Source organism: Mycobacterium pinniadriaticum (assembly GCF_026242045.1).
Taxonomy (GTDB): domain Bacteria; phylum Actinomycetota; class Actinomycetes; order Mycobacteriales; family Mycobacteriaceae; genus Mycobacterium; species Mycobacterium pinniadriaticum.
In genome coordinates this window covers 113,838-324,380 of the sequence record NZ_JAPJDO010000004.1, presented here as the reverse complement: position 1 = coordinate 324,380, position 210,543 = coordinate 113,838, and the positions used below count along the sequence as shown (strand labels likewise).

Below are 210,543 nucleotides of genomic sequence, written 5' to 3'. Positions count from 1 at the left end.
CCTTCATGGTTGACCCCGCCCGTCTGCGACGCAAGCACCTCACCAGGCCGAACACCACGGCCAAATTTTCATCCTCCACCACCGGGCGCAGCCCCCCAGACAGCTGCTCGCCGGATCAGGTCGGTCGTGCCCGTCACCGATCAGCAGATCCTCGGAAGCTGTTCGCCCAGCTCACGTTCGATCACCCGGGTGGTGCCGAACGCGGTGCGACCGACAACCATGCCCGGGTGCTCCGCGACCGCGCGGCCGATGACGATCGCCCCGGCTCCTTCGGGTCGGGAGCGCATCGCGGCCAGCACCGCCTCGCTGTGGGCGGGGTCGACGAATGCCACCAGCTTGCCCTCGTTGGCCACCTGCAGCGGATCGAGACCGAGGAAGCTGCACGCCGACGACACCGTCTCGGGCACCGGGATGAGGTGCTCGTCGAGTTCGACGCCGACCCCGGCCGTCCGGGCGATCTCTACGGTCGACGCGACCAGCCCGCCGCGGGTCGGGTCACGCAGCACGTGGACGACGTTCGGATCGGGCACGGCGGCCAGCATCGCGGCCACCAGTTGATGCAGCGGCGCGCTGTCGGTGGTCACCGTCGTCCCGAAATCGATTCCTTCGCGCACGCTCATGATCGCCACACCGTGCTCCCCGATGTTGCCCGAGACGATGACGTGGTCACCGGGTCGGGCCTGTTCGGGGCCGATCCGCACCCCGTCGGGCACCACCCCGACACCGGCGGTGTTGACGAAAAGACCGTCCGCACCCCCTCTTCCGACGACCTTGGTGTCGCCGGTCACGATGCCGACGCCGGCTTCGGCGGCGGCCTTGCCCATCGTCTGGGCAATCGCCCCGAGCACCTCGAGCTCGAGGCCCTCCTCGATGATGAAACCCGCTGTCAGGCCTAGCGGTTGCGCACCGCTGCACGCGAGGTCGTTGATGGTGCCGTTGACGGCGAGATCACCGATGTTGCCGCCGGGGAAGAACAACGGGTTGACCACATAGGAATCGGTGGTCAGCGCGATGCGTCCGCCGCCGACGGTCAGCACCGCTGAATCACGCGCCGGGCCGCCGGCCGACCCGAACGCCGGCAGAAAGAGGTTTTCGATCAACTCCTCGGACAGGATGCCGCCACCGCCGTGCCCGAGCACGATCCGCTTGGTCTCCCGCAGCGGCAGCGGACACACCCAATCCGACGGGTCGATGCCCACCGGAACCAATCCCCGGGTCGCTACGCTCCTGCCCTCCGAATCAGACATGGGCGGCCGTGGTCTCGAGCCGCCGGAACTGGTAGTAGGCCGCGCAGGCACCCTCGCTGGACACCATGGTGGCGCCCAGCGGGGTGCGGGGCGTGCAGGTTGTGCCGAACGCCGGGCATTGGTTGGGCTTGAGCAGACCCTGTAGCACCTCGCCGCTGTGACACTCGGTCGACTCCTGCACCTGCAGGTGCCCCACACCGAACCTGAGCTCGGCGTCGAACTCGGCGTAGCGCGGCGACAGCGCCCATCCCGATTCGGGAATCATGCCGATCCCCCGCCACTGCCGGTCGACCACCGAGAACACGTCGGCCAGCGCCTGCTGCGCCACCGTGTTGCCGGCGTCGCTGACGGCACGCGGATAGGCGTTGCGCAACTCGACCTTGCCCGATTCGAGCAGGTCGACCACCTGACGGACACCTTCGAGCAGGTCCAGCGGCTCGAATCCGGTCACCACGATCGGCACGTTGAACTTTTCGACGAGCGGGCCGTACTCCGCGGTGCCCATCACGGTGCACACGTGACCGGCGGCCAGAAAGCCCTGCACCCGGTTGGTCGGTGAGCTCAGGATGGCCGTCATCGCCGGGGGGACCAGCACATGGGAGATGAGCACCGAGAAATTGGTCAGGCCCAGCCGTTGGGCGTGCAGCACCGACATCGCGTTGGCCGGTGCGGTGGTCTCGAATCCGACGCCGAAGAACACCACCTGTTTGTCGGGGTTCTCGGCGGCGATCCGGGTGGCGTCCAACGGCGAGTAGACGATGCGCACGTCCCCGCCACGGGCGCGCACGCTGAACAGGTCGTGCCGGCTGCCGGGCACTCGCAGCATGTCGCCGAACGAGCAGAAGATGACATCGTCGCGGGCGGCGATCTCCAGTGCACGGTCGATCATCTCCAGCGGGGTGACGCACACCGGGCAACCCGGCCCGTGGATGAACTCGACGGCGCCGTCGAGCAGCTGGTCGATACCGTTGCGGATGATCGAATGTGTCTGCCCACCACAGACTTCCATGATGGTCCAGGTTCGAGTGGCTCGCCGCTGGATCGCATCGACCAGGTTCTTGGCGGCCGCCGGGTCGCGGAATTCGTCGAGATACTTCATGCCGGTTCCCTCCTGCCCTGCACCTCGGTACCGCCCAGTTCTTCATCCAGGACGCCGAGTTCTTCGAACATCTTCAGTGTTTCGTTGGCCGAGGCCTCATCAAGCCGAGTGATCGCGAAACCCGCATGGACGATGGTGTATTCGCCGATCTCCATGTCCGGTAGATACGCCAGGCATACCGTCTTGGTGGTGCCGCCGAAGTCGACGGTCGACATCCGGGTTCCGGCTTCTTCCCAGATCTCGATCACCTTGCCGGGGATTCCGAGGCACATATGCCGTTCCTTTCCGATATGGCCGCCGGTTCCGCGTCGATCAACGTCGCGGCGGCGATGGCGGCCTGGCCGAGCGCCAGACCCCCGTCATTGCATGGCACAGTCCGATGACTGAGGACCTCGAAACCGCGCTCACCGAGCACCGCCCGAAGGCCCTGCAGCAAAAAACGATTGGCGAACACTCCACCGGTCAGCCCGATGGTCGTGATACCGGCGGCCAGCGCGCACTCGGTAGCCACCGCCGCGGTGGCGCGGATCACCGCGTGGTGGAAGCCGGCGGCCAGGTCGGCGACCGGCGTTCCGCGGCGCAAGCCCTCGACGATGCCGGCGATCAGCGGCGCGGGGTCCAGAACACCGCCGGCGACGCTGAAATCCAGGTCGCTCGGCCGTCCGCGCCGGGCCAGGTGCTCCAGTTCGACGGCGGCCTGCCCTTCGTAGGTGACCTCTTGGCAGACCCCGAGCAAGCTTGCGACCGCATCGAAGAGCCGGCCCATGCTGGTGGTGGGGACGCAGCCCAATCCGCGTGGGATCTGCTGGCGCAGGATGTGCAGCGCGGTCTCGTCGAGTGCGGCCACCGGCGGCAGGTCGGCGCCCCAGCCGACGCCGGCGCGATGCAGTAGGTCCAGCGCGATACGGGCGGGCTGGCGGACGGCGCCGTCTCCTCCGGGCAGGGCGAACGCCCTCAGGTGGCCGACCCGGGTGAAGCGGGCGGTGTCGGTGACCGCCAAAAGCTCCCCACCCCAGATCGTGCCGTCGGTGCCGTAGCCGGTGCCGTCGTAGGTGACAGCGATGACGGGCGTGCCCAGCCTGTGGTGCTCGGCGAGCAGCGAGACGGCGTGGGCGTGGTGGTGCTGGACCGCGACGACCGGGCGGCCCAGGGCGTATCGGCCCGCCCACGCGGTGGTGGCGTAGCCGGGGTGCATGTCGCGAGCGATCACGTCGGGCGTGCGGTCGGTCATGAAGGCCAGGTGCTCCAGGGCCGCTTCGAAGCAGCTCTGGGTACGTGGGTCGGCCATGTCGCCCAGATGGGCGGACATGTGGGCATGGCCGTCCGCACCCATCAGGCAGAAGGTGGTTTTCAGGTCTCCGCCGGTGGCGAGGATGACGCGCTCGGTCGGCCGGCCCGGCACCGACACCGACACCGGTAGCGGGGCGTATCCCCGCGAGCGGCGCAGCGGCAACTGGGCACCACTGTCGTCGATCGTCACCACCGAGTCCTCGCACGGCACGTGGATCGGCCGGTCGTGGGTGAGCACCGCGTCGGCCAGGCCCTCGATCCAGGGCAGATCCTCATCGCGGAACACGATGGGTGATCCGCCCTGGTTCGCCGAGGTCATCACCAAGGTCATCGAGCCGAGCCGATCGAACAGCTGATGGTGCACCGGGGAGTAGGCGAGCATGACGCCCAGGTCGGCCAGCCCCGGCGCCACCTCGTCGGCGACCGCATCGCCGCGCCGGGCCGCCAGCACGATCGGCGCCGACGGCGAGGTCAAGGCGGCAGCGGCGTCGTCGACCACCGCGATGGCGCGGGCAGCGGCGAGGTCGGCGACCATGACCGCGAACGGCTTGGCCGGCCGGCTCTTGCGGCGGCGCAGCTCAGCGACGACCGACGCGTCGTCGGCGCGGCAAGCCAGATGGAAGCCGCCGATCCCCTTGACCGCGACGATGCGCCCGGCCCGCAGGGCGGCCGCCGCCGCGCCGATCGGGTCCTCGGTTTCCGGTTCCCCGCCCCAGCGCTGCCAGCGCAGCCGCGGCCCGCAGTCCGGGCATGCGATGGTCTGGGCGTGGTAGCGGCGATCAGCGGGGTCGTGATATTCGGCGGTGCACGCCGGGCACATCGGGAACCGGGCCATCGTGGTCGTCGGCCGGTCATAGGGCAGATCGGTGATCACCGTGTAGCGCGGCCCGCAGTTGGTACAGGTGATGAACGCGTGGCCGTAGCGGCGGTCTGTGGGGTCGCGCATTTCGCGCAGGCAGTCCGCGCAGATCGCGATATCAGGCGGCACCAACGTTCGCGAGTCATCGCCGGTACGACTGCCGATTATTTCAAACCCGTTGGCGCCGTTGGGCTCCAGTCGGTGACTGCGGAAGGTATCGATACGCGCCATCGGCGGCGGGCGGAGCCGGATCGCCGCGATCGCCGATTCCACGTCGACAATGGGGCCTTCCAACTCGCAGTGAACCGACCCGGCGTCGTTGTACACCAATCCACCGAGTGAGTATTCGGCAGCGATCCGCGCGACCGCCGGGCGAAACCCGACGCCCTGCACCACACCGGTGATGTCGAGACGCACGCGCACCGTCATCGGGTCGCCTTCGCCTCAGCCCGCCGGACGCAGGGGTAGAAATGTGCTCATGAACCTCCTGAGCAGAAAACGGCCACCCGCGTCGGTGGGCTGTCCGCGCAGGTCGGTGTCGTCAACGCTAGTCCCGCCGTGCCACCTCCACAATCGCAATTTCGCAACGAAAGTCTGCGTTTTTCCGTCCAGAATGCTCTCGGCTGCACCAGCGCAGCGCTGTAAGGTGCAGGACTGCCCGACTCGGAGAGAATGACAACAGTGCACGAACTGTCGCTGTGCCACGCGATCGCCGGAGTGGTGAAGCCCTACGCCGCCGGCCGCCGCGTCGATGTTGTCCGGGTCCAGATCGGGGCGCTGCGACAGGTGGTGCCCGAATCGCTGTCGTTCTGCTGGACTCTGGTCCGCGACCACGAGAGCATGCCCGAGGCCGAGTTGGAGCTCGAGTTCGTCGCCGCCGAGGTGGACTGCCGCAGCTGCGGTCAGCATTCCGAGATCACCTCCCGGTGGACGGTGTGCTGCCCGAAGTGTGAGAGCACCGACGTCGAGGTGGTTCGCGGCAACGAGTTCCTGGTCACCTCGCTCGACGTGACCTGACCGGGATGTGAAAGGTATTCAGCATGGGTAGGTTTCATCGCCACGACGACGGCACGGTGCACGACCACGACCACGACCACGACCACGACCATGGCGACCATTCCGGTTACGGCACCGGCCCCGAGCGCATCGAAGTGCTCGAGGCCATCTTCGCCGAGAACGACACCCGGGCCGATATCAATCGGGCCGCCTTCGAGAGCAATGGGATCCGGGCGTTGAACCTGATGAGCTCACCGGGCTCGGGCAAGACGACGGTGCTGGCCGCCACACTCGACGAGATCGCCGGCGACCTCGCCGTCGGCGTGATCGAAGGCGACATCGCCACCGATCTGGACGCTGCCAAGCTCGGCGGTCGCGGCGCCCAGATCTCGTTGCTGAACACCAACAATGGCTTCGGCGGTGAGTGTCACCTGGACGCTCCGATGGTCAACCGCGCGCTGCAGGGCCTGGACCTGCGCGCCCTGGATCTGGTGATCATCGAGAACGTCGGGAACCTGGTGTGCCCCGCCGAGTTCGACGTCGGCGAGCACGCCAAGGCGATGGTGTACTCGGTGACCGAGGGTGAGGACAAGCCGCTGAAATATCCGGTGATGTTCCGCTCGGTCGACGTCGTGTTGTTGAACAAGATCGACCTGGTGCCCCACCTCGACGTCGACGTCGAAACCTACGTGGCCAGGGTGCGGGACGTGAATCCCGCGGCCACGATCCTGCCGGTCAGTGCTCGCACCGGCGAGGGCATGGCCGATTGGTTCGATTGGCTTCGCAAATTCGCCAGCGGCGCAGCTGATTGAGCTCGAAAACTCTCAGCATTCATTGAGTTTATTCGCGCGCAAATCGGCAAGCGTTGACAACGCTCCGCGCCGGGGAGTAGACCGAGAAACAGCGCCGTGCAAGAGGGCCGACGGTCGACTCCGACGGCGTCAGGGACGGTTAGCTCCCGTCCCGGGAAGCTGCGAACATGCCGACGGAAGCAGCAGTCAAAGCAGAAGAAACCCTGATCCACGTTCTGTGGATCAATGCGGGCCTCAGTTGCGACGGTGATTCGGTGGCGTTGACTGCCGCCACCCAACCCAGTGTCGAGGAGATCGCCCTCGGCGCGCTACCGGGCCTCCCCCAAGTAGCGGTGCACTGGCCGCTGATCGACTTCGAATGCGGCCCCAGCGGGGGTGCCGACGATTTCCTCGAATGGTTCTTCCGCGCCGACCGCGGCGAGTTGGACCCGTTCGTGCTGGTCGTCGAAGGGTCGATCCCCAACGAACAGCTGCATGCCGAAGGGTACTGGTGCGGGTTCGGCAACGACCCGGCGACCGGTCAGCCGATGACCACCAGCGCGTGGCTGGACAGGCTGACGCCCAAGGCCACCGCGGTGGTAGCGGTGGGGACCTGCGCCGCCTATGGCGGCATCCACGCGATGGCGGGAAATCCGACCGGCGCAATGGGAGTTCCGGACTACCTGGGCTGGGACTGGAAGAGCAAGGCCGGAATCCCCATCGTCTGCGTGCCGGGCTGCCCGATTCATCCCGACAATCTCTCCGAGACACTGACCTACCTGCTCTACATGGCCACCGACCAGGCGCCGATGATCCCGCTCGACGACGCGCTGCGACCACAATGGCTGTTCGGCAAGACCGTTCACGAGGGGTGCGATCGGGCCGGCTACTACGAACAGGGCGATTTCGCCACCGAGTACGGATCGCCGAAGTGCATCGTCAAGCTTGGATGCTGGGGCCCGGTCGTGAAATGCAATGTACCCAAACGTGGCTGGATCAACGGGGTCGGTGGATGTCCGAATGTCGGCGGCATCTGCATCGGATGCACGATGCCGGGATTCCCGGACAAATTCATGCCGTTCATGGACGAGCCACCGGGCGGAAAGTTGTCCACCACCGCGTCCGGGCTCTACGGATCGGTGATTCGCAATCTGCGTGAGATCACCGGCCGCACCGTCGACAAGGAGCCGCGCTGGCGGCACAAAGGCAAAGACCTCACTACCGGTGCCCGGCGCACCTGGTAACCACCCCAATCGAAGGTAGTTGTTCGATGACAACGATCATTCCTGAGCCGTCGCAGATGAAGAACGAACCGGGCGCCCTCGTCGAAATGGCATGGGACCCCATCACCCGGATCGTCGGCAGCCTCGGCATCTACACCAAGATCGACTTCGAGAACCGCGAAGTCGTCGAGTGCCACAGCACGTCGTCGATCTTCCGCGGCTACTCGCTATTCATGAAGGGCAAGGACCCGCGGGACGCGCATTTCATCACCAGTCGGATCTGCGGCATCTGCGGCGACAATCACGCCACCTGCTCGTGCTACACGCAGAACATGGCCTACGGGGTCCAGCCGCCGCACCTCGGCGAATGGCTGATCAACCTCGGCGAGGCGGCGGAATACATGTTCGACCACAACATCTTTCAGGAGAACCTGGTCGGCGTCGACTACTGCGAGAAGATGGTCTCCGAGACCAATCCGAGCGTGCTGGCCAAGGCCGAGAATACCGCTGCCCCGCACGCAGACATGCACGGTCACCGCACCATCGCCGACATCATGCGAGCGCTGAACCCGTTCACCGGAGAGTTCTACCGGGAGGCCTTGCAGGTCAGCCGCTATACCCGGGAGATGTTCTGCCTGATGGAGGGCAGGCACGTGCACCCCTCGACGCTGTATCCGGGTGGGATCGGGACGACGGCCACCATCCAGTTGATGACCGACTACATGACCCGGCTGATGCGCTACGTCGAGTTCATGAAGAAGGTCGTGCCGATGCACGACGACCTGTTCGACTTCTTCTACGAAGCCCTGCCGGGCTACGAGAAGGTCGGCCTGCGCCGCACCCTGCTGGGCTGTTGGGGCTCGTTCCAGGATCCCGAGGTGTGCAACTTCTCCTACCGGGACATGGCGGACTGGGGCCGGGCGATGTTCGTCACCCCCGGCGTGGTGGTAGACGGCAAGCTGGTCACCACGTCGCTGGTGGATATCAACCTCGGCATCCGAATCCTGTTGGGGCACTCCTACTATGACGACTGGAACGACCAGGAGATGTTCGTCAAGACCGATCCGCTGGGCAACCCGGTGGATCGTCGTCACCCATGGAATCAGCACACCAACCCCCGCCCGCAGAAGCGCGACTTCGACGAGAACTACAGCTGGGTGATGTCACCGCGCTGGTTCGACGGCACGGACCATCTGGCCCTCGACACCGGCGGTGGGCCATTGGCCCGGCTGTGGTCGACGGCGCTGGCCGGGCTGGTCGACGTCGGCTATGTGAAGGCCACCGGAAACAGTGTGCAGATCAACTTCCCCAAGACCGCGCTCAAAGGGCCCGTCGAGTTCGAGTGGAAGATCCCGGTGCACGGCAGCAACACCATCGAACGCAACCGGGCCCGCACCTACTTCCAGGCCTACGCCGCGGCGTGCGCACTGCACTTCGCGGAGAAGGCCCTGGTCGAGATCCGGGCCGGGCGGACGAAGACCTGGGAGAAGTTCGACGTCCCCGACGAGGGCATCGGGTGCGGCTTCACCGAGGCGGTGCGCGGTGTGCTGAGCCACCACATGGTGATTCGGGACGGCAAGATCGCCAACTATCACCCTTATCCCCCAACACCCTGGAACGCCAACCCACGCGACAGCTACGGGACACCCGGTCCTTACGAAGACGCCGTACAGGGTCAGCCGATCTTCGAGGAGAACGACCGGGAGAATTTCAAGGGCATCGACATCATGCGCACCGTCCGCAGTTTCGACCCGTGCCTGCCGTGCGGGGTGCACATGTATCTCGGCGAGGGTAAGTCCCTGGACAAGCTGCATACCCCGACACAGTCGCTGACCGGGGAGTGACGGGTGGACGCAGACTCGCACTGGCGATCGGCAGGTGAGCGGATACAGAGCCTGCTCGACGCCAGCGCGGTCGGCGGGCCGGTCGCCGCGGCGCGCGCCGAGCAGCTGGTGCGCGAGGTGGTCGACCTGTACGGCGCGGCACTGACCCGCGCCGTGGATCTGCTCGACGACGCTGCGAGGAACAGGCTGGTGACCGACGACCTGGTCGCCAGCCTGCTTCTGGTGCACGGCCTGCACCCACACGACGTGACCCGGCGGGTGTCGCACGCTCTCGAGACGGTCCGACCCTACCTCGGGTCGCACGGCGGTGACGTGCGGCTGGTAGAGATCCGTAATAGAGTTGTGCGGCTTGCCTTTTCAGGCAGCTGCAAGAGTTGCCCGTCGTCGGCAGTGACCCTCGAACTGGCGGTGCAGGACGCCGTCCGAGCGGCCGCGCCGGAAATCACCGCCATCGAGATCGTGCCCGCCGACCAGCCCGCCGACGCCACGGTCATCCCGGCGGAATCGCTGATGTCCCGGGTGCAGGACGCCCCCCACCACCGACCCACCTGGCACCCGGTGCCCGAACTCGCCGAATTGGTGCCCGGCGAGGTGGCCGGTTTCACGATCGACGGCACCACCATTCTGGCCTGCCGGTCCGGCGAGGAGATATTCGCCTACCGCGACCATTGTCCCAGCTGCGCGGAATCACTGTCCGGGGCAACACTGTCCGGGTCCACCCTGCGCTGTCAGCGATGCCATGCCCGCTACGACGTCGTCCACGCCGGCACCGGAATCGCGGGAACCGGAGAACATCTCGAACCCGTACCGGTGCTGACGCGCGATGGAGTGCTGTCGCTGGCGCTCGCCGATGAAACGATCGGAGCCCCGGCATGACCACATCGCCGCTGGACGTTCTGGCCAAGATCCGCACCGCGCGCCCGCCGTCGGATTCGGCGACCGAACGGTGCGAGATGTGTGCCGACCCCATCGCCGACGAGCATCAACACGTCGTGAACGTCGGCGCGCGCCAGCTGATGTGCGTCTGCCGGGGCTGCTATCTGCTGTTCACCGACTCCGACGCGGTGCTGCGCTACCGCGCGGTGCCCGACCGTTACCTGTCTTTTCCCGATTTCGCACTCGGCCGCAGGGAGTGGGAGGCACTCCAGATCCCGGTGGGTTTCGCGTTCTTCTTCCACAACTCCGGGCTGGACCGCACCGTGGCGTTCTACCCAGGGCCTGCCGGGGCGACCGAATCCGAGTTGGACATGGCCGCCTGGGCGGCGGTCAGCTGCGATCCGCGGGTGGGCCTGCTCGCCGACGACGTCGAAGCGTTGTTGGTCCGGGTCCCCGACGACGCGGCTCCGGTGTCTGATGTCGCCGGCCTTCCGGCTCCGGAATGCTTCCTCGTCCCCATCGACGCCTGCTACGAATTCGTCGGCGGACTTCGTCTGCTGTGGCGGGGGTTCGACGGCGGGACCCAGGCGCGACAGTTCATCGAGGGCTTCTTCGCACGGGTCGCCGAGCGCAGCGTGGTGCAACTGCCATGACCGCCGACGTGACGTTTCACGTACTTGACGTGACGCCGGAACCTTATGCGGCGACTCCGGTCCTGGCTGCCGAGATCGGCATCGAGGCTTCCGGCAATGCACAGATCCGGGCCATCGCCCTGCGCTGCCAGGTCCGCATCGAGCCGCAGCGCCGCTCCTACACCGACGAGGAAGCGGCCGGGCTGCTCGACCTGTTCGGTCCCCGTGACCGCTGGGCGGCCACCCAGCGCAGCTTTCTGTGGCTGCACTCGGCTGCCATGGTGCCGGGTTTTGAGGGCACCACCCGGGTGACGTTGCCCCTGCCCTGCACCTATGACATCGAGGTCGCCGGTACCAAGTATTTCCACGCCCTGCGCGACGGCGCGATCCCACTGCAATTCCTGTTCAGCGGGACGATTTTCGATGCCGGCCGGCAGACCCTCGCGGTGCGTCAGGTCTCCTGGGAGTGTGAAGACTCCTTCGACATGCCAGTCGCCGTGTGGCGCACCCTCATGCAGCAGCACTACCCCGAATCGGGATGGGTGCGGCTATCCCACGACACCATCGCCGAGCTGTGCTCCTTCAAATCGCGGTACGGCCTGCTCACGGTGGACGAGGCAGTCGGCGCGCTACTGGAGACCGCCAATCAGACCACGCTGTGCACCAACGGATCCGGCCGGGACAAGCCATGACCGCGGGCTGGGACCGCGCCCGCACCATCGCCGACGCGGTGCTCTACGAGGGGTATCTGCTCTACCCCTACCGGGCGTCGTCTCGAAAGAATCAGTGCCGCTGGCAGTTCGGTGTTCTCGGTCCTGCCGGCGCCGCCGCCGCCGGAATCGGCGAGGAAACATCGCTGGATACCCAGTTCCTCGTCGCGGACGGCGGCTCGCTCACGCTCGTCGTGCGGTTCCTGCAATTGCAACACCGTCAGGCCGAACGTCGCGACGAGCGGGACTGGGTTCCCGTTGACGAACTCGTGACACCCGGCGCCCGGTGGTTGAGCTGGGACGAGGCGGTCGAGTGCGAGATCACCTTCGGACCAGTCGATCTCGACAGTGCCCGTCGGTCGTGGTCATGGCCGTTGACGGTGCCTGGCGGCACCTCGGTCGAGGATGTCGACGGCGGCCGCCTGGTACGCACCCGGCGCGAATTGCACGGCGCGGTGACCGTCGACGTGGACGGTGTCGACGGCCTGGACCGGGTGAGCCTCACGATCGTCAACACCGGTCCGGCTTCGACCCGGCCGGCAGAGGCCATCGCCGGTTCGCTGATCGGCACACATGTCATCGCCGAGATCTCCGGCGGCCGGTTCGTCTCACTGCTCGAACCCCCACCGGCCGCGGCAGCCGCAGCCGCGGCCTGCCGGCACAACCGTTGCTTCCCGGTCCTGGCCGGCGCCCCGGGCGAGGATCACCTTCTGCTGGTCTCCCCGATCATCCTCTACGACCATCCGGAGGTCGCCGAACAGAGCGAGGGCGACCTCTTCGACTCGACAGAGATCGACGAGATCCTCACCCTGCGGGTGATGACGATGACCGACGAGGAGAAGGCGCAGGCGCGGGCGACCGATCCGCGGGCCGCGGCGATCATTGCGCGCTGCGACGCGATGTCACCGGACGCGATGCAGCGGCTGCACGGCGTGCTCCGCGACCCGCGGGCCGAGACCACCACACCCGCGGGGCTGATCCCCGACATACCCGATGGTGTCGACTGGTGGGATCCGTCGGCGGACACCGAAGTCCGTCCCGAGGTCGACGCGGTGCTCATCGACGGGGTTCGGGTGGCGCGCGGGAGCCGAGTCCGGCTGCAACCCAATCGCCGCGCCGATGCACAGGACATCTTCGTGGCGGGCAGGACCGCGCGGGTGACCTCCGTTCACGCGGACGTCGACGGAAACACCCATGTCGCTGTTGTCGTCGAGGATGACCCGGCCGCCGATCTTCACGATTGGTACGGCCGCTATCTGTACTTCGCGCCCGACGAGGTCGAGCCGCTCGACCCGGAATCGTCAAGCCCAGAAAGGAGTTCAACATGGCAGTCGTAGGCTGGATCGCCACGAGTATCGTGGCGGTCGTCGTGGTGGCCGGCGTGGTGGTCGGAGTCCGGTCCATCCCGGACGTCCAGCGCTACCTGCGGATCCGGCATATGTAGCGATCCGATGCAGACAAGCATTCTGGTCGCCGGGATCGGGAACATCTTTCTCGGCGACGACGGCTTCGGGTCCGATGTGATCCGCGCGCTGGGCGAGACCTTCGGCCCATCCCCGGATGTGCGGGTCATCGACTATGGCATCGGCGGCATGCACCTGGCCTATGACCTGCTCGACCCATGGGGGGCGCTGGTGCTCGTCGATGCCCTACCCGACCGTGGGTCGCCGGGAACCCTGCACGTATTCGTCGCCGATCTGGAGTCACTCAGCGCCACCGCCGCATTGGATGCCCACGGCATGGATCCCGGGACCGTTTTCGCCAGCCTGAGGGCACTGGGCGGGACCGCACCGCCCACCGTGGTCGTCGGGTGTGAGGTCGCCGAAACCGAAGACGGTATCGGTCTGAGCGAGCCGGTGCGCGCGGCCGTGCCCGAGGCGGTCCGGGCGGTTCGGACGGCGGTGGCCGCGGTGCGCGAAACACTCACGGCGCAAGGAGGTATGAAGCAATGTGCCTGGGCATACCCGGCCGGGTGGTGAGCTCGGTCGAAGGCTACGGAGGGCAGCTGGCCCTGGTCGACGTCGCCGGAGAACACCGCCGGGTCAACGTGGGCATGCTGCCCGAGGAGACTTTCGCCCCGGGCGATTGGGTGATCATTCACATGGGTTTCGTGGTCGAGAAGACCGACGCCCAGGGCGCGGAAGCGGCGCTGGCCGGCCTTCGACTGATGGGCAGCGGACTCGACGAGGCCCCATGACGAGCCAGGTCCGCTCGAAGGAGACCGGATGGGAGTTGTTCGCCCGCTTCGCCTTTCCGTCCAACGAGTTGGGCTACTGTGGCCCACCCGACGCCTCCGTGCTGCTGTCCGGCCACGGGCGAAATGAGGTCGCCGGACATGCGCGGGGTTTCGACGGAGCCTGGCCCTACCTGGAGGAGATCGCCGCCGCGGCCGGTACTGACGATCCGCTGGACGCGGAGGTGGTGCGGACCTACTGGGTGGGCGGCCCACTGCTGAGCGACGTCGATGCGGGCACGCTCAGGACGAGGCTGCGGCAAGCCTTCGCCCGGCAGCCCACCGGCCTACTCGATGAACTCGACGGACATGGCCTGGCGCACCACAGCTTTCACGTATTCGTCGTATACCCGTGGGTGCGGTTCCTCGACGCCGACCCGACCACACCACTGCGCATTCTGCAGGACTGCCGGATCCGTTGGGGCGTCGTCGATTCGGTCGGCGACGAACAGATCGTGATGGTGTCCCGAGCCCTGACGTTCGACGGCGGCATGCTACGCCTCGGCGAACAGGCGCCGGAGACGGTGCGTTGGCGCCGGGACGGAGTCACGCTGGCTCCACCGCCGGCCCCGGGTGATACCGTTGCCGCCCACTGGGATTGGGTGTGCGGACGACTCGATGCCGACGAGACCGCCGCGCTGGCGGCGGCTACCTCCTCGACGCTGGATCTGGTGAACGCGGCCCGCCGATAGCGCCGAAACGCACCGCGACCACGCAGACATCGTCATCGCGGGGCGGCGGCGCCAGGATCTGGGTGAGCTCCCGACAGGCCGGAAGGAGTGCCTCGTCGCCGCTCCACTTGGCAACCAGGCGCTGCACGCGCGTGATTCCGGATTCGATATCCTGGCCGCGCCGCTCGATGAGACCGTCGGTGTACATGACGAGGATGTCGCCCTCACTGACCTGAACGTCGCCTTCACCATAGGACGCGCGGTCGACCGGACCCAGGACTGGGCCGTGCGCACCACCGAGACGGATCACCTCCCCGGTTGCCGACCGCCGCAGCAATGGCGGCGGGTGCCCGGCCGATGCGTAGGCCAGCACAGCCGAGACCGGATCCAGCACGGCCACACCCATCGTGGCGAACTTGCCGTTGCTCGCGTGGCGGGTGAAGGTGTTGAGCTCGGCGAGCAGCCGCGCGGGTGGCAGGCCCTGCAGGGCCACGGCGCGCCCGGCGCTGCGCAGCTGCGCCATGTCCTCGACGGCGGGAAGTCCGTGTCCCACGACGTCGCCGACGGCCAAGTACATCCGCCCGTGCGGCAATTCGAGGGCGTCGTACCAGTCACCGCCGAGTCCTTGCACCACATCGGCGGGTTCGTAACTCACCCCGACGTCCACCCTGTCGATCGGCGCCGGGCTGGTCGGCAACACCGCCGCCTGCAACACCGCCGCGCGGGCGTGTTCGTCGGCGTACACCCGCGCACGCACCAACGCCTGACCGATCATCGTGGCCACCGCCGAGGTGTACGCGAGCTGAGCGGTGTCCAAGGGCTGCGGGTCCGACCACGCCAGCACCAGCACCCCGATCGCTTTGCCACCCACTGTCAGCGGCCAGCTCACCACCGCCGCGCCTCCGCTGGCCATCATCCACCTGGCATTGTCGGGGTATCGCCGGCGATACTCGGCGATCGTCCGGATCACCACCGGCTGGCCGGTGCGGACCGCATCGGTAGCCGCCGCGCACTCATCCAACGCCAGACCACCGGCGAACTGCTCGACCACGGACTCCGGGTACCCACCCATCGCCACCCACTCCAGCGCGGTGCCCTCGTCGTTGACCAATCCCACGGTGAGCGCTTGCGCGCCCGCGTCGTTGATCACCTGTCCGACCACCGCATCGCCGATCTGATTCTGGGTGAACGCACCAGAGAGCAGCCGGCCGAGGTTGGCGAGAGTCTCCAGCCGGGCCCGCTCGCGCCGTTCGGCCTGGCGCTGCCTGACCGCGGTGACCCGGCCGGCGGCCTCCTGTGCGGTCAACATGGCGACCAGCACCACGACGGCTATGAATGCCTGCGCGATCGCCAGCTGGCCCGGCGCGTGCAGGTCCAGACTCTCGAAAGTCGCGTATCCGGCGTTGGCCATGATGTTGGCGGTGAACGCCAGTACCGCGCCACAAAGCGCGGCTCCGATCATCTCGAGTCGCAAAGCCGCCCACGCCATCACCGGCAGCAGGAACAGAGCGGGCGGCAGTTCGAGCCGGAACGACACCACGGTCAGCCCCGCCATCGCCCCCAAGACCACCACCGTCTCCAGCCTGCGGGCACGCAACAGCTGGGACTGCAAGGGCCACAGCAGAATCGGCGCACCGATCATCAGGACGCCGACACCGTCGCCGGCCCACCAGAGCAATGTCGCGATCGGCCACGAGGCGTGGCTGTCGACCGCGGTGACCGCCCCGCCGATCACACCCCCGGCCAAGGGGCCCACGACCATCGCCCCGGCCACGAACCGGGCCAGGTCGGCGCGTTCACGCAGGTCCGGCGGCCCCTTGCACCAGAACCGGACCAACGACGCCCCCACCAGCGGCTCCACCGAGTTGGCCAGCGCGAAGCCGGCGGCAGTCGTCAGGGCCGTCCCGTACCGGAGATCGACGGCGAGCTCGCCCACCACCACCGCGGCGACGATCACCGGCCACAGCGCCCGCCGGGTCAGCAGCATGGCCGCCACCGTCACCCCGGCCGGCGGGAAGAACGCCGGTCCGATGCCGGCGCCGGACGTCTGCCAGGCCAACACCGAGCCGGCCAGATACGGCAATGCCACCCAGCCGAACAATCCCGTGGCGTACCCGATTCGGTCCCGCCGGCGCGGTGCGGTCATGCGCGCCTTCCGCATGATCGGTGAGTCGACCGGCCCGCGCGCACGTGACGAGCGTAGCGATCCGTCGGCAAAAATCTCAGCAGATCCGGCCAATCGGTCGGCGTCGGAGTGTCGCGCCTCGCTGTTGCCAGCCAATTGACAAGCAGCGCTTGGCTATTCACTTTCCGTGAACGACGAACGTGGCCTCCACCTCGGCGTTGATCGCCACGTCCTCGGGTCGCAGAGCGAACTCCGCAGCCTCGCCACCCGCGGCGCTACTCTGTTTCGCCAGCACGGCGCGAGGGGCCGATCGTGGCATGCCCACGCCGGGATCGCTCACAGCACGGACCGCGACCTTGCCGAGGTCGAGCGCGTCGGCGTAGTCCTGGGCGCGGCGCTGGGCGTCGCGCACCGCCTTCTGCCGGGTCGAACGTTCGACCTTGTTGCGGTTGGCCTCGGTGAGATCCCAGTCGACGTAGCCGATGCTGAGTCCGTCGACCCCCGCGCTCCACGACACCCACCTGGCCAGTTCGGCGAAATCACGGAATGTCGCCGCGACCGACACCGTGGCCGAATACACCGGCGGCAATGGCTTGCCGTCCTTGTGCCAGGGGCGCCGCGAACCCATCCGTATCTGGTCGACCGAGTACCACGTCACCGGACCCCGCTTGGGATGGTGCAGCTCTTCGATCGACGCCTGGACGGCAACCAGCGCGGCGGTCACAGCAGCGAACACCGGTTCGGGTTGTGGCCCTTCCGCGCTCAATGAGGCGTGGAGGGTCCCGCGCTCGGGGGCAAGCGTGGCGGTGTGCGCGCCGCGGACATGGATTTCGATCGCAGCCATGCCGCCCACAGTAGGCAACCCGTCAGCCGTGGCGCTCGTGTCTGGGCCGGGAAAAGAACTCCACTGCCTCGCGAATCGACTCGTGAACGTCTCGCGGTTGCCAGCCGAGTTCACGGACCGCTTTGCCGTGATCCATCGGCGCCATGATGTCCATCAGCCGCACGGTGGTCGGGTTCAGCGGCAGATCCCGACGGGTCACCGCGGCGGCGATACCGCCGAGGACCCCGATCGCCTTCATCATCGGCTTGGGGATGCCCCAGCGGGGTGCGGGCCGGTCGGCGGCGAGCGCCGCCGTCTCATAGAGCTCGCGATAGGGCAGGTAGCGCTCGGAGATGATGTAGCGTTCCCCGACCCGGCCGTGGTCGGCGGCCAAGACCAGTGCCCGCGCGGCATCGTCGATGCCGACGACCTCGGTGGCCATTCCCTTCATATAGAAGGGCAGCTTCCCCGCCGCCGCGGCCGCGACGAGCGAGCCGTGCGGGGTCGGCTGCCAATCGCCGGCCCCGTAGGTGTTCGACACGCACAGCGCCACGGCGGGTAGTCCCTTGTCGCGGCTGTAGTCCAGCACCAGCTTCTCGGCCGCGACCCGCGAGCCGATGTAGCCGCCGGCCTTGCTCCCCCAGTTGAACGGGGTGTCCTCGTCGACGAGTCCGCCGGTACCGAGCCCGATGGTTCCGATGGTGCTGGTGAACACGAACCGGCGCAGATCGGCATTCACCGCGACGTCGAGGACATGGCGCAGTCCCTCGACGTTGGTGCGGTAGAGCGGTGCTGGATCGCGCAGGTTGGCGCGGGTGTCGACGACGCAGTAGAAGACCACGTCGCAGCCGTCCATCGCCTCCTTCAGCGCCGCGTCGTCGAAGATGTCCCCATAGCAGCGCTGGACCGGTAGATCGTCGATCCCGCGGGTCGAGCTGGTGCGGCGGAGCATGACCCGCACCGTCTCGCCCCGCTCGACCAGCTGTCGCGTCACACGCGAGCCGAGGAATCCGCTCGCACCCAGAATCAGTTTGTCGGTGCCTGCCATGCCGCGCAGCATGCCCGATGACGACCCGAGAAGACAAGATCGGCGAAGTGTTCACAGCTGGTTCTCGGATTTGTTCACTAGGATCGGCCGCCGAGCCGGAAAATCTGGAGGTCAAGGGCGCTATCCATGGACACCATAACCGGGCCGGACCCCGTCGCCGACACTCCCACCACAAGGCCGCTGCACCTCGGTGCCGAACAGGGCGGCCGCCCCGACGGGGATAGGCGCTGGGTGTCGGCTTTCCTGGGCGCGCTCGGCATCGTCGTTCTCGGTGTTCTGGTCACCGCCGTCGTCACCGTGTCCCACGAGTCGTCGGACCCCGACCAACGGACTCGGCCGTCGGCACCCGTCGCGGGATCCACGGCGGCGGTCACCACCACTGCGGCCGCCCCGTCACCTGCCACCCAGTCGCCCACCCGGGCCCCGGCAAGCTGGAGCGCGACGGCCACCGCCGCCACCGAGGCGGCGCCTCCCCCCGTCTCACTGTCCGCACCGAAGTCCGAACCCAGTGTGCGGCAACGACTTCACGACATGTTCCCGCGGCTGTTCCCCGGGCACTGACCGGCGACCCCGAAATCGCCATCGCGATCGCGAATGAACGCTAATCACGGCCACGGTGCAGATTTCGGCGCACCGCCGGGTGAGTTACCTGATCAGCGGGTCGCGGGGCATGCCGAGGATCCGCTCGGCGATCTGGTTGCGGGTGATCTCCGAGGTGCCGCCGGCGATGGACAGCGCGCGGGATCCGAGCGCTGTGCGGCCCGCCATTTCACCCTCGCCGCCGTCAAGTGCTACGTCGGGCCCGACCAGGGCCGCGGCGATCGTTCCCTGCTCCTGAAACTGCTCGGCCAGGATGAGCTTGGTGATGTTGCCTTCCGGGCCGGGCCCGGCGCCCTCGAGGGCACGCACCACACGGCGCAGATTCAGCAGGCGCAGCGCCTGATCTCGGGCCAGGAACTTGCCGACCCACTGAACCGCACCGGCACGTCGCTGGCCGTACTTCTTGGCCAGCGATACCAGCCACGCCGAAGCCGGCGCGATGGTGCCGGCGCCGCCGCCGATGCTGACCCGTTCGTTGCCCAGCGTGGCCCGCGCGACGGTCCAGCCCGAGTTCGGCTCCCCCACGACGTCCTCATCGGGGACGAACACGTCGTTGAAGAACACCTCGTTGAAGTCGGCGCCGCCGGTGATCTGGCGCAGCGGCCGCACCTCGACGCCGGGGGCGTTCATGTCCAGGATCACCGTCGTGATGCCGGCGTGCTTGGGCACATCGAAGTCGGTGCGAACGGTGGCCAGGCCGCGCTTGCAGTAATGCGCCCCGCTGGTCCACACCTTCTGGCCGGTGATCTTCCATCCGCCATCCACCCGGGTCGCCCGGGTCTTGACCGCCGCGGCATCCGAACCCGCCGACGGCTCGGAGAACAACTGGCACCAGATCTCGTCCTTGCGCAGCGCCTTCTCGACGAATCGGTCGATCTGCGAAGGCGTTCCGTGCTGGATGAGGGTCAGGATCACCCAGCCGGTGATGCCGTAATCCGGCCGCTTGACACCGGCGGCGGCGAACTCCTCCTCGATCAGTAGCTGCTCGACGGCACCGGCGGCCCGGCCCCACGGTTTGGGCCAGTGCGGCATGACGTATCCGGTCGCGATGAGCTCGTCGAGTTGGGCTTTCTCGTCAAGCTTGGCGAGTTCGACAGCGTCGGCCCGGATCTGCGTGCGCAGCTCGTCGGCCTCGGCGGGCAGGTCCAGGCTGTTGGCCCGGCTGCACCCGGCATCGGTCAAGTCGAATACGTCGGTGACCGGTCCATCCCCGCCCAGCACCGCCTGCACCGTCAGCGCCCGCCGCAGATGCAGATGCGCGTCGTGCTCCCAGGTGAATCCGATGCCGCCGTGCACCTGAATGTTCAACTCCGCGTTGCCGACATAGGCCGGGAACGCCAAGGCCGCCGCGGCCGCCGCGACCAGTTCGAACTGCTTCTGGTCCTCGCCGAAAGCGCGGGCGGCGTCCCATACGACGGCCACGACCGACTCGGAGCCCACCACCATGTTGGCGCAGTGATGCTTGACCGCTTGGAAGGTGGCGATGGTGCGGCCGAATTGCTCACGCACCTTGGCGTATTCGACGGCGGTGTCCACACAGTCGGACGCCCCGCCGGCGGCCTCGGCGGCGAACAGCGTGCGGGCCAGAGCCACCGCCATGTCATGCGCGCCGGCCAGCACATTGCCGGCCACCGAGACATCGCGCAGCGACACCCGGCCGGAGCGTCGGGACCGGTCGAGGCTGCCCGGTACCTCGACCGACACCCCGTCGGCGCCGCGTTCCACCAGCAGCACATCCGCACCGGAGGTCACCACCAGCAGATCGGCCAGCCCGGCGCCGAGCACCACACCGGCGTCGCCACTGGCCGTCTCACCGGCAAGCGCCACGTCGCCGCCGAACCCGATTGCGGCGGTGCGTGATCCGTCAACCAGGCCGGGCAGTAGCCGGGCTTTCTGCTCATCGCTACCGGCGGCCGCCACCAGCGCGGAGGCGACGACGGTCGGCACGAACGGACCCGGCGCGATCGCACGACCGAGCTCGTCGATGACGACCACCAGCTCCGGCAGTCCGAAACCCGAACCGCCGTACTGCTCGTCGACGTGCAGCCCGAGCCAACCCAGCTCGGCCAACTCCGACCAGAACGGCGGGTGGGTTTCCTCGGCGTCGTCGGCGAGGAGATCCCGCGTCAGCGCCCTGGCCTTCGCCGAGGCGAGGAACGAGCGCGCCACCTCGCTGAGTTCACGGTGGTCGTCGGTCAATGCGATACCCATCGGGTCCTCCTCGAGGCGGCGGTGCCTGTTGCCCTACTGCCTTACCACAGCCGGATCACTTGGGGGCGAAGCGCTGTCCGGCGTCGAGCCGGATGCACTGGCCGTTGAGCATCGGGTTCTCGACGATCGCGGAGACCAGCATGGCGAATTCCTCGGGCCGGCCGAGCCGCTTCGGGAAGGCGGCGTCCTTGGTCAGCATCGTGGCGAACTCGTCGGGAATCCCCTTGGTCAGCCCGGTGGCGAACAAGCTGGGGGCGATGGCCAGGGCGCGGATGCCCACCGGGCCGAGGTCACGGGCCATCGTCAGGCACATGCCGGCGATACCCGCCTTGGCGGCGGTGTAGGCGACCTGGCCGATCTGGCCCTCGAACGCGGCGATCGAGGCGGTGTTGATGATCACGCCGCGCTCCTCGTCCTCGGGCTCGTTGTTGGCCATGTGCGCGGCCGCGAGCCGGCTGATGTTGAAGCTGGCGATCAGGTTCAGGTTGATCACGCCGATGAAGGTGTCCAGGCTGTGCGGGCCACTCTTTCCGTACGTCTTCTCCGCCACTCCGCCGCCGGCGGTGGTGAGCACCACGTGCAGCCCGCCGAGGGCGTCGACCGCCTGTTGCAGGGCCTTCTCAGTGCCCGCGAAGTCGGTGACGTCGACCGGGATGAAGGGTCCGCCGACAGCGGCCGCGACCTCGGGGCCGTCGGTGCCCTCGCGGTCCAGAATCGCCACCTTGGCCCCACGCGAGGCCAGCAATTCCGCACTTGCCCGCCCGAAGCCCGATGCGCCGCCCACGACGACCACCTTCTTGCCCGAGATCTCCATCCGATACTCCTGTCGGTTGACGCCGGCACGCTAACCGTGCGGCTTACAGTTCGCTATTCCATTCGCGGGACACCCCGGTGGCGTCCGAGCCGGTACGCACGTTACCGCTCGTCACGAATCGGTAAGGAACAGGGTGTCTAACCAGCGGTAGGTTGGCTTACATGGCCCGATCCACAGCCGGCCTGCGGATGGGCGCAGGGGTGGCGGCAGCCGCCGTCGCGCTCGGTGTGGTCCAGCTGACCGCCGCCTTCTTCTCCCCCGCCGCCGATGCCCGCACCGCGGTGGGCACCGCGGTCATCAACGTGACGCCAGGGCCGGTCAAGGAATGGGCGATCCAAACCTTCGGCACCGCCGACAAACTGTTCCTCTCGGTCGCCGTGATCGCGGTGATCGGGGCGCTGGCCGCCGTCGCCGCCATCTGGGAACGCTCGCGTATTCCGGTGGGCACCGTGGCGATCCTGGCCGCCGCGCTGGTGGGCAGCATCGCGGTGCTGGCCCGCCCCGGTGCCCGACCGATCGACATCATCCCCACCCTGCTCGGCGCGGTGTGCGGTATCGCGGTGCTGCGGCTGCTCACCTCGGGCCGGATCGCCGATGACCGGACCGCAGAGACCCGGACCGCTAACCAGGCGGGGGCCGCCGATGTCGATCCGGGACGGCGGCTGTCACTGGTGACGCTGGGATTCGCCGGGCTCGGGCTGCTCAGCGGTGTCGCCGGGGCGGTGATCAGTCGCCGGCTGAACTCGGTGTCCGGCGACCGGGAGAACTTCGCCCTGCCGTCAGCCCCGCCGCCGTCACCGATTCCGGCCGACGTCACGCCTCCCGGCGCCGGACTGCCCAGCTTCATCACCCCGAATCCCGACTTCTACCGCATCGACACCGCACTGAGCGTGCCGCAGCTCTCCCGTGCGGAATTCCGGCTGCGCGTCCATGGCATGGTCGACCGCGAAGTCACCTACACCTTCGACGACCTGAACAAGTTCGAGCCGATCACCAAGGTCGTCACGCTCACGTGCGTGTCCAATCCGGTCGGCGGCAACCTGATCTCCAACGCCGAATGGACCGGCTATCGGGTTAGGGACCTCTTGACGGCCAGCGGAATCCACCCGGACGCCGATATGGTGCTCTCGACCTCGGTGGACGGCTTCACCGCGGGCACGCCGGTGGAAGCGCTCACCGACGGGCGCGAGTCGATGCTGGCGATCGGGATGAACGGTGTGCCGCTGCCGGTGGAGCACGGCTACCCCGCCCGGCTGGTGGTGCCCGGGCTGTACGGCTACGTGTCGGCCACCAAGTGGGTGGTGGACCTGGAACTGACCCGCTTCGACCGGACCCAGGCCTACTGGACCAAGCTCGGCTGGGCGGAGCGGGGCCCGATCAAGACCGAGTCGCGGATCGACGTGCCCCGCAGCGGCCAGAAGGTCTCCAAGGGCGCGGTCACCTTCGGCGGCGTGGCATGGGCACAGAACCGAGGCGTCAAGGCGGTCGAGGTCCGAATCGACGACGGGCCGTGGCAGCAGGCCCGGTTGGGGGCGGCCTACTCCAACGACGCGTGGCGGCTGTGGAGCTTCCCCTGGACGGCCACCCAAGCCGGGTTCCACACCATCACGGCCCGCGCGACCGACAACACCGGCGCGGTGCAGACCGAAGAGCAGGCGCCCCCGGCACCCGACGGCGCCACGGGCTGGCCCTCGGTGTCCTTCGAGGTCGACTGAGAAAGCCACGCGCTGTCGGCGGGCCATGCCAACCTGGAGCCATGTTGCTTGGTGATGTCGCGGCGGCTTCGTCCGAGGTGACGGCGACGTCCTCACGGCTGGCCAAGGTGGCGCGAATCACCGAACTGCTCGTCGGGGTGGGCGACCCGCCACTGGTGGCCGTCGTCGTGTCGTGGCTGTCCGGCGAGTTGCCGCAACGCCAGATCGGGGTCGGCTGGGCGGCGCTGCGCACGTTGCCCGAACCGGGATCGAAACCCTCGCTGACGGTGGCGGCCGTAGACGCGACATTCACCGAGATCGGCGCCGTCGCGGGCAAGGGCTCGCAGGCCCGGCGCGCCGAGCTGCTCGCCGGTTTGTTCGGCGCGGCCACCGATGCCGAGCAGGTGTTCCTGCGCCGGCTGCTCGGCGGTGAACTACGCCAGGGCGCGCTGGCCGGGGTGATGGCCGATGCCGTGGCCAAGGCGGCCGGCCTGCCCGCAGCAGCCGTGCGCCGGGCCGCCATGCTCGGCGGCGACCTGTCCGCCGTGGCCGCCGCAGCGCTGGCCGGTGACACCGATTCCCTGAGCGAGTTCACGCTGACGGTGGGCCGGCCGGTCGGCCCGATGCTCGCCCAGACCGCGACCGGTGTCAGCGACGCCCTCGAACGCCTCGGCGGTGACGCGATCTTCGAGGCGAAGCTCGACGGCGCGCGGGTTCAGATCCACCGCAGCGGAAACGATGTCACCGTCTACACACGCAGCCTCGACGACGTGACGGCGCGGCTGCCCGAGGTGGTGGAGGCCGCGCTGGCGCTCCCGGTCACGGATCTGATCGCCGACGGGGAAGCCATCGCGCTGCGCCCCGACAACCGCCCGCACCGCTTCCAGGTCACCGCATCGCGATTCGGCCGGAGCGCCGACATCGCGGCAGCCCAGGCCGCACAGCCCCTTTCGGTGTTCTTCTTCGACATCCTGCACCTCGACGGTGTCGATCTCCTCGACGAGCCGACGCAAACCAGGGTCTCCGCGCTAGATGCGATAGTTCCCACCGAGCACCGCGTCGACCGGCTTGCCACCACTGATCCCGCTGCAGCACAACAGTTTCTGGACGTCACGCTGGCCGCCGGCCATGAGGGCGTGATGGCCAAATCTCCGACGTCCGCCTACGAGGCGGGGCGCCGCGGTGCGGGTTGGCTGAAGGTCAAGCCGGTGCACACCCTGGATCTCGTGGTATTGGCCGTCGAGTGGGGCTCGGGCCGGCGCACGGGCAAGCTGTCCAACATCCATCTCGGTGCGCTGGATCCGCAGACCGGTGACTTCGTGATGCTGGGCAAGACATTCAAGGGCATGACCGACGCCATGCTGGACTGGCAGACGGCCCGGTTCCGCGAACTCGCCACCGGGTCGCTGGACCAGCACGTGGTCCCCCTGCGTGCCGAGCAGGTCGTCGAGATCGCGTTCGACGGCGTGCAGGGCTCCAGCCGTTATCCCGCCGGCATGGCATTGCGCTTCGCCCGGGTGCTGCGCTACCGCGATGACAAGACCCCCGCCGAAGCCGACACCATCGACACGGTCCGGGCGTTCTACGAGCGCGCCGGGCAGTGACTACAGGCGCGCGAAGTCGGTTTTACCGCGCTCGAATTCGGCCAGCATATCGGCGGTCAACGTCGGCCTGATCTCACCGATCGATGTTAGGTAGTCCTCGGTGTTCGCGGGATATCCACGGCCGTCGAGCATTTCACGTTCGAATGCCGCCTGGGACCCCTTGCGGGCGGCGAACTCGATATCGGCCGGGGTGAAGAACTCGGAGGCGGCGACCAACCGGTCGATGTCGACGTGCACGCAGGCCTTGCCGAGGTAGCGCTGCCATACCGCCCGGCGGGCCGGCTGATCCGGTGGTCCGATCGGAATCACGTAGTCGAAACGGCCCGGCCGCAAGAAGGCCGAATCCAGGGAGTGCACGGCGTTGGTGGCGCACACCAGCAGCCGGCTGTCCTTCTGCCGGAATGCGGGAATCAGCTTGAGCAGTTCGTTGGTCACGCCGAGTTCGGCGGTGGTGGCACTTGATCGCGCGGTCGCGATCTCCTCCACCTCGTCGATGAACAGCACCACTTCGTCCAGCTCGGCCAGCTCGGCGAACGCCTCCCGAAGCGAGGCCGCCAGCCCACTGTTCCCGGTTGCCAACCGGGACGGGAACAGCTCGACGAAAGGCCAGCCGAGCCGCGACGAGATCGCCTTGGCGAAGCTGGTCTTACCGGTTCCCGGGGGCCCGAACAGGATCACCGCCTTGGGCGGTTGAACTCCGTAGCGCTCGGCAACCTCCGGATGCGCCAGCGGATCCACGATGCGCCGCTCGATGAGCTGTTTTTCCTGCTCCATGCCGGCCATGTCGCCAAACAGGCCGGGCGGCAGCAGTTGGCCGCCGAGTTCGTCGAGCAGATTGGCTTGATCGAGCCCGAGGTGCTCGAGCATTTCGTAGTAGACGAGCCCCTCTCGGCGGGTGTATCCGGAGTTCTCCATCGCCGCCGCGCCGGTCGCCCCCTCGGGCACCATGGCGCAGATCCGCCGCACCCCCTGTGACCGCAGCCGCCGCTCCAGGTCGCCGAGCAGCGCGCTGCCGATGCCCCGATAGCGCCACCGCGAACCGAGCGCGACCAGCAGTATCCAGGCCCGTTCGCCCTGGGTCTGCGCGACGGCCATGGCGACCACCTCATCACCCACTTCGGCCACCACAGCGGGCTGCCCGGCCCGCGCGGCCGCCATCACCTCGGCGACGGTGAACACCGGCTCGCCCGAGCCGGGCGCACGGCTTTGATCCCACACTTGGATGGCTTGGTCCAGATCTTCGTCGCGGTACTCGCGCAAGCGCCACGGTGGCATCGCTCACCTCCTCGGGTTGCCATCGAGGGTGCCGCGAAGACCCGGGGCCGGCGTCCCCCAACCGGGTGAATTCGGGATGGGGCCCGCCCGGGAAGAAAGCCCGTCGAAATCAGTCGTAATCCAGGACCGGGCGAATGCCCAGGTGGAAGGATCACGGCACCACCTGACACGCAAGCCTCGTCAAGGGAGAACCATTGTGGCTTCACCGACCGCCGCGCCGTCGGAACACATCGAGGAGACCAGGGGCGACGCCACCTACATCCGCACCGACAGGGACCTTCCGCCGGTCGCCATCATCGACCGCTCGCCGATCAGCACCCGGCACAAGCTGATCTTCGGGGCCGTCGCCGTCCTCGGCGCCATCGCCTGGGCGACCATCGCATTCTTCCGCGGTGAGACCGTCAACGCCGTCTGGTTCGTCATCGCCGCGATCTGCACCTACGTCATCGGATACCGGTTCTACGCCCGGCTGATCGAGATGAAGATCGTGCGGCCCCGCGACGAGTACGCCACCCCGGCAGAGATTTTCGAGAACGGCACCGACTACATGCCCACCGACCGGCGGGTGCTGTTCGGTCATCACTTCGCCGCCATCGCCGGAGCCGGCCCGCTCGTCGGCCCGGTGCTGGCGATGCAGATGGGCTACCTGCCCGGCACGATCTGGATCATCATCGGCGCGGTGTTCGCCGGCTGCGTCCAGGACTACCTGGTGCTGTCCATCTCCACCCGTCGGCGCGGCCGCTCGCTGGGGCAGATGGCCCGCGACGAACTCGGGTCCGTCGGCGGCATCGCGGCCATCGTCGCGGTGCTGGTCATCATGGTCATCCTGCTGGCGGTGCTGGCCATCGTCGTGGTCGGCGCCCTCGCCGAGAGTCCATGGGGCGTCTTTTCGATCGCGATGACCATTCCGATCGCGATCTTCATGGGGTTGTATCTGCGGTTCCTGCGGCCCGGCCGGGTCTCCGAGGTCTCCCTGATCGGTGTGGCCCTATTGCTGCTGGCCGTGGCCAGTGGCGGCTGGGTCGCCGGAACCGATTGGGGCGCAGATTGGTTCACTCTGTCCAAAGTCACGCTGTCGTGGTGCATCATCGTCTACGGCCTGGCCGCGTCGGTGCTTCCGGTGTGGTTCCTGCTGGCCCCGCGCGACTACCTGTCGACGTTCATGAAGGTCGGCACCATCGCGCTGCTGGCGCTCGGCATCCTGCTGGCCCGACCGATCATGGAGGCGCCGGCGATCTCGAAATTCGCCGAGAGCGGTTCGGGCCCGGTGTTCGCCGGCTCCCTGTTCCCGTTTCTGTTCATCACCATCGCGTGCGGCGCACTATCGGGCTTCCACGCGCTGATCTCGTCGGGTACCACGCCCAAGCTGCTGGAGAAGGAAAGCCAGATGCGGCTGATCGGCTACGGCGGCATGCTCACCGAGTCGTTCGTGGCGATCATGGCGCTGATCACCGCAGCGATCCTCAACCAGCATCTGTATTTCGCGATCAACGCGCCGGCGGCGCAGACCGGCGCGGCCGCCGAGTCCGCCGCCGAGTACGTCAACGGCCTGGGCCTGTCCGGCGCCCCGATGACCGGCGCTGAGATCACCGAGGCCGCGCACAGTGTCGGCGAGCACACGATCGTCTCCAGGACCGGCGGGGCGCCGACGTTGGCGTTCGGTATGTCCGAGGTGCTACATCAGGTGTTCGGCGGCGCCTCGCTCAAGGCGTTCTGGTACCACTTCGCGATCATGTTCGAGGCGTTGTTCATCCTGACCACCGTCGACGCCGGCACCCGGGTCGCCCGATTCATGTTGTCCGATTCCCTGGCCAACCTCGGCGGCCCGTTCAATCGGTTACACAACCCGAGCTGGCGGGTGGGGGCATGGATCTGCAGCGTGGTGGTGGTCGCCGGCTGGGGATCCATTCTGTTGATGGGTGTCACCGATCCACTCGGCGGGATCAACACGCTGTTTCCGCTGTTCGGCATCGCCAACCAGCTCCTGGCCGCGATCGCACTGATCGTGGTCACCGTCGTGGTGATCAAGAAAGGCCTGCTGAAGTGGGCCTGGATACCGGCGGTCCCACTGCTGTGGGATCTCACGGTCACGCTCACCGCATCGTGGCAGAAGATCTTCTCCGGGGATCCCAAGCTCGGCTACTGGACACAGCACTTCCAGTACCGCGCGGCCGCCGAAGCGGGCAAGACCGCCTTCGGCTCGGCCAAGAACGCCGATCAGCTGCACGCCGTCATTCGCAACACGTTCATCCAGGGCACGCTGTCGATCGTGTTCGCGGTCTTGGTGATCATCGTGTTCGCCGCCGGTGTGGTCATGTCGTTGCGGGCTATCCGCGGCAGCGGCCGCCCCCTCACCGAGGACACCCCGGTGCCGTCGAAGATCTTCGGACCGTCCAGCCTGATCGCGACATCCCTGGAGAAGGAGGTGCAAGAGCAATGGGACGCGCTACCACCGCCGCACGCCAAATCCGTTGGTACATTGGCGCATTGATGGGCGACACCCACTACCGTCGCTACCTCGAGCACCGGGCTCGCAGCCATCCCGGCGAGCCGGTGCTCACCGAGGCGCAGTACTGGCGGATGCGCCACCGTGAGGCGGACACCAACCCGACCGCCCGCTGCTGCTGACCAAGCGCCCAAACCGCCAAACCGCCAAACCGCCAAACCGCCGCGAAAGCTCGAGTGAGTTACCGCATTTCGTCGATCTCGACGACGCGGTGGCCGCCCCGGGGAAGATCGACACCAGCGCCTCCGCCGCCGTGGACTCACCTGCCCCCGGCGGCCCGGTGAGGCCGACCACAACGCGTCCCGCCCTCCCTCCGAGCAATGCGGTGACGTCGGCGACCACTAGACCAAGAGAATCTTCGCGGGCGTAACTGATGGCCAGCGGCCTCCGATACGTCGGGTAGGTCCGGGGAATGACGACTGCAGAACAGGACCTTTCATGAACCCATGTCGAAAGACACGCAGTCGGGGGATCATCCGGGCGGCCACCGCCGCCGTCGCTTCGCTCCTGGTGCTCGGCGCCCTCGTGGCCCGGCCGCCGACGGCCAACGCCGCCGAGGTCGAGTACCTCCGCGTGCCGTCACCGTCGATGGGACGTGACATCACCGTCCAATTCCAGGCCGGCGGCCCCAAGGCCGTGTATCTGCTTGACGGTCTGCGCGCGCAGGACGACCGCAGCGGCTGGGACATCAACACCGGCGCATTCTCCTGGTTCGACGGATCCGGGGTTTCCGTGGTGATGCCGGTCGGTGGCATGTCGAGCTTCTACACCGACTGGTACCGGCCCGCGACGGGCAATGGCAGCACCCAGACCTACAAGTGGGAGACCTTCCTGACCTCGGAGCTGCCGTCCTGGCTGTCGGCCAACAAGGGCGTCAGCCCCAGCGGCAACGCTGTGGTCGGGCTGTCGATGTCGGGCAGTGCCGCCCTGATCCTGGCCGCCTACCATCCCGGACAGTTCGTCTACGCCGGATCGCTGTCAGGCTTCCTGAACCTGTCGTCGCAGAGCTGGCCGTTGGCGGTCTCGATCGCGATGGCCGACGCCGGTGGCTTCAACGCCCTGGACATGTGGGGCGTCTTCGGCGGGCCGGCCTGGCGGCGCAACGACCCGATGCTGCACATCGGCCAGCTGGTGGCCAACAACACCCGTATCTGGGTCTACAGCGGCAACGGGAACCCGACCGACCTCGACGCCGGGCTGGGCAACGCCCAGCTACCGGCACAGTTCCTCGAGGGTCTGACCATTCGGACCAACCATGCTTTCGAGGGCCGCTACCAAGCCGCGGGTGGGCGCAATGGTGTGTTCAACTTCCCACCCAACGGCACCCACAGCTGGGGCTACTGGGGCGGCCAGCTTCAGGCGATGAAGCCCGACATCCAGCGGGTACTGGGCGCCGCGCCGACCGACTGACCCCGCGCAGACGAAAGGTCCGGTCCCTTCTGCAGGGACCGGACCTCTCCGGTGTCACGTGTTCGGGGCCGCCTCGCTGCGGCCAGCAACTCTGTTCCCCGGCTCTGGAAACGTCAAACCCCGCCGCGCAGAATCAATGCAGACGGCACCCGCAGCGGACACCTCCGAACCGGCGGGCTACGGTAACTTCTGAAAACAGCCGTGCGCAGATAAGGGGCAGTAGATGGACCTGTCGTGGTCGGCGAAGGATCTCGAGTTCCGCGACGAGGTTCGCGTGTTCCTCGACGAGAAGCTCACCCCGGAACTGCGGCAGGCGGGCCGGCTGATGACCAGCGTCTACGCCGACCACGAGGCCAGCATGGCGTGGCAGGCGATCCTGCACGAACGCGGCTGGGCCGCCCCCGCCTGGCCGGTGGAGCACGGCGGCTGCGACTGGACGCTGACCCAGCACTACATCTTCAGCCGCGAATCGACCTTGGCCGGAGCGCCGTCCCTGTCGCCGATGGGCATCCGGATGGTCGCCCACGCGATCATCGCCTACGGCACTGCCGAGCAGAAGGACTACTTCCTGCCGCGCATCCTCACCGGTGAGGTGTTCTTCTGCCAGGGCTACTCCGAACCCGAGGCGGGTTCGGACCTGGCCGCCCTGACGATGGCCGCCACCGACGACGGCGACGACCTGATCTGCACCGGGAGCAAGATCTGGACCACCCACGCCACCGAGGCCAACTGGATCTTCGCGCTCGTCCGTACGTCGCGGTCGGCCAAGAGGCAGCAAGGCATCACGTTCGTGCTCATCGACATGACCTCGCCGGGCATCGAGATCCGCCCACTGGTGATGACCTCTGGGGAGAGGGTGCAGAATCAGATCTTCTTCGACGCGGTCCGGGTACCGAAGGCGAACGTAATCGGCGAGATCGACGACGGCTGGACAGTGGCCAAGTACCTGCTGGAGTTCGAACGCGGCGGCGGCGCAACGGCACCCGCGCTGCAGGCGATGGCGACCGCCATCGCGAGCGAGGCGGCCGAACAGCCCGGCCCGGCCGGCGGAGCGCTGATCGACGATCCGGCATTCGCGGCCAAACTCGCCGATGTCCGCATCCGAGCCGAAGTGCTCGAGATTCTCGAATACCGGGTCCTGACAACGGTTGCCGAGGGCCGCAACCCCGGCGCCGCCTCGTCGATGTTGAAGATCCTGTCCACCGAGCTGTCACAGGCGATCACCGAACTCGCCATGGAGGCCGCCGGACCGCGTGGCCGGGCATACCAGCCGCACGCAACCCGGCCCGGCGGCCCGGTGTCGGACTTCGAGGCACCGGCGGACGGCTACGTCAGCGGGCAGCCCTGGCAAGCGGTGGCCGCGCTGCGCTACTTCAACGACCGGGCCGGCTCGATCTACGCGGGCAGCAACGAAATTCAGCGCAACATCCTCGCCAAAGCGACCCTGGGGCTGTAATGGACTTCAATCTGAACAAGGAACAAGAGCTCCTGCGCGAGGGGCTGGGCAAGTTCCTGGCCACCCGCTACGACCTCGAGAAGAGCCGCACTGCGGCCAAGGTAGGGCCGGGCTGGCAGCCTGAGATCTGGCGCGGCCTGGCCGACGAACTCGGCATCCTCGGTGCCGCGTTCCCGGAGTCGGTCGGAGGAATCGGCGGAGGCCCGGTCGAAATCATGGTGATCGCCGAGGAACTGGGCCGTGCGCTGGTGATCGAGCCGTTCATCGATACCGTCGTGGTCGCCGGTGGCTTGCTGCAACGATCCGACCACCCCGCCGCGTCGGCGTTGCTGGAGCGGATCGCCCAGGGCGGCGCCATCGTCGCGGTCGCGAGCACTGAACCCGACGGCGAGCACGCCGTATCGACCAGGGCGATCCGCGACCGCTCCGATTGGGTGCTCACCGGCGAGAAGATCGTCGTCACCGCCGCACCACTGGCCACCCACCTACTCATCACCGCGCGGACTTCGGGTGAAAAAGCTGATTCCCAAGGGATTTCACTGTTCCTCACCGAGTTCGACCCGTCCGCACCGCCGAAGGGTGTTCGGGTTCACGGTTACCGCACGATCGACGACCGGCGCGCCGCCGACCTGTCGATCACCCAACTGCGCCTGCCGGCCGACGCACAACTCACCGACGACGCGTCACCGTCACTGGCCCGGGCTCGCGACGAAGGTGCGGCCGCGGTGTGCGCCGAGGCGGTCGGGGCGATGCGCAAGGTGCTCGCCGACACCGTCGAATACTGCAAGCAGCGCCAGCAGTTCGGCCAGCCGATCGGCAATTTCCAGGTGCTGCAGCATCGGATGGTCGACATGTACATGGAGGTCGAGCAGTCCGTCGCCGCGGTCTACCTCGCGGTGCTGAACCTGCAGGCCGAGCCCGATACCCGGGCGCGCTCGGTGTCGGCGGCCAAGGCGACCGTCGGACGAGCCGCGCGATTCCTGGGGCAGAACGCCGTCCAGTTGCACGGCGGCATGGGCATGACCGAGGAACTGGCGATCGGCCACTACTTCAAGCGGCTCACTGCGCTGCAGTACGAGTTCGGCTCGACCGACTCCCACCGCGCACGGTACGCGAAACTGACTCGCCCTTAGGCATTTTCGGCTTGACGAGCGCGCTCCCGCATCGAGGCGATCACGCCGCCATCGTTGAGGATGTCGGTTCCGGTGAGGTAGCCGGCACGGTCGCTGGCGCAGAATGCGAACAGCTCGGCCATCTCCTCGGCCTTACCCCATCGGGGCACCGCGGCGTTGGCGACCATCGCCCCGGCTCCGGCGTCGGCTTCGAGCAGGCCCATCTCGGTGTCGACCGATCCCGGCGAGACCGAGACGATGCGCAGGCCCCGGCCGTTGAATCGTTCGGCCTGCGAGGAGCTGTACCACCGCACGAAGGTCTTGCTGATGCTGTAGGCCAGCCCGGAGCGCATCTCCTCCCCCGCGATGTCGCACGCCGCCAGCAGGTCGGCCAGGAACTGCTTCTCGTCGGTGAAGGCCAGGTCGAAACTCTTGGCTGGAACGAGTTCGTCGGGCAGCATGTGCGAGGCCATCGACGCCACGTTGACGATCGCGGATCCTTCGCCGTCCGCGGCGAAGAACACCTCGTTGACGTTGAGCGTGCCGATCGCATTGGTGCTCATCACATACTCGGCGCAGCCCATGCTGGGGCTGACCCCCGCGGTGTGGATGACCGAGGCGATGGAGCCGATTCCCGCTGCCGTCTCGAACAGCCGGGTGACCGCGTCACGGTCGGTGACGTCACAGTTGACCGCCGTCGCGGTGATCCCGAGATCAGCGAGTGCGGCCGACGCGGTGTCCAGGCGGTCCTGTCTGACGTCGCAGAGCACCAGCGCGTGATCTTGGCCGACGATCTTCGCCGTGGCCAGACCCATGCCACCTGCACCGCCCGTGATGATCGAAACCCGACTCATGCCCGGGACCATATCTGGGCGGTCCGCGCCGTCGGGCGAGGGGCCCGAAAGTGCGTGGGAAACCCGGTCATCACTGTCACCTACATTTGGGTATGTGACGCGGTGACGAAGGAGGGTGACACATGCTGAACACAATCACTGCCGCTGTCGTGCAGATCGCCGAGGGCATCGGCAATATCGTCGGCATCCGGCTCGGCACCGAGGAGCCCGCGTTCACCGTGGAGCGCGAAGTCGACGGGGTTCAGATTCGCCGGTATGGACCTCGTGTCGCCGCCGAGACGGCCATCGGAGCCGACGAGGAGTCGGCCCGCAACCAGGGGTTCCGGGTGCTGGCCCGCTATATCTTCGGCGCGAATTCCGGCAGCGCCAAAATCGCCATGACTGCTCCGGTGGCTCAGCAGCCCAGCGAGAAGATTGCGATGACCGCACCGGTCGCCACGCAACGCCAGCCGTCGGGCGAATGGGTCATCCGTTTCTTCATGCCCTCGAAGTACACGCTCGACACTCTGCCCACCCCCAACGACGACCGGGTTCGTCTGGTGGAAGTTCCCGAAGAGACGGTGGCGGTCCTCCGGTTCAGCGGGAGTATCGACCCCGGCGCAGTCGCCACTCGTACCACTCAGCTCTTGAAGGCTTTGCAGCGCAACGGCATCGAACCGATCGGTGAGCCGCTGGCCTGGTTCTACGATCCGCCGTGGACCGTGCCGTGCCGGCGGCGAAACGAAGTCGTGGTGGGCGTGGCCTGACGCTCCATGCGGTCTGGGGGGCCTGCCAGACCCGGCGGTCAGTCGCCATCGGATCCGCAATGCGGACCTCATCCGCATCTCCGCACCGTCGCGCCGGGAAACCCCGAACCCGCAGGTAAACAGCTGGCCACAAGGCGCGCATCAAGCCGGGCCGCGGTGTCACAATTCGGGTCGTGCCCTCCATCGCGACGCCATCGTGGCTTGCCCCCGGAATCCGGCCCTATCACGCACGATGGCTACGCGCCGACCTGCTGGCCGGGCTGAGCACCGGTGCGGTGGTCATCCCACTGGCCATGGCCTACGCGACCGTCGCGAACATGCCCGTCCAGATGGGCCTGTACACGTGCATCTTTCCGGTGGTGATGTACGCGTTCATCGGCGGTTCCCGCATCGCCAGCGTCACCACGTCCTCGACGGTCTCCACGCTGACCGCCTCCACGATGTTGGCCGGCGGCATCCTGATCGGCTCCACCGACCAGCGCGGCGATCTGGTGACCCTCACGTTGCTGGTGGGTCTGTTCTTGTTGTTCGCCAGGGTGTTTCGGCTCGGCATGCTGGTGGACAACATCAGCGATATGACCCTGATCGGCATCAAGGTCGCGGTGGGCCTGACCGTCATGGCAGCGCAGTTGCCCAAGTTGCTCGGGGTGGCACCCCACCCGCACACGACCGGTTTCTTCAAAGTGGCGTGGGCGGCGCTGTCCGACGTTCCCCGGGCCAGCCTGGTCACCGTGGCGGTATCGGCGGTCTGCCTGGCCGTGCTTTTCGTGCTGACCAGGTTCACCCCCCGCGTTCCGGGCCCGCTGGTGGTGATCACCATCGGCATCGCGGTGAGCGCCGCCGTGACGTTCCCCGCCCACGGTGTGGCTCTCATCCCGACGGTGCCCTCGGGATTTCCGACACCCGAGTTGCCACATCTCGATCGGCACATCGTGTCGTTGATCCCCGGCGCCCTCGCGATCGCGGTGATGGCGTTCCTGGAGAGCATCGCGGTGGCACGCACCTCGCGACGGAGCGAGGACCCCCGTATCGAACCCGACCGCGAACTGCTGGGGCTCGGTGTCGCCTCGGTCGCGGGGGCGTTCTTCTACTCCTTGCCACCGGCGGGCGGCTTCGCGCAAACCTCGGTGAACCTGCGATCCGGTGCGCGCACTCAAGTCAGCGGTCTGGTGATGATGGTGCTGGCCGTCCTCGTCGCGTTCTTCGTCGCCCCGATCCTGAGCCTGCTGCCCCAGGCGGTCCTCGGAGCGGTCGTCGTCATCGCGGTCACCCGCCTCGTCGACATCGGCGGGCTGCGTCGGCTCTACCGCTTGAACCCCCGCGAATGCTTCGGCGCCCTTGGCGTCTCGCTGATCGGACTGGCGTTCGGGCTCATCCCCGCCGTGGCGGTCGCTGTGGCGGTGACCCTGCTGGTGGTACTGCATGTGGTGAACTCCCCGCACGTCGTCCAAGTCGTGCGCCACGACACCGGCGCGTGGATCGAACGGCCGGAGAAAGCCGAGCTGATTCCCGCCGACCCGTTGGTGCTGAGGTGCCTCGTCCCGCTCTATGCCGCCAACGTGCGGCCCAACATCGCCGCCATCCGGGATGCCGCGCTGGGTGCGGAGACCACGCCCACGACGGTGGTGCTGGACCTGGTCCGGCAGACCGTTCTGGAATCGACGGTGTTGCACCTGCTGGTCGATCTGGACCTCGAACTGTCCGGCGCCGGGGTACGGCTGATGGTCAGTGCCCTACCCGAACGCGCGCTGCGGACGGTCCAGCGCACCGCGTGGTGGCATGAGGTCGAGGCGGACGGACGCTATCACCCCGACCTCGACGCGGCGGTCGACGCGGTCAGCCGCTACTGACCCACTGGTGCCGGGGTGGTCGTATCCGCAGCCGGCGGCACGGCCGACGTTCCGACCGGTCCCGATGGGCTTGCTGACATGCCGGGCGGTGGTGTGGCGCCGGCGTCCAGCGGACGCTGTGTCAGCAGCAGCAACGCGTCGCTGCCCGATACATCCTGGGTGCGGACGGCGTGCAACAGGTCACGCAGGTAGCTCAGCCGGCCCTGCGGCGGGGTATCGGCGGTGGTGCCCGGGGGCAGGTTGTCGGGACTGGACAGGTGCTGGACCGGGGCCGGCGCCGCTGACGGGCCGGTCGCTGCCGCTGACGGGCCGGCCGGTGCCACCGACGGGTCAATCGGCGCCACCGGGGTATCGGTGGCTACTGCGGGCAGCGCCGGATCAACCGGATCGGCCGCGGCCGGGGCCGCCAGAACCGCCCCCGCGACGCCCAGCGCGCCGAGTCCCAGGCAGCCGCGACGCGCCCATGTGTGGGTGCGAACTGATGCGCTCGTCGTGATCTTCACGGTGGTGTCCTCCGCGGGTCCCGCAGGGCGGCGTCCCCGCACCATAACCGGCCGGCGAACGCCCTGTACCGGTGTTTTCGGCACCGAACTCAATTTGTTACACCCGTCACTCCGGCCACGGCAGTATCAGCCCACCCGACGTGCTCAGCCATACCTGCCGCCGGGCTTGAAACGCGGCTTGTGGCGAGGTAGAAATTCTTTGCCCGCAGAACCTGGGATGGCGATGGGTTCTGCCATCACGGCCTTCCCGACATCCCGACCCATGCGGCATTTCGGACATGCTTGACAAGAGAAGAGTTGTTGGGGGCGAGGGGTGTCGATGTTTGCGGATGAGGTTCCGACAACGCCGGACGGGGACGGCGACGGCGACGGCGACGGCGACGGCGACGGCGACGAGGCCACCATGCGCCCAGAGCAGGTCGGCTGGTTTAGGTTCTACTTCGACGACGAACACTGGGAGTGGTCCGCCGAGGTGCAGGCCATGCACGGCTACGAGCCCGGGACGGTATCGCCCACTACGGAACTGGTGCTGTCACACAAGCATCCGGATGACTATCAGCAGGTCGCCACGACACTCGACGACGTCCGCCGACAACATCAGGCGTTCAGCACCCGGCACCGCATCATCGACACCGCCGGGCGGATTCATCACGTGATCGTGGTCGCTGACAAGCTGCAGGACGAGTCGGGCGAAGTGATCGGCACCCACGGCTTCTACGTCGACGTCAGCCCCGCCGAAGACCGCCAGCAGAAACAGCTCAGTGCGGCCATCGCCGAGATCGCCGAGCACCGCGCAATCATCGAACAGGCCAAGGGCATGTTGATGGTGGTCTACGGCATCGACTCGGCGGCCGCTTTCGACCTGCTGCGCTGGCGTTCCCAGGAGGCCAACGTCAAACTCCGGCTCCTCGCCGGTCGGGTGGTCGCCGACTTCGTCGGCCTCGCCCAATCCGGCACCGTCCCACCGCGATCGGCCTACGACAACGTGCTGCTGACCGCCGACCAGCGGATCGGAAGCACTCATGACACCGAACCCCGCTGAGCGTCTGGTCGCTGCGGCGACGATAACGGTCGCGATCGTCGTGGCGGCACCGGCCCGAGCCGTCCCGGGCAGCGACGTTCCGCCGGTCAGCCCGCAGGCGGCCGCGGCCGGCTTCGTCGATGTTCGGACCGTGGTTCCCGACGCGATCATCGACCTGCGTTACGCGACACCGCACAATTTCGTCGGCATCCCGCTCTATCCCGCCGACGCACGCTGCCTCGTGCACGAGTCGATGGCTCCCGGCCTGGCGAAGGCCGCCGACGAACTGCGAACACAAGGCGACCAGCTGGTGTTCTGGGACTGCTACCGACCACACGGTGTCCAGGTCCGGATGTTCGACGTCGTCTCCAACCCGGCATGGGTGGCCAAGCCCGGACCGTACGCACGCAGCCACGAGGCGGGACGATCGGTCGACGTCACCATCGCCGAGAACGGCCGGCCGGTCGACACGGGCACCGATTTCGACGACTTCTCCGCCCGCGCCCACGCGTACGCCACCGACGGAGTCAGCGCCGCCGCCCAGGCCAACCGCGCCCGACTGCGCACCGCGATGGCCGACGGTGGCCTGGCGGTCTACTCCGGCGAGTGGTGGCATTTCGACGGGCCCGGGGCCGGGATCCAGCGTCCGGTCCTCGACGTGCCCGTCAACTGAGCCGACGCGAGACCGTTCCGGCGTTTACGACAGCCTGAGTCGCAACCGTCGTGAAGGAACGTGGCCCCGCCATCCCGGACGTAGGTGCCACCAAGACGACGAGGATCGCATTGCCAGTGAAACACGTCGTAGACAACGGCCCATGCCGGATCCAGGCCATAGGACCACACCGGTCAGGACCAAGGACCCCTGACCGGTGAGGGCCGGGGAACCTAACGTCACCTACATCTCGGTCGCGGTAATTCCGCCGCGAGGGGTACAGCCGTGGTCCCCCGACCGGTTGGAGATCAGACATGGGTGACATTCCGGTAGGACGAATCGCCGGATTCGCGGTCAAGGCCAATTGGAGCGTTCTTGTCATCCTCTGGTTGTTCACCTGGAGCCTCGCGTCCACGCTGCCCGACACCTCGCCGGGCTACCCCAAAGCGGCATATTGGGTGGCCGGGATCTGCGGTGCGCTGATACTGCTCGGCTCACTGCTGGCGCACGAACTGACGCATGCGATCCTTGCGCGCCACGCCGGTGTCAAGGTGTTCGAGGTGACGCTATGGTTGTTCGGCGGTGTCACCCGCCTCGGCGGCGAAGCCAAGACGCCGAAAGAGGCGTTTCGCATCGCCGTATCGGGTCCGGTGATGAGTCTGATTCTCGGGGCCGTCTTCGGCCTCATGGCATTCGGACTCGGCGAGGCCGGGGTCGCACCTGTCGTCGTCGCAGTGGCGTGGTGGCTCGCCGGGATCAACCTGATGCTCGGGCTGTTCAATCTGTTGCCTGGGGCTCCGCTCGACGGAGGGCGGGTGCTGAAGGCGTACCTGTGGCGCCGCACAGGCGACCCGATGCGCGCCGGCGTCGGCGCGGCTCGCGCCGGGCGCGTCGTCGCCTTCCTCCTGATCGCGGGCGGGCTGGCGGAGTTCCTGGGGGGCGCACAAATCAGTGGCGTATGGCTGGTGTTCCTCGGATGGTTCATCTTCGCCGCCTCTCGCGACGAAGAGAGCCAGGTGAGGACCCAGCATGCCATCGCCGATGTTCGGGTGGCCGACGTGATGACCAGCCACCCACACACGGCTCCCGCGAACATCTCCATCGAGGAGTTCATCCAGCGCTACCTGCTGGGCGACCGTCACTCCGCATACCCGGTCGCCGACCGTGACGGATCCATCATCGGGCTGATCACGCTGGCGCAACTGCGTGGCATCACGCCCGGCCAGCGCAGCTCAAGCTTGGTCCGGGAGGTGGCGATACCGCTATCTGAGGTCGCTACCGCCACCCCGAACGAGCCGGTGATCGCGCTGCTGCAACGTCTGGGATCAGCGGCCGGTAACCGCGCCCTGGTCATCGACGGCGGCCACGTAGTCGGCATCGTCACCGCCAGCGACCTGAGCCGATTGATCGACGTGTATCAACTGGCAATGCTCGGCACCGGCAGTGCGCCGATGAAAACAGGTAACACGTAAGGAGTTAACAATGGCCAGGACCGCTGGCTCGACGCAATCAAGCGCCTGCTCACTGCGGAATCGCATTTTCGTGCCCGAGAAGCAGAAGCCGAGTCGCAGGAGAACTCCGGCCGCCAATCGAGCAGGGGCCCCTCAAAGCCAGGACCGCACAGGTAAATTCACCCAACACACAACCCACCGCACCGTCGCACTGATCCCACCGATCCGGGCAACGGTGCCCAGATCTGAGCGTGAGACACGTTTGAAATCCATGCGCCAACAGGGGGCTTCGAATGAAGACGCTGATCATCTGTGTTTCGGTATCGCACGGCAATACGCGCCGTGTAGCGGATCGGATGGCCGAGGTTCTCTCCGCCGAAGTCGTCGACCCAGAGGCTGTCGACATTGATCAGATAACGCAGTACGACCTTGTCGGATTCGGATCGGGGGTGTATTTCATGTCCGCGCATCCGAGGCTATGGCGGCTCGTCCGGCGACTGCCCCATGTTGACGGAACCCCCGCATTCACGCTCTTCACTAGCGGGGCCGCGGAGGTCCCACTGGTGGGCTACAGCCGGCCGATTCGTTGGGGAATCGCCCGGAAGGGCTTCCGGCTGCTCAGTTCCTACTCCTGCCGCGGGCTGGACACGGTGGGCCCGCTGGGCTGGATTGGTGGGGTCAACAAGGGCCGCCCGAGCGAACGGGATCTCGAGGCGGCCGCTGCGTTCGCCACCCGTGTGCGCAACCGAATCCAGCCTTCTGCGGCCACCAGCTAAGCGATGCCGGCCGACGAGCGTGCCACCCGCGTTCTCGCGTTGGTACAACAACTTGCTGCCGAGGTGCACCCGAATGGCCCATCCCTATCCGTGACGCTCGACAGCCAGTTCGACGATCTCGGAATCGGCAGCCTCGAAATGGCTGAGCTGCTGTTGCGTGTCCAGAAAGCACTCGGCCTAACGTTGCCCGCCCACGTGCTGGGCAGCGCGGAGACGCCGCGCGACCTGCTCCGGGCAATTGAGGGCAGTCCAGATCGGTCCCCCGAACAGGTTCAGATGCTCCCACCCCTCTCCGTAGCGGGCGGCGGTGCGGAGCCCTCGGGCGCGACGACGTTGATCGAGGCCCTCGAATGGCACGTTCACGCGAGCCCTGAGCGGGTGCACATCCGCATCCTCGATGAGCGGGGCGGCGCCGACGAACTGACCTACGCTGCACTCCTTCAGGAGGCGACCGCCGCGGCACATGCGCTACGGGCCCGCGAGATCGTGTCCGGTGACACTGTCGCCATCATGCTGCCCACCAGCCGGGAATACTTCGTCACGTTCATCGGAGTGCTTCTCGCCGGCGCGGTTCCCGTACCGCTCTATCCACCCGCCCGTCGCAGCCGGCTTCCCGATCATTTGCGCCGTCACGTGGGCATCCTCGCCAACGCCCGCGCCGTGATGCTGGTGACAGTGCCTGAGGCCGTTGCCCTGGGCCAGTTACTGCGCTCGAACGTCGACGGTTTGCGTGAGGTCGTTACCCCCGAAACCCTCACCGGCGCAACCGCGCTTCCTCTTCCGCGGTGTCGATCCGGCGACCTGGCGCTGGTCCAGTACACCTCGGGGAGCACTGGTCAGCCCAAGGGCGTGGCACTCACGCATGACAACCTTCTCGCGAACATCACAGCGATGGGCCGGGCGGCCGCGGTGTCGTCGACCGACATTTTCGTCAGCTGGCTGCCGCTCTATCACGACATGGGGTTGATCGGTGCATGGCTTTCTCCGCTCTACTTCGGCATCCCCTTGGTGGTGATGGCTCCACAGGTGTTCTTGGCCAATCCAGCGCGCTGGCTAAACGCGATCCATACCTACCGCGGAACCATCTCCGCTGGACCGAACTTTGCCTACGAGATGTGTCTCACCAAGATCGATGAGGCCGAGCTGGGCGAACTCGACCTCAGTTCATGGCGGTTGGCGTTCAATGGCGCCGAACCCGTCAGCGCGAGAACTGTCGAACGGTTCAGCGAGCGCTTCAGGGCCGTCGGTTTCCGGCCGGAGGCGATGACGCCGGTGTACGGACTGGCCGAATCCTCGGTGGGACTTGCCTTTCCGCCGCTTGACCGCGGACCGCTCATCGACCGCCTGGACCGCGACATCTTCGTTCGGTCCGGACGCGCCGAGTCATCGAAGCCGGGTGATCCAGACGCCTTGTCCCTCGTCGCCTGCGGACACCCGCTGCCGGGCCACCAGATTCGGATCGTGGACCCCGTTGGCCACGAGCTCGGTGACCGTCAGGAGGGCCGCATCGAGTTCCGTGGTCCCTCCGCAACCAGCGGCTACCTGAACAACCCCGATGCGACACACACGCTGTTCGACGGCAACTGGCTCGACACCGGCGACCTCGGCTACTTCGCCGAGGGCGACCTCTACGTCACCGGGCGGGTCAAAGACGTCATCATCCGGGCCGGCCGCAAGCTGCATCCGGCCGAGCTCGAGGAGGCAGTCGGCAACCTCGACGATGCCCGCAAGGGCTGCGTCGCGGTGTTCGCCAGCGCAGATCCGGCGGGGGGCTCCGAGCGCCTCGTCGTGGTGGCCGAAACCCGGGCCACCGACGATGCCGCAAAGAACGCGTTGCGGGCCGCGATCATGGCGACGACGGTGGACCTGCTGGGACTGGCCCCCGACGACGTGGTGCTTGCCCCGCCGGGTACCGTGCTCAAGACCTCGAGCGGCAAGATCCGGCGCGCCGCTTGCCGCGAACTCTATGAGCAAAGCGCGATCGGCGCACCCCCGGCGCCGCTGTGGTGGGAACTCGCCCGGATTCGCCTGCGCGGGCTCGCCACATCGGCACTCCGCGCCCGTCGGCGCGCTGCCGCTGCGGGGTTCGCTGCGTACGCGAGGGCGGTCTTCACCGTCCTCGCACTCGTGGTGATCGCGCTGCTGGCGGTGCTGCCGCGAATCCAGTGGCGCTGGCGCGTGGCCTGCGGCGCGACGCGACTGCTGGCCCGCCTGACCCGGACGCCGATCACCGTGAACGGCCTCGACCACCTGCCCGACCAACCCTGTCTCATGGTGGCCAACCATCCGAGTTGGCTCGATGGGCTGGCTCTCACGGCCGTCTTGCCGTCGGCGTCGTTCCGCTACGTCGCCGGTGAGGTACTCGAGCATGAGCGGCTCAACGGATTCGTACTCAGACGACTCGGCACCGAATTCGTCGAACGACACGAACGTGAGCGCGGGGTGGCCGACACCGATCGCCTCGTCAACCTGGCCCGGGCCGGGGAATCACTGGTGGTCTTTCCGGAGGCTCACCTATCCCCCGCCCCTGGAGTACGCCCCTTTCACATGGGCGCCTTCATTGTCGCCGCCCAAGCCGGGGCACCAGTTGTCCCGCTCGGAATCCGCGGGACCCGCCAGATTCTTCGGCCCGGTCATGGGCGCCCTGCACACGGTGCCATCGATATCGTCGTCGGTGAGCCGATCACCCCAGCGGGCAGCGACTGGGCAACCGCCGTCGGACTGCGCGACGCCGCGCGGTTACAGATCGGTCAACTCTCCGGAGAGCCAACCGTGGACTGACACAGTCGCCGACACGCGGCGCCTACCCCGCCCGCACCTCCGGTTGCACCTGAGTTGTCCAGTGGCCCAGGCACTTTTGCTCGGCTACCGTCTAGTGACCAAGCTGGGAACTTCCTGCATGATCCGTCCGGCATTCCCGCCAATTCCGCATGCTCACTTGGTTGAAAATTCACCCCCACAAGCGATAGCGGCCGCGCTCCGCACTGTGGCTGCTCGGCTGACCGGGAGCACCACGACGCGGGACTTTCGACCCGTCCGCTCAACTTGTCCAGGGCTGTGTGATCAAGGCCAGTTATGACAAGGGAATTCTGACCGTGGATGTGGCCCTTCCGCAGGTCCGCAGGAAACCGTGCACGCTCAGAAGCACGTAACAATCGAGACTGCTAGCTGACCCCGCCGACTGAAGGGCAACCGAAGCAGTCCCGGAACTCTAGGCTCCGGGAACGCTTCGGTTGGCGGGGTGATTAGCTGCGTGCACTATGCGCTAGGGATGGCCTGCTGGGCGCAAATCGCTTTGACGAAGTGCGCGATCGCGTGTTCTGGGAGGTGACGTGCGATATCGGCCTCGCTGACCATCCCGGTCAGACGATGGTTGCTGTCGAGGACGGGCAATCGCCGAATCTGGTGCTCCTCCATAACGTTGAGCATGTGTTCAACGGTAGCCGCAGCATCGACATGGTAGGTAAAGCCCTGCGCCAGCTGGCCCGTTGTGACCAGATCCGGATCATCGCCGGCGGCAATGCATTTGACGACAATGTCGCGGTCGGTGATCATCCCGTGCAGACGATCGTCATCCCCGCAAATCGGCAGTGCTCCGACACCAAGGTCGCGCATCCGCTGAGCAGCGGCGGTCAGGCTTTCATGCTCGCCGATACAGGTGGCCCCAGCATGCATGATCTCACCCGCAGTGGTCATCATGGCTCCTCAGTAATGAATATGATCCGCCCCGATCATTCGGTGGCTGACCTGAACGTAGGCCGAGCCAACCGCCAAGGAGTAGGGCCGTTCGGCCCATCCCGGTGGGAACCGTGACGACCCGCGGCACCCGCTGATCAACTGTTGGCACGCGCCAGAAATGGGAGCAGGAGGTCGGCGAACCGCTTCGGGCATTCGATCTGCGGCATGTGGCCGATCCCGTTCAGCAGATGCACTTCGGCATGCGGGTAGACCCGCATCGCCTGCTCGATGTGATGTGCGGGCAGGATGCGATCCCGGGTGCCCCACATGATCAGGGTGGGGCGTGGAGTCTTGGTGACAGCGGCGGCCAGTTCACGCCGCCACTCGGGCTTCACCCCGCGGGGCGTGCCCAGTGCGATTACCGCTTCTCGCATCACCGCACCGGCGCCGGGCTGCGATGCGACCGCGAATGCGTGGTCGATGCGCTCCTTGGTGGCGATTGCTTTGTCGGCGTGGATGGAACGTTCGAACAGGACGGCATTCATCCGCGCGGGCCGCCGGGTACTCAGCGCACCGAGCACCGGCATGGCGAGAATCCGCAGCAGCATCGTGACCTCACTGCCGAAACCGGCGCTGTTGATCAGCGCCATGCTGGCAACCCGTTCGGGTTGGTCGGCCAGCAGCTGCTGGCCGATCGCCCCGCCGAGCGAGTTACCTACCACATGAACCGGCCTGGTCTCGCCGACCGCGTCGAGGGTGCCGGCCACCCCGCGAGCCAACGAGCCCAAGGTGATTGCCTCGCCGGTGCGCTCGGAGAAGCCGAAGCCGGGGACGTCCACGGAGATCGTTCGATACGACTGCGCCAGCCGTTCGTACTGGGGTGCCCAATCCTCCATGCTGCGCCCGATCCCATGCACCAGCAGCACCGGCGGGTTGTCCGGATCGCCGTCGAGTCGAACCCGGGTACGTCGGCCGTCGACGTCGATGAAGGCAGGGCGACTCATGCAGTCCCCTCGCAGGCTCGGGTCCCGCATCTCGCCTGTCGATTCGCTCCGCAAGCGTCGCTCATTATGCCGAGGCCAGCCCGGCAACCGCCTTCACCGGAGCCACCGTGGAGAACCGCAACGCCGGATCCTCGACCGAGCCCTTGCGCAACCGGGCGTGGTCCGACCAGTAATCCATCTCGACGGTCCAGGGACCACTCGTGCCCTGCTGGGGGAACAGATCCACCGCGCGCTGGACGTAGCCGGCGGAGAAGTCCAGCATCGGACGCTTCTCGATCATCGGATTGTCGACGACGGGAACGACGGTCGTGTAGCCGTGGCGGTCCATGTAACCCAAAAGGCGGCACAGGTGCTCGCACACCAGGCCGACCTTCAGGGTCCACGACGAGTTGGTGTATCCGAAGGCGAACGCCAGATTGGGGATGTCCGAGAGCATGAAGCTCTTGTAGACCAGGGACTGGTGCAGGTCCTTGACCTCACCGTCGACCGAAACCTGGATGCCGCCGAACGGAAGCAGCTTCAAACCGGTGGCGGTGACGATGATGTCGGCCTCGAGCGTCCGGCCGGACTCCAGCAGGATCCCGTTCTCGGTGAATCGCGCGATGCGGTCGGTGACCACCTCGGCCTTTCCGCTCGCAATGGAGCGGAACAGGTCGGCGTCGGGAACCGCGCACAGGCGCTGGTCCCACGGGTTGTAGTCCGGGTTGAAGTGGGTGGCGACATCGAAGCCTTCGGGCAGCGCCTTGACGTTGATCGCGCGGATGATGCGCCGCGCCAGCTTCGGATTGCGCTGGCAGAGGTTGTAGATGAACCGGCCCTTGCCGATGTTGAACCGGCGCGTGGCAGCGTAGGCGGCCTTGGCCGGCAACACTTTTCGCAATGTGTTGGCGATCGGGTCCTTGCGCGGCAGCGGCATCACATAGGACGGTGAGCGCTGAAGCATGGTGATGTGCTCGACGTCGGGTGCCATCGCGGGGATCAGCGTGACCGCGGTCGCACCGCTGCCGATGACGACGACCTTCTTGCCCTTGTAGTCGAGGTCCTCGGGCCAGGACTGCGGGTGCACGATGGCACCGGTGAAGTCTTCTTCGCCGTCGAAGTGCGGCCGGTGCCCGCCGGCGTAGTCGTAATAGCCCGTTGCCCCGAACAACCAGCCACAGGTCACCTCGAACTGCTCGCCGGCACGTTCCAGCGTGACGGTCCACAGTGCGGTATCGGAGTCGAAGTCGGCCCGCACCACCTTGTGCTGCAGGTAGATCCGGCGGGCCAAATCGTCCTCATCGATGACTTCATGGAGGTAGTCGAGGATCTCATGGGCGTCGGCGATCGCGTTGTCAGACGTCCACGGCTTGAACTCGTAGCCGAAGGTATGCAGGTCGGAGTCCGACCGGATGCCGGGGTAGCGGAACAGGTCCCAGGTGCCGCCGATCGCGTCGCGGCTGTCGACGATCGCGAACGCCTTTCCGGGCTGCGTCGTCACCAGGTAGTGGGCCAGCCCGAGGCCGGAGATTCCGGCGCCGACGATCAGCACGTCGACGTGGCCGCGTAGCGGCTGGGTCGGGCGGACCTGGTTGAGCGAATTGACGGTCATCGGGCACTCTCCGATTCGGGCTAGAAACTGTAACGCGAATAGTGTTATAGTTTTGCGGTCAACTGTCAAGGGTTCCCAGGGAGGTAAGCGATGACCACCGCATCGGTTCCGCGCCGGGCGCCCGTGCAGGCCCGCAGCCGGCAGACCGTGGCCCGTATCCTCGATGCCGCCGCGGCCATCGCCGATGAGCAGGGCGTGGACGCGGTCACCACCCGAACGATCGCCGACCGCGCAGGCGTGTCCTACCCCTCGCTCTACCGGTTCTTCGCCGACCGCGATGCCATCCTCGACGAGCTGATGGAGCGGCACTGCGCCGAGATCGACGCCCGCTGCGTGGCCGCCGAGCAGACCTGGGAGATCAGGTCCGTCGCCAACCTGCTCAACAACGAGATCAACCTGCACGTGCGCTACTACCGCAAGCATCCGGGCGCGGCAGCGCTGTGGATGGGCGGGCGCACCTCCCCCACCGTCGCCAAGCACGTCCATGCCCGGATGCAGACGCTAGCGGGCCGGCTGCACAATATCCTGGTGAATGCCGGGATCTTTCCCGCCGACACCGACCCGCGAAATATGTTGGTCGCCGTCGAGATGGCCGACCGCATGCTGGAGCTCTCCTACCGGGACAACCCCGACTTCGACGAAGCCATCCTCGGCATCGGCCGGGCGGCACTGATCGCGTTCGGCGAGACACTGGCCGCCAAATCACCGGCCTGAACGCATCGAGTCGGCACTCAGATCGCAAGATCGCGCGAAATATCGATCCACACGCAGATTCGATGGCCTGAACGCAGAGTCGATGAACGAGCTAGGACACCGACGACGGCGGCGGCGCCATCGTCGAGTTCGGCGCACGCCAGTCGGTCGAGACGAACCGGCGGGCGATCAGCCAGTTCCCGGCGACCGGGGTGAGGACGTCGCGGTAGCGGCCGTAGTGATCCAGACCGATCTCGGTGAACACCGTGAAGTACGACGAGACCTGCGCACGCTCCGGTGTCAACTCGGTGAAGCGGATGTTGGTCAGGGTGTGCCGGACGATCCGCTTCACACCAGCGATGGCCGGCGGCGCGGTGACGCCGCCGAGGAACTCCGCGATCGCGGCACGACCCGTCACCACAGCGATGCCACGGACCTCGAGTTGGCCATCCGGGCAGAAGGATTCGGTCAATTCCTCGATGCGCCCCGCGTCGCCCGACCAGTTGTACAGGGCAAGGGTGTCGCGGATGCCTTCCCGGGCCACCACTTCCCACATCTGCACGGCTACTGCCTTTCACCGGCTATCGGCGACAGCCCCATCTGAGCCATGGAGACCTAGGGCGATTCCTCTGCGGCGGGCTTACGGCGCCGGGTGGCACCCCACAGGCCGACGCCGATGCCGACCACCGCGCCGCCGAGCCCGATGATCTGCTGGCCGCGAGTGAGCTCGCTGTGCACGCTCGCCCCGCCCAGGAGATCGGCGGCGTCGGCACCACCGGAGGCCAGGAACCAACCCCGGGTGTTGCGTCCCCGCAGCCCGGCCGACAGCAGCAGACCGCCGATCAATGCGTCGCGGTAGCCCATCGACCGCAGCAGCAGCCGCGCCGACGGGCCCGGATCGTTCGGCTCACCCCACAGTTTGTTCGCACCCATCGGGTCGACCAGGAAGTGGACTCCGGAGGCCAGCCGAATACTGCCCGCGACGACCGCGGCCTTGTCGATCGACATCGTCTTCCTAAAGGGTCGCGGTCAGCGGGCCGAGGATCTGGCAGTCGGGCGCAGGATTCTGCCCGAGCCATATCGGGCAGCCCCGGCCAGTGGCGATGTAGGTCGTCCCTGGCTGGTACGGGACCGAGATCACGGCCGGATCCGCACCATGCGCCTGCGCGCAGTGCGTGACGCCATCGGCACCCAGCAGACACGCGACCGCCGAGTACCCGCCCCCGGCCGGCCCGCATCCCGCCAGCGCTGCGGTGGCGGTCACCCCGCCGGGCCCGACCTCGGGCGGCGACAACGTGTACGTGCACGGTGGAAGGGGTCCGGCATACGCGACGGGGCTTCCGATCAAGCCGCCGAGAGCCAACGCGAACGCCATCGAGACCGCATGGGTCGGCCGAATCATGGCCGAATACTAGATCACGAGAGGATGTATCGATGTATATTGCGCGGATCGCCAGTACCCCCCCACCTGCGCCGATCACCCCTGGGACACAATATGGCCATGCGTACCGCTGCACCTCGCCTGCTGATCGCCGGCACCTTCTCCGCCCTCGCCGCCGCGAGCGTGCTGACCGCCGCACCGCCCGCGCATGCCGATAACATCGGCTACCTGGTCAACGTCACCGTCCGGCCCGGCTACAACTTTCCCAACGCCGACGCCGCGCTGTCCTACGGCTACGGGGTCTGCGATCAGATCAACTCCGGGGTGAGCTACGCGCAGCTGGTCAACACCATCAAGTCGGACTTCAACACCAACGACGAGTTCCAGGCGTCGTATCTGATCAGCCAGTCCGCCCAGGAGCTGTGCCCCGCCGCGATCTGGCAGCTGCGCCAGTCCGCGGCCGGCTACGTCCCATCCGCATAGTAAGGAACGACGTTGGTACACCGACTTATCCAAGCCTCGACAGCGTTCGGTTCGGCCGTCCTGCTCGCCGCACTCGGCGTGCCGGCGGCGCATGCCGACAACACCCGGCTCAACAACGGGGTGGTCGCCAACGTCTACACCGTCCAGCACCAGGCCGGGTGCACCACGAATATCAAGAAGGACCCCGCGCTGACCCAGGCCGCCGAGTGGCACGCCAACGATGTGCTCAACAACCGGACCCTGGACGGCGATCTGGGATCCGACGGCTCCACCCCCCAGAGCCGTGCTGCCGCAGCCGGTTTCAACGGGAAGGTCGCCCAAACCGTGGCCATCAATCCCGCTCTGGCGATCAACAACATGGACGTCATCAACCAGTGGTATTACGACCCCGCCGACTTCGCGATCATGTCGGACTGCGCCAACAGCGCGATCGGCGTGTGGTCGGTCAACAGCCTGGACCGCTCGGTTCTGGTCGCGGTCTACGGCCAGCCGGCCTGAGTCCCGCCCCGTCTGGAGGCACTCAGCTACGGGTCGACCGTCTCCCGAGACATGAACAGATGACAACGAAGCGGTTCCGGCGAAGTAACAGCCGAGCGGCCTGACCGCGATGAACGGCGCTCCGGAACATGTCATCGTCGATGTCGGGCCCGCCGATCATAATGGCGTTCTGGCAAGTATTCTTAGCGACGTATTACCGCTAAGAGCTTGCCGCCTTATTTTTCGGCCCTACGTTGAAGGACATGTTGCTCGACGTCCGCTGGCTTCAGTACCTGCTGAAGCGCCCCGCGCACAAGTAGGTCCGCCGCCAGGGCGAAGGCCGTTCTGCCAGGTGCAGGGTCGGTCGGCCCGGACGTCATTGCCGTTTCTCATGCCGCGTCGCCCAGTGCTCGGCGCATGCTGGTCCGGCCGCGATGCATCCGCGACATCACGGTCCCCTCGGGTACACCCATGATGTCAGCGGCTTCCCGGTAGGTCATCCCTTCGACGGCCACCCAGTACAGGGTTTCGCGCATCTCGGTCGACAACGCCGACAGCGCCGCGCTGAGGTCCGGGTCCAACAGCTGCCGGAATACCTGCGCCTCTGCCGACAACGCGCACTCGGTTCCGTCGTCGAGCTCGCCGACCAAACTCTCGGCCGGTCGACGCAGACGGGCACGGTAGTTCGAGATCCAGGTGTTGCGCATGATCCGCAGCAACCATGCGAGAAAGTGCGTGTCCTCGCGGAGCATGTCGAACGCGTTGAACGCCTTCATCATCGTGTCCTGCACCAGGTCTTCGGCGTCGGCCGAGTTCTTCGTGTATCCCACCGCGCGCCGGTATAAGTCGCCCGCAAGCGGCAGAATGTCCCGTTCGAATTCGCTGTCGCTGTTCATGAAGATCGCCCTGTCCTAACTGATTTCGCGGAGCTGACCACCCTCACCTATGTTTCGCAGCGGCGGAGGTCGTTGCTTGGTGATTGCGTGGAGATCCGGTGGAGAACGCTTGTACGATGCACATCACTTACCAGCCCGACAGAGATCCGGTCCGTGTCAGAGCCAACCGTTGCGTTCCGCCGTCTTGCCGAGCAGGTTGCCGACCAACTGCGACGGCGCATCCTGACCGGTGAGCTCGCCGACGGCAGCATCCTGCCCAAGGAGGACGAGCTCCTGCGCGAGTTCCCGGTGAGCAAGCCGTCGCTGCGGGAAGCCATGCGGATCCTGGAAGCCGAAGGCCTACTGCGGGTGCGCCGAGGCAAGCTTGGCGGCGCGGTCGTGCGCCGGCCCAACGCCGCGAACGTGGCTTACACGATCGGCCTGGTGCTCGGCTCCCAGGAGGTGAGCCTGGCCGACGTGGGCGGTGCGCTGCGGCAGATGGAGCCGGCCTGTGCGGCGCTGTGCGCCGAGCGGGCCGACCGGAAGAGCACCGTGGTCCCGGCGCTGCGCCGGCTGCATGCCGAGGCCGTCGACGCCGCCGACGACTTCCAGCGGGCCATCTCAGCGAGCCGTCGCTACCACGAAGCTCTGGTCGCCCAGTGCGGCAACCAGACCATGATCATGCTCGCCGGAGCGCTGGAGGCGCTGTGGTCGGCGCACGAACAGAGCTGGTCGACCCAGGTCAGCGATCACAGCATCGTGCCCGTCGAGGAGCGGCTGGCGGTTCTGGAGGAACACCGTCGGGTGATCGACGCCATCGAAGCCGGCGATGCGCGACTGGCCCATGACCTTGCCGCCGCCCACCTGATCAATGCGCAGCACTACCCCGGATCGGCGGGAACCGTCGACCCCGCCATGGTGCGCCGCTGGGGCCATTGACGCGCAATCTTATTTTCATATGATTTGGTGATGGCTGTCGACGTCGCCGCCACGACCAGCGCCGAAGCGGCGCAGTACCGCGCAGCGGGCTGGTGGTCGGACATCACGCTGTCCGATTGCGTCCGCCGCAACGCGGTGTCCACACCGGACAAGGCGGCCTACGTCGACTACCCGCCCGGCGCACCAGACCGGGCGATGACCTGGTCGGAATTCGACAACGCCGCCACCAACTTGGCGGCGCGGCTGCATCGGCTGGGGGTGACGCCCGGCGACCGGGTGGCCTTCTGGCACAGCGACAGCACCCCCATCCACGTCCTGTTGGTGGCCATCGAGCGCTGCGGCGCGGTGGGCGTGGGCCTCGGGGCGCGCGCCGGGGTGCGCGAGGCCGCCCAGATTCTGCGCACCGCGCGGCCGGCACTACTGGTCAGTGATACAAGCCGGGGCGCGCAGGCAACCCGGGCCGCCGCCGACGCCGACCCCTCGTTGCGTGCCGTGGTACTCGGCGCCGAGGGCCTGACCCTCGACACCACGCCGGGCTCCATGGTCGGGCTGTCGCCCCTTGGCCCTGACGAAGCCTGGTTGATCAACTCCACCTCCGGCACCACCGGACTCCCCAAATGCGTGGTGCACAACCAGAATCGCTGGCACTACTTTCATCAGAAAGCCGTCGCCAACGGCGAACTGAGCGCCGACGACGTCTTCCTTCCGGTCATCCCCACGCCGTTCGGCTTCGGAATCTGGACCTCGCACACCACGCCCATCTACCTGGGGGCGACCACAGTGCGCATCGAACGGTTCGACCCGGTCGCGACGTGTGCGGCGATCGAGCGCCATCGCGTCACCGTGTTGTGTTGCGTGAGTACCCAGTTGATGATGATCGTCGCCAATGCCGCCTCCCGCGAGTACGACCTGTCCAGCCTGCGCATCGTCTTCACCGGCGGCGAGCCGTTGCCCTACACGCAGGCGGCGCAGTTCGAGGAGCTCACCGGCGTCACGATTCTGCAGTTCTACGGCTCCAACGAGACCGGCATGCTCAGCGCCACCACCGTCAAGGACTCACTGCACCACCGGCTGCGGACCGCGGGGCGCGTCGTCCCCGAGATGCAGGTGCGCCTGTTCGACGGCGACACGGACGTGACGGAAACCGGTCGCGGCCAACCGGTCTGCCGCGGCCCGGCGACCAGCCTGGGCTACCTGGGCGGCACCGATCACGACACATTGTTCACCAGGGACGGCTGGATGCGAATGGGCGACATCTGCGATCTGGACCGCGACGGCTACCTGGTGCTGGCCGGCCGAACCTCCGACTTCATCTTGCGCGGCGGCAAGAACATCAGCGCGGTCGCCGTCGAAGAGGTGGTCGACACCCACCCCGCCGTGGCGGTCGCCGCCGCGGTGGCCATGCCCGATCCGCTGTTCGGGGAACGCGTATGCGTCTTCGCCGAACTCAAACACACCGGCGACACACTCGAACTGCCGGCCCTCGTCGACCACCTGCTGGCACAGGGAGTCTCCAAGGAGTTGCTCCCCGAGCGACTCGAGGTGCTCGACGAACTACCACGGTCCTCCGGCGGGAAGATCGCCAAAGGGGAACTACGCGAGAAGATCCGATCGATACTGGAGCGATCATGAGCACACCGGAAGTGCGCCGCGGCGGTCTGGGCGTGTGGGCGCCGTCGACAATGCCGCCGATCGGTGTCGAGCTGAGTGATGAGCAGAAAATGGCGGTGGCCTTCCGTCACCTCGCCGAGATCGGCTTCGCCGAGAACATGGCCGGGCACATCACCTGGCAGCCCGACGGACAGACCGAGCTGGATAGTCGCTCGGGCAAGCCTCGCTCCGACATGTACGTCAACCCGTGGGGACTGTGGTGGCAGGAGCTGACCGCATCCGACATCTGCGTGGTCGACGAGGACGCGAACGTGGTCCGCGGCCGCTGGGATGTGACACCGGCGATCCACATTCACACCGAAATTCACCGGCAGCGACCGGATGCCAGGGTGGTGATCCACAACCACCCCTACTACGTCAGTCTCATCGCCGCGCTGGGAGTGCTGCCCGACCTCGTCCACCAGACCGGTGCGTTGTTCCTCGACGACATGTATCTGGTCGAAGAGTATGACGGCGAGATCGACACCTCCTGGCGGGCAGCCGAACTGGCCGGACAGATCGGTTCGGCCAATCTGGTGATCCTGGCCAATCACGGGGTGATCGCCACCGGGCACGACCTGGCCGCCGCGGTGTACCGGGCGGTATCCATCGAGCGGGTGTGCCGACTGGCCTACGACGTGATGGTCACCGGTCGCACGCCGTCGACCATGAACCGCGGCGACATGGTGGGCATGCAGGCCTCGCTGATCGAACGCGCCGCTGACGTGTACTGGGCCGGTGCCGCCCGGATGACCATCAAGGCCGACCGCGGCGTGCTGGACTGAAAGGAGCTCATGCCATGGCTTCCATCGACGAGTTGTCGGCGAATCTGAATTTCACCACCGCCAAGACCGGGGCGGACCGCACGGTGACCTTCCTGCCGGAACCCGAACGTGCCGAACGCTTTTACACCGTCATCTCGGTCGACGACCACATCGTGGAGCCGCCGGACACCTTCGAGGGACGGGTGCCGAGCAAGTTCGCCGACCGGGCGCCGCGGGTGGTCGACACCGAGGACGGCGGGCAGACCTGGATGTACGACGGTCAGTCACTGCCGAATGTCGGTTTCAACGCCGTTGTCGGCCGGCCGGTGTCGGAGTACGGGTTCGAGCCGGCCCGGTTCGACGAAATGCGCCGCGGCGCCTGGGATATCCATTCCCGGGTGGCCGACATGGACCTCAACGGGGTGTACGCGTCGTTGAACTTCCCGTCATTCCTGCCCGGTTTCGCCGGACAGCGACTCCAGCAGGTCACCACCGACCGCGAGCTGGCGATGGCCTCGGTCCGGGCCTGGAACGACTGGCACCTCGAGGCCTGGGCCGGGGCGTACCCGGGGCGGATCATCCCCTGCCAACTGCCGTGGCTGCTGGACCCAGATGTCGGCGCCAAGATGATCTACGAGAACGCCGAACGCGGCTTCCACGCCGTGACATTCAGCGAGAACCCGGCGCTGCTCGGGCTGCCGACCATTCATTCGGGCTACTGGGAGCCGATGATGGCCGCCTGCGCGGGAACCGGAACGGTGGTCAACCTGCACATCGGCTCGTCGGGTACCTCCCCGTCCACCACGGCCGACGCTCCGCCCGATGTGCCGGGTGTGCTGTTCTTCGCCTATGCCATCACCGCGGCCGTCGACTGGTTGTATTCCGGAGTGTGCAGCCGCTATCCCGATCTGAAGATCTGCTTGTCCGAGGGTGGAATCGGCTGGGTGGCAGGTCTTCTGGACCGCCTCGACCATATGCTGAGCTATCACGAGATGTACGGGACATGGAAGGCGCTCGGCGAAACCCTGACCCCCGCGGAGGTGTTCACCCGCAACTTCTGGTTCTGCGCGGTCGAGGACCAGTCGTCATTCATCCAGTACGAGCGGATCGGGGCGGACAACATTCTGCTCGAGGCCGACTACCCGCACTGCGACTCGACGTGGCCGCACACCCAGCGCACCATCCGCGAACAGATCGACGGGCTGCCCGACGAGATCATCCGGAAAGTGACGTGGGAGAACGCGGCGCGGCTGTATCAGCATCCGGTACCGCCGGCCGTCCAGCAGGATCCGAACGCCTACTGATCCCGGCTGTCGAGCCATTCGGTGATCGCCACGACCGCGTCGCGGTAGAAGATCCGGTACGGGCGGTCGGCGACATAGCCGATGTGCGGTGTGGCGATGACGTTGTCCAGGGTGCGCAGCGGATGGCCGACCGGTAGCGGCTCGGTGTCGAAGACATCGAGCCCCGCCGCGCCGATGGTGTTGGACCTCAGCGCCTCGACCAGTGCTGCCTCGTCGACCAGGGGCCCGCGAGAGGTGTTGACCAGCAGCGCCGTTGGCTTCATCAGCGCCAGTTCGGCCGCACCGACCAGGCCGGTCGACCGCTCACTGAGCTTCAGGTGGATGGTCAGCACGTCGGAGCGGGCGAACAGCTCGTCCTTGCCGACATAGGTCGCGCCCGCCTCGGCGGCCACCTCCGGCGTCAGGTTCTGGCTCCAGGCGATGACCTCCATGCCGAAGGCCTTGCCGATGCCGGCCACGCGAGCACCGAGGCGCCCCAGGCCCAGGACGCCGAGCACCCGCCCGGACAATTCGCGTCCCACCGTGGTCTGCCAGCCGCCGCCGCGGACCGAATTGCTCTCGGCGACCAGGTTGCGGGCGCCGGCCAGGATCAGCGCCCAGGTCAGCTCCACGGTGGAGGCCACCGTGCCACCCGTGGTCCCGACGTGGATACCGTGCTCTTCGGCCGCCGCCGTGTCGATGGACGCGTTGAACGGGCCGGTCGAGGCGATCATCTTCAGCCGCGGCAGGCGCTCGATGATGTTGCGCGGCAGCGGGGTACGTTCCCGCATCACGAAGATCACATCGAAGGGAGCCAACCGCGCGACGAGTTCGTCCGGGTCGCTGACATGGTCGTTGAACACCGTGATGTCGGCACGCTCGGCCACCGCCGACCAGTCCGCCGATCGCAGGGCAACGTCCTGGTAATCGTCGAGGACGGCCAGCTGGACTTTTGCCGTCACGCGAGCTGCTCGATGAACTCGCCGGCGGTGCGCTCCGGGTCAATGGTCATGTCGGCAGGTTAATCCGATCAGCGCAGGAGGTCGCGGACTTCGGCGCGGTTTCCGCCGCTTAGCGGCGGTTAGCGCGCCGAAGTCACGGGAATAGCGAGGCGACCGACAGCGTTGGGGCAGCCATGACCGAACATGCCGAGCTGAGCCCCACCGACTGGGTGCGCGAGCAGACCGAACAGATCCTCAAGCAGGGCACCACCGACGGAGTGCAGATCCTGGACCGGCCCGTCGTCTTGTTCACCACCACCGGAGCGAAGTCCGGCAAGAAGCGCTATGTGCCGCTGATGCGCGTCGAGGAGAACGGACGCTATGCCATGGTCGCGTCCAAGGGCGGTGACCCGGCCCACCCGTCGTGGTACTTCAACGTCAAGGCCAACCCGACCGTGACCGCCCAGGACGGCGACACGGTGGTCACCTTGACCGCCCGCGAGGTGTCCGGCGACGAGCGGGCGCACTGGTGGGAACTGGCTGTTGCGGCCTACCCGCCTTACGCGGAGTACCAGACGAAGACCTCGCGGTTGATCCCGGTTTTCGTACTGGAGTAGCGTTCGCCGAGATCAGGCGGGGCCGACGACGACGTTCACGATGGTCGCGCCCGGGTCCGACGCGATGACCAGTTGGGCCGCGTTGGGCAGCGAGACGACATGCCCGCCGGTCACCGTCACCGCATAGCCGTCCGGGTATTCCACGACCGGCACCGAGATCGTGCTCAACGAGCCGGCGGCGAAGGCGCCGGATCCGTCGACCTTCATTGTGGAGTAACCGAATTCGAAGGTGCCGTCGCTGAACGACCACGCGTTCGGGGTGCCGGACACCACCTGCGGATAGGGCGCCGCCAACGTCAGAAGGTTGGACGTGTTCACGTTGTCGCCGACCGGTGGAAGGGCCGGGTCGTAGACCAATCCCTCCTCGTCGGGCGATCCGGTGATATCACCGACCCCGGTGTACGCCCACTCCGCCCAGCCCATCAGGTAGCGGTCGGCGGATGACATTTCCTTGGTCAGGACCGAGACGTCGCTGGTGGCGCCGAACTCGTTCATCACCGCCGGAACGTTGTGCCGCTTCGAATAGTTGCGTGCTTGTACCGCGAGCGTGTTGGCGATCTTGGTGCACAGCACACCCCCGATGGGGCCGCAGTAATTGTGGAACGCCAGAACGGTATACGGGTCGGTGATCCGTCCCAGGAGGGCCACCGGCAGGCCGAGGAGGGTGGGCACTTCGGTCACCGCGGGGTTCGGCGGCTCCAGGTACAGCGGCGTGGTCGGGTCGACGGCGCGAATGGCCGCGGCGACCTGTTGGTACATGGGGGTCAACTGCTGTGTTGCGAAGAACGATCCACCCAGCAGGGCGACCGGGTAGTTCGACCCCGGGAACGGTTCGTTCATGATGTCGTATCCGATGACGTCCGAATTGCCACTGAAGTAGTTCGCGACGTGCTCCCAGGTCAGTGCGTAATTATCCTGCAGGCCAATACCGTTCGGTGCATCCGCGTTGCCCCAGAAGGCATCCCAGGCATGATTCATCGCAGCGTTGACGTAGTAGTTCCCCGGGAACCCGGCGTTCTTGTTGGGCCGCCCACCGCCGTCGGAAGCCCATTCGGGGGCGCCTTCGCCATAGAACGTGGTGCTGTACAGGTCCTGGTGCATGTCGATGATGGTGTAGATACCGTGGTCGGCCAGCGTCTGCACGGTCTGCTGGATCGAGTCGAGGTAGTCGGTGTCGATGACGCCCGGCTGCGGTTCCACGGCGGCCCAGATGACACCCAACCGAACGACGTTGAATCCGTTGTCCGCCAGGAACTGTGCGTCCTCGGCGTTGAACCCACTGGCCGACGGTTCGTAGGGCGCGAGCTTGTACACCTCGTTGAACCCGTGCAGGATTACAACCTGACCGTCGCTGGTGGTCACCCAGGTACCGACGTTCGACAGTGGCGGCAACGATCCGGTGGGGGCCGCCGCCACCGCTGTTCCGGAGTTACCCACCGCGCCGTGACTGCCGAGCCAGCCCGCGATGCCGCCGGCACCGCCGAGTGCGGGTAGCCCCGAAGCGGCGCCACCCACACCACTTTGGCCGGCCGCACCACCGTCGCCTCCGCTGCCCAAGAACGCCGCACCGTTGCCGCCGTTGCCACCTCGGCCGCCGTCGGAACCGTCGCCGCCCGCGCCGCCCACGCCACCGATGCCGAACACCACGCCTGCCCCATCACCGCCGGCCCCGCCGGCACCGCCGGCCGCGCCCACAGCGCCGGCACCCCCGTCACCGCCGGCCCCACCGATACCCGCCAGCGCACCGCCGGTCCCTCCGGCACCCCCGGCGGCTCCGGCACCGCCGGCTCCGCCTGCCCCGCCGTTGCCGAACACTCCGGCCGAACCGCCGGCGCCCCCGTCGACGCCGTCCTCGGTGCTGTCCCAGCCGGGACCGCCATCGCCGAGAAGCCAACCACCGTCGGTCCCGTCATGATGGTCCGCCGCGCCGGCCGCGCCGTTACCGATGACGTACGAGCCGGCCACCGCGTTGATGAACCCGTCGACCTGCCGTCCGACCGCACTGGCGATCCAGGCCTGCCCGGCGGCGTGCAGCGGGCTGTAGACCAACTGCTGAACCACCGCGGTGAGGTTGGGTGGCGGCGCGATCTGCTCACCGGCCGGGGCGCTCGATGTGGTGACGGTGGTCGCTGCGGTCCGTCGGGTCGACGCCACACCGCCCCTCGACCTGCTTGTCGCGGATGAGGTCTGCACCGCCGCCAACACGCTCGAGATCGCCGTCTCGGCGGCATTCGCCGGATTCCGTGGTGTGGCCGTTGCGGATGCCGAAGGCCGCGCCGCTGACGAAGCGTGCATCGACGACTTCGGCTTCGCGGTCGTCTTGGCCGCTCGCGGGCCGGCGTGGCCACTGGCGGATGTATGTGCGGTATGACGTGCGCCGGAGTCGCCGGTGTCCGCCCACGCGGACGCGTTTGCCGAGGCCAACGCCGCGCCGATACCCAGCGCGATCGCCAAACCACCCACCCGGCCGATGTGCGCCGATGCCTTCATCTATCTGTGTATACGGGACCCATCCTGCGGCGGAGCCCATTTTCCGGCACACGGCGAAGCGGCATTTTCCGAGCAGGGTCGACGTTGGCTACCAGGTCAGCGGACCACGCGGTAACGCAGATGGGCGACGCCGGGAGCATCGAGCACCCGGACGAGCGCGAGTGCGGGCTTGCCGGCCTCGAACCCGTCGAACAGACGCTCACCCGAACCGAGGATCACCGGGCTGATCTGCAGATCGATCTCATCGACGAGGCCGGCGGCGATCGCCTGCCGGGCGCACGAGGCTCCGCCTGCGATCGAGATGCCCCGTCCACCCGCGGCGGCCTCGGCCTGAGCGTAGGCCGACTCGATCCCATCGGTGACGAAGTGAAAGGTGGTCCCGCCCTTCATCTCGATCGGCTGGTGTTGGTAATGCGTCAGGACGAACACCGGGCATTGGTAGGGCGGGGTGTCGCCCCACCAGCCCCGCCAGTCCGAGTCTCCCCATTCGCCGCGAATCGGACCGAACATGTTGCGGCCCATGATCGTCGCCCCCATCCCGTCCATCATGTCGGAGACCACCTGCCGGTTGACCGGATGGTCCTGGGCCGGACCCAGGTGCCAGTCATGAAGTGCCCTGCCGCCGACGCCGAGTGGTTCCTCCTGGCATTGGCCGGGCCCGGCAACGTAGCCGTCGGCAGAGATCGACATCGAAAGGTTGGTCCTGGGCATCTGGCCTCCATCTGGCTCCCATTGCATCGTGCGTATCCAGGAAGACTCACGTGGCCGGAGAAACTCATCGTGGCCGAAGCTCTGGTCCGATCCGCCGAGACGCGGGTGGACCCAGCCTTCGAGCAGCTCCCGAGGAGCGGGAAGAAATTAGAGTAGTCAACTACTCGTTTCTCAGTCGAGCGCTCATCGTAGGGTGACGCGCGGGGGCAGAACCGGTCTTGCGACACAACGAGGTGCCCTCATAGCCACGCAGAGTTCGACGCATCTGAGACTGCTTGCCAGCATCGATCCGCGTCTATGGGACGCGCTCTTTCCGTCGCCGATGACCTTGCTGGGCAGGGCGCAGTCGGGCGGCGCAACCTCGCGGTCGGATCGCCTTGAATCACTCACCGGTCGTGAGAGTTCCGAATCCGACAGCTTCCAGTTGCAGATTCAGCTTGCAGTCTGCAATCTCACCCGTCGCATCGCCGACGCGGCGGCCGCCGCCAGCGCACAGGGTGCTGACGGCGGCGCCGTCATCACCCGCACGGTCGATGAGTGGATGCGTGTCGATGACGGCAACGGCATCGGATGGGTGCCGGTGAGGCTCTTCTTCCCGCCACTCTGGTGGATCGATCTTCCGCGACCGCCGCGACCGGACGAACTGGTCGAGCTTGTCCCCGCGCTGGCAGCAGCAGCGTGGTCCTTCCTGCTGATCGCCGAATCGGTCTACGATCCGTCGCTCAACGAAGCTATTCACACCGCCATCGACGCGATCCTCGGCAGAGCCGAACGCTCGCTACCCAGCTGAGCTTCCCGTTCGAGATGTACTCGCCTCAGCGCAGCGCATCGGGCGGCGTCGGCAGTCCCTCCTCGACGGGGATGTCGAACGCGAACACCATGTAGCTCATGATCGCGTACAGCCCGCACAACAGGACGAGTTCCACCACCCCGGCCTCACCGTAGGCGGCCACGACCCGGTCCTGGACGTCGGCGGGAATCGACTGGTGCGCGGTCACCGCATCGACCACCTGTAGCGCGGCCCGGGACGCGTCGGGAAGTGCGGCCGGGATGCCGCCCGCGGTGACCTCGGCGATCGTGTCGGCAGACAGGCCGGCCAACATGGCGGGGCGCTGATGGTGGCTCCACTCGTAGCCGGCACGTACTCGGGTCGCGTAGCGCAGGATCGCCAACTCCCGCACATCGTCGGGCAGCGTCCCGTTGAAGCGCAGTTGCTCGCCGAGAGCTCCGACTTTGCCGGCCAGGGCGGGGTTGTTGAACATTCGGACGTACACCTCGCCGAGTTGAGCACGGCCATCGGAGTGGGCGCGCGCCGATGCCATGTGGTCGAAGAGGGCCTTGTCCTGGCCGTCGAGCTGGTCGGTCGGGTCCGGTAGTGGTGCCATTATTCGCTGTCCTCCCATTCGCGCTGGCGTTTGCGCCACGGGCCGATCGGGGTCGGATACGTCTTGTCGATATGCAGATCCAGGAGGTAGGGGCCCGGCGCGGCGAGCGCGCGGCCGACCGCGCCGGCGATCTCGCCCGGCTGCTCGACGCGTTCGCCGTCCGCGCCGACCGAGCGGGCGAACGCCACCCAGTCCATGCCGGGGATGTCGGTGAGCCGCTCGGGTCCGGGCCCCATCGCGTGAGCGCGGTAGTAGATGTTGCCGTAGGCGCCGTTGTTCATCACCGCGATGATGACCGGGATGCCTTCGCGTGCTGCCGTGTGCAATTCCATGCCGTGCATCAACATGCAGCCGTCGCCGGTGGCCACCAGCACCGGCTGATCGGGTCTGGCGAGCTGCACCCCGATGCCGAGGGGGATCGCGCCACCCATCGGGCCCAGATTGGTCAACGAGAAGTGGGTGCCCACCTGCCGGACGTCCCAGTACTCGGCGAACCAGGCACGGTGTGCGCCGGAGTCGACGCACAACACGGTGTGGTCTCCGAACGCCTCGCGCAGCTCGGTGACCACCCGGGCGGGGTGCATCGGGACGGCAGCACTGGTGGTGTCCTGCGGCTCGAGAATCCGTGGCTGTCCCCCGCAGACGGCGTGGACGAATTCCCGGCGAGCGGCCCGCCCGGCGTCGAGGGCCCCGGCATCGGCGTGCTGCAGAAGCCAGTCCAGCGCCGTTGCCGGGTTGGCGACGACGGCATGCTCGACGGGCCAGGTACGCCCGATGCGCAGCGGGTCGGGGTCGATGTGCGCCATGGCCTTGGCGGGCAGCATCGCCGGGTCCCATTGCAGGGTGTCGCGTTGGGACAGCCCGGAGCCGATGACGATCAAGACGTCGACAACGGCGGACAGGATGACGTCGGTCGCCCACCGCGAGCCGCCGTATCCGAACACCCCCAGCGCGAGCGGGTGTGTCTCCGCGATCGCCCCCTTCCCCGACAGCGTTGTCGCGACCGGGATGTCGAATCGTTCAGCGAACGCCCGCAATTGGTCGGCGCCGCGGGCGTAGAGCACCCCGGGGCCGGCGAGCATCACGATCCGTTGGTGGTCGGGCTTCGCGAGTGTGGCCGCCAGTTCCGCCAGCGATCGTTCGTCGGCGATCTCCGGGGAGACCAGTTCGCGCTCGAGGGGTCGCCACGGGGCGTCGATGTCGGCGCGCTGCACGTCGACGGGCACCGAGATGTGGGCCGGCATCCGCTCGGTGAGGGCGAGCGTCACCGCGTGGCGCAGGTGGTGCGGCACGACGGCGGGCGCGGACATCGACACCGAGAGCCCGGTCACTTTACGCAGGACCGAGATGTCGTCGATAGCAGCGCCCGAGGCGTCCTGGAACCCGCCCATGCCCTCCCACGAGCGTGGCACCTCTCCGCTGATCGCCAGGACCGGGGTGCGATCCGACATCGCGGCGGTCAGCGGGGTGACCATGTTGAGGATGCCCGGGCCGCCGATGCCCAGGCACACGCCGAGGCCGCCGCTGGCGCGTGCGTATCCGTCGGCCATGTAGGCGGCGCCGCCTTCGAACGCGGCGACGATCGGGCGAACGCCCTCGGTGTTAGTCAGCGCGGGCATGAATCCGTCGTTGAGCCCGCCGAGATCGAGAAAGAAGTGGCCGACGCCTTGATCGCGCAGCGAGGTGATCAGATAGTCGGTGACTTTCATGGTGGCCGCTACGCTACCCGCCGGGTCATCACCGAAATCCTTCCACAGCAGGCGGATCCGCGTGCCCACTCCGGCGTATCGCGTGGGCTCGGGTGTCCGGGCGTGCTACCGAACCACCAGCACCGGGCATTCGGCGTGGTGGATCAGATTCTGGCTGACCGAGCCGAGGATCGCGTCGGCCAGCTTCCCACGGCCGTGATGGCCGACGACCACCAGCTGGGCTTCCCGGGACAGATCCGCGAGCCCCTTGGCCGGGCTCACGTCCTGAAAGACCTTGGTCACGTGTGCGTTCCGGTACTTGCTGGCGAAGGGTTTGACCAATTCGTCCATCCGCTGACGCTGCTTGGACTCCAGGAGATCGAGCAGCTCCCAGTCCATGTTCCCCTGGCCCCCGAGATCGCCCATCCCGACCGCCGCGCCGATCTCCCACATGTGCACGACGGTCAGCGGCGCATGCAGCGTGCCGGCAATGTCGAATGCTTCGGCGAGCGCACGGGCGGACTCGTCGGACTCATCGATGCCGACGACGACGGGCAGCGGTTTGCCGGTTCGCCTGGCGACCGGTTTCCGCCAGACCACCACCGGGCAGTCCGTCCGATGCACGATCCGTACGGCGTGCCCGCCCAGCGCGCGGTGGTCCGCGGCTCCCGCGCCCACCACCAGCAGCCGGGCGGACCGCGAGGCGTCCGCCAGAACGGTCGCGACCGCACCCTTGACGGCCGCCACACGGATCGCAAGGTCTGGATGCGTTGACCGCACCGCCGCCTCCGCCGCGGCGAGCACCCCGTCACCGTCAGCGCTTCGGTCGACCCCGGCGTGGGTGTCAGCGCTGGTGAAGTGCCAGTCCAGTGGTGGGATCGCGTGCAGAAGCGTCAGCGGAAGCGCATGCCTGGTTGCGAATTCCGCGGCCCACCCGGCAGCGCCGAGTGCGGTGTCGGATCCGTCGATACCCACCACAACGGCCGGTTGGTTGGATGCGGTCGTCATGCCTCGACACTATTCGACCATTTTGTCGACTATGGCCGGCAACACCGTTGACCGATCGTTAATCGCCGAGGCGATGGCGAGTTTCGTATGGATGAAGGTTCTCGAGTCGACGCCCGAGCGGTATGACCACGGCATCAACGATGCCGCGTCCCTCCGGGCGGGCCGGGATCGCAGTCTCGTCGGCCACCATCAGTTGCTTTGCCGCACCTGGCGTAGCAGTGGGCCCCATACCAGGTCGACTGCCACCACCGCACGGTCGTCGAGCTCCCGGGTCGAGCCGTTCTCGGCGGTCGCCACCAGCACGCGCGCCAACGCCATCGGCTCCGTGCCGTGTTGTCGGGCAGTGTCAACGATCTCGGTGAATGCCTCGTCGAGGCTGCACTGGCGCAGCACGACAAGCACACCCTTGGCTGCATCGAGACTTCGCCGACCATCACGGCAGGTGTCGCCGAAGCGATGCGGGCCCGCCACAGACTTCATCGATCGGCTCCCTAGCGCTCGCTCGTCAACCTCGGTGCTGCCTGGCCTGTGACTGGTGGGGCAGGGCCCTAAGTCCTTACGGCCCGGGGCCAAAGACATGTGCACGCGGCGTAGGTGAACCTGCAGGTCGTGATCAGCCCCGCTGTTCCTCGGCGCATGAGAGTCCCGTACTCGCAGAAGCTTTCGCCCTCGTCGATCGACGTACACTCCGGCCGACAGTTGATCACGGATCTCGCCGGAGATGGTTCAGGTGGGCGGACTCATAGATCTTCCGGGGTGTTGTCGCACACCGGCGCCGCGTTGAGAGCTGATGGCTGGTTGGCAGCTACGGAGGGGTTGCCGTTCGTGGCCGGGCACTGATCGGGTGCCAGCGACGGAAGGCTTTGTGCGCCTCGACGGCGACCAGGATCGTCGCCGCGACCAGGACTGCCCTTATCCAGGCGGCAGCACTGATGGGTTGGATGCCCAGCACGTACTGGAATGGGGGCAGGTACATCGCGGCGATGTGCAGGCTCAGGGCGCCTAGCGACGCCCAGAACAGGAACGGATTAGCCAACGGGTTCAGCGCAAACAGCGACCGATTCTCAGAGCGGGAGTTGCCCGCCTGGAAGGCTTCGAACAGCACCAGAGTCGTCAAAGTGACCGATTGGGCGGCGACCAGCGAGTGGTCGCGCCCAAGTTGCCAGTTGAACATGAACAGAGCACCGGCGGCCATGACCACACCAACGATCGCGGTGCGTTCCCACATCGTCGCCGAGAGGATTCCCTCGCGCCGGGGCCGAGGCGGTCGCTTGAGCACATCTCGGCTACCTGGCTCGAACGCCAGAGCCAGGTCCTGCACGCCGTTGGTGACCAGGTTGAGCCAAAGGATCTGGGCCGGCACAAGCAGCATCGGCCAGCGCAGCCACAGCGCTAACAGGATGGCCGCCACTTCGGCGAGCGCGGTGGAGATGAGGAAGAACGTCACCTTGCGGATGTTGGCGAACGCGATCCTTCCCTCCTCGATGGCGGCAACGATGCTCACGAAGTTGTCGTCGGAGAGCACCATGTCCGAGGCTTCACGGGCTACGTCGGTGCCACCTTCGCCCATCGATATACCGATCGATGCCGCCCGCAGCGCGGGAGCATCGTTGACGCCGTCGCCGGTGACCGCGACGATATGGCCGTGGTCCTGCAGCGCCCGCACGATGCGCAGCTTGTCGTTGGGCGACACGCGGGCATAGACCGACACGTCCTCGACGACAGCGCGCAGTGCCGCGTCGTTCAGGTGTGCCAGGTCGGTGCCGGTGAGCACCCGCTCATGCGGGTTTCTGAGGATGCCGAGCTCGGCGGCGATCGCCCGCGCCGTGATCGAGTGATCGCCGGTGATCATGACGACGCGCACACCCGCCTGGTGGCATGCGGTGATGGCCGCATGCACCCCAGCCCGCGGGGGATCCATCATCGCCTGAAATCCCAGCAGCACCAACTGATCTGGATCTGCCCGTTCGCCGGGTTCGGGTTCGGCACCGTCGGATTGTGCGTGCGTGGCATGCGCAGGCAGCCCCCGATAGGCCATGGCCAGGACCCGAAGGCCTCGGCCAGCCAGTTCACGGGCCGCGGCGTGCGCCGCATCAGCATCCATCGGCACGGGGCCGCCGTCGGTGAGCGTCGACGCGCACATTGCGATGACCTGCTCGGGCGCACCCTTGACGAACACCGCCCGAGCGCTGTCGTAGTCGCGGATGGTTGCCGAATACCTCCGGTGCGATTCGAACGGAATCTCGGCGACGAGCGGATACTCCTCCTGGAGCCCGCCGGGGTCGAACCCGGCGGCGTCCGCGGCGGTCAGCAGGGCAACCTCGGTCGGATCACCGGTTGACGTCGTACCTTCTGTGGTGTGGACCAGGTCGGCCTCATTGGTCAGCGCGCCCGTGATCAGCGTCAGCCGGAGCGAGGGGCTGTCGCTGCGAAGGTCGTCGGGTGCGCGGTAGAACCGCCCGCCGGCCCAGACCTCCTGCACCGTCATCCGATTCTCGGTCAACGTTCCAGTCTTGTCCGAACCCACCACGGTGGTGCTCCCCAGCGTTTCCAACGCCGGCAGCCTGCGCAAGACCGCATTGCGGCGGGCCATGCGGGTCACTCCGATGGCGAACGTGACCGTCATCGCCACGGGCAATCCCTCGGGCACCGCCGACACAGCCATCGCGACGGCGACCCGGAACACGTGACCGGCGGACTCGCCCAACGCCAGACCGGACACAAACGCGACAACGGCCGCGGCCAGCACGGCAACGCCGACCACTCGGGCGAATCTGGCCATTCGGGCCTGCAGCGGCAGCTCGCCAACCGCTTCGGTGCGGACGAGTTCGGCGATCGATCCGAGCTCGGTGTCCTCACCGGTGGCAACGACGTATCCGTGTCCTCGCCCGTTGGCCACGATGGTGCCGGTGAACGCCATACCGAAGCGATCGGCGGTGACGGCGTTCTCACTGACCGGCGCAGTTGTCTTGGTGACCGGCAGCGACTCACCGGTGAGCAGTGACTCGTCAATGGTCAGCGCGTTCACCGCGGACAGTCGAAGATCGGCAGGCACCCGGCTGCCGGATTCCAGCAGCACGACATCCCCCGGCACCAACTCGCGGCTGTCGATGTCCCATTCGTGACCGTCGCGCACGACCCTGCAACGCGGCACGACGAGACGCATGAGCGCGCTGACCGCGTCGGCGGCGCGGCGTTCCTGGTAGACGCCGATCACCGCATTGAGCAGCAGCGCTACCGCGATCAGAAGCGTGTCGAGCAACTCGCCCATCACCAAAGTCACCAGCCCGGCCACCAACAACACCAGGATGAACGTGCCGGAGAACTGGCGGAGGAAGATCACCAACACGCTCGGAGGCGGCTCGTGGCGCAGCTCGTTGCGGCCATGGCGGGCGAGCCGATTGGCGGCCTCGCCGGCCGAAAGGCCATGCGGCGACGTCAACAAGAATTCCTCGACGGCTTCGATGGGCCTGGCGTGCCAGGCTGCAACACCATTGACCGGGCCGACATCTGCCTCGTCATGACCAGAACCACGGGGTGTTTCGACCATCGAGAGCAGCCTAGCCGAGACGCACGCAGCGGAGCGTAGGTGAAGGGCCACCCGGACTTTGACCGACAGGCTCCTGGCCACCGATGCCGGGACGACGGTCTTGTCTTGGCGCGCCGATCTTTGACTATCGGCCTGGCCATTTGGTGACCAACTGCCCTGTCGATGCCTCGACGACAGGCCGACTATCGGTGGTGTGCAATGGGAAGGCGGGCCGACGATGACGAGCCCTTGGGAGCGCTCCGAAGGCGCCGACCCGCCATGAGCGCAATAGAGATAGTCGCGCTCGTCGGCGCGGTCATTGTGCCGATCAAGATTTTGTGGATTCTCTGGAGAGGCCAAAAATCTTGGTATGAAACGATCACGAAGAAATACTGGAGAAACCCAGTCGTCACCACGATGCTGTCACTACTCGCGTCCGCCGCGTTGCTCGTAATCCTGCTGCAAGAATTGACGATCGTCGAGATCTGGGCATCGACGCTGTTCGCTATGGCCTTGGTCTCACTGGCGCTGGCACCGTTTTCCAAGCACATGCTCAAGGTCGAGCACGCGTGGTTCTCTGAAACAGATGTCGTCAGAACGGGTTGGGTGCCTGCACTGGTCTGGACTGGCCTCATCGTGTGGGTGCTATACGCACTCTTCACGTAGCGCCACCTCGACCGAAAGCTCGCCCCGGCGCGCGCACCGATTCCTTCGGCATCGGCCGCACCCACGCCGCACAGTCCACCAACAGAAAAAGCCCGGCCGGTGGCCGGGGTCGATCTCTAACCGATGACGCGACTCAGGTGTAACCCACGACTCGTACTCATCACATTGGTGGAGCTAGCGGGACGTTACTCGAAACCCGTGTACCAGGGGTCGCGCATCCGCAACACCGCCGAAATGGTCGAAAGACCTGCAAAAACACAGGTCAGAGAGATCGCTCCGCTGCCACAGGCCCAACAAGCGGACCGCCGGGACGATTACCGAACTGCCAACCAGAGACCGCCGTGCCCTACGCCGGCAGGAGGCCGAACCGACGCGGCGCACTCGTCCCCCTGTCGACTCGCGCGCTTGCCGCTGCCCTGCCGCGAAACGATGCGGGTCGTCATGTCCCGTTGCTCCTGCGGATCGCGCCTGCCCCTCGACCAAGTGCCACCACCTCGGCCGCTTTCATGCGGTCGGTGAAACCGACAGAGCCTCAGTCGAATACGCCTGGACTGCGTTCACCAACCAGCGGGGCATGACCCGGCGCAATTCGCCCGGATGTACCGATCCATCAGACTAGTGTGGACCCGTGACCCAGCACCCCGGCCAGGCTCCCGACTCGGTGAGCGTGGACTTCCTGGCTCGCCTGGGCGCGGCCATGATGGCTGCCAACTACCCGATCGCCCTGATCAGACGCACATTGGCTGCGGCGGCCGACCGGTACGGTTTGAGCAATCAGCTGCTGTTGCTGCCGAACTTCGTCCAGTTCGGCGGGTCTGCCCACGCCGCTGGCACCACCGTGCGCGTCGAGCGATCCGATGCCGACCTTCGTTTCGATCAGACATTCCCGCTGGCCACGCTTGTCCGCGATGTCCAAACCGGCAGGATCACCGCCCCTGACGGATTAGCCGAGCTGGCCCGCATCCACCAGCTGGCGCCACGTTTTCGGCCGTGGGTCACCGTAATCGGATACATGGTCCAAAGCACGGCCTTCGCTCTGATCATCCAGCCAACACTGCCGGCGTTGCTTTCCGCCGCCGGGTTCGGGCTCATGGTCGGCATGCTGAGGCTGCTCGCCCGGACCAGCAATGCCGTCCAGCAACTGTTGCCGACCATCGCTTCGTTTCTGGTTGCGCTCATCGAGTTCAGCCTCGGTCGGGTGTGGCATTTCAGCCAAGACAGTGTGCGCGACATCCTCGCACCGCTGGCGGTGTTCCTCCCCGGGGCGGCGATCACCCTGGCGGTCATCGATTTAACGACACGAGAGGTGGTCTCGGGATCGTCCCGCCTCACCTACGGGCTCATGCGACTGGCCCAGTTGGCATTCGGGATACTGATCGCCGCACAAGTCGTCGGTGTGACGACGGCAGAGCTAAACACCTTACAGTTCAACACCTTCGGTTTATGGGCGCCATGGGCCGGGGTGCTGCTCTATGCATGCGGCATCCTGTTCTACCTCGGTCCGCCCGTCCGTTTCCTGCCCTGGTTGATGGTCACTCTGTTGATCACCTACGCCAGCCAAGTCGCCGCCAACGCCCTGTTCGGCAATTACGCAAGCGGATTCGGTGGCGGGCTAGCGCTGATGCTGTGCGCACTGGCGATCTCCCAACGTCCGAACGCTCCCCCGGCCGCCGCGCTGCTGCAGCCCGGATTCTGGCTTCTGGTTCCCGGCTCCATCGGGCTGATCGGGGTTATGCAGCTGATCAACACCAGCACCAGTGCCTCCATCACAGCGATGCTGGTGTCGATGATCGCGATCGCGCTCGGTCTCCAGTCAGGCTTGTTGCTGTGGCGCGGTCGGCTCCCGCTGGCCGGCCGAACTGACACCTCGTGAGGATGCGATACGCGGGACTGCAGTCACTGTGTGCCGATAACCCTCGGGAAGGACACATCATCGCGCGGCAGGTCGCCGGGGAAGCAGGGCGATATCGCCGTTAAAGTCGGCGGATAGCTTGGGGGGTTCGACATTTCAATCTGCAATCGATAGCCATCCGGGCCATAGCCGAATTGATTGGGCTTGTTGAAGCCGTCGCGCTCGATCACGTACCACCCCCAACTGCGCCACGCGTCACCGACTTTGGTGATCAGTGCCTTGGGATCCATGTCGCCGGGCACTTTGACATCACCCACTGCCTGCACATGAACCGGCGCTGTCTTGGGATCCTTCGGCTCGTCCTCACACCACACGGGCTTCCCAGAATTGACGTAGCCATGACTGTCCACAACTGTCCCTGGCGGCAAGACCGCGAGCGTCCGCCTGAGGTAGCCGAGGATGGCGTCCTGGGCCTCCTGTTCACTCTGTGGCACAACCTCTTTCAGAGACCACCCTGGCGGGGGTGGCGGCGCTGACGTCATTGACGGACCTCCTATTTCGGTAGCGCCACTCGGGACGGGCGGGCCAAGCGACCCGCCACACCCCGCGACAAGGATGCTTGAAACGCAGAGCGCGGCGACAACTCGGCCAACGGGAACCAATCGCGAGGTCATCGGCTGCACAATTTCCTATCCATTTGGCACAATCTGCGGCGGCGGCTGCCCCGCGATGATCGCCCCCATGTTGCGTAACGCCGGGTTCCCGGCATCCCAGTAACTGCTGTGGGCCGCGACGGAGGGCAGGTTGAGGATCTCGGGCCCGGTGGCAGGACCGGGTGCCGCCGCAATCTCGATCGCCCCGAACCCATCCCAGGTCGGATTAGGACCCAACGCCGCACCTGACACCAAGTGGATGATGTCGTGCTGGGCCCGGGCGGCATATACCTGGCCGCCCGGATCGAGACTGAGGTCGTGTGCATTTCCTACCAGCATCCCAGGGCTACCGACCGCGATGACATTTTCCGCCGCAAGGTGATGCCCGTCGGCGCCGGCCGCACCGACGAGCGTCGACCCGTAGCTGTGGCCGACAACCGTGTCGATTGACGTGGGGCCAACATGAGAAGCCTGATTGCCTGTCAGGAAGCTGTCGAGCGCCCCAGCGCCGCCGCGCGCGTACACGTCATCGGCCGCCTGGCCAAGGTCCATCGGTCGGTCGTACCCCATCCAAGTCATGACCGCGAGATGGTCCCTGAGCGACTTATCCGCTTGCACCGCGGCGTTGTACATGGCCCCCGACTTGTCGGTGGCTCCTTGGAATGCGCTGAGATCTTGTCCGGTGCCAGGCACCAGTGTTGCGGTGCGTGTCGCCGTATCGGGATTGCCCATCGCTATTGCCGCGTGGCCCTGATCGTCGATCAAGCCCAGATAGCGGGGAATCCCGTCGTTCGGCGACAGCGTGGAGCTCACGGAGTTGTAGCCATCCAGCGTGTGCTCGGCGGCGTCCAACTTGCTCCTCCAAGCACGCCACTGGTCGTATGTCGACCGGTTGGGAGGGTGGCCTGCGGCCCACTCAGGATGCAAGGCTTCAAGCCGGTCGACTTCGGCCTGCGCGTTCTGCTGTAGTTCGGGGAGGTGCAGCCGGTTGTAGTAATCCTTGCCGGGATTCGAATGGTCTCCGGCCCACGGCATACCCGGGTGGTTGCCGATGTTGTGATCCCGGCTGTACAGCCAGTCCTTTTCCTCCGGCGTCAGCTGGGTCCACAGGTCACGAAACTCGTTGGGGTCTTCAGGTAATGGCTTGTTGAGAGCGTCCTGGATCTCCGGGCGATTGTCATGCGGCGTCACTGGAATCGGTGTCTTGCCGCCCGCCATGTTGATCGCGTTGGCCAGCGCCATATCAACCAGATTGGCTTCGGCCACGATCTTGTCCAACCGTGGCTGTAGCTGCGCCTGTTTGAGTTCGGCTTCCATCGGGTTGCGGACCTTGGGGCCGGGCAGCACCGTGCCCGCGATCGGATCGATCTCCATGCCCAACGCCTCGGCATCGGCCCTCAACGTCGCGAGGTCTGATTTGATCCGGTCGATCTCGTCGGCGGCACTACGGGCCGCATTCGCCACCGCCAGCGCTTCGTTGCCATGCGCATCGAGGTCCTTGCGGGTCTGGCCGATCGCCTCCCGAGCGGCTTCGGCCGCTTCACCGCCCCACGACTCGAACGCCGGAAGCCTCGCCAACCCGTCAGCGGCGTCCATCGCCGCCTGCGCACGGCTGGTCGCCGCGTGGAACACCTCCCGCACATCACCGGCATCCCAGCGCTCGATATCCAGGACGGTCAGGGTCACGGCTTGCTCAGAGATCGGTCTGACTGGCGATCGCGTTCGCCGCCTGCGCCGGCTCCTGCAGGGCTTGGCTGTTGCGCTGCTCCATCTCGGCGAACCCCTGAGCACTGGCATGAAGCCCCAGGGCGTGGTCGCCCAAGCGGGACAGCAGCGCGCCAGTGGTGGCCGTCCACCGCTCGGACAAGCCAGCCAAAGCCCGCGCGGACGCACCCTGCCAGCCGACCTGCGCAGCAGCCACGCGACCATCGGCCGCGGCGTGCTTCATGGCCACGTCCTCACCATGACCGGCGACCGACGAACCCGCCGCGACCAGATCCTCGACATTGACCCGAAGCGACATCCCATCCCCCTCCAGACCTGCTGCTCCATGGATACCAGCAAAGGACAGCAAGACGCCAGTAACCCACCAAACAGAACAACGAGACGAACGCTTCGTCGTCACGAAAGAAGAAACTCCGAGCGCTTACGCCGTCTGGCCAGATCAGGACGTTGAATCGGGGTCGCTCGCCAGGATCGGGTCCACGCCGTTTTGGCCGCCAACCGCAGACGTGGATGACCACCCCATAGTTGGTGCAGTCATGCTGACGCTGAACCCTGTAGACGTTGTCGACCACACTGTTCAGCCGCTTGCTGTCCCCATGCGCGGCCGGCGCGGCAGCGACGACCACGACCGCCAATGCGGTCGAGACCGTCACTGCCGTCGCCGCGCTGCGCTTGGGCCGACTCGCGTCTCAGGCGGAAACCGCCGACGAGGCCCGCACGTGCGGGATGACCTCGTTGCCGAACAGCTCGATCGACCGCATCACCTTCTCGTGCGATATTCCGCCGATCGCGTGACTGGTGATGATCTGGTCCACGTCGATGGAGGAAAAGGACTCGATCGTCTTGCGGCACTCCTCCGGGGTGCCGACGCTGATCACACCCAGTTCGATCAACGGGTCAATCGCATTCCCGTACTTCTCCACCAGGCGTTCGATGTCCGCGGCGTTCTCCGGCAACATCTTGGCGTAGATTTCGTAGCCGGGCTTACCCGACACCGTCGAGAAGAGCTTGAACACGTTCTCCGTGTACCACTCGACGGCCGGACCTCCCACGGCGCGGGCCTCTTCGCGGCTATCGGCGACGTGGGTCAGCACATAGGCAGCGATCTGATTGTTGATCTCCTCCGGTGGCTTCGGGCACTGCTTGATCGCGTCGCGGTACACCTCGATCAGCGGGGTCAAGTTGTCGGCATGGCCGATGATGAAGGCCAACACGCCCAGTCCGTTGCGGCCGGCGATCTCGAAGCTCTCCGGGCTGCTGGCAGCCATCCACATCGGCGGACCCGGACGCTGGATCGGCTTGGGCCACACCTCGCGGGACGGCAGCTTCATGTAGGTGCCGTCGAAACCCGGGTAGGGCTCGTCGCGCCACATCTTCGGAATCTCCTGCAACGCTTCCTGCCACATGCCGCGCGCATCGGCGGGATCGATGCCATAGGCCTCCAGCTCACTGGCGGTGGCAGCGCGGCCGGTACCGAACTCCACCCGACCGTTGGACATGACATCCAGGGCCGCAATGCGTTCCGCGACATGGAATGACGGGTTGAACTTCGGCGGCAACAGCACGACGCCGTGACCGATCCGGATGCGTTCGGTGTGCTGAGCCACCGCGGACAGCCAGACCTCGGGGGACGAAGCGTGGGAGTACTCGGTGAGGAAGTGGTGCTCCACGTGCCACAGGTAGTCGAAGCCCACCTGTTCGGCGAGCTTCGCCTGCTCGATGGCGTCCCAGTAGTGGTTGGCCTCAGCGTTGGCCGGCCAGGGCCGCGGCCCCAGCTGCATTTCCCATAACATGCCGTACTTCATTGCCGTTGTGTCTCCTTCTCGTGTGATGTACCGCCTGGTATCCACAGCACCATCGGCTCGCCGTATCGGCATGCGTAGCGGCTACGCCGCGTGCACCCGCGTAGTCACTACGCTTCTGACCGGACGACGAACGGTGTTGAGTCGCATTCGTGCACATAACCGATCACCTCGCGTTCGCCGCTCGCAGTTGGCCCGATCGGTACGCCTTCGGCGGCGACGGCGGGGACATCACCTTCGCGGCTGCCCAGTCGAGGGTCAACGGACTCGCCCGGGCGCTGCGGGCCGACGGGTTCGACAGCGGCACCCCGTTCGCGGTGGTCAGCCCCAATGATTCGCGGGCTCTGGTCGCGTTGCTCGGTGCGATGCGTGCCGGCGGTGCATGGTGCAACGTCACCCTCGCCGCACCCACCGAGGTGACCGCCGGAGTGCTGCGCCGAGGGGGCTGCCGTCTGCTGCTGTTCCACTCCTCGATCGCCGACCGTCTGCCGGTCCTGCTGTCCGGCATTCCGAGTCTGACGACGGTGCTGTGCATCGACTCCGAGGCGACCGACTACCCGTCCGTTGCCGCGTGGACTCAGGGGCATTCCGACGCCGAACTCGACCTGGCGATACCGTCCGACGCGCTGGGCTGTCAGGGCGTGACCGGTGGAACCACCGGGGAGCCGAAGATCACCCAGGCCGCTAACACCTTCATCCTGAAGTCAGCGACGTCCTGGGCGACCTGCTGGCACTTCGACAAGCCGCCGGTCAACCTCGCCGTCGCACCGATTACCCATGCCGGCGGAATGATCGCGCTCGCGCAGCTGCAGTTCGGCGGCACCACTGTCTGCATGGCGACGCCCGATGTCGGCCGGGTGATCGAAGCCGTCGAGAGGCACCGGGTCACCACGGTGTTCCTGCCGCCGACCCTGATATACCGGCTGCTGGCTCACCCCGAACTGGCCCGGCGCGACCTGTCTTGCTTGCGGTACGTGATATCTGCGGCGGCCCCGATCGCACCGGACCGGATCGCCGAAGCCGTCGACGCGCTCGGCCCCGTCGTGGCACAGGCCTACGGCCAGACCGAAGCCGGCTTCCCACTGACCTGGATGTCTCCGGACGACATCGCCGCGGCGATACGGTCCAGCGACACGGCTCGTCTGGCTTCGTGCGGTCGGCCGACCTCCCTGTGCACCCGGATGGAGGCGATGGACGCCGCGGGCGCAGTACTGCCGGCCGGCCAGACCGGCGAGATCGTCCTGCAGGGCCCGGCGACCATGCTGCGTTACCTGGATGATCCCGAGGCGACCGCCGACATCCGGCGGTACGGCTGGCACCACACCGGGGATATCGGCCGACGCAACCCCGACGGGTTCGTCTACATCACTGACCGGCTGCGTGACCTGATCATCTCCGGCGGCTTCAACGTGTTTCCCTTCGAGGTCGAGCAAGCCATCCTGATGCGCCCGGAGGTCGCCGACTGCGCGGTGATCGGGATTCCCAGCGAGCAGTGGGGCGAATCCGTACACGCCTGTGTCGAATTGCGCCCCGGAGCGGCACTTGGCCCGGACGCCCTCATCGAGCACTGCAAGCGGACGGTCGGCTCGATCAAGGCACCCAAGAGCGTCGAGTACCTCACCGATCTGCCCCGCAGCCCGGTCGGCAAGGTACTCAAACGCGCTCTGCGGGAGAACTATTGGGCCGACCATGCGGGATCGATCATCTGACCGCGACAGTGACGCGCGCTCACAGACCCAGCGACTTGCTGATGATGGTCTTCATCACTTCGCTGGTGCCGCCGTAGATTCGGGTCACCCGCGCGTCGGTGAACAGCCGGGCAATGGGATATTCCATCATGTAGCCGTAGCCGCCGAAGAGTTGCAGGCAGCGGTCCACCACCCGGGTCTGGAGCTCCGAGCAGAACAGCTTGACCTTCGCCGCGTCGACCGGGTCCAGCCGGCGCTCGTCGTGGGCGACGGCGGCAGCGTCGAACATGGCCTGGCCGGCAGCAACCTCGGTAGCTACGGAGGCGAGTTCGAACTTGGTGTTCTGAAATGTGTTGAGGGTCTTGCCGAACACCCGACGATTATTGACATAGTCCAGCGTGACATCCAGGGCGGCCTGCGCTGACGACACGGCGTTGAGGGCGACACCGAGACGTTCGCCGGCCAGGTTGTGCATCAGGTACCGGAACGCCTCCCCCTCCCGGCCCAGCAGGTTCGACACCGGGACCCGAACGTGGTCGAAGGCCAGTTCGGCGGTGTCCTGTACCGCGAGCCCGACCTTGGCCAGGTTGGCGCCCTTGGCGAAGCCTGGCATGCCGTCCTCGACCACGATCAATGACAATCCGTCCCGGCGGTTCGGGGTATCCGCCGTTCGGGCCACCACGATCACCGCATCGGCGTGGATACCGCCGGTGATGAATGTCTTTGCCCCGGTGAGGATGTAGCTGTCCCCGTCGCGCACGGCGACGGTCCTGATGCCGCCGAGATCGGATCCGGTCTCCGGTTCGGTCATAGCGATGGCGGTGAGCATCTCGCCGGTCGCACATTTGGGAAGCCACCGCCGGCGCTGCTCGGCGTTGCTGTATTCCAGGAAATACGGCATCACGACATCGAGGTGACATCGCAGCGGCCCGAGATGGACCATGGCTCTGGCTACTTCCTCGTGCAACACGACGCTGAAGAGGTAGCCGGCCGCCCCCGAGCCACCGTATTCCTCCGGGATGTTCATCCCGAGGACGCCCAGCTTGCCGAGCTGATAGAAGAAATCACGAGGTACCAACTTGGCGTCCAGCCACTCCGGAAAGACCGGGACCACCGCACCTTCGAGGAAGGTGCGGATCATCGCCCGGAAGTCGTCGTGATGCTGGCTGAATATGGTTCGCTCCACCCCTACCCGACGCCCTTCTCCAGGATGTGGATTCCGCACGCCGATCCCAGTCCGATGACGTGGGCCAAGCCCACCTTCGCCCCCGGCACCTGGCGGTCGCCGGCTTCGCCGCGCAGGTGCGTGGTGATCTCGAACAGCCCGGCCACCCCGGTGGCCCCGATCGGGTGGCCCTTCGACAGCAGGCCACCGGACACGTTGACCGGAGTGCGGCCAGTGGCTGCGGGTCCACCGGATTCGATGAACTCGCCAGCCGTCCCCGGAGCGCACAGACCCAGGTTGTCGTAGTGCAACAGCTCGGCTGTGGCGAAGCAGTCGTGCAGCTCCACCAGACCGAGGTCCTCGGGCCCGACCCCGGCCGCCTCGTAGGCCTGCGCGGCCGCGTTGCGGGTCAGCGTATTGATATCAGGCTGCACCTGTGCCGACTCGGTCCACGGATCGGTGGTCAATATCGACGCCGACAGCTTGACCGCCCGGCGGCGCACATCGGGGTCCAGCGTTGCCAGTCGCTGGTCGGAAACCAGGATCACCGCGGCGGCGCCGTCACCGGTAGGACAGCACATCGGCAGCGTGTTCGGGTACGCGATGGTCTCGGCGTTCAGCACCTCTTCGAGGGTGAACACCTTGCGGTACTGGGCGTAGGGGTTGTGCACCGAGTTCTGGTGGTTCTTGACCGCGACCATCGCGAACTGCTCGGCGGTGACACCGTGCCTGCGGGCGTATTCGGAGCCGGCCTGTGCGAATACTCCGGGCATCAGCTGCGTGCCCAGCCGCCCTTCGCCCGACAGCACAGCGCCGTAGCGCCCCTTGGGCTGGAACAACTTGCGGTCAGCGCCTTTTGGCCTGTTGCCGAGCAGCCCCATCTTGCCCATCTGCTCGGCCCCGACGGCCATCGCCACATCACATTCGCCGGCCTTGATCGACATCGTGGCGACCCGTACCGCGGTGGCGCCGCTGGCGCACGCATTGAAGACGTTGTAGGCGGGCACACCGGTCTGGCCGATCTGTTTCTGCAACCGCTGCGCGACACCGCTGTTGGACTCGTAGGCGTTCGAGCACGCCAGCAGCTGCACCACCGCGATGTCCATCGAGGCATCCTTCAGCGCATCCAGTGCGGCCTCGCTGGCCAAGTCGATCACGTCCTTGTCGGGGTAGCGCCCGATCTTGGTCATCGCCGCCCCGACGACCCAAACGTCTCCGCTGCTCATCGCGCGTCTCCCTGCGGCCGATAGCCGAAGGCGACCGCTTCGACTCCGTCGTCGTCGGTGTCCACGACCCAGGTGGTCAGTTCCACTGCCCTCACCGGATCGATATCGGCCGGATCGGCCGCGACGTCCACCAGGTTGGCCTTGACCATCCCCCCGTCGTCGAGGGCGACCACCGCCGAGACGTAGGGCGTTTTCACCGACGGCGCAGCACGGTGGACGATCGTGAACGCACGTAGCTCTCCGGTATTCGACAGGTCCCGCCATCCGAACGAGGTTCCCCCGCAGCCTGCGCAGGCGTTGCGCCGATCAAAGTAGAGCGCCTGGCATTTGTCGCAACAGTGCGCGCGCAGGTGGGGTTCGTCGTCGAGGACCAAGTAGTCGACGATCGGGAGCTGGGTGGGCATGCGGTGCCTTTCATGCTGGTTGACGCTGTCGGGAAGTTTTCGCTCGGGGATCACCCGAGCAGGCAGGTACCACCGGTGATGACGTCGGTGTCCTTGACCCGGGTGCGGAAGGCGAAATGCTGGTCGTCCTCGCGCCAGATGTCCACGGTGAGTTCGTCACCGGGGAACACCGGCGAGGCGAAGGAACCGCCGACGGAGGTGATCCGGCTGCCGTCTCCGCCGGCCACGGCGCCGACCAGCGCGCGGGTCGACACACCGAACGTGCACAGCCCATGCAGGATCGGCCGATCGAATCCGGCCGCGCGGGCAAACGACGGGTCGGAGTGCAGCGGGTTGCGATCCCCGGACAGACGGTAGATCAGCGCCTGGTTCTCGAAAGTCTCCAGGGTGACCGAGGTGTCAGGTCCACGCTCCGGGGTCCCGCTGCGCAGGCTGGGCCCCTTGTCCCCGCCCCACCCGCCGGCACCCCGGATATAGAGCGACATCGTCGAGGTCCACAGCTTGTCGTCGGTAGCCTTGTCCCGGCCCACCGTCTCGGTGACGACGATGGCGGCCTTTCCCTTGTCGTAGATGGCACTGACGGTCGCGACATTGCTCGCCGAACCGGACGGCGCCAACGGTTGATGAAGGGTCACCTGTTGGGCGGCATGGACGAGTTTCGTCCAATCGATGTCGCCGATCATGGTGAGGATCGGGGTGCGGGCGGCGAGCACCACCGGCATCGACGGCAGCGTCTGCAGTTCGATGCCTTTGGAGTTCTCCGTGGTGAACTGCAGGTCACCGACGCCGCAGCCCAGCCCGAGGGCATAGAGGATGGAATCCTTACTGGTCCAACGTACCTCGATCGGATCGGTGGCGATTCCGACCGCGTCATGATTCAGTGGCATGGCGTCCTCTCGTCCGTCGTCGCGCATTCACTGCTTGGGCAACCGGGCGTACCCGCGGGGGCCCTCGTAGACATCGGGCCCGAGGTTCTTGAACAGCTCCTCACGGCGCTCGCCGAGCTCGTCGACGGTCCACCTACCCTGTTTGAAGGCGATATCGCTGACCTGGGGCAGCTTTACGTGCGCGACCGCTCCACCGCAGACGATGAAGGTCTGGGCGGTGATGTCGGCGGCCATATCGGTTGCCAGGAAGGCCACGAACGGCGCGATGTTCTCCGGATCCATGGCGTCGAACGGGCGCTCTTCTGTCGCGAATTCACCAGCACGACCGGAGTTTTCGAAGGTCGTCGTGGTCAGCCGGGTACGCGCCCGGGGCGCGATGGCGTTGACGGTGACCCCGTACTTCGCCGTCTCGCGCGCTACTGCCACGGTGAACGAGACGATGCCCATCTTGGCGGCGTCGTAGTTCGACTGTCCGGCATTGCCGAACAGGCCGGACTCGCTGGTGGTGTTGATGATGGCGCGGTGGCTGGTGTTGCCCTGCTTGGATTCCGCCCGCCAGTACTGCGCCGCGGCGCGAGTCGGCAGGAAATGCCCCATCAGGTGCATGTTGATCACCTTCGACCAGTCCTGCGGGTCGATGCTGAACACCATTCCGTCGCGCAGGATTCCGGCGTTGTTGACCAGGATGTCGAGGCGTCCGAACGCGTCCACCGCCGCGGCGACCATGCGCGCAGCCCCGTCCGGGTCGGTCACGTCGTCGGCGTTGGCGATCGCCTGCCCGCCCCGGCTCTTGATCTCGTCGACGACCTCCGCCGCTGGACCCTGGTCGGCACCCTTGCCGTCCCACGCCCCGCCGAGGTCGTTGACCACGACCCTGGCCCCTTGCCCGGCCAGCGCCAGTGCCTCGCCGCGGCCGATACCGCGGCCCGCTCCCGTGACGAGTGCGACCCGCCCGTCAAGATGTCCCATCGTGTTCTTCCCTTTCTTCGCCGTGGGTATCGAGCCAGCGCTCGACCAAGTCACGTTTGACGACTTTGCCGGTGGTGTTGAGCGGAAGCGCCGCGTCGGTGATCCACCATCGAGTCGGGACTTCGAAGCGGGCCAACGTCTTTGCGGCGAATGCCCTGAGTTCTTCGGGATCGACCCGGGCCCCCGGTCGGGTCACCACCACCGCACCGACCTCTTCACCCAGGGTGGGGTGCGGGAGCGCGACGACGGCGACGTCGCGTACCCGCGGATGCTGCAGAATGCGATCCTCGACATGCCCGGGCGCGATGTTCTCTCCCCCGCGGATGATGATGTCACGGGATCGACCGACGATGTAGAGATAGCCCTCGTCGTCCAGGCGCCCGAGGTCGCCGGTGTGTAGCCAACCCTGCTCGTCGATCGGGTTCGCCGCGTTGCCGTCGAGGAAGCCGGACATCAGCGTCGGTGCCCGTGCCAGCACTTCGCCAACCCCATCCTCGTCCGGTTCGTCGATCAGTATTTCCGTGGTGGACAGGGGTTTTCCCACACAGCCCGGCTTGTCGAGCAGTTCGGTCCCGCCAGCCGAGGTGAGCGCGCCGCCGGACTCTGTCTGTCCGTAGATGCTGCTGATGCTGCGCCGTGCCGAGGGCAGGCCGCGAGCGATCTTGTCCGCCAGCTCCGGAACGACCAGTGAGCCACCCATCGCGATGGATACCACGCTGGAGGTGTCGTAGTCGGACAGCCGTGGACAGTCGAGCACCCGAGCGATCATGGTGGGGACCCCGCCGAAGAATCTGACCTTTTCGCGCTGAATGAGGTCGAGCACCTCCTCGGCATCGAAACGTCCCTCCAGGAACAGCAGTCGGCCACCGGACAGCTGGGCTGACACGAGGGTTTGGAACCCGCCGACGTGGAACAGCGGCAGGCACATCAGGCTCACGGTCCCGGGATGGTCGTCGGAAAGCTGGTTGGGCAACCGCCGGGTACGCACCAGGACGTTCTGGATGTTGGCCACCACCGCACCCTGGCTGAGCACGACCCCCTTGGGCGTGCCCTCGGTACCGGAGGTGAAGAAGATCGCGGCCGGATCGGTCTCCGCAGGTACGAATTGCGGCTCGGGCGCCGAGCGCGGGGCAGTGTCGATGAGCGTGCGTACCGCCGACATCGGCAGGAGTCGATAGCGCTGCAGGGACGGCTTGGCGCACCAGTCGTCATCGGCGACCACCAGGTCTGGACCCACCCGGCCCAGCACCTCGCGCACCTCCTCGTCGTTCCACCAGGCATTGGCGAAGACGACGACGCCACCGATTCTGGCGATCGCCCAGAAGGCCGTCACCCATTCCGGGGAGTTGACGCCCAGCAGAACCACCCGGCTGCCAGGCTGGACGCCGCGCCGCCTCAGATCGGCGATCACCTCGTTGACGTCGGCGAGATGCTCGGCGAACGTGATCCGGCGCTGACCGGCGATCAACACTGGGCGTTGGCCCCAGCGGGCGACATCGGTCAACAGATCGCCGACACATGCCGGCCGATGTGTGTAGTGCCGGCCGGTGCCGGTCACCGTGACATCGCTGCCCCACCGGGGGGCGACGTGACACGGCGCGGTCATGGTGTCGGCCGCAGTGGCAGGCGAACGACCGCGGTTCCTCTGGCCGACAGTTCGCCGTCCTGCTGGCGGGCGGTCTGCTCCACGGTGACCAGGCCGTCCTCGCGGTCGACATGGGAGACCGTGCCGGAGATCTTGACGATGTCGCCGGTGGGGTTGTGCCTGCGGATCTGCGAACTGTGGCTGACCAGGAACCCGTGGTCACCCATCCAGTCGGTGATGTGGTGGGTCAGCCAGGATGCGCGCTCCGGCCCGTAGTCGTAGGCCCGCGGCGTGCCGACCATGCGGGCGAGGTCATCATCCCAGTGCACCCGCTCGGGAACGTCGGGGATCCCGAACCGGTCGGCGATTCCCAGATTCGGATGCTTCTCCAACTGCTTGTGCGCCAGCCGGTTCGCACGGATGTACAGCCCGCCCCAGCCCTGGGCGTAGGCGATGAATCCGGTCACCGTCATCGGCCCCTTGGTCATCACCGGCAGGACGTCGCCGACGGCGACCTCGTCGACATACAATGGGTCGGCCCCGCGGGGTTTCTCCTCGCGATAGGCCTGTGCGACCGCGGCGATGTCGTCGTAGTCGTAGCGGGGTTCGACCTCACGGGCCGACTGGTACTTTCCGCGCTCCCGGGCGGTGTCGCGTTCGGTGCGGAAACACCACGAGTCACCTTCGGCCACCAGCTCGCCATCGGAATAGAAGTCAACGTGGTAGATCTGCTGGATAGCCCGGCCCGCGAACGCGGTCTGGTGCTCGACGAGGTCCTTCAGATAGGCCTCGGTGTGGATCTCGTCGCCCCGGCGAAGATGTCGGTGCCACGTCGTCGATGCGCCAGACCACATGGCGTGCACACCGGGTAGTCCTCCCACATAACCGGAGTAGATCCGGTTGAGCGCGAAGACGAATGACGGTGGCGCCAGCAGAGTCCCATACCGAGACTGCGCCGCGTAGTCGACGTCGCACCACAGCGGATTGTCGTCGCCGATGCCGTGCGCGTAGTGGCGGATGTTGTCGCGCGTCACTTCGTAGCACCACGGCTCGACGGTCTGGGCGATCTTCACGCCGATCATCGACCGAAGATCGTCCAGAGCACGCTCGGTGATGAGGGAAAAGCGCTGACTCTTCTCATCGATGTCTGTGTCGTGACTCACCGGCAATCCTTCTGCTCATGCTGATTTCCAGCGATTCCGGGCACTGCCCATTTGTTTAGTACTAGCTATAATAACTGCTATCATACGGGGCGGGACGAACGCAACAACTGTGCGCCACTACACATTGCGGACCGCGCACCCCCCACGGTAAGCGCGGCCTATCATCGTCGAGTGGGGACACTCGTCGGGACAGGAGAACGGTGTGGCGACTGACGTGACTCGGCGGCGCCGCCGGATGACGCCCGAAGATCGCCGCGCCCAAATCCTGGCAGCCGCACGGTCGGTCTTCCTGGACTATGGGTTCGCCGGAACCCGGGTGCGCGACATCGCCGAGCGAGCCGGCATCACCGAGAACCTCGTCTACGTCCGGTTCGCCAATAAGAACGAGATCTACCAGGCAGCGGTGACCGATCCGCTGGACCGCCTCGTCGAGCATCTCGCCTCGACCATCACCGAGATGAGCGCGGCCGGCCAGTCACGGCGCGAGCTGTTCGAGGCCTTCCACGCCGAGCTCTACACCAGCATGGTGGAGATGGCACCGCTACTGGCCGCGGCGCTGTTCTCAGTTCCTGAAGTGGGCCGTGCGTATTACTCGGATGTTTTTCTGCCACAGTTCACCGAGGCGATCAGCGGGGTGATCACCGATGTCACCGGCTTCGATGTGGATTCCCTGGAGCTGGACGTGCTCGTCGAAGGTGTTCTCGGCCTACACCTCGGGTTATCCCTGGATTCGATTTTCGCCACCCAGCCGGTACCCGTCGACGTGGTCGCGCGCACGTTGACAGTCATGTTCGGCGACGGCGTAACCGCCCGCAAGGACCAGAAGTTACGACTCGCGCCCACCGCGGTCAAACCATCCGCGCCGGTGACCGAACCGGCCCGCGCGCCCGAGCCCGGGACCCGGCTCACGGCGGCCGAGCGCAAGGCACAGGTTGCCCTGGCCGCTCGGGAGGTCTTCGTAGAACGAGGCCTGGCAATGGCACGCACCAAGGAGATCGCCGATCGGGCCGGTATCACCGAGGCATTCATGTTCCGGCTGTTCGACGGCAAAGAGGAGCTCTATACCACCGCGATCGAGGATCCCGCCGCCGAGTTGGTCAACCGCTGGGCAACCGAACTCGGACGGATCGCGGCCCGCGGCGCCGATCCCGTGACCACCCTGTTGGCGATCAACGAAGACGGCATCGCCATCCTCGAGGAGCTCGCGCCCCTGTTCATGATCGCCGTCTTCTCACGGATGAAACGTGGAAAGCGGTTCTACCGCAAGGTCGTTGAGCCGGCGCTGAGCCGACCCCTGAGATCGCAACCGCTGGACGCGTGGGCCTCTGCCGATGTGAACACCGAAGTGGTGTGGCGGGCGATCTTCGGCATTCAGCTGGGCATCGTGCTGCGCCACGAGTTGACCGGCGTACCGCTGGACACCTCCGAGGTCGCTCGGCAGCTGACCGGAATGATCGTGAGCGGCATCAGGCGCCCCGCGGTCCCGAGGAAGTGAGGGCACACCTCACCCTCGCGGCCCACCGGCCACATAAACGATCTGCCCGGAGACGAAACCGGCACCCTCACTTGCCAGAAATGAGACGGTGTGGGCGATATCCTCGGGAACACCCACCCGCCGTACCGGAATCTGTTCGGCAGCTTTGGTTTTGAACTCCTCAAAGGACATACCGAGTCGCTGCGCGGTTGCTTCGGTCATCCGAGTGGTGATGAACCCGGGGGCCACCGCGTTCACCGTGATCCCGAATCTCCCGAGCTCGATCGCCAGGGTCCTGGTGAAGCCCTGCAGCCCGGCCTTGGCCGCCGAGTAGTTGGACTGCCCGTTGTTGCCCAGCGCTGAGGTACTGGACATGTTGATGACCCTGCCCCATTTCGCATCGACCATATGGGGGCGGACCGCTCGGGTGAGCACGAAGGCCCCACGCAGATGAACACGGATGACGTCGTCCCAATTGTCTTCGGTCATCTTGTGCAGCAATGCATCTCGAGTGATTCCGGCATTGTTGACCACCACCGTGGGTGGGCCGAGTGAGCCGACCAGCCGGTCCACCGCCGAACCCACCGAATCCTGGTCGGCGACATCAGCCCCGAGAGCACATGCCCGCCCGCCGCGGTGTTCGATGTCGGCGACCGTCTGGGCGCACTGCCCCTCGTCGAGGTCGAGCACCCCGACGGAGTACCCGTCGACAGCCAGCCGCTTGGCGATCGCGGCACCGATGCCTCGCGCGCCACCGGAGACGACGGCAACCCTTGTGCCAGTCCCGTTCATTACTCTCAACCCTCCAGTGTCGCGCTATTATTTTGGTTAGCGATAACTATAATAGATCGAGGAGTGACAATGCCGGGACTCCCTGAGCGGATCACCGAGCGGCTACGGATTCCCGTGATCGCGGCACCCATGCTCGCCGTGTCCGGACCCGACCTGGTCACCGCGACCTGCGCCGCCGGTGTGATCGGCGCCTTCCCCACGGCGAATGCCGGGTCCGCCGATCAACTGGACCAATGGCTGTCGAACATCGCGACCCGGGCGCGCGGCGCCGCCCCGACATTCGCGCCGTGGGCGGCCAATGTGATCATGCGCTCGCCACGCCTGCGCGAAGACCTCGCCGTGCTCGTCGATCACCGGATACCGATCGTGATCACCAGCGTCGGCTCCCCCGAACCAGTGGTCGAGGCCCTGCATGCGGTCGGCACGACGGTGTTCTCCGACGTGGCCTCCCTGCATCACGTGCGCCGGGCGCTCGACGCCGGTGCCGACGGACTGATCCTGCTCGCCGCCGGGGCGGGCGGGCAGTCCGGCCACCTCAACCCGTTCGCCTTCGTCCGCGCGGTCCGGGAGTTCTACGGCGGCCCGGTCGTGCTGGCCGGCGGACTGTGTGACGGCCACGCGCTGCGCGCCGCGCAGGTGCTCGGCTGTGACCTCGGCTATGTCGGGACACCGTTCATCGCCACCCGCGAATCGATGGCCTCACCGGACTACCAACGGCTTCTGGTCGAGAGCTCACTGGACGACATCGTGCTCACCAGAGCCTTCACCGGCCTGCCGACCAACATGCTGGTGTCGTCGATCGTGGCGGCCGGTTTCGACCCGGATCGACTCGACGAGCAGGTCACCCCGGCGCAGTCCCGGCAGTTGTACGGCGGCAGCGACACCCCGCGAAAGTGGATCGACCTGCACAGCGCCGGCCATTCGGTGAGCTCGGTACACGCCGTGATGGGCGCCGGCGAGTTGGTGGCCAAGCTCGCCGCCGAGTATGCGGCGGCGCATCCGGCCGACGCCCGAACCCCGTCTAGCGGCTAGTCGGTGCCATCGGGTGGGCGTGCTGCCGGACGAACTCGCCGATCGCGGAGATCGCGACGCGGCTCTGCTCCAGCACCGGGGTCATGATGTGCCAACAGTGATACATCTCGTCAAAGGTTCGCAGCGCGACGTCGACACCAGCGCCGCGGGCCTTCTCGGCGAACCGCGTCGAATCGTCGGTCAGCGAATCCCAGGTTCCGGTCATCACCAGCATCGGCGGAAGACCGCGCAGGTCAGCTCGCAGCGGCGAGGCCGACGGCGAGTCGGCGGCCGCCCCCTGCAGATACGCATCCGCCATTCCCTGCAGCATCGCCGCCGACATGATCGGATCCACCTCGGCCTTGGTGGTGACCGACTCCGAGGCCAGGGTCATATCCAGCCACGCCGAGATGCACACCCCCGCCGCGGGCATCGGCTCGCCAAGATCGCGCAGGTTCAACAGCAACGCCGCGGCCAGCCCGCCGCCCGCCGAATCCCCGGCCACCACGACCGTCGACGGATCGCGACGGGAGATCAGCCATCTGTAGGCGACCAACGCATCGTCGAGCGCCGCCGGGAACGGGTGCTCGGGTGCCAGCCGGTAGTCGACCAGCTGCACCTCGGCATCGGCCGCCCGTGCCAGATCGGCGGCGGTGCTGGCATACCCCTGGGCCGAGGCGATCATGTAGCCCCCACCGTGAAAGTACAGAATCGTGTGTTTCGGCCGGGTCCCGTCGATCTGTGCCAGCAGACACGGAACGCCGTCGGCATCGACCGGTTCGATCACCAGGTCGGCCGGAGGCGGGAAATGCGCGGCCGCCCAGGTGTCGTAGGCATCGCGCAGCTGCTGTGGCGTCGCCGGTTGGTCGGGGTCGGTCGGCGCCATCGACGCCGCCATCTCAAGCCAGAGTTCAAGCGCCCGCTGCTTGTCGTCGGTCACGGTAGATCAGCTCCTTCGGTCACACCTGCTCGCCTTTCGAGCCTGCCAACCGAGCCCACCCTTGACATACGTAGTCGCTACGCATCTCCCCGCGCCGAAACAGCAGACAGCCGAGGATCGATTACTGTGATGGCGCTCACTACAATAGTGACGGCGCGAGGAGGATGCCCGTGACCGATCCGGTAGCCACGCACAGCGACGAGCAGTGGCCGTTCGTCGGTCGCGCGGGCATCCTCGAAGAGCTCGAACAGCGGCTCTTCCAGGGCGGCAGGTCGATGATGCTGGCCGGGGCGGCCGGTGTGGGCAAGTCGCGGCTGGCGGCCCAGCTGCTCGACGCGGCCGAGGAAAAAGGACTCGCCACGATCCGGACCACCGCCACCAGGCCCGCGGCCGAAATCCCGTTCGGCGCCTTCGCCGGGGTGCTTTTCACCGACGACGAGCCGCTGCCGAAATTGGTTTCAGCCCAAGCGGAGTGGATGCGTCGCGCCGTTCGGCGACTGGCCGCGATCGGGCAGAACCGACCGGTTGTCGTCCTCATCGACGACGTTCAGCTGCTCGATCCGGTGTCAGCGATCTTCATCCATCAGGCCGTCGTGGCCGGGGCGTGCACATTGGTCGCCACCATGCGAACCGCGGATCCAGTGCCCAGCCCGGTCGTGTCGCTCTACAAGGACGGTCATGTGACCAGGGTCGACATCGGCGCCGTCGAGAGCGACGAGATCGCCGAGATCCTGCGCGCCGTTCTCGGCGCCGTCGTGGAGAGTTCGGTGGTTCAGCAGTTCGCGATGCGTAGCGGTGGGAACATCCTGTACCTGCGCGAGCTGGTACGCGGAGCGCTGCGGTCCGGAACGCTGCTGCTCGATGACGACGTGTGGCGGCTGATCGGCAAATCCCCGCTGTCAGCCCGCCTGATGGAGCTGGTCGGTGATCGCCTGGCCGAGCTGAGCGCCGAGGAACGCAGCGTTCTGGACGCACTCGCGTTCGGCGAGCCGCTGCAGCTGCGACACCTGGAGGCCTGCCTGCCCGGCGCCGGTGAGGTCGTCGATGCGCTGGAAACCCAAGGCCTGGTGATCAGTCGATCCGAGGGCCGCCGGTTGGTGATCAGGCTCGCCCACCCGGTCTACGCCGACGTCCTGCTACACAATCTGACCGCTGTCCGGCGCAGCCGCCTGGCCCGGACACTGGCCGAGGTTTCCCAGGACACCGCCGATGCCGGGGTCGACGACGTCATCCGCGCCGCATCCTGGAGTCTGGAAGGCGGCCTGCACCGCCCGGCGCTGATGCTGCGGGCCGCCTGTCACGCTCGGTGGAGCTACGACTTCGGCCTGGCCACCCGCCTGGCACGGGCCGCCGCCGAAGACGGCGCCGGGTTCGAGGCGGAACTACTGGGCGGCCAACTGGCGTATCTGCAGGGGCGGGCCGGCGACGCGGAGGCGGTGCTGGCCCGCCTCGCCGAGGCGGCCGACACCGACGATGCGCGCACCCGGGTCGCCCTGGCCCGGCTGGAGTGTGCGATGTTCAGCGGGCATATCGAACTCGGGATCACCATCGCCGAGCACGCCGAGGCTGCCACCGGCGCGACCCAGCTGCGCGACCAGATCACCGCGCGGCGCGCCGGGCTGATCCTCGCGGCGACCGGGCCGGACGCAGCCGTTCGGGTCTCGGCGCCGCTGCTCGTCACATCGCAGGGCCCGGCACTGGTATGGGCATGCCTGGTCACCTCGGCCGGTTACGGCCGCACCGGCGACGTCGACAAGGCGCTGGAGGCCGCCGAACTCGGCCACGGGGCACAGGCCACGTTGACCACACCCTTGGACAATTACCCGTGGCTGCACATCTTCTTCCGCGGCGAGGCGCAGATCTATGCCGGCGACTTCGGCAGCGCACTGGCCACCGCGCGCGAACACTATGACGACGCCGTTGCCCAGGGTTCGATCGAGGCCCAAGCGTACTTCGCGTGGCAGCTGGGCAAGACCGTGGGCGAACAGGGCGATGTCGGTGAATCGCTGCGGTATTCGCGGGAAGCCGCACTGCTGTTCCGGGATCTCGGTCGGCCGGCGTTGCGTGAACAATGTCTGATCGATGTGGTGATCGCGCTCGCGATCGGCGGGGATGGGCCCGCGGCGGCCGCGGCCCTGGCCGAGCTGGAGAAGCTGCGGTTGCCCAGGAGTTACTACGCGGTGGAAGTCCTTCGTGCCCGCGCGTGGACGCACATTGCCAATGGGGACCTGTCCTCGGCGCGGGACAGCCTGGAACAGGGCGCCGCACTGGGCGAACGGATCGGCGACCGGGTGGGCGCGCTGGAATGTCTGCACATCCTGGCAAGGGTGCGAAGCCACGGGCGGATCCACGCCCGAGCGGAGGAGGTCGCCCAGTGTGTCCAGGGCCCGCTGGCCCGCGCCCGGCTGGAGAACATTCGCGCCCTGGAGGCCAAAGATTGGCAGGGACTCGAATCGGTTGCCCAGTCGTTCTACGACCTCGGCGCGTACCTGCTGGCGGCCGAGGCCGCCAGCGAGGCCGTCGTCACGGCGCGTAAGAAAGAAGTCACGACACAGCGGTTGGCGGGGCTGCGCCGCACCGCCGCCCGGTTCCGCCAGCACTGCCTGGAGGCCACCACACCCGCGCTGCAGACCGCACAATTGCGCACGACGCTGACCAACGCCGAGGCCGACGCCGCGCGGTTGGCCGCCGGCGGATTGTCCAACAAGCGGATCGCCGAGAAGCTCTGCCTGTCGACTCGAACCGTCGAGGGCCAACTCCAGCGCGCCTACGAGAAATTGTGCATCGGTGGCCGATCCGAGCTGGCGGCGGCGCTCAGCGATATCTCGTAGCAATCCGGGTGGCTCAGCGCGGGCTCGGCGCTCAGGTGGCCTGCAGGGCGCGGAAGACGTCGGGAAAATCGCGGGTCGCCGACATCGAGAAGCGGGCGGGACGGCGCTCGAGGAATGCCTGCACACCCTCGCGGGCATCAGGCGAGGATCCCAGCCGAGCGAGTGCTTCGGATTCAATCCGGTGAGCGTCGAGAGGTCCACTGGCACCGTACATCTGCCACAGCAGCTGGCGGGTGACCGCCACCGAGACCGGCGCCGACTGTTCGACGAATTCGTTGGCCAGCGCGTGCGCGGCGGGAAGCAGCTGGCCGACCGGATGGACGCTGCGGACGAACCGTGCGTCGAGGAGCTCGTCGACCGAGTACAGCTTACCGGTGATCATCCATTCAGCGGCCCGGCTGATGCCCACGATGCGGGGCAGAAACCATGATGACGCCCCATCCGGGACGATTCCTCTACGGACGAAGGGGAACCCGGCACGGGCGTGCACACCCGCCAGCCTGACATCCATCGGTAGCGTCAGGCTCGCGCCAAACCCCACCGCCGGGCCGTTGATCGCCGCTATCAACGGCTTTCGGCACTGCATCATCCGCAACGAGATCGTGCCCGCCCGGTCCGGTGGCGGCCAGCCGTCTGCCGACTCGTCGCTGTCCCGGGCGAATGAATCGGCGCCCATGCTCAGGTCGGCCCCCGAGCAGAAGCCGCGACCGTGTCCGGTGACCACGGCGACGCGGATGGCGTCGTCGGAGTCGATCGCGTCGAGGACGCCGAGGAATTGATCCACCATGTCGGTGGTGAACGCGTTCAGTGCCGACGGGTTGTTGAGCCAGACCGTGGCGACACCGTCATGCACCACAAGGTCCACCCGTCCGACGTCCGCCGCCGGCGGCGCCCCGTCATCGACGGCGATGGGCTCGGTTCTTTTCGCGCGTTTGCTGTCCATACCAAACCTCCTTATTTGTATAGTGCCATATAGAATAAAATTCTGTCGCGACTCCTCCGGCCGCGACGAGAGAACAAAGGACCGCCATGGTTGCCCAGCTCAGCCACGACCAGCAATCCCTGCGCGAGCTCGCGCGCGAGTTCCTCGCCCGACGAGCCGATGACACGCTGATCCGTTCCGTGATGGACACGCCGACGGGTTTCGACCAGCCGCTCTGGGACGAGTTCGCCGGCCTCGGACTGTGCGGGCTGGCCGTTCCGGCACGTTATGGCGGCGTGGATTGCGGGCCGGCAGAGGTTGCGATCGTCATGGGCGAGCTCGGCCGCCGGCTGGTACCCATGCCGTACTTCTCCACCGTCGGCTTGGCGCAGAATGTCCTGCTGCACAGCGACGACGACGCCGCCTGCGAACGCCTTCTCCCCCTCCTGGCGACGGGGCAACGCCGGGCGACTGTGGCTTTGGTTGAGCCGGCGTGGAATTGGGATCCGATGGCGATCCGGACCACCGCCTCGCCGCTCGGTGAGGGGTGGTGTCTGACCGGCGCCAAGACTTTCGTGGTGGACGGCGCCACCGCCGATTCGATTCTGGTCGCGGCACGGGGTCCGGACGGTATCGGCATCTACGAGGTGGACGGCACCGCGCCGGGCCTGACTCGCGCCGCGCTGACGACGATCGACCACACGCGGCGGCTGGGCAGAGTCGAGATGGACGCAACCCCGGCACGCGCGATCGGCCGCGCCGACGCCGGTTTGGCCATCCTGCGGCAGGCGCTGACGGTAGCCAATGTCTATCTGGCCGCGGAATCGGTGGGCGGCACCGAACACGTCCTGGACAGTTCGGTGGAATACGCGAAGAACCGCGTTCAGTTCGGCCGGCCGATCGGGTCGTTCCAGGCCGTCAAGCACAAGTGTTCCGACATGTATCTCGACCTCGAGACCTCGCGGGCCACAGTAGAACACGCCATCCGGACACTGGGTTCCGACGGTGTCGGGGACTGCACCGAAGCTGCTGCGCTGTGCGCCGCCTTCTGCCATGACGCGTTTCTTCGCTGCGCTGGCGAGAACATCCAGATCCACGGCGGCATCGGGTTCACCTGGGAACACGAGGCCCACCTGTACTACAAGCGCGCCCAGGCGAACTGCGCTCTGCTGGGCGACGACGTCACACACCGGCGCGCCCTGGCGACCTCGCTGGGGTTGCCGGTCTAGCCCGCGGGCGGAGGTTGCAGCATCTGTTGCCAGGTGCGGGGGCCCGCGCCGGTTGCCAGATCGGACTCGGTGTACAGCTTTCCATCGGGCCCGACGTAGGTACCGGTCGACCGGTCGTAGGCGGCCGCCGGCACCGGCGGCGCGGCTTCGCCCGGCGGAAGCTGCGGCACTGCCTGTCCTGACAACGTGGCGTTCGGATCACCCTTCCAGTTGTTGCCGTCGTTGAGCGGCAGGTAGTTCTCGTCGCTTTCGCACATTTTCACCGTCGGCGCCCGCTTGCCGGGGCGGGTGATACAGGGCAGATTTCGGGCGCCGCGCACCGCGAACATGGAGTCCTGCGGGATCCGGCAGTACAGGTCGCCCGGAGCCCGATCCGGGGCGTCGGTGAGGTTCGGTGTCCGCATCTGGGTGGCCGGCAGGAAGCCCGTCGTGCATGGCGGCGGAAGGTTGATGTTGAGGTTGAAGTCGAGGTTGATACCGGAGTAGTCCTGCTTGTTGTTGCGGTTCGCGGCACCGGCGGCCTGGAGGTCGGCGATACCCTGCGGCAGCAACACCAACAGTTGCTCGATCGCGGGCTGGTAGGTGATGGCCACCTGGTCGATGGTCACCAGGTTCGCCAGCAGTATCGGCAGGGTGGGGCGCAACTTGTCGAAGAGCGCCCGCGCCTGCTCGATCGCGGCGGGACCCTGCTGGATCAGCCCGGTGACCGAAGCATCCTGGCGTTGAAGGGGTGTGGTGATCGAAGCCATGTTGGCCGCCCACGCCGCGACCGCGTCGGAGCTGTCGGTCTGGGAATCCAGGACCGGCTTGGATTGATCGATCAATCCGGTGAGCGAGTCGAGGTTCGCCCGGGCGTCGATGGCCAGTGTGGTGGAGCCGTTGATGATCCGCGATAATTCCGGGCCCAGGCCGCCGACCGCCTCGTACGTCTCGTCGACCACTGTTTTCAGATTGTCGCCGGGGATGGCATCCAGGCCGGTGTCGAGGGCATCGAGCAGCGAATCCACCGGCGGCGGAACCGCTGTCCTGGTAGCCGGGATCACGTCACCGTCCTGCAGGTAGGGCGGTTTGCCGTTGAGCGGTTGCAGCGCGACGTACTGCTCGCCCACCGCCGACACGCTGTGCACGTCGGCACGCAGATCGGCGGGGATCCTGATGTTCGAGCGCAGCGACAGGACGGCCTCGACCCCGCTGTCGGTCAGCCCCACCGACTCCACCCGGCCCACCTCGGTACCCCGGTAGGTGACATTGCCGCCCGGGTAGAGCCCTCCGGAGGTGGGCAGCTGCATCGTCACCCGGTAGTGTCCGACACCGAAAAGCATGTTCGGCAGCCGGATGTAGCCGATCGCCATCACCGATCCGGCCACGATCGCGATGACCGCGAAGATCGCCAGCTGCAGCCACGTTCGCCTGGTCAGTCTCATTACGGTCCTTGGTCCCAGTGGTAGGGAATGACCAGCGGATTGCCGGCGGTGTACGGACTGGGCAGCTGGCCGATGGTGCGGCCCCACTGCATCTCGACCTGGGTCAACTTGCCCTCGAAGCGGGTACCGGTGAACAGCGCCGCGTCGATTCGACTCAGGGTGAGGTCGATGATGAACGTGTCGTTGGCGTAGTCGCCGCGCTGCCAGGTCTCCAGGGTCTCCCGCGGCCACGGGTAGGTGGCCAGCACGCTCAGCGAGCGGGTCAGCGCCGGCCCGGTGCTGGCCAGCTGGTCGAGAATGGGGCCGATGTCCTCGAGCTCCTTGACCAGCGCCTCGTGGGTCTGGTCGACCGAACCGGCCACCAACGCGCTGTACTGCCCGAGCTTCTGCAGGGCGTCGGTGAGGTGCTGACGCTGGTCGCTGAGGACGGCCAGCGCGTCGGGGATGGTCCGCAGTGCGGTTTGGACCACGGGTTTCTGCGCGGCGAACTTGCCGGCCAGGTTGTTGAGGCTTTCGGTGGCCGCGATGATGTCGTCGGTCTGGTCGTCGAGGTAGCCGACGTAGCGGTCCAGCTGGTCGATCAGACTGCGGACGTCGGCTTCCCTTCCGCTGAACGCGGCGCTGAAAGCCTTTGTGATCTCTTGGATCTGACCGATGCCGCCCCCGTTGAGCAGCAGCGAGACCGCCGACAGCGTCTGTTCGGTACTGGGGTACGTGGCCCCCGACGACAGCGGGATGACCGAGCCGTTGTGCAGCTGACCGTCGGGCCGGCCGGTGGTCGGTGGTGCGAGTTCGACATGCAACGCACCGAGCAGACTGGTCTGCCCGATGGTGGCGGTCGCGTTCGCCGGCAGCGTTACGTCACCGTTGATCCGCATCGTGAGCAACGCATGCCAGCCCTGCCGCTCGATCTTGGTAACGGTGCCGACGTTGACGTCGGACACCCGCACCCGCGAGTTCTCCTCCAGGGTTCCGACATCGGGCAGCTGAGCCTGGATTGTGTAGGTCCCCGGCCCGCCGCCTTCGGTGCCCGGAAGGGACAGCGAATTGAGGCCTCGCCACTGGCATCCGGACACGACGAGCAGGGCGATGCCGAGCACCATGGTTCCCGCGGTCCGCCGCAATCGACGTGGGTTCATCATCCACCGCCCCCCGCCGGAACCATCATTCCCTGCAGGCCGCTGTTCGGTTCGGTCGGCGTGGCCTCGGCCGGCAAGGGGGGCGGCGGTGGTGGGGTCGGCACGTGATCGGGTCTCAACCAGTCCTCGCTGTAGGTGATCTCGTTGGGCCGGGCCGACGCCCCGACGAACGGGTTGATGCCGAACGGCAGAAAGTTGTACTGCCGGTTCTTGATGATCGGGGCCAGGTACTGGACGCAGAGTTTGGCGGACTCCTCGGCTCCCAGCCGTGAGGCCGCCTGGATCGCGCCGCACAGGAAGGTGATGGGGTTGGCGAACTCGTTCATCGCGATAGCGCCGGACAGCGAGCCCTGCGCGGGCTGATAGATGTTGAGGAAGTTGGCGAACGCCGTCGGGGCAACGTGGAGGGTCTGTTTGATGTCGTCGAGGCTGTCCTTGACCGCGCTGGTCACCGAGGCGAGCTCTTCCGACGTGGTCGAGATGGAGTCGTTGCTTTCGGCCAGGAAGCTCTGGACATCACCCACCGCGCTGTTGAGGTCGGCGACCGCGGTGGCCACCTCGCCGGGGTCGTCGGCGAGCAGATGGGTCACGGCGGCCAGGTTGGCGTTCAACTCGCGCATCGCATCGGAACTGTCGTGCAGCGCCGACACCAGGGCGGCGAGGTTTCGCACCGTGGCGAAGATGTCGGTGCTGTGGTCGCCGAGGGCCGAAAACATCTGGGAGAGTTCGATGATGGTGCGCCGGAGGTCGGTCCCCTGACCACGCAGGTTGTCCGCGGCGGTGTTGATGTAGGCGCCCAACGTGCTCACCCCGCCCGGCTTCGTCGGCTGCAGCGTAGCGACGAGTTTCTCGAGTTGTTCGCGTAGGTCGTCCCACTCGACCGGTACGGCGGTGCGCTCCTGCGGGATCACCGCGTTGTCGGCTAGCCGCGGGCCGGACGTGTAGGCCGGGGTCAGCTGAATCGACCGGGCGGTGACCAGCGACGGCGACAGGATCACCGCGTCGGCCGAAGCGGGCACCGGGTACTTGCTGTCGTAGGAGAAGCTGATCTTGGCCCGTTGCGGCTGCGGCTCGATCGAGTCGATCTTGCCGACCGGCACACCCAGGATTCGGACCCGATCGCCGACGAAGATTCCATTGCTGTTGGCGAAGTAGGCCGTGACATGGATCCGGTGACTGCCGCCGCGCCCGTTGAACACCAGCACGGCCGTTACCGCCACCAGGACGAGCACAAGCGCCCCGGCGACGATGACCCGCAAGAAGGGAGTTCTCACGGCTGACCCTCCTGGGTGTTGGGTTCACCGGGTGCCGGGGAGAACACCGGACTCGGTGTGGGCGTCGGGGTTGACGCGATCTCCGGCGGCGCCTCCGCCGGCGGGCCGGGCGGCGGGCCCCCGGGCGGTGGCGCCGGCAGCGGCTCCCGGTACGGATACCGCGGATCGCCCGGGTTGCCGGTGATCGCATCGGGCAGATTCAGATTCGGTTCACCACCCTGGCCGGTTCGCGGATACGGGACGGGCAGGGCAGGCGTGCCGGGCTGTCCGACCTGCGGATCGGTGCGCTGCGACGGGAGCAGGACATTCGGATCCAGGCCGAGGTCGGAGAATGCGGCATCGACGAACGGCTGAATGAACTGTCCCGGAAGCAGATTGGCGACGTACGCTTTGAAGAACGGGCCGGAGGCGACCGACTCCCCCAGCGACATCGCGTAGTTGTTCAGATACTTGATGGCCTGCTGGATGCGTTCCTTGCGGTTGTCGACGACGGCCAGCACACCGTTGAGCTTGTCCAGTGCCGGCTTGAAGTTGTGCCTGTTGTCGGCGATGAAGCCCTTCAGCTGGCGGCTCAACGCGCTGACGCTGGACGAGACCTGGTCCAGCGAGGCGCTCTGGGCCCGCAACTGCATCAGCAGCGCGTTGGCGTCGGCGACCAGCCGGACCACGTCGTCACTGCGCTCGGCGAGCACCGATGTCACCTTGTTGGCGTTGGCCAGCAGGTTGCGCAGTTGTTCGTCGCGCTTATTGAGCGTCGCCGCAAAGCGGGCCACGCCGTCGATCGCCTGGTGCAGCTCCGGTGGTGTGTCGCGGAAGGTGTCGGCCAGCGTCGCCAACGACGTGGAGAGCTGTCCGGTGTCGAGGTCGCCGATGGTCGTCGACAGGTCGCCCAGCGCGTCCGGAAGCTGGTAGGGAGACGTGGTGCGATCCAAGGGAATCGGGCCGTCGAGGGTCTCGGTACCCCGGGAGGTCAGTTCGAGGATCTTGTCGCCGAGCGCCGCCCGCGCCTTGATCGCGGCTTCGGTGCGGTCCCCGAGCCGTACGTCGTTGCGGACCCCGAATCTGACCAACACCCTCGGCCCGTCGAGGTCCACACCGTCCACCTGACCCACCCGCAGACCGGAGTACTGAACGGCGTCGCCGGGTTCCAGGCCACCGGCATCGGCGAAGTAGGCACTGTAGCTGCGGTCGGAGTTGATGAACGGCAGCTTGTTGTACTGGAGTGCGGCGATCACGATCACGACGATCAACGCCGCGCCGATACCGCCGATGATCAGGGGGTTGCGCTCTTCGAAGGACTTCATTTCGGGGCGCACCTCCCGGTGCTCTGACCGGCCACCCTGAGGTAGACCGGTTGGCCACCTTTGCCATTGAGCTTCAGCACGATGTCGCACAGGTAGAAGCTGAAGAAGTCGCCGTACATGCCCTGACGGGAGAGCACCCGGTAGGCGTCGGGCAGACCGTTGAGCAGGTTGTCGAGGTAGTCATGATCGGCCACCGCGGTTCCCGCGACCTGATCGAGACCGTCGACCACCCTCTTCAGGGCGGGCCGGCTCTGGTCGAGCAGGTCGGCGATCGACCGGGCGGCGGCGTCGGTGTAGGCGATTCCGTTGGTCACGTCATCCTTCTGTTCGGCGAGCCCGTGCACCAGGGCGGTGATCGAGTCGACGGCCTTGGCGAACTGGTCGCTCTGGTCACCGACGACACCCAGAACCGTGCTGAGGTTGGTGATCACCTCGCCGATGAGCTTGTCCCGGTCGGCCAGGGTGTTGGTCAACGTGGCGGTCTGGCTCAGGAAGGTCCCGACCGTTGCGCCCTGCCCCTGGAACACGCTGACGAGTTGCGCCGTCAGGACGTTGACCTGCGCGGGATCCAGCGCCCGGAACAGTGGGCGGAAACCACCGATCAGGGCATCGAGGTCCAACGCAGGCGAGGTGTTGGCCAGCGGGATGGTGTCACCCGGGCGCAGTGTCCGGGTGCCACCCGCGCCCTCTCCCAGGGACATGAACCTGCCGCGAATCAGGTTGTCGTACTTGATGGCTGCCTTGGTTCCCTGGGTCAGGACCACCGAGGGGTCCACCGCGAATGTCACCAGCATGCCGGCGTCTCCGTCGATCGTGATGTCCCGGATCTGGCCGACCTCCACCCCGGCGATGCGGACGAAGTTTCCCTTCTCCAGCCCGGACACGTTGCTGAACAGGGCTTTGTATTCGACCAGCTTTTCGAAGCGAAGCTGCCCGAAGACCGCGAACAACCCGAAGATCCCGAAGACACAGACCGCGACGAAGACGGCCAGCCGCCACACTATGGCCGGTAGTGATCGCCTCATTCGGCTCCTCTCGTGGTCGTTGCGGGTGTCATCGGTACCTGTGCTCAGCCGCCCGGCGGGGGCGGAGCCGGCGCCGGGGGCGGCGGAGGCACATTCGGGAACAGCGGTGTGCCGTCGGGTCCGTACCAGGGGGCGCCGTACGGCGGGCTGCCCGGCGGGACGATCGGGCCGGGCGCCGGCGGTCCGTTCAGCCGCACCGACGGCGGCTCGGGTACCGCCCGGGTCGCCGGGAAGTAGTCGATCCAGAACGGATGTCCGATACCGGGATTCGGGCGTAGGTCCAATCCGGTTCCCCACCCCGTGTTGGTCACCAGGTAGCGCTGGGGCCAATTGTTGTCGACGATCGGTAGCGAGCCACAGCCCGGCTTCCCGCCGGGCCCGCCCTTGGCGGCCACGATCGGGAGGTTCTCCGGATACTTGTAGAGGTCGTCGCCGAACAGCAGCGCGCTGTCGAGTTGCACGGACCGCCCGTTGCCGCCCAAGGCCTGGGCGCCGTGGTCGTGGTAGAACACCGCGCCCAGGATGGTGCAGGCGATCTCCGGGTTGTACTTGTACAGCAGGTCGGTTGTCGGCTCGGCGGTGTTGATCGCCTGGACGAGGTTGTCCTGGTTAGGGGCCAGCAGTTGGATCCCACTGTTGGAGAAGCCGGTAACGCTGAGCAGCAATGCATCCAGCGCCGACGCGTTGGCGGAGATGGTCTTGGCGGTGGTGCTCGCGGCGTCGAGGACGGCGAGGATATCGGGGGCGGCCGCCGCGTAGGTGTCGCTGAAGCCCTTGAACGCCCGCCAGTCCGCCCGGATGGTGTCCTGCCGTTGGTTCAGGGCGATCAGCACCTCGTTGGCCGCACTGGTCGCCTCCCCGATCCGCGGACCCTTGCCCCGCACCCCGTCGGCGACGGCCGTCAACACGGCATTCAACTTCGAGGTGTCCACCTTGTCGAGCAGGCCGACCAGGTTCTGGAAGATCGTGTTGACCTCGGTGCTGACGTTCTGACTGTAGAGCGTCTGGCCCGCCGAGATCCGCTGCGCATCAGGGTGTTCGGGGTAGATCAGGTCGACGTACTTGGCACCGAACGCGGTGGTGGCGCGGATGCGGGCCGAGACGTTGGCCGGGATGAACTTCACCTCGTCGGGAAACAGGTCCAACCTGAGACTGACGTGGTCGGTGCCGCTTTGGATATGGCTGACCCGCCCGACCTGGATGCCGCGCATCTTGACCTTCGCGCCGCTCTCCATGACCAGCCCGGAGCGGTCGGCTGCGAGGGTGACCGGGACACTCGGTATGAAGGTGCCGGCGAACAGCGCCGACGACATCAGTACCAGCCCGCCGATGGTGACCAGCATGATCAAGGTCCACCACGCGGGGTGCAGTCGCCGTTCGCCGGCCCGTGCTCTTTCCATGGCTAGCCCGACAGGTTGAAGTTGCCGGACTGGCCGTAGATGGCAAGGGAGACAAACAGCGTCACACAGACCGCGGTGACCAGTGAGGTGCGCACCGCACGGCCGACGGCTTCACCGACACCGGCCGGCCCGCCCGTGGCGGTGAAACCGTAGTACGTGTGCACCAGCATGATCACGATGGCCATGGTGATGGCCTGGAAGAAGGACCAGATGAGGTCGGTGGGATTGAGGAACGTGTTGAAGTAGTGGTCGTAGACGCCGGTGGACTGGCCGTAGACACTCGTCGTTCCGAATCTGGCGGCCAGGAAGGACATCAGCACCGCGATGCAGTACAGCGGGATCACCACGACGACGCCGGCGACCACCCGCGCGGACGCCAGGTAGGCCACCGAACGGATGCCCATGACCTCGAGCGCGTCGATCTCCTCGTTGATCCGCATGGCGCCGATCTGGGCGGTCGCTCCCGCACCGATGGTGGCCGCCAGGCCGATACCGGCGACCAGCGGGGCGATGAGGCGCACGTTGAAATAGGCCGAGATGAATCCGGTCAGCGCCTCCACGCCCATGCCGGACAGCGAGTTGTATCCCTGGACCGCGATCAGCGCGCCGGCCGACAGCGTCAGGAAGCCGACGATGACGACCGTGCCGCCGATGATGGCAAGTGCGCCGGTGCCGCCAAGGCTCATCTGGGCGATCAGGCGCAGCAGCTCGAACTTGTACTTCGTGGCCGCATCCCCGATGCCGCGCAACGCTTGAATGTAGAACTGCATCTGCGTTCCGACGCGGTTCCAGCCGCCAGCCCATTTCCGGACGGTTCGGGAGGCTCGGGGGAACGTTCCCCGGAAGGCGACGGCGGTCACATCGTGGCCTTTACCCCGACCGCGGTCGCGACCACGTTGATGACGAACAGTGCGACGAAGGTGTAGACCACGGTCTCGTTGACGGCGTTGCCCACACCGGCTGGGCCGCCGCCGACGGAGATCCCCTTGTAGCAGGCGATCAGACTGGCCGTCAGCCCGAAGAGGGCGGCTTTGGCCAGGCAGATGACGACCTCGGGGGCCCCCACCAGCAGGGTCAGGCCGGCTACGAACGAGCCGGGGGTGACGTGCTGGACGAACACCGAGAATCCGAATCCGCCGAGGAGCCCCACGATGGTCACCAGCCCCGACAGCAGCAGCGCCACGAAGGTGGCGGCCAGCACTCGCGGGACCACCAGCGCCTGAACGGGATTGATTCCCAGCACCCGCAGTGCGTCGAGTTCTTCGCGGATGGTCCGGGCCCCGAGGTCGGCGCACATCGACGTCGCGCCGGCGCCCGCGACGACCAGAACCGTCACCAGTGGACCGATCTGCGTCACCGCGCCCAGCGCCGTTCCGGTGCCCGAGTAGTCGGCGGCGCCGAACTCCACCAGCAGGATGTTGAGGGTGAAGACGGTCAGCACGGTGAACGGGATGGACAGCATCAGCGTCGGGACCAGCGATACCCGGGCGACGAACCAGGCCTGTTCGATCAGTTCCCGCCAGGCAAACGGCCGCCGGAAAATGAACACCATGGTGTCCATCGACATCGCGAAGAATCCGCCCACTTTCGCCAGCGGCTCGGTCGAGATCAGCGTCCTCATGAGCGGTCTCCAAACCGGCCCTGGCAAGCGGCGCACAGGGAGCCGCCGCCATGCCTGCGCGGTTCGCCGCCCGGGCGGCCGGTCTCGGTGCAGCATGTCGGCACTCGGCGCGCGGCCCGAGCGCAGCTCAGCGCCGCCGAACGAAGCCCCGTTCTGCCCTCATCCCGGGCCCGCCACAACCTCATACCGAACACCCCTGAAGGGGGCCACGCCGACCTGAGCACTGAACCTTCTGTGGCACAACCATATTCACGAAGGTAACGACGGTCCGCACGCGTCGCCGAGCGCTCACCGCGCCCTTCGAGGCGGCGAGGGCGATATCCGGCGTCACTGCCATCCACGCTTTCCTCCGGGTTGTAACCACATCAAAACACTGCCCTAATATTGTATAGTGATAGCCACAATAGCAAGGGGTAGCGGTGAACTTTGAACTTTCGCCAGAACAGCTGGCACTTCGAGAACGCGCGGTCGAGGCGGCCACACCGTGGCGCTCACAGGTGGACCGGTGGGACCGTGAGGACACTGCGCCCTACCGTGACGTCGCCGACGCGATGGCCGACGCAAAGCTGTGCGGGTTGACGATGCCAGCAAAGTACGGTGGGGCCGAACTCAGCGTGGTCGACTACATGATCACGGTGGAGGCGCTGATCACCACCTCACAGTCCTGGATCGTCGCCGAGCCGACGTTCGGGTCGACCGGTCCGGGGCCCACCATCGTGCTGTGTGCCGAGAACGAGGCCACCCGCGAGAAGTTTCTGCCCGATATCGTCAACGGCCGCAAAGCGTGCGCGATCGCGTTGACCGAGCCGGATTACGGTTCCGACCTGACGGCGTTGTCGACGACCGCCACACCCGACGGCGACGGCTACATGATCAACGGGTCCAAGCGGTTCATCACCGGGTCACCCGAAAACGAGCTCTATGCGACGTTCGTCCGGTTCGGCGAGGCGCCGGGCCACCGTGGCATCGGAGCGGTCATCGTCGAAAAGGGCACGCCCGGGCTCCGATTGGAGCGGGGAGCGCACTTCTCCGGGACCCGCGGGCTGCCGCACGGCGAGGTCCACTTCGACAACTGCGTGATACCCGCCGAGAACGTGATCCGCGGTCCCGGCCATTTCGCACAGCTGATGATGGCCTTCAACATGGAACGCATCCACAACGCGACGCTGAGCCTGGCGCTGGCGGAGGCCGCCTTCGCCGAGGCGGTCCGGTACACGTCCAACCGGAACGCCTATGGCAAACCGATCATCGAATTCCAGTCCGCCTATCACACATTGGTGGACATGCGACTGGCGATCGACCATCACCGGCTGCTCACCCACCATGCCGCGGCCACCGCAGTCGACGGACGCTACCCGAACGCCGTCGACGCGACGTTCGCGAAGCTGTCCGGCTGCACGATGCTGCCAAAGGTCACGCATGACGCGATGGTGCTCTGCGGCGGTGACGGCACCACGCTCGATTTCCCGGCCCAGCGCCTGCACCGCGACGCGATGGCCGCGCTGGTGGCCGGCGGGTCGCCGCCGGTGTTGAAGAACGCCTTGGCAGCGCAGCTGTTCCCCGAACACAACTTCCGCCAATGACGTTGGAAACCAGCCTATTCGCGACAAGATGCCGGAACTTTCTGGACAGACATGCCGAACGCATCGATGAAGCGGGCAGCGTCAGCGCCGATGCATCCGACGAGATACCGGTGTTCGACAGTCCGGAGCCGCATGAGGAGCAGGTCCAGCTGGCCGCCGCCCGCGAATGGCAGCGCGAGCTCTTCGACGCGGGACTGGCATGGATAACCGGTCCGCCGGAGTACGGCGGCGCCGGGCTCGACGACGAGCATCAACTTCTGTTCGAGGAGATGTGCGCGGAATATCGGCTGCCCAAGCTCGACACGGTGTTCGTCACGTTGCACATCGTGCTGCCGGGCATCGTGGCATCGGCATCCGAGGAGCTCAAGCGGCGGTTGGTGCCGTCTATGCTGCGCGGCGACACCATCGCCTGCCAGCTGTTCTCCGAACCCGGCGCGGGATCGGACCTCTCGGCGGTCTCCACCCGCGCGGTACCGGTCGAGTCCACAGGCACCGGATCCGGTGAGTGGGTCGCGTCAGGCCAGAAGGTGTGGACCACCGGCGGCCACTACAGCGACGTGGGGTTGCTTCTGGCGCGAACCGGCGACGACCCGAAACCGCACCGCCGGCTGACGATGTTCGTCGTCGACATGCACGACCCGGCCATCGAGGTGCGCCCGCTTCGCGAGATGAGCGGCGGCGCCCACTTCAACGAGGTCTTCATCGACAACCTCCGGATATCCGATGACCGTCGGGTGGGCGAAGTCAATGGAGGCTGGCGGGTCGCCATGGCGACGCTGGGCGGCGAGCGCAAAGCAGTCGGCTACAGCCGCGACGCTCCGAACTGGGTTGTCGTGCTGCGACTTGTCGAGCTCACCCGGAAGGCCGCGCTTCAGGGGCCGGTCGACCCCAGCGTGGTGGACGCGGTCGTGGACTGCTACGTGCTGGGCAGCGTCATCGAGCGCACCGCCGCGTCGCTGAGTGCCGCCGAACGACGCGGCGAACTCATCGGGCCGGAGATGTCCACGCTCAAGCTGCTGCGCAACCGGCTGCTCAGCAAGTGCATGGACACCGCCAGGCATGTCCTGGGCATGAACATGCTCGCCGATAGCGGCGAATGGGGTACCTACGCCTGGGGGTACGCATCCACGCTCGCCCCGGGTCTGCGGATCGGCGGCGGCACCGACGAAATTCAGCGCAACGTCATCGGCGAACGGGTGTTGGGGTTACCAAGGGGGCGGTGAGGAGGTGGCCTCATCCAGGCCAGTTCAGAAGCGGGCCGGCTGACAGCTGTGGATGTAACCCAGGGAAGTCTGCTATTCCGTTGGGCGGAAATAGGGTTCAACCGTGCCGCTGAGCTTGACGACCATCGGATTTCCGCGGCGGTCCTTGGCGGTGGGAACTTCAACACGCACCCAACCCTCAGCCACGTTGTATTCGTGAACGTTGGTTTTCTCCACACCATTGAAGCGGATACCGACGTCGCGGCTGAGCACCTCTTCGTTATAGAAGGCGCTGCGCGGATCGATGGAAAGGTGATTCGGTGGAACGTCTGTGTTCTGATCTTCGGACATGATGGCTTTCGTTGAGTGCGGCGTTAGGTTCTCGGGTTTGATTCGCTAGAAATCTACGCGACCCTGCCGCGCTCTTGGCGGAGTCGAACTCGAACTCAGACAGGTGGAGAAACCATACCTAAACTACGCCCCCCGGGGTACAGGCCCACCCAACTTGAGTGTGGGGCACGAAGCTGGACTATCTGCTGGTCGACGCCGCCATCATGATCCCCCGCCGCCACCAACGGTGGTACCACGACCCCGTCGCATTCGCGATCATGCCGGATGCCCGACACACGATCGGTGCCTGGTCCGTGAACAGCCTGGACCGCTCGGTTCTTGGGGGCGATTTACGGCCAGCGGGCCTGACAGCGGATCACATCGCGTCGAGCAGGGGCGCGAGCCGGTAGTCGACCAGTCGGCGCATCGCCAATCCGGTGGTGGTCTTCTCCACCCCATCGATGTCGAGAATCAAACCGGCGATCCGATACAGGTCATCGGCGTCGCGAGCCACCAGGTGGACCAGCAGATCGGCGACGCCGCTGAGACCGTGCACCTCGATCACTTCGGGAACACGCTTCAGTGCTTCACTGATCGGCCCCAGCTTTCGCTGGGTGACGGTCACCATGATGAACGCGGTCAGCGGGTAACCCAGTGCCGCCGGGTCGATCCGCCGATCGAAGGACTGCACCACGCCGTCGGTCTCGAATTTGGCCAATCGGGCGTGGACGGTGTTGCGGGCTAGGCCCGTCGCCTCGGCCAGGGCCACCACGGTCGCGCGCGGATCCTTGGTCAGCGCACGCAGTATCCGGGCGTCGATCTCGTCGACGATGCGCGTCGGCTTGGGCATAACGACCACCTCTCGGGCTTCACACAGTCCAATGGCTGCGCATATTGCTCATCGAAATACTACTCAATTGCGCCATATGACATTGAATGGTGGACTCCTGTGAGCTAGATGCGTACCAGCAAGTGAGGACATATGGACGCCGCACTATCCGTCGAAACCGACGCTCAGGCCGCGATGCTCGACGTCCTTCGCTGTGTCGAGGAGCGTGTGCTGTGGCTGTCGACATCGATGGTCCATCACGCCAACCGGGTGCGGCCCAACACCTCGGGCCTGAAGGTCGGCGGCCATCAAGCCTCGAGCGCCTCGATGGTGACGATCATGACGTCGTTGTGGTTTCACCAGCTGCAGTCCGGTGACCGCGTCTCAGTCAAGCCCCATGCCTCACCGGTACTGCACAGCATCAACTTCCTGCTCGGTGCGCTCGACGACGATCAGATGACGACACTTCGACAGTTCGGGGGCCTGCAGTCCTACCCGAGCCGGTCGAAAGACCCGGATCCGGTGGACTACTCCACCGGATCAGTCGGGATCGGTGCGACCGCCCCGATCTGGGGTGCGATGGCACGCCGCTACGTCAACACCCACCTGGGCACCGGCGGACACGGACGGCAGTACTCGCTCGTCGGGGACGCCGAACTCGACGAGGGAGCGGTGTGGGAGGCCATTCTCGACCCGGGCATCGCCGAACTGGGCGAGGTCGTCTGGATCGTCGACCTCAACCGGCAGTCGCTGGACCGAGTGGTGCCCAACATCGCTGCGCGCCGGTTGGAGTCGATGTTCGCGGCCGCGGGCTGGCAGGTCATCACGGTCAACTTCGGCCGGCTACTGCAGTCGCTGTTCGCCCGTCCCGGCGGGCAGGCCCTGCGCCGGCGGATCGTGGCGATGGAGAACCCGGAGTATCAGCGGCTGCTGCGCTGCGATGCCGACCAACTCCGGCAGCGACTTCCCGGCGATGGCGCGGACGGCGCCGAAATCGCCGGGCTGATCACCACTCTCGACGACGCCACGTTGACCGCTGCCATCCGCAACCTGGGCGGACACGACCTGGCCTCCCTGACCGAGGCATACGGCCAAATCGACGACACCCGCCCCACGGTGATCATCGCCTACACCATCAAGGGATACGGGCTGCCCACCGAGGGGCATCCGCAGAACCATTCCGCCCTGCTGAGCAATGACGAATACGGTGCTCTGGCAATCAGACTCGGAATGGACGAGCATCACCCATGGCAGCACTTCGACGCAGCGGATCCGACGGGGCGACTCTGCGCGGCCACCGCGGCACGGCTTCACCGCGATCCCCAACCGGCCGCAGCGCTGCCCGCGATTCCCGTCGACATCGGCCGCACCCCCAAGGGCACGGCCACCACTCAGTCAGCGCTGGGCAAAGTCCTGCTCGATCTCACCCGCGAGGCCCCCGAGGCGGCCAAGCGGGTCGTGACCGTCTGCCCCGACGTCAGCTCGACGACCAACCTCGCCGGCTGGGTCAACAAGGTCGGCGTGTGGTCGGCGGCCGAGCGACGCAACTGGTTCGCCGACGACGCACAGACGTTGATGCACTGGAACGAACGGCCCAGCGGTCAGCACATGGAGCTCGGCATCGCCGAGACCAACCTCGTCGGGCTCCTCGGCGAGTTGGGCGCTACCTGGAGTCGTTGGGGACAACCCCTTTTCCCGATCGGCGTGCTCTACGATCCGTTCATCGAACGGGCCCTGGAGCCGTGGTCGTTCGGGATCTATGCCGGTGGCCAGTCCATCGTGATCGGCACACCGTCGGGGGTCACGCTCGCGGCCGAAGGCGGCGCCCACCAGTCCATCAAGACCCCCTCCATCGGCCTGGAACAGCCGGGGTGCACCAGCTATGAACCGGCGTTCGCCATCGACGTGGAATGGACGCTGCTGGCCAGCATCGCCCGGCTCGGCCGGCCCGACGGCACGTCGGCCTACCTGCGATTGTCGACCCGCCCCGTCGACCAATCCCTGGCCGTCGTGCCGGACGACCCCGCGGCACGAGAACGTCGCCGCCGTCAGGTGATCGCCGGCGGCTACCCGCTGCGCCGCCGTGACGACGCACAGGTCACCATCGTCACGATGGGAGCGCTGGTCACCGAGGCTCTCGCCGCCGCCGACCGGCTAGAGCAGATCGGCATGCCTGCCGACGTGATCTGCGTGACCAGCCCGGGGCTGCTGTTCCAGGCCTGGCAGGCACGTCAGGGGCGCGGCCCTGGCGAAACATGGATCCTGGACCAGCTTTTCCCGGCCGACTATTCGACTCCGATGGTCACCGTCCTCGACGGACACCCGCACACGCTGGCCTTCCTGGCCAACATCCGGCAGGCCCGACTCACCGCCCTCGGCGTCTCCGGATTCGGTCAGGCCGGAGCACTCGAGGACGTCTACCGCTATCACGGCATCGACACCGACAGCATCGTGCGCGCCGCTCTGGACATCGTTTAGACCGAACAGGATTACCGAAACCATGACGACCGTTGACCAGAGCCTCGAGACCACAGTGAGCCTGCCATCCCTGGGCGACAGCGTCGAGGAGTGCACCGTCACGCGCTGGCTCAAGAAGCCCGGTGATCGTGTCGAGCATGACGAGCCGCTGTTGGAGATCGCCACCGACAAGGTCGACACCGAGATTCCGGCACCCTGTTCGGGGACGCTCACCCGGATCATCGCCGATGAGAACGACCTGGTTCCCATTGGTGCCGCGCTCGCGGTGATCACCCATGCCGGCCATGAAACGCCCAGCGAAACACCACTTCCCAGCCGAACAATAGTCGCAGATGCCGCCGAGGCGCCCACAGCAGCGGTGACCGAGAAGCTGCCTCCGATCCGGCGCACCATTGCCCGACGGATGCTCGAATCACTGCAGGTTTCGGCGCAGCTGACCACCGTGGTCGAAGTCGACCTGAGCGCGGTGAGCCGGTTGCGCGGCGACCACAAAGACGAGTTCCTGAGCCGCACCGGGGTCAAATTGTCCTTCTTGCCGTTCTTCGCCAAGGCCGCACTGGACGCGCTCCCCCCGCACCGGATGCTCAATGCGTCCCTCAACACCGAGGTCACCGAGGTCACCTACCACAGCGGCTGCCATCTCGGCATCGCGGTCGAGGGTCCGAAAGGACTGATGGTGCCGGTGATCCGGGACGCTCATGCCATGGGCATTGCCCAGCTCGCGGGAGCGATTGCAGACGTGGCCGACAAGGTTCGCAGTGCGACCATTTCCGTCGACGAGCTCAACGGCGGCACTTTCACGATCACCAACACCGGTAGTCGGGGTGCGTTGTTCGACACTCCGATCATCAACCAGCCCCAGACCGGAATCCTCGGTACCGGTGCCGTGGTGGAGCGTCTCGTGCCAGTCCGGGATGACACCGGCGCTTTCCGGATCGAAGCGCGACCGATGGCGTATCTGTCCATCTCCTACGATCACCGCATCGTCGACGGGGCCGACGCGGCCGGCTTCCTCGGTACGGTCAAGCAGCACCTGGAACGTGGCTTCACCGCAGCCGATCTGGCCGGCTGAGCGAAGATCCCACGATGGCCAAACTCGTTTTGTTCGGCGCCAGCGGGTACGCCGGCAGCAGGATTCTCGACGAAGCCATTCGGCGCGGTCACGAGGTCACCGCAGTCGCCCGGCGCAGAGAGCTCCTTCCCGCAGCGCGCGATTCCGTTCGGACGGTGGCCGGTTCGCTGCATGACAGCTCCCTCGTGGACGAACTGACTGCGGACGCCGACGTACTGATCTGCGCGGTCACCAGCGGCCCCGACCACGCTGGCCACACACTGCTCGACGCCCTGCCCAGTATGGTCGCTGCGGCTCAGAGCCGACGGGTTCGCATCGCGGTGGTCGGAGGGGCGAGCAGCCTGCTACTGGCCGACAGCGGTGAGCCGGTGCTCACCACACTGGAATCTATCGCACCGCCCGACAAGCTGCGCGACATCCGACTCCACAACGACTTCCTCGATGCGCTCCGCCGCACACCTGACGACGTGGACTGGTTCTACCTCAGTCCGCCAACCGGATTCGGGGCCCACGTTCCTGGTGAGCGGCTGGGACACTACCGCGTCGGCGCCGACGTACTGCTCGCCGACGATCAGGGGAACTCGGCTATCAGCGGCGAGGACTACGCCATCGCATTCCTCGACGAGATCGAGCGCCCCCGGCATCACAGGTGCCGGTTCACCGTCGCGTACTGAGATTCCTCATGCGCAGGCGTAGCCACCGTCGACGGTGAACTCCGACCCGGTGCAAAAGCTGGACGCATCCGATGCCAGGAAGGCGATAACGGCGGCCACCTCTTCCGGACGGCCCAGCCTCGGCTGCGGTAGCGCGGCAGTCATCACGTCGAGAACTTCACGCGGGAAGCCGGTGAAGATCGGTGTCTCGATCAAGCCCGGATGCACCGAGTTCACCCGGATCGAGTAGGACGCGAGATCCAATGCGGCACTGCGGGTAAGGCCCCGGACTGCCCACTTCGATGCCGAGTAGGCGATGGCATCCTTGACCCCGACCAGGCCCGCCGAGGACGAGACGTTGACGATGGAGCCGCCACCGGCGGCCTTCATCGAGTCGAGCACCGCCTTCATGCCGAGAAACACGCCGAGAGCGTTGACGTCGAACGTGCGTTGAAACTCCGCTTGTCCGATCGCCTCCAGGCCACCGGGGGTGAATATCCCCGCGTTGTTGACCAACACCGAGATCGGACCGGACCGAGCCGTCACCTGATCGACCGCCGCGGTCCAGGACTCGTCATCGGTGACGTCGAGGTGCACGCCCTCGGCGGCAGGGATGTCAGCGGCAACGGCCTTGGCGCCGTGGGCGTTCACATCGGCGAGGTAGACCTGAGCACCGGATGCGGCCAGCGCCCGCGCCGCGGCTGCACCGATACCGCTGGCCGCACCGGTGACCAGCGCAACCTTCCCGTTGAGTGTCATCACGAGTTCCTTTCTAGAGATGGCCTTCGAAGGCCTCGAGCACCGGTCTGGGATCCATGAACTCCAGATGTTCCACCAGCGTGCCGTCGCGGAATCGCAGCCGGATGAAATAGCGATTGCGGTACGGCGCGCCCCATACCGTCGTCGCCTGCGAACGCGCGGTAACGAACACCAGGTCCGGATCATCAGCCGCCGCATGCATATCGACATCGGTGAACTCGAAGCTCTCCCATGCCTGCCACAGTGCCCCGACCCGTGCACGGTTGGTGTCCCTGCCTTCTGTCGGCATCGGCGCCTCACCGGGCATCAGCGGGGCGTGCATGCTGAACTCGGGGCTCACCAGCCCGTCCCAGTCTGCCAGGGCACCACCGGCCAACACCTCGAGCCACTTGTGGGCCCGCTCGGTACTGCTCACCGCTTCCATGAATCACCAATACCTTTCATCATCTCGAGGAGGCGTCCGGTCAGCTGTAACACGGGCCCCCACCCGGCGGGCTGCACGAGGCCGGCCCCAGTTCGACCCAGCTCAGGTCCATCCAGGGCGCCGACAGCCACGTCTTGGTGGGTTCGATGACAAACCGAAGCGGACCACGCTCGCAGTAGGTTCTGCCGTCCGGGGTTGCGGCACACGTCGTCCCCTCGTGCGTGATCCTGCTCCGCGGCGGTAGTGGCCGTTGAGCTTGTGTTCCCGGGAATCGGGCCGCCACCGACCAGTCGTAGTGAACAGCACGGTCGCCGTCGATCCACCCGATATGGTCGATGCCGCCGGGAATGTCACCGGCACAGCCGAAGCTGCCCAGACCCCAGATTCCGCAGTTTTGTCCCGTCGGGGCCACGAACCACACCCCGCCGGGGAGGGCGAACGTATTCGCGTCCAACGCATCGTAATATCGGATGTCCGGGAACGGATCGGCAACGGCCGCGGGTGTGGCCGGATCGGCCTGAGCCGTCGCCGAGCCGGTCAACGCCAGGATCATCGCGCTGACGACCGTCAGGGCTCGGCTAAGACAATTCATTGTCCGCAGTCGCACACGACCCTCCAGTCCTCGGTTCGTTCCCACCCAGTCATGCTGTGGCGTTAGGTGATCCGCGGAGTGATGCCGTAACACGCCGCATCGCCGACATCCAGGGTGTTCTGACAGATGACGCGCCCCTGGTAGATGATGCGCACAGTCACCCATCGTCCCGGGGCGGCGCTCGGTCGCCAGTCAGCTCGGATCTGGCTGCCGTCCGGGGGCGCTGCGCGGACGGCATGTACCGCCACCTCGCTTCGCCAGGGCAACGTCACGCCCTCCGTCGACATCCGTCCGGCAGCGTCTTGGTATTTGACAGTCGCGATCCCGATATCGGACGAGACAACCTCATAGGTGACGAGATCCTCCGCCCAGGCCATCGGCGGGTGGACGATGATCGCTGTACTGACCGCGATCGAGCACGCCACGGCGCGCACAACCGCCCTCACCACCGTGTTCACGTCCCCACCAGGATGACCACAGCGAGGATGTAGCCCGACTGTTCCTCATGGAGAAGGCTGGCCCCGAAATCGGTGTAGGAGCAGTCGGGAATCGCGTCGCGGCCCTCCAGAAGCAGACCCTTGATGGCGTCGTTCTCGTTTCGGGCCGCGCCCTGCAGCGAATACACTTGGCTCGCGTTGACACCGAGATCTGCGACTATCGCCGTCGGGTGCGGCTCGTCGGCCGGAACGTTCTCGGCCGTGTGATCGAGGTAGGCGTAGGTCGAACGATTGACTATGTCGGCCGCGTGCTCGACGGTCGGGTTGTAGCGCAGCGCCCCGCATGAGGCCGCGCCGCGTGCCGCCACCACCGCGTTCTGGATCTCGGGTGCGGGCTCGGCCGCCGCGGGTGCGGCCGACGATAGACCGATGACAATCGCCACGACGACGACAGACACGGCCCGATACAGGTGGCGACGGTACTCAGCGGCAGACATGGGACCTGTTGATCTTGCTTCCCCAGTGCAACATCCGCAGGTAGGACGGCCCGGTGAACCAGGTCGGCTGGCGGCCCCTGATCCCGGCGCTGACGTTGGACATCTGCTGCCAGAGCCCGTAGAAGCTGTCACCTTGATAGATGGGGAAATACATGTCGCCGGCATGGTCGTAACTCTGGGTGAGAGCTTGCGCGCGTGGAGCGAGGAAGGCAGCGGACTGGTCGATGTTCGCGGTGACGATATCGGCTTGCTGTTGGACCCCGTCGGCATCGTAGTGGCCGTTGTTGCGAATCAGGCTGTCGTTGAGTCCCTCGATCTGATACCTCAAGTCGTTGTATTGGGCGGTGAACCACTGGCACATCTCCCGCTCCGCTTGGATATCCGCATCGGTGACGTAACGGCGCAGTTCGTCGAACGGGAAGGGAAACATCGGCTGCCAGTCGTCGGAGACCGGTGTCACGATCGGCAGCGGCTTCGGCCGGTCATAGCTCGCAACGGGGTCGTAGTCGCCGGCTGGATCCGCGCCGGCCGACCCGCCGAGAGCCGTTGCGGCACAGAAGGCCAGTAACGCGGCCATCATCGCGTACGTTCGGCACGACCGGATCATTCCCACGCCAGGACTACTTGCCCAGAGCGGAATCGATTCCGCCGACATCGGTGATCTCCCAGTTGTTTCTGCTGTCGAGCGTGATGCTGTACGTCGCCGTGGACTGCAGCCCGTCGGGCGCTTGCATCGTCTTGGTGAGAACGCTGACGAACGAATCGACGGTGTAGATTCCGCCGGCGTCGGAGCGGACCTTTGCGGCCAACGGCCGTGCCGTCGATTTCCATTGCAGTGGTGCCAGCACCTGCTCCATCGAGTCGGCCGCCTTCGTCAGCTTGTCTTTCAGCTCGGGGGATGTGCCCTTGACCAGCTTGACTTTCCAGCCGTTGAAGTCCTGATAGTCCATGTCCGCAGCGTTGACCGCGTAGTCGGTGGCGATCTGCTCGGCTCGGGCCCTGTCGGTCGCCTCTCGTGCCTGCGTATCCAACTTCCCCCGAGCACCCGCGTACAGCCACCCCAGCACGCCTGCGGCACCCGCCAACAGGCAGATCACCACCGCGACGATCACGCTGCGCAAGGACACTGACACCTGCCGGGGGTTCTTCGCCGATCGTGCCGAGGTCTCTTTGCCCTCTGATGATGTTGAGCGAGCGCCTTCTTCCGGCGTCTCGTGGTCATCGTTGTGCGCTGACGGCGTCGTCTCGATCATCTTCTCGGTATCGGTCGCGGACATGGCGGTTCTTCTTTCGGGTTGTCGGGAACGGACCCGGGTCTAGTGGTCGGGAATGGCGACGTGAAGGGTGATCGCCCCGTCTTCGGGTATGCCGGACAGGGCATTTGACAGTATTTGCGCGGTGTCGAAGTTCATCAGGGCGCCGCCGATGCCCTGGAACTGAGGCATTAGGGCATTGCTGATGACCTTGAGGTCCGATCCCCTGGTGTCGAGGAAGTTCTGGATGCGGTTCAGGAATTTCTGGAACAGAAGCATGTTCGTGGGGTTGTTCCAGGCGATGGTGTTCATCATCCCGGTCCAGACACGAGAGATGTCGTCCCCCGATGCCCTGAGGGCCGGGCTGATGTCAGCCAGTGCGGGGCCGACCCAGCCGGCGTTGCGCAGCAGTGTCTGGAAATTGTCCAGCACTTCCTGGCCTGTACCGTGCACGCCGACGATCATGTTCCGGGTGAGCGTGCTTGCCCTGGCCAGATTCGGCAGCACCTGATCCGGGTTGGGCAGAGCGGCGTCGGCCTCGCCGAGGATCCGTTTGAGTTGCTCGGGATCCATCTGGTCGAGGATTCGGACCACGCTGGTCGCCAGCTGCGAGATCGACGGTGGCACCGTGATGGACTCGGTCGCGATGCGCTGGCCGTCGGTGAGCATGGGCCCTTTGGTCGTTCGTGGGATGAAGCCGATGAACGCTTCGCCGAGCGCAGAGAGGTTGTCCAGCCGCACGTCGCTGTCGACGGGAATGCGCTGATCGCCATCGATGTAGAAATCGATCGTGGCGTTGCTCACCGAGGATGAGATGGCGGTGACCTTGCCGACGGCGGCGCCGCGCAGCAGCACACTCGAGCCGACCACCAGTCCCTTGACATCCGGTACCGCCATGGACAGATTGATGCGGTGATCCGGCGGCCCGATCCGCAGGCCGAAGGAGCCGATGTATGCGGCGGCAATGGCGATGATCACGGCGAATGCCGCGAACGAGGCGATGTTCTTGGCGGCCCTCACGGCGTTGCTCCCAGTATGCGAAGGACATCCTGGACGTTGCCGATCATTTCGTGACCGTCGGGCCCGACGATCGAGGTGATGTTTATCGCCGGATACTTGTCGACGGGGAAGAAGTCGTCGGTGAACAGCTTGCGCCATTTGGGTGCCTCGGCTTCGAAGTCCCACTTGCTCTGCTGGATGGCGCCGGTTGCGTTGCCGAGCGAGTTCAGCAGCGGCACCAGCCAGAATCCGCCGCTGTAGATGCTTCCGATGGAAGGAAGGATCGTGCCGATGTAGGTGGCCACCTGTGATGCGCGGTCGAAGCCGAGCATGCCTGCTGGTGAGAACCAATATCGGTACACCGGCAGGTTGCGCTTGATCACCTCAGCGGTCCCGGATACACCGTCGAGCCACTTGTCGACCGTGTCGATGTTGTTCGAAAGATCGGACAGGTCCACCGCGACGCGGCTCACCAGACTACGCAGCTCCCCTGTTCTCGACGGGGTGACGTTGTTGATGCCGATGATGGTGTTCTGAACCCGCTGGATCGACCCGCTGCCGACGAAATTGGCCAGATTGGCCAGCGTGTCCTCGAGCTGCGGGGGTGATGTGGTCTGCTCCTGCGGAATTCGTCCGCCGGCGGCCACTGGTGCTGCCGGTTCCTCACCTGAGGACGGTCGCTCGAGGGCCACGTAGGTGTCGCCGAGAACGGTGGATTGCTGCAGGGTTGCATGAGTGTTCGCCGGTACGACCACCCCCGTATCGATCCGTGAGGTGACGTCGACTCGAGTGCTCTTCAGGTCGACGCGGGTGACCACACCGACGGTGGTGCCGTCCTGCACCACCTTCGCCCGCTCGGGCAGGTTGAGGACGTTCGCGAACTCGATGACGATGTCGTAGCCTCCACCGTGAGTTCCTCCGGGCTGCGGCAACGAGTTCACCGTGATCGACGCGCAGGACGAGACCAGCACGGCCGCGGTCGCGGCGGCGATCATCGACCGTATCCGGCGCTTCACCGGTGGCTCGCTTGCTGGACGACGTATTGCAGCAGCGCGACGTCCACGGCATACGGTTGGCCGTTGACGTCGGCGCAGCTGCCGGGCATCGATGCGTTCATCGCACCGCACAGCGCCAACCCGTCGTGGGTGCGAACCCGGAAGAGCGGCGGCCGGTAGGCGATGTTGAAGGTGCCGAATTGCTTGGCGTTGACATGGTTTGCCGCGGTGTTGATCCACCACGGGACACCGTCGAAGAGGCTGGCGAGGGCGTTCGCATGCGGGCTGGTCTTTCTCATCGCCGCGCTCACCGTGTCCAGCGTTATCTGCGTTTCGTCGCCCAGTCTGGTCTCGAGCACCGCAACCGATTCCAGCAACGGTCCCAGGGTCCCGATCCCGTCCGGGCCGGCCAGTCGCGCGGTGCCGTCGAGCGCGGTCGCGACGTCTCCGGTGGTGGTGCGCGCATCCTGCAGGATTTCCTTCAACGGTCCCCTGATGTCCTTCAACGTCGTGGTGAGTTGGGCCACGTTCTGGGTGATCGAGCCGATATCGCTGATCGCCTGGTCGGGACTGTCGAGGAGTGACGACGTCATCGCCAGAAGACGGCCGGTCTTTGTTCCGTTTCCGTGCGTCAATTCATCCAGGCCGCGAACGGTGTCGGCGATATTGGTTGAACCACTGGTGTTGATCGCCTGAAGGAAGATGTCGGCCGATCCGATGACCTCGGACAGGGTCTTCGGAGAAACCGATCGACTGAGTGGAATGCACGCCGCCGCATCCAACTGCGCACCGCCGGCATAGTTGCCGACAAGTTCCAGGGACCGGTCAGCCAGGATGGAGGCCGAGCGGATGATCGCCTTGACATCGTTGGGGAGTCGACGCTGCTCGGTCACCGAGAAGTTCACCCGAACGTGCGCCGGCCCGGGGTCGATGGACGTGACTTTGCCGATGGGGTAACCCATCTGGGTGACGGGGTTACCCACGTACAGCCCGATCGTGTCCGGCATGAACGCGCAGTACGCCGCATCGGGTCGGCTGCTGGGGGCGCAGGACGCCGCCGCCCCCACGGTTGCGACGGCCGTGAAGCCGGCCAGCAGGACCCGGCAGGCTCGGCGAAGTGTCGGCGCGGTCATCAGCACGGGCTTCCGGGCATCGGGATGCACAGATCGGTGGCCAGCAGTTCCGGGCGCGCATTCTGGGCATCCAGCACCCGCTCGATCTTGTCCCTGATGCGACGCAATCGGGGCACGATTCTGCTGTTGTTGTCCACCCATCTCCGAACCCGGTCCTGCCACTCGCGGACCCGTTGGATGAACTCCTCACGATGGTTCACCCAGAACTTGGCGTACGGCACCAGGAAGGCATCAGAGATGTCGCCCATACCCTTCAGCGCCCCACCGAATCCCTTGCCGTACAGCACCAGTGTCTGCTCGAGGATCGAGATCTTGGAAACCAGTTCTTGGAGTTTGCCTCGGTAGTTGCTCAACGACTCGATGTATTCGTCGGAGAGGTCGAGGATCTGGGAGATCTGTCCGCGTTGTCTGTCTATTGTTTCGGTGAGCGTATTGCCCGCGTCGATGACCGCTGCCAGGGTGTCCACATTGGTTCCTGTGAGCCCCGCCTGGAGTTGGTCCAGCGAGTCGCGGATCGGCTGGGGATCGACGCGTTCGGTGACTTTGGTCGAGTCGGCCAGGACACGCATCAGGCTGTACGGCATTGTCACCCGGTCGCGGGGAATGGAATTATGTCCCAAGGGTTTGTCCCCCAACGAGACGAGATTGACGTAGTAGCCGCCGACCACGGTGAGCATGCGAACCTGAATCTGGGACTGGTCCCCGACGAAGGCGTCGTCGTCGACGGTCGCACGAACCTTCACCTGCTCGGGCTCGATCGACAGTCCCTCGACCTTGCCGACGGTGATGCCGGCGATCCGCACGTCGTCACCCCGGCGCAGCGACGCGGCATCGTCGGTGTAGAACACGACGGTCTTCTGACCGGGCGGCCTTATGAAGAGCGCTGCGGCGGTGATGGCCAAGACCAGCACGATCGCCAGTGCAGCCACACCCCAGAACGTCGGATTCTTGGCAATTCTCAGTGGTTGCACAGGATCACCCGCTGGCCGTTGAGCAGTACGTCCATCGACTCGGGCAGTTGCGCGCGACCTCGTGAACACGGAACCGGCTCTCCCGCGTCTGCCGCCGGCTCGACGTTGTCCCAGATGACCGGTACACGCTTGAACGCGTCGCTGTAGTCGTCGAACACGGTGATCGCCCGGTCCAACCCGTTGTCGATATCCGCGGCCCCTGGCCTGAACCCGGCGTTCTCGAGCAGTCGAACGGCGGCAGAGGTGAATCCGGGCCCGTAGAGTTCGGACTTGCGAAATTCGTCCAACACCGAAAGCGCCGCGTCAACGGGCCGGTTCAGCCAATCCAGGATCTGAACGAACTCGCTCGAATGCCCGCCGAAGGTGTCGGCGATTGCACTGAGATTGTGCATCAACGTGGCGACCACCTGCTGGCGGTCGGACGCGAACTCGGTGAGCTTGCGAATGCTGTCGAGCATCGGGCCGAGGCCGCCGCCGTCGCCTTGGAGAAACGATGCGGCGTTGGCGGTGAACGCATCGATGTCGTCGGGGCTCAGGGTAGCGAGAACAGGTTGCAACCCGTTGAACAGCGTGGTGATGTCGAACGACGGCACGGTCATGCTCAACGGTATGTGGGTGATCTGCTCTGCACCCGAGGCCCGCTCGGCGGCGCCGGCCACGTCGACATAGCGCAATCCCGTGAGGGCCTGATATTTGATCGCCAGCCGGGTCGCGGGCACCACTGCGTATCGGGCGTCGAGACTGAGGTCGACCTCGGCGATGCTTTGGCCGGCTTTGCGGTCAAGGCGCATGGCCTTGACCTTTCCCACCCTGACGCCACGGATGCGCACGTCCGAGTCGACGTGCAGACCGGCGGCATCGCTGAACTCGGCAGTATACGAACGTGTTTCGTCGGTAACCGGCTGACGTAGAACGTTGACGATCAGAATGAGGACCACGGCGGCGAGCGCACTGCTCACCACGAAGCGCCACAATGCGGCTCTGGGTTCGATCACGGTGCCCCCATCGCATCGAGCGGAGCCTGCACGGCCGGGAGTTGATCGAGCACGATGTGCACCTGCAGCGCCCGCTGTTCGGGTGATCCGGCGTAGAGTTTCTCGAAGCGAGTTCGCAATTCCGCCAGCATGTCGGCCAGCCCTGTCGGCGTCACCAGGCCCGGCACGGTGTCGCTGAGCGTTTGGACCAGGTTGACGGCGGGAAGCAGGTCGCTGGTGTGCGACGACAGCAGCTTGCCGAGCGCGCCGAAGAATGAGTTCGCCATCACGTCAAGCGTTGCGATGGCGCGGTGCTTCCAGTAGTCGTCGGTCACCGGCTGTCCCGGAACCGGAACGGTATCCTGCCCGGGTAGTGCGTCCTTCCCGGAGACGGTGAACGTGACGAAACCAGATCCCTGGTTGAATCCGTAGCCGGCAGCGGTCGCGTCGTTGACGAAGGACGGGAAGGCCACGCTGATCCCTGCCGTATTCCGCAGCAGCTGTTCGGTACTCACCGTCTGGACCTTGGCCAATGACTCCGCCGCCGTCAGTATCGATTCGATCAGCGGGTTGAGCCCATCGGTGAACCGCGTCGCCCTGTTGATGACGTCGACCAACTGTGGTGTCACCACACCGCCGGTGATCTCCCCCAGGCGTGACAGCAGCGCCTGCAAGGTGAAGTTCCCCTTCGGCACCACGTCGATCTGCACGCCGTCGGCCAAGGGGTGCCCGCCTGCACCGGGGACCAGATTGATACCGGTCACGCCGAAGTAGTTCGCCGGGCGGAAGTCGACGCCCAGCGTATTGGTCAATCCAGCGGCGGGGGCCGGCTCCAGGTCGGCGTTGAGCCGCACATCGCCGTCGGCCAGACTCGATACCGCAGTGACCTTTCCGACCGTCACACCGTGCATCATGAGCGGCGTCCCCGTGGAAACCCCCTGGCCGACGTACGGCAGGTCCATCACCACCGAGATGCGGTCGGCCGGGTGGCCACCGAACGGGTTGGCGACGACGGTGTAACAGGCCACCGCGAAACAGAGGATGACCGCGACGCCAATAATGGTCAGCCTGCGCGTCTCCGCCTCTGCCGACATCCGGAACAGCACCTGGTCCCCTACCCCTTGAACACGAACTGTGGTTGCAGGCCCCACAGCATGATGGTGGTTGCGAGATCCAGGACCATGATCATCACCAGGCTGGCCCGGATCGCCCGGCCGGATGCCTCGCCGACTCCGACCGGGCCGCCGGATGCGAAGAACCCGTAGTAACAATGAATCAGTGTCACCGCGGTGCAGTAGACCGTCGCCTTCAGCAGCGAGGCCGCGATGTCTGCCGGGGTGAGGAACTCGACGAAGTAATGGTTGTACGTGCCGCCCGGCTGGGTGTAGAAGATGCGGATCACGGTGTCGGAGGTGACGAAGCTGACCACCAACGTCAGCAGGAATCCCGGTACGACGCAGAGTAATCCGCCGATGACACGGGTACCGACGACGAACGGGATAGCCCGGAGTCCCATGGCTTCGGTGGCGTCGATCTCGTCGGCGATCCGCATAGAACCGATTTCGGCGGTCATCCGGCAGCCGGCCTGGGAAGCGAACGCCACGCCGGCGACCAGCGGCGCCATCTCACGGACGTTTCCCCATCCACCGATGACGCCGGCCAACGCTCCCAGACCGATGAGGTTCAGCGTCGCGAAGGCCTCGATGGCGACGATGGCCCCGACTGTGATGCCGAGGATGGCCAAGACACTGATCACACCGCCGTCGACGATGATCGATCCCCGACCCCATGCCAAGTTGTTCATCACCTGAAGCGTTTCGCGCCGGTACCGTCGCACCGTGATCGGCAGCAGCCAGAAAGTTTGCCCGATGAACGTCGCCCACTGCCCGGCTGAGCGGAAGGGTTCGCGCAGGCGCGTCAGTAACCATGGCCGGACGGCCAACAAGGTCGACGGTGTACCAGAACGCTCCTGCGCCACGGCCGCCACTACGCCACCGCCATCGGGAAGAACATCGTTTGCAGTTGCGTAACAGCAAGATTGACGATGACGATGAGGATGACGTTCAGCACCACCGAGGCGTTCACCGCATCGGCAACACCACGCGGACCCCCCTTGGCCTCCATACCGCGTTGTGACGAGATCACCGCGACGATCGCCGCGAACAGAAATCCCTTCCCGAGGGTGAACCACAGGTCCACCAGCTTGGCGAACGACCCGAATGACAGCCAGAAGCTCCCCGGCGCAACTCCGTTGACGACTGTGGCGATGACGAACGCCGCGCCGACACCCATCGCGATGACGATGACGACCAGGATGGGGGTGATGAGAAGCAGCGCGAGAAACCGCGGTACGACAAGCCGCCGCACCGGGTCGACTCCCAACGTGCGCAGCGCATCGAGTTCCTCTCGAATTGCCCTGGCCCCGAAATCGGAGGCGATCGCCGAGGCGGCCGCGCCGCCCATCAACAGCCCGGCCGTCACCGGCGCACCCTGCCGAAGGACTGCCACTCCCGTCGCGGACCCGACGAGTGAATTGGCGCCCACCTCGTTGACCAGGCCGGACAACTGGACGGCGACCATGGCACCGAACGGGATGGCCATCAGCACCGCCGGCAACGCCGTCACTTTCAACAAGCCCCAGGCCTGCACGATCAACTCGCCGAACGGCAGGCGCAACGTCACGGTGTCCGTCACCGCGTAACGCATCACTGACCCTGCGAGCATCACACCGCGTCCGGTTGTCGCGGCACTGCGCGCTGGGATGGCGGCTATCCGCGAGAGCACCTCGACCACGCGGGTCCTCGACGTCGTCAAAGGGTGAGGAGCACCACCGCGGCGGTTCCGGCCGGCGGTTCCTCGGCCCGACGGAGGATCCGCGGGGCCTGCCGTGAGAACGGCCTCGGGCGTTGTCATGTGAGACTCAGTCAGCCACCGTGATGGCACCGATGGGGCAGCGGCGTGCGGCGAGCACCACCTGTGTCCGGAGCGCTTCATCGGGGCTGTCGTCGACCACCCGAACCTGCTCGTCGTCATCGCTGATCTGGAACACGGTCGGCGCGACTTCGACACAGACGGCGTGCCCCTCGCAGCGCTCGTAGTTGACGCTCACATGCATGCGTGCGGAATCCTGTCTCCTAGTGGTTAATTCGCAACAAGATCAGCGACTGCTGGTGAACTTCGCCCGGAGCGACGGGATTGCCGCGGTTTCGGTGCCGCAGAACTCGTACCTCACGGCTTCTGGGTCGACCAGCTCGATGTCGGTCAACCGACGCAGGACCTCCTGCAGCGCGACCCGCAACTCCATGCGGGCCGTGGGCGCCCCCGGGCAGGCATGGATGCCGAATCCGAAAGTGAGGTGCCGATTCTTGCGACCGAACTTGCGGTCGATGTTGAACTCCGCGGGTTCGTCGTAGACCTTGGGATCGCGATTCGCTGCAGCCCAGCACTGCTGCAGATAGCTGTCCTTGGGGATCGTCACTCCACCGAGTTCGACGTCCTTGGTCGCACGAATGTAGAGACCGAAAAATGGGGTGTGCAGCCGCAACGTCTCTTCCACCGCACTCGGGATGAGATCGGGATCTTCGACCAACCGCGCGCGAACGTCAGGACGCGTCAGCACCTCGTGGAGCAGGCTGCTCAGCGCGGCGACGCTGGTGCCGTGTCCGGCGATCAGGAACGAGTTCATGATCTGCCCGATCTCCAGCGGTCCCAGCGGCTTGCCGTCCAGCCGGGCGTTTGCGAGCACGGTGAGAAAGTCGTCGCGGGGTGCCTCCAGTCGCGACATCACCTCGGCCGCGCCGAACATGGCGAAGTCCATGAATGCCTGCGGGCCCTTCTCAGGGTCTTCGAAGTCGTTGAGGATGCGGTGGGTCAACTCACGCACCTTGTCCCGCTTGTCGATGTCGAATCCGATCACCCGGCACAGCGCGAACAGCGGAACCTCTGCGGCGAAATCGCTGACCAGATCGCATTCGCCGTTGCCGGCGAACGAGTCGATGAGCCGATTGATGTCCTCGCGCACACCCTCTTCGACGAGACCAGGGGTGTCGGCGTTGAAGGCCTGCGAGATGATCTCCCGCCACGCGGTGTGCTCCGGCGGATCGAACTCCAACGGCGGGAAACCCGGCCGGTCAACAACCGGCAGTACCACCGTCGGAGAGCACGAGAAGGTCTGCCAGTCGCTGTGGAGCGTCTTCACGATGTCGTAATCGAGCGCCAGATAGAAGCCGCCCATTTCATTGCTGTGGGCCACCGGGCAGCCCGCGGCCCGCGCCTGCTCGAAGAGGTCCAGCGCCTTGTCCGGTGTCGAGGTGTAGCTGCTGTAGCCGGCCAGCTCGGCTTCGAGGTCGGTGTCGAGTTCTTGTGCCATGGGCGTGCCTTCCTTGTGGGGAGCTCTGGTCTGTGTCGGGCGGTACCCGGAAATGACGGGCTATCGCCGGGATCGGCGAACGCCCGCGAACGCCGCCACACCGGACTGAGTGGACGTGCGGACCGCCGCGTTACGACACATCTCCGCTCTCCCTTCCGGCTCCAGTGCGCTGGGTCACATACTAGGCACAGTATTGACTGGGAATCAATGACTTTGAGTCGAACGACTTCAAATCGGCGTACTTCGACTCCTCTGCACCCGTAGTGAGCAGCACAGATAGGGTTCAGGCTGCGCATCCGGGAAGGCCTGCGAATTGCCGCCACCCGCTCCGCGCTCCTTGACGTGAAGTCAACGAACCGGTAGTCATGACATCGTGGCGGTGCCCAAGACCCGGCCGGGGACTGTCGTTCCGCCGTGTCAACGACGGCCATCGGGATTGTGGAGATCGAGATGACGCAACTCCTCCAGCGCGGTAGTGAGCACGCCGCCGAGACCACCGAGCTCACGGTCCGCTCGGTCGAGCACGTCGCAGATGACTGCATCTCGCTGGTGTTCGAGAAGGCCGGTGGCGGCGAACTGCCGTCCTGGTCGCCCGGTGCTCACATCGACCTGGTGCTGGGCCATGACCTCATTCGGCAGTATTCGCTGTGCGGCGACCCGGCGGACGGTTCCTCGTGGCGAGTGGGGGTCCTCCGGGAAAGGGTCAGCCGCGGCGGCTCGAGTTACCTGCACGACCGCGTTCGCGTCGGATCGACGCTGACAGCACGCGGCCCACGGAATCACTTCCCCCTCGAACCGAGCGCTCGTTATCTGTTCATTGCCGGGGGCATCGGGATCACGCCCATCCTGACCATGGTCAGGGCTGCCGAGGCCGCGGGCGCACAGTGGCGTCTGCTCTACGGAGGTCGACGACGATCGTCGATGGCGTTCCTGGGCGACCTCGAGCAGTACGGGAACCGGGTGCTCGTCCGCCCAGAGGAGAGCAACGGCCTCCTGGATCTGGCCGGCTTCCTCTCGGATGCCGAGGAGGCCACCGCCGTATACTGTTGCGGCCCTGAGCCGTTGATCGCCGCAGCCGAGAATGCCTGCGCCGACGCGGGACTACCGCTCCACGTCGAGCGATTCGCGCCCAAGCCGGTCGTCGACGCCAACCCGAACGAGGAGTTCGAGGTCGTGTGCGCGGATTCGGGCATCACCGCGACGGTCCCGGCGGACTCCACGATCCTCGCCGAGGTCCGTAAGATCGGCATCGAGGTGTTGAGTTCCTGCTCGGAAGGCACCTGCGGAACATGCGAGACCGATGTACTGGAGGGCATTCCCGATCATCGCGATTCAGTGCTGACCCCCGAGGAGCGCAAAGCCGGCGAGTCTATGATGATCTGCGTCTCCCGCTGTGTCGGCAAACGCCTTGTCCTGGATCTCTGAACCCCGAATCCTCGGAGGTTCTCGCCGGCCGTGCTGTTTCGGCTCCAAAACGCCTGTGCAGGGCTGACATACACGTCAGCCCTGCACAGGCGCCCCGATCATCGGGACTGGTCAGATCATCTCCGGGTCGACGACACCGGGCTCGACACCGAGCACGTGGCGACCGACCTGCTCGTAGCTGATCTGTGAGTTGAAGATGACGTGCCGCGCCCCGATCGCGAAGTCACGCCAATAGCGTTGCGCGGCAGCGGTCGTGGTGAAGCCCGAGCTTCCGCCCAGATCCATCAGGCGCTCGATTGCGGAATGAAGCAGGGAGATCACCAGGGCGCCCTCACCACGGGCGTCGGTCCGCTCGGCCACCGACTGCACTCGCCCCTCGGACGCAGCGTCGTCGATGCGCGCACAGGAGTTCTCCACCATTCGTCGGGCGGCCAGGATCTGGGTCGCCGCCTCGCCGATCGCGGCGTGATAGGCCGGCGCATCGCTCTTGTGGGCGTAGGTGCTGTAGATGATCGGGCCGCCGCTCTTGGCGGCGACGACCTCGAGCAGACCCTCCGCGCATCCCACCAGAACGCCGAGGGCCTTGGCGCGCAGGATCGGGTAGTTCACCCAGTAATCGCTGGCGACCCGGATCGATTCGGCCACGGTGGCCGGTGGCGCGACCGCGATGTCGGAGAAGGCGGCGAGCATGGTTGACGGAACCAGGACGTTGTCGGCGACCACGGTGTCCGAGCCGGTGCCCTTCATCCCTGCTACGTGCCAGGTGTTTTCGATCTGCACGTCGGACATCGGCATCACCGCGAGCATCGGCGCCATTTCGGGTGAGAGCACCGGGACCATCGTCCAGGCTGCGTGATGGGATCCCGTCGCATAGCTCCAGCGTCCGGTCAGCCGGAATCCGTCGCCGTCGGCGACCAGATGGCCGATTCCGTTCTGTGGCGAGCAGATCAGTGGGATTCCGTCGGCGAAGATCTGCGCCTGGATGCCCGCCGGCAGCTTGGAGGCGAACCACAAGCAGGAGTTGTAAATCGTGTACACCCACGCCGTCGACGGGCAACCCTTGGCAATCTCGGCGGCAACCCGGGCCATCGATTGGCTCGACTGCGCCAGCCCACCGATGCGCTGCGGGCCGGCCATCGAGAAGATGCCGAGCTCGGTGAGCTTATCGACGACCTCCTGGCTGAGTTCGCTTGTCTGCTCGTGTTCGTCGGCCTTGCCCGCCAACAACGATCGGACGGATGTCGCTTTGGCCACGAGGTCGTCGGCCAGCTCTTCGCGAAACCCGAAATCGCCGCCGGCAGCGTTCGCTGCGGTCACGCGGATGTCTTGGTCAATGGACATTGATACAAATACCTTTCTCGGTGACAGAAATCTGTGTTCCACTCACCAGCTCGCGAAAGCCGCTGCAGTGGAAGATGTTCGGCTCCGCATGGCGCGCGCCGGCGGGACGATGACGGGCAACTGCGCCGGAGCGGCTGCGCGCAAAGACATGCGGCAGGGCGGCGCTATCAGCGACGACCGCTCCCATCTCGCCTCCCGACAGGGGATATACCGACAGACCCAGGCCTGACTGCACTGGATGCAGGCGCCCGGCCGACAGGGCCGAGCGGGTGGTGCGCATCACAGCCTAGCGTTCTTTGACTGATTGTCAATGACTTGAAGTCGACGAAAAGAACACGCAGGTCAGCCTCGCGGCGAAGAGGTTTTCGGCGACGCGCGATCCCGCGTCAGTGGGCCTGTTGAGCGCCTTGATGCAGTTGGACGATGGCCCGCTCGACAGCACCCTCGAGCGACGGATCGAGTTCAGCGGCGCCACGCAGTGCCGTGATGGTCTGCTCGAACAGGACATCGGTGAGTGCCGTGACGTCGAACGGCTGACCATTCTGATGCCAGAATGCGGCCACCGCGTCGGCGGCGGCGGCCGCGGCCCGCAACATCATTCGCAGCGCCGGCTTTTGCGGATCCAAGCCCAAAACGAGGCATCCTCGGTCGATCTCGCGCCACCGGAGTTCCTCGAAGAACGCCCACGCCTCGGGGTCCGCTCCCCGACCGCCCAGCACCAGCCGGGTGGCAAGGCCACGATGCCGGGCCAGATAGCCGAACTGGTTGTAGTACCGCTGCCGCATCTGCGCACCCGGCGGCATGGCGGGGTCCACCTGGTGAGCAGCCTCGAATTCGCGGGCGGCCTCCTCCATCGCCGCGAGGTATAGACCCCGCTTGTTCTTGAAGTAGTGGAAGAGCAATCCGTGGGCGACACCGGCCGACGAGGCAATGTCGCCAACCGCGACCTCGTCATAGTGCTGGGCCGAGAACGCCTCGACCGCAACCTCGAGAATCCGTCGCCGGGTCTCCTCGGCCTGGGCTTTCCGAGGCGGTAACTCGGTCTTGGCGTCCACGTTCGACCTCTCTGGTTGACACGCACGGCCAGCAGGAGCGGCCACGACTCATTATGGTCCATCACTGCGCGGATCTCTCGACTTCAAGTCATTGACTAACAATCAATGGAGTCTTACTGTGAGCCTGCGCACGCCCCACACGCCGACGACCTTCGTCGGCCACCCTCCGGACACCCGCGAGGTCGTCGCCGGGCGACGTGCCCGCCAGGACCGGCCGAAGCATTGGAGAACACCATGAAGGTTCGCCCCCGTCTCGCACATTTCGTGCTTCAGACCAGCCAGCTGCCGGTGATGCGCGACTGGTACATGAAAGTTCTTGGCGCGCATGCCGTCTATGAGAACCCCGCCATGTGCTTCCTGACCTTCGACGAAGAACATCACCGGGTCGCACTGTTGGGACTGCCTCCAGGGGTGCTCGCCGAACGCACACCGCTGACCGTCGGCATGGCGCACTCGGCGTTCACGTTCCCGTCGCTGGGTGACCTGATCGAGAAGTACCTGGAGCTCGAGGCGGCGGGTATCGAGCCCAGGGTGCCAGTGCAGCATGGGGTCACCACGTCGATCTACTACCGCGACCCGGACGGCAACATGGTCGAGCTGCAGATCGACAACTTCGCCACCCCGGACGAAGCCACCGAGTACATGCGCGGACCCGAGTATGCCGCCGATCCGATCGGCCCCAGTTTCGATGCTGCCGAACTGGCCAGCGCTTACCAGGCCGGAACGCCGGTATCGGAGCTCACCAGCCGGGCATGGGCCCTGACCACCCCGCAGGTCAGCCCCTTCGAGCTGCTCACCACCTGAAGCCCCGGAAGCGACATCATGCGACTGATCAATCTCAACAACCGGCTCGCCCTCGAAATCGACGGACGGGCAGTGGATGTGGAACGTGCCAGCAAGGGCATGTTCTCAGCTGAATTCCAGGACACCTTCGAGCGATGGGACGACTTCCGGCTGTGGGCCCGCTACGTGGACGGCGTCAACGGAGTCCAGTTCCAGCCCGACGAGCTCGGTGCCCCGGTGGGCATCCCGCGACAGGTCTTTGCGATCGGGCTGAACTACCGCGGGCATGCCGAAGAGACCGGCCTCGACATACCCGACACCCCCATGGTGTTCACCAAGTTCGCGTCCTGCATCACCGGCCCCTACGGCGATATCACCATGCCTCCCGGCGCGGTTGATTGGGAAGCCGAACTAGTCGTGGTCATCGGCCCACGAGCCGAGCGCGTGCCGGTGGCGCAGGGGTGGGACCACGTCGCGGGGTTGACCGTGGGGCAGGACCTGTCCGAACGCAATCTCCAGGTCAAGCCGCCCGCCCCGCAACAATTCAGCCTCGCCAAGTCCTACCCGGGCTTCGCCCCGATGGGACCCGCCCTGGTCACACCCGACGAGTTCGCACACCCCGACGACCTCGAGATCGGGTGTTCGATCGACGACCACCCGGTGCAGCACGCACGCACATCAGACCTCATCTTTCCGATAGCCGAACTGATCTCGTATTTGTCCGGGATCCTGCCGCTGCTGCCCGGTGATCTGATCTTCACCGGCACCCCGGCAGGTGTCGGCTTCGCGCACACACCGCCGCGCTATCTCGAACCGGGTGAAGTGCTCACCACCTACATCGAGGGCATCGGATCCATGCGTCACCGCATGGTGGCCGGGCAGGCACAGCAGTGACTACGAGCACCGCGTCGCCCCGCGAGGGCGAGGTGCTGTGGACGCCATCCGAACAGACCATGCACAGCTGCCGCATGGCCGACTACGCCCACGGGCTGAGCGATCGGAACGGTGTGACGTTCACTGACTACCAACAGCTTTGGCAGTGGTCGACGCACGATCTCGCCGGCTTCTGGCGCTCGGTCTGGGACTACTTCGACGTCCTTGCCGACGGTGACCCGAGCCGAGTGCTGACCGACCGCGCAATGCCAGGGGCGCGATGGTTTCCGGACGTCCGCCTCAACTACGCCGAAAACATGCTGCGGGGAGACGCCGACCAGACGGTGCTTACCGCCCTATCCCAGACCCGCGCGACTTCGACCCTCACCCGCGGCGAATTGCGCGATCAGGTGGCTCGCGCTGCCGCCGGACTGCGTCGACTCGGCGTCGGCCGAGGCGATCGCGTCGCGGCCTACCTGCCCAACATTCCCGAAACACTGGTCGCGATGCTGGCCACCACCAGCATCGGTGCGATCTGGGCGGTGTGCGCACCCGAACTCGGCGTCACCAGCGTGCTCGACCGTCTTGCACAGCTCGAACCCACGGTCCTTATCGCCGTAGACGGATACCGGTACGGCGCAAAAGCCATCGACCGCCACGCGGACGTCGCCACGATCGCGGCTGGGTTGCCGACGTTAACCGCCACCGTTCACGTCCCATACCTCGGATCAGCCACCACCGCGGGCCTCGAGTGGGCCGAATTGCTGTCTGAGCCGGCGGCCCTACGGTACGACCGGGTGCCCTTCGATCATCCGCTGTGGGTGTTGTTCTCGTCGGGAACCACCGGCCTGCCCAAGGCGATCGTCCATTCCCACGGCGGAATCGTGCTGGAACTGCAGAAAGCCCTTGCCCTGCACTCGGATCTGGGTCCCCTCGACACCTACTTCGTGTATTGCACGACAACCTGGGTGATGTGGAACATTCAGGTGTCCGCATTGCTGTTGGGTAGTTCCATCGTCATGTTCGACGGCGATCCGGCATTTCGCGGCCCCGACGAGTTGTGGCGGGTCGTCGCGGACAACAGCGTGACCGTCTTCGGTGCCGGCGCGGCATTCTTGATGGCATGCCGAAAGTCCGGCCTGCGGCCCAAGGAAAGCTTCGACCTCTCGCGGCTGCGCGGCGTGGTATCGACCGGATCACCGCTGCCGGCTGACGGATTCCGCTGGATCTACGATGCGGTGGGTTCGGACATCTATCTCCAGTCCACCAGCGGCGGAACCGATGTGTGCACCTCGTTCGTCGGCGGCACTCCCCTGTTACCGGTACGCGCAGGCGAGATCACCGCGCCCGCACTGGGAGTGGCGGCCCAGGCGCTGGACAGCGAGGGCCAACCCGTTGTCGGTCAAGTCGGGGAGCTCGTCATCTCGGAGCCGATGCCGTCGATGCCGGTGTGCTTCTGGAACGACGCCGACGGCCGCAAGTACCGCGCCGCCTACTTCGAGAAGTACCCCGGTCAGTGGCGCCACGGAGACTGGGTCACCTTCAATTCCCGCGGCGCCTGCGTGATCAGCGGTCGTTCGGACGGCACCCTCAACCGGGGCGGTGTTCGGCTGGGCACCAGTGAATTTTATTCCGCTCTCCAGGATCTCGACGACGTCGAGGACAGTCTGGTGGTCCACCTCGACGATCCGTCCGGGGGCATGGGCAGACTCGTGTTGTTCCTCGTGCTACGCGTGGGTGCCTCACTCGATGAAGGACTGCGATCACGCATCGCAAGCCGACTACGCCAACGTCTTTCGCCGCGTCACGCACCCGATGACGTCGTCGTAGTAGCCGAGATTCCATACAACCTCACCGGCAAGAAGCTGGAGGTGCCGGTCAAGCGCCTGCTTCTCGGCGAGCCCCGCGACACCGTCGTATCCGACGGTGCAGTCCGCAATCCGCGAGCACTGGACATTTTCGAGCAACTGGCCGGCAACTACACCCCGGCCCGATCCTGACCCACGGATTCGAGGAGGAGAACATGTCAGACATCAAGGTTCCGGTACTCATCGTCGGCGGCGGGTCATCGGGAATGATGACCTCGATCATGCTGTCGTGCTATGGAATCGACCATCTCATGATCGAACGCCACGAAGGGACGTCGATCCTGCCGAAGGCGCACTACCTCAACCAGCGTGCCATGGAGTTGTTCCGCCAGTTCGGGCTGGCCGACGACACCTACGCCGTCGGGGCTCCCGTCCCGAAGATGTCGTCGGTGGTGTGGCAGACCACCCTCGGCGGCGACGGACCGCTGCAGGGCAAGCGGTTCGCTACGATGGACTGCTTCGGTGGCGGCGACCTCACGAAGCGTTACGAGCAGGACAGCCCTTGCCCTTCGACGAACCTCCCGCAGTTGAGGCTCGAGCCGATCATGCGCCATCACGCCGAACGGCGCGCACCGGGCAGAGTGCTGTTCAATCACGAACTGACACAGATGAGCCAGACCGGCGAGGCTGTGACAGCCACCGTCGTCGATCGCGTCACTCGCAAGAGTTTCACCGTGACCGCCGACTACCTCGTCGGTGCCGACGGCGGCAAGACCGTCGGGCCGATGATCGGCGCGACGATGGTCGGAGCCCATGATCTCCTCGACATCGTCACCGCCCATCTGAGAGCGGATTTCTCGCGGTGGTGGGAGGACGACGTCCTCATCGCGCACTTCCTCAACCCGGAGGCGGGCTCGTACCCCTCGGGCGGGAACATGGTCCCGATGGGCCCGACCTGGGGAAAGCACTCCGAGGAATGGGCGTTCCACTTCGCTTTCCTGCCCACCGACGACTCGAATCTCGATCAAGCCACTGTGCTGGCCAAGATTCGGGAGCTGTTGGCGGTCGGCGACGTTCCCATCGAGATCATCAACATCAGCCACTGGTCGGTGCAGGGTTCAGTGGCCGACAGGTACAGCGAGGGACGAGTTTTTCTGGTCGGCGATTCCGTGCACCGGCATCCGCCGACGACCGGGCTCGGCATGAACACCTGCGTGCAGGACGCGCAGAATCTCGCGTGGAAGCTCGCCGCTGTCATCAAGGGGAACGCCGATCCCGCGCTGCTGGACAGCTACAGCACCGAACGCCAACCGGTCGGGGTGCGGATCGTCGACTGGGCGCTGTTCACCATGCAGAACCATTTCGTGCTCGACGCCGGGATCGGGCTGCTGCCCATTCCCGTTCCGCCGGAAATGCACCGGGCGGTCTTCGAGGTGTTCTTCTCCGATACCCCGATGGGCGCCACCCGGCGGGCCCGCTTCCAAGAAGTCGTGGCAACACAGCGCACCGAGTTCCAGGCCCACGATCTGGAGATCGGATACTCCTATCCGGCCGGGGCGCTCGTTCCCGACGGATCGTCACCCCCGCCGAGCGACCCGATGGGTTCCATCTACTACCCGACGACACGGCCCGGCCACCGGCTGCCGCACGCCTGGCTGGAGATCGGCGGCAGGCGCATCTCCAGCCATGACCTGACCGGCGACGACGGCAAGTTCGTGCTGATCACCGGGCCGGACGGCCAGCCTTGGGTCGCGGCGGTCGCCGACGCCGCCGAGAAGTTCGGTATCGACATCGCCGTCGCCGTCATCGGTGGGGATCACCGGGACGCTGACGGCCAGTGGGCCCATGTTCGCGAGATCGCAGATGACGGAGCCATTCTCGTCCGGCCTGATAACTACGTGGCCTGGCGCAGCATGTCGATGACCACCGACCCTGTCGACAGTCTGGTCAATGCCGTCGGCACAGTACTCCACCGCTAACGACTGTCAATTCAACCAAGGAGGCATAAGCATGAGCTCGAATGGCAAGGCGGAGTTCGCCGAACCGATCGCTCTGTTCGGCAGCGACCCGCAGGATGTGAAGGACATCGCCGAAATGGAGAAGGCGATCGAGGCGAACTACAACCATCAATTCCTCGACGACCCCGATGCTCCGCTGGAGCACTACATCGAACATCCGGATGTGAGCTTCATCGACATCCTGGCGCCCGGCCACTATTTCGGGGCCGACGTGCGCAACTGGTTCAACTTCATCGGCCCGCAGTTCGTCGGCGAACTCGGCCTGATCAATATGCGGATCTTCGCCAAGGACGGTGTCGGATTCGTCTACATGAACCAGACCTACGAGGGCACCCTGGATGACGGGAAGCACTTCTTCTGGAAGATGCGCCAGACCGACGTCGTGCAGAAAATCGACGGAAAATGGAAGATCCTGCACACCCATCTCTCGTTCGGGGCGGCGCCGCAGGCCAAGCATCCCGACTCGTGGGTGGTCGACTTCGAGATGCCGCCGCGGCCCTTGCCGTGGACGGTGGGTGAGGCACTGGGGCAGTCCTAGCCCCCTATCATGATGCGATGGCCAGGCGGAACACTCCCGTACGCCACGACTCCGATCCGGCGGCCGACGGCGCCGCCGAATCGAAGTCGGCGCTGACACGGGCGCGGATACGCGATGCTGCGGCGCACCTGCTCTCCACGAACGGGTACGCCGGTCTTCGCCTCACCGACGTCGCCGCGCGCGCCGAGTTACAGGCGCCGGCGATCTACTACTACTACGCATCCCGCGACGAGCTCATCGAAGAGGTGATGTGGGCGGGCATTGCCGACATGCGCGAGCACGTGCTGACGGCCCTGAGTACGCTGCCGGACGGGACACCGCCGCTGGATCGTCTTCTCGCCGCGGCCGAAGCCCATCTGCGCCACGAACTGGAGATCTCCGACTACACGACGGCCGCGATCCGCAACGCAGGCCAGGTCCCGCTGGCCATTCGCAAGCGCCAGATCCGCGAGGAGGAACGTTATGGCGAGGTGTGGCGTGGCCTGCTCAACGACCTGTCACGAGAAGGCGACCTACGGCGCGAATTCGATCCGTACCTGGCTCAGATGTTGGTCCTCGGCGCACTGAATTGGGCCGTGGAGTGGTGGGACCCGCGCCGGGGCTCGATCGAGGCCGTGGTCGCCAACGCCCAATGCCTTATCCGGCACGGTCTTTCCACTGTCGTCGACCCGGACCAATATCATTGAACGATGGCTAGAAAATCTGCGGCGAGCGCTTCGCCCGACTCCGAGGGCGAGTCGAAGTCTCAACGCACGCGCCAACGCATTCTCGACGCAGCGGCACATGTGCTGAGCGTGAAGGGTTTCGCCGGGACGCGGCTGTCGGACGTCGCGGAGTATGCCCAGCTGCAAGCACCCGCGATCTACTATTACTTCCCTTCCCGCGAAGACCTCATCGAAGAGGTGATGTTCTGCGGCATCAGCGACATGCGTCAGCACCTCCAGGACACCCTCGACGCCCTGCCGGAGGGCACCCCACCGCTGGACCGCATCATGACGGCGGTGGAGGCTCATCTACGCCACGAGCTGGAGCTTTCCGACTATGCGACGGCCTCGATCCGGAATTCCGGCCAGATTCCCGAGCATCTTCGCACCCGCGAGCGCAAGGAGAGCGCCGCCTACAGCCGCATCTGGCAGCACCTGTTCGACGACGCCACCGCAGACGGTGAGATGCGCGCCGACCTCGACGCACGGTTCGTCCAAGGTCTGGTGCTGGGCGCACTGAACTGGGCCGCAGAATGGTGGGATCCGCGGCGCGGGTCGCTCGAGAGTTTGGTCGCCAACGCCCAGGACCTGGTACGCAGTGGGATCAGCCCCACCACCGGCCCAGCCACGAGGCGCAGGCGCTCGCCCCGCGCCGAGGAGTGAACCGTCGTTCGGGTGTGGGCTCAATTCCGTCATTTTTGATTCTATGTTAAATTAATCGGGTGACCGAGGCATACATCATCGACGCTGTCCGCACCCCCGTTGGTAGACGCAAGGGCGGTCTGGCAGGTGTCCATCCGGCCGACATGGCCGCTCATGTGATCGAAACGATCGTGGGGCGCCACGACATCGATCCGGCGGCGATCGACGATGTCATCCTCGGCTGCCTGGACAACATCGGGTCTCAGGCCGGCGACATCGCCCGCACCGCGGCGTTGGCCGCTGGGCTGCCCGAATCGGTTCCCGGCGTGACAATCGACCGGCAATGCGGATCCGCGCAGCAGGCAGTACATTTCGCAGCTCAAGGGGTCATGAGTGGAACCGCCGACCTGATCGTCGCGGGCGGTGTGCAGAAGATGAGCCAGTTCCCCATTCTCAGCGCCTTCGGTGCCGGCGAGCCATTCGGATCCGTCGATCCGTGGACGGGCTGCCAGGGCTGGCTGGACCGCTACGGCGACCAGGAGATCTCCCAGTTCCGTGGCGCGGAGATGATCGCAGAGCACTGGAAGCTCTCCCGTGAAGATAACGAGCGTTTCGCGTTCGCCAGCCACCAGCGCGCCCTCACCGCGATTGCCGAGGGCCGCTTCGAAAGGGAGATCACCCCCTATGCCGGTATCAGCGTCGACGAGGGGCCCCGGGCCGACACATCGCTGGAGAAGATGGCCGGGTTGCCGACCCTGGTCGAGGGTGGCGTGCTGACGGCCGCTGTAGCCAGTCAGATCTCCGATGGGGCGGCGGCGCTGCTGATCGCATCTCAGGCGGCCGTCGACCGCTTCGATCTCACCCCCCGCGCCCGGATCCACCACATGTCGGTGCGGGGCGCGGACCCGGTGATGATGCTCACCGCACCGATCCCGGCGACACAGCACGCCCTCAAGCGGACCGGGATGTCCATCGCCGACATCGACGCAGTCGAGATCAACGAGGCGTTCGCGCCGGTCGTGCTGGCCTGGCTGGCCGAGATCGAGGCTGACCCCGCGACCGTCAACCCGAACGGCGGGGCCATCGCGCTGGGTCACCCCATCGGCTGCACCGGGGCGCGGTTGATGACGTCCCTGCTGCACGAGCTGGAGCGCACCGGCGGCCGGTACGGCCTGCAGACGATGTGCGAGGGCGGCGGACAGGCCAACGTCACCATCATCGAACGGCTCTGAGATGCAGCGTTCGCTGTATGGGCCCGATCATGAGGCCTACCGGGAGACGGTGCGGGAGTTCCTCGCCCGCGAAGTCGTTCCGCATCACGATGAGTGGGACGAAAACCGCTGGATCGACCGTTCGGTTTTCGCCCGAGCGGCGAAGGCCGGCATCTATGCCCTTCAGATCGGCGAGCAATACGGCGGAGCCGGCGAGCCCGACTACCGCTACCGCATGGTGGTATGCGAAGAGGTCGCCCGGGTCAACGCCCTGTCCTTCGGGGTGACGGTCAGCCTGCAGGACGATCTCGTACTGCATTACCTGCTCGACCTCACCAACGACGAGCAGAAGCAGCGGTGGTTGCCCGGGTTCGTCGCCGGGGAGATCATCGGCGCGCTCGCGATGACCGAGCCCGGCGCGGGCAGCGACCTACGCGGCATCCGCACCACCGCCCGACGCGTCGGGGACCAGTGGATCCTCAACGGTCAGAAGACGTTCATCTCGAGCGGCATCATGGCCGACGTCGTCGTGGTGGCCGCCCGAACCGATAATACCGGTGGCTCAGGTGATTTCAGTCTCTTCGGCGTCGAACGGGACACTCCCGGCTTCGAACGCGGCCGCAAGCTCGACAAGATCGGGTTGCCCGGTCAGGATACGTCGGAACTGTTCTTCCACGACGCGCAGGTCCCAGCCGCCAACCTGCTGGGCGAGCCGGGCCGCGGCCTGCAGTACCTGATGAGTCACCTGCCCCGCGAGCGCCTCGGGGTGACCGCCGAGGCGATCGCCACGACACGCGCCATCTTCGAGCTGACCGTGGACTATTGCCAAACCCGACAGGCGTTCGGCGGGCCGCTGACCGACAAGCAGCATGTGCGCTTCGAACTGGCGGAGATGAGCACGGAAATCGACATCGCCCAGGCCTATGTCGATTCCTCGGTGCTGGCGTACAACGCCGGCGAATTGACACCGGTCGATGCCGCCAAGGGCAAGTGGTATGTCAGCGAGTTGCAGAAGCGGGTGATCGACCGCTGCCTGCAGTTGCACGGCGGATACGGCTACATGACCGAATATCCGGTCGCACGTGCGTATCTGGATACCCGCATCAAGACGATCTACGGCGGGACCACCGAGATCATGAAGGAGATCATCGGCCGCGAGATCGCAGGGTCTTCGCGGGCACGTGACATCAACAGTCGCGTGTGATCCTCGCTCCCGCCAGCCTGTCGCTATCGACACGCTTTCTCGACGTTCTGCACGACAGCTACAGGTTCGGCGAAGCCTGAGTAAGGACTTTCACCGCATTCCGCATCGCGACGAACATGATGAAGAACCAGGCGACGAAGACCGCCACCGGGATCCAGAACGCCAGCACGCCGTTCCACGCCATCGGCCCGGTCTTGAAGAACGGAATGGCGCACGCGGGTATGAGGAGCAGACCCACCCACAGGTTGGCGTAGCCGACCCAACGGCTGAACAGCGGTCTATCGGAGCTGTCCTGCAAGACCGCCAAACCGATGGCGAGGTATTGGAAGGTGAACGGGGCGACCGGCGAGAACGTCATGATGAAGCCGAGGTCGTGCAATGGCTGAAGGACCTGCGGCGGCAGGTCGGGACGATAGGCGACCGCAGCCAAGACCAGGAAATTCAGTGAGAAGAACACCGTTCCGAAGATCCCGAGAGCGGTCTGGGTCGCCGCCAGCACGGCATGTTCGGACTGGCTGCGACGCAACAGGATCCCGACCGCGACGGTAAAGGGGACGTACAGGCTGCCGCCCCAGATACACAGCACCATGCCAGCGCGTTTGAGGTTGGTGTGATCCGACCACAAATCGGTGAGAGCACTACCGGTGAGCGTCGGCGACGGTGGGGGCAGGAATCCGGCGAACACCATCCAGCCGAGCAGAACAAAGAGAATGCCGATCGGCCCAGTCCAGACCAGCAACATGAGGTTGCGATTGTGGGTCATCACCGGCCCCGCGCCACCGCAACCAATTCTTCTGCGTCGGAATACTTCACCCGGGGGCGGGAGCCGTTCGTGGCGCGACCCCGTTCGGCGGCGTCGATCGCTTGCCAGCCTTGCCAGTCCACGACGGTGACGTCCCTGGATGCCAGTAGGGCGTCCACGTCGCTGTTCCTGCCGACGTGGCGGTTGAGCCTGCCGGCCATGAAATCGTCGAAGACCGCATTGACCGTTTCGTGCGCGCATCCGCGGTTGGTGCCGATGACGCCGCGTGGACCACGCTTGATCCAGCCGGTGACGTAGACACCGGGCATGACCTGCCCGTCGTAGACCACCCGGCCGCCGTCGTTGGGCACCACCCCGCGGGACGCGTCGAACGGAAGGTCCGCGATCGGCGTGCCGCGATACCCGATCGACCGCAACACCAGGGTGGTGCCGATGATGTGCTCCCCCACCCCCGCCGGCGCGGAGGAGTCTCGTACTAGCAGCCCTTCCACCCGCCCGGAGCCGACGACTTCGACAGGGGTGGTGGAGAACCGGAAGACGAGGCGCTTGTTCCCGGGCGTGGCCGGCCTGTCGCGGTACTCGGTGGCGATGTCGTACTTGAGTGCAGCCTCGAAGTCGTCCGGGCGCTCGCCCAGGTGGCCTTCGATGACGATGTCGATGCCCTCGAGTTCACCCAACGCCAGGAATTCACCGACCGAGAACGCCGCATCTGCGGCCCCGCGCCGGGCCAGGATCACGACTTCCTCGATCGACCCGGCCGCCAGCTGGCGCAACGCATGATCGGCGATGTCGGTGTTCGCGAGCGCATCCGGAGCCATCAGAAAAACGCGAGCCACATCGAGTGCGACGTTGCCGTTGCCGATGATCACGACACGGGGCGTATCGAGGTCCAGGTCGTCATCGGCATGATCGGGATGGCCGTTGTACCAGGCCACCACGTCGGCCGCGGCGTGGTGGCCGGGCAGCTGCTCGCCGGGGATCCCAAGACCGCTACTGGCCGTGGCGCCGACGGCATAGATCACCGCGTGGTGGTTCGCCATCAGCTCGTCGTGACTGATGTCCCGACCGACCGCGACGTTGAAGTAGCAGCCGGCACCGGGCCCGCCCAGTGCCGATTCGAATACGCCGACGACTTCTTTGGTGCGTTGATGATCCGGTGCCACGCCGAACCGGATCAGCCCGAACGGGGTGGGAAGCCGCTCGAACACGTTGACCTCCAGCCCGTCGTTCTTCAACAGTTCGGTGGCGGCGTAGCAGGCCGCTGGACCGGATCCGACGACCGCGACCCGTAGCGCACCCGAGGCGACGGACGGCCGCTCCGGAACCGGCGTCGCGGCGCGTGTCCGCAGCGGCCGCCGGGCGAAGAAGTCGGCATTGATATCGCGGAACTTCTTCTGCCCGTCGGGCAGGTCGTCCTCGTAGTAGATGGCACCGACCGGACAGACCTGTAGGCAGGCACCACAATCCACGCACGCGTCGGGATCGATGTAGAGCATCTGATTGCCCACACCGGAGGAGTCCGGGATGGGGCGAATGCAGTCGACGGGACACGCCGGCACGCAACTGGCGTCGGTGCAGCAGTTCTGGGTGATCACGAAGGCCAAGACATGCTCCTGATTGGTGGTGCGCGGTCGGCGCGTCGGTCAGTCCTCGATCGACAGGGCGCCGGTCGGGCAGTTCGACACCGCCTCCTCGGCGGCGGCCCGCTCGGTTTCGGGTGGATCTTCATCGATGACCTGGGACTGGCCGTCATCGCCGATCTCGAAGATCGCCGGTGCGGTCATCTCACACAACCCGATTCCCGAACATTTGGTGCGATCGACGTGAACCCGCATCAGAACAGCTTCCGCATGAGCTTGAGAGCCCGGTCGCTGTACGGGGGGTAGACGATCGAGGGGTCCGGCCGGCTCGGCTTCGCGAGAACCGCCCGGCGGTGCGACAGTGCTTCGAAACCCCACTTGCCGTGATAGGCGCCCATTCCACTTGCTCCGACGCCACCGAAGGGTAGCTGGGGTACGAGGCAGTGCATCATCGCGTGATTGACGACAGCGCCACCGGATGGGGTGCGGTCGATGATGTCGCGCGCTGCACTCGAGTTCTTGGTGAACACGTACAGCGCCAACGGCTTCGGCCGCGAATTGACGAATTCGACAGCTGCACTGCTGGATTTGACGCGCATGATCGGCAGGATCGGGCCGAAGATCTCGTCGGACATCACCGCGTCGTCTGGTGAGGGATCGACGATCACGGTCGGCTCGATGCGCAACCCGGCGTGCTCGGAGCCGCCACCGGTGACGACGGTGCCGCTGGTGGTGGCGATGAGCGTTGTCAGGCGGTCGAATTGGCGCTCGTTGACAATTGGTAGCGACGGCGCGCTGCGGTACTCCGCGATGTTGGCGACGATCTTGGCCACCAGCTCGTCGGCAACGGCCGCGTCGACGAGGACATAGTCCGGGGCGATGCAGGTCTGTCCGGAATTGATCAGCTTGGTGTATGCCAGACGCCGGGCCGTCACCTCGATGTCGGCATCGGCAGCAACGATGGCCGGGCTCTTGCCGCCCAACTCCAGGGTGACCGGAGTCAGCGTCGAGGCGGCCGCGGTCATGATCTTGCGGCCGATCTCGGTGCCACCGGTGAACAAGGCGTGATCGAATCCCATCGCGAGCAGATCCTGGGTGGTCTGCGCGTCACCCTCGACTACCCGGATCGCGTCGGTGTCGAGGTATTGCGGCACCAGGCGCGCTACCAGGGCAGAGGTCGCCGGGGCGAGCTCGGAGGGTTTGATGACGACCCCGTTGCCGGCCGCAACCGCGGCTACCACTGGCGCCATCAGCAGATAGAACGGATAGTTCCACGGACCGATCACCAGCACGACACCCAACGGGTCGTACTGGATCCAGGCGCGGCCCGGCAGCTGAGCGATTGGCAGTGAGACTCGTTGGCGGGCCAGCCATTTACGCAGATGCTTGCGCGCGAACACCGCCTCAGCCTTCGTCGACGCGACGTCGCCAAGCCAGGCTTCGACGGCGCTGCGACCGAGATCGGCCGCCAACGCCTCGGCGATGTCGGCCTCCCGTTCGTCGCATAGTCTCTCGATGCCCCGCAGCTGCTGCAGTCGCCAGTCAAGCGACCGGGTCCTTCCGCTGGCGAAGACGCGGCGGATATCGGCGAGCACATGGCTATTGGCAGGTGCTTGCGCTTCGTGAACGGTCACGGCGTTAAATCTCGGGAGCGGGAACCACGCCGGAAGCCACCGCCCCACTGATTCCACCGTCAACGGCGATCGCCTGCCCGTTGACCCAACGCGCGGCATCGGAGGCCAGGAACAGAACCACCTCGGCGATGTCTTCGGGCTCGGCATGGCGGCCGAGCAGTTCCTCGAGACCGTCCAAGGTGTCTTTGCCCATCGACTCCTCGAAGTCGACCAGGATCGGGGTGCGCACCGGACCGGGCAGAACGGCGTTGATCCGAAAACCCATCTGAGCCAGGGCCAAACCCATCGACAGGGCGTAGACGGTGGTGACTTCTTTGGAGAAGTTGTAGGCGTTGCCCTGCTGTGGGTTTGCCTTGAACCACGCCGCACCTTCCTCGAAGGTGTCGGTGGCCAGCAACTCGCGGATCGCGGGCAGGCGTTCGGGCCAGCCGAAGCCGGCGGTCGAGGACACAATCGTCACCGAGGCCCCGGGTGCCAGCCGCTCGAAAAAGGCCTCAGTGAGGTGCCGCACGGCCAGCGAATTGACCGCGAAGACCAGTTCGCCCGCGGCGGTGCCCGGGATCCCGGCGACGTTCATCAACCCGTCGTACTCGCCGTCCAACTGTTCGAGGGCGGCGTCGATGCTGCTCGGATTCGCCAGGTCAACCTCGATGTGCTTGTGCACAGATGCGCTCGGGACGTTGCGATCCAGGCTCGTCACCTCGGCGCCGTGCGCTAGCAGTTGCTCGGCCACGGCGTGGCCGATCCCAGAGGCGGCCCCGGTGACGACGTACCGTCGCCCGGAAAAGTCAGCCATGTCGGTTCTCTCCTAATCCAGGGTGTAGGGCAGGTGTTTGACCGCGGTGATGAAGTTGCCGGTCAGATACTCGGGCTCGCCGACTCGCAGGTTCGGAGCCCGGAAAATCAGCTCCCGAAAGAGCGATTCCAGCTGCATCTTCGCCATGAACGCACCCATGCAGTAATGCGGACCACCGCCGCCGAACCCGACGTGGTTGTTGGGTGTCCGGGTGATATCGAACTCGTATGGATTGGTGAACACCCGCTCGTCGCGGTTGGCCGACGAGTAGATGATCGTCACCCAGTCGCCTTTGCGGATGTGCTGGCCGTGCAGCTCAGTGTCCTGGGTCGCGGTGCGCCGGAACGTCATCACGGGAGTGGTCCACCGAACAAACTCCTCCATCGCGGGCTTGATGAGCCCGTCGAAGTCGTTGCGCAGCAGCGCCTTCTGCTCGGGGAACCGGTCCAGCGCGATGGTGGTGAACGTGGTCGTGGTCTTGGTGGTGTCGTTACCGGCCACCGACAGCAGAACGAAGTACGGGCCGAGTTCGTCGTCGGTGAGCCGTCGGCCATCCACCTCCGCCTGGACCAGCGAGGTCATCAGGTCGTTCTCGGGCTTCTCCCGGCGCGCCTGAGCCAGGCCCATCCCGATTTCGAGCAGACCGACCAGGGAGTCGGTGAGCACCTCGCCGGGTTCTCGCCCGGCGGCGACATCGGGGTCGGCCCAGGCCACCATGCCCTCGGCCAACTGAGCCGCTTCGTCACGCTGCTCTTCGGGAAGGCCGAGCATGTCGTAGATAGTCCACATCGGCAGCCGCTTGGAAACCTGCTCGACGAAGTCTCCCTCCTTCGTCTTGAGCAGGTCGTCGACGATGCTCTTCGCCTGGAATTCGATCTGGTCCTTGATCTTGGCGACCTGACGTGGAGTGAAGACCGAACTGACCAGTCGACGCAGACTCGAGTGGGCGGCACCGTCCATGCCCAGGAACGACTGGGTGGCGTCCAGCATCTCCTCTGGCACCGCTTCGGAGGTGATGCCCTGCCCCGAGCAGAAGATCTCGGGATTCTTGCTGACGTAACAGAGATCCTCGTGTCGGGTGACCACCCAGATACCGTCGATCTCCGGCTCCATCATCGAGCCCTCCATGGGGCGGTGCCAGCTGATCGGGCGCTCGTCCCGCAGGATCTTGAACGCTTTCTCCCGCTCGTCGAAGCTCTGCGCCCAGAACTCCACCGAGGAGATGTTCACCGGATCATAGGGCGGCCGTCCGGTTCCGGTCGTTGATGCGGTTTCCACGCTCATGCTGATGCCTCCACGTAGCGGGCTTTCAAGGTTCGTTTCACGAGTTTTCCTGTCTCCGAGCGCGGCAGCTCGTCGATGAAATCGACCGAACGCGGCGCCTTGAAGTGCGCAAGGCGTTGTCGGACATAGTCGATGATCTCTGCCGCCAGTTCGTCTGACGGGCTGATTCCGTTCCTGAGCTGCACGACGGCCTTGACCTGTTCGCCCATCTCGGTATCCGGTATGCCAATGACGGCGGCGTCGAAGATCTTGGGATGCAACGCCAGAACGTTCTCGACCTCTTGGGGGTAGATGTTGACACCGCCGGAGATGATCATGAACGACTTGCGGTCGGTCAGGTACAGATATCCGTCTTCGTCGAGATAGCCCATATCGCCGACGGTGGCCCAGTTCTGGTGAGCCGGGTGCCGGGACCCTGCCGTCTTGTCCGGGTCGTTGTGGTAACTGAACGAGGGTTGGTCGCGCTCGAAATAGACCAGCCCAACCTGCCCGGCCGGAAGCTCGAGGCCATCGTCATCGCAGATGTGCGCGACCCCGAGCACGGCCTTGCCCACTGATCCGCGCTTGTGCTCCCATTCGGCGCTCGTCATGACGGTGGTGCCGTGGCTCTCGGTAGCCCCGTAGTACTCAGTGAAAATCGGTCCCCACCAAGCGATCATGGCGTCCTTGACATCAGGTGGGCAGGGCGCGCCGGCATGCACGGCCAACCGCAGTGAAGAGATGTCATAGCGTGCCCGCTGTCCCTCAGGCAGCTGCAGGAGGCGGACGAACATCGTGGGGACCATCTGGGTGACGGTCACCCGGTATCGCTCGATAGTTGCCAGCGCGGCAGCCGGGTCGAACTTCTCCATCATGACGACGGTGCCACCGATGGCGTGTATCGCGGCCGACCACTTCAGTGGCGCCGCATGGTAGATCGGAGCCGGCGAGAGGTAGACGTCGGCGCTGGTGACGGCGAAGACGTGCTGGAGCATCATGGCGATCAGGTCTGCGCCAGGCTCGTCGACCGAGACCGCAGGCAGCGCCAGTTTGATCCCTTTGGGGTGCCCGGTCGTACCCGACGAGTACAGCATCTCCGAACCGCGCGGCTGATCGTCCAGCGATATCCGGTCTGCAGTCTCGTACAGTTCACGATACGAGTCGAAACCGCCGATGGCCCCACCAAACACATAGCGGCGGTGCAGGTCCGGGACCGCAGCCGCGGCGCTGCCGGCCAATTCATCCAGGGCTGCCGAGGCGAACAGCACCTGCGCTCCGCTGTCAGCCAGGATGTGCGCGACTTCCGACGGGGTCAGGTGCCGATTGACCGGGGTGATGTACAGCCCCGATCTCATAGCGGCCCAGTAGATTTCGAATACCTCGGCCGCGTTATCACTGAGCACTGCGATGACGTCGCCAGGCTGCAACCCCAACCCGCGCAATGCCGACGCCACCCGTGCCGAGCGCTCGTCGAGCTCGCCGTAACTCAGGGTTCGGCCGGTGCCGGCCATGATCACCGCGGGCCGGTTGGGGTCGGTGGCGGCGTGGGTTCCCGGATACATGACGCTAGACGATCAGGTCGGTGCGGCCGTCGTTCTGAAGACGAGCGATGTAGGTCGGATAGAGCTTCTTGCCCAGCGGTGCGAGCTTGAGCAGGCTGGCCACATTGCCCTCGACGGTGATTTTCTTCTTGGCCATCGCGAGCGGCAGGTTCACTTTGCCTTGCCAATAGGCATTGCCGGTGTCTGCCGTCATGAACATGGTGGCCGACGGTGGGGTACCGCCCGCCACGCCCTCGCGGGTCGACTTGTTCGCCATATCGATGACGACGACAGCCTTCGGATCGGTGAAGTCGAACGCCACCACCAGCCCGGTCGCCACCAGCTTCGGGCCGATCTCAGGGTCGTCGAATGCGGCCTCGAAGATGCCGCCGATGTACTTCGCCACCTCGGCAGAGTCGGTGAACCCCATCGTTCTCCTTAATTTATTTTCGATTCAAAACTGTACCTGAAAGACTACAACATCGACGGACTCAGGTATGTGCATCGTCACATCCAGGACTCCATGAGTCAACTTACGGGCACCCCGCATCGGGTCGTGCGCAGCACGGGTGCAGTCGCCGTCGCCGCACCGCATAGATGCCAGCCACTCCCCCGTCGCGGCGGTTCGGCACAGGCGTTGATGAACTATCATTCACTCTTGAATTGTTATTCACCACGGCGGTAGGGTCGTCCTCGATGAGTACCGCTACGGCCGCCGGGGACCAGCGCTTCGACGTCGAGAAGTCTCGCCGGATCCAAGTGTTCTGCACGTGGTGCGGCCCGGTGTTCGTGCTGTGCCTGTTCGGCGGCTGGGGCCTGCTCGGCGGTTTCATCCCCTTGATTCCGGCCACCGACACGGCCGCGGAAGTCGCCGCGATCTACAACACGAACCCCACCCTGCACCGCGCCGGGTTGATCATCGCGATGGCGGGCGCTTTCCTGACGCTGCCGTTCGCCCTGGCGATCAGCATGCAGATGCGCCGCACCGAACTGCGGACGCCGATCCTGGCTATCCTGCAGTTCGCCTCCGGACTGATCGTCACCGTCGTGCTGATCATCCCGATTCTGCTGTTTGCCGGCAACGTTTTCCGGCCCGAACGCGCCGCTGAACTGACTCAGCTCGTCAACGACTTGTCCTACGAGATGTTGATCCTGCCGTGGCCGCCGCTCATCGGACAGCTTGGCGCCCTGGCGATGGCAGTGTTCGCCGACCGGCGACCGCAACCCGTATTTCCGCGCTGGTTGGGCTACTACAACGTGTGGGTCGCGGTGTTGCTGCTACCGGCGAGCATGATTCTGTTCTTCAAGTCCGGGCCGTTCGCCTGGACCGGCGTGATCGGGTTCTGGATTCCGGCAGCGGTTTTCGGCACCTGGTACCTGGTGATGACCGTGTTCTTGTTGCGTGCCATCAAGCAAGAGGCTGACGAAGACCTGGAGGAGATTCCGTGTCCGCAATGAACATCCTATCGACCGCCCGGACGGCCATCGGCGCCAGCGGATGGTTCATGCCGATCACTGCTGGAAAGCTGTTCGGGATCGACGCGTCCAATGACGTCAGCGCCGCGCTGTACCTACGGCTCGGCGGCACCCGCGATTTCGCGCTGGCCGCAGGACCTTTGGTCACCGCCGGCCCCGCACGCGGAAAACTGCTCGCAATCGCGGCCGGCTGCGATCTGGCCGATATCGCTGCCGTGGCGGTCGCCCGGCGCAACGACAAGATCTCCTCGATGAGCGCGGCCCTGTTCTCAGCGGCGTCGCTGGCCTGTTTGACACTGAGCGTCAAAGCGATCGCCGACGTCAAATCCAGCACGCGGTCAGCGCGAACCTAAACCGCCGCGAGGCGCCGCGGCGGGATGCGCAGCAGGTCAGCCAATTCAGCTGCCGCGTTCTCGCCGGCCACTGTTGCGGTGCACATATTCGACGACGATCGGAATACGCCGGCCAGCCGTATCCGCGACCTGACCGCCGCCTGCCGGGCCTGGAACTGGCCCAGGTCTTTGTATAGGCCCGGCCGGCTGTAGACGATGACCTCGTTCCAGCGCGCGATGCGGGTGTAGTCCACGGTGTCGGTCAGGCCGGGGATCACCTTCTCCATCCGGCTCAGGATCTTGTGGCGAATCGTGTCGTCGTCTTCGTCGATGATCTTTTCAGCGAACTCGGTCATGGTCAGGATGTCCAGCAGGCCATGCCCTTCCGGCGCACGTCCGGGCGCTTTGTTGTGTTCGCAGGTGAATCCCATGATGTCGGGGTCGACCGGCTCGGGAATGTTGATCACCGACGCGATGATGCCCTTCGGCTTGCGGGTGACCCCGGTGTTCATGACCACACACTTGGTGTAGCGCAGGCCACGCAAGAACTGCTCGGAAAATGCATCGAACCGTTCGGGGGCCAGATCCGGGATCGTGTCGCCACGAGCGCTCAGCACCGCGCCCGAGCCGCTGTCGGTGTGGCACTCCCCTTGCGAATCGGTCCACGTCACCGTGACTCCGTCGGGCGTCTCCCTGATCTCGTGGACGGTGGCGGACAGCCGGATCTCTAATCCCGTTGACAGTCGGTCGATATACGTCGAATAGCCATCACGGAACGCGTACAGCTTGCTGCCGAGGATGTTGTAGAGCATGAAGAACAGCTCGAGGTTGGAGATCGCGTCACCTCGAACACCGAGGACCCCGCGCACCGTCGAGTTGATCACGTAGTCATAGACCTCACCGGACAGGCCGAGGTGGATCGAGCAGTACTCCCGCGGCGTCATGGTGTCGAATGCCGAGGCCCGGGAGAGGTCTTCGTAGTTGAGCAGCTTGCTTGCCCGGGTGGCGTCGACTCCGAATCGAGTCATCAGCGCCTTCGATTTCAGCGATACCAGTGGCGTCTTGAGGATGTCGGAGAACAGATGGTCCGAGCGCAGGTTGTGGATCACATTGTCGCGGGCGAAACCGATGATCGACCCGGCCGGGATCAGATCCGGCCCGCTGCCGATTTCGTGCGCGAGTTTGACCACCGGCTCGTAGGCGCTCGGCAGGATCGTCGCGCCTTCCTCCATGAGGTAGCCCTGCTCCCGATGGGTGTGGATCATACCGCCGGTGCGGTCACGCTTCTCCAGGATGACGGTCGGAATTCCTTGTTCGCGAAGGCGATACGCCGCCGTCAATCCGGACGGGCCGGCTCCGACGATGAAGACGGGTCCGGCGTCGGCGGGCACGGCACGGCGTTCGGTCGCGGTCATCTTCGTGATCCCTTCTTCGGCTTCGGATTAGCGACGAGTGAGGAGAGGACGAAGTCGGCCACCATCGCGCGTTCGGCGTCGGCGTCGAGGTCCTCTCGCAGCATCAGCATCAAGTAGACGCCGCGCAGCCATTCGACGACCCGCTCGTCGGTGACGTCCGCCCGCAACTCACCTTGCTCACGCCCGCGCCGCAGCATGGGCCCGAGGAGGTCGGCAACGATGGCCTGCATCGCGGAGTCGTGCCCGGTGATCAGGCGGTGCAGCGACACCGTGGTGGTGGTGTCGAGCAGGTGGTGCAGTTCGGGGTCGGAGCGTGCGGCGTCGACAGTGGCGATCGACGTGTCGATCACTAACTCCGCGAACGGGGCATCGCGGTCGGCGATCGGTCTGATTCCTTCGCCCAGCTCTTGCAACCTGCCGACGATCGCGGCTTCGGTGAGCTGTGGGCGGGTCAGTCCTAGTCGGTAGACGCCGGTGCGGCCGATGCCGGCTTCTTTGGCGATGTCGTGCATCGTGGTCCGGTCGACCCCGTAGCGGGCGAAGCAGCGGCGGGCTGCTGCCACGACGCGGGCGAGCAGGGCGGGGTCGTCGATCTCAGCGAGCATGGCAGCCATTTAACCGCTGCCCCCGTACGTGTGTTGGAGTTGGTCGAGGTATTGGTTGGGGCAGAGCGGCTTTCCCGGCTGACCGCAGTACATGCTGCCCTGCTGGTAGGAGGGCAACGCGGGAATGCTGTCCCGGCCGCCGGTCATGGAGATCCAGTCGTTGGGAATCTGATAGGCCACCAGGGTGGTGAAGCCGGCCCATCCGATGACCGCGAGCGTGGACATGAGCGCCTTGAACCTCGGCCCCATCGTCATCGCATCGACGTCACGATCCACCGCGCAACGTCCATTCACGTCGCGCGAATCCCGCAGCCAGGTGAACATCAGACAGTAGGCCGAGATGAACAGCAATTCGGTGACCGGGAGCCGGTGGGTCGTGTCCGCCCACAGCGTGAGCGCGTTGGGCGACGACACATAGGTGTAGACGCCGGTGCGATTCCAGGTGGTCGCCAAACACCCGAACAGCACCATGAATGTCACGAGGACGATCACGTACAGCGCGACGGTACTGACCCTTGGGAGCCGCTTGCGCAGCAGGTCAAGGTAGGCACAGCCGACGATGGCCGCCCCGACACCCAGCCATATGTAGGCGGGCATGCACCACCCCAGGCTCCAGGCCCAACGCTCGCCCTGCGGAGCGGCGAATCCGGGAAATTTGTCAGCCCAGGTGCCCAGGTTCAGAGAATGCGCGTTCATCGCCCAGGTGGGATTGAACATCTGGCACAGCACGTCGAGCACCGAGGCGAAAAGACCACCGAGGAACAGCTTTCCGTCCAACGTGACGGTGCGCCAACGGTAGGCGGGGCGCAGCAGGGTATACCAGAGCAGCACGGCGAACACCGACAGGCTGACTACCTCGGTCAGGCGGATCACCCAGCCGAAGTCGTACGGGTCGGGGCCGGGATCGACCGGCGTCGCCTGCGGCGAGGCCAGCCATCTGGCCCAGCATGTGATGGCCAGGACCACCAGCACGGCGCCACCACACGCCCATACCCACACGGTGCCGGATGGCCGTTGACCGGCCGCCCGGGCAACTGCCGGTTCGGCCACGGTGTTGGCGCCACTCGTCACGGACGCACCGTAACACCTGGAACGATTTTTGTTCCGAGTTCCAACGGTGAAAATCAGCTACCGCTTCACCGGCATCTGAACGTGAGCTCGAGAGTGGACAGCGCCCTGGACAGCACGCCCGTCCAGCGGGGTTGGTAACCATCGGCCAAGCGCAGGTCCGAGGTGTTGTCCAGCAGCAGGTTCAACGCGATTTCCAGTTCGAGTTTCGTCGTCTGCATGCCGAGGCACACATGGGGTCCACCACCAAAGCCGAGGTGTTCGGCATTGCCCCCGAACGCCTTGGCCACGTCGTTGTCGGTGCGGAACATGTCGAAGGTGTCGGGGTTGGCGAACCGACGTGGATCGCGGTTACCGGAGGCGAAGAACAACGTCACCATGGCGCCTTTCGGAATGGTGACCCCGTCGATGGCGACGTCCTCGACCGCCAGCCTCTGGATGAACTGCACGATCCCGTTGAAGCGCAGCCCTTCGGCGATCGCGGCAGGCACCAGGCTGCGGTCTTCCTGGAGAGCCCGGAGCTGTTCGGGGTGTTCAACCAGGGTGTGAACGAGTTGGGCGAGCTGATGATCGGTGTTCTCGGCTCCCCCGAGCAGCATCAGCGCAGCCATGGTGCGGATCTCCTCATCCGTCATCGGCACGCCGCGACCGTCGGGTTCCGACCGGCACAGCACGGAGATCAGATCGTCGCCGTCGCCTGCTCGGCGCGAGGCGATCAGCGGCAGCATGTACTCACCGAATTCACGCTTGGCCCGCATGCCATTCTCGTACAGCGCGGGGTCGCCCTGAATGTTCCCAAGGCACAGAATGAACGCGTTGTACCAGTCCTCGAACTTGCCGTGATCCTCGGGCGGCAAGGCCATCAGATCGCACATCACCGAGACCGGAAACACCTTCGAGAACTCCGTGACGAAGTCGATCCTGCCGCGATCTCGCAAACCCGCTGCGACCGCGGCGCGTTCGCGGTGGAAAATCGGTTCCAGCGCCATTCGGGCCTGCCGTTCGATCGTCGCGGCGACCGCGTCGAGCCCCTTGCCATTCAGAAAGGGCCCGACCAGCTTGCGCCGTGAGGCATGCTGTCGGCCCTCCATCGCCACCATCACCGGAGCGTCGCCCAGGAAGACACCGAGGATGTCCTGGAGGTATTCATGGGTCAGCCGTGGATCTTTGACCAGTGGCTTGATGTGTTCATAGCGGCTGACCACCCAGCTCTGGCTGGGCTCGTGCCAGAAGACCGGGTAGTGATCACGCAGGATCTGATAGCCGGGCCACGGATTCGCGAGATTCTCCGCCGACAGCAGATCAGGGATGGCCGGGGCACTCCTGCTCGACGTCATCGGGTCGTCCCCTCGCGGACGGCGATCGCCGAGTTCGGGCATCGAGATTCGGCAGCGCGCGCTGCCTGGTATTCGTCGCCGGAAGCCGTCAAGACGAGCACCGAGACAACGTCGCCGTCACCGACGAACCCGAATATCTCGGGTGCCGCTAGAATGCACTCGCCATGACCGCCGCACCGAAGCTGGTCCACCTCAACGCGATAGTCCATCGCTTAGTCCGCGTGTCCGGCTCTGGCCTCGTCTTCGCGGGTGAGGCCCGAGGCGGCAATCAGTTCTTCGTGGAGTTCGAACCACACGGTGTGGTACGAGTCGATGATCGGTCGGGTGAACCATGTGGTATCGCCGGCCTTGACCTTGGCAAGGGCTGAGTCGAGCTTGTCGCCATAGCCACCAAGGCGCGGTAACAGGGAGGCGACCGCGCCGAGAATGGGTGAGACCCGCCGGTGGACGATGTCGAGGCGGTCAAAGATCGCGGCGTCATAGTCGGCATCGTCGTGCATATTGGGTTGGCCGTCCTTGAGCTGCCAGGCCGCCACCACAGCCTTGAATTCACCATTGACAGTGCGGAATTCGCCGTAGGTCTGTGCAAGTGCGGTCTGGTCGACTCCTGATCGCTCGTGAGTCAGCAGGGTGTTGAGCCGCTCACGCCCTTCGGGGGTGATGCGAACTGGTTTCCCTTCCATGAGCATCCCGGCTGCGGTCAATTGCGCCACGATCGCCGCCACATCGGCCTCGCATTCGCCGAGCGTGGCAAGCAGATCCGCTTCGCTGACCCGGCCTTTGAGTCGTACAGCCTGCAATACCGTCAACTCAGACATTGAGTTTCCCTCTCTTGCGATCGTCGAGGCTCAGCGCGACCAGCATGGTGATCAGCGGATGGGCCGAGACGACGTCCGTGTGTCCGGCGGCCAACGCGTCGGCTACGACCTCCACCGAGGAGTCCGACAACACGACGAAATCGCCACCGCTATGGGCGCGGATCGGGCTGATCCGGCAGGCGATTTCGGCGAGTTCGACCAGGTCGGGTGAGTCGGTTTCCGACCAGGCGGTGCGTTCGAGCACGCCTTCACGCACCTCCCCTTCGTCTCCGTCCACCGTGACCAGTTTTCCGGTTAGGGCGGCGACCACACCGGTGCCGCATCCGACCACCGCCGGAGTGCCGATCTCGCGGCTCACCACCGCCGCATGCGATGTGGCTCCACCAATCTCGGTGACGATGGCGCGGGCGGCGATCATGCCCTGTACGTCGTCGGGGCTGGTCGCGGTGCGAGCCAGGACGACGTCCTCCCCCGCATCGGCGGCGTCGAGCGCGTCGTCGACGTCGGTGTAGACCCTTCCCGATGCCACACCGGGGCATGACGGCAGGCCCTGCGCCAGAAGTGGTGCCGCTAGTCGTGTTTCGGGTTGCAGTGACGGTGCGAGCAGAGCGTCGATGTGCACCGGGGTCACCCGGCGCAGGGTCTGCGCGTCGTCGATCAATCCCTCATCGCGCAACTGCAAGGCCAGGCGTACCGCGGCTTGCGCCGAGCGCTTGGCCGAGCGAGTCTGCAGCAGCCACAACTTTCCCTCTTCAACGGTGAATTCGATGTCCTGCACGTCGGTGGCGATGCGCTCCAACATTCGCGCGGTGGCGATCAACTCGTCGTAGATCGCCGGTTGCTCGGCTTGCAGTGCGGCGATGGGTTGGACGTCGACGCTGCCGGACACGACGTCTTCGCCCTGTCCCCGGGCGAGCCACTCGCCAAACGGCGTGTTGGCGCCGGTTATGGGGTTGCGTGAGAACAGGACCCCGGTGCCGGAGTCGTGGGCCAGGTTTCCGAACACCATGGCCTGCACGATCACCGCCGTTCCGGCCGCGTCATCCAGACCGTGGTGGGTGCGGTAGTGCTGGGCACGGGGACTGTTCCACGACGCGAACACTGCCTTGATCGCGCCGCGCAATTGCACCCACGGATCGTCCGGCACCTCGGCGAGTTCATCTCCGCCCAGCACGATGCGGCGGTACATCTGGGTGAAGCGGGTGCGGGTGTCACGCGCGAACTCCCGGTTCGCGGTGTCTGCGAGCGCATCTTCGACGGAGTCGTCGATGCCGAGGTCGAGCACGGTGTCCATCATCCCGGGCATCGACTGGGCCGCCCCGCTTCGGACGCTGACCAACAGCGGTCGCGGTCCCTTACCGAAGGTGCGTGAGGTCTCGTCCTGCAGCCAGCGCATCTGCTCGCGTACGTCACCCCAGACATCGTCGAGACAGCGTTCCGGCTCGGTGAGGAACCGGCCGCACACATCGGTGGTGATACAGAATGCCGGCGGTACCGGCAGCCCTTGGCGCCGCATGGAATCGATGCCATACCCCTTGTTGCCTAGGAGGTTGCGGGGCAACCCGGCCTGGCCGTTGAGTCTTACGACGGAACTAATGCCGCACCTCCCACCATGTCGACGTCGCGCTCCCGGCCGGCGGCGGCTATCACCAGGTAGGCCGTGACGCAGATCCAGATGAAGAAGATCGCCACGCCGATTCCCCAGACGATGATCCCATTCCAGGCCAGTGGCCCCTCCTTGAAGAACACCACCAGGCCGGCCGGGAACACTCCCAGCACCGCAAAGAAATTCAGGTAGGCATACCAGCGTGGGTACACAGGTGTGGCACTGGTGTCTTGGAGGACCGCCACGCCGATGATGGCGTTCTGGACCAGCACCGTCGTCGTGGTTCCGATGAACGTCAGCCAGGCCACGTCATTCAATGCCTGGGTGATCGCCGGATCGCGATCGGGTCGGTAGAGGATGCCCTGCCAGAGCATCAAGGGCAGGATGATCTCCAGCGTCGTGCAAGCCGCCGCCGCAAGCTGGCCGTACACCAAGGTGCGCGAAACCCCTTCGATACGCCGCATCTGGTTGGAGACGACCGCGTAAAAGGGCGCCAGCAGCCCGGTTCCGACCATCGCGATGAACACGCCCAGCCGTTTGGCGACGGTGCCCTCTTGGAGGAAGGCCGCGATCTGTGCGGCATTCTCCGATGGTGCGGGAGGCCAGATGAAGTGCGCCAAGGGCAACAGACCGATGAAGAACATCAGCGTCATGATCGGCCCGCACCACGCGCAGACCACCTGATTGCGGTAGTTCATCGCGCACGCTCCTTGCGAATCTGTTCAGCCGCAGTCGGGTTCTGCGCAGCGTCCTCGGCCGCGATGGCCCGCAGCACCAGGATTGACATGACCACCATCCAGACGGCGAATGCGGTCAATGCCAGGTACCAGACCAGGAGCCCGTTCCAGGCAAAGGGGCCGGTATGGAAGAACACGGTGATCGAGCCGGGCAGGAACAGCATCGCCACCCAGAAGTTCAGGTAGCCCGCCCAGCGTGGCAGCACCGGGTTCGGGTTACCGGCGGAGTCGAGGAAGATCGCGGTGCCGATGGACAGCGTCTGCAGGATCGGAGTCGACGTGATCGCGACGAACAGCAGCCATGCGGTGTCGTTCATCGCCAGCAGCACCTGCGGATCGCGCGGCCTGAACGTCATGGATTCCCAGATGATCAGGGAGATGATGAACTCCAGCACGAACAGTGCCCCGACGGCGAGGTTGGTGTAGGCGAGCGCGGCAACCCGCCGCTTCATCCGCATCATCTGCGCGGTGATCGCCGCGCTCCAGGACGCCAGTAGCGCCGAGGCAAGCAGCGAGATGATCATGCCCAGCCGGATACGCACGGCGTCCTCGGTGAACAGCTGCGCGAGTTGTTCACCGGACAGGGTCGGCGCCGGTGGCGGGATGAACCCCGCGACCAACCAGAACCCGACGAAAAATACAGCGATACATGCGATTCCGCTCCACGCACACAACCGCTGAGCGGTGGTGTCCATCGGTGATACCTCCTCGTCGAGGTGCTAGTTCTCGGCCCGCTCGAGCAACTGGACAGTGCCGGCGGACCCGTCCACCCGCACCAGGTCGCCGTCGCGCAGCATCCGAGTTCCGTTGCCGGTGTTGACCACACACGGCAACCCGAGCTCGCGCGCCACCACCGCGGCGTGGCTGAGGACGCTGCCGATATCGACCACCAGCGCCGAGGCCACGAACATGATCGACGCCCAACTGGGGTCCGTGGTCGGCGCAACCAACACCTCGCCAGGTTCGACCTCGACGACGGCGGGGTCATGCACCACGCGCACCCGTCCCTCGACGGTCCCGCTGCCGGCCCCGATCCCGATCAGCAGTGCATCGTCGGTCGCGTCTGGTTGATCGTCGACGACGACGGTCGGCTCCGGCGTCCCGCGCCACCAGGTCGGCAGTTCGAGCTGCTGATACTGCACGCGTCGTTCCCGGCGGAGCGCCACCAGCTCGCGCGCGCCTACCGGCACTCCCCCGACGATCTCCTCGACGGTCAGATAGAACACGTCCTCTGGGTCATCCAGAACGCGGCCGTCGGCGAGATGCTCGCCGACCCGGCGGGCAGCCGCTCGCGCCACGTCCAGTGCCTGGAGGAACGACACCTTTCCGACGCCGCGCAGCGGGATGGTGCGCGCGGCATGGTTAAGCAGTAGTTTGACCGCAGGGCGAGCCGGTGCCGGCAATTCGGCCAGCAGCTCGGCCTGCATCTTCGGTAACCGGTCGCGTGCTGCGCGTTCCCGCGCAAGTGGACTGGCGCTGTCGTCGGTGGCGGCATACCGTTCGATGACCGCCGCCAGCGGAGTCGGGTCCTCGCGCCACACCCGCGCTGAGATCTCCCCTTCCAGCGGGCCATGGAAGCCATGGCTGGCTACCACCTCATCCAGTGTGAGGTCACCCCGCGATGCTTTCCAGATGTCGTCGACCATCCGAAGTTCCGCGCCGCCGACCCCGGACAGCACACCGACGTCGCCGACCCCGGTGCGCGCCACCAGCGATGTCAGCGCGTTGATCAATGGCGTGATCGCCGCGAACAACGCGATTCCGTGCAGGGTCATCGCGGTGGAGAAACGGCGGCCGGCCTCCTCAAACGTGGCAACCGCACGGGCCAGATCGGCATGGGCGACCCGCGGTATCTCGGCACGCCACCAGGCATCGATCTGCGGTGCCAGTCGGCGCACTTTGCCCGGCATTCCCAGTGCGGCGCGCGGGAGCCGGTGGGCGATGACCGGGTAGCGCCGCATGGTGGGGGCGAACGTCATCGTCGCCGGCGCCTCACCCAGCATGCCGGTGATCGCGACTTTTCCTGTGGTACCGGGCATTCGGTCTCCCACAGCAGCCAGCCACTCGGTCCGCATGGCAATGCGCCCGAAGAAGACGGTAATGATCCGGTCCGGCCCCGGAGGCGGCTGCTTATGCTCCTCGCGACCGAACACCCCGAGCGCATAGGACAGGTCGCGGCACATCATGTCACCGATATCCGACCAGATCGACCAGCCCAACGGGGTGGCGACGCCAGGCACCGCCTCACCGACATTGACGGTCGACCAGTGCGTCTCGGATCCACCCGGCTGATGCAGGGGATCCCACGCGTCGATCGTGTACTCGGTCACGCGAGCCTGATCGATCGTTCGGTGTGCCCGTACCCGATCTCCCCGTCCCAGTCGAACCGCGACAGATTTTCAAAGTTCGCCGTCGCGGTGACCTCGGGGTCATAGCCGACGCAGATGTCGTTGGGACCGTCGAAACCATTCGGAAAGGGATGCAGGATCTCTGCGCGAATACGGTGCTCGCCCAGTTCGAGCTCGTAGGGATCGGCGTGTTGGGCGCGATGGGTCAGTACCGGCGAGTTGTGCATCTGCACTGCCGTCAACACGCCGTCCTCCTGCAGGACCGCGCGGGTGAGGAGTTGCCCGTCGACCACCAGTTGCAGCAGGATGAAGCCGCGGCCGCTGGGAAAGTTGGCCCAGGACCAGATGTGGCTGGAGAAGACCGTGAAGTCGCGCGGCCCGCTGGTGTGGTCACGCAGACCCTGTCCGTCGAACGCGATCTGCTCCCCGCCCACCGTGATGGTGCCGCGTACGGTGACCAGTTGCTCGTAGTGCAGCTTCCCCCATTGGTGGGCGTCCTCCACCTCACCCCAATCCCACACGGCGCCAAGGCAGTCCAGGGTCAGGTCAAAGCCGAGCCGTTCGTGGCGCCGGTCGCCGGCCATGCCGTTGTAGAGCTGGTCCACCGTGGTTCGGATGGACCCGCCGTCGCGGCTCATTCGCCACGATCGGAAGGGGTCGAGGCATTGAAAGGACATCGTGGCTCCGCCGGGCCCACGCGGTGTTTCGCAGCGGCCGTAACCCTTATTGACCAGCCGTTGGCCGTCGGGCAGGTAGACGAATGAGAGCTCCCGCCACAACGTCGGGTCGAACGGCGCCCGGCCCAGATGCGTCCACACTCCGATCTGGGTCGTGGGGTCGTAGGCGACGAAGCAGTAGTTCTCGGTCCACAGCGGGATATCGGGGTAGGACTGGATCGGGAATTCCGACTCCGGGCTCAGGCCGGTCGGAGCACTGGTGGCGCTCATGCCTGCGACCGGCTCTCGTCCCAGGCCAACACCAGCTTGGTTGGGCCGCGGAACAGCAGGGCGTCGGTGTCCCATTCGAGTTCTTCCAGACGCAGACCGTGCAGTCGGCTCAGCAGCGCCTCCACGCCGATGCCGATCACCGCGCGCGCCATGTGCTGGCCTGGGCACTTGTGAGGTCCGTGGCCGAACGCGAGGTGATCCGGGGGAACGTCGCGGGTGATGTCGAACTGTTCGGCGTGCGGGCACCAGCTTTCGTCGTGGTTAGCCGCCGATAGGTACACCATGATCGGGGTATCGGCCGGGATGTGGTGGCCCCCCAGCTCGATGTCCTCAGTCAATAGCCGGTGGGTGCCGTGCACGGTTCCGATGTGGCGCAGGATCTCCTGAACGGCGTTGGGAAGCAGCGACATGTCGTTCTGCAACGCTCGCAGTTGGTCGGGGTTGCGCAGCAGCGTCACCATGGCGTTGCAGATGGACAGGGCGCTGGTGTCGTGCCCTCCGACGTAGATGCTCCACAGGTTGGCGATCAGCTCGTCTTCGGTCAGGGTGCCGTTGTCGGTGTCGGCGATCATCTTGTTGACCAGGTCGTCCACCGACTCGTTTCGCCGCCGTGCCACCAATCCCCGGAAATAGGTGTCCAGGGCGGACATCGAATCGTTGGCGACTTTCAGTTGTTTCGCGTCAAGGGGCAGCATCTGGACGGCCAGCTTGAAGCCGTGCATCCACTGGTGGATGTCGGCCTCGTCTTCCTGGGGCACCCGTAGCAGCTGGCTGATCGCCGACAGCGGTAACGGCGACGCGAACGCCGCCATCAGTTCAACCTGACCGGGCCCGCCCGAGGGATCGACGAAGGCGTCGATCAGTTGGTGAGCGCGTTCGGTGATCGCGGGCCGCAGGCTGTCGACCAAGCCCGGACGGAAGTTGCGTTGAAAGGTTTGGCGGACCCGGCGGTGATCCTCGCCGGCTTTCATCAAGACGCTGTCGGCCATGATTGTGAAGTACGGCTGGTTCACCACATCGTCGCCGTGACGCATCCGCTGGAACTGTTCCCAGCGCACGTCGCCGTCCTTGCGCGCCAAGACCTCTCGTGCGGCATCGTGTCCGGTGACAACGTAGGCGCCGAGCCCTTCGGCGTGGAAGACCGGATCAACCGCGCGAAGCCGCGCCAGGATCGGGAAGGGGTCGACGGCCAGTTCCGGGTCAAGAGGGTTGAACACGTAGTCGTTTTCAGCGGTGGTCATGCGATGCTCCGAGTTTTCCAGGCTTCGATCAACTTTGCGTTTTGCGCGGGAGTGCTTCCATAGGTGGCGATTTCGTCTGCACCAGCGTCGCGGAACCGCTGCAGCGAGGTGACACACTCATCGACCGTCCCGATGGCGCATGTGTCGATCATCCACTCGTCGGGGACGATTTTCGCAGGTTCGAGTAACTGGTGGCGATGGAAGAGTCGATCGGCGACCTTCTCGTTGGCGGCCAGCTGCCGATGCGCCCGCAACTCGTGGACCACCGAGACGTCCCAGCCGTTTTCCTCGACCAGGGTCTCGCCGTAGCCGGGGTATTGCAGGTAGCCGACCGCCCGGCCGTGGGCCAGCGATCGGGTCTCGATGTCGTCGAGGTCGGGTGCGGTGATGACTGCCTGGCAGATCCGGATCTCAGCCGGATCCCGGTCGACGCGCTCGCACGCCAAGCGGATTCGTTCGACGGCCTTGGCGGTGGCCTCCGGGGTGAGCACCGGCGGCAGCAGGACCCCGTCGAAGGATGATGCGAGCAGTTCCGCACCCTTCTTGCGTGCGAACGTGCCGAACCAGACCGGCGGCGGGGGTCCGGGCACGATCTCGGAGAAGGCCAGCGACGGGAATCGGCCGACCGGACCATCGTAGGAGACCGTCTCGCCGCGCCAGAGCCGACGCAAGATGTCGACATAGTCGGCCATCTCGGCGAAGGTCGGCATCCGAAGCCCCATGCCGTGCCAAATCGCATCGGTGCCGCGCCCCAGCCCGAGGGTGAACCGCGGACCGTAACAAGCCTGCATGGTCGCCGCGAGCGCCGCCATCAACCACGGCTGACGGGTCGGCGGGCACACCATCGCCGTTCCGACCTCGATCCGCGATGTGCGGGCCGCGGCCCCGGAGAGGATGACGTCGGCCTGCTTGATGTCCCACCGCTCCGACAGAAACGCCGCGCGGAAGCCCAGTCGCTCGGCTTCGACGACGTCGTCGATGCCTTGGGCCGGGGTGCGCATATCGGACTCGTAATCGACGTCGCCCTGCACCGCACTCACTGCACCCGAGATGACGTATGCGCTCAGATCGTCGACGACATCGACGTGTTCACCTTCGGACATGCGGTCTCCGTTCGATGCCTAGCCCACCATTGGGCTATCCTTACGCTTGTAAGAAATCTAGGCGCTGTTTTTACGTTTGTAAAGGAATTCCTTGATGGTGGTTCAGGACCAACCTCGCCGCGGCCGGAAGCCGACGCTGAGCCGCGAGATTGTCATCGAGGCCGCCCTCGACCTCATCGATGGTGAGGGGCTGAGCGCACTGAACCTGCGCAAACTCGCCGAGCGGATGGGCATCAGCGCGATGACGCCATACCACTATTTCGAGGACAAGGCGGAACTGCTCTCGTCGATGGTCGAGTATGCGATGACCCCGCTGGCCAATGATCTCGACCCGAATTTGTCCTCGGACAAACAGATCGGCGCAGCGATGCGGGACCTGCACCAGATCCTCAATCGCCATCCCGGCGTCGTCGACCTCATCATCGCCGAATCGGACACCCTGCGACTCGACGAATTCCGCCAGAGCCTGATCGCGACACTGCAGAAGGCGGGGCTCACCCGCGGCCGAAGCGCTGACGTCCTGCGGTCGCTGACGAGCTACACCCTCGGTTACACCATGCTCAACCGGTTACGCCCGCAGCAGCCGAACCGAGCCGCCCCGCCAGACTCCTTCGACGTCGGCCTCGAGATGATAATGCGCTCGCTGCGTGAAGAACTCGGTTCGCCCAGCCTGTAGTTGCCGACACCGGTTCTCGCACTTTTGCACGATCACAAGAGGTTCGGCGAGTTTGAGACTTACTCCTGCTCGAGTCGGCGCAGCGCGCGAAATGCGTACGGCGTCAGCACCGCGATGAGGACAAAGAACATCACGAATACGGCCCAGAAGTTGAGCACCCCGTGCCAGGCGAAGGGTCCGGTTCGAACGAAGGGCACCAGACTCAGCGGAATGTAGACCGCAGCGGTCAAGAAGCACACGTATGCGACCCAGCGCGGGAACAGCGGTTCGCTGCGACGGTCGATCAGGATCGCGATGCCCAGGGCCACGCTCTGCAGGAACGAGAACATGAAGGTCAGGTCGAAAAAGAGCCAGCCGAAGTCGTAGAGCGTCTGCATGGTCTCCGGCGAGCGCCCTTCGGAACGAAAGGTCGCGGTCTGCCAGACGACGGCGGGTACCGCGGTCACCAACGCCGTCATCAAACCGCCGACCAGTTCGGTCATCGACAACGGCCCCATCGGGCCTTCCATGCGGCTGATGATCTTCGACAGAGCCACGCTCCACGTGTAGTAGCACGGCGCGCCGACGACCATCAGCACCATACCGATTCTGATTGCGGTGCCGTGGGTTTGGAAGTACTGGGTGATGCCGGCGGCGTCGAGATCCTCGCCCGGCGGTGGCCAGAAGCCGGCGAACACCGCAAAGCCCAGCAGCCCGAGCCCGCAGTAGAAGCACACAGACCACAGCGCGGCCCGCAGTAGCGTGAAGTCCGTTTTCGTGCTCGGCTGCCGAGCCGCCGAAATATACGCGTCCGTCGTCGTCACCGGGCCTCCTGGATCGGCATGTCGACCTCTGCGCTCAGTCCAAAGCGCACTACCCTCATCGGGCATGTTAATCGAATCTCTGTTAAAAACAAGGCCGCCGCGGAGACTGCTCGCCCAACAGGTGATTCTCGCGACCAGCGGCCAAGAAACAGGCATCCTGGCCTCACTTTTTAACAACTCTTAAGCACCGGAGACGGCTGGGCTGTCCCCGTCGGCGACGCACCGCATCTCCGGCAGGGTCGCCTCACCTTTGATCGCCTTCAGCAGGTAGAACGTCACGACGTTGTACCAAACCGCGAAGACTGCCAGAGGCAGATAAAGACCAAAGACACCGTTCCACGCCAGCGGTCCGTCATAGAAGAAAACAATCGCGCTCGCAGGAAACATGCTGAGCCCAAACCACACACTGAGGTAGCCGACCCAGCGTGGGATCACCGAGCCGCGATACAGCAACACGCACAAACCGAGGGCTGCGGCTTGCACAAAGAAGAACGGCCAGCTGACAATCCACGAGATCCACGCGAAATCGTTGAGAATCCCTACCGCCTCTCCGGTGTGTCGGGATCGGTAGGCGATGGCCAACCACACGATAGGTGAGATCGCGAAGAAGACCCCACCCAGTCCCGCCGAAATGGCCTGCACGGCGCTAAGGGCAGGGAATCCCGATTTCTCCATGCGCAACATCTGGCCGAGGACCGCCACGCCCCAAGGCAGATAAAGCGCGGAGGCAAATGCGCAGACAGACATTCCGACCAGGATCCGGCCGCGACGCTCGTTGAAGAAAGCACCGACGACATCTGAACTCCAGCTCGGAGCAGGCGGTGGAATGAAGCCAGCAATGACAACAATTCCGACGAGATAAACAACGAAGAACGCGTAACCGCTATACAGACAAATCAGCTGTATTCGCCTGTCCACGCTAGGCATCCCACGCGAATTCGAGACGCTCGGGTCGATGAAAAATCATCCCGTCCTGCACCCGGATCTCCTGACCGCCGACCAGCCGCAGGTTGGGCAGACGCGTGATCGCCGTTTCGATCGCGACTTTCATGTCGAGGCGTGCGACGTTGATGCCGATGCAGGTGTGGGGCCCGGTGCCGAAGTGCATACTCTTACGCATTTCGGCCGGTGCGCGATCGATATCGAACCGCTCGGGACAGACGAAGACGCTGTCGTCATTGTTGGCGGATTGGACCAATGCGAAGATATTCGCGCCCTTGGGAATCCGGTGCCCATGAATCTCGACGTCCTCTTTCACACGCCGCACAATTCCCCGAGCGGGCGTGAGCCGGCGCAGCGACTCCTCCACCACCTTCGGTACCAGACTCAGATCATTTCTGACCCGCTCCAGCAGGTCGCGATCCTGGCTGAGTTTGTACAAAGTGAAGCTGATCCCGCCGGCGCTGGTCTCGAACCCGGCAATGACCAATTGACCAACCACACCGAGGATCTCACGGTCGGTGAGACTCTTCTCGCTTTGTTCCTGGGCGAGGATCAAGCCACTGATCAGGTCGGCCTGGGGCTCGGCCCGTCGCCGTGCAATGGCGTCTAGCAGGTATTCGTTGAAGCCGACCTGATCGCGTGCCAGCTCCAGACGCCGGGCGTCCGAGATCGATGGGACGAACAGTTCGGTGATGCCCAGGGTCCAATCGCGAAACTTCTGCCTGTCCTCGGCGGGCACACCCAGGATCTTGATCAGCACATCGATGGGCATCGGAGTGGCGAACTCCCCCACCAGATCAGCTCGGCCGTCACCGACAAATCCGTCGACGAGAGAATTGGCTGCGGCGCGGATCACCTCTTCGTGTTGTTTCACCGCGGCTGGCGTCAGCGGTTTGGCCGCCAGCTTGCGGATGCGGGTGTGTTCCGGCGGGTCGGTATTGATCAAGGCAGGCTGCCAGGGCGCATAGCCATGAGGCAGAAGCTGCTTCAGCTCCTCGGGCACCTCACCGACCAGATCGTCCGGCATGCAGCCGAACCGGTCCATGTCCTTGACGATCGCCAGTACGTCGTCATACCTGCTGATCACCCAGGCGTCGAGCTCGGGAACGTGCAGCACCGGTGCGTGCTCGCGCAGTGGCCCGAACAGCGGGCAGGTATCCCACGTGCTGCGGAATACCTCCATCATGGACGGCTGTGTGTCGGTTCGGTCGGTCACGGTTGTACCTCGGATCGGGTGTACGGAGGGTAGTCGGGCGAATCCGGAAAGCAATGCAAGAGACCGGGATCATCGGCCAAGAGCTTCTTCCAGTACTTGCGGTAGTGCCGGAAGCTCATGAAGTCCTGGTCCTCGCCGTACGCCACCTGGCCGTCGTACTCCCACCGCACCAGCGACCACCAATTCAGAATGTCGCTGTTGATCGGCCACTTCAGCCAGTTCATCGTTTGGCCGACAGCATGCAGCTCTCGGCCCAGTTCATCCACGCAGTCGATGATCTGCGTGACTACCCGTCCATCACGCCCGCGTTCAGCTTTCCGCGTGCCCCCGACCACCCGCGCCTTGATTCCATCGCGGATGTAGAAGCCGGTGGTGACGGTCTCGGTCGTCCCCTCGATCGGATCGTCGTCGAACCCCAGCGACGTTTGAGGGTCGTAGAGATGCCAACCGCTCTGCGGGGACGCGAAGACGTAGGGCCAGCCGGCCCGCAGTGGATCGGAGACGTCGGCATGACGCGGACCCCAGCCTCGGTCGCGCAGGCCGCCGCAATCGATGTTGATCGTCTCTCCGGCGATTTCAAGCGTGCCCTTGATCCAACCCGCGTGCTCATAGTGCCCGACCGAGAAATCTCCCTCCTTCTTGACCCAGTTCTTGATTCCCGGATCCTCATCCCCGTCGCTGGAAAGTTTCATATAGTGCGGCTCCGCGGTGGCCGTCCAGGTGAGGTCGAACTTCACACCGTGGCGGTCATAACCCAGCCGGTACTCCTGCTGCGGCTCGATCATGTGACAGGTCAACGAGTTCGACAGCTCGAAGTCATACATCTGCGCGCCGTCCGGTATTGCCAGATGCTGATCCCAGCCGTAGTAAAGACAGTTGTAAACATCCTCGCCGGTGTGGTCCCACACCGCGGGGCCAGCCACCACCAGGTTCATATTCGGCCGGAAGTAGAAGTAAATGAAGCCGCAGAGATTCCGCTCCGGAACGGTGAACCCGAACAAACTGTTCTCACTCCAGTACGGATCAGCGCTGCGCTCGTGGAAGTACTCGTCGGCAATGTCGATCTTGTCGGTCCACCCCATCGTCACACCAACCCTGCAGCTTGCGGGGCGTCCAAGTCCAGCGCCATATCGGCATAGCGACGTATCTGGTCAACGATGATTCGATCCGCCTGCTCACTGGACTCCACCTGACTCGCCATGCCCACGAAGAGCAACACCCCGTACATCGCGCCTTCACGGTAGGCGGCCCAACACGAGTCGAAGTCGTAGCCCTCGACACCCGAAAAGGTTAGGCGTTCATGGTATTCAGCGATCAGTTCGCGCTCAGCCGCTCGGCGTTCGGCGGTGGGCAACGACGAGCCCAGGTAGTACGCGGGGTCCAGACCGGGCGGTCCCAACCGCACGGTCTGGAAGTCGACGACGGCAGTCCTGTCGGACTGTGGGTCGGTGGCGAACATCAGGTTGTCACTGCGAAAGTCCCCGTGCTGTACGACGGTCGGCGCCTTCCAGCTGCGTACCCACTCACCGGCACGCGGCACCACGGATTCGAACAGGCTGACATGTGAAGGGTCCAGATGGTCGCCGAAGCGGTTCAGGAAGGGCTCGAGGCCAGCCGGCAACGAGTCGAAGACGCCGATGGTGCGTCGCGGATCGGCGAGCCAGTCCAATCGTGCCAACGCGGCATTGTTCCACAGCGGAGCCTGAAACTTGACGAGTTCTCCTAGTGCCGTGGAACATTCGGACAGCGTTGCGGTCTCGAGTACGTTGCCGGCCCGCATCTCGGCACCCAGATCCTCCAGGACCAGGTTGAACGTTTCCGCATTCTCGGAGAGTCGGGCCGAGTAGCACTTGGCCACGCCCAGGCCTGGGATCAACGGAGCGATGTCGCGATAGAAGAGGGTCTCCAGTTCGTACATGCCCATCGCCACGGCAAGACCGCGACTGCCGGGGTCATCACTGGGAAACTTCACCACCACCGATTCGGGCGCTTCGGTCGGCCCGGTATAGGTCAGTCGGGCCCGCACCATCCGGGCGATGATCCCCCCTTCCACCGGCTCGACGTCAACGGCGGCGAGATCGGCGTCGGCCAACAGTCCCGCGTCACCAAGGACGGCCCGGAACCAATCCAATGTCATCCGGTCGACCGAATCAACGATCGACGGTATCGGATTTCCGTTGCGGCCCTTGGCCGTGACGGATGAAGCGGCGTTGCTCATCGGGTAGCACTCCTATAGGGCAGAAGAGGTGACGGATGCGTCTAGATTCAAAGGTCCAAATCTCGAACATCTTATTCGAACACTATGTACGATGAGCGAGCGTTGTCAATGGCGGGAACGGAGACCATGTACATGAATGCCAGCCTGCGCATCCTGGGCGTCTGGAGCGCCGCCGCGTTCTTCCTGCTCTGGCTTATCGGCTTCGTGTTCTTCGCTCAGTGGATTCCGCCGATACCCCCATCGGATTCGGCCGAGGACCTCGCCGAGCTCTTCCGAGACAGATCGCTGCCCATCCGGATCGGGATGGTCCTGATGACGATCGGAACCGTCTTCTATCTCCCGTGGTCCATGGTGCTCTCCGACCTGATCAAGGAAATCGAGGGCAGGTCGTTCTTCCTCTCCGGCACCCAACTCGCGGCCGGCGTGCTGTCGGCGATGACCTTTTTTCTTCCGGCATTCGTGTGGACCACGGCGGCGTTCCGCCCGCAACGCAATCCGGAGATCACCCAAGCGCTCGTCGATCTCGGCTGGTTGTTCTTCATCACCCCGATTGCGCCGTTCATCCTCCAGTACGTGATTCTGGCGATTGCCATCTTCCGCGACAAGCGAACCCGGCCGGCGTTCCCCCGGTGGGCGGGTTACCTCCAGCTGTGGATCAGCATTTCGTTCCTACCGGCCCTGGGAGCGATGTTCTTCAAGACCGGACCGTTCGCCTGGAACGGTGTGCTGGTGTGGTGGATTCCGTTCGCGATGTTCACCGGCTGGTTTGTCGTGATGATCACGCTCACATGGCGGGCGGTCCGGCAGGATCGACAACCAGCCGAAATCGGTTAAGAGGCTATACCGTTGGGGCGTAGAGCGTCCGCCAGACCACGGTAGTCATACCGTCGAGTCGCTCATCGACATCAACTCCGGTGCTCGTCAATTCGTACAGCCCGCGCTCGATCATCCAAGTCAGCCATGGCGCGACGATCTCCACGTCAACCTCGGCAGGAATGAACCCGGCTGCTTGCTGCCCACGGAACCCGACCCGCAGATCTTCGGCCCGGCGCTCCATGACACCCGCGAACTGCGCACGGACGCGCGGGTCGTAGGTGGCGGTCTCAACGGCAGCGGCGAGCAGGTAGCGGTGATCCGTGTAGGCATCCGCGATCTGTTTGAGTGCCCCTCTCAAATCTGCGGGTGTCGATCCCGGGGGCAGGCTGAACCACGCCTCTGCGGCTTCACCGACCTTCTGAGTGACACGTTCGGCCAGCTCCATGAGCAGAGCACCTTTGTCCTCGAAGTACACGTAGAACGTCGAACGAGCGATCTCGGCACCGGTGATCAGCTGTTCCACACTGATTTCAGCGAATCCGGTACCTTCGGCCAGCAGTTGCTCGGCCGCGGCGAACAACTTGCGAGCGATTTCTTCACGCCGCGCCGCACGACTGACCCTCCCCTTTCGAACCGTCACAGCCATCGTGTGAAACGCCCGTCCTTCGTTGCATGCTCACCTGACTTTCAGGATTCTACGCACGCAACCGCAGATCACCGCAGATCCGGCTACCGCGGGGCTGTTTCGTCCTCGGTACGCTCACTGTCCAGGTTGGCCTTGCGCAACACCACGCCCATCACGATCAGGAATGCGGCGTACGCGAACAACGCGAGCCAGAAGACGAAGACGCCGCGCCACGAGAACGGCCCGGAGTGGAAGAAGAACGCCAGCACATCGGGGATGAACGCGGCGGCCACCCAGATGTTGAAGTAGCCCAACCACCGCGGCAACACCGAACGCTTGTCTCCCAGTATCGCGGTGCCGATGGCGATGTTCTGAATCATGAACGGCGCGATCGGGGTCAGGAACATCAGCCAGGCGATGTCGTTGAGGGTGACCGTCAGTTCCGGGGTGCGGTCGGGCCGGAACGCGATGATCGCCATCAGCAGCATCGGGAGCAGTAGCAGGACACCGGTCGCCGCGCCGGTGACCACTTGGATGATGGTCAGCAGCGGCGAGCGGCCCTCGATGCGCAGCATCGCCAGTGCTATCAGCGCGATCAACGGAAAGACCAGGCAGATACCGAGCTGAGCGATCACCAACCCGACCAAGACCCGGGTGTCGTTGCTGTAGAAAGCGACGACCTCCGCGGTGCTGCTCGACGAGCCGAGCGGCAGCGGCAGGACGCCGGCGATGAGCCATCCGGTCAGCGCCACCACGACGGTGGCCGGTCCCGCCCAGGCGCACAACTTGATCACTGTCGCCGACATGGTCAGCCGCGGACGGTCGGCCGGTAACTGGCGATGATCTTGTCGGCCACGAGTTTGGCGGTCTCGGCACACGCCGTGGTGCCGCCGTTGGCGTACTCCTTGACCGCGTCGCCGACATTCCACAGCCCCTCGATCGGGGTTTCGTGCGGCAGGTCGAATCCGGCGACGGCCCGCTGCGGCGGCCAGCCATCGCGGGTGACGGCGATGTTGAGAATCCTTGCTCGACTGTCGAAGTCCTCGATGGTGTCGCGGAGGTCGTCCAACAGCAGCTGGGTCTCGGCTGCCTCGTCGAATTCTCCGATCGAGGGCTGCGGAACCGATGTGCCGACGTAAAGATGCCATCCGGGCGGGGCCATCTCGGGACAGAGGTCGGTGAAATTGGCGATGTAGGCCACCCGCCGGGACTTCGCGAAGCTCAGCATGCCGGGGGCGGCGATGAGGGGCTCGGTGCTGGCGAAGTTGACCGAGATCATGGCTGTCGGCCGATCACCGCGGGCAACGAGATCGCGGTAGTCGGCGGGCACTGCATCCGGGCCCAGCAGCGCCAACGTCGCCGCGGGTCCGACGTCGCTGATCACGATGGGTGCATTGACCGTGGCTGAGACTCCGTCACGCACGATCTCGACGCCGGAGACGACGCCATCCGCTGACACGATGCGGGTCGCCGAAGTCGACAGCCACACCTGGCCGCCGTCACGCTCGACCACGCCGGCCAAACCCTTCCATATCCCGATGGTCCCCTCGGGGTGGAAACCGAATCGTTTGAACGCGCTCTTGCGGGTGAAGTAGGTCAGGAACACCCGCGCTGGGAGGTCTTCGGAGCCGACCGCGAAGATCGATGCGCACATGTTACGGAAGATCCCGTGTACGCCTTCGTTCTTGGTGTACTTCGCCACCCATTGTGCCGTGGAGATCTCGTCTTCGGGTAGGCCGGAGTCGCTGCGCGCGGCACCGATGCCCTTGACCAGTTTGGCGCCCTGCCGGGTCAGCTTACCGAGTAGCAGACCCCAGCCGCCGCCGGTGACGTCGACGTCCTTGCCGCCGATGCGGTAGAGCAGTGGCGGTTTCGGCTCCCGGATCTCGAACGGTACGCCGACCTCTTCGCACGTCTCTTGGGTGATGCCGCCGACCTCGATCACGATCGCGCCGTTGTTGACCTTGAACCCGTCGATGTCGTCGGTGGATGCCCGCCCGCCGACCTTGTCGAGTCGTTCGACGACCAGTGTGCGAAAGCCGCTGTGCGCCAGCCGTGCCGCGGTGAACAGGCCGCCGGCGCCGGCGCCGATCACGACGACGTCGAATTCGTGTTCCATCGTTGTCATGGATGTCTTTCTGTCGGGACGGATCAGTAGGACCGGGGCAGTCCGAGTGAGGTCTGGGCGATGAAGTTGAGCACCATCTCGCGGCTGACCGGCGCGGTACGCATCAACCGCGTGACGAACCACAGTTCCGATAGCCCGTACTCGCGGGACAAGCCGTTGCCGCCGTGTGTCTGGATGGCTTGGTCAAGCGCCGCCAGCGCGGCCTCGGATGCGGCGAACTTGGCCATGTTGGCCGCTTCACCGGCCGATTCGCCCGCGTCGAACAAGTCGGCGCTGCGCATGGTGGCCAGTCGGCCGACTTCGACGTTGATGTGGCATTCGGCGAGCGGATGGGCGATACCCTGGTGCGATCCGATCGGGGCCGCCCACACGGTGCGCTCGGTGGCGTACTGCGCGGCCTTGTCGACTGCGTACCGCCCGATACCACCGCACAAGGCGCCCACCAGAATTCGTTCCGGGTTCAGGCCGTCGAACACTTGACGCAGTCCGTTGCCCACGCTGCCGATCAGGGCATCCTCACCGACTTCGACATCGTCGAGGAAGACGGTGAACTGCTCGTCGGGCGACACGATCGAGGTCTCGATCTGTTGGAAGTTCAGCCCCGGCGAATCGGTGGGCACCACGAACAGCGACAGCCGAGACCGCTCCGCGGTCGACTCATCGGCGTCACGGGTGACCAGCAGGATGGCATCGGCCTGGTCGACCGCCGAGATGTAGTACTTCGCGCCGGAGATCGTCCACCCGGAATTGGTGCGCCGTGCGGTGGTCTTGACGTTGTGACTGTTGGAACCGGCGTCCGGTTCGGTCAGGCCGAAGGCCATCTTCTGCGATCCGTCGGCGATCGCAGGTAGCCATCGACGCTTCATCTCCTCGGATCCGTGGTGGGCCAAGATATTTCCGCAGATGGCCGGCGAGATCACCCAGATCAGCAGTGGCATGCCGTGGGCGGCGAGTTCCTCGACCACCACGACCGCTTCGGCCATGCCCCCTCCCCCACCGCCGTATTCCTCGGGCAGGTGGACACCGAGCAGGCCGGCCGCACCCAGATCCTTCCAGAGCTCCTCGATGCCGTCACCCGTGCGGGCACGCTCCAGAAAGTATTGTGGCCCATAGCGATCGGCGATCGCGGCCACGGTTGCCCGGATCGCGCTGTGTTCCGCGGAATCGTGGATGAGTCCCGACATCGACTACCTTCCGGTGAATTCAGGTCTGGTCTTGACCGCGAATGCGGCGATGGCAGCGGCGGCATCGGCGGTGTCTCCGGTCAGTCGCAGTCCCTGAGTCTCCGCAACGAGCTGGGTCGGCAAGTCGTTGTGCCACGACTCCCGTAACAACCGGCGCATGGTGGCGAACGCCTTCGTCGGGCCGTGCGCGAGCTCGACGGCGACAGCGACAGCGCGTTGACGCAATTGTTCGCCCGGGACGATCTCGTTGATCAGACCCCAGTCGAGAGCCTCTTCAGCGCTGATCGGGGTGTTGCGGAGGTAAACAGCAGCGGCGCGGCGGGCGCCGATGAGGCGGGGCAGGTGCCAGGTTCCGCCGCCGTCACCGGATACCCCGAGCCCGGCGAAGGCGGTTACGAAACGGGTTCCCTCCGCAGCGATTACCAGATCGGCGGCGTAGACATAGCCCAGCCCTCCTCCGGCAACCGCACCGTGGGCCGCGGTGACGATCGGCACGTCGAGGCCACTGAGGATGGCGAACGCTTGATGGAAGGGCGGGGTCATCTCGACGAAGAGGTCACCGAACCGATCGCGACCGCCCTCGAGGAAGAACCCGATATCGCCGCCGACGGACAGTGACGGGCCGTCCCCGCAGATCAGCACGGATCGCGCGGTGTCGTCCGCAGCGATCAGCCGGGCGACCTCGAGTGTCTCTCGCGCGACCCGAAGGTCGATGGCGTTGCGATCGTCGGGCCGATTCAGACATATCGTCGCGACACCACCGTCAACCCGGTAATCGATGGTCTCCAACCGCGACGGTTCTTCGACGGCTGCACACCAGACCGCGGTGTCGGTGAGCTGGTGCAGTGTGCTGATGCGTCCATCGGGGGCGAACGCGAACAGATGGATGAATTCGGCGTCCAACTCACGACCGGTACTCCGTGCGGTGCCGCGGTAGCGCCCGGTCACCATCAGGCGGCCGTCGCCACACGGCTGGAAATCGCCGGCGACGGCGCGGACGCTGAAGTGCCGACCGATGCGCCACCACAGGTTGGTGCACATCGAGTCGGCTCCGACGTGGCGCCCACCCATGTCCAATGGCAATCCTTGGGCCGCATGGCCGACGAATTCCGGATGCAGCAGCGCCTCGATCGTCTCGCGGTCGCCGGCAGCCAACGCGTGGTAGAGCCGCTGAACAGCCACGACCCGCGCATCGCCGAGGACGTCAGACAACGGAGCGCTCCTGTTCTCGATAATTTAATCACCGATAAAAACAGATATAAGCAGTTGACGAGGAACCTGATGCGTACCGTACCACGGTTTTTAGTAGTGATTAAATTTTCTGAGTATGGCCTGGCGAGAGGCCCCCGGGCCGCTCGTCAGGTGGTGAGCACTGCGCACGCGCTGACGCCGGGTGCGCCGTAGACATGGGTGAAGCCGACCGTCGGCGTTGTCGGCACCTGGCGTCGCCCGGCGCCGCCGCGAAGTTGTAAGGCAATCTCGTGGATTTGACGCAGACCACTCGCGCCGACGGGTTCGCCGTTGGCGATGCAGCCACCGTCGGTGTTCACCGGTAGAGGCCCACCGATGTCCAACAGCCCACGCTGGATCAACCTTTCCTGTTCACCGTGGTCGCACAGTCCGGTCTCGGCGAGGTGAATGAGTTCTGCACCCGAGTCGGTGTCCTGGACTTGAACGATGTCGACTTCCATGGGGCCGATGCCCGCGGCCTCGAATGCCGCCACTGCGGCATCAGCGGTGGCCGTCGAGGACAGCTCTACGGGTACGGCCGGGCTGAAGACGTCGAAGGATCCGAACGGGCGGGTTCGGAAGGCCACCGATCTGAGACGAATGGGCTTCTGCGACATCGCCTTGGCTCTGCGGGAGGTGGCCAGGACCAGGGCGACTGCGCCGGCGCCCGGCGAGCAGAACATGAGCTTCGTCAACGGATCCGCAACCATTGACGAAGTGAGCACTTGTTCTTCGGTGAGGGGTGTTCGCCGCCAGGCGTTGTCGTTGAGCAAACCGTTGGCGGTGGCCTTCACCGGTACCTTGGCCAAGCTCGAAGGACTGATACCGAAGTCGTGCATGTATCGACGGGCCTTCATGGCGAAGTACTGCGGGGCCACCATCAGCCCGGCGTCGCCGTACCACTGGTCGAGCCCCCAGGTCGCCGGATCGAGGTCGAATGCTCCTTGGTCGTGATTGTCGAAGCCGACGACGAGCGCGAGTTCGGCTTGACCCGAAGCCAGCATCGCGTTGGCACTGACCAAGGCCGAGCCTCCGGTGGCACATCCGTTGAAGATGTGTTGGAACGGCACTCCGGTGAGGCCGAGGTTGGCCACCAAGGTGTCGGCGCTTCCGGCTGACATCGAACCGCCGCAGGCGAACTCGATGTCAGCCCAGGTCACGCCCGCGTCGAGCAGCGCGGCGCGGGCGGCGAGTTCGCCCAGTTGCACGCCGGTGGTGTCATCATGACGCCCGAACGGAGTGATTCCCAGCCCAACGATGACAGTGTCCATCGACTGGTCGACTTGTCGCACGGTCATGCGAGCGGGGCGAACGCGTAGGTGGTTCCGCCGTCGGCCTCCGGCAGCAATTCCAGCGTCATCGGCATTCCGATCCATAACCGCTCCGGATCCGCCTGGGTCAACCGGCCCTGGATCCGTAGCTGCGACTCGAGTTCGACGTAGCCGACGCCGAACGGGGTGAACTCAGAGCCGACATGGGCTTTCGGTGGAAACCTCTGAACCGTCCACGTCCACAGGGTTCCGTTGCCGCACACGAGCTCTTCGGTGGTCTGCTGAGCTCCGCAGCGGCGACAGGAGTCGCGTGCCGGGAAGCTCCTCGCCTGACAGGTGCAACAGCGTGAGGTGATCAGACGCGGGCCGTTCTCGGTCACTCTGACCAGGCCATCAGCGACGACATCCACGAATGTCTCCCTATCCACCCGGCCGCAGCAACGGAACATGTTGCGGCAGTGGCTGCACACCGTCAGGAACGGTGATGCCGCCGTTGGTGTTCGGATAGACCGAGTGCTCGGTGATATGGGGATTGCTGCCGCCCGGGCAGGCCCGGTCGGTTCCTTCACCACACAGGCCGTTGAGGAAGTACGAACGCTGCTGCAGGTCGGCAGGCCAGGGCTCGCCGTTGATGGCGATCAACGTGTTGGGTACGTTGTAGAACAGGAACATCGCGAGGTTGACGAACCCGATGACGGCGAACGCCCTCAGCGCCAGGGTCTTTCGCGGGCTCAGGCCGAGTTTGGTAACGCCACGTTCCACCACCGTCAGGCCGCGGTCGTCGCGGAAGAACTTCAACGCGGCCATCGCCGTGAATACCGCGCCGATCGTCAGCATCTCGTTGAGCGGGTACTTGTGATACGTATCTGCGAACAGACTCCAGTGCCCGCCCGGGTACTCAAAGATACCCAGGGGCAACCAGATGATGCCCTCGAGCACGACATCGAAGGCACACATCACGACGAACCCGAATGCGATGATGCCCGCGGTCCCGGTCTGGGGCCGGCGAGCCTTGAACTTGCGCATCGCCCAGCACCCGAAGCCGGCGCCGATGGCCATGATGTAGGTGTATGCGGCCGGTAGGAACAGAATCGGTTCGACGAGCATCTGCCCGGGCCTGCCGTAGGCGTTGAACCACGGCACATCATTGGCCCACGACCCGAAGTTCACCATGTAGGCGTTGTAGGTGAACCAGTGGTTGCCGGCCGAGGACCACACATCCTGGCAGAAGATGGTGAAGCCGGCGATGACGAACAAGCCATCGATGCCGACCTGGCGGTCTCGGCGCCATGGCCGGATGACGAGGAAATACAGCATCGTCAGCGCCAGCGGGATCGAAATCACCTGCCAAGCAATCAGTTCGATCTTCATCCAGGTAGGCGGCTCCGATGGTCCTTGCGGCACCGTCTTGAAGTTCGGCCCGGTGACCCAACTGGTGATGATGTAGGTGTGCAGCAGGACGAACGCCAGCCCGATACCGGCCCAGATCTTGACGGCCGGGGTCTTGTTGTCACGTCCGGGATCGGTGGTTGCGACGCCGGCAACGGCATTTGAGTGCGTGGTCGCCATATCAGGCCTCCTGTAGCTGGGGGGATGGGTCGGCGATGGTTTCGTCGGCCTGATCGACACGGCCGCGGTTGATGTTCTTGATGGTCTCGATCGTCAGCGCGAGTTCCCAGACAAAGAAGACGCCCACCGGGATGTAGAGGGCCATGACCCCGTTCCAGGCGAATGGCCCGGTCTTGAAGTACTCCATTCCCGCTGCACCGCAGAACAGCAACGCGGTCCACAGCGAGATGTAGGCGACGTAGCGCGGATAGACCGGCCGCTCACTGCGATCACAGAAGATCGCCAGCGCGATCACCAACGCCCAGACGACGAATGGGGTCCAGGTGAACAGGAACAGGAAATAGGCGATGTCGTTGAGCACCATCACGGTCTCGTCGGAGTAAACGCCCGGGCGGAAGGCGGCGACGGCCCAGAACATGCACATCAACACGACGACAGTGGTACCGACGGCAACACAGATCACCTGCACGTAGGTCAGGATCGGGAATCGCCGTTCCGTGCGCCGGATCTGCGCGGCGATCACCGCGCCCCACGGGGCGATCAGGGACATGCTGATCACCGACACCATCGCTCCGACCCGAATCGCCATCGTGTGCTCGGCGAATTTGCGCGCCACCGTGGCCGCGCCGTCGCTCGGCGCAACGAGCGGGGGGATGAACTGGCCGAGAAACACCGCCCCAATCGCAAACAGCACCGCGCACAGCGGGCCGCACCACACGCAGATCAGCTGCATCTTTCGATTCACATCCAGCCCCGTTCCCTTAAACTTAATTGGATTAAGTTTAAGGGAAGCGTAGCCGACCGTGTGACCGCTGTCACCCCCCATTTCGGTGCTTTCGGCCGCCGGGGCCGTTCGACACCGGCCAGTACAGTAGGAGGCCGAGTCACTCAGGAGGGATGTTGGGACGACCACCCTCGCCGCTCGTCACCCGCGAAAGCGCGGGTCGGATGGCGTTGACGATCATCGACAAGGACGGCCTCGAAGCCTTCACCTTGCCTCGACTCGCAGCGCAGATGGGTGTGTCGACACCAGCGCTGTATCACCATTTCGCTGACCGCAATGAGCTGTTGACTCTGGTGGCACATCTCGTCGTCGGCGAAGCGGTGCGGCCCCCGCGGCCTAAGCGCCGAAAGGACTGGCAACAGTGGGTGCTGGACAGCAGCCTCAATCTTCGAGAGGCCGTACTACGTCATCGCAACGCGGCGCCCATCTTGCTGCAGTTTCCGCCCCGGGTCCTCGTCGGGAAGCGGTACGACGAGGCCGCCGAGGTCCTGGCGTGGGCCGGCGTGCCGAAGGCGCTGTTGATCCAGATCCTCGACGGGATCGAAACACTGGCCATGGGCGCCACCTTGACGGCCGCGGTGCGCCAGCAGGCTCTGGAGCCGATCTTCCCGGGGGCAGAAGAGGGGCAACTGCCTTCGCTAGCAATGGCATTGGAGCACAACGACTGTGACGAGCTGCAACTCTATTCAGAGGCAATTCTGAGCTTCCTGGACGGCGTCATGCATCGGCATGAAGCCGCACAGTGAACGATGTCATCGCTTCCGGCGTGTCGGTCAGATTGTCGTCTGGTTCCCGAACGTGTCCATCCGGGCGGTCAGGGTCGCCAGTTGTTCACGAAATTCTGCAATCGCGTCGTCGGCAGCGGGGCCGACCGCGGGGGCACTCGGCTCGTCGATCACCGTCTCTTGGTCGGTCGCTCGGCACAGGACGAATGGCATGACGAGCAGCCAGACGAAAAACGCCGTGAACGGAATCCAGAAGATGAAGATGCCGTCCCAGGCAAACGGGCCTGACTTGAAGAAGATCATGACCGTACCTGGCAGGAAGGCGAATCCAACCCAGATGTTGAAGTAGCCGACCCAGCGGGGAAAGACAGGTACTGCCTGGCTATCCTGCAGAATCACAATGCCGATGATGACGAGTTGGACGAATCCTGTTGATGCCACGCCGAAGAACGTCAACCAACCCATGTCGTTGAGCGTCTGCTGAATCGCGCCGTCACGTCCGGGCCGGAACGCGGCGGTTTGGATGGCCATCATTGGGAAGATGATCTCCAGGATGAAGCACGCTCCGAGTACCAGCTGCGCGTACGCGAGTGTGGGCCGGGGTCCTTCGATCCTGCGCATCTGAACGGAAATCACAGCGAAGAACGGACCCAGTAAGGCTGCTCCCAAGACCATCACCATCATGCCGGTGCGGATCCCGAGTGTTCGCTGTTGGAAGATCACCTCAATGCCGGCGGGGCTCGTCAACGGAGCCGGCGGCGGCACGAACCGTGCACACACGGCCAAGCCGATAATGCAGACCACAATCACAGCAGGTCCACACCACGCACTTACCTTCTGGGTCAACGCGGCGGATCTGTGCGACATCCGTCGAGAATCATCAATTACCAACGCAACTTCCAATCTCTGTTCCCGATTGCCGCGGCGTTAGGCTAGGCGTTCTCCAGCTGCCCGTGGGCCGGCGATCCCTGTGTTGCATCAACTTTGGCGCCGTTAGTTGCCGCCATCGACGGTCCATCGTGATGCTTCATGATATTGCGGATCTTCGGGGCCAACTGCGCGCCGACGAAAGTGGCTGCGACGCCGAGCACGATCGTGTAGGTCGCCGCCAGGTGCGCGACAAGCGGGCTGGCGCCGGAGTGCAGCGCGGCGACGGTGGGCCAACTGACAAATCCATACGAGACATACATCGACCCGATCATCACCGGCGGAATCGCGACGATGGCCCACTTCGACTTGAAGCTCATCACAACCAGGATCAGGAACGCTGGTACGAGATCGAAGAGGCGGTTGGTGCTGATGAACCACAGTGGCAGCGGGAACCAGTGCTCGTTGAAGAACGGTTGGTTGTCGCCGTAATACGTGTAGAGCTTGGCGATCTTGATGATCGGTATTTCCAGCATCAGGTCGGCTACCGCGATGCCGCCGAAGATGTAGAGGAAATCGCGGGGCCGGCACCCATTGCGGATACGTTGAATGATGAACAGCGATCCGCCTCCGATGAACCACAAGTAGACCGGCGCAACCCATAGGGGAACGTAGGTCCCCCAGAACTCGATCATCCGCCAGGCGCCGATCTCGGCGTACCAAAGCTTGCCTGCCCTGTCGACGGCTCCTTCGAACAGGACCGCCCCGAATGCACCACTGAAGAGGATCACCATTCGGAACAGCAGCTCCCACCAGTCACGATGCCGAACCGGATTGCGGGCCGCGAGGTAGACAGTCAGGGCGGCAATGCCGAAGTGCAGCACTCCGAAGATCCACTGCCACATCGGGTCGACCACCATGTCGACGGGTGCGTCGATTGGCGGGTTCATAGACTCCTCCTCAAATCCATAGCAACCGAGGATTTCCTCGGTTAAGGTAATCGCACCTACGCTGTTCATCACCGTATTGTTGGGGTGATCTTGGCATATGCGGGTCTGTTGCGTCTAGATTTACCGAATAATTCCTCGGTAGAAAGTGGGTGGATCGTGCAAGACTTCGACATCGTGGTCGTCGGCGGTGGACACAACGGCCTGGTCGCGGCCAACTACCTGGCCGACGCCGGCTACCAGGTGGCGGTGTGCGAGAGCAACCCGGCAGTCGGCGGGATGACCGCCACCAGCACGGCGATCGACGCGGCACCACAGCACCTGATCAACAGCTTCTCGGTCGATGCGTTCTTCTGGGATTCGTTCCCCGCATCGGCTGACCTCAATCTTGATCAATATGGTCTGCGCCGCAACGAGATTGATCCAGGTCATCTATATCTACATCCAGAAGGCGGCTCGATCGGATTCTGGTGCGACCCCACCCGAACCGCCGACGACATCCGGCGCTTCTCCCCCGCCGATGCCCGCGCCTACCTCGAATTCGCGGAAATGCTCGGGTGCTTCTCCGACATCATGCTGCGACTGGCCCGCACGAACCCGGTCCGCCCCGACCCGTCGGCAATCGGTTATGCGGCCAGACGCGCGTTGTCTCGCCGCCGACAGGTCAGCGACCTACTGCACCTTCCGATCAGTTCGGTATCGGAGATCATCGCCGAGCGCTTCAGCCACCAAGTGGTCCGCGACGCCCTGCACGCCTCTTCGGGATCGACCGTCCCCAATGATATGAGCGGCACCGGTGTTGCGTTTCTGTGGCTGGCCACGATGCACCGCTTCACGTGCAAGCGACCAGTCGGCGGTGTGCAAGCCATCCCCGACGCTTTGGCGCGCCGCCTCCAGGCCAAACAGGGCACAGTAGTGACCAATTCGCCCGTCGCGGAGATCGTCGTCAACGGCAGGCGGGCGGCGGGCCTCCGCCTCGTCGACGGCACTCGTATCGGAGCACGCAAAGCGGTGGTCGCGAGCTGTGACCCCCGCACGGCATTGGGAACGTTGGTGCCGAGCCAGGTTCTACCCGCACAGACAATCTCTGCGGTCGAGAACATTCCCGTCACCAACTTGAACTATGGGCAGGCGAAAGTCGACCTGGCGCTGAATGGCACGGTCACCATGAAGCGTCATCAAGACTGGCGCCGCGACGACCTTGACGTCCGTCGCCCATCGCACATGATCGGCACTGAAGCCGGGATGCGGCGGCTCTTCGCCAAATCCGCCGCCGGTCTTCTCCCCAACGCGGAAGAGCTCTCGCTGTGGCCGGTCATCCCGACCGCTCTCGACCCGACCCAGGCGCCGCCCGGACAGGACACCGTCTACTTGTACTGCGCGGTGGTTCCCTACGCTCCCGACGGTGGATGGGACAGCGCCAAAGACAAATTCGCCGAAACCGTACTGGATGCGGCAGCGTTGTACTACGGCGGCCTCAGGGATCTGGAGATAGGCAGACAAGTTCTGACCAACGATGACATCGCGAAGCGCACGCACGCCTGCGGCGGCAACGTCGCCCACGTCGATATGGTGTTGAGCCGGTCCGGGCCGCTACGGCCGGCCCGCGGTCTCGGCGGCTATACGACGCCTGTTGAAGGTCTCTACCTCGGATCGTCGGGAAGCCACCCCGGAGGCGGAATCACCGGAGGTCCGGGTTATCTCGCCGCCCGGAAGGTGATCAAGGACCTGCGCCCTCGGCGCCTCGTGCGGCGTCCGCCCTGGAGCAACCTATTCTAATGGTCGTAACACTCAACCCATGACCCGAAGGGCGATTTGGTGGCACCACCGCGTCGCAGCGACCGCCAGCCGTACACGGTCGATTCCCTGACCGACATCGCGGTGCCGCTCTTCATCAGCCGGGGTTACGACGCAACACGCATCGAGCACATCGCCAAGGCCGCCAATATCTCCCAATCCAGCCTTTACCACCATGTCCGGGGCAAGGAAGACCTGCTCAAGCGTGCCCTCGAACGTGCCGTCAGCGCGCACTGGGCCGTCCTCGCGGAGCCGGATTCGTGTGACGGCGAGGCGGTGGCACGCCTGGTCCACATCATGCAGCGCTTGATGACCGAGCAGCTGCGGCTTCAGCCCGAAATGACCCTGCTGCATCGCTCACGGGGCAACAACGAGACCGAGCGGTGGGCGATCGACGAGGTCGGGAAATTCGAAGACGTGGTGTCGGACCTGGTCCATCAGGCACAGGCCAACGGCAAGCTACGAACGGATTTGGATGCCGGCTTGATGGTCCACCTTGCCTTCGGCATGACTGACTCGGTCGTCGAGTGGTTCCGGCCCGACGGCACGTGGAGTCATCGCCAGGTCATCGACACCCTGCTGGCAGTCATGCTCGACGGCACCCGCGCCACCCCACGAAACGCTCCGACCTGAATCAGCCCTCTGGCACCTGGAGACCGCGCACGGTCAGCGTCGTCATCGCTTCGATGACTTGTCGGTACGCCGCGTCTTTCTGCAGTCCCATCCAGTCGCCGTGCAGCGCGAGGGACAACACCATCGCGAACATCGCGCGCACGGTCGGACCCAAATCGAAGCCGGAGAACCCACGCTCGACGGATTCGGTGCCGACGACCTCCTCGATGAGGGTGAGCACGTCGGCGAAGGCCTCATCCACCTGACTTGCCGCCGCGGTCGGGAGGTCGTCGAACTGGCGCGCAGCCATCAACGCGAGAAGGACCTCGCGTTCACCGTGCAGGACCTCGAACAGCCCCGTATAGAGGTCAAGGCCCTCTTCGTAGGGGCTGCGCACGCCATGTTCGCGGCCGCGGTAATCGGCCATGTACTGCTGGATGAACGAGGTGAACGGGGCCACGACCGCTTCTTGGAACAGGGTTGCCTTGGTGCCGAAGTGACGGAAGATCATCACCTCCGTCACTCCGGCACGCTCGGCGATATCACGAGTGGAAGTGCCCTTGTAGCCACGCTCGGCAAAGATGTCGCGCGCAGCGGCGAGCAGCAGCTGACGCCCCCGACCTCGTACGCTGACGGTGGCTTTCACTGGGGGCATGCCACCTGACCCTAGCCGGTCGCGAAGTCGATCTTGGCCCGGCGGTAGAGCAACACGGTGTTCACTGTCATCCCGGCGGCAAAAAACAGCGTCGGCAGCCAGATACCGACGATGCCGTCCCAGGAAAACGGTCCCGATTTGAAGAACACCGCGGCAACGCCACCCGCCCCGATCGTCGCCACCCACAAGTTCATGTACGCCGCCCAGCGAGGCCAGGTGGGATCGGGCCGAGTGTCCATGAAGCCCGCGATCGCCATGCAGACATACTGCATGGAGTAGGTGGGGATCAGCATCGTCCACACCAGCCACCCGTAGTCGTTGAAACCACGGATGATCTCCGGGCTGATGTCGGGGCGGAAGCTCGCCAATAGCCACATCAAGCAGATGATTTGGAAGAATGCGACGAGAACGACCGCGCCGCCGAATTGAATGGGCGCCAGCAGCGACCCGCGGCCCTCGATCTTGCGAATCTCTTTGGAGATGACCGTGTAGAACGGCAGCAGGAAGCTCGATGCGAACAGCGCTCCGATCAGCCCGAATCGGATCGAGGCTTGATTGTCGAGGTAGAAGTTGGCGATATCGACGGCACTTGCTGACGGCGACGGGGGCGGGAAGAACCCGGCAAGGAACACAAACGGAATTCCGAAACCGACGATGGCGATCGGCCAGGCCCAGATGCAAGCGTAGTGCACTCTGCGCCGGATTGCGACCGCAGCCGGGGAAGCCTCCTCAGCGCTGACCGCAGGGTAAGTGGTGGACATTGCATGCCTTTCTCGTGGAGGAGATTTCAGATGACGTGTTGGGACATTCCGAAGATGACGATGAGCACGCCGCACGTCACGACGCAGTAGGCCTCGAAGGCGCCGCGGAGTGCCATGGGGGCGTGGCGCAACTCCATGAAATACATTCCGATGAAACGGATCTTGATGAATGCGATGAGCAGAATGCTGAATCCCGCCAGCGAGTTCCCGCCACCGACACCCGGTACGTGATGGCGACCACCCAGGGACCAGGTCAACAGCGTCGCGAGGATCAGGACGAACCAGACAACGGTGGTTCGTGTTCGCAGCAGAGGTACGAGCGTCTCCATGGCGGTGTCTCAATTCAGAAGGTAGATGAGGGGAAACAGCACGATCCAGAGCAGGTCGACCATGTGCCAAAAACAACCGCCGCCTTCGAACCACGCGAGTTGGCGCGCGTCATGACGGTCCCGGCGGGCGGACACAAGGAGGTAGCTCAGCACCGCCAAACCGAGTAGGAGATGGAACCAATGCAGGCCGGTCAGAAGGAAATAGAACATGTAGAACGTGTTGGTCTGCGGCGTGATACCGGCGTCGATCTTTCCCGTGTACTCGACGACCTTGAGGACCGAGAACGCCAATCCACAACCAATCGCTCCCGCGATCAGCAGCGGCGCGGGCCGCGGCGTTCCTTTGCGCACGGCAGACACCGCCAGCACCACCAGCATTGAGCTCGCCAGCAACAGAAGTGTGTTGATCAGGCCGAACGTGGTGTTGAGGTGCTGCTGGGAGTCGTCGAACAATGCGACGTCCTTGCTGCGATACACCAGGAAGGTTGCGAACAGGACGGCGAATATCCCCATGTCCCCCAGGATGAAGATCCATATTCCAGCCTCACCTGGGACGTGATTTCGCCGCACTCCCTCGTCGGGTGCCATAGCAGAATGCGCGACCTGCGTCGCACTCATCGGGATGCCCTGCCGCGCAGAGGCATCCAGCCCTTCCGTGCGCGCAGGACGGCACGGGCGGCCTGCTGGCCTGGGATGCCGCAGATTCCGGCACTGGGATGGGTGCTGGCCCCGCTGAGGAACAGGCCATCGACGGGTGTGCGATATCCGGCGGCACCGCGCAGCGGCCGCAGGGGGCCAAAGCGGGTGGCGATCGGATCGACGTGATAGACGTTGCCATCGGGTGCACGGAACCGGGCTTCGATGTCCTCGGGCGTCATCACCCGACGCTCGATCTCGAGCTTCTCCAGCCCGTCGATGTACTTCGCAACATCACCGAGGACACTCTGGGCGGTCGGACCGGCCAGTTCCGGCCAGGGCCGCGCCGGGTGCGCCGGTGAAATGCCGGACCAGAACCAGAAGGTGTCCTGCCCGTCAGGCGCTTGGGACGTGTCCATCCCGGTCGGCAGGATCGCAAACCCGGGAAGCGGATCCGCGACGGCCCCCCGCGCGCACGCACTCCATGCCGCGACGTGGTCGTCGAACGTTGTCAAGCACAGCGCCGGCCGCCGAAGGTCTACATCGTCGCGACGATTGATCTGATGATTCGACAACTCGGCACGACCGCTCAATGCGATGTCGATCTTGAACGACGAGGCGTGGGTGGACGAGGTAGGAATGTAGGGCACTCGCTGCGCGAGACGATCCGGCAGTACACCGTCCGGTAGCCAGCGGCCCAGCACCGTGGCCGCATTGGTGGTGGTCACCACACTGCGCGCGTAGATCTGCTCACCGGACTCCAGTTGCACGCCGCACGCTCGCCCGCCCCGAATCACAAGGGATTCGACCGGGGCATCGAGCCTGACCGACCCACCGGCGTCGGCAAAGCATCTGGCCAGCGCGTCCGTGACGGCTCCGGTCCCGCCCTGGAACCGGCCGACCCCGACGCGGTGGATCAGCCCGAAATAGATGAGGACCCAAGCGGTTCCGTCAGCACTGATCGGAGCGAAGCACGGAACGGCCGCCAACAACGATTTGATGCGATGGTCGGTAAACCGGCTGTCGATGAACTCCGCTTGAGAGGTGGTCAAGAACTCCGTGAGTGGCCCGAATCGCCGGGGATGTCGCGCGGACCGGAGGGCTCCACTGGCGATCTCGGGCAGTGCCGGCCGCAACGGATTGCTGTTCATGTACGGCACGGCGATGTTCATCGCCGCCTCGAGTGCGTTGGCCAGTTCCAGGTAGGCGCGGCCGTCCGCCCGGTTGAAGCGCCCAACCTCCTCGGCCGTGCGGACCGGATCCCGGTGGATGCACAGCGAGCTGCCGTCGCCGTCGAGGAAGGCGTAGGGCGTACCGATATCCAGTTCGCGCAGCCCGTAGCGAGCAAGATCCAGGTCGCGTGCGATCGTGGTGGTTCGCCACAGTGACGAGTCCATCGCACCCTCGTTGATCCGGTGTTGAGGCGCCCCGGCCAGGACCGTATTTGTCGAGGTCATGCCACCCACCGCAGGCGACGACTCGACCACGAGCACCTTGAGACCCGCGCGTGCCAGGTAACACCCCGCCGTCAGGCCGTTGTGGCCCGCGCCCACGATCAGAACGTCAGCTTGGGGATCGTCCCGCGACATCCACTCTTCCTTCCTCGGCTTCACACTTGTATGTTTAGCACCTGCTATATGAGCACAGTCACAATCTGGACCTCGAGGAGACGAATGTCAACCACTACGCGTCCTGGCGGCAGCCAGGTTGACCACGGGACCGCACTCGTGAATCCCCAGATGACTTTTCAACGCATCTGCGCGATCAGCGGGATCATCTGTCCGCTGTTGTTCTTCGGCGCTTTCATCGCCGCCGGCTTCATTCCGCCGCTGGCTCCGTCATCGAGCGTGAGCGACATCGTCGCGCACTACCAGCAGCATGCGAACGGCATCCGGCTCGGCGCCGGAATCATGTTGCTCAGCGGCATGTTCTATGCGGCCTACACCGCGCTGATGTCCGGGCAGATGCAGCGGATCCGCGGTGTTCACCAGACGGTGGTCTTCACTCAGCTCGCCGCGGGGGCGTTTGCGTGCCTGACGTTCCTGGTGCCCGCCATGTTCTTTGCCGTGACCGCGTTCCGACCGGACCGGACACCGGAATTGACCCTGATGCTCAACGACATGTCCTGGATATTCCTGGTCATGCCCTGGCCTCCATTCATGGTCCAGAATTTCGCGTTCGCATTCGCCATCCTCTGCGACAAAGCCACACGACCGATCCTCCCCCGCTGGCTGGCCTACCTGAACATCTGGGCACCAATCGTATTCACCCCGGGCATCGTGCTCCAGTTCTTCAAGTCGGGGCCGTTCGCCTGGAACGGGATCTTTGTATTCTGGGTTCCAGCAACGGTTTTCGTTATTCAGTTCGCGTTCAATGCGGTGTGGTTACTGCGAGCGATCAAGGCCGAGCAAGCAGAGGCACTCGCCGCCTGACCGGATGCGGGCCCCTCATCGGGCGCTCACACGAATCACTCGAGAAGGATCAATGGAGATATTCGCTGGACTCGCCGAGTTCGAAACCGCCGCCGGTCGGGAACTGGGGCCGACCGATTGGGTCGAAATCACCCAGGACCGTGTCGACATGTTCGCCGACGCGACGGACGACCACCAGTGGATCCACACCGATCCTCCGCGGGCTGCCGATGGGCCATTCGGCGGCACCATCGCACACGGCCTGCTGACGCTGTCGCTGCTACCGCGCTTCATGGAGGAGCAATACCGCATCGAGGACGTCACGACTGCGATCAACTACGGCTTCAACACGATTCGCTTCATCGCCCCGGTTCCAGTGGGAGCACGGGTCCGAGGCCGCAGCCGGATCGCCGACGTCGCCGCGGTCGGGGAAGCAGTGCAGGCGACTATGGTCACCACGATCGAGATCGACGGAGTCGAGAAACCGGCTGCGGTGATCGAATCCATAGTCCGGTACCAGGCGTGAGCGATCAACGCCCCTGGAGCTGGTCCACGAGGCGGAACTTCTGCACCTTGCCGGTCGCCGTTGTGGGCAACTGTTCGGCGGTGCACAGCACGACCTTCTTGGGCACCTTGAACCGGGCCAGCCGAGTGCGGCATCGAGCCAAGACCTCGTCTTCGGTCAGCGAGGCCCCGGGAACCGGAACGACGACAACACAACCGATCTCGCCCCACCGGTCGTCGGTCAGGCCGATCGCGAACACCTGGCTGATGTCGTCGTAGGCGGCCAGCAGGTCCTCGATCTCCTTCGGCATGACCAGTTCGCCGCCACTCTTGTACAGCTCCTTGCTGCGACCGGTGACCCGCAGGTACCCGTCGGCCCCGACCGAGCCGAGATCTCCCGAGTGCAACCAGCCGTCCCGGAGTGCCGCGGCAGTGTCCTGCGGCCGATTCCAGTAGCCGATCATCGTCGTGGGACCGCGGGAGACGAGCTCGCCGTCGACGGTGTCGTACACGACCAACGCATCGCTGCCGTCGACGCCGGCGGTGCCGGCGATTTTGGGGCGACCCACCGTCTCGGCACAGCGGGTCAGCGGATCCTCGGGCAGTGTCAGCGCCATCGCACCGCCGCACTCGGTCATGCCGTAACCGGTGACGATCTCCTTGACGCCCAACTCGTCTCGGATCTGCTGCCACAACCTGATCGGCGCGGGGGCCGATCCGCACAGCACTGCTCGCAGCGAACTCAGATCGAAGTCACGGCGTGCCGGGCTTTCGACCATCGCCAGCGCCATCGTGGGGACACACAGCATGTCGTTCGCAGCATGCTCTTCGATGCCCGCGAAGTAGCCCTCAGCGCTGAATGTCGGCTGCAGGATCACCGCACCCCCGACGAACATCGCCGACAGCAGGCCTTCGATATAGGCGAACATGTGATAGCAGGGCAGTGAGAACAGAATTCGCCTGCCGTCCTGGTAGGCCCGGGTGAGCGCGGACGCATAGGCCGTTCGCAGCACCGCATCGTGGGACGTCACGACACCTTTGGGAAAGCCGGTGCTGCCCGAGGTGTAGAGCATGTCCGCCGGAGCGTCCGGAGTGACCGACGTTGGAGGACATCCCGATTCCATGACATCGTCCAGGCACAGTGCGCCTGGACGTGGGGCAACCGTGTCGGGGCCGGTGAGGACCACCGCCCGAACCGTCGACAGGGGGTCATCCACCTTGACCGGCCGGTCGGCGAAACCCGGTCCATCCCATCCTGGGACGATGCCGTCGAGCATGGATCCGTAGTCGAGGTGACCGAACCGGCTCATCGTCACGACCACCCGGCAGCCCGAATCGGCCAGGACATAGCGCAGTTCGTCCTGCCGGTAGAGGTAGTTGAACGGGACCGCGATGGCGCCGAGCCGTGCGATGGCGAACTTCACCGTGACGAACTCCGCGCAATTCGCGATCACCATCCCGACGCGGTCGCCCGGCACGACCCCGAGAGCGGCCAGCCCGGATGCCAGCAGCTCGGACTCGTCGGCCACTTGCCGATAGCTCAGCGTCACCTCATCGGTGATGACGAAGGGCCGTTCGGCGAAACGCGCCGCGCAGCGATCTAGCCAGTCAGCCAGGGGCATCGGCTGCCACACCGGGAACTGCGCCCGCAGCGCGTCCCGACGCAGATCGATGGCGGTGCTCACAATTCGGCTATCCGGCCCTGCAGGATCTCGTCCCGCACCGCGAACCGTTGAACCTTGCCCGTCGGTGTGACGGGGATCTGTTCGGCGACAAACCAGCGGACCGGCACTTCGTGGCGGGCGAGCCTGCCCTGTGCGTGGCCGATCAGAGCGTCCTTGAGACCCGGAGCGTAGTGCGAGATCTTCAGAACGGCCACGACGATCTCCCCGAGACGGTCGTCGGGCAATCCGACCACGACCGCGTCGATCACCGAATCATGCTCGGAGAGCACATCTTCGACACGTGCCGGCGCGATGTTCTCGCCGCCGCGGATGATCAGCTCCTTGAGCCGACCGGTAATCGTGAGGTAGCCACGTTCATCCATGGCACCGAGATCGCCGGTGCGCACGAAGCCGTCCACATCGAGCGCGGCCGACGTGGCATCGGGATCGTGCAGGTAGTGAACGAACTGCTGGTACCCGCGAGCGCAGAGTTCGCCGACCTGCCCGGCGGGGAGCACATCCCCCGTCATCGGATCGATCACCTTGCAATCCACCTGCGGTAACGGGCGGCCTACGGTGCGGCGGCGGTCCTCGAGGTCATCGGTTGGCCGCGTCAGGCTGAGCACCGGCGCGAGTTCGGTTTGGCCGTAGAGGTTGTAGACGTTCGCACCGAACAGCACGGTGGCCTCATCGATGAGCTGGGCGTCCACCGGGGAAGCTCCGCCCATGATCACGGCGAGCTGCGGGGCCGGCCGGTCGCTGGTCCGCTGATGGGCCACCAGTGCCGACAACACGGCGGGAACGTAGAACAGGACCTGAACCGCTTCTTCGCTCAACATATCGAGCACCGGGCCTGCGGAGAATCGTTCGGGCAGGACCACGGTGCCTGCCGCCCAGAGTGGGCCCAGGGTGCCGATGACGCATCCGGCCGTATGAAACATCGGCAGCGGATTCAGGCACACCGGGTGATCGGGAAGCGCCGCAGCTTCGACGGTGAGTTTGGCGACGTTGACCAGCGAGCGGTGCCTCAGCGCTACACCTTTGGGCCGGCCGGTGGTGCCCGAGGTGTATTGCAGCATGGCGATCGCGTCGGTGCCACAGTCCCCGTCGTCGAGTGCCGCGGGATCGACTTCGTCGGCACACCAAAGCGATGTGTCGGACAACGAGATGCACCGAAGGCCGGAAACCCGGGCGCCCACCCGAGCGGCCACTTCTGCCATCGGATGGTCGCGGTCGGTATCTGCATGCAGCAGGATCGTCGATCCGGAATGCGATACGGCGTAGTGCAAGTCGTCCTCGGTGAGCGCGGGGTTGAGGGCCACCAGCACCATGCCGGCGAATGCGGCACCGTACTGGATGATGGGCCACTCGAGGACATTCGGTGCCCACAGCGCGATGTGGCTGCCTCGGTCGGTCAACCTGGTCAGCGCGGTCGCAACCCGGCACGCCTCGACGAACACTTCTCCGTATGTCAGTCTGTCCCGCGTCGCCGTGCCATGGCGGGTACCGATCAGTGCCGTGCGGTAAGGGTGGCGGGTGGATTGTTGGGCCAGCAGTTCGCCTACCGTCAGGTCAACCAGCTCGGTGGAGCGGTCGGCCTGCCAGTAGGCGAGCTGAGTGCCGACGCTCATACCGGGTTGGTACCCAGCTTCGCCTGGCTCATGTCGCTGATCTCGGACCAGCGGTCGGTGATCTGCTCCAAGCTCGGCGGGGCCGTGAACGTGACACCGTCGTTCTGGAACTGGGCAACCCGTTGCACCAGTCCGCCCCCGACCACGAACACCGAGCCGGTGTCGTGATTCTGTTCAGAGAGCAGGTAGCCGACGGCCGGTGCAACGAGTTCGGGATCGAGCTTGTCGAGAACTTCCTGGGGCGCGATGTCGGCGGTCATTCGGGTGGCGGCCAGTGGCGCAATCGCATTGGCGGTGATGTTGTACTTCGCCCCTTCGATGGCCAGCGTGTTGATCAGTCCGACCAGCCCCGCTTTGGCGGCCCCGTAGTTGGCCTGCCCGAAGTTGCCGTACAGCCCGCTGGTCGAGGTGGCGACGACGATCCGGCCGAATCCCTGCTCCCGCAGGTGCGGCCAGGCCGCGTGGATGACGTGGTAGCCGCCGCCCAGGTGCACCTGCAGAACGGTGTCCCAATTCTCGTCCGTCATCTTGTGGAATGCACCGTCGCGAAGGATGCCCGCATTGCTGACAATGCCGTGCACCGCGCCGAAGTGCTCCAGCGCGGTGGCGACGATCTCGGCAGCACCCTCGGCGTTGGCCACCGAGGAGTAGTTGGCCACGGCAACGCCACCGTCGGCGCGGATCTCATCGACGACGGCGTCGGCCATGCTGGTGCCCGATCCCGAGCCGTCCCTGGCACCGCCGAGATCATTGACCACCACCAACGCTCCGTTGGCGGCGAGGAACCGCGCGTAGGCTCGGCCCAGTCCTCCTCCGGCTCCGGTGACGATGACGGCACGGTCCTGCAATCCTGGCATTGGTGGTTCTCCTTGTGGCGATTGTCAAGAGCCGCAGCGCGGCTCGCGGGATACTACTGAGATGAATGAGACGCACCCGCCGGGTCGGCCACCGAGATTGTGGGTGAGCGCGGTGTGCGGGTCGGTCAGCTGACGGGCGCCGGCCTGTCCGCGGAACTGCAGCCACGCCTCGTAGAGCATGCGCAGGCCGCTGGCCCCGACCGGGTGACCGAAGCTCTTCAGGCCACCGTCCGGGTTGACCGGCAGACGTCCGTCGGCATCGAACTCACCGCCGAGCACGTCCTTCCAGGCCTGGCCGGGATCGGCGAACCCGAGGTCCTCCATCAGGACGATCTCGGTCGGGGTGAAGCAGTCGTGTACCTCGGCCAGCGACAACTGCACGGCCGGGTCGTCGATGCCGGCCTGCGCATAGGCGTCCTTGGCCGACCGAACAACTTCTGGGAACGTGGTGAAGTCGTAGCCGGGGTCGGTCGTCCCCCGGGTCGAGCCCGCGACGAGTGACAACGCATTGACATACATTGGCGTATCAGTGAATTCGTGTGCCCGCTCGGCGGGCACGATCAATGCGCACGCTGCGCCGTCGGCGACACCCGAACAGTCGTACACCCCGAGCCGCCCGGCGACCTTGGGTGCGGCATCGATAGCCTCCTTGGCGACAGTCTTGCGAAACTGCGCCTTCGGATTGCGTGATCCGTTGTCGTGGTTCTTCCAGGCGACATGAGTCATCGCGTCCCGCATCTCGTCGGGGTGGACGCCGAATCGTGCGCAATAGGCCGGGTCGAGCAGTGAGAACGCGGCTGGGGCCGTCATCGACAACTCGGCAGCCGTCCCGTCGGCCGGTGGGTCCTGGCGCAGCAGCCCGGAGAATCCGGAGTCCTTGAGCTTTTCGACACCGACCGCCATCGCGATGTCGTACGCGCCGGCGGCGACGGCGTAGCAGGCGTTGCGGAATGCTTCCGAGCCCGAGGCACACATGTTCTCCACCCGGGTGACGGGCTTGTCGTCGCTGCCGAGCGCGCGGCTCAGCGTCAGGCCCGACATTCCGGAGCTCAGGGTGCCCAGCCAGTAAGCGTCGATGTCGGCACCGGTCAGGCCGCCCGTGGTGGACAGGCACTCCTGGTAGGCCTCGAGGATGAGGTCCTCGGTCGAGGTGTCGAAACGTTCCCCGAAGTGGCTGCAGCCCATCGCGACAACCGCAACCCGCCCGGCGATCCCGTTACTGGCCATCGCGAAGCACCGCCTTCCAGAAGTAGTTGTGCACCCCGTCTGCGGTGAACAGCCGCCGGAACGCGAAACCGACCCGGTCCCCCACCTGGATCTCGCGGGACCCCACGTCGGCCACTTCGACGGTGAAGCGGCCGCCGCCGTCGACATCGACGACGGCCTGAACCATCGGAGGCGACGGTGAGTAGGCAAGCCGATCGACGGTGTAGGTGACCACGGTGGCACCGAGCTCGGCGACCCTGACCATGCTCATCGGTTCTGCCGATCCGCACTGCCGGCACACCCGCAACGGTGGCAGGTGGACGAATCCACACTCATCGCAGCGGGTGCCGGTGAGGCCGAACTTCCACTCCAGCCCGCGCGCCGACGGCGGACCCGCCGGCTTCTCGGGTTCCGGGCGCCGGGGTGGCTCGAATTCGACCAGAACTCGCCAGGACAGGTACTTCAGGTAGTCGGCGGGGATGCCACCGGCGCGTTGCTCGGTGACGGTGCGTTGCTGGCGAGCGTCCTGCAATGCGGCGTGGGCGCGCAGCACCATCGCATCACAGCCATCGGTGGCCGACACCAGCAGGATGGTGTCACCGGGCTCGGCGATATCGAGCACGTCGCACAGCGCGATCGCCGCATCGGCGGCGCCGCTATACCCGACCGGCGAGGACCTGATCGTCTTGCGACCCTTGACCAGAGCTCCCGCAGCCTTGACGATTCCGGCGTTGGGGCACACCACCACGACGTGGTCGGCCTCGATCACCCCGGCGCCATCCAGGGCCTGCTCGGTGGCGGCCCGGACGAGCGCGGAGTAGCGCTGGGTGCCGAACCGCTCCTCCCATTGCCGGCCGGTGATCTCGGTGGGCATCCGCCAGCGGTCCAGGAATTCGTCGGTCAGTGCCGCGGTGGCCAGCACCTCGGCGATGACGGGTCCGTCACCGAACACCAGGGCCGCCGCGCCGTCGCCCCCCAGTTTCTCGTCAGCCGAGCCGGGACGGCCGACCCGAACGTCAGCGCAGACTGCCAATCCCCCGCCTGCCGCCGCAGTGCGGATCGCAGCGAATCCACTACGGCCCGAACCACACAGATCCGCGGCGAACACCTCGGGGGCCAGGTCAAGCGCTGCATGGATCGCCGCAGCATTGGTCTTGTCGGCGTACGCCGGGCTGGAGGTGGCGAAGTACACCGCTGAGGGTGTGGGGCGGCCGCGCAACGCCTGCGCAGCCGCGGCCACCGCCATCGTGGTCGAGTCCTCGTCGTAGCTCGCGACGACGCGGTCCCGCTTGGGAGTCCCGATGTCGGACCCCGCGAGTCGGAACGCCGGCAGGTAGCTCGCGTAGGCCAACAGTCCGGCCATCAGGCCACTCCCCGGAACACCGCGGCGATTCCCTGGCCGCCGCCGATGCACATGGTCTCGAGCCCTAATCCGCCGCCGCGCCGCCGCAGCTCGTGCAGCATCGTGGTCAGAATCCGCACCCCCGTCGCCCCGATCGGATGGCCGAGCGAGATCCCCGACCCGTTGACGTTGAGCCGGTCCTCGACGTCGTCGAGCTTGACGCCCCAACCGCTCAGCACGGCCAGCACCTGCACGGCGAAGGCCTCGTTGATCTCGATGAGGTCCATATCGTCGAACCCCAGACCTGTTTTGCTGAATAGCTTTTCGACTGCGCCGACGGGTCCGATGCCCATCCGGGACGGTTCGCAGCCCACCGCGGCCCAACCTTCGAGATAGCCGATGGGTTCCAGGCCCAGGTCCTCGAGCCGGTCCTCGGCCACCACCAGGCATGCCGCGGCGGCGTCGTTCTGCTGGCTGGAATTGCCGGCGGTGACCGTGCCGTCCGGCATCATGGTGCGCAATCGGCCCAGGGTCTCGGGTGTGGTGTCGGGACGCACGCCCTCGTCACGGTCCACCGTGACCGGCTCGCCGCGGCGCTGCGGCACCGGCACAGTGACGATTTCGTCGTCGAAGGCACCGGCCTGCTGTGCCGCGGCGGCACGCTGATGGCTGCGGGCGGCGAAGGCGTCGGCGGCATCACGCCCGATGCCGAAGTCGCGCGCCAGATTCTCGGCGGTCTCGATCATCCCGCTGATCGCGCCGAATCGCCATGCCGGCTGCGACATTTCCCGTCCGCGGTCCAGCCGGTCGTAGAGCACCTGGTTACCCGACCTCGAGCCCCAACGCGCGGTGGTGGTGTAGTGCTCGATATTGCTCATCGATTCGACGCCGCCGGCCAAGACCACGTCGGCCGCCCCGGTCCGCACTGTCATCGCGGCGGTGACCACGGCCTGCAGGCCGCCACCGCAGCGGCGATCGATCTGCAGACCGGGCACGCTGATCGGCAGGTCGGCGTGCAGGGCCACCCACCGGCCGATGCAGGGCGCCTCGGAATTGGCGTAGGACTGCGCGAATACGACGTCTTCGATGGATGCGGGATCGACGCCGCTCGCCTCGACGACGGCGCGGGTCACCCGCGCGGCGAGGTCCTCGGCCCGCAGGGGTCGCAGTGATCCACCGAAGGTGCCGACGGGAGTGCGCCGTGGCGCGACGATCGCGGCGCGTCTCATGATGCGTCGTCCCGCCACCGGTTTGCCGACGGGTCGAGCAGCGCGGTGAGACGCTCGTCGGGCAGCCACACGATCGTCTCCAATTCCAGCGCATCTAGATAGCGAACCCGGCCGGTGCGCAGATCTTCCAGTCGTAGTCGAGGGCCGTTGGCCTCGACGTCGATCGTCACAGAGACTTCGGCGAATTCACTGGCGACCACACACAGCGGTGTTTGATCAGATTCCACGCGTGCCTCAGATCAAGAAGCCGAGGGTGGGCACCGGCCGGTCGTTGTCCACCAGGACAACCTTCTTGTAGGCCAGTCGAAGCTCGTCATCGGTGCGGCGTAGCCGATAGGTGGTACGTCCGCCCCACAGATGCGTTCCCCTGGTGCGCGATTCCAGCAGCAGGAAGTTCGCGCCCACCTCGAGGTCGGTTCCGCCCGCGGGATTGGTTCTGCCGCCGAGGAATTCGATGTTGGTCAGCAGGCGACGCATGTTCGACGGGGGTGCCTGCGCGTAACGCTTACCGGTGCGGATCTGCTTCAGCCGCGTGCCGATCCGGCTTCGGTTGTCGCAGATGATCGCCATCTGGTTGCCGGGCCGAGCATCACTGGCACCGTTGGCCGGCACCCAATAGAGGGCGTCGTCGGTCCACAACGCCTCCCAGGAGTCGTAGTCGTTCTCGTCGGCGAAGCGGGCCTCGCGGTAGAGGAACTGCTCGACCTCGAACCGGTCGAATTCGATGGGCACCGGCAAGAGTTCATCTGCGGCGGTCACACTGGTGGTCATCGTCAGTCCTGTTCCATCAACTGCTTGTAATGCGACCAGAACGCCCGCATACCGGTCTCGTCGGTGTTGGTGCCGATGGTGAATCCGTGCTCGTCGACACGTTCGCGGTTGAGCCCGCGCCGCACGTCGAGCCACTCCGGAGTCAGCGCCTCCAGACCTTCCTGGTTGCGCTCGTACATCTCGGTGTCGTCGGCCAGCAGCATGCCGGCCGGCCCGACCGAGGCCAGACACTGTGACACCAGTCGCTTGTTCAGCTCGGGCGCCCCGACCAGCTGCACGGCGGTGGAGTACTGCACACACTCATTGACCGCCACCGGCTGAAGGTTGAACACCTGGATCTCGGCGATGAACAGGTTCGGGAAGATCATGACGTGCGGGGCGCCCTCGATGAGAATCTCCTCGGCCGCCGCACCGTGGCGGGCCCGCATCGCGGCGACGTATTCGGGGACCCGGGCTTCGGTGGTGCCGAACCAGCGCATCGGGGTGGCGAACTTGCGGAACTCTGGGCGCAGATCATTCTCGCTGTGGCCGTTGCCCAGATCACGCGTCACCGCGGTCGAGGAGTCGCTGTAGAGCGGGCCGATCGTGGACTGCGTGACGCCGAGGATCGCCCCGTGGACGAACTGCGGGTGATAGCCGTCGGTCTCGTTCTCCACCACCAGCTTCCAGTTGGCCCGGGTCTGATGTTGCAGCCAGCCGGCGTTGAGCTCGACGGTCCCCTCCGGGGACAGGCCGCACAGGCGGTCGATCTCGCCGGCCGCGGCGCCGAGGTGCTCACGCAGGCTGGGCCCGTCGGGGGCGAAGCTGCCGAACACGAATCCGCGGTAGGAGTCCATTCGCGGAACCCGGCCCATCGGCATGTCGAGCTGGCGCTGGCCGTAACCCTTGAAGAACGGAAACCCGATCAGCTCACCGGTGTTGCGAAATGTCCAGCCGTGAAACGGGCAGCGGAAGGTGCTCGAGTTGCCCTTGGCGTCGTCGCAGACCTGGTTTCCCCGATGGCTGCACCGGTTGAGCAACAGGTGGATCTGCCCGTCGCGGTCGCGCGTCATGATCACGTCCTGCAGCCCCAGCTTCTTGCGGACGTAGTCGCCTGCCCGGGCGACCTCGCTCTCATGGCCGACGAAAACCCAACTTCGATACCAGATCTTGCGCAGCTCTTCGGCGAAGATCGTCGGGTCGGTGTACATCGACCCGTGGACCTTGTCGGGGTGGATCAAGCGGTCGTAGCGGCCGGTGGTGGCCGCCGGATCGATGACCGAGGTCATTGCCGTGCTCCTTGTCTGGTTCCGAATACCGGGCTCCGCTTGGCGGCGAACGCGTCGATCGCCTCGGCGAAGTCGTCGCTATCGAACAGGCGAGCCTGTTCGGCGGCCTCCCGGTCGAGGACGTCTAGCGGGTGCATGCTCGGAGCGATCGGCAGCATCGCCTTGATGACGCCGAGCGCTTCCGCGGGTCGCTGCGCCAACGTCGCGGCATCGGCCTGAGCAGCGGCCAACGCGGCACCCGGCTCGGCCAGGCTGTCGACCAGCCCCCATTCCAACGCATCGGTTGCACTCAGAGGTGCGGGAAACAGGATCAGCTGACGAGTTCGGGCCACGCCGATCCGGGCCGGCAAGGACACGTAAGTACCCATGTCACCCGACAGGCCGACGTTGGTGAAGGTGGCCGCGAAGCGGGCGTCGCGAGCGGCGATCACCCGATCGCAGGCCGCCGCAAGCCCGGCACCCGCGCCGAATGCTGCTCCCTCAACCGCAGCCAGCACCGGTTTGGACGTAGTCCAGATCGCGCGAATTACCTTCTGCGCCAAGTTAATCCGCTCCAGAGCGGCGTCAGCCGGCATCCGGGTCATGGTCGCGATGTCACCGCCGGAGCAGAACGATCCCCCGGCGCCGGTCAGCACGATCGCCCGCACCTCGGGGTCGGTGTCGGCTGCTTCGATCGCCTCGGCCAGCGCGATCCGCAGCGGCAGGTCGATCGCGTTGCGGACGGTCGGCCGGTTCAGCGTGATCGTACGGACGGGGCCGGCATCGTCGACGAGGATCGTCATGAGCCGCCGAACTTCGGGGGACGCCGCTCGATGACCGCGCGCAACCCCTCCAACGCGTCCGCAGTGCCGGACAGCTCCGATACGGTACGGGCCTCCTCGGCCAACCGCTGTTCCACCGATTGCCCGACGCCGCTCCACACCAGCCGTTTGGTGGCCGACAGCGCCGCGGTGGGCAGTTGTGCCAGTTCGGTGGCGATTTCCTCGGCACGTGCGGTCAGGGCGTCGTCGTCGACGACCTCGGTGATGAGCCCGATCTGCGCGGCCTCTTCGGCGGTCAGCGTGGGGTTGGTCAGCAGGATCCGCAGCGCCTGACGCAGTCCGACCAGCTGGGCCAGCGTGACCGACGAACCGCCATCGGGAGCCATGCCGACCCGGACGGCGCCGGAGAAGAATTTCGCCGACCGCACAGCCACCACGATGTCAGAGGCGCAGACCAGGCCCAATCCCCCGCCACCGGCGGCGAAACCCTGCACCGCGGTGACGACGGGCACCCGCAGCTGGATGAGCGCAGCGGTCGCCAGCTGTAGCCATGCGGTGGCTTCGCGAAGATAGTCGGGCAGCTCCGCGCCCTTGGATTCGAATGTCTTGACGTCACCGCCGGCGCAGAAGTTGCGGCCCTCACCGGTGAGCACCACGACTCGGACCGCCGGATCGGCATGGCAGGCCAGGATCGCTTCGTGCAGCGCCTTGAGGATCTCGACGTTGAGGCCGTTGGACGCCTCGGGCCGGTTCAGCCGGAGTCGGGCGATCCCGTTCTCGACCTGCAAGACCACCGGGGCGTCGATTGACGTCGTCATGCGCGAACCTCTCTGCTCTGGAATGCGGTGACACTGCTCGAGCCCGCGTCGCCGGCGATGTGGCGGACCACCGCATCCATCTCGGCGTCGAGTCCTGCGCGCAGGCCGTCGTCGACGCCGATTGCCACGAGCCGCTTGATGGTGATCACCGCATCGCGGCGGCGTCCGGCAAGTCGGGCTGCGAAACGGGCGATGCCGTCGTCAAATTCATCCTGCGGAAAGGAGCGGTAAGCCAGGCCCAGCCGGACCGCGTCCAGCCCGGACAGCCGGTCCCCCGACAACAGCAGACCGAGCGCCTGCTGTCGGCCGACGATGCGCGGCAGCCGTGCTGTGCCGCCCCCGCCGGGAACCATGCCGAAGTTGACGTGGTTGTCGGCGATCCGCGCCGTCTCACTCACCAGGACGATGTCGGCGGCCTGCATCAGCTCGAACCCGCCCGCTGCGGCCGCCCCTTCGACCGCGGCGACGACCGGGACCTCGACACCCGCGATGGCGTCGCAGGCCTCGCGAAATGACGTGAACAGTTCGGCCAGGGCGCCGGGGCGCTGTGCGCGCAGTCGTTCGACCTCGTCGAAGTCGCCGCCGGCACAGAAGTTTCCGCCGCTGCCCCTGATCACGATCGCGTTCACCGCCGGATCGGCGCCCAGGGACCCGATGGCGTCACGCAGTGCGCGTGCCAGGTCGACGGTGATCGCGTTCATCCGATCCGGTCGGTCCAGGGTGATCCACCCGACGTGACCGTCGAGCGACGTCGTGACGCTCATCTGGGTCTCCTCGGCAGCCGGATGTGGACAAATCTAATCGCAATTTCTAATCTAGGTTAAACCAACGTCTGGGGTGGCCTCAAGTGCGCCCCGACCAGGAAGGGGCACCGTGGATCTGGGATTGGCCGACGCCCGCGTGGTGATCACCGGGGGCGCATCGAACATCGGGCGCGGCATCGTGCACCAATTCGCCGCCGAGGGCGCGCGGATTGTGTTGAACGACATCGACGAACCGCAGGCCGAGAAGGTCAAGGCCGAGGCACTGGAGTTGGGCGCGGCCGCGGTCGAGCTCGCGATCGCCGACTTGACGACACCGGAAGGCGGCGAGGCCGCCGTCGGCACCGCGGTCGAGCACTGGGGCGGCATCGATGTGCTGGTCAACAACGCCGGCTGGAGCGTCCCCGGGTTCATCGCGACCGACACCGACCGCGACAAATGGCAGCGCACCATCGAGATCAACCTCTTCTCGGCGATCGCGGCGACGCAGGCTGCGATCGGGCCGATGAAGGAGGGCGGCGGTGGCTCGATCGTGTTCATCGCCAGTGATGCGGCCTTCGGGCAGATCCGCCAGGGGGTCTACGGTGCGTCGAAGGCGGCCATGGTGGCGCTGGCCCGCACCGCGGCGCGCGAGCATGGGCGGCACGGCATCCGCTCCAATATCGTCTGCCCCGGTCTGGTGATCCCGGAGAGCCCCGATGCGGTCGGGGCGGCCAGTCTGTGGTCCGTCGGTCAGGACGAGGTGTTCAACCCCAAGCAGATCGAGTTCATGCTCAAGGACACCCCGACTCGCAAGCTCACCACCGCCCACGATGTCGGGAACGCGGTGTTGTTCTTCGCCTCCCCGGTGGCCGCCGGTCAGGTGACCGGCCAGCTGATCTCGGTCAGCGGTGGCTACACGATGCCCTGACAATGGGCATCTCTATCAATGCGACAGGCCAGCCGCATGGAAAAACCTAGCCGCACGAGGTAGCCGTCGAACGCTGAATTCCCTCAGTTCGGACGAGAACGGACACTGCAGCAACACCTTGTCCTCAATCACCGCTTCCGGGAAGTTCTCGTTGTCCGTGGTGCATCGACTAGCTCCAGGGATTGACGAGTTCGACTCCGACGCCTTCGAAGTGGCGAGTATTTCGGGTGGCTACCGTGGCGTGTCGGGATAGCGCGATGCCGGCGATCTGCACGTCACGAATTTCCACCGAACGACCGCTTCGCTGCCGGCTCGCGGCGATTGTTCCGGACGCGAGCGCGGCTGTCAGATCGAAAGATTGCACCCTACCGTCAAGATCTTCGGCAAGGAGCTGACTAAACGTGTCATCGAGCCGGCGTCGCCGACGACTGGACGACAAAAGGTCAATGCCGGTGCGTATCTCGAACACCGTCACCGATGTCGTCCAAATCGATTCGGCGGGTTGATTGTCGAGCCATCGCACTACCGTGGGATCAGGTGTGTCCCGCATCAGCGCGGACAGAACGTTGGTGTCGAGCAGAATCACTGGTCGTTGAACTGTGCCGGACGGACGGACTGCCCCCGCAGTTCCGGTATCTCCTCGGTTAGACCCCAACCTTCAAAGCGTGACGCGATACGCGACCCTAATCGCTCGGGGGGCTCATCGACGTTTCGGACGGCGTTGCGCAGGATCTCGCGCGCCTCCTCCTCGGCACTGCGACCGTGTCGGCGGGCCAGTCGCTGCAATTTAGCCTTAGTGTCGTCCTCGAGTTGGCGAATGAGAATTTGCGCCATGACAGGAACGATATCATGATATCACCACGATGGCGCTACAAGCCGGCTTGTGCCGGGCATCGTCAACGCAGTGGTCCGATCCCGATGCCCCCTTGATGTCTCGACTCACGAAGCCCACGATGCCGGTGATCCAACTACCTCGCTACCTGCGCGGAACACTCTCCTTGCATTGAAATCTCGGTTCTACAAGCACCCTGCCCAACAGCCCCACGGTGCTGGCGATGCCGCCAACCACCGTCAACGCGGCCAGATGGACGAGAAGCATCGGCGGGTTGTCGACCGAATGGCGCACCGACAGGTACAGGATCCCGGAGCCGAACAAGCCCGCCGCGAAAGCCATCGGCACGATCGGGATCAGGTAGAGGTAGGCGACCCCACTCAGGCGCGGCGCAAGTCGGTAGATCACGATCCCGCTCACCAGCGCCGACATCGCATTGGTGAAGCCCAGGAAGATCGGGTAGCCCAGCACCACGAACGGCTGACTGTCCTGGTACTCATAGACTTTCAGCACACTGACGTAGGTCATCTCGGCCGCGATCGCCATCACCACGATGAACACGTACATCGTCCATACAGTCCGGATCGTCGGACGGCGAGCGATGGTGCGGGCGATGAACACGCTGGCGCCGCCGTAGAAGGTCAGGTAGGCCGCGGGCACCCAGATCGGTTGATGACTACCGAACGTCGTATACAGGTGCCACTGCCCCTGTTCACGGAACCACAGCCCGTACAGGTGGTCGAAGAGCGGTTCCATGAGGCAGGTGAGCGTCCCACTGACGAGCACGAACAGCGGCCAGACGATCGACTCCCGGCGGCACAGGCGGGCCACCCAGATGAGGACCACGACCGCCAGGGCGAACGTGAGCACGGTGGCGATCCATTGGCCGGCCGGCCAGACTGGCGTGTCGATTCCAATCGTCGTCACGGGTGCCATCACGTCCTCCGATCAGCCGGCCAGCAGATAGCTGGGCAGGTTTGCATACGACGTCCCGATCAACCCGAGCCAGTTGAACGGCAGGTGGTACACGAACACCAAGGTGACCATGCAGAATCCGAGGACCGCGAAATTCCGGACGTGCGGGCGCAGCGACGGGCGCCACCGCTGCGCGCCGAACTCGATCGGCGACTCCCCGACCGGCCGCTCCTGCGCCTCCATCCGCGCCCAGGTGAAGACACATCCCACGAAGGCCACTAGGACCGACTCGTAAATCGGAAACTGGTACACCTCACCGGGCCACAAGGTCAGCGGTTCATAGGTTTTCGCGAAGGCATAGGCGTGGGTTGTCCTGATCACCACATTCTCCACCACAAAATCGAAAATGAATTCGAAAATGAAGATGAAGACAAACAGCCGGAACTTCGACATTCCCGGCCACCGGCGCCGCACGCGCTGCGCCTCGTGGCAGGCCACGATGGCCACCCCGGCGCAGAAGTAGATATACATCGGCGGGCCCCAGATCAACGACTCCGCATAACGACTCGGCGCATCCGGGTTGTGGAACGGCAGGAATCGGACCCAGACCCCGCGATTGACGTTGGCACTGTTCCAGGCGAACAGGTACTGCTGCACGTTGAGGAAGGCGTCCGCGACGAAGCAGATGATGCCCCCGATGACGAACTTGCCGTCAAGGCCCATCCTGCCGGTCTGGCGAATCGGCTTGATCACGCAGTACCAGATGAACGCAACCATCACCGCCAGGCTGATCGCCTCGAAGATTCGCAGTGCGACCAGCCGCCAGTCCTCCATGACGTCTGGCCCGATCCTCGGCGCCGGTGTGAATTCCTCACCCGAAGTCACCCATCGCACAATGACTTCGACACAGATCACGAACCACACGACGCCGATGAGCGCGAGGAACGTCGCGGGGCCCTGTCGCCCGAGTGGCGGCGGATCCGACGCGGCGTGCTGCTCGGCGATCGCGTTGCCGGGCCCGGCGGTCAAGGACATTGCGATAACCTCCAGTAGACAAACTAGGTGATTTGTAACCGTTAGGGTGATAATGACGCCATGTGTGCGATGATGTCAACGTCATGACCCCGACTCCCCGCGCCGCCGCCCGGAGCCGTGTCGTTGCCGCGGCCCGTGAGTTGTTCCGCGCCAAGGGGGTTCGCGCGGTGACGATGACGGATGTCGCACGGGGCGCCGGCTACAGCCGACAGATGGTGTACAAAGTGTTTTTCGATCGTCGCGAGCTGGTGCTGGCCGCCGCCATCGAGCGGATCGTCGAGATCGCCGATGCCGCCACCCCCGGCGCCAGCGTCCCGGACGGGAGTTTCACCGAATCGTTTGTCGAACTGTCCGTCCGCATCATCGAGACGCTGCGCAACGACCCCGAACTGTCGGCACTGCTCGGCGACGGCAGTCCGATCACCGCACACGAGGCGCTGTGGTCACCCGAACTCGTCGAACGCGGTTTGCGCTTCTGGCAGCCCTGGCTCGATGTCGGCCGGGCGCGGCACCTGCTTCGCGACGACTTGTCGAATCGGGATCTCTCGGACTGGCTGCACACCGTCTACGCATCGATCATCCTGCGCCGCAACATTCCTCAGGACGACGAGCGAGCGATGATCGAACGGTTCGTGATGACATCGCTGGCAATGGCCAGCGTCACGCAACCTCAATTGCCGTAAAGCGTGCCGTTCCACATCGCCACGAGCGGGCCGACCATGGCTTCCTCGTCGGTGAGCTCGGGATCCACACCCATACCCGCGATGTGCAGTACCCGCTCGGTGCTCCAGAACAGGGTGGCGGCCAAGGTCCGGCTCGGCAGCTCCGAGGTGATCAGACCGGCCTCGCGCTCCCGATCGATCTCGACCGCGCCGGCGGCGACAAAGCGCTCGACGACCGCAAGCCAGAGGGAACGCAGCGCCCGCTCGCTGTGCCAATGCTGATTGGCCGCCTGCAACACCGCCCGGTGCCGATGCCAGGCATGGGTCACCGCACGGATGCTGCGCTCCAACGCCAGTGACGGCGGATCGTCGGGCGAACGCTCCAGGAACGGCTGCACCGTTCCGAAGATGTCCTCCATGGCCGCCTCGAGCAGACCGGACAGTACCGAGAACTTCGACGAGAAGTAGAAGTAGAACGTCGCCCGCGAGACGTTCGCCTCGGTGAGGATCTGCGCCACGCTGATATCGGCGAACGCCTCACGCTCCATGAGCCGGGCCGTCGCCGCGTAGATGGCATCGACCGGCGGCACCCCGTTGAGCTCAACCGATCGCGGCCGACGCGTCGCCCCTGTCATCGCAGCCACCTTACCGTCGCCGAGAGCCGCCCCAAGCGGCGCGTGCACGTAATTTAATCCAATTTCAAACAAGGTATACACAATGTCTAGACACGATGTTAGTGTGAGCTGGTCCACAGTCGCCAGATGGCGGTGTCGCGCCGGTTGCCGCGGAGAAACCGCAGTTGAAGCGGGCATGCGGGCACAAGATCATAAGGAGAGGCCACACAGATGAGTCCCACGTTGAGCCTGAGTTGGTCACCCCTGGTGCAGGGCCAGGGCTGGCCGCCCAACATCCAGCCAGCCCCCGGTGACTTCAGCGTCAGCCTGGGTGCGGAGATCGCCTTCTTCCTCATCGCCGGCGCGCTGGTCGTCGTCTTCGCCCTGCCCTGGGCCATCCGGGCCGCGGTGCGCAGCCGCAATTACATCCCGCTGATCGTGATGGCCAGTGGTCTGATCTGCAGCCTGCTCGAGCCGATGCTCGACCTGCTCGGCCATCTGCACTGGGCCAACAACCTCATGCCGGCGTTCACCAACTTCGGTATCACCGTGCCCCTGCTCATCCCGCCGTGCTACGTGGCGTTCCTGGGGCTCGAGGCGTACTTCTGCTACTTCGTGATCCGTAACGGCGCCCACGCGAGCCACTTCGTGATGCTGCTGGGCATGGGAATCGTCACCGACGCCGTCATGGAAACCGCAGGCATCAACCTGGGCACCTACCTCTACTACGGTGTGCAGCCGTTCAGCTTCCTGAACTTCCCGTACTGGTGGGGCTTCATCAACGGTGGTTCGTTCGTCACGATCGGCGCCATTCTCGCCTTCGCCGTGCCGAGGCTCAAGGGCGCGCACAAGCTGTGGCTGCTGCTGGTGGCCCCGTTCGGCATGATGGTCGCCTACTTCGGGGTGGGCTGGCCGCACATCCTGATCCACAACTCCACGCTGCCGACCGCGGTGCGCTGGCTGGGCGCCGCCCTCATGATGGCGATGATGGTGGGCTGGATGTTCGTGCTGCATCGCCTTGTCGGCCGGCCGAATTCGCTGCCCGCTCCCAAGTGGACCTTCTGGCGGGTGTTCGCCTACGGCAAGTTCATCCCGACCCGCAAGGGCCGCCAGGAACTGTGGCGCAAGATGTGCGAGGAAGGCGGCGTCAAGTCCGGAGACGGAATCGCGGTCGACCCCGAGGATCCGGCTCAGGCGCTCGTGGTCGGGCCGACCATCATCATGAACGGCACGCAGCAGAACCGCCAGCCGGCGACCTCGATCTGACCCGCGGAGCGGTGGGCCGGTTCCGAGTGCAAACCGGCTCCGGCCCATCGTTTTCCGTCTTTCCCTTCTACACTCGATGAGGTTTTGTCATGTCCCAAACTGCCCAGCCCCCGCGTGAGGCCGATGTCGTCGTCGTCGGCTCCGGGCACAACGGTCTAGTCGCGGCGGCCTACCTGGCCAAGGCCGGGCTCAACGTCCTTGTTGTGGAGGCCGCGGCGACGGCCGGCGGTATGACGTCGACGAACTCGTTCGCGCCGGAAGCACCCGAATACACCATCAACGAAGCCTCCATCCAGGCGTCGCTGTTCCGCACCACGACGATCAACGCCGACCTCGAACTGTCGACCCGCTACGGGCTGCGTCAGACGGTCATCGACCCGGCGCACTTCCAACTGGCCGCCGACGGCAGCTCTCTCGGGCTCTGGCGCGATCCCCGCAAGACCGCTTCCGAGCTGGAGCACTTCTCCCGCAAGGACGCCCGCGCGCTGCTCGAGCTCTACGAAGTGATCGACGCGGCCGTGGAGATCGGTCTGCCGATGATGCAGACCAACGTCGTGACACCGGACATCTCGGCAATCCTCAAGGCCGCCAAGGGTGTTGCCAAGAACCGCAAACAACTCAGCGCCATCGGGCGCTGGATGGCCAGTTCTCAGACCGAGGCGGTCGAGGAGAGCTTCGAACACGACATGATCCGGGCGCCACTGCTGACGTCGCTGCCGTTCATGCCCTTCGACGCCGACCTGTCGGGATGGTCGCTGATCTACCTCGGAGTGCTGTCCAAGTACGGCGTGGCCATGTTCCACGGTGGCACAGGCTCGCTACCCAAGGCACTGATCGGGGTCCTCAAGGACAACGGCGGCGACATCATCACCAGTTCGCCGGTCGAAGAACTCATCATCGAGCATAACCGCTGCGTGGGCGTGCGCGTTCGAGGTGGCGCCGAGATCCGTGCCCGCCGAGGCGTTTTGACCGCCTGTAGCCCGAAGACGACACTGACCCGGCTGCTCCCCCGCGGCGTGCTGGAGCACAAGAAACAGGTGGCCGCCGACCACATCCCGACCCGCAAGCGCGGTATCGCCGATGCGAAGGTCAACGTCGCGTTGTCGGGGCGGGTGGACATGTCCAAGCACGAAAAGTGGCGTGGCGACGGGATCGATCTGCGGCTCGCCTGCAATTGCTATCACACCTACGAGCAGGCCAAGGAGGCCGCCAAAGCGTGCGTGCGCGGTCAGGTGCCCGACGCGATTCCCGGCTTGGCACAGGTGACCAATGCCTTCGATCCGTCGATGTCACCGCCCGGCAAGGATCTGTGGTGGTTCTGGACCGGCCTGACCCCGTCCTTCCCCGAGGAGGGCTGGGATGTGGCGCGCAAGAAGATCACCGACAGCATCATCAAGGACGCCGACCAGTACTACAAGGGCGTCGAGGACATGCAGGTCGCGGTGCGCCCGCTGGTGCTGCCCGACATCGAGGAACGATTCTGGGCCATCGACGGCTCGGTCTACCACGTCGATCCGACGATCAGCCGCTTCGGGCCCAACAAGCCGGTCAGCGGATTCGCCGGTTATCGCACCCCGGTCGAAGGACTGTTCCTGACCGGATCGGGTACCCACCCCGTCGCCGGGATCAGCGGCATGCCCGGCCAGAACGCGGCGCGCACCATGCTCAAGGACTTCAAACTGGAAGATCAGGGCGGACGGCTCGGCGCGCTCAAGTCCAGGCTGCGCCGGGAGAGTCGGCGGGCCGCGCTCACCGAGGACCCTTACGCGAGCGGGCAAAACGACCCGTTCCCAGCCGAGCTCTGATCCGATGACGCGCGATATCCAACGCACGATGGCAGTGTGCGGTGCAGCATTTGTGTTACTTCTGTTCCCGGCCATCATCATGACCGGGCTCCTGCCGCCGATGTCGCCGATGCGGACCGCCGAGCAGGTGGCCGAATTCTGGTCCACCAACACCGGCCTCAAGCGAATGGGCTTGGTGATCATGTTGGCCGCAGCGGGCTTACAAGCGCCCTTCGGCGCTTTGATAGCGGTGCGGATCCGGCAGATGGAAGGGTCTCGGTACTCCGCGTTGGCCTACACCCAGCTCGTCGGGACCGGCCTGGCCGTCGTCGCCATTCTCATGCCGGTCTTCGCCTTCGGCGCGGCGTCCTACCGCCCGGAACGCGATCCGCAGATCACCCAGGCGCTCAATGATCTCGGCTGGCTGCCGTTCGTGATGAACTGGCCGGCCGCCACCATCCAGTGTCTGGTCATCGGTTTCGCGATCTTCGGGGCCAACACGAACATCTGGCCGAGATGGCTGGGCTACTTCAACGTGTGGTGTGCCTTCATCTTCGCCGCCGGCGGGCTGGTGGTGCTGTTCAAAGACGGCGTCTTCGCCTGGAACGGACTCCTGGCGTTCTGGTTGGTGGCGGTGTTCTTCGGGGTGTGGTTCCTGGTGATGTCCTGGCAGCTGTGGACCAGTACGTCGAGTGATGAAACCCGGACACCTGAGGACGCATTGGCGTCATGACGCTGGTGGGTGACCTCGTGCCGGACCGCGCGAGCGAGCGGCGGATTCCCGGCGAGGAGGGCATCTGGGTTTTCGTCCTCGGCGATATGACGGTGTTCGCACTGTTCTTCGCGACCTTCATGTACTCGCGGGGCAGGAACCCGCAGTCCTTCGCATCGGGCCACGCCGATCTTCACGTCGCATTGGGTACGGTGAACACCGTTCTGCTCCTGAGTAGTTCACTGCTGGTTGCCATCGGTGTGCAGCGAGTGCTCGGCGGCCGGCATCGGGACGCCACGCGATTGTTCTCCGGCGCGGCCGGGTGCGGCGCCGGCTTCGTGGCCGTCAAGGCCATCGAGTGGACTGAACTCTTTCGCGCCGGAAAGGGTGTCGGCAGCGGCGAGTACTTCTCGTACTATTTCGTGTTCACCGGCATCCACCTGATGCACGTGCTGATCGGTCTGGCGATCCTGGCTCGGCTGGTCGTCCTGACCCGTCGGCCCGCTCTCACCGGCAAGCACCAACAACTGTGTGAGACCGGCGGGATCTTCTGGCACATGGTGGATTTGCTCTGGGTGGTCCTGTTCGCGCTCTTCTACCTGGTGAGGTGACGATGGCCGCCACACGTCGGTTGACCCTGGTCTGGATCGTGCTGCTGGCATTGACCTTCGGATCATTTCTGGTCGGTATCGAGCAGAGTGCCGATCTCGCCGGGGCCGCGGCCATCACGATCATCGGGATCGCGATGCTCAAGGTGCGACTGATCGGGCTGCATTTCATGGACGTGCGGGTGGCCCCGACGGCCCTGCGCATGCTGTTCGAGGGCTACGTGCTCGTCGTGTTCGCGGCCCTGGTCTTGCTCGATGTGCTGATGAAGCCTTAGTCACGTCGAGCGTGGGAGTTGTCGGTGTAAGCATCAACGACTTTCGACAGAAGCCCACACTCTCGACGACCGGGTTCACTGCGTGCGGCGGTACACCACCCGCCAAACGATGTCGGTGAGTGCGTCGAGTTCGCTGTCGACCTCGTCGTCGTCGGCCGTGCCGACCAGCTGATAGAGGCCACGCTCGATCATCCAGACCAGCCACCGCGCAGTGCGTTCGGCGTCCAGATCGGGATCTGCCGTCCCCGAGGTTTGTGCGCCTGCGATGTAGCCTGCGAGGGCGGGCACCACCTGCCCGATGAGCGACTGGTGCTGTTCGCGCACCCTGGGGTCGTAGGCCGCGGTCTCGACGACCGTGCTCAGTATCGTCCTGTGCTGACGATAGGTGTCGATGGGAATCCTCAGCGCCGCATGCAGATCCGCTCTGGTGGCGTCCGGGGGAAGGTCCCACCACGACGATCCCGTCGACACCAGATCGCCGATCACGTCGGCTGCCATCGCAACCAGCAAGTCGCCTTTGTCGTCGAAATAGACGTAGAAGGTGGACCGCGAGATGCCACCCGCCGTGATGATGGCCTCCACGCTCAGGTCGGCATAGGACGCGCCGCCCTCGACCAACTTCTCGACAACGCCGACGAAATGCCTGCTGAGCATGCCTCGCCGCTGGGAATGCGAGAGCTGCAACGGGCGGGGCGGGGCGGGATCCACTCGGTCAGTGTACTGAAAGTCCACCCAATCAAACAGAATGTATGGACGGCCATACAGACTGTCCGATACCGTGTCGGCATGAACGATCGTTCGAAGATTTTCGTGGTGGGAGCAGGTCCGTCGGGTTTGGCCGCCGCGTGGCGACTGCAGGAAGCGGGCTGCGATGTCGTCGTGCTGGAATCCCGGGATCGCGTGGGCGGCCAGTTGTTGTCGGTCAAGCGCGACGGCTTCCTGATGGAGGCCGGTACCACGATCCTGCCCGAGGCCTACGACAGCGTGATGGGTCTGGTCCATGACGTCGGGATGGCCGACGAGCTGGTGCCCGCGAACTCGCTGATGGGTTTCATGCGGGGCGATCAACTGCACCTGATGCGGTCCAACCACCTGATCCTCGACGCGGCACGGACCAAACTCCTGTCCTTGAGCTCCAAGCTCAAGGTCGCCAAGCTTGCCCTCGACTCGTTCAGGCTACGCAACCTGTTGAGTTACGAGGACCTTTCGATCGCTGCAGAGTACGACGTCGAGACACCCGAGGATTACTGCCGCCGCCGCGGTCTGGACGGTGAACTCTACGACTATCTGATCGAGCCGACGGTGCGCGGCGGCGCGGGAGTTCCCGGTGACGTCATCTCGGTCGTCGAGTTCTTCTTCCTGTGGCAGAAAGTGCTCGGCACCAGACTGTTCGCCTTCCGTGACGGCTATTCCTCATTCCCGCAACGGATCGCGGACAAGTTGTCCGACGTGCGGTTGAACACCCGGGTGCTCAAGGTCGTCGAAAGCGGCGGCGAGGTGACCATCACCTACGAGGACGCCGCCGGAGTTCACACCGAGACCGGCGCCGGGGCGATCGTGTCCAGTATGGGCAACGAAGTCCCCGATCTTCTCCCCCAGCTCGATCCCGATCGGGCGGCCGTCCTGCGCCGGCTCAACTACACGTCCACCATGTCGATCAATCTGGCGCTCGAACGAGTCCCGGACTGCGCGGCATCCTTCATCGTGGTCCCGCGACCGGTATCCGAGGGATTGTTCGCCATCATTCTGGAGCACAACAAAGTGCCTGGGCGAGCTCCGAGCGGGAAGGGACTGGTCTCGCTGTTCATGATGAACCAGTGGGCGATCGACCACATGGACGCCACCGATGGCGAGATCCTCGCCGACGCAATACGCGAAGCGGAGAAGGCGCTTCCCGGGCTGAGCGCCGACATCGAGTTCACCCGCGTCAACCGCTGGTACCCGGTGCTGGTGTACAGCCATCCGGGGCTGTACAAGGAGCTCGGCGCCTTTCACGCCGGCCGAGATCTCAACAGCCGCATCCACCTGGCCGGCTCGTACAACTCGTCGGGGAACGTCAACACCGCGACGACGGCGGGTGAGCGGGCGGCGCGCGAGCTGCTCACCGCGCTGCGGCCCACCGCGCTCGTGGGCGTGTGATGCCCTGTGTTCGCCATGGCGCAGTTCAATATCCCGGTCCCGCCGGACATGGTCTTTCCACGCGTTCCCCAGATCGCCGCGGAGATCGCACTGTGGTCGGTGGTTGCCGCCTTCGTGATCTATGCCGTACGGGAGTGGCGCCGAACCGGTTCACCGCTGGCCATCACCCTGCTGGCCGGCGGGGGTATCGCGTTGTTCAACGAGCCGCTCGACGACATCCTCGGGCTGGTTCATCACCCACGCCCGGGCCAGCACGTGCTGTTCGAGACGATGGGACCGATCCCGCACTGGGGGTTGCCCACCTACATCATCTTCTTCGGCGGTATCGCCTACGTGCTGCTCGTGGAACTGAGAAAGCTCACGTTCACCCCGAAGGCCTTCTGGACCGGCATCGCGATAACATTCGTCGCCGATCTCTTGATCGAGTTGCCGCTGCTGCATTTTCGGCTCTACACGTACTTCGGGTACGGCGACGTCCCGATGTCAGTCGGCGGATTCCCGCTGTACTGGCTGTTCATCAACACCACCGGGCCTATTCTGACCGCCGCCATTCTCTTCGCCGCACCGAACTACTTCCGCGGCTGGCGCGCCCCGCTCGTGGTATTTCTGCCTCTCGTCACCGATGCCGCATGTAGCGCCGCGGTCGGGCTACCTG

Annotated in this window: 208 protein-coding genes (1 of these 208 cut by a window edge); 77 read left to right on the top strand and 131 right to left on the bottom strand. The window is 65.6% G+C overall.

Going from position 1 to position 210,543, the window contains the following annotated elements:
- Positions 1-140: 140 nt before the first annotated feature.
- The 4 genes from hypE to hypF are packed head-to-tail and all read right to left on the bottom strand — an operon-like array spanning position 141 to position 4,924.
- Positions 141-1,247, bottom strand: a complete 1,107-nt coding sequence (gene hypE / locus ORI27_RS07540; RefSeq protein WP_265995671.1) for a hydrogenase expression/formation protein HypE — start codon at positions 1,245-1,247, stop codon at positions 141-143.
- A complete protein-coding gene (gene hypD / locus ORI27_RS07535; protein WP_265995672.1) occupies positions 1,240-2,346 on the bottom strand; it encodes a hydrogenase formation protein HypD in 1,107 nt (368 codons plus the stop codon). Before hypD ends, hypE begins: the two co-directional genes overlap by 8 nt.
- Positions 2,343-2,618: a HypC/HybG/HupF family hydrogenase formation chaperone gene (locus ORI27_RS07530; protein WP_265995673.1), complete on the bottom strand. Its 276-nt coding sequence runs from the start codon at positions 2,616-2,618 to the stop codon at positions 2,343-2,345. The genes hypD and ORI27_RS07530 overlap by 4 nt, the downstream gene beginning before the upstream one ends.
- A complete protein-coding gene (hypF, locus tag ORI27_RS07525) occupies positions 2,591-4,924 on the bottom strand; it encodes a carbamoyltransferase HypF (RefSeq protein WP_265995674.1) in 2,334 nt (777 codons plus the stop codon). The genes ORI27_RS07530 and hypF overlap by 28 nt, the downstream gene beginning before the upstream one ends.
- A 252-nt stretch (positions 4,925-5,176) precedes the next feature.
- Between hypF and ORI27_RS07520 the strand changes: the two genes are divergently transcribed.
- The 12 genes from ORI27_RS07520 to ORI27_RS07470 all read left to right on the top strand — a co-directional run bounded on the left by ORI27_RS07520 (position 5,177) and on the right by ORI27_RS07470 (position 14,492).
- The gene (locus ORI27_RS07520) at positions 5,177-5,512 is read left to right on the top strand and encodes a hydrogenase maturation nickel metallochaperone HypA (RefSeq protein WP_265996040.1); all 336 of its coding nucleotides are present in this window, start codon (positions 5,177-5,179) and stop codon (positions 5,510-5,512) included.
- 23 nt (positions 5,513-5,535) lie between these two features.
- A complete protein-coding gene (gene hypB / locus ORI27_RS07515; RefSeq protein ID WP_265995675.1) occupies positions 5,536-6,303 on the top strand; it encodes a hydrogenase nickel incorporation protein HypB in 768 nt (255 codons plus the stop codon).
- 167 nt (positions 6,304-6,470) lie between these two features.
- On the top strand, positions 6,471-7,526 hold the full coding sequence (locus ORI27_RS07510; protein WP_265995676.1) for an NADH-quinone oxidoreductase subunit B family protein: 1,056 nt from the start codon (positions 6,471-6,473) through the stop codon (positions 7,524-7,526).
- Between the two features lie 26 nt (positions 7,527-7,552).
- Positions 7,553-9,349, top strand: coding sequence for a nickel-dependent hydrogenase large subunit (locus tag ORI27_RS07505; RefSeq protein ID WP_265995677.1), 1,797 nt, complete (start codon positions 7,553-7,555; stop codon positions 9,347-9,349).
- 3 nt (positions 9,350-9,352) lie between these two features.
- Complete coding sequence (locus tag ORI27_RS07500) at positions 9,353-10,225, top strand: NifU family protein (protein WP_265995678.1); 873 nt, start codon at positions 9,353-9,355, stop codon at positions 10,223-10,225.
- The gene (locus ORI27_RS07495; RefSeq protein WP_265995679.1) at positions 10,222-10,878 is read left to right on the top strand and encodes a DUF5947 family protein; all 657 of its coding nucleotides are present in this window, start codon (positions 10,222-10,224) and stop codon (positions 10,876-10,878) included. Before ORI27_RS07500 ends, ORI27_RS07495 begins: the two co-directional genes overlap by 4 nt.
- The gene (locus tag ORI27_RS07490; protein WP_265995681.1) at positions 10,875-11,549 is read left to right on the top strand and encodes a DUF6084 family protein; all 675 of its coding nucleotides are present in this window, start codon (positions 10,875-10,877) and stop codon (positions 11,547-11,549) included. Before ORI27_RS07495 ends, ORI27_RS07490 begins: the two co-directional genes overlap by 4 nt.
- Positions 11,546-12,904 (top strand): hypothetical protein, encoded by a 1,359-nt coding sequence (locus ORI27_RS07485; RefSeq protein ID WP_265995683.1) that lies wholly within the window; start codon positions 11,546-11,548, stop codon positions 12,902-12,904. The genes ORI27_RS07490 and ORI27_RS07485 overlap by 4 nt, the downstream gene beginning before the upstream one ends.
- Positions 12,892-13,011 carry a DUF6893 family small protein gene (locus ORI27_RS33100; RefSeq protein ID WP_407666228.1) on the top strand — a complete coding sequence of 40 codons (120 nt, stop codon included), beginning with the start codon at positions 12,892-12,894 and terminating at the stop codon, positions 13,009-13,011. The genes ORI27_RS07485 and ORI27_RS33100 overlap by 13 nt, the downstream gene beginning before the upstream one ends.
- A 7-nt stretch (positions 13,012-13,018) precedes the next feature.
- Positions 13,019-13,546, top strand: coding sequence for a hydrogenase maturation protease (locus ORI27_RS07480; protein ID WP_265995684.1), 528 nt, complete (start codon positions 13,019-13,021; stop codon positions 13,544-13,546).
- Positions 13,516-13,764, top strand: coding sequence for a HypC/HybG/HupF family hydrogenase formation chaperone (locus tag ORI27_RS07475; RefSeq protein ID WP_265995685.1), 249 nt, complete (start codon positions 13,516-13,518; stop codon positions 13,762-13,764). Before ORI27_RS07480 ends, ORI27_RS07475 begins: the two co-directional genes overlap by 31 nt.
- Entirely contained in the window at positions 13,761-14,492 is a 732-nt protein-coding gene (locus ORI27_RS07470) for a DUF6390 family protein (protein ID WP_265995686.1), read from the top strand. The genes ORI27_RS07475 and ORI27_RS07470 overlap by 4 nt, the downstream gene beginning before the upstream one ends.
- Here ORI27_RS07470 and ORI27_RS07465 read toward each other — a convergent pair.
- The 3 genes from ORI27_RS07465 to ORI27_RS07455 all read right to left on the bottom strand — a co-directional run bounded on the left by ORI27_RS07465 (position 14,449) and on the right by ORI27_RS07455 (position 18,467).
- The gene (locus ORI27_RS07465) at positions 14,449-16,617 is read right to left on the bottom strand and encodes a SpoIIE family protein phosphatase (protein ID WP_265995688.1); all 2,169 of its coding nucleotides are present in this window, start codon (positions 16,615-16,617) and stop codon (positions 14,449-14,451) included. The two genes, ORI27_RS07470 and ORI27_RS07465, sit on opposite strands and share 44 nt — an antisense overlap.
- Positions 16,618-16,774: 157 nt before the next feature.
- A complete protein-coding gene (locus tag ORI27_RS07460; protein ID WP_265995690.1) occupies positions 16,775-17,440 on the bottom strand; it encodes an SIMPL domain-containing protein in 666 nt (221 codons plus the stop codon).
- Between the two features lie 22 nt (positions 17,441-17,462).
- Positions 17,463-18,467 (bottom strand): NAD-dependent epimerase/dehydratase family protein, encoded by a 1,005-nt coding sequence (locus ORI27_RS07455; protein WP_265995691.1) that lies wholly within the window; start codon positions 18,465-18,467, stop codon positions 17,463-17,465.
- A gap of 126 nt (positions 18,468-18,593) precedes the next feature.
- On the opposite strand from ORI27_RS07455, the gene ORI27_RS07450 reads away from it, so the two are divergent.
- Positions 18,594-19,028, top strand: coding sequence for a hypothetical protein (locus ORI27_RS07450; protein WP_265995692.1), 435 nt, complete (start codon positions 18,594-18,596; stop codon positions 19,026-19,028).
- Between the two features lie 84 nt (positions 19,029-19,112).
- On the opposite strand, the gene ORI27_RS07445 is transcribed toward ORI27_RS07450, so the two are convergent.
- Together ORI27_RS07445 and ORI27_RS07440 are read right to left on the bottom strand one after the other, a co-directional pair.
- Positions 19,113-21,278, bottom strand: coding sequence for an acyl-CoA dehydrogenase (locus tag ORI27_RS07445; RefSeq protein WP_265995694.1), 2,166 nt, complete (start codon positions 21,276-21,278; stop codon positions 19,113-19,115).
- A gap of 55 nt (positions 21,279-21,333) precedes the next feature.
- On the bottom strand, positions 21,334-22,092 hold the full coding sequence (locus ORI27_RS07440) for an SDR family NAD(P)-dependent oxidoreductase (RefSeq protein ID WP_265995697.1): 759 nt from the start codon (positions 22,090-22,092) through the stop codon (positions 21,334-21,336).
- A gap of 161 nt (positions 22,093-22,253) precedes the next feature.
- Between ORI27_RS07440 and ORI27_RS07435 the strand changes: the two genes are divergently transcribed.
- Positions 22,254-23,807, top strand: coding sequence for a molybdopterin-dependent oxidoreductase (locus tag ORI27_RS07435; RefSeq protein ID WP_265995698.1), 1,554 nt, complete (start codon positions 22,254-22,256; stop codon positions 23,805-23,807).
- Between the two features lie 41 nt (positions 23,808-23,848).
- On the top strand, positions 23,849-25,390 hold the full coding sequence (locus ORI27_RS07430) for an ATP-dependent DNA ligase (RefSeq protein ID WP_265995699.1): 1,542 nt from the start codon (positions 23,849-23,851) through the stop codon (positions 25,388-25,390).
- Here ORI27_RS07430 and ORI27_RS07425 read toward each other — a convergent pair whose 3' ends face one another.
- Entirely contained in the window at positions 25,391-26,665 is a 1,275-nt protein-coding gene (locus tag ORI27_RS07425) for an ATP-binding protein (protein WP_265995700.1), read from the bottom strand.
- Positions 26,666-26,861: 196 nt separating this feature from the next.
- Here ORI27_RS07425 and ORI27_RS07420 point away from each other — a divergent pair, with 196 nt between their 5' ends.
- The 5 genes from ORI27_RS07420 (at position 26,862) to ORI27_RS07400 (ending at position 33,170) form a co-directional block, all read left to right on the top strand.
- Positions 26,862-29,156: a carbon starvation CstA family protein gene (locus tag ORI27_RS07420; protein WP_265995701.1), complete on the top strand. Its 2,295-nt coding sequence runs from the start codon at positions 26,862-26,864 to the stop codon at positions 29,154-29,156.
- On the top strand, positions 29,156-29,293 hold the full coding sequence (locus ORI27_RS07415; protein WP_265995702.1) for a YbdD/YjiX family protein: 138 nt from the start codon (positions 29,156-29,158) through the stop codon (positions 29,291-29,293). The genes ORI27_RS07420 and ORI27_RS07415 overlap by 1 nt, the downstream gene beginning before the upstream one ends.
- A 316-nt stretch (positions 29,294-29,609) precedes the next feature.
- Complete coding sequence (locus tag ORI27_RS07410; protein ID WP_265995703.1) at positions 29,610-30,581, top strand: esterase family protein; 972 nt, start codon at positions 29,610-29,612, stop codon at positions 30,579-30,581.
- Positions 30,582-30,804: 223 nt separating this feature from the next.
- Positions 30,805-32,037, top strand: coding sequence for an acyl-CoA dehydrogenase family protein (locus ORI27_RS07405; RefSeq protein WP_265995704.1), 1,233 nt, complete (start codon positions 30,805-30,807; stop codon positions 32,035-32,037).
- Positions 32,037-33,170: an acyl-CoA dehydrogenase family protein gene (locus tag ORI27_RS07400; RefSeq protein ID WP_265995705.1), complete on the top strand. Its 1,134-nt coding sequence runs from the start codon at positions 32,037-32,039 to the stop codon at positions 33,168-33,170. Before ORI27_RS07405 ends, ORI27_RS07400 begins: the two co-directional genes overlap by 1 nt.
- Here ORI27_RS07400 and ORI27_RS07395 read toward each other — a convergent pair.
- Positions 33,167-34,003: an SDR family oxidoreductase gene (locus ORI27_RS07395; protein ID WP_265995706.1), complete on the bottom strand. Its 837-nt coding sequence runs from the start codon at positions 34,001-34,003 to the stop codon at positions 33,167-33,169. The genes ORI27_RS07400 and ORI27_RS07395 overlap by 4 nt on opposite strands.
- A 122-nt stretch (positions 34,004-34,125) precedes the next feature.
- On the opposite strand from ORI27_RS07395, the gene ORI27_RS07390 reads away from it, so the two are divergent.
- On the top strand, positions 34,126-34,749 hold the full coding sequence (locus ORI27_RS07390) for an SOUL family heme-binding protein (RefSeq protein WP_265995708.1): 624 nt from the start codon (positions 34,126-34,128) through the stop codon (positions 34,747-34,749).
- A gap of 173 nt (positions 34,750-34,922) precedes the next feature.
- Complete coding sequence (locus ORI27_RS07385; protein WP_265995710.1) at positions 34,923-36,599, top strand: SulP family inorganic anion transporter; 1,677 nt, start codon at positions 34,923-34,925, stop codon at positions 36,597-36,599.
- Here ORI27_RS07385 and ORI27_RS07380 read toward each other — a convergent pair.
- Positions 36,593-37,102: a hypothetical protein gene (locus ORI27_RS07380; protein WP_265995712.1), complete on the bottom strand. Its 510-nt coding sequence runs from the start codon at positions 37,100-37,102 to the stop codon at positions 36,593-36,595. The genes ORI27_RS07385 and ORI27_RS07380 overlap by 7 nt on opposite strands.
- A 403-nt stretch (positions 37,103-37,505) precedes the next feature.
- Between ORI27_RS07380 and ORI27_RS07375 the strand changes: the two genes are divergently transcribed.
- From ORI27_RS07375 to ORI27_RS07355, 5 genes are all read left to right on the top strand, one after another.
- Positions 37,506-38,144 carry a PAS and ANTAR domain-containing protein gene (locus ORI27_RS07375; protein WP_265996041.1) on the top strand — a complete coding sequence of 213 codons (639 nt, stop codon included), beginning with the start codon at positions 37,506-37,508 and terminating at the stop codon, positions 38,142-38,144.
- Complete coding sequence (locus ORI27_RS07370) at positions 38,125-38,796, top strand: M15 family metallopeptidase (protein WP_265995714.1); 672 nt, start codon at positions 38,125-38,127, stop codon at positions 38,794-38,796. The genes ORI27_RS07375 and ORI27_RS07370 overlap by 20 nt, the downstream gene beginning before the upstream one ends.
- A gap of 293 nt (positions 38,797-39,089) precedes the next feature.
- Positions 39,090-40,247, top strand: coding sequence for a site-2 protease family protein (locus tag ORI27_RS07365; protein ID WP_265995715.1), 1,158 nt, complete (start codon positions 39,090-39,092; stop codon positions 40,245-40,247).
- A gap of 272 nt (positions 40,248-40,519) precedes the next feature.
- On the top strand, positions 40,520-41,002 hold the full coding sequence (locus ORI27_RS07360; protein WP_265995717.1) for a flavodoxin family protein: 483 nt from the start codon (positions 40,520-40,522) through the stop codon (positions 41,000-41,002).
- 90 nt (positions 41,003-41,092) lie between these two features.
- The gene (locus tag ORI27_RS07355; RefSeq protein WP_323055571.1) at positions 41,093-43,783 is read left to right on the top strand and encodes an AMP-binding protein; all 2,691 of its coding nucleotides are present in this window, start codon (positions 41,093-41,095) and stop codon (positions 43,781-43,783) included.
- Between the two features lie 477 nt (positions 43,784-44,260).
- Here ORI27_RS07355 and ORI27_RS07350 read toward each other — a convergent pair whose 3' ends face one another.
- The 3 genes from ORI27_RS07350 to ORI27_RS07340 form a co-directional block, all read right to left on the bottom strand.
- Positions 44,261-44,698, bottom strand: coding sequence for a CBS domain-containing protein (locus ORI27_RS07350; RefSeq protein WP_265995719.1), 438 nt, complete (start codon positions 44,696-44,698; stop codon positions 44,261-44,263).
- A 137-nt stretch (positions 44,699-44,835) separates the two neighbouring features.
- Positions 44,836-45,684: an alpha/beta fold hydrolase gene (locus ORI27_RS07345; protein WP_265995720.1), complete on the bottom strand. Its 849-nt coding sequence runs from the start codon at positions 45,682-45,684 to the stop codon at positions 44,836-44,838.
- Between the two features lie 64 nt (positions 45,685-45,748).
- Entirely contained in the window at positions 45,749-47,275 is a 1,527-nt protein-coding gene (locus ORI27_RS07340) for a flavin-containing monooxygenase (protein WP_265995722.1), read from the bottom strand.
- A gap of 90 nt (positions 47,276-47,365) precedes the next feature.
- On the opposite strand from ORI27_RS07340, the gene ORI27_RS07335 reads away from it, so the two are divergent.
- The gene (locus ORI27_RS07335) at positions 47,366-47,989 is read left to right on the top strand and encodes a TetR/AcrR family transcriptional regulator (RefSeq protein WP_265995723.1); all 624 of its coding nucleotides are present in this window, start codon (positions 47,366-47,368) and stop codon (positions 47,987-47,989) included.
- 91 nt (positions 47,990-48,080) lie between these two features.
- Here ORI27_RS07335 and ORI27_RS07330 read toward each other — a convergent pair whose 3' ends face one another.
- The 3 genes from ORI27_RS07330 to ORI27_RS07320 are packed head-to-tail and all read right to left on the bottom strand — an operon-like array spanning position 48,081 to position 49,370.
- Positions 48,081-48,530, bottom strand: coding sequence for a nuclear transport factor 2 family protein (locus ORI27_RS07330; protein WP_265995724.1), 450 nt, complete (start codon positions 48,528-48,530; stop codon positions 48,081-48,083).
- A gap of 53 nt (positions 48,531-48,583) precedes the next feature.
- Complete coding sequence (locus ORI27_RS07325; RefSeq protein ID WP_265995725.1) at positions 48,584-48,976, bottom strand: DUF4267 domain-containing protein; 393 nt, start codon at positions 48,974-48,976, stop codon at positions 48,584-48,586.
- Between the two features lie 7 nt (positions 48,977-48,983).
- Positions 48,984-49,370 carry a hypothetical protein gene (locus ORI27_RS07320; protein WP_265995726.1) on the bottom strand — a complete coding sequence of 129 codons (387 nt, stop codon included), beginning with the start codon at positions 49,368-49,370 and terminating at the stop codon, positions 48,984-48,986.
- A gap of 99 nt (positions 49,371-49,469) precedes the next feature.
- On the opposite strand from ORI27_RS07320, the gene ORI27_RS07315 reads away from it, so the two are divergent.
- Together ORI27_RS07315 and ORI27_RS07310 are read left to right on the top strand one after the other, a co-directional pair.
- Positions 49,470-49,832 carry a DUF732 domain-containing protein gene (locus tag ORI27_RS07315; RefSeq protein WP_265995728.1) on the top strand — a complete coding sequence of 121 codons (363 nt, stop codon included), beginning with the start codon at positions 49,470-49,472 and terminating at the stop codon, positions 49,830-49,832.
- A 12-nt stretch (positions 49,833-49,844) separates the two neighbouring features.
- Positions 49,845-50,330 carry a CAP domain-containing protein gene (locus ORI27_RS07310; protein ID WP_265995729.1) on the top strand — a complete coding sequence of 162 codons (486 nt, stop codon included), beginning with the start codon at positions 49,845-49,847 and terminating at the stop codon, positions 50,328-50,330.
- Between the two features lie 368 nt (positions 50,331-50,698).
- On the opposite strand, the gene ORI27_RS07305 is transcribed toward ORI27_RS07310, so the two are convergent.
- On the bottom strand, positions 50,699-51,205 hold the full coding sequence (locus tag ORI27_RS07305) for a sigma-70 family RNA polymerase sigma factor (protein ID WP_265995730.1): 507 nt from the start codon (positions 51,203-51,205) through the stop codon (positions 50,699-50,701).
- A gap of 153 nt (positions 51,206-51,358) precedes the next feature.
- Between ORI27_RS07305 and ORI27_RS07300 the strand changes: the two genes are divergently transcribed.
- Genes ORI27_RS07300 through ORI27_RS07285 form a run of 4 tightly spaced genes read left to right on the top strand, consistent with a single transcriptional unit; the run spans position 51,359 to position 55,841 of the window.
- Positions 51,359-52,123: a FadR/GntR family transcriptional regulator gene (locus tag ORI27_RS07300; RefSeq protein WP_265995732.1), complete on the top strand. Its 765-nt coding sequence runs from the start codon at positions 51,359-51,361 to the stop codon at positions 52,121-52,123.
- Between the two features lie 30 nt (positions 52,124-52,153).
- Positions 52,154-53,755, top strand: coding sequence for a class I adenylate-forming enzyme family protein (locus tag ORI27_RS07295; RefSeq protein WP_265995733.1), 1,602 nt, complete (start codon positions 52,154-52,156; stop codon positions 53,753-53,755).
- On the top strand, positions 53,752-54,558 hold the full coding sequence (locus ORI27_RS07290) for a class II aldolase/adducin family protein (RefSeq protein ID WP_265995734.1): 807 nt from the start codon (positions 53,752-53,754) through the stop codon (positions 54,556-54,558). Before ORI27_RS07295 ends, ORI27_RS07290 begins: the two co-directional genes overlap by 4 nt.
- 14 nt (positions 54,559-54,572) lie before the next feature.
- Positions 54,573-55,841, top strand: coding sequence for an amidohydrolase family protein (locus ORI27_RS07285; RefSeq protein WP_265995735.1), 1,269 nt, complete (start codon positions 54,573-54,575; stop codon positions 55,839-55,841).
- Here ORI27_RS07285 and ORI27_RS07280 read toward each other — a convergent pair.
- Entirely contained in the window at positions 55,835-56,782 is a 948-nt protein-coding gene (locus ORI27_RS07280) for a D-2-hydroxyacid dehydrogenase family protein (RefSeq protein WP_265995736.1), read from the bottom strand. The two genes, ORI27_RS07285 and ORI27_RS07280, sit on opposite strands and share 7 nt — an antisense overlap.
- A 173-nt stretch (positions 56,783-56,955) precedes the next feature.
- Here ORI27_RS07280 and ORI27_RS07275 point away from each other — a divergent pair, with 173 nt between their 5' ends.
- The gene (locus ORI27_RS07275) at positions 56,956-57,378 is read left to right on the top strand and encodes a nitroreductase family deazaflavin-dependent oxidoreductase (RefSeq protein ID WP_265995737.1); all 423 of its coding nucleotides are present in this window, start codon (positions 56,956-56,958) and stop codon (positions 57,376-57,378) included.
- Positions 57,379-57,390: 12 nt separating this feature from the next.
- On the opposite strand, the gene ORI27_RS07270 is transcribed toward ORI27_RS07275, so the two are convergent.
- Positions 57,391-59,532 carry a cellulase family glycosylhydrolase gene (locus ORI27_RS07270; RefSeq protein ID WP_265995738.1) on the bottom strand — a complete coding sequence of 714 codons (2,142 nt, stop codon included), beginning with the start codon at positions 59,530-59,532 and terminating at the stop codon, positions 57,391-57,393.
- Here ORI27_RS07270 and ORI27_RS07265 point away from each other — a divergent pair.
- The gene (locus ORI27_RS07265; protein ID WP_265995739.1) at positions 59,501-59,749 is read left to right on the top strand and encodes a hypothetical protein; all 249 of its coding nucleotides are present in this window, start codon (positions 59,501-59,503) and stop codon (positions 59,747-59,749) included. The two genes, ORI27_RS07270 and ORI27_RS07265, sit on opposite strands and share 32 nt — an antisense overlap.
- Positions 59,750-59,964: 215 nt before the next feature.
- On the opposite strand, the gene ORI27_RS07260 is transcribed toward ORI27_RS07265, so the two are convergent.
- Positions 59,965-60,579, bottom strand: a complete 615-nt coding sequence (locus tag ORI27_RS07260; protein ID WP_265995740.1) for a dihydrofolate reductase family protein — start codon at positions 60,577-60,579, stop codon at positions 59,965-59,967.
- Between the two features lie 322 nt (positions 60,580-60,901).
- Between ORI27_RS07260 and ORI27_RS07255 the strand changes: the two genes are divergently transcribed.
- The gene (locus ORI27_RS07255) at positions 60,902-61,369 is read left to right on the top strand and encodes a hypothetical protein (protein WP_265995741.1); all 468 of its coding nucleotides are present in this window, start codon (positions 60,902-60,904) and stop codon (positions 61,367-61,369) included.
- Positions 61,370-61,394: 25 nt separating this feature from the next.
- Here ORI27_RS07255 and ORI27_RS07250 read toward each other — a convergent pair whose 3' ends face one another.
- From ORI27_RS07250 to ORI27_RS07230, 5 genes are all read right to left on the bottom strand, one after another.
- A complete protein-coding gene (locus ORI27_RS07250; protein ID WP_265995742.1) occupies positions 61,395-61,964 on the bottom strand; it encodes a carboxymuconolactone decarboxylase family protein in 570 nt (189 codons plus the stop codon).
- Positions 61,964-63,673 (bottom strand): thiamine pyrophosphate-binding protein, encoded by a 1,710-nt coding sequence (locus tag ORI27_RS07245; RefSeq protein ID WP_265995743.1) that lies wholly within the window; start codon positions 63,671-63,673, stop codon positions 61,964-61,966. Before ORI27_RS07245 ends, ORI27_RS07250 begins: the two co-directional genes overlap by 1 nt.
- Positions 63,674-63,778: 105 nt before the next feature.
- Positions 63,779-64,660, bottom strand: a complete 882-nt coding sequence (locus ORI27_RS07240) for a universal stress protein (RefSeq protein WP_265995744.1) — start codon at positions 64,658-64,660, stop codon at positions 63,779-63,781.
- Positions 64,661-64,849: 189 nt separating this feature from the next.
- The gene (locus tag ORI27_RS07235; RefSeq protein ID WP_265995746.1) at positions 64,850-65,140 is read right to left on the bottom strand and encodes an ANTAR domain-containing protein; all 291 of its coding nucleotides are present in this window, start codon (positions 65,138-65,140) and stop codon (positions 64,850-64,852) included.
- 325 nt (positions 65,141-65,465) lie between these two features.
- Complete coding sequence (locus ORI27_RS07230; RefSeq protein ID WP_265995748.1) at positions 65,466-68,210, bottom strand: cation-translocating P-type ATPase; 2,745 nt, start codon at positions 68,208-68,210, stop codon at positions 65,466-65,468.
- A gap of 258 nt (positions 68,211-68,468) precedes the next feature.
- Here ORI27_RS07230 and ORI27_RS07225 point away from each other — a divergent pair, with 258 nt between their 5' ends.
- Entirely contained in the window at positions 68,469-68,855 is a 387-nt protein-coding gene (locus ORI27_RS07225) for a hypothetical protein (protein ID WP_265995749.1), read from the top strand.
- Between the two features lie 628 nt (positions 68,856-69,483).
- Positions 69,484-70,728 carry a threonine/serine exporter family protein gene (locus ORI27_RS07220; protein ID WP_265995751.1) on the top strand — a complete coding sequence of 415 codons (1,245 nt, stop codon included), beginning with the start codon at positions 69,484-69,486 and terminating at the stop codon, positions 70,726-70,728.
- Positions 70,729-70,751: 23 nt separating this feature from the next.
- Here the strand turns inward: ORI27_RS07220 and ORI27_RS07215 are convergent, their stop codons facing one another.
- From ORI27_RS07215 to ORI27_RS07200, 4 genes are all read right to left on the bottom strand, one after another.
- Complete coding sequence (locus ORI27_RS07215; protein WP_265995753.1) at positions 70,752-71,201, bottom strand: hypothetical protein; 450 nt, start codon at positions 71,199-71,201, stop codon at positions 70,752-70,754.
- 195 nt (positions 71,202-71,396) lie between these two features.
- Positions 71,397-73,046 carry an alpha/beta hydrolase gene (locus tag ORI27_RS07210; protein WP_265995755.1) on the bottom strand — a complete coding sequence of 550 codons (1,650 nt, stop codon included), beginning with the start codon at positions 73,044-73,046 and terminating at the stop codon, positions 71,397-71,399.
- 7 nt (positions 73,047-73,053) lie between these two features.
- Positions 73,054-73,383, bottom strand: a complete 330-nt coding sequence (locus ORI27_RS07205; protein ID WP_265995758.1) for a WXG100 family type VII secretion target — start codon at positions 73,381-73,383, stop codon at positions 73,054-73,056.
- 391 nt (positions 73,384-73,774) lie between these two features.
- The gene (locus ORI27_RS07200) at positions 73,775-74,890 is read right to left on the bottom strand and encodes an LLM class flavin-dependent oxidoreductase (protein WP_265995759.1); all 1,116 of its coding nucleotides are present in this window, start codon (positions 74,888-74,890) and stop codon (positions 73,775-73,777) included.
- A gap of 149 nt (positions 74,891-75,039) precedes the next feature.
- Here ORI27_RS07200 and ORI27_RS07195 point away from each other — a divergent pair, with 149 nt between their 5' ends.
- Positions 75,040-76,596: a class I adenylate-forming enzyme family protein gene (locus ORI27_RS07195; RefSeq protein WP_265995760.1), complete on the top strand. Its 1,557-nt coding sequence runs from the start codon at positions 75,040-75,042 to the stop codon at positions 76,594-76,596.
- A gap of 19 nt (positions 76,597-76,615) precedes the next feature.
- Here the strand turns inward: ORI27_RS07195 and ORI27_RS07190 are convergent, their stop codons facing one another.
- Genes ORI27_RS07190 through ORI27_RS07160 form a run of 7 tightly spaced genes read right to left on the bottom strand, consistent with a single transcriptional unit; the run spans position 76,616 to position 83,974 of the window.
- The gene (locus ORI27_RS07190; protein WP_265995761.1) at positions 76,616-77,761 is read right to left on the bottom strand and encodes an acyl-CoA dehydrogenase family protein; all 1,146 of its coding nucleotides are present in this window, start codon (positions 77,759-77,761) and stop codon (positions 76,616-76,618) included.
- A gap of 2 nt (positions 77,762-77,763) precedes the next feature.
- Entirely contained in the window at positions 77,764-78,966 is a 1,203-nt protein-coding gene (locus ORI27_RS07185; protein WP_265995762.1) for a thiolase family protein, read from the bottom strand.
- The gene (locus ORI27_RS07180; RefSeq protein WP_265995764.1) at positions 78,963-79,370 is read right to left on the bottom strand and encodes a Zn-ribbon domain-containing OB-fold protein; all 408 of its coding nucleotides are present in this window, start codon (positions 79,368-79,370) and stop codon (positions 78,963-78,965) included. Before ORI27_RS07180 ends, ORI27_RS07185 begins: the two co-directional genes overlap by 4 nt.
- 50 nt (positions 79,371-79,420) lie before the next feature.
- Positions 79,421-80,257 (bottom strand): MaoC family dehydratase, encoded by an 837-nt coding sequence (locus ORI27_RS07175; RefSeq protein ID WP_265995766.1) that lies wholly within the window; start codon positions 80,255-80,257, stop codon positions 79,421-79,423.
- Positions 80,258-80,284: 27 nt separating this feature from the next.
- Entirely contained in the window at positions 80,285-81,226 is a 942-nt protein-coding gene (locus ORI27_RS07170) for an SDR family NAD(P)-dependent oxidoreductase (protein ID WP_265995768.1), read from the bottom strand.
- A complete protein-coding gene (locus ORI27_RS07165) occupies positions 81,213-82,832 on the bottom strand; it encodes a class I adenylate-forming enzyme family protein (protein WP_265995770.1) in 1,620 nt (539 codons plus the stop codon). Before ORI27_RS07165 ends, ORI27_RS07170 begins: the two co-directional genes overlap by 14 nt.
- Entirely contained in the window at positions 82,829-83,974 is a 1,146-nt protein-coding gene (locus ORI27_RS07160) for an FAS1-like dehydratase domain-containing protein (RefSeq protein WP_265995772.1), read from the bottom strand. The genes ORI27_RS07165 and ORI27_RS07160 overlap by 4 nt, the downstream gene beginning before the upstream one ends.
- A 202-nt stretch (positions 83,975-84,176) precedes the next feature.
- Here ORI27_RS07160 and ORI27_RS07155 point away from each other — a divergent pair, with 202 nt between their 5' ends.
- On the top strand, positions 84,177-85,469 hold the full coding sequence (locus tag ORI27_RS07155) for a TetR/AcrR family transcriptional regulator (protein ID WP_265995773.1): 1,293 nt from the start codon (positions 84,177-84,179) through the stop codon (positions 85,467-85,469).
- A 9-nt stretch (positions 85,470-85,478) separates the two neighbouring features.
- On the opposite strand, the gene fabG is transcribed toward ORI27_RS07155, so the two are convergent.
- On the bottom strand, positions 85,479-86,240 hold the full coding sequence (fabG, locus tag ORI27_RS07150) for a 3-oxoacyl-ACP reductase FabG (RefSeq protein WP_265995775.1): 762 nt from the start codon (positions 86,238-86,240) through the stop codon (positions 85,479-85,481).
- A gap of 69 nt (positions 86,241-86,309) precedes the next feature.
- Between fabG and ORI27_RS07145 the strand changes: the two genes are divergently transcribed.
- On the top strand, positions 86,310-87,272 hold the full coding sequence (locus ORI27_RS07145) for an NAD(P)H-dependent flavin oxidoreductase (RefSeq protein WP_265995776.1): 963 nt from the start codon (positions 86,310-86,312) through the stop codon (positions 87,270-87,272).
- Here ORI27_RS07145 and ORI27_RS07140 read toward each other — a convergent pair.
- Positions 87,262-88,191: an alpha/beta hydrolase gene (locus ORI27_RS07140; protein ID WP_265995777.1), complete on the bottom strand. Its 930-nt coding sequence runs from the start codon at positions 88,189-88,191 to the stop codon at positions 87,262-87,264. The genes ORI27_RS07145 and ORI27_RS07140 overlap by 11 nt on opposite strands.
- 170 nt (positions 88,192-88,361) lie before the next feature.
- Here ORI27_RS07140 and ORI27_RS07135 point away from each other — a divergent pair, with 170 nt between their 5' ends.
- Positions 88,362-91,022 carry an AAA family ATPase gene (locus ORI27_RS07135; RefSeq protein ID WP_265995778.1) on the top strand — a complete coding sequence of 887 codons (2,661 nt, stop codon included), beginning with the start codon at positions 88,362-88,364 and terminating at the stop codon, positions 91,020-91,022.
- Positions 91,023-91,053: 31 nt separating this feature from the next.
- Here the strand turns inward: ORI27_RS07135 and ORI27_RS07130 are convergent, their stop codons facing one another.
- A complete protein-coding gene (locus ORI27_RS07130) occupies positions 91,054-91,965 on the bottom strand; it encodes an enoyl-CoA hydratase-related protein (RefSeq protein WP_265995780.1) in 912 nt (303 codons plus the stop codon).
- 86 nt (positions 91,966-92,051) lie between these two features.
- Here ORI27_RS07130 and ORI27_RS07125 point away from each other — a divergent pair, with 86 nt between their 5' ends.
- A complete protein-coding gene (locus tag ORI27_RS07125; protein WP_265995782.1) occupies positions 92,052-93,173 on the top strand; it encodes an acyl-CoA dehydrogenase family protein in 1,122 nt (373 codons plus the stop codon).
- On the opposite strand, the gene ORI27_RS07120 is transcribed toward ORI27_RS07125, so the two are convergent.
- The 8 genes from ORI27_RS07120 to ORI27_RS07085 all read right to left on the bottom strand — a co-directional run bounded on the left by ORI27_RS07120 (position 93,170) and on the right by ORI27_RS07085 (position 102,360).
- A complete protein-coding gene (locus ORI27_RS07120; RefSeq protein ID WP_265995784.1) occupies positions 93,170-94,597 on the bottom strand; it encodes an MCE family protein in 1,428 nt (475 codons plus the stop codon). The two genes, ORI27_RS07125 and ORI27_RS07120, sit on opposite strands and share 4 nt — an antisense overlap.
- The gene (locus tag ORI27_RS07115; protein ID WP_407666229.1) at positions 94,597-95,739 is read right to left on the bottom strand and encodes an MCE family protein; all 1,143 of its coding nucleotides are present in this window, start codon (positions 95,737-95,739) and stop codon (positions 94,597-94,599) included. Before ORI27_RS07115 ends, ORI27_RS07120 begins: the two co-directional genes overlap by 1 nt.
- Entirely contained in the window at positions 95,736-97,010 is a 1,275-nt protein-coding gene (locus tag ORI27_RS07110; RefSeq protein WP_265995786.1) for a virulence factor Mce family protein, read from the bottom strand. The genes ORI27_RS07115 and ORI27_RS07110 overlap by 4 nt, the downstream gene beginning before the upstream one ends.
- Positions 97,007-98,314, bottom strand: coding sequence for an MCE family protein (locus tag ORI27_RS07105; protein WP_265995788.1), 1,308 nt, complete (start codon positions 98,312-98,314; stop codon positions 97,007-97,009). Before ORI27_RS07105 ends, ORI27_RS07110 begins: the two co-directional genes overlap by 4 nt.
- Positions 98,311-99,339 carry an MCE family protein gene (locus ORI27_RS07100; RefSeq protein ID WP_265995790.1) on the bottom strand — a complete coding sequence of 343 codons (1,029 nt, stop codon included), beginning with the start codon at positions 99,337-99,339 and terminating at the stop codon, positions 98,311-98,313. The genes ORI27_RS07105 and ORI27_RS07100 overlap by 4 nt, the downstream gene beginning before the upstream one ends.
- 44 nt (positions 99,340-99,383) lie before the next feature.
- The gene (locus tag ORI27_RS07095; RefSeq protein ID WP_265995792.1) at positions 99,384-100,739 is read right to left on the bottom strand and encodes an MCE family protein; all 1,356 of its coding nucleotides are present in this window, start codon (positions 100,737-100,739) and stop codon (positions 99,384-99,386) included.
- A gap of 2 nt (positions 100,740-100,741) precedes the next feature.
- Positions 100,742-101,509, bottom strand: coding sequence for an ABC transporter permease (locus tag ORI27_RS07090; protein WP_265995794.1), 768 nt, complete (start codon positions 101,507-101,509; stop codon positions 100,742-100,744).
- Between the two features lie 86 nt (positions 101,510-101,595).
- A complete protein-coding gene (locus ORI27_RS07085; RefSeq protein ID WP_265995796.1) occupies positions 101,596-102,360 on the bottom strand; it encodes an MlaE family ABC transporter permease in 765 nt (254 codons plus the stop codon).
- A 419-nt stretch (positions 102,361-102,779) separates the two neighbouring features.
- On the opposite strand from ORI27_RS07085, the gene ORI27_RS07080 reads away from it, so the two are divergent.
- Positions 102,780-103,943: an acyl-CoA dehydrogenase family protein gene (locus ORI27_RS07080; RefSeq protein ID WP_265995797.1), complete on the top strand. Its 1,164-nt coding sequence runs from the start codon at positions 102,780-102,782 to the stop codon at positions 103,941-103,943.
- On the top strand, positions 103,940-105,166 hold the full coding sequence (locus ORI27_RS07075) for an acyl-CoA dehydrogenase family protein (RefSeq protein WP_265995799.1): 1,227 nt from the start codon (positions 103,940-103,942) through the stop codon (positions 105,164-105,166). Before ORI27_RS07080 ends, ORI27_RS07075 begins: the two co-directional genes overlap by 4 nt.
- Positions 105,167-105,238: 72 nt before the next feature.
- Here the strand turns inward: ORI27_RS07075 and ORI27_RS07070 are convergent, their stop codons facing one another.
- Complete coding sequence (locus tag ORI27_RS07070; protein ID WP_265995800.1) at positions 105,239-105,496, bottom strand: DUF3297 family protein; 258 nt, start codon at positions 105,494-105,496, stop codon at positions 105,239-105,241.
- A gap of 355 nt (positions 105,497-105,851) precedes the next feature.
- Positions 105,852-106,325 (bottom strand): Lrp/AsnC family transcriptional regulator, encoded by a 474-nt coding sequence (locus tag ORI27_RS07065; protein ID WP_265995801.1) that lies wholly within the window; start codon positions 106,323-106,325, stop codon positions 105,852-105,854.
- A 174-nt stretch (positions 106,326-106,499) separates the two neighbouring features.
- Between ORI27_RS07065 and ORI27_RS07060 the strand changes: the two genes are divergently transcribed.
- From ORI27_RS07060 to ORI27_RS07050, 3 genes are read left to right on the top strand one after another with little or no spacing between them, the layout of a single operon-like run.
- Positions 106,500-108,782: a transketolase-like TK C-terminal-containing protein gene (locus ORI27_RS07060; RefSeq protein ID WP_265996043.1), complete on the top strand. Its 2,283-nt coding sequence runs from the start codon at positions 106,500-106,502 to the stop codon at positions 108,780-108,782.
- A gap of 22 nt (positions 108,783-108,804) precedes the next feature.
- The gene (locus ORI27_RS07055) at positions 108,805-109,854 is read left to right on the top strand and encodes a 2-oxo acid dehydrogenase subunit E2 (RefSeq protein WP_265995802.1); all 1,050 of its coding nucleotides are present in this window, start codon (positions 108,805-108,807) and stop codon (positions 109,852-109,854) included.
- Positions 109,855-109,868: 14 nt separating this feature from the next.
- Positions 109,869-110,528 carry an NAD(P)-dependent oxidoreductase gene (locus ORI27_RS07050; protein ID WP_265995803.1) on the top strand — a complete coding sequence of 220 codons (660 nt, stop codon included), beginning with the start codon at positions 109,869-109,871 and terminating at the stop codon, positions 110,526-110,528.
- A 6-nt stretch (positions 110,529-110,534) separates the two neighbouring features.
- Here ORI27_RS07050 and ORI27_RS07045 read toward each other — a convergent pair whose 3' ends face one another.
- From ORI27_RS07045 to ORI27_RS06965, 17 genes are all read right to left on the bottom strand, one after another.
- Entirely contained in the window at positions 110,535-111,266 is a 732-nt protein-coding gene (locus ORI27_RS07045) for an SDR family NAD(P)-dependent oxidoreductase (protein WP_323055570.1), read from the bottom strand.
- Between the two features lie 13 nt (positions 111,267-111,279).
- Entirely contained in the window at positions 111,280-111,690 is a 411-nt protein-coding gene (locus ORI27_RS07040) for a nuclear transport factor 2 family protein (RefSeq protein ID WP_266073905.1), read from the bottom strand.
- Positions 111,691-111,730: 40 nt separating this feature from the next.
- Positions 111,731-112,282 (bottom strand): hypothetical protein, encoded by a 552-nt coding sequence (locus tag ORI27_RS07035; RefSeq protein WP_265995807.1) that lies wholly within the window; start codon positions 112,280-112,282, stop codon positions 111,731-111,733.
- Positions 112,283-112,344: 62 nt separating this feature from the next.
- Positions 112,345-112,659 (bottom strand): hypothetical protein, encoded by a 315-nt coding sequence (locus ORI27_RS07030; protein ID WP_265996045.1) that lies wholly within the window; start codon positions 112,657-112,659, stop codon positions 112,345-112,347.
- A gap of 77 nt (positions 112,660-112,736) precedes the next feature.
- Positions 112,737-113,216 (bottom strand): hypothetical protein, encoded by a 480-nt coding sequence (locus tag ORI27_RS07025; RefSeq protein WP_265995808.1) that lies wholly within the window; start codon positions 113,214-113,216, stop codon positions 112,737-112,739.
- Positions 113,203-113,796, bottom strand: coding sequence for a hypothetical protein (locus tag ORI27_RS07020; RefSeq protein ID WP_265996046.1), 594 nt, complete (start codon positions 113,794-113,796; stop codon positions 113,203-113,205). The genes ORI27_RS07025 and ORI27_RS07020 overlap by 14 nt, the downstream gene beginning before the upstream one ends.
- A gap of 40 nt (positions 113,797-113,836) precedes the next feature.
- Positions 113,837-114,493, bottom strand: a complete 657-nt coding sequence (locus ORI27_RS07015; protein ID WP_265995809.1) for a hypothetical protein — start codon at positions 114,491-114,493, stop codon at positions 113,837-113,839.
- A gap of 39 nt (positions 114,494-114,532) precedes the next feature.
- Positions 114,533-115,489, bottom strand: a complete 957-nt coding sequence (locus ORI27_RS07010) for an MlaD family protein (RefSeq protein ID WP_265995810.1) — start codon at positions 115,487-115,489, stop codon at positions 114,533-114,535.
- Entirely contained in the window at positions 115,486-116,463 is a 978-nt protein-coding gene (locus ORI27_RS07005) for an MlaD family protein (protein WP_265996047.1), read from the bottom strand. Before ORI27_RS07005 ends, ORI27_RS07010 begins: the two co-directional genes overlap by 4 nt.
- A gap of 17 nt (positions 116,464-116,480) precedes the next feature.
- Entirely contained in the window at positions 116,481-117,596 is a 1,116-nt protein-coding gene (locus tag ORI27_RS07000; RefSeq protein WP_407666230.1) for an MlaD family protein, read from the bottom strand.
- Positions 117,596-118,567, bottom strand: a complete 972-nt coding sequence (locus ORI27_RS06995; protein ID WP_407666231.1) for an MlaD family protein — start codon at positions 118,565-118,567, stop codon at positions 117,596-117,598. Before ORI27_RS06995 ends, ORI27_RS07000 begins: the two co-directional genes overlap by 1 nt.
- Positions 118,555-119,562 (bottom strand): MlaD family protein, encoded by a 1,008-nt coding sequence (locus tag ORI27_RS06990; RefSeq protein WP_265995811.1) that lies wholly within the window; start codon positions 119,560-119,562, stop codon positions 118,555-118,557. Before ORI27_RS06990 ends, ORI27_RS06995 begins: the two co-directional genes overlap by 13 nt.
- Positions 119,559-120,635, bottom strand: a complete 1,077-nt coding sequence (locus ORI27_RS06985) for an MlaD family protein (RefSeq protein WP_265995813.1) — start codon at positions 120,633-120,635, stop codon at positions 119,559-119,561. The genes ORI27_RS06990 and ORI27_RS06985 overlap by 4 nt, the downstream gene beginning before the upstream one ends.
- 20 nt (positions 120,636-120,655) lie before the next feature.
- Positions 120,656-121,462, bottom strand: coding sequence for an MlaE family ABC transporter permease (locus tag ORI27_RS06980; RefSeq protein ID WP_265996050.1), 807 nt, complete (start codon positions 121,460-121,462; stop codon positions 120,656-120,658).
- Between the two features lie 65 nt (positions 121,463-121,527).
- Positions 121,528-122,454, bottom strand: a complete 927-nt coding sequence (locus ORI27_RS06975; RefSeq protein WP_265995815.1) for an MlaE family ABC transporter permease — start codon at positions 122,452-122,454, stop codon at positions 121,528-121,530.
- Between the two features lie 7 nt (positions 122,455-122,461).
- Entirely contained in the window at positions 122,462-122,656 is a 195-nt protein-coding gene (locus ORI27_RS06970; RefSeq protein ID WP_265995817.1) for a ferredoxin, read from the bottom strand.
- Between the two features lie 42 nt (positions 122,657-122,698).
- The gene (locus ORI27_RS06965; RefSeq protein WP_265995819.1) at positions 122,699-123,910 is read right to left on the bottom strand and encodes a cytochrome P450; all 1,212 of its coding nucleotides are present in this window, start codon (positions 123,908-123,910) and stop codon (positions 122,699-122,701) included.
- A gap of 450 nt (positions 123,911-124,360) precedes the next feature.
- Here ORI27_RS06965 and ORI27_RS06960 point away from each other — a divergent pair, with 450 nt between their 5' ends.
- Entirely contained in the window at positions 124,361-125,335 is a 975-nt protein-coding gene (locus ORI27_RS06960) for a PDR/VanB family oxidoreductase (RefSeq protein WP_265995821.1), read from the top strand.
- Positions 125,336-125,446: 111 nt separating this feature from the next.
- On the opposite strand, the gene ORI27_RS06955 is transcribed toward ORI27_RS06960, so the two are convergent.
- From ORI27_RS06955 to ORI27_RS06945, 3 genes are all read right to left on the bottom strand, one after another.
- Positions 125,447-126,676 (bottom strand): acyl-CoA dehydrogenase family protein, encoded by a 1,230-nt coding sequence (locus ORI27_RS06955; protein WP_265995823.1) that lies wholly within the window; start codon positions 126,674-126,676, stop codon positions 125,447-125,449.
- The gene (locus ORI27_RS06950; protein WP_265995827.1) at positions 126,666-126,956 is read right to left on the bottom strand and encodes a hypothetical protein; all 291 of its coding nucleotides are present in this window, start codon (positions 126,954-126,956) and stop codon (positions 126,666-126,668) included. The genes ORI27_RS06955 and ORI27_RS06950 overlap by 11 nt, the downstream gene beginning before the upstream one ends.
- Positions 126,957-127,062: 106 nt before the next feature.
- Positions 127,063-127,731, bottom strand: coding sequence for a TetR/AcrR family transcriptional regulator (locus ORI27_RS06945; RefSeq protein WP_265995829.1), 669 nt, complete (start codon positions 127,729-127,731; stop codon positions 127,063-127,065).
- Positions 127,732-127,965: 234 nt separating this feature from the next.
- On the opposite strand from ORI27_RS06945, the gene ORI27_RS06940 reads away from it, so the two are divergent.
- The 9 genes from ORI27_RS06940 (at position 127,966) to ORI27_RS06900 (ending at position 137,512) form a co-directional block, all read left to right on the top strand.
- On the top strand, positions 127,966-128,535 hold the full coding sequence (locus ORI27_RS06940) for a VOC family protein (RefSeq protein ID WP_265995831.1): 570 nt from the start codon (positions 127,966-127,968) through the stop codon (positions 128,533-128,535).
- An 18-nt stretch (positions 128,536-128,553) separates the two neighbouring features.
- Complete coding sequence (locus ORI27_RS06935; protein ID WP_265995833.1) at positions 128,554-129,408, top strand: fumarylacetoacetate hydrolase family protein; 855 nt, start codon at positions 128,554-128,556, stop codon at positions 129,406-129,408.
- Positions 129,405-131,387 (top strand): acetoacetate--CoA ligase, encoded by a 1,983-nt coding sequence (locus tag ORI27_RS06930; RefSeq protein WP_265995834.1) that lies wholly within the window; start codon positions 129,405-129,407, stop codon positions 131,385-131,387. The genes ORI27_RS06935 and ORI27_RS06930 overlap by 4 nt, the downstream gene beginning before the upstream one ends.
- 23 nt (positions 131,388-131,410) lie before the next feature.
- Entirely contained in the window at positions 131,411-133,174 is a 1,764-nt protein-coding gene (locus ORI27_RS06925) for an FAD-dependent monooxygenase (RefSeq protein WP_265995835.1), read from the top strand.
- Between the two features lie 31 nt (positions 133,175-133,205).
- A complete protein-coding gene (locus ORI27_RS06920; protein WP_265995837.1) occupies positions 133,206-133,751 on the top strand; it encodes a YybH family protein in 546 nt (181 codons plus the stop codon).
- 17 nt (positions 133,752-133,768) lie between these two features.
- Positions 133,769-134,437 (top strand): TetR/AcrR family transcriptional regulator, encoded by a 669-nt coding sequence (locus ORI27_RS06915; RefSeq protein ID WP_265995839.1) that lies wholly within the window; start codon positions 133,769-133,771, stop codon positions 134,435-134,437.
- Positions 134,438-134,536: 99 nt separating this feature from the next.
- Positions 134,537-135,118: a TetR/AcrR family transcriptional regulator gene (locus tag ORI27_RS06910; protein WP_407666242.1), complete on the top strand. Its 582-nt coding sequence runs from the start codon at positions 134,537-134,539 to the stop codon at positions 135,116-135,118.
- Positions 135,119-135,177: 59 nt separating this feature from the next.
- On the top strand, positions 135,178-136,329 hold the full coding sequence (locus ORI27_RS06905; RefSeq protein WP_265995841.1) for an acetyl-CoA C-acetyltransferase: 1,152 nt from the start codon (positions 135,178-135,180) through the stop codon (positions 136,327-136,329).
- 1 nt (position 136,330) lies between these two features.
- A complete protein-coding gene (locus tag ORI27_RS06900; protein ID WP_265995842.1) occupies positions 136,331-137,512 on the top strand; it encodes an acyl-CoA dehydrogenase family protein in 1,182 nt (393 codons plus the stop codon).
- Positions 137,513-137,570: 58 nt separating this feature from the next.
- On the opposite strand, the gene ORI27_RS06895 is transcribed toward ORI27_RS06900, so the two are convergent.
- Genes ORI27_RS06895 through ORI27_RS06860 form a run of 8 tightly spaced genes read right to left on the bottom strand, consistent with a single transcriptional unit; the run spans position 137,571 to position 145,519 of the window.
- On the bottom strand, positions 137,571-138,275 hold the full coding sequence (locus ORI27_RS06895; RefSeq protein ID WP_265995843.1) for a hypothetical protein: 705 nt from the start codon (positions 138,273-138,275) through the stop codon (positions 137,571-137,573).
- Complete coding sequence (locus ORI27_RS06890; protein WP_265995844.1) at positions 138,275-139,879, bottom strand: FAD-dependent oxidoreductase; 1,605 nt, start codon at positions 139,877-139,879, stop codon at positions 138,275-138,277. The genes ORI27_RS06895 and ORI27_RS06890 overlap by 1 nt, the downstream gene beginning before the upstream one ends.
- Before the next feature lie 39 nt (positions 139,880-139,918).
- Complete coding sequence (locus ORI27_RS06885) at positions 139,919-140,110, bottom strand: ferredoxin (RefSeq protein WP_265995845.1); 192 nt, start codon at positions 140,108-140,110, stop codon at positions 139,919-139,921.
- Complete coding sequence (locus ORI27_RS06880) at positions 140,110-141,489, bottom strand: aldehyde dehydrogenase family protein (RefSeq protein ID WP_265995846.1); 1,380 nt, start codon at positions 141,487-141,489, stop codon at positions 140,110-140,112. The genes ORI27_RS06885 and ORI27_RS06880 overlap by 1 nt, the downstream gene beginning before the upstream one ends.
- Positions 141,490-141,493: 4 nt before the next feature.
- Complete coding sequence (locus ORI27_RS06875; protein ID WP_265995848.1) at positions 141,494-142,285, bottom strand: coniferyl-alcohol dehydrogenase; 792 nt, start codon at positions 142,283-142,285, stop codon at positions 141,494-141,496.
- Positions 142,286-142,297: 12 nt separating this feature from the next.
- Positions 142,298-143,569: a cytochrome P450 gene (locus ORI27_RS06870; RefSeq protein ID WP_265995850.1), complete on the bottom strand. Its 1,272-nt coding sequence runs from the start codon at positions 143,567-143,569 to the stop codon at positions 142,298-142,300.
- The gene (locus ORI27_RS06865; protein ID WP_265995852.1) at positions 143,566-145,110 is read right to left on the bottom strand and encodes an acyl-CoA synthetase; all 1,545 of its coding nucleotides are present in this window, start codon (positions 145,108-145,110) and stop codon (positions 143,566-143,568) included. Before ORI27_RS06865 ends, ORI27_RS06870 begins: the two co-directional genes overlap by 4 nt.
- Before the next feature lie 4 nt (positions 145,111-145,114).
- Positions 145,115-145,519, bottom strand: a complete 405-nt coding sequence (locus tag ORI27_RS06860) for an SCP2 sterol-binding domain-containing protein (RefSeq protein WP_265995853.1) — start codon at positions 145,517-145,519, stop codon at positions 145,115-145,117.
- Between the two features lie 266 nt (positions 145,520-145,785).
- Here ORI27_RS06860 and ORI27_RS06855 point away from each other — a divergent pair, with 266 nt between their 5' ends.
- Both ORI27_RS06855 and ORI27_RS06850 read left to right on the top strand, forming a co-directional pair.
- Positions 145,786-146,547, top strand: coding sequence for a hypothetical protein (locus ORI27_RS06855; protein WP_265995855.1), 762 nt, complete (start codon positions 145,786-145,788; stop codon positions 146,545-146,547).
- Positions 146,544-146,918 (top strand): hypothetical protein, encoded by a 375-nt coding sequence (locus tag ORI27_RS06850; RefSeq protein ID WP_265995856.1) that lies wholly within the window; start codon positions 146,544-146,546, stop codon positions 146,916-146,918. The genes ORI27_RS06855 and ORI27_RS06850 overlap by 4 nt, the downstream gene beginning before the upstream one ends.
- Here ORI27_RS06850 and ORI27_RS06845 read toward each other — a convergent pair.
- From ORI27_RS06845 to ORI27_RS06785, 13 genes are all read right to left on the bottom strand, one after another.
- On the bottom strand, positions 146,915-148,312 hold the full coding sequence (locus ORI27_RS06845) for a protoporphyrinogen/coproporphyrinogen oxidase (RefSeq protein ID WP_265995857.1): 1,398 nt from the start codon (positions 148,310-148,312) through the stop codon (positions 146,915-146,917). The two genes, ORI27_RS06850 and ORI27_RS06845, sit on opposite strands and share 4 nt — an antisense overlap.
- Entirely contained in the window at positions 148,309-148,926 is a 618-nt protein-coding gene (locus ORI27_RS06840; RefSeq protein ID WP_265995858.1) for a TetR/AcrR family transcriptional regulator, read from the bottom strand. Before ORI27_RS06840 ends, ORI27_RS06845 begins: the two co-directional genes overlap by 4 nt.
- A complete protein-coding gene (locus ORI27_RS06835; protein ID WP_265995859.1) occupies positions 148,927-149,988 on the bottom strand; it encodes a spirocyclase AveC family protein in 1,062 nt (353 codons plus the stop codon).
- Positions 149,989-150,053: 65 nt separating this feature from the next.
- Positions 150,054-151,322, bottom strand: coding sequence for a cytochrome P450 (locus ORI27_RS06830; protein ID WP_265995860.1), 1,269 nt, complete (start codon positions 151,320-151,322; stop codon positions 150,054-150,056).
- Complete coding sequence (locus ORI27_RS06825; protein ID WP_265995861.1) at positions 151,319-151,531, bottom strand: ferredoxin; 213 nt, start codon at positions 151,529-151,531, stop codon at positions 151,319-151,321. Before ORI27_RS06825 ends, ORI27_RS06830 begins: the two co-directional genes overlap by 4 nt.
- Positions 151,532-151,534: 3 nt before the next feature.
- Positions 151,535-152,140 (bottom strand): MarR family transcriptional regulator, encoded by a 606-nt coding sequence (locus tag ORI27_RS06820; RefSeq protein ID WP_265995862.1) that lies wholly within the window; start codon positions 152,138-152,140, stop codon positions 151,535-151,537.
- Positions 152,133-153,737 carry a pyruvate, phosphate dikinase gene (locus ORI27_RS06815; protein WP_265996051.1) on the bottom strand — a complete coding sequence of 535 codons (1,605 nt, stop codon included), beginning with the start codon at positions 153,735-153,737 and terminating at the stop codon, positions 152,133-152,135. The genes ORI27_RS06820 and ORI27_RS06815 overlap by 8 nt, the downstream gene beginning before the upstream one ends.
- Entirely contained in the window at positions 153,722-154,444 is a 723-nt protein-coding gene (locus ORI27_RS06810) for a hypothetical protein (RefSeq protein ID WP_265995863.1), read from the bottom strand. Before ORI27_RS06810 ends, ORI27_RS06815 begins: the two co-directional genes overlap by 16 nt.
- The gene (locus ORI27_RS06805; protein WP_265995865.1) at positions 154,441-155,178 is read right to left on the bottom strand and encodes a hypothetical protein; all 738 of its coding nucleotides are present in this window, start codon (positions 155,176-155,178) and stop codon (positions 154,441-154,443) included. Before ORI27_RS06805 ends, ORI27_RS06810 begins: the two co-directional genes overlap by 4 nt.
- Positions 155,179-155,202: 24 nt before the next feature.
- On the bottom strand, positions 155,203-156,813 hold the full coding sequence (locus ORI27_RS32995; RefSeq protein ID WP_323055569.1) for a PEP-utilizing enzyme: 1,611 nt from the start codon (positions 156,811-156,813) through the stop codon (positions 155,203-155,205).
- The gene (locus ORI27_RS06795) at positions 156,810-157,778 is read right to left on the bottom strand and encodes a hypothetical protein (protein WP_265995866.1); all 969 of its coding nucleotides are present in this window, start codon (positions 157,776-157,778) and stop codon (positions 156,810-156,812) included. Before ORI27_RS06795 ends, ORI27_RS32995 begins: the two co-directional genes overlap by 4 nt.
- Entirely contained in the window at positions 157,775-159,019 is a 1,245-nt protein-coding gene (locus tag ORI27_RS06790) for a cytochrome P450 (RefSeq protein ID WP_265995867.1), read from the bottom strand. The genes ORI27_RS06795 and ORI27_RS06790 overlap by 4 nt, the downstream gene beginning before the upstream one ends.
- A complete protein-coding gene (locus ORI27_RS06785; protein ID WP_265995868.1) occupies positions 159,016-160,122 on the bottom strand; it encodes a TIGR03857 family LLM class F420-dependent oxidoreductase in 1,107 nt (368 codons plus the stop codon). Before ORI27_RS06785 ends, ORI27_RS06790 begins: the two co-directional genes overlap by 4 nt.
- A 94-nt stretch (positions 160,123-160,216) precedes the next feature.
- On the opposite strand from ORI27_RS06785, the gene ORI27_RS06780 reads away from it, so the two are divergent.
- On the top strand, positions 160,217-160,798 hold the full coding sequence (locus tag ORI27_RS06780) for a TetR/AcrR family transcriptional regulator (RefSeq protein WP_265995869.1): 582 nt from the start codon (positions 160,217-160,219) through the stop codon (positions 160,796-160,798).
- A 59-nt stretch (positions 160,799-160,857) separates the two neighbouring features.
- Here the strand turns inward: ORI27_RS06780 and ORI27_RS06775 are convergent, their stop codons facing one another.
- The 5 genes from ORI27_RS06775 to ORI27_RS06755 all read right to left on the bottom strand — a co-directional run bounded on the left by ORI27_RS06775 (position 160,858) and on the right by ORI27_RS06755 (position 165,977).
- Positions 160,858-161,601 (bottom strand): hypothetical protein, encoded by a 744-nt coding sequence (locus tag ORI27_RS06775; RefSeq protein ID WP_265995870.1) that lies wholly within the window; start codon positions 161,599-161,601, stop codon positions 160,858-160,860.
- A gap of 180 nt (positions 161,602-161,781) precedes the next feature.
- Positions 161,782-162,528 (bottom strand): hypothetical protein, encoded by a 747-nt coding sequence (locus ORI27_RS06770; protein ID WP_265995871.1) that lies wholly within the window; start codon positions 162,526-162,528, stop codon positions 161,782-161,784.
- Positions 162,521-163,588: a cytochrome P450 gene (locus ORI27_RS06765; protein ID WP_265995872.1), complete on the bottom strand. Its 1,068-nt coding sequence runs from the start codon at positions 163,586-163,588 to the stop codon at positions 162,521-162,523. The genes ORI27_RS06770 and ORI27_RS06765 overlap by 8 nt, the downstream gene beginning before the upstream one ends.
- A gap of 167 nt (positions 163,589-163,755) precedes the next feature.
- Entirely contained in the window at positions 163,756-164,841 is a 1,086-nt protein-coding gene (locus tag ORI27_RS06760) for a DUF7065 domain-containing protein (protein ID WP_265995874.1), read from the bottom strand.
- Positions 164,842-164,843: 2 nt separating this feature from the next.
- Positions 164,844-165,977 carry a phosphotransferase gene (locus tag ORI27_RS06755; protein ID WP_265995875.1) on the bottom strand — a complete coding sequence of 378 codons (1,134 nt, stop codon included), beginning with the start codon at positions 165,975-165,977 and terminating at the stop codon, positions 164,844-164,846.
- Between the two features lie 108 nt (positions 165,978-166,085).
- Here ORI27_RS06755 and ORI27_RS06750 point away from each other — a divergent pair, with 108 nt between their 5' ends.
- The gene (locus tag ORI27_RS06750; protein ID WP_265995876.1) at positions 166,086-166,811 is read left to right on the top strand and encodes a hypothetical protein; all 726 of its coding nucleotides are present in this window, start codon (positions 166,086-166,088) and stop codon (positions 166,809-166,811) included.
- Between the two features lie 4 nt (positions 166,812-166,815).
- Here ORI27_RS06750 and ORI27_RS06745 read toward each other — a convergent pair whose 3' ends face one another.
- The 9 genes from ORI27_RS06745 to ORI27_RS06705 all read right to left on the bottom strand — a co-directional run bounded on the left by ORI27_RS06745 (position 166,816) and on the right by ORI27_RS06705 (position 175,545).
- Complete coding sequence (locus ORI27_RS06745) at positions 166,816-167,433, bottom strand: TetR/AcrR family transcriptional regulator (RefSeq protein WP_265995877.1); 618 nt, start codon at positions 167,431-167,433, stop codon at positions 166,816-166,818.
- Between the two features lie 89 nt (positions 167,434-167,522).
- On the bottom strand, positions 167,523-168,212 hold the full coding sequence (locus ORI27_RS06740) for a hypothetical protein (protein ID WP_265995878.1): 690 nt from the start codon (positions 168,210-168,212) through the stop codon (positions 167,523-167,525).
- Between the two features lie 14 nt (positions 168,213-168,226).
- Positions 168,227-169,546, bottom strand: coding sequence for a phytoene desaturase family protein (locus tag ORI27_RS06735; protein WP_265995879.1), 1,320 nt, complete (start codon positions 169,544-169,546; stop codon positions 168,227-168,229).
- 23 nt (positions 169,547-169,569) lie between these two features.
- Positions 169,570-170,730: an acyl-CoA dehydrogenase family protein gene (locus tag ORI27_RS06730; RefSeq protein WP_265995880.1), complete on the bottom strand. Its 1,161-nt coding sequence runs from the start codon at positions 170,728-170,730 to the stop codon at positions 169,570-169,572.
- Between the two features lie 3 nt (positions 170,731-170,733).
- Positions 170,734-171,942 (bottom strand): enoyl-CoA hydratase-related protein, encoded by a 1,209-nt coding sequence (locus ORI27_RS06725; protein ID WP_265995881.1) that lies wholly within the window; start codon positions 171,940-171,942, stop codon positions 170,734-170,736.
- A 146-nt stretch (positions 171,943-172,088) separates the two neighbouring features.
- Positions 172,089-173,258, bottom strand: a complete 1,170-nt coding sequence (locus tag ORI27_RS06720; protein WP_407666234.1) for a thiolase family protein — start codon at positions 173,256-173,258, stop codon at positions 172,089-172,091.
- On the bottom strand, positions 173,255-173,641 hold the full coding sequence (locus ORI27_RS06715) for a Zn-ribbon domain-containing OB-fold protein (protein ID WP_265995882.1): 387 nt from the start codon (positions 173,639-173,641) through the stop codon (positions 173,255-173,257). The genes ORI27_RS06720 and ORI27_RS06715 overlap by 4 nt, the downstream gene beginning before the upstream one ends.
- A gap of 10 nt (positions 173,642-173,651) precedes the next feature.
- On the bottom strand, positions 173,652-174,800 hold the full coding sequence (locus ORI27_RS06710) for a spirocyclase AveC family protein (protein WP_265995883.1): 1,149 nt from the start codon (positions 174,798-174,800) through the stop codon (positions 173,652-173,654).
- A gap of 1 nt (position 174,801) precedes the next feature.
- Positions 174,802-175,545: a hypothetical protein gene (locus ORI27_RS06705; RefSeq protein ID WP_265995884.1), complete on the bottom strand. Its 744-nt coding sequence runs from the start codon at positions 175,543-175,545 to the stop codon at positions 174,802-174,804.
- Positions 175,546-175,697: 152 nt separating this feature from the next.
- Between ORI27_RS06705 and ORI27_RS06700 the strand changes: the two genes are divergently transcribed.
- Positions 175,698-176,330, top strand: a complete 633-nt coding sequence (locus ORI27_RS06700; protein WP_266073903.1) for a TetR family transcriptional regulator — start codon at positions 175,698-175,700, stop codon at positions 176,328-176,330.
- A gap of 27 nt (positions 176,331-176,357) precedes the next feature.
- On the opposite strand, the gene ORI27_RS06695 is transcribed toward ORI27_RS06700, so the two are convergent.
- Both ORI27_RS06695 and ORI27_RS06690 read right to left on the bottom strand, forming a co-directional pair.
- On the bottom strand, positions 176,358-177,119 hold the full coding sequence (locus tag ORI27_RS06695; RefSeq protein ID WP_265995886.1) for a hypothetical protein: 762 nt from the start codon (positions 177,117-177,119) through the stop codon (positions 176,358-176,360).
- A 122-nt stretch (positions 177,120-177,241) separates the two neighbouring features.
- On the bottom strand, positions 177,242-178,126 hold the full coding sequence (locus ORI27_RS06690) for a hypothetical protein (RefSeq protein ID WP_265995887.1): 885 nt from the start codon (positions 178,124-178,126) through the stop codon (positions 177,242-177,244).
- A 156-nt stretch (positions 178,127-178,282) separates the two neighbouring features.
- On the opposite strand from ORI27_RS06690, the gene ORI27_RS06685 reads away from it, so the two are divergent.
- A complete protein-coding gene (locus tag ORI27_RS06685; protein WP_265995888.1) occupies positions 178,283-179,902 on the top strand; it encodes a phytoene desaturase family protein in 1,620 nt (539 codons plus the stop codon).
- Between the two features lie 39 nt (positions 179,903-179,941).
- A complete protein-coding gene (locus ORI27_RS06680; RefSeq protein ID WP_265995889.1) occupies positions 179,942-180,553 on the top strand; it encodes a TetR/AcrR family transcriptional regulator in 612 nt (203 codons plus the stop codon).
- 1 nt (position 180,554) lies between these two features.
- Here the strand turns inward: ORI27_RS06680 and ORI27_RS06675 are convergent, their stop codons facing one another.
- The 5 genes from ORI27_RS06675 to ORI27_RS06655 are packed head-to-tail and all read right to left on the bottom strand — an operon-like array spanning position 180,555 to position 184,502.
- Positions 180,555-181,178, bottom strand: coding sequence for a TetR/AcrR family transcriptional regulator (locus tag ORI27_RS06675; protein ID WP_265995890.1), 624 nt, complete (start codon positions 181,176-181,178; stop codon positions 180,555-180,557).
- Between the two features lie 20 nt (positions 181,179-181,198).
- Positions 181,199-181,948, bottom strand: coding sequence for a hypothetical protein (locus ORI27_RS06670; protein ID WP_265995891.1), 750 nt, complete (start codon positions 181,946-181,948; stop codon positions 181,199-181,201).
- A gap of 26 nt (positions 181,949-181,974) precedes the next feature.
- Positions 181,975-182,277 (bottom strand): cytochrome C oxidase subunit IV family protein, encoded by a 303-nt coding sequence (locus tag ORI27_RS06665; RefSeq protein ID WP_265995892.1) that lies wholly within the window; start codon positions 182,275-182,277, stop codon positions 181,975-181,977.
- Between the two features lie 9 nt (positions 182,278-182,286).
- Positions 182,287-182,895, bottom strand: coding sequence for a cytochrome c oxidase subunit 3 family protein (locus ORI27_RS06660; protein WP_265995893.1), 609 nt, complete (start codon positions 182,893-182,895; stop codon positions 182,287-182,289).
- On the bottom strand, positions 182,892-184,502 hold the full coding sequence (locus tag ORI27_RS06655; protein ID WP_265995894.1) for a phytoene desaturase family protein: 1,611 nt from the start codon (positions 184,500-184,502) through the stop codon (positions 182,892-182,894). The genes ORI27_RS06660 and ORI27_RS06655 overlap by 4 nt, the downstream gene beginning before the upstream one ends.
- Positions 184,503-184,760: 258 nt before the next feature.
- Here ORI27_RS06655 and ORI27_RS06650 point away from each other — a divergent pair, with 258 nt between their 5' ends.
- Together ORI27_RS06650 and ORI27_RS06645 are read left to right on the top strand one after the other, a co-directional pair.
- Positions 184,761-185,345 (top strand): hypothetical protein, encoded by a 585-nt coding sequence (locus ORI27_RS06650; protein ID WP_265995895.1) that lies wholly within the window; start codon positions 184,761-184,763, stop codon positions 185,343-185,345.
- Positions 185,346-185,397: 52 nt separating this feature from the next.
- Positions 185,398-185,850, top strand: a complete 453-nt coding sequence (locus ORI27_RS06645; protein ID WP_265995896.1) for a MaoC family dehydratase — start codon at positions 185,398-185,400, stop codon at positions 185,848-185,850.
- A 4-nt stretch (positions 185,851-185,854) separates the two neighbouring features.
- Here the strand turns inward: ORI27_RS06645 and ORI27_RS06640 are convergent, their stop codons facing one another.
- From ORI27_RS06640 to ORI27_RS06585, 12 genes are read right to left on the bottom strand one after another with little or no spacing between them, the layout of a single operon-like run.
- A complete protein-coding gene (locus tag ORI27_RS06640; protein WP_265996053.1) occupies positions 185,855-187,450 on the bottom strand; it encodes a class I adenylate-forming enzyme family protein in 1,596 nt (531 codons plus the stop codon).
- A gap of 59 nt (positions 187,451-187,509) precedes the next feature.
- Positions 187,510-189,123, bottom strand: coding sequence for a class I adenylate-forming enzyme family protein (locus ORI27_RS06635; protein ID WP_265995897.1), 1,614 nt, complete (start codon positions 189,121-189,123; stop codon positions 187,510-187,512).
- Positions 189,120-189,980 carry an SDR family oxidoreductase gene (locus tag ORI27_RS06630; protein WP_265995898.1) on the bottom strand — a complete coding sequence of 287 codons (861 nt, stop codon included), beginning with the start codon at positions 189,978-189,980 and terminating at the stop codon, positions 189,120-189,122. The genes ORI27_RS06635 and ORI27_RS06630 overlap by 4 nt, the downstream gene beginning before the upstream one ends.
- Positions 189,981-190,004: 24 nt before the next feature.
- Positions 190,005-191,207 carry an acetyl-CoA acetyltransferase gene (locus tag ORI27_RS06625; RefSeq protein ID WP_265995899.1) on the bottom strand — a complete coding sequence of 401 codons (1,203 nt, stop codon included), beginning with the start codon at positions 191,205-191,207 and terminating at the stop codon, positions 190,005-190,007.
- Positions 191,197-192,552 carry a zinc ribbon domain-containing protein gene (locus tag ORI27_RS06620; protein ID WP_265996054.1) on the bottom strand — a complete coding sequence of 452 codons (1,356 nt, stop codon included), beginning with the start codon at positions 192,550-192,552 and terminating at the stop codon, positions 191,197-191,199. The genes ORI27_RS06625 and ORI27_RS06620 overlap by 11 nt, the downstream gene beginning before the upstream one ends.
- A complete protein-coding gene (locus tag ORI27_RS06615) occupies positions 192,549-193,757 on the bottom strand; it encodes an acetyl-CoA C-acetyltransferase (RefSeq protein ID WP_265995901.1) in 1,209 nt (402 codons plus the stop codon). Before ORI27_RS06615 ends, ORI27_RS06620 begins: the two co-directional genes overlap by 4 nt.
- Positions 193,754-193,957, bottom strand: a complete 204-nt coding sequence (locus tag ORI27_RS06610) for a hypothetical protein (protein WP_265996055.1) — start codon at positions 193,955-193,957, stop codon at positions 193,754-193,756. Before ORI27_RS06610 ends, ORI27_RS06615 begins: the two co-directional genes overlap by 4 nt.
- Before the next feature lie 34 nt (positions 193,958-193,991).
- Positions 193,992-194,528, bottom strand: a complete 537-nt coding sequence (locus ORI27_RS06605) for an aromatic-ring-hydroxylating dioxygenase subunit beta (RefSeq protein WP_265995902.1) — start codon at positions 194,526-194,528, stop codon at positions 193,992-193,994.
- 2 nt (positions 194,529-194,530) lie between these two features.
- Complete coding sequence (locus ORI27_RS06600; protein ID WP_265995903.1) at positions 194,531-195,796, bottom strand: aromatic ring-hydroxylating oxygenase subunit alpha; 1,266 nt, start codon at positions 195,794-195,796, stop codon at positions 194,531-194,533.
- Positions 195,793-196,578, bottom strand: coding sequence for an enoyl-CoA hydratase/isomerase family protein (locus tag ORI27_RS06595; RefSeq protein WP_265995904.1), 786 nt, complete (start codon positions 196,576-196,578; stop codon positions 195,793-195,795). Before ORI27_RS06595 ends, ORI27_RS06600 begins: the two co-directional genes overlap by 4 nt.
- Complete coding sequence (locus tag ORI27_RS06590; protein WP_265995905.1) at positions 196,575-197,375, bottom strand: enoyl-CoA hydratase/isomerase family protein; 801 nt, start codon at positions 197,373-197,375, stop codon at positions 196,575-196,577. Before ORI27_RS06590 ends, ORI27_RS06595 begins: the two co-directional genes overlap by 4 nt.
- Positions 197,372-198,139 (bottom strand): enoyl-CoA hydratase/isomerase family protein, encoded by a 768-nt coding sequence (locus ORI27_RS06585; RefSeq protein WP_265995906.1) that lies wholly within the window; start codon positions 198,137-198,139, stop codon positions 197,372-197,374. The genes ORI27_RS06590 and ORI27_RS06585 overlap by 4 nt, the downstream gene beginning before the upstream one ends.
- Positions 198,140-198,248: 109 nt before the next feature.
- Between ORI27_RS06585 and ORI27_RS06580 the strand changes: the two genes are divergently transcribed.
- Positions 198,249-199,046 carry an SDR family NAD(P)-dependent oxidoreductase gene (locus tag ORI27_RS06580; RefSeq protein WP_265995907.1) on the top strand — a complete coding sequence of 266 codons (798 nt, stop codon included), beginning with the start codon at positions 198,249-198,251 and terminating at the stop codon, positions 199,044-199,046.
- 169 nt (positions 199,047-199,215) lie between these two features.
- Here the strand turns inward: ORI27_RS06580 and ORI27_RS06575 are convergent, their stop codons facing one another.
- The 4 genes from ORI27_RS06575 to ORI27_RS06560 all read right to left on the bottom strand — a co-directional run bounded on the left by ORI27_RS06575 (position 199,216) and on the right by ORI27_RS06560 (position 201,828).
- Positions 199,216-199,632, bottom strand: coding sequence for a type II toxin-antitoxin system VapC family toxin (locus ORI27_RS06575; protein WP_265995908.1), 417 nt, complete (start codon positions 199,630-199,632; stop codon positions 199,216-199,218).
- Positions 199,629-199,880, bottom strand: coding sequence for a FitA-like ribbon-helix-helix domain-containing protein (locus tag ORI27_RS06570; RefSeq protein WP_265995909.1), 252 nt, complete (start codon positions 199,878-199,880; stop codon positions 199,629-199,631). The genes ORI27_RS06575 and ORI27_RS06570 overlap by 4 nt, the downstream gene beginning before the upstream one ends.
- 142 nt (positions 199,881-200,022) lie before the next feature.
- Positions 200,023-200,814 (bottom strand): hypothetical protein, encoded by a 792-nt coding sequence (locus ORI27_RS06565; RefSeq protein WP_265995910.1) that lies wholly within the window; start codon positions 200,812-200,814, stop codon positions 200,023-200,025.
- Between the two features lie 12 nt (positions 200,815-200,826).
- Positions 200,827-201,828 carry a spirocyclase AveC family protein gene (locus ORI27_RS06560; protein ID WP_265995911.1) on the bottom strand — a complete coding sequence of 334 codons (1,002 nt, stop codon included), beginning with the start codon at positions 201,826-201,828 and terminating at the stop codon, positions 200,827-200,829.
- A gap of 83 nt (positions 201,829-201,911) precedes the next feature.
- Here ORI27_RS06560 and ORI27_RS06555 point away from each other — a divergent pair, with 83 nt between their 5' ends.
- Positions 201,912-202,511, top strand: coding sequence for a TetR/AcrR family transcriptional regulator (locus ORI27_RS06555; protein WP_265995912.1), 600 nt, complete (start codon positions 201,912-201,914; stop codon positions 202,509-202,511).
- Here the strand turns inward: ORI27_RS06555 and ORI27_RS06550 are convergent.
- Entirely contained in the window at positions 202,499-203,125 is a 627-nt protein-coding gene (locus ORI27_RS06550; RefSeq protein ID WP_265995913.1) for a TetR/AcrR family transcriptional regulator, read from the bottom strand. The genes ORI27_RS06555 and ORI27_RS06550 overlap by 13 nt on opposite strands.
- A 210-nt stretch (positions 203,126-203,335) precedes the next feature.
- Between ORI27_RS06550 and ORI27_RS06545 the strand changes: the two genes are divergently transcribed.
- From ORI27_RS06545 to ORI27_RS06525, 5 genes are all read left to right on the top strand, one after another.
- Entirely contained in the window at positions 203,336-204,370 is a 1,035-nt protein-coding gene (locus tag ORI27_RS06545) for a hypothetical protein (protein WP_265995914.1), read from the top strand.
- 89 nt (positions 204,371-204,459) lie between these two features.
- Positions 204,460-206,175, top strand: a complete 1,716-nt coding sequence (locus ORI27_RS06540) for a phytoene desaturase family protein (protein ID WP_265995915.1) — start codon at positions 204,460-204,462, stop codon at positions 206,173-206,175.
- A 4-nt stretch (positions 206,176-206,179) separates the two neighbouring features.
- Entirely contained in the window at positions 206,180-206,887 is a 708-nt protein-coding gene (locus ORI27_RS06535; protein ID WP_265995916.1) for a hypothetical protein, read from the top strand.
- Entirely contained in the window at positions 206,884-207,477 is a 594-nt protein-coding gene (locus ORI27_RS06530) for a cytochrome c oxidase subunit 3 (RefSeq protein ID WP_265995917.1), read from the top strand. The genes ORI27_RS06535 and ORI27_RS06530 overlap by 4 nt, the downstream gene beginning before the upstream one ends.
- Before the next feature lie 2 nt (positions 207,478-207,479).
- Positions 207,480-207,749, top strand: a complete 270-nt coding sequence (locus tag ORI27_RS06525) for a cytochrome C oxidase subunit IV family protein (RefSeq protein WP_265995918.1) — start codon at positions 207,480-207,482, stop codon at positions 207,747-207,749.
- Positions 207,750-207,824: 75 nt separating this feature from the next.
- Here the strand turns inward: ORI27_RS06525 and ORI27_RS06520 are convergent, their stop codons facing one another.
- The gene (locus ORI27_RS06520; protein ID WP_265995919.1) at positions 207,825-208,457 is read right to left on the bottom strand and encodes a TetR/AcrR family transcriptional regulator; all 633 of its coding nucleotides are present in this window, start codon (positions 208,455-208,457) and stop codon (positions 207,825-207,827) included.
- Between the two features lie 78 nt (positions 208,458-208,535).
- On the opposite strand from ORI27_RS06520, the gene ORI27_RS06515 reads away from it, so the two are divergent.
- Together ORI27_RS06515 and ORI27_RS06510 are read left to right on the top strand one after the other, a co-directional pair.
- Entirely contained in the window at positions 208,536-209,888 is a 1,353-nt protein-coding gene (locus ORI27_RS06515; RefSeq protein ID WP_265995920.1) for a protoporphyrinogen/coproporphyrinogen oxidase, read from the top strand.
- 15 nt (positions 209,889-209,903) lie between these two features.
- On the top strand, positions 209,904-210,543 hold the 5' portion of the coding sequence (locus ORI27_RS06510) for a hypothetical protein (protein WP_265995921.1). The gene runs 182 nt beyond the window's last position; only the first 640 of its 822 coding nucleotides appear in the window; the start codon lies at positions 209,904-209,906; the stop codon falls past the right edge of the window.

Bases quoted from the DNA above. Each gene is read 5' to 3' on its own strand.
- ORI27_RS07060 (WP_265996043.1), top strand. From the start codon at position 106,500: ATGCTCGACGTCCTTCGCTGTGTCGAGGAGCGTGTGCTGTGGCTGTCG.
- ORI27_RS07400 (WP_265995705.1), top strand. From the start codon at position 32,037: ATGGACTTCAATCTGAACAAGGAACAAGAGCTCCTGCGCGAGGGGCTG.
- ORI27_RS07275 (WP_265995737.1), top strand. From the start codon at position 56,956: ATGACCGAACATGCCGAGCTGAGCCCCACCGACTGGGTGCGCGAGCAG.
- ORI27_RS07495 (WP_265995679.1), top strand. From the start codon at position 10,222: ATGACCACATCGCCGCTGGACGTTCTGGCCAAGATCCGCACCGCGCGC.
- ORI27_RS06665 (WP_265995892.1), bottom strand. From the start codon at position 182,277: ATGGAGACGCTCGTACCTCTGCTGCGAACACGAACCACCGTTGTCTGG.
- ORI27_RS07005 (WP_265996047.1), bottom strand. From the start codon at position 116,463: ATGATCGCCGCCGCGACCGCGGCCGTGCTGGTCTCGTCCTGCGCGTCG.
- ORI27_RS06540 (WP_265995915.1), top strand. From the start codon at position 204,460: ATGTCCCAAACTGCCCAGCCCCCGCGTGAGGCCGATGTCGTCGTCGTC.
- ORI27_RS06590 (WP_265995905.1), bottom strand. From the start codon at position 197,375: ATGACGACGTCAATCGACGCCCCGGTGGTCTTGCAGGTCGAGAACGGG.
- ORI27_RS06885 (WP_265995845.1), bottom strand. From the start codon at position 140,110: ATGCGGGTTCACGTCGATCGCACCAAATGTTCGGGAATCGGGTTGTGT.
- ORI27_RS07235 (WP_265995746.1), bottom strand. From the start codon at position 65,140: ATGAAGTCTGTGGCGGGCCCGCATCGCTTCGGCGACACCTGCCGTGAT.
- ORI27_RS07045 (WP_323055570.1), bottom strand. From the start codon at position 111,266: ATGACACTCAACGGGAAGGTTGCGCTGGTCACCGGTGCGGCCAGCGGT.
- hypD (WP_265995672.1), bottom strand. From the start codon at position 2,346: ATGAAGTATCTCGACGAATTCCGCGACCCGGCGGCCGCCAAGAACCTG.
- ORI27_RS07185 (WP_265995762.1), bottom strand. From the start codon at position 78,966: ATGAGCAGCGGAGACGTTTGGGTCGTCGGGGCGGCGATGACCAAGATC.
- ORI27_RS06605 (WP_265995902.1), bottom strand. From the start codon at position 194,528: ATGACCACCAGTGTGACCGCCGCAGATGAACTCTTGCCGGTGCCCATC.
- ORI27_RS06625 (WP_265995899.1), bottom strand. From the start codon at position 191,207: ATGGCCAGTAACGGGATCGCCGGGCGGGTTGCGGTTGTCGCGATGGGC.
- ORI27_RS06645 (WP_265995896.1), top strand. From the start codon at position 185,398: ATGGAGATATTCGCTGGACTCGCCGAGTTCGAAACCGCCGCCGGTCGG.
- ORI27_RS07200 (WP_265995759.1), bottom strand. From the start codon at position 74,890: ATGAAGTACGGCATGTTATGGGAAATGCAGCTGGGGCCGCGGCCCTGG.
- fabG (WP_265995775.1), bottom strand. From the start codon at position 86,240: ATGAACGGGACTGGCACAAGGGTTGCCGTCGTCTCCGGTGGCGCGCGA.
- ORI27_RS06690 (WP_265995887.1), bottom strand. From the start codon at position 178,126: ATGAACCCGCCAATCGACGCACCCGTCGACATGGTGGTCGACCCGATG.
- ORI27_RS07030 (WP_265996045.1), bottom strand. From the start codon at position 112,659: ATGGCCTGGGCGGAGGATCTCGTCACCTATGAGGTTGTCTCGTCCGAT.
- ORI27_RS07175 (WP_265995766.1), bottom strand. From the start codon at position 80,257: ATGCCACTGAATCATGACGCGGTCGGAATCGCCACCGATCCGATCGAG.
- ORI27_RS06805 (WP_265995865.1), bottom strand. From the start codon at position 155,178: ATGGACACCACCGCTCAGCGGTTGTGTGCGTGGAGCGGAATCGCATGT.
- ORI27_RS07040 (WP_266073905.1), bottom strand. From the start codon at position 111,690: ATGGAAGCGGTGAGCAGTACCGAGCGGGCCCACAAGTGGCTCGAGGTG.
- ORI27_RS07365 (WP_265995715.1), top strand. From the start codon at position 39,090: ATGGGTGACATTCCGGTAGGACGAATCGCCGGATTCGCGGTCAAGGCC.
- ORI27_RS06860 (WP_265995853.1), bottom strand. From the start codon at position 145,519: ATGGGGTTCACCGACTCTGCCGAGGTGGCGAAGTACATCGGCGGCATC.
- ORI27_RS06985 (WP_265995813.1), bottom strand. From the start codon at position 120,635: ATGTCGGCAGAGGCGGAGACGCGCAGGCTGACCATTATTGGCGTCGCG.
- ORI27_RS07290 (WP_265995734.1), top strand. From the start codon at position 53,752: ATGAGCACACCGGAAGTGCGCCGCGGCGGTCTGGGCGTGTGGGCGCCG.
- ORI27_RS07085 (WP_265995796.1), bottom strand. From the start codon at position 102,360: ATGAGGACGCTGATCTCGACCGAGCCGCTGGCGAAAGTGGGCGGATTC.
- ORI27_RS06545 (WP_265995914.1), top strand. From the start codon at position 203,336: ATGAGTCCCACGTTGAGCCTGAGTTGGTCACCCCTGGTGCAGGGCCAG.
- ORI27_RS06550 (WP_265995913.1), bottom strand. From the start codon at position 203,125: ATGACAGGGGCGACGCGTCGGCCGCGATCGGTTGAGCTCAACGGGGTG.
- ORI27_RS07470 (WP_265995686.1), top strand. From the start codon at position 13,761: ATGACGAGCCAGGTCCGCTCGAAGGAGACCGGATGGGAGTTGTTCGCC.
- ORI27_RS07410 (WP_265995703.1), top strand. From the start codon at position 29,610: ATGAACCCATGTCGAAAGACACGCAGTCGGGGGATCATCCGGGCGGCC.
- ORI27_RS06655 (WP_265995894.1), bottom strand. From the start codon at position 184,502: ATGTCGCGGGACGATCCCCAAGCTGACGTTCTGATCGTGGGCGCGGGC.
- ORI27_RS06515 (WP_265995920.1), top strand. From the start codon at position 208,536: ATGAACGATCGTTCGAAGATTTTCGTGGTGGGAGCAGGTCCGTCGGGT.
- ORI27_RS06660 (WP_265995893.1), bottom strand. From the start codon at position 182,895: ATGAGTGCGACGCAGGTCGCGCATTCTGCTATGGCACCCGACGAGGGA.
- ORI27_RS07350 (WP_265995719.1), bottom strand. From the start codon at position 44,698: ATGACCACTGCGGGTGAGATCATGCATGCTGGGGCCACCTGTATCGGC.
- ORI27_RS07475 (WP_265995685.1), top strand. From the start codon at position 13,516: ATGTGCCTGGGCATACCCGGCCGGGTGGTGAGCTCGGTCGAAGGCTAC.
- ORI27_RS06765 (WP_265995872.1), bottom strand. From the start codon at position 163,588: ATGGACCGGTTCGGCTGCATGCCGGACGATCTGGTCGGTGAGGTGCCC.
- ORI27_RS07205 (WP_265995758.1), bottom strand. From the start codon at position 73,383: ATGTCGCTTCGGGTCAATGTCGAGGATCTGGTCGCGGCGGGTTCGTCG.
- ORI27_RS06525 (WP_265995918.1), top strand. From the start codon at position 207,480: ATGGCCGCCACACGTCGGTTGACCCTGGTCTGGATCGTGCTGCTGGCA.
- ORI27_RS07465 (WP_265995688.1), bottom strand. From the start codon at position 16,617: ATGACCGCACCGCGCCGGCGGGACCGAATCGGGTACGCCACGGGATTG.
- ORI27_RS06770 (WP_265995871.1), bottom strand. From the start codon at position 162,528: ATGCCTAGCGTGGACAGGCGAATACAGCTGATTTGTCTGTATAGCGGT.
- ORI27_RS06915 (WP_265995839.1), top strand. From the start codon at position 133,769: ATGGCCAGGCGGAACACTCCCGTACGCCACGACTCCGATCCGGCGGCC.
- ORI27_RS06790 (WP_265995867.1), bottom strand. From the start codon at position 159,019: ATGACCACCGCTGAAAACGACTACGTGTTCAACCCTCTTGACCCGGAA.
- ORI27_RS07480 (WP_265995684.1), top strand. From the start codon at position 13,019: ATGCAGACAAGCATTCTGGTCGCCGGGATCGGGAACATCTTTCTCGGC.
- ORI27_RS06570 (WP_265995909.1), bottom strand. From the start codon at position 199,880: ATGGCGCAAATTCTCATTCGCCAACTCGAGGACGACACTAAGGCTAAA.
- ORI27_RS06530 (WP_265995917.1), top strand. From the start codon at position 206,884: ATGACGCTGGTGGGTGACCTCGTGCCGGACCGCGCGAGCGAGCGGCGG.
- ORI27_RS06895 (WP_265995843.1), bottom strand. From the start codon at position 138,275: ATGACCCACAATCGCAACCTCATGTTGCTGGTCTGGACTGGGCCGATC.
- ORI27_RS06950 (WP_265995827.1), bottom strand. From the start codon at position 126,956: ATGCGCACCACCCGCTCGGCCCTGTCGGCCGGGCGCCTGCATCCAGTG.
- ORI27_RS07245 (WP_265995743.1), bottom strand. From the start codon at position 63,673: ATGAAAGTCACCGACTATCTGATCACCTCGCTGCGCGATCAAGGCGTC.
- ORI27_RS06925 (WP_265995835.1), top strand. From the start codon at position 131,411: ATGTCAGACATCAAGGTTCCGGTACTCATCGTCGGCGGCGGGTCATCG.
- ORI27_RS07180 (WP_265995764.1), bottom strand. From the start codon at position 79,370: ATGCCCACCCAGCTCCCGATCGTCGACTACTTGGTCCTCGACGACGAA.
- ORI27_RS06870 (WP_265995850.1), bottom strand. From the start codon at position 143,569: ATGAGCGTGGAAACCGCATCAACGACCGGAACCGGACGGCCGCCCTAT.
- ORI27_RS07460 (WP_265995690.1), bottom strand. From the start codon at position 17,440: ATGGCTGCGATCGAAATCCATGTCCGCGGCGCGCACACCGCCACGCTT.
- ORI27_RS07440 (WP_265995697.1), bottom strand. From the start codon at position 22,092: ATGGAGATCTCGGGCAAGAAGGTGGTCGTCGTGGGCGGCGCATCGGGC.
- ORI27_RS07125 (WP_265995782.1), top strand. From the start codon at position 92,052: ATGGTTGCCCAGCTCAGCCACGACCAGCAATCCCTGCGCGAGCTCGCG.
- ORI27_RS07090 (WP_265995794.1), bottom strand. From the start codon at position 101,509: ATGCAGTTCTACATTCAAGCGTTGCGCGGCATCGGGGATGCGGCCACG.
- ORI27_RS07370 (WP_265995714.1), top strand. From the start codon at position 38,125: ATGACACCGAACCCCGCTGAGCGTCTGGTCGCTGCGGCGACGATAACG.
- ORI27_RS07065 (WP_265995801.1), bottom strand. From the start codon at position 106,325: ATGCCCAAGCCGACGCGCATCGTCGACGAGATCGACGCCCGGATACTG.
- ORI27_RS07020 (WP_265996046.1), bottom strand. From the start codon at position 113,796: ATGATGGCCGCGTTACTGGCCTTCTGTGCCGCAACGGCTCTCGGCGGG.
- ORI27_RS06955 (WP_265995823.1), bottom strand. From the start codon at position 126,676: ATGTCCATTGACCAAGACATCCGCGTGACCGCAGCGAACGCTGCCGGC.
- ORI27_RS06810 (WP_265995863.1), bottom strand. From the start codon at position 154,444: ATGAACTACCGCAATCAGGTGGTCTGCGCGTGGTGCGGGCCGATCATG.
- ORI27_RS07095 (WP_265995792.1), bottom strand. From the start codon at position 100,739: ATGGAAAGAGCACGGGCCGGCGAACGGCGACTGCACCCCGCGTGGTGG.
- ORI27_RS06535 (WP_265995916.1), top strand. From the start codon at position 206,180: ATGACGCGCGATATCCAACGCACGATGGCAGTGTGCGGTGCAGCATTT.
- ORI27_RS07490 (WP_265995681.1), top strand. From the start codon at position 10,875: ATGACCGCCGACGTGACGTTTCACGTACTTGACGTGACGCCGGAACCT.
- ORI27_RS07100 (WP_265995790.1), bottom strand. From the start codon at position 99,339: ATGAGGCGATCACTACCGGCCATAGTGTGGCGGCTGGCCGTCTTCGTC.
- ORI27_RS06920 (WP_265995837.1), top strand. From the start codon at position 133,206: ATGAGCTCGAATGGCAAGGCGGAGTTCGCCGAACCGATCGCTCTGTTC.
- ORI27_RS06595 (WP_265995904.1), bottom strand. From the start codon at position 196,578: ATGACGATCCTCGTCGACGATGCCGGCCCCGTCCGTACGATCACGCTG.
- ORI27_RS06855 (WP_265995855.1), top strand. From the start codon at position 145,786: ATGAGTACCGCTACGGCCGCCGGGGACCAGCGCTTCGACGTCGAGAAG.
- ORI27_RS07295 (WP_265995733.1), top strand. From the start codon at position 52,154: ATGGCTGTCGACGTCGCCGCCACGACCAGCGCCGAAGCGGCGCAGTAC.
- ORI27_RS07430 (WP_265995699.1), top strand. From the start codon at position 23,849: ATGTTGCTTGGTGATGTCGCGGCGGCTTCGTCCGAGGTGACGGCGACG.
- ORI27_RS06875 (WP_265995848.1), bottom strand. From the start codon at position 142,285: ATGGCTGACTTTTCCGGGCGACGGTACGTCGTCACCGGGGCCGCCTCT.
- ORI27_RS07325 (WP_265995725.1), bottom strand. From the start codon at position 48,976: ATGTCGATCGACAAGGCCGCGGTCGTCGCGGGCAGTATTCGGCTGGCC.
- ORI27_RS06965 (WP_265995819.1), bottom strand. From the start codon at position 123,910: ATGGCACAAGAACTCGACACCGACCTCGAAGCCGAGCTGGCCGGCTAC.
- ORI27_RS07050 (WP_265995803.1), top strand. From the start codon at position 109,869: ATGGCCAAACTCGTTTTGTTCGGCGCCAGCGGGTACGCCGGCAGCAGG.
- ORI27_RS07115 (WP_407666229.1), bottom strand. From the start codon at position 95,739: ATGATGAACCCACGTCGATTGCGGCGGACCGCGGGAACCATGGTGCTC.
- ORI27_RS07285 (WP_265995735.1), top strand. From the start codon at position 54,573: ATGGCTTCCATCGACGAGTTGTCGGCGAATCTGAATTTCACCACCGCC.
- ORI27_RS07240 (WP_265995744.1), bottom strand. From the start codon at position 64,660: ATGACGACCGCATCCAACCAACCGGCCGTTGTGGTGGGTATCGACGGA.
- ORI27_RS07425 (WP_265995700.1), bottom strand. From the start codon at position 26,665: ATGCCACCGTGGCGCTTGCGCGAGTACCGCGACGAAGATCTGGACCAA.
- ORI27_RS06975 (WP_265995815.1), bottom strand. From the start codon at position 122,454: ATGACAACGCCCGAGGCCGTTCTCACGGCAGGCCCCGCGGATCCTCCG.
- ORI27_RS07230 (WP_265995748.1), bottom strand. From the start codon at position 68,210: ATGGTCGAAACACCCCGTGGTTCTGGTCATGACGAGGCAGATGTCGGC.
- ORI27_RS07015 (WP_265995809.1), bottom strand. From the start codon at position 114,493: ATGTCCGCGACCGATACCGAGAAGATGATCGAGACGACGCCGTCAGCG.
- ORI27_RS06780 (WP_265995869.1), top strand. From the start codon at position 160,217: ATGGTGGTTCAGGACCAACCTCGCCGCGGCCGGAAGCCGACGCTGAGC.
- ORI27_RS07075 (WP_265995799.1), top strand. From the start codon at position 103,940: ATGACGTTGGAAACCAGCCTATTCGCGACAAGATGCCGGAACTTTCTG.
- ORI27_RS07510 (WP_265995676.1), top strand. From the start codon at position 6,471: ATGCCGACGGAAGCAGCAGTCAAAGCAGAAGAAACCCTGATCCACGTT.
- ORI27_RS06795 (WP_265995866.1), bottom strand. From the start codon at position 157,778: ATGAGCGCCACCAGTGCTCCGACCGGCCTGAGCCCGGAGTCGGAATTC.
- ORI27_RS06820 (WP_265995862.1), bottom strand. From the start codon at position 152,140: ATGTCTGAGTTGACGGTATTGCAGGCTGTACGACTCAAAGGCCGGGTC.
- ORI27_RS07435 (WP_265995698.1), top strand. From the start codon at position 22,254: ATGGCCCGATCCACAGCCGGCCTGCGGATGGGCGCAGGGGTGGCGGCA.
- ORI27_RS06600 (WP_265995903.1), bottom strand. From the start codon at position 195,796: ATGACCTCGGTCATCGATCCGGCGGCCACCACCGGCCGCTACGACCGC.
- ORI27_RS07165 (WP_265995770.1), bottom strand. From the start codon at position 82,832: ATGACCGCGCCGTGTCACGTCGCCCCCCGGTGGGGCAGCGATGTCACG.
- ORI27_RS33100 (WP_407666228.1), top strand. From the start codon at position 12,892: ATGGCAGTCGTAGGCTGGATCGCCACGAGTATCGTGGCGGTCGTCGTG.
- hypB (WP_265995675.1), top strand. From the start codon at position 5,536: ATGGGTAGGTTTCATCGCCACGACGACGGCACGGTGCACGACCACGAC.
- ORI27_RS07395 (WP_265995706.1), bottom strand. From the start codon at position 34,003: ATGAGTCGGGTTTCGATCATCACGGGCGGTGCAGGTGGCATGGGTCTG.
- ORI27_RS06750 (WP_265995876.1), top strand. From the start codon at position 166,086: ATGGCGGGAACGGAGACCATGTACATGAATGCCAGCCTGCGCATCCTG.
- ORI27_RS07250 (WP_265995742.1), bottom strand. From the start codon at position 61,964: ATGGCACCACTACCGGACCCGACCGACCAGCTCGACGGCCAGGACAAG.
- hypE (WP_265995671.1), bottom strand. From the start codon at position 1,247: ATGTCTGATTCGGAGGGCAGGAGCGTAGCGACCCGGGGATTGGTTCCG.
- ORI27_RS06555 (WP_265995912.1), top strand. From the start codon at position 201,912: ATGACCCCGACTCCCCGCGCCGCCGCCCGGAGCCGTGTCGTTGCCGCG.
- ORI27_RS07260 (WP_265995740.1), bottom strand. From the start codon at position 60,579: ATGCCCAGGACCAACCTTTCGATGTCGATCTCTGCCGACGGCTACGTT.
- ORI27_RS06760 (WP_265995874.1), bottom strand. From the start codon at position 164,841: ATGGGGTGGACCGACAAGATCGACATTGCCGACGAGTACTTCCACGAG.
- ORI27_RS07170 (WP_265995768.1), bottom strand. From the start codon at position 81,226: ATGGGACATCTTGACGGGCGGGTCGCACTCGTCACGGGAGCGGGCCGC.
- ORI27_RS06630 (WP_265995898.1), bottom strand. From the start codon at position 189,980: ATGCCAGGATTGCAGGACCGTGCCGTCATCGTCACCGGAGCCGGAGGA.
- ORI27_RS07025 (WP_265995808.1), bottom strand. From the start codon at position 113,216: ATGTCTGCCGCTGAGTACCGTCGCCACCTGTATCGGGCCGTGTCTGTC.
- ORI27_RS07340 (WP_265995722.1), bottom strand. From the start codon at position 47,275: ATGACCGTCAATTCGCTCAACCAGGTCCGCCCGACCCAGCCGCTACGC.
- ORI27_RS06900 (WP_265995842.1), top strand. From the start codon at position 136,331: ATGCAGCGTTCGCTGTATGGGCCCGATCATGAGGCCTACCGGGAGACG.
- ORI27_RS06755 (WP_265995875.1), bottom strand. From the start codon at position 165,977: ATGAGCAACGCCGCTTCATCCGTCACGGCCAAGGGCCGCAACGGAAAT.
- ORI27_RS06970 (WP_265995817.1), bottom strand. From the start codon at position 122,656: ATGCATGTGAGCGTCAACTACGAGCGCTGCGAGGGGCACGCCGTCTGT.
- ORI27_RS07055 (WP_265995802.1), top strand. From the start codon at position 108,805: ATGACGACCGTTGACCAGAGCCTCGAGACCACAGTGAGCCTGCCATCC.
- ORI27_RS06635 (WP_265995897.1), bottom strand. From the start codon at position 189,123: ATGAGCGTCGGCACTCAGCTCGCCTACTGGCAGGCCGACCGCTCCACC.
- ORI27_RS06825 (WP_265995861.1), bottom strand. From the start codon at position 151,531: ATGGACTATCGCGTTGAGGTGGACCAGCTTCGGTGCGGCGGTCATGGC.
- ORI27_RS07130 (WP_265995780.1), bottom strand. From the start codon at position 91,965: ATGGACAGCAAACGCGCGAAAAGAACCGAGCCCATCGCCGTCGATGAC.
- ORI27_RS07145 (WP_265995776.1), top strand. From the start codon at position 86,310: ATGCCGGGACTCCCTGAGCGGATCACCGAGCGGCTACGGATTCCCGTG.
- ORI27_RS06640 (WP_265996053.1), bottom strand. From the start codon at position 187,450: ATGCCCCTGGCTGACTGGCTAGATCGCTGCGCGGCGCGTTTCGCCGAA.
- ORI27_RS07070 (WP_265995800.1), bottom strand. From the start codon at position 105,496: ATGTCCGAAGATCAGAACACAGACGTTCCACCGAATCACCTTTCCATC.
- ORI27_RS07000 (WP_407666230.1), bottom strand. From the start codon at position 117,596: ATGACCGCGCCGACACTTCGCCGAGCCTGCCGGGTCCTGCTGGCCGGC.
- ORI27_RS07345 (WP_265995720.1), bottom strand. From the start codon at position 45,684: ATGAGTCGCCCTGCCTTCATCGACGTCGACGGCCGACGTACCCGGGTT.
- ORI27_RS07225 (WP_265995749.1), top strand. From the start codon at position 68,469: ATGAGCGCAATAGAGATAGTCGCGCTCGTCGGCGCGGTCATTGTGCCG.
- ORI27_RS06785 (WP_265995868.1), bottom strand. From the start codon at position 160,122: ATGTCCGAAGGTGAACACGTCGATGTCGTCGACGATCTGAGCGCATAC.
- ORI27_RS07335 (WP_265995723.1), top strand. From the start codon at position 47,366: ATGACCACCGCATCGGTTCCGCGCCGGGCGCCCGTGCAGGCCCGCAGC.
- hypF (WP_265995674.1), bottom strand. From the start codon at position 4,924: ATGACGGTGCGCGTGCGTCTCGACATCACCGGTGTGGTGCAGGGCGTC.
- ORI27_RS06845 (WP_265995857.1), bottom strand. From the start codon at position 148,312: ATGACCGCGACCGAACGCCGTGCCGTGCCCGCCGACGCCGGACCCGTC.
- ORI27_RS07405 (WP_265995704.1), top strand. From the start codon at position 30,805: ATGGACCTGTCGTGGTCGGCGAAGGATCTCGAGTTCCGCGACGAGGTT.
- ORI27_RS07315 (WP_265995728.1), top strand. From the start codon at position 49,470: ATGCGTACCGCTGCACCTCGCCTGCTGATCGCCGGCACCTTCTCCGCC.
- ORI27_RS06940 (WP_265995831.1), top strand. From the start codon at position 127,966: ATGAAGGTTCGCCCCCGTCTCGCACATTTCGTGCTTCAGACCAGCCAG.
- ORI27_RS06935 (WP_265995833.1), top strand. From the start codon at position 128,554: ATGCGACTGATCAATCTCAACAACCGGCTCGCCCTCGAAATCGACGGA.
- ORI27_RS06850 (WP_265995856.1), top strand. From the start codon at position 146,544: ATGAACATCCTATCGACCGCCCGGACGGCCATCGGCGCCAGCGGATGG.
- ORI27_RS06670 (WP_265995891.1), bottom strand. From the start codon at position 181,948: ATGTCCACCACTTACCCTGCGGTCAGCGCTGAGGAGGCTTCCCCGGCT.
- ORI27_RS06830 (WP_265995860.1), bottom strand. From the start codon at position 151,322: ATGACGTCGAGCAGGAGTGCCCCGGCCATCCCTGATCTGCTGTCGGCG.
- ORI27_RS06700 (WP_266073903.1), top strand. From the start codon at position 175,698: ATGTTGGGACGACCACCCTCGCCGCTCGTCACCCGCGAAAGCGCGGGT.
- ORI27_RS07255 (WP_265995741.1), top strand. From the start codon at position 60,902: ATGACCTTGCTGGGCAGGGCGCAGTCGGGCGGCGCAACCTCGCGGTCG.
- ORI27_RS07390 (WP_265995708.1), top strand. From the start codon at position 34,126: ATGCTGAACACAATCACTGCCGCTGTCGTGCAGATCGCCGAGGGCATC.
- ORI27_RS07485 (WP_265995683.1), top strand. From the start codon at position 11,546: ATGACCGCGGGCTGGGACCGCGCCCGCACCATCGCCGACGCGGTGCTC.
- ORI27_RS07120 (WP_265995784.1), bottom strand. From the start codon at position 94,597: ATGAGACTGACCAGGCGAACGTGGCTGCAGCTGGCGATCTTCGCGGTC.
- ORI27_RS07375 (WP_265996041.1), top strand. From the start codon at position 37,506: ATGCGCCCAGAGCAGGTCGGCTGGTTTAGGTTCTACTTCGACGACGAA.
- ORI27_RS07035 (WP_265995807.1), bottom strand. From the start codon at position 112,282: ATGAATTGTCTTAGCCGAGCCCTGACGGTCGTCAGCGCGATGATCCTG.
- ORI27_RS07505 (WP_265995677.1), top strand. From the start codon at position 7,553: ATGACAACGATCATTCCTGAGCCGTCGCAGATGAAGAACGAACCGGGC.
- ORI27_RS07445 (WP_265995694.1), bottom strand. From the start codon at position 21,278: ATGGGTATCGCATTGACCGACGACCACCGTGAACTCAGCGAGGTGGCG.
- ORI27_RS06720 (WP_407666234.1), bottom strand. From the start codon at position 173,258: ATGACCGTGCGACAAGTCGACCAGTCGATGGACACTGTCATCGTTGGG.
- ORI27_RS06710 (WP_265995883.1), bottom strand. From the start codon at position 174,800: ATGGCGACCACGCACTCAAATGCCGTTGCCGGCGTCGCAACCACCGAT.
- ORI27_RS07360 (WP_265995717.1), top strand. From the start codon at position 40,520: ATGAAGACGCTGATCATCTGTGTTTCGGTATCGCACGGCAATACGCGC.
- ORI27_RS06960 (WP_265995821.1), top strand. From the start codon at position 124,361: ATGACGCAACTCCTCCAGCGCGGTAGTGAGCACGCCGCCGAGACCACC.
- ORI27_RS07530 (WP_265995673.1), bottom strand. From the start codon at position 2,618: ATGTGCCTCGGAATCCCCGGCAAGGTGATCGAGATCTGGGAAGAAGCC.
- ORI27_RS06840 (WP_265995858.1), bottom strand. From the start codon at position 148,926: ATGGCTGCCATGCTCGCTGAGATCGACGACCCCGCCCTGCTCGCCCGC.
- ORI27_RS06565 (WP_265995910.1), bottom strand. From the start codon at position 200,814: ATGGCACCCGTGACGACGATTGGAATCGACACGCCAGTCTGGCCGGCC.
- ORI27_RS06730 (WP_265995880.1), bottom strand. From the start codon at position 170,730: ATGTCGGGACTCATCCACGATTCCGCGGAACACAGCGCGATCCGGGCA.
- ORI27_RS06615 (WP_265995901.1), bottom strand. From the start codon at position 193,757: ATGAGACGCGCCGCGATCGTCGCGCCACGGCGCACTCCCGTCGGCACC.
- ORI27_RS06865 (WP_265995852.1), bottom strand. From the start codon at position 145,110: ATGTATCCGGGAACCCACGCCGCCACCGACCCCAACCGGCCCGCGGTG.
- ORI27_RS06560 (WP_265995911.1), bottom strand. From the start codon at position 201,828: ATGTCCTTGACCGCCGGGCCCGGCAACGCGATCGCCGAGCAGCACGCC.
- ORI27_RS07455 (WP_265995691.1), bottom strand. From the start codon at position 18,467: ATGGCAGGCACCGACAAACTGATTCTGGGTGCGAGCGGATTCCTCGGC.
- ORI27_RS06585 (WP_265995906.1), bottom strand. From the start codon at position 198,139: ATGAGCGTCACGACGTCGCTCGACGGTCACGTCGGGTGGATCACCCTG.
- ORI27_RS07305 (WP_265995730.1), bottom strand. From the start codon at position 51,205: ATGAACAGCGACAGCGAATTCGAACGGGACATTCTGCCGCTTGCGGGC.
- ORI27_RS07320 (WP_265995726.1), bottom strand. From the start codon at position 49,370: ATGATTCGGCCGACCCATGCGGTCTCGATGGCGTTCGCGTTGGCTCTC.
- ORI27_RS07105 (WP_265995788.1), bottom strand. From the start codon at position 98,314: ATGAAGTCCTTCGAAGAGCGCAACCCCCTGATCATCGGCGGTATCGGC.
- ORI27_RS07415 (WP_265995702.1), top strand. From the start codon at position 29,156: ATGGGCGACACCCACTACCGTCGCTACCTCGAGCACCGGGCTCGCAGC.
- ORI27_RS06735 (WP_265995879.1), bottom strand. From the start codon at position 169,546: ATGACAACGATGGAACACGAATTCGACGTCGTCGTGATCGGCGCCGGC.
- ORI27_RS07450 (WP_265995692.1), top strand. From the start codon at position 18,594: ATGGACACCATAACCGGGCCGGACCCCGTCGCCGACACTCCCACCACA.